The sequence below is a fragment of the Cryobacterium sp. PAMC25264 genome, assembly GCF_019443325.1.
Classification (GTDB): domain Bacteria; phylum Actinomycetota; class Actinomycetes; order Actinomycetales; family Microbacteriaceae; genus Cryobacterium.
Genome location: NZ_CP080383.1, coordinates 1,661,411 through 1,890,336 on the forward strand (window position 1 = coordinate 1,661,411; position 228,926 = coordinate 1,890,336).

Here is a 228,926-nt window from a genome sequence, read left to right on the forward strand (position 1 = left end):
ATGACATCCGCCATCTTGTTGAGCACTGCGGCACGCTGCGTGGCCGTGGTCTTGCCCCAGGCCGGAGCGGCCTTGTGCGCCGCGTCGAGGGCGAGGTCGATGTCCTCGTGGGTGCTGCGGGCGACTTCGGTGAAGGGCTTGCCGTTGACCGGTGAGATGTCTTCGAAGTACTGGCCCCTCACCGGTGGCACCCATTCGCCTCCGATCCAGTTCTCGTAGCGGGACTTGAAGGTGACTTTGGCGCCCGGCGTGCCGGGGGCGGCGTAAACGGTCATTTCGCTCCTTGTTCGACGACTCTGTCGATGGCTGTCCGCGTCTGCGCGGACCGTGCTGTGAGCCTATGGACGTGAGGGTTGCGAAACGTTGCGGACGTCACCCGGCCGGCGCACCCCCGTCATCCGCAGGGAGGACGACACCCGAGGATGCCCCGTCTAACGTCGGAAGGATGGACACCCTTGCAGCTTCCCGCACCGTCATAGCGGACAGACCAGAGCCCGGCTGGTGGTACCGCGAGAGCCTCAGGTCATCGCTACACGCCATCCTGATCGCGGTGATCGGCGGTGCACTGATCGGCTCTCTGACCAGTTTCGGCCAGGGGTACCTGCCGGAGTGGGTCAATTCCCTGAGCAACTCGGTGGGCGGCTGGACGATGTTCTGCTTCCTGATCGTCTGGCTGGGTCGTGCCCGCCCCGTCCTCGCCGCGGTTCTGGGCGCGCTCGTGTTCCAGCTGCTGGTCGAGTCCTACAGTGTCGTGAGTGAGTGGCGGGGCTTCGATGACGGGGATCCGTTCACGTCGGTATGGACCGTGGCCGGTCTGGTCGCGGGTCCGTTCCTCGGTACCACCGCCGGCCTGGTTCGCCACGCTCCCCCGCTCTGGCGGGCCCTCGCGGTCACTCCCCTTTGCGCGGTCCTCCTGGGCGAGGGTCTCTGGGCGCTCACTGCCGTAGCCGGCACCACCAGTCCGGTGTACTGGGGGTTGGAGATCGTGCTGTCGGTGGTCTTCCTGTTGGCGGCGGTCCTCCGCTGCCGGCTCGAGCCGCGGGTGGTCCCCGTGGTGGTGTGCGTGTGGCTGGTGGGCACCCTGGCCTACATCGGCGTGATCGTCGGCATCCTGAGCTGACGGCCTGACGCGCAGGCAGTTCTTCGTGCAGGCATGCTCACAGCGCGGACGTGGTTCCGATGTCGTGCTCGATGCGGGCGAGCCGGGCGAGCACCGCGGCTCGCTGGGGTGACCGGGCCGGCAGCAGTTCCCGGCACGCGCGCCAGACCTCGCTGTCCCAGGCCGCCTCGTCGGTCGCGGCAAAGTCGAGCAGTACCTCAACGGATGCGTCGCTGAGCAGGGTCTCCCTCAGCCGGCGAGTCACCTCCGTGCGGATCTCCACGATGCCAGGGGCCACCGAGCCCGGGAGCACCGGGCCTCGGTACGCGGCGAGGGCCATCCGGTGCGCGCCACGCCGCAGCAGCGCCAGAAGGCGCCCGGCATCCGTGTCGATGTCGGTCTCGAGCCGGTACGGGCGTGACCCGATGCGCAGCCGCGGATGGTCGACGGACAGGACCCTGCGCAGCCGCACCATCTCCGCGCGCAGGTTCTCCACCGCGTGCGGCTGATCCTCGCTCAGAGCCGCTGCGAGACGTTCGGCTGACAGGCCCTGCCGGTGCCAGGCGAGCAGCAGAAGAATCTCGGCATGCCGGGGGCTGAGCTGAGCGCTGCCGGAGTGGCCGCGCAGGCTGCCGTTCTCGGTGCCGAGCACGCTGAGCAGCATCGCCGGTGCGGTGAAACCGGACGGTCGCGGGGCGGGCCGTCGAGGGGCACTGAGGCTCTGGATGCGCAGCTCGGCTTCGAGCGCCGCCACCGCAGCCTCCACCAGGGGCAGAGTCTGCGGGGCCACCGCCTGGTCTCCCCCGGTGATATCGATAACTCCGAGCACGGCCCCGGTGACCGGGTCGTGGATGGGAACGGCCGTGCAGCTGAACTGGTGGGCGAGCTGGCTGAAATGCTCGGCACGCTGGATCTGGACGCCGTGGTCGAGCTCAAGTGCCGTGCCGGGGGCGCTCGTGCCCACCCGGGCCTCCGACCAATCGGCGCCCACCACGAAGCGCATCTCCTCGGCGCTCGTGCGCACTGCGCTGTCGCCGTCGATCCAGAGCAGCCGGCCGGCCTCATCCGCCACGGCGACGATCAACCCGAACTCGGTGGCATGACGCACCAGCAGGGCGTTGATCACCGGCAACACGCTGGCCAGAGGGTTGCGGGAGCGCAACAGGGCCAGTTCGTCGCTGCTCAGTGTCGGATCGGCCTGGGCGGTGAGAGGGTCAAGTCGCAATGAGATGGAGCGTTGCCAGGACTCCCGCACGAGGGCGCGCATTCCTGCCTGCATAACGTTTGCACTCAGGTCGGTGCGGTGACCGATGGCGGCCTCATGCAGCCGTTCCTGTGCGGTGAACGAGCGCAGAGTCGACGCGCGCACAGTCGAATCGGCAGGCGTGATGGTCCACGGGCTGCTCACAACACCTCCGATCAACGCTGGTCGTAGGCGACCTGCGCCAGCGGCCGGTCGGGTGCTTCATTCTAGGCACAGACTGCGAGAAAGCGTGGAGCTCGGCACGCGGGCTTGTGCTCGACGATCAGCGGCAGCGCAACGAGATCTGCTGGTCGGTGTTCGACCGGCTTAGGACCCGATCTCCTGGTACGCGGCGAACAGGAGTGATGCATCGGGCGCTTCGAGAACGGTGGGCTTGCCGATGTCGTCGAGCACGATGAAACGCAGCATGCCGCTGCGGGTCTTCTTATCGCGCTGCATGGTGGCCAGCAGCGTGGGCCAGCGGCCAACCGGGTAGCTGATCGGCAACGTGAGCGATTCCAGGATGCGGCGGTGCCGGTCGACGGCCTCGTCCGAGAGCCGTCCGCTGAGACGGGCGAGTTCGGCGGCGAACATCATTCCCACGGCCACGGCGGCCCCGTGACGCCAGCCGTAGCGTTCGGCGTGCTCGACGGCGTGGCCGAGCGTGTGCCCGTAGTTGAGGATCTCGCGCAGGCCCGCCTCCTTGAAGTCGGCGCCCACCACGCGAGCCTTCATGGCGATCGCCAGTTCGAGCACCCGGCGGAACTGCTCGGTGGTGGGGTCGGTCACCAAGGCGACGTCGGCTTCGACGATGTCGAGGATCTCGGGGACCTGGATGAAGCCCGCCTTCACGATCTCGGCAAACCCTGCCAGGATCTCGTTGCGGGGCAGGTCGGCCAGGATGTCCAGGTCGCAGACCACGGCCGCCGGGGCGTAGAAGGTGCCGACAAGGTTCTTGCCTTCGGCGGTGTTGATGCCGTTCTTGCCGCCGACGGCCGCGTCGACCATCCCGAGCACGCTGGTGGGAATCTGCACGAGCTTCACGCCGCGCAGCCAGGTGGCGGCGACGAACCCGGCCAGGTCGGTCACCGCGCCGCCGCCGAAGCCGATCACGGCATCCGTGCGGGTGAAGTCGGCCTGCCCCATCACCTGCCAGCAGAACGCGGCCACCTCCACGCGTTTGGCGGGCTCGGCGTCGGGCACCTCGGCGATGAGGACCTCGTAGCGGTCGAGCAGGCTCTCACGCAGCGCCACCGCGCGGGCGCCCAGGTGCGAGGTGTGCACGATGAGCACCTTCTTGACAGTGTCACCCAGCTGCTCGGCAACGTCGGCAACGATGCCGCGCCCGATGTAGACGGGGTAGCTGTCCACCCCGCTCACGGTGATGGTCGTTGTGGACTCGGTGTCGGTGCCGGATTCAGCGGAGGGGTCTTCGGGATGCAGGTCAGTCATGGTGTCGTCGTACCCATTTCACGATGTCGTCGGCGATGGCATCGACCGGTCTGGTCGACGTGTCGAAGTGGATGCTGGCCAGCGCGTCGTAGAGCGGGCGTCGCTCATCATAGATGCGTTGCCACGCGTCGGGACCGGCAGCCAGCAGCGGCCGTTTGGCGTTTCTGGTGCGCGAGCGCACGGCCTCGGCGGTGGTACTCAGCGATACCACGGTGGTGCCGCGGAGGCGTTCCCGGGTGGCGGGGTCGAGCACGGCTCCCCCGCCGAGCGACACCACGGCCCGCCCGCGCCCGAGGGCGTCGGCCACCGCGTCGCGCTCGAGGTCCCGGAAGTGCGGCTCGCCGAGCCTGGCGAAGATCTCGGTGATCGGCCCGTGCGCGGCAACGATGGTCTTGTCGGTGTCGATGAACGGAACCCGGAGTAGGCGGGCGACCCGGCGACCGATCTTGGACTTGCCCGACGCCATGGGCCCGATGAACACGAGCGGGAAGAGGGGGCGTCCGCATCCCGCTCAGGCTCCTGCACGACAGAGGCGGCGCCGCGCTGGGCACCGTCCTCGGATGAACTGCCGGCCGGCAGCCTGGTCTGGCTCGGCTGAGGCACCTCTGCCGGCTCTTTCGGAACCCTGGCCGGCCAGCCCTCCGGCGGCCGGGAGGCCTCCGGGCTCAGGAACAGCACGCTAGACGGTCGCGTCGCTGGACGCCCCGGTGCGCAGATTGGCCGGGATGCTGGCCAGGTAGGAGTCCAGGTTGCGCTTGGTCTCGGTGAGCGAGTCGCCACCGAACTTCTCCAGCACCGAATTGGCGAGCACGAGCGCGACCATGGCTTCGGCGACGACGCCGGCCGCCGGAACGGCACAGACATCGGACCGCTGGTGGTGTGCGGGTGCGGCCTCGCTGGTCGTGACGTCGACCGTGCGGAGGGCCCGGGGAATGGTCGCGATGGGCTTCATCCCGGCCCGCACACGCAGGACCGTTCCGGTGCTCATGCCGCCCTCGGTGCCGCCGGCCTTGTCGCTGGCGCGCACGATCTCGTCGTCGACCTGCACGAGCTCATCGTGGGCCGCTGAGCCGCGACGGGTGGTGGTGAGGAAGCCGTCGCCGACCTCGACGCCCTTGATCGCCTGGATGCCCATCAAGGCGGCGGCGAGCTGGGAGTCCAGCCGGCGGTCCCAGTGCACGAACGAGCCGAGCCCGGGCGGAAGGTTGTACGCGAGCACCTCGACGATGCCGCCGAGGGTGTCGCCGTCCTTGTGGGCGGCATCCACCTCGGCCACCATCAATGCGCTGGTGGCGGGGTCGAAGCAGCGCAGCGGGTCGGCGTCGAGGGTGTCGACATCGCTCGGGTGCGGCAGAGGCGAGCCTTCCGGCACGCGCACGGGCCCGATCGACAGGGTGTGGCTGACCAGCTCGATGCCGAGTCCGGCCAGGAAGGCGCGGGCGACGGCGCCGAGGGCGACCCGGGCGGCGGTCTCGCGGGCGCTGGCGCGCTCCAGGACCGGTCGGGCCTCGTCGAAGTCGTATTTCTGCATGCCGACGAGGTCGGCGTGGCCGGGGCGCGGGCGCACCAGGGGTGCTCCGCGGCCGCGGGTGAGCAGGGCGGGGTCCACGGGCTCTGGGCTCATCACGTCGGCCCACTTGGGCCATTCGGTGTTGCCGATCCGCAGGGCCACGGGGCCGCCGAGGGTGAGTCCGTGGCGCACGCCGCCGGAAATGTTCAGTTCGTCCTGCTCGAACTTCATGCGCGCCCCCCGGCCGTAGCCGAGTTTGCGGCGCGCAAGGTCGAGGCGGATCTCATCTAGTGTGACCGGGATTCCAGCGGGCAAACCCTCGACAATGGCGAGGAGTTCGGGGCCGTGGGACTCTCCGGCGGTGAGCCAACGAAGCATGGGTACTATCCTTCCACAGCCGGGCCGGGCGAAGCAGCGGGCAGGGCCGCGCGCATGGCGCTCAGCACGCTGTCTTCGTCGGGAAGCGGCTGAAACGGGTCATTTGCCACGAAGATGCGCACCTGGATTAGCGCCTGGTGCAGCAGCATGGTCAGTCCGGAGTACGCCGTGCCGCCGGTCGCCGCCCAGGAGGAGGCCAGGGCGCTCGGCCAGGGGGCGTAGCCCACGTCGAACAACGGGGTCTCCGCCCGCAGGCGCGTGGGGAATTCGGTGGGCAGCGCCGTTCCGCCGGGCAGGGTGCTGATCACGAGGTCGCTTTCCCGGTCGGCCGCGTCGACGGCGTCGAGGCCGGTGACCGTCACGACGAGTCCGAGTTCGCGACCCAGGGTCTCCAGGGTTTCGGCCTTGCCCGGGGTACGGGCGATTACGTCCACGAATTCGGCGCCGAGTTCGGCTGCGGCGACCAGAGCGGATGCCGCGGTGGCGCCGGCTCCGAGCAGGGTGACCCGGTTGGCCCGGTCGACTCCGGCCTCGGCCAGGGCGCGCACGAGGCCGGGCACATCCGTGTTGTACCCGGACAGGGTGCGGCCCTGCCCGGGCGTGTCACTGAGACGAACGGTGTTGACCGCTCCGGTCACGGCGGCGACCCGGTCGAGATCGGTGAGGCGGTGCTGGATCACGTGCTTGAGCGGCATCGTGAGGGACAGACCCAGCCAGTCCGGGCCGAGCCCGTCCAGGAACGTGTTGAGCTCGCGCGCACCGACCTGGCCGGCACCAACCTCGATCGCGGTGTATTCCCAGTCCAGCCCGAGCGCCCGGTAGGCCGCCTGGTGCAGGGCCGGCGAGAGCGAATGCCCGATCGGCGAGCCGAGCACGGCCAGCCGGCGCCGGCCGCTCGGTGTCGTCGTGTCAGGGTCGGTTCCGCTGAGATCAGCCATATTCGGGGTGCTCATCCATCCAGGCCAGCCACTTGGCGACGCCCGCGTCGTGCTCTTCCACCGTGGTCGAGAAGATGGTCTCGCCGGTGTCCAGGTTCCAGGTCACGAAGAATAGCCAGGTTCCGTCCGCGGGGCGTAGGGCCGCGTCGATGGCGAGGTCGCCCGGATTGCTGATCGGCCCGACCGGCAGTCCCGGGTGCACGTAGGTGTTGTACGCGTTGTTGGCGTCGCCGCGTTCGGCATCCGTCGTGGTGACCAGATGGGTGTTGCCGGTGCCGTAGGCCACGGTGGCGTCGGACTGCAACAGCCCGCTCTCCCACTGGGCAGGGTCGAGCCGGTTGTAGAACACCCGGGACACCTTGTAATAGTCGTCCTTCAGTCCAGCCTCACGCTGGATCAGCGATGCCATCACAATGGTCTTCCACCGGTCGCCCGGCGCGACACCCGCCGCATCGAGGGCCTGGAACTGGCGGTCAACCAGAGTCTTGATCGCATCGTGCGCAGTGGTTCCCGGCTGGAACGTGTAGGTCGCGGGAAACAGGAACCCCTCCAGGCTGGTGGCCTCGGCGGGGAGACCGAACCCGGACAGGTCGGCTGCGGCCGCCTGCAGATCGGCCAGGGGGATGTCGGTGCCCTCGGAGATCGAGGTGAGCACATCCACCGCCGCGGTGCCTTCGGGGATCGCCACGGTGAGCTCCTGCCGGGTAGCCGGGTCCTGCAGAGCCGTAAGTGCGGCCTGGGAGCTCATCTGGGAGGCCAGCAGGTAGGCGCCGGGCTGGAACACCGGGTCGGTCGCTTGGGCGAGGAGGAGGCTGTAGAACGCGTCGTAGCTCTTGACGACGTCCTGGTCCACCAGGGTGTTGGCGATATCGGAGCCGGTCTCGCCGTCGTGGATCATGACGAGCACCTCACCGGAGCCCGAACCCTCGTAGTCTTCGGGGCCCTGAGTCGCCGCGATCAGCTGGCTGATAGGCCCCTGCAGGGCGAAGGCCGCAGCGCCCATCAGCGCGAGGAGCACGACGAGGACGATCAGGCAGCCCCAGGCTCCCTTACGTCTGGGCTTCTTCTCGGCGGGCAGGCCGGAGAGCTGGGCCCGGCGATTCGCACGGCTCTCGCGGCCGGTTCGCCCGGCGGCCGAGTCTGCGGGACGAGCCGTGCTCGGCCCCGCCGCGGCAGTGCCGGATGCAGAGGCGTCGGATACGTCGGCAGCGCTGGCCGGGACGCCGAAGCCGAGACCGGCGAACGGGTTGTTCTCTGCCGCCCACGCGGCGGACGAGGTGTCGGCGGGCGCTGTGTCGGCAGGCGCTGTATCGGCGGGCAGCGGCGCTTGGACCGGCGCCTGCGCGCCGGCAGCTGGAACAGCACCCGTGCCGTCGAACGGGCCGGACTGGGCGTCGTGGACTGCCTGCGCGTCCCGGGCCGCCTGCGCCTCACGCAGTGCGCGCCTGCTGGTCGGCGGGCGGTCGCCCTGGGCGCCCGACAAATTGCTGTCGGGTGATTCCGGCGGACTAACTGCCACGATTACGGCCTTCCGGTGGTGTCGACAGGCGCGCCGGCTGGTTTGCCCGAGGCCCGTTCCGTATCAAGAGCGTGCTGCAAGATGATAGTCGCGGCGACCTGATCGACCACTGGACGCTGGGTGCGGGTGCTGCGGCCGCTCGTGCGGAGCGCGGCCTGGGCGGACACCGTGGACAGCCGCTCGTCGACCAGGCGCACGGGAACCGTCAACTCACCGGCCAGCGCAGCGGCGAAGGCCACGGCGTCCTCGGTGGAGGCGGTGTGACGCCCGGACAGCGCCAGCGGCAGCCCCACGATGACTTCGACGGCATCCAGCTCGGCCACAATCGCGGTGAGGCGAGCGAGATCGCCCGGTGCCGCTGCGCCACGTTGCCGCGGCACGGTCTCGACGGGGGTGGCGAGCATGCCGTGGAAGTCGCTGCGGGCAACGCCGATCCGCACGGTTCCGACATCGACTCCCACCCGCACACCCGTTCGCATGGCTTAGCGGGCCACCAGCGTGCGGAGCGTGCTGAGCGCCTCGGGGATCGCGGCCACGTTCGTTCCGCCGCCCTGCGCCAGGTCGTCCTTGCCGCCGCCGCCGCCGCCGAGGACACCGGCAAGCTGCTTGGCCAGCGCGCCGGCCTTCGCACCGGCGTCGCGGGCCGCGGCGTTGGTCGCGACGATCACGACGGGCTTGTCCGCCACCGTGGCGGCCAGGGCCACGACGGCCGGCGCGGACCCGAGGCGTTCCCGGGTGCCGGTGACGAGCATCCGCACGTCATCGGCCGAGTGGAGCACGCCCAGATCCTCGGCCACCACGGTGAGGTCGCCGATCCGGGTCGCCGCCGCGACGAGGGCGGGCACCCGGTCGCTGAGCGCGCGGGCTTCGAAGCCGGCGATCTTCTTCTCGGCGGCCTTGAGGCTCTGCATGAGGTCCATGATCTTGGCCGGCAGCTGTTCGCGCGGGGTCTTGAGGTTGCTGGTGAGCTGCGACACGATGGCGCGCTCGGCCGCCAGATCGCGGAACGCCTCGAGCCCGACGAGGGATTCGACCCGGCGGTTGGTGGACCCGACAGACGCCTCGCTGACCAGGTTGATCATGCCGATCTCGGCGCTGGTGGACACGTGCGTGCCGGCGCAGAGCTCACGCGACCAGGGTCCGCCGATGTCGACGACACGCACCCGGTCGCCGTACTTCTCACCGAACAGTGCCATCGCCCCGAGCGCCTTGGCCTCGGCCAGCGGCAGCTCGCGGGTGGTGACCTGCAGGTTGTCGCGGATGGCGTTGTTGGAGATCTCCTCGATCTCACTGCGGGTGGCCGGGGACAGCGCCTGGTTCCAGGAGAAGTCGAGGCGGAAGAAGCCGGCCTTGTTGTACGAACCGGACTGATGGGCGTTCGGGCCGAGCACCTGGCGCAGGGCCGCGTGCAGGATGTGCGTGCCCGAGTGCGCCTGCCGTGCGCCGCGGCGCCAATCGGGGTCGACGACGCTCGTGGCGGAGTCGCCCACGCCGACCTCGCCGCTGGTGACCTGCACCTTGTGGCTGATCAGTCCCTTGACGGGCTTCTGCACGTCGAGCACCTCGAGCTCGTAGCCCGGGCCGACGATGAGGCCGGCATCGGCCTCCTGGCCACCCGATTCGGCGTACAGCGCGGTCTCGGCGAGGATGACCTCGGCGATGTCACCGGCGACGGCCCGGTTGACGGAGGCGCCATCGACGATCAGGCCCAGGATGCTGGACTCGGTCTGCAGCATGTCGTACCCGGTGAACACGGTCTCACCGTGCGCACGGAAGGCGCTGTAGACCGAGAGGTCGGCCAAGTGGGTTTTCTTCGCCTTGGCGTCGGCCTTGGCCATGGCACGCTGCTTGGCCATGAGGGTGTCGAACGCTTCGCGGTTGACGCTGAGGCCGGCCTCTTCGGCCATCTCGAGGGTGATCTCGATGGGGAAACCGTAGGTGTCGTGCAGCAGGAACGCGGTGTCTCCGGCAAGCTCCGCCTTCTGTGCGCTCTTGGTCTTCGCCACGGCGAGGTCGAGCACGCTCGATCCGCTGGCGAGAGTGCGCAGGAAGGTCTCTTCCTCGGCGTACGCGGCCTGGCTGATCCGGTCGAAGTCGGTGGCGACCTCGGGGTAGGCGGCGCTCATGGCGTCGCGGGAGGCGGGGAACAGCTCCGTGAACGATGCGGTGTCGACGCCGAGCAGGCGCATCGCGCGCACGCTCCGGCGCATCAGGCGGCGCAGGATGTAGCCTCGGCCCTCGTTGGACGGCATCACGCCGTCGCTCATAAGCATGAGGGAGGACCGCACGTGGTCGGCGACGATGCGCATCCGCACGTCGTCGTCGTGAACGGCGCCGTAGCGGCGGCCGGAGAGCGCCGCGGCACGGTCGAGGACCGGGCGCACCTGGTCGATCTCGTACATGTTCTCGACGCCCTGCTTGAGGAACGCGACGCGCTCCAGGCCCATACCGGTGTCGATGTTCTTCTTGGGCAGGTCGCCGAGGATCTGGAAGTCGTTCTTTCCGGTCCCCTCGCCGCGGAGGTACTGCATGAAGACCAGGTTCCAGATCTCCACATAGCGGTCGTCGTCGGTGGCCGGACCCCCGTCGATGCCGTAGGCGGGACCGCGGTCGAAGAAGATCTCGCTGCAGGGTCCGGCCGGGCCGGGCTGACCGGTTGACCAGTAGTTCGTGTCCATGCCCAGGCGCTGGATGCGCTGCTCGGGCAGTCCGAGCGCGCGCCAGTAGCCGAATGCCTCATCGTCGTTCTCGTAAACGGTGACCCAGAGGTCCTTCTCGGCGAACCCGTAGCCGCCGTCGGCCTCGCTGGAGGTGAGCAGCTCCCAGGCGTAACTGATCGCCTGTTCCTTGAAGTAGTCGCCGAAGGAGAAGTTGCCGTTCATCTGAAAGAACGTGCCGTGCCGCGGCGTCTTGCCGACCTCTTCGATGTCGTTGGTGCGGATGCACTTCTGCACGCTCGTGGCGCGCGGGTACGGTGCGGGCACCAGACCGGTGAGGTACGGCACGAACGGCACCATACCGGCGACGGTGAAGAGGAGGGTGGGGTCATCGCTCACGAGCGACGCCGACGGGACAACGGTGTGTCCACGATCGGCGAAGAAGTCGAGCCAGCGCCCGCGGATGTCGGCAGTCTGCATGGGGTCCGTACTGTTGCTGGGAACGGACGAAGTCCGATCGGGGATGCGGTGGGGGGAATATCAGTGGGGAGGCGACGCGGTGGAACGTGACTCCGTCGGAGTGGGCGGCGCCAGGTTCAGGGCTTGGAGAGCTCTTCGATGGTGTCTTCAGCGTCGCCGAGGGCGGCGTGGAGCTCGGCTTCGCGCTTGCGGTAGCCCTCCGAGATGGCCTCGCCGAACTCACGGGTCTTCGCGTCCAGATCGGTGAAGAAGCGCTTACCCTGCTGGGTCTTGTTGACTTCGTGGGCGACGACGAAGCCGACGCCGACGCCGACGACCAACCAGATGAAGTTCTTCATGGCATGTGCTCCCTGAATTCGGTGAAGCTGGTGTGTGTTGAGAAACTGTGTGCGCGCGGAAACCGGTGCGCGGACAGCGGACAGTCTGGTTCCCAGCGTAGTGGACTACTTCCGGGTGCGCCGGGGACGGGCTGCGCGAAAGGCCGCTGTCACACCCGCCGAGAAACCGGCGATCTTGATCAGCGGACCGCCCACAGTGGCGGCCACGAGGGCGACGAGGGCGGACACATTGCCCGTCACTTCGGCCACGTTGGTGGTGATGGTGTCGATCGTGGCCAACTGGTGGTTGGTCTGCGCGACCGTGCCCGTGGTCTCCTCGAGCAGCGGGGTGATGTTCTGGCTGAGATCGCGGATCGCGTGGGTGGTCTCGTCGAACACCCTGCCCAGCTTGATCAGCGGGATGGCGAGGAACGCCACCAGGACCGCGAATACGCCGGCGGCAATCAGCCCGGCAATATCTCCACCAGTCATTCGACACTTCCATTCGGTCTCGGGTACGAGAAAAGGGCGGATCACCTAGGTGATCCGCCCTCCAGCGTAGTTCAGTTCCGCACGAGAGGATCGCGCGGGAGATGACTAGCGTGCTGCGTAGTACTCCACGACGAGCTGGACTTCACAGGTCACGGGGATCTCGATGCGCTTCGGGGCGCGCACGAGGCGGGCCTGCAGCTTGTCGAGTTCGACCTCGAGGTACGGCGGGAGCTTGGGCAGCAGGTCGACGTGACCGCCGGCCGCGGCAACCTGGAAGGGCTCGGTGCCCTCGCTGCGTGCCTTGACGTGGATGAGCTGACCCGGCTTCACGCGGAAGGAGGGGCGGTCGACCAGCTGGCCGTCGACCAGGATGTGACGGTGCACAACCATCTGACGGGCCTGGGCGGTGGTGCGGGCGATGGCCGAACGCACGAGGAGGGCGTCGAGACGGGTCTCGAGGATCTCGACCAGGTTCTCACCGGTCAGGCCCTGGCGGCGACGAGCTTCCTCGAAGGCGATCTTGAGCTGGGCTTCGCGGATGCCGTACTGGGCGCGTAAGCGCTGCTTTTCGCGGAGACGCACGGCGTAGTCCGAGTCGGTCTTGCGCTTGGTGCGGCCGTGCTCGCCCGGAGCGTACGGGCGCTTCTCGAGGTACTTGGCGGCCTTCGGGTCAGGGCGATGCCCAGGGCCCGCGAGAGGCGGGTCTTGCTGCGGGTACGTGACTTGGTAGACACAGTGTCCTTTCGGATGGAACTGGAAATTGGATACCAGGGCGACCGGGCCAGCCAGGTGATGGGCAGGCCGAGCGTCATGGGAGATCAGAGGGGTGGGCGCCACGGGCCGCCCGGCTACAGGGCGAATCCACTCCAACACACGTTTCGCGACGCAGCCGCATGACGAAACCAGTTGTAGGCGAGGTCAAGGCTAGCACAACGGGCCTGCTGTTCCGCGCTGATTCAGGGCCGTTGCCGCTACTGGCCGTGGATGATCCGACGCAGTTTGGCCAGCCGGGCGGACACATCCCGCTCGTTGCCGTGTTCGGTGGGCTGGTAGTACTGGGTGCGCCGCAATTCGGTGGGCAGGTAGTCCTGCGCGAGGACGCCGAGTGCGTCGTCGTGCGGGTACTTGTAACCCTTGCCGTGGCCGAGCCGCTTGGCGCCCGGGTAGTGGGCGTCCCGCAGATGCTTGGGCACCCGGCCGGTCTTGCCGGCCCGCACGTCGGCGATGGCCGCGTCGAGGGCCGTGTAGGCGGCATTGGACTTGGGGGCGCAGGCCAGGTGGACCACGGCCTGGGCCAACGGGATGCGTCCCTCCGGCATGCCGATGTATTGCACGGCGTCGGCGGCCGCGATCGCGATCACGAGCGACTGCGGGTCGGCCATGCCGATGTCCTCGGAGGCGAGCACGATAATGCGCCGGCAGATGAATCTCGGGTCCTCGCCGGCCTCGATCATGCGGGCGAGGTAGTGTAGGGAGGCGTCGACGTCGGATCCGCGCACGGATTTGATGAAGGCGCTGATCACGTCGTAGTGCTCGTCGCCGTTCCGGTCGTAGCGCAGCAACGCCCGGTCCACAGCGAGGGAGACGATCTCGGTGGTGATGACGGGCTTGTCGCCGTCCACCGTCTCGGTCGTCGCGGCCGAGACCGAGGCCGCCTCCAGGGCGGTCAGTGCCCGCCGGGCGTCGCCGGAGGCTAGGCGGATGATTGCTCCGCGGGCCTCAGGGTCGAGCACGAACCTGTCGGCGAGTCCCCGGGGGTCGGTGACGGCACGGTCCACCACGATGCCGAGGTCGTCGTCGCTCAGGGTTTCAAGCGTCAGCAGCAGGGACCGCGACAGCAGCGGTGAGATGACCGAGAACGACGGGTTCTCGGTGGTCGCCGCGACGAGGATGATGATGCCGTTCTCCACGCCGGGCAGAAGGGCGTCCTGCTGCGCCTTGCTGAAGCGGTGGATCTCGTCGAGGAACAGCACCGTGGACAGGCCGTACAGGTCCTGGCTGGTGCGGGCCTCCTCCATTACCTGGCGCACATCGCGCACCCCAGCCGACACCGCGGACAACTCGACGAACCGACGGCCTGAGCTGTGTGCGATGGTCTGGGCCAGTGTGGTCTTGCCGGTGCCTGGTGGGCCCCACAGGATGACCGACACCGAGCCCTGCTCCCCCGTCTTGTCGTTGGCGAGGCTCACCAGGGGTGACCCCGGGGTGAGCAGGTGGCGTTGTCCCGCGACCTCGGCCAGGCTTTTCGGGCGCATCCGAACGGCAAGCGGCGTCGCGCCCGTGCGCAGGCCAGGTTGAACGGAAGACATGGTCCCAGCGTAGTTTGTGCCGCCGACACCGAATGGCAGGCACCGCCCCGCTGCACGCAGCATAAGCGGGCGCTGAGCGGCTGAATTGTTCCCGCCGCCGCGGGATGCGTAGAGTTCACAGTGACCCGGGCCCCGTCGCCCGCACGCTTTGATTCCGCCGCAGGCGGCACCTGGAGGATTCCCGTGGCACCGAGCAGTAAACAGGATCGCGAAGCCCGCGAGGCACGTGGCCGTGTTCGCGCCTATCAGGCCAGGCAGACCGTGCATACGCTGCAGGGCAAGCGCCGGGTGCGCGACAACGTTCTGGCCGGAGGCATCCTGGTCGTCGTGCTGGCCGTGCTCGTGGGCGCCCAGCTGTTTTACTCCGGCGGTGGCCCGGGTACTCCGGCGCCCTCGGCCTCGTCCACGGCAGACCCCACCCCCACCGCCTCCGCGACTCCGGGCGCCAACTCCGGAGACGTCCCCTCCAGCGATCTGGCCGAGGGACGCACCTGGAGCGGCACCCTCACGCTCAACGGCATCCCCCTGGACGTCGAGCTTGACGGCGCCCTGGCCCCGCAGGCGGTATCGTCCACCATCAGCCTGGCGAACTCCGGCTTCTACGACGGACTCAGCTGCCACCGGCTCACCACGGGTGACGGCTTCTCAGTGCTGCAGTGCGGCGACCCGAACGGCGACGGTACGGGCGGCCCCGGTTACACCTACGGTCCCGTCGAGAACGCTCCCGCCGACAACCTCTACCCGGCCGGCACGATCGCGATGGCCAGGTCCACGGACGGGTACAGCATGGGCAGCCAGTTCTTCATCGTCTACGGCGACACGACGATTCCGGCCAACGAAGCCGGCGGTTACAGCGTGATCGGGAAGGTCACCAACGGTCTCGATCAGGTCGTCAGCGACATCGCCGGCGCCGGCGTGGCCGACGGCTCCACCGATGGTGCTCCAGTGGTGCCCACCACGATCACCTCGTTCACGGTGCAGTAACAACGTTCACGGTGCAGTAACAACGTTCACGGTGCAGTGATATCCGGTGCAGTCGGCCCTTCCGTCATAACAGTTCGGTCCATTCCGCTGAACCTCGGGCAGCCTTGCAATAGGCTTGTATGCGTATTGGCTTCAGCCCGTACTGGCTCGTTCAGGGATTCATCCGCTGCAGTACTCCACTGGGTACGTCACTGCACGGCGAATCAACCAAATCATTAAGGTGAGGCTCTTGACTACGACAGATCAGCAACCATGGGGTCGCGTAGACGAAACCGGCACGGTTTACGTGCGCGAAGCCGACGGCGAGCGTGCCGTCGGGCAGTACCCCGACGCGACGCCGGAAGAGGCGCTCGCCTACTTCGAGCGCAAGTATGTGGAGTTGAACGGCCAGGTCACCCTGCTCGAACAGCGTGCGAAGGGCGGCGCCCCCGCCGCGGACATCGCCAAGTCGGTGGCCAACCTGTCGAAGTCGGTCGCGACGGCCAACGCCGTCGGCAACCTCGCGGCCCTCGCCGAGCGTCTCGGCGCTCTCGGCGGAACCGTCAGTGAGCTCACCGAGCAGCAGGGTGTGGAGGCCAAGGCCGCCGGAGCCGCAGCCCTGGCAGAGCGGGCCGCCATCGTCGAAGAGGCCGAACGCCTCGCCGCCGAGGACCCCGCCAAGACCCAGTGGAAGCAGACCAGCGCCGCCCTCGACGCTCTCTTCGCCAAGTGGCAGGCACACCAGCACGATGCTCCACGGATCCCCAAGGGCGAGGCCAATGAGCTGTGGAAGCGGTTCCGTGCCGCGCGCACGACCATCGAGCAGAACCGCAAGGCTTTCTTCGCCGAACTGGACAGCGCCCACAAGGACGTCCGCAACCGCAAGCAGCAGCTTATCGAGAAGGCCGAGGCCCTTGCTCCTCAGGGTGCAGACGGCATTCCCGCCTACCGCAACCTGCTCGAGGACTGGAAGGCCGCCGGTCGCTCAGGCAAGAAGCAGGACGACGCCATGTGGGCGAAGTTCAAGGCGGCCGGAGACGTGCTCTACTCCGTGAAGAGCGAGATCGACGCCGCCGACAACGAGGAGTTCTCCGCGAACCTGGTCGTCAAGCTCGAACTGCTCACCGAGGCGGAAACCCTGCTCACCGAGACCGACCGGGTCAAGGCCCGTGAGCTGCTCAGCTCCATCCAGCGACGCTGGGACGCAGCAGGCAAGGTGCCCCGCGACCAGGTCAAGCCCGTCGAAGAGCGCATGCGCAAGGTCGAAGCCGCCGTGCGCAAGCTCGACGACGACCACTGGAAGCGCAACAACCCCGAGACCAAGGCCCGCGCCGAGGGCCTGGCCGGTCAGCTGCACGACGCGATCGCCAAGCTCGAGGCCGAACTGGCCGCCGCACAGGAGACCAAGGACGCCCGCAAGATCAAGGACGCCACCGAGGCGCTCGAGACCCGCAAGGCGTGGCTGAAGGCCATCGGCCAGTAGCCGACACCTCTGCACATCGGTCACGGGGCCGGGGATCTGTCCACAGATTCCCGGTCCCGTTTCCTGTTGTAGCCCCGGAACCGGCAGCCTGAGGGGATGACTCCCCTCGTTCCCGTCGCCTTGACCGGCGCCGACCTGCCGATCGCCGAACTCTCTGTTGCCCGCCTGGACGGCGAGCTCTTCTCCCTCGCTGGATCGTGGTGCCCGGTCGACGTCCTCGACGAACCGGCCACACGGGCGGCGGCACTCGCCGGGCTTGTTGGATCGTCTGGACTGGCTGGACCGGGCGGACCGGCCGGCGGCCGCCTCGTCGCCGAGCGGATGACCGCCGCCTGGATCTATGGTCTCGCCCCGGAGCCGGCACAACACCAGTTCTGTGTGGACGTGACGTCGCGCATCCGGAAGCCCGACACACCCAACGCCCTGCTGCGCGAAGTACGGCTGAGGCCGGGCGACATCCGCGTCGTGGGCAGGATGCTCGTCACGGTGCCCCGTCGCACGGCGTTGGACCTGGCCCGCTGGGGCTCCTCCCCCGCTGTCCGGGCCAACACCGAACTGCTCGCGGCGCTCCTGGCGTATGACGGCGCCACGCAGAGAGGCGACGGCGAATCACCCGACTGTCAGCGGGGAATCTCCTTCAGCCGCGTCGCCGCCGCCGAATTGGACCAGGCGCGCCGCCGGATGACCGGGTGATGACGGGACCGACGCAACTCAGACGCGTATCAGCCGTCGCTGACGCGGTAGACGTCGTAGACGGCGTCGATACGCCTTACGGCGTTCAGCACCCGGTCCAAGTGGGTGGTGTCACCCATCTCGAACACGAACCGGCTGATGGCCAGCCGATCACTGGAGGTGTTGACCGTTGCGGACAAGATGTTCACGTGGTGCTCGGACAGCACCCGGGTCACATCCGACAGCAGCCCTGACCGGTCGAGGGCCTCGATCTGGATCTGCACCAGGAAGAGGCTCTTGGAGGTAGGCGCCCAATCCACTTCGATCATCCGCTCAGGTTCCTTGAGCAGGGCCTGCACATTGTGGCAGTCGGACTGGTGCACCGAGACCCCGGAGCCGCGCGTGATGAAGCCCACGATCTTGTCGCCCGGCACCGGGGTGCAGCAGCGGGCGAGCTTGACCAGGATGTCGGGAGCACCGCGCACCAGGATGCCGGAGTCGTTGTTGCGGAGCGTCTGCGTACGGCCGTTCGGAGTGAACGGCAGGTCCGTCGCGTCACTCTCCTCCACGCTCTGCAGCGTGGCGACAACCTTCTCCAGCACGGATTGCGTGGAGACGTGCCCCTCGCCGACGGCGGCATAGAGCGCGGACACGTCTTCGTAGCGCATGACCGCGGCGACCTCGGCGAACGAGTCCTGGTTCATGAGCTTCTGCAACGGCAGGTTCTGCTTGCGCATGGCCCTGGCGATGGCGTCACGGCCCTGTTCGATCGCTTCGTCGCGGCGTTCCTTCGTGAACCATTGACGGATCTTGTTGCGCGCCCGGGGGCTCTTGACGAAGTTGAGCCAGTCCTGGCTTGGACCGGAGTCGGGGTTCTTCGAGGTGAACACCTCGACGACATCGCCGGTGGTGAGCGAACTCTCCAGGGGCACCAGACGACCGTTGACCTTGGCGCCCATGGTGCGGTGACCGACCTCGGTGTGCACGGCGTACGCGAAGTCCACCGGGGTGGCGTCGGCCGGGAGCCCGATCACTCGCCCCTTGGGCGTGAAGACGTAGACCTCCTTGGCGCCGATCTCATAGCGCAGGGAGTCGAGGAACTCGTTCGGGTCGGCGGTTTCGGCCTGCCAGTCGGAGATGTGCGCGAGCCAGGCCATGTCGGTGTCGCTCTGCGGACCAGGTCCGGAGCTCTTGCCGTTGACCTGTTCCTTGTACTTCCAGTGCGAGGCCACACCGTATTCGGCGCGCTCGTGCATCTCCTGCGTGCGGATCTGGATCTCGACCGGGCGACCGCTCGGGCCGAGCACGGTTGTGTGCAACGACTGGTAGAGGTTGAATTTGGGGGTGGCGATGTAGTCCTTGAACCGCCCGGGCAGCGGCGTCCAGCGGGCGTGGATGGCGCCGAGCACGGCGTAACAGTCCCGCACCGAGTTGACCAGCACACGAATGCCGACGAGGTCGTAGATCTCGTCGAATTCCCGGCCACGCACGACCATCTTCTGGTAGATCGAGTAATACTGCTTGGGCCGGCCGGCCACCTTGCCGCGGATGCGTGCGGCCTTGAGATCGTCGTTGATCGCGTCGATGACGTACTGCACGAACTCTTCGCGCTGAGGGGTGCGCTGTTTGACCAGGCTTTCGATCTCGGCATAGAGCTTGGGATAGAGCACACCGAAGGACAGATCTTCAAGTTCCCACTTGATGGTCTGGATACCGAGCCGGTGCGCGAGCGGAGCGTAGATCTCGAGGGTCTCGGTGGCTTTGCGGATCGCCGACTCGGCCGGGACGAAGCCCCAGGTGCGGGCGTTGTGCAGCCGGTCGGCCAGCTTGATGATGAGCACCCGGATGTCTTTGGACATCGCGACGATCATCTTGCGCACGGTCTCGGCCTGGGTGCTGTCGCCGTACTTGACCTTGTCGAGTTTGGTGACCCCGTCGACGAGCATGGTGATCTCGTCACCAAAGTCGGCGCGCAACTGGTCGAGCGTGTAGTCGGTGTCTTCGACGGTGTCGTGCAACAGAGCGGCGGCCACGGTCTTGGGCCCGATACCGAGGTCAGCGAGGATCTGGGCGACGGCGACAGGATGGGTGATGTACGGCTCGCCGCTGCGTCGCTTCTGGCCCTCGTGCGCGCTCTCGGCAGCGGTGTAGGCCCGTTCGATAATGGACAGGTCCACCTTCGGATGGTGCGTGCGCACAGTCCGGAGCAGCGTGTCCACGGCACCTGCCGGCTGGGCCCGGGAGAAGATCCGTGGTACCAGGCGGCGCAGGGACGCAGGCGATGGCGTTGTTGTCTCAGTCATCTCGTTACCTCATTCCCTGGCGCCAATTATCCCTGTACTAGCTGATAAACGGTAAACCGGGCAACGACAACGGATATTCCCGCACCTCGCCGCGGCTCACGCGGAGGCGTCCGCGTGGGTGTTCGAGGCAGCCCCGCCCGACACCGTGGTGTTCGTCGTCGTTCCGGCGGCCTTGGCCTTCAGCGAGAGCGCTTTCTTGTCGCGCTTGCGGATCTCCGGCTCGTTCTCACGCAGCTGGGCGTAGAGCGGCGACGCGATGAAGATCGTGGAGTAGGTACCCACGAGCATGCCGATCAGCAGAGCCAGCGAGATGTCCCGCAGGGTGCCTGCGCCGAGGACGAAGGCGCCGATCACGAGGATGGAAGCCACCGGGAGCACGGCCACGATCGAGGTGTTGATCGACCGGACCAGGGTCTGGTTGACCGCGAGGTTGACCGACTCGGCAAAGGTGCGCCGGGACTCCGGCCCGTCCTCGCTGGTGTTCTCACGGATCTTGTCGAACACCACCACGGTGTCGTACAGCGAGTACCCCAGGATGGTAAGGAATCCGATCACGGCCGCTGGGGTAATCTCGAAGCCCGTGATGCCGTAAAAACCAGCGGTGATCACGAGGTCGTGCAGCAGTGCCACCATGGCCGCAACCGCCATTTTCCAGGTGCGGAAGTACAGGGCCATGACAGCGCCGGCAAGCACGAGGAAGGTCAGCAGGGCGCGGATGGCGGAGCCGGTGATGTCCTGGCCCCAGGACGGGCCGATGAAGGACGACGTCACCTGGGCAGGTTCGATGCTGTACGCCGAGGCGAGAGCTGCACGAACCTCGCGGCTCTCGGTGTCGGTGAGCTGATCGGTCTGCACCGGATACCATCGCTGCCGACGGCCGAAATCTTGGGTACGGCAGCCGGTACGACGTCGGCGACGGCCGCGGCGGCCGGGCCCTGGTCGAGTGTGGTCGTGTTGGAGAGCACGAACTCGGAACCACCGGTGAACTCGATGCCGAAGGTGAATCCACCGCGCAGCACCGGACCCAGGATCGCGACGAGGATCATCACGGCGGCGACCGAGTACCACAGCTTCCGACGGCCAACGATGTTGTACGAGCGCTTGCCCGTGTGCAGGTCGTTGCCGAACTGGCTGAAGCTGGCCATTAGGAATCCTTCCCGTCGGTCGGCTTACTCGAGCCGGATCCGATGAGCTCAGCCGCCTTGCGTTCGGCGATGGTCTGACGTTTGACGGCTTCCTTGCTGGCGGAAGCACCCTTGCGCGACGCACCCGGCACGGCGGGGGGAGCGAATTGCGCCCGACCGCGATACACGGCGCCCAGCGCCCGGGGGTCCAGTCCGCTGAACCGGTGGCCCTCACCGAAGAACTTGGTGCGGGCAAGAAGCTGCAGGGTGGGGTGGGTGAACATGGCCACGACGAGCAGGTCGACGAGGGTCGTCAGGCCCAGGGTGAGGGCGAAGCCGCGGACGTTGCCCACGGCGAGGATGAAGAGCACGGCTGCAGCGAGGAAGTTGACCGTGTCGGAGGCGATGATGGTGCGGATGGCGCGGCGCCAGCCGGACTCGACCGCTGAGACGAGTCCCCTGCCGTCGCGCAATTCGTCTCGCACCCGCTCGAAGTACACGATGAAGGAGTCCGCGGTGATACCGATCGCGACGATGAGGCCCGCCACACCGGCGAGCGAGAGCCGGTAGCCCTCTCGCCAGGACAGCAGCGTGATCAGGAAGTAGGTGATCACGGCGGCGACGGCCAGGGACGCGATGGTGACCAGGCCGAGCAGGCGGTACTGGGCCAGGGAGTACAGCACGACCAGGATCAGGCCGATCAGACCGGCGATGAGGCCGCTCTGGAGTTGGGTGGAACCGAGGGTCGCCGAGATCGTGTCCTGGCTCTGCAGCGTGAAGCTGATCGGCAGGGCGCCGAACTTGAGCTGGTCGGCGAGGGCCTTCGAGGTGTCCTGATCGAAGGACCCGGTGATCTGCGGCTTGCCGTCGGTGATCACCGCGAGGGTGCGAGGAGCGGAGATGACGCTGCCGTCGAGGACAATAGCGAACTGGTTCTGGGCGCCCTGCAGGCCGCTCAGTCGGGTCGTGACGTCGGCGAAGGCCTGGGTCCCGGTGCCGTCGAAGACGATGTTCACAGCCCACTCGCCGGTGGTCGCGCCGCTCTGCGTGGTGACCTGGCCGTTGGTGGCGTCGGAGATGTTCTCGCCGCTGACCTCGACCGGTCCGAGGATGTACTTGACCGAGCCGTCGGTCTCACAGGTGATCAGGGGCTGATCCGCCGGGGCGACGTTGGTGGTGTCGATATCGCTGCACTGGAAGGTGTCGAACTGCGCCTGCAGTGCAGGCGTGATGTTGTTCAGGTCGCTGGCGTCGGTCGGAGCGACGGACGGCGTCGTCTCCGGAGCGGGCGTGGCGGCATCGGTCGCAGAATCGGTCGCAGGATCCGTTGCGCCGGGGGTGGCCGTCGAGCCATCGGTGCCGACGCTGTCAGCCGACGGAGCAGAGGCGATGAGGACCGGGCGGAATTCGAGCTTTGCCGAGGATTCGATGCGGTTCAGGGTGGCGTCGTCTGGTGTCCCGGGGATCGACACCACGATGTTCTGCCCGCCCTGGGTGTTGATCTCCGACTCGGAGACACCGGCAGAGTCAATGCGCTGGCGGATGATCGAGACAGCCTGGTTGAGCTGTTCGGACGAGACCGTCTGGCCCGACTCGAGCTTGGGGGCCAGGATGATCTGCGTGCCGCCCTCGAGGTCGAGGGCCAGCTTGGGGGTCCACGACCCCCCACCGGTGAGTACTCCGGCCCCGTTGAGAGCGATGAGACCGACGATGATCACGCCAAGCCAGGTCAGCGAGCGCCAGGCCTTCTTGGTCGGAGACGACTTAGCCACCTATTGAACTCAGCTTTCTTTGCTCGTGCCCACGCCGGAGGGCGTGGACACGGAGAGGGGATGTGTTACGCGTCGCCCTTTTTGGGTTCGGTGTTTGTGTCGGTCACGGTGGTGCTGTCGGAAACGGAGTCATCGGTCGATTCCATCTCGGTGCGCTGGCCGTATTCCGGCTCGCCCACGATGGCCGGCGTGCCGGCGGTCTCGTCGACGGTGTCGTCCAGGACGATGTCATCGCCCACAACGGTGGGCTCCACGACACGAGCGATGGTCTGACGGTGGATCTGCACGATGGTGCCGGGGGCGATCTCGAGAGCGACCTTGTTCTCTTCTTCGTCGATGGACACGATGGTGCCGTAGAGCCCGAAGTTGGTCATGACGTCCGCGCCGGCCACCATCTTCGACTGCAGCGCAAGGGTGTCCTTCTGGCGCTTACGGCCGTTGCGAAACATGAAGAACACGAGCAACGCCAAAACGGCGAGCATGACAAGAGTCAACGGATCCATAGAACTGTGAGACCTTCCCGCACTGCACGACATGCCAGAGCAGTGTCGTCAGATGTGCAGAGTTGTTTGATGTGCAGAGTTTGTGTTGGACAGAGTTATCAACGCGCGCGTGGCGTGGCTGACCAGCTTGAATTATAGAACATCCAAGGTGAGCGCAGCCTGAGGATCGCTCAGTCCGAAGTGCCGCCACGCTGCGGGAGTGGCAACCCGCCCTCGCGGGGTACGCGTGAGGAAGCCTATCCGTACCAGGAAGGGCTCCACGACCGATTCGATGGTGTCCGGCTCCTCCCCCACCGAGACGGCGAGGGTGTTGAGGCCGACCGGGCCACCCCCAAAACGGGTCAGGACGATGTTCATGACCTCCCGGTCGAGCCGGTCGAGGCCGATCTCGTCGACGTCGTACAGCTCCAACGCGGCGTGAACGGCGGCCAAGTCGGCGTCGCCGCCGTGCACCAGGGCGTAGTCGCGCACCCGCCGCAGCAGCCGGTTCGCGATCCGCGGCGTTCCGCGACAACGGCCAGCGATCTCGGCGATGGCTTCCCTGTCGATGACGAGGCCCAGCAATTTTGCGGCCCGGGTGAGCACCTGTTCGAGTTCGGCGTCGGCGTAGAACTCCAGGTGGGCGGTGAACCCGAACCGGTCGCGCAACGGATTGGGCAACATCCCCGAGCGGGTGGTGGCGCCCACAAGCGTGAACGGGGCCAGGTCGAGCGGTACCGAGGTGGCTCCGGCGCCCTTGCCGACCATGATGTCGATGCGGAAGTCCTCCATCGCCAGGTAAAGCATCTCCTCGGCGGACCGTGCCATGCGGTGGATCTCGTCGATGAAGAGCACCTCACCGGGAACCAGCGACGAGAGCACCGCTGCGAGGTCACCGGCGTGCTGGATGGCGGGGCCGCTCGACATGCGCAAAGGGCGGTTGCCTTCGTAGGCGATGATCATGGCAAGGGTGGTTTTACCCAGGCCTGGAGGGCCGGCCAGGAGAATGTGGTCGGGCGTGCGCTGCTGCATGGAGGCGGCGGTGAGCAGAAGCTGCAACTGGCCGCGTACCTTCTGCTGGCCCACGAATTCCGTGAGGCTCTTCGGGCGCAGGGCGCCTTCGAAGGCGAGTTCGGCATCGCCGGCGAGGGCCGGGTCGGCCAGTTCGACACCGGGATCCGTCGTCATCAGCGGTGGCTCCCGTCTGCGGCGCCCGCGTGTTGGGCCGGGCCGAGGCGCGCAAGGGCGAGACGCAGGACGGCGGCGACGCCGGCTCCTTCGGCGTCGAACTCGGCGCTGCTGCCGGCCAGGATCTCCTCGACGGCCTGGGCGGCAACCCTCTCGGACCAGCCGAGGCCGATCAGGGCGGTCTGTACGCTCGTGCCCACAGCGGCCGCGGCACTCGGGCGGCCGGGCGTGGCGGATGCGGCGGTGACGACGAGCTTGCCGGCCAGGGACAGCACGATGAGCTTGGCGGTCTTGGGGCCGATCCCGCTCACCTTGCGGAAGACCGAGTCCTCTTCGGCGGACACGGCCTGCGCGATCTGGTTGGGGCTGAGGACAGCGAGTACGCCGAGGGCCGATTTGGGTCCGACGCCGGTGACGCCGACCAGGAGTTCGAAGACGGCCAGCTCGTCGGCGGAGGGGAACCCGTACAGCGTGAGGGAGTCCTCCCGCACGATCAGAGTCGTCGACAGTCGGGTCTCGGTGCCGACCCGGGCGGCAAGGGCCGTCGGCGGGGTCACCTGCACGGCCAGACCCACTCCCCCGACCTCGATGACCACCGTGGAACCCAGAGCGGACAGGACGGGGCCACGCACTGAAGAGATCACCTATTCAGCCTACGGTGCGCCGCCGACGTTGCCGCCGCCGCACCCGGCGCGTTGCCGCGCTCCGCATCCCGCCAGGCCTTCTGCGCCGGGGTGAGCGCGCCGGGAGTGCGGGCCGGGGTGGACCTGTTGCCGGCCGCCACGGTGCCGCTGGTGGGCAGCACTCCGCCGCCGGCGCCGGTGCGCCAGGCATGGCAGATCGCTAGGGCCAGCGCGTCGGCGGCATCCGCCGGTTTCGGGATCTCGGCCAGGCCGAGCACCCGGGCCACCATGGTGCCGACCTGCTTCTTGTCCGCGGAGCCGTAGCCAGTGATGGCCGCTTTCACCTCGCTGGGGGTGTGCAGGGTCACGGTGAGGCCACGACGGGCGGCGAGCATGAGCGCCACCCCGCTGATCTGGGCTGTGCCCATCACCGTGCTCACGTTCTGTTGGGCGAAGACGCGCTCGATGGCCACGTATTGGGGTTGGTGCCGGTCGAGCAGTTCCTCGAGTCCTTCACCGATGAGCAGCAGTCGTCTCTCGAGGCTCAGGTCGGGGGAACTGCGCAACACCTGCACGTCCACCAGGGTCGCCGAGCGGTTCGCTGCGACGTCGACGATGCCGACGCCGCAGCGGGTCAGGCCGGGGTCGATGCCCAGCACCCTGACCGTCATTGGTGTGTTATTCGCTCTCGGATTCGAGTTCGGCCTGCACCTCGGGCGTGATGTCATAGTTGCTGTAGATGTTCTGCACGTCGTCAAGCTCTTCGAGTGCGTCGATGAGCCTGAACACCTTGCGGGCGGTCTCGGCGTCGACCTCGATCTTCAGCTGCGGAACGAAGGCGATGTCGGCAGAGTCGTAGTCGATGCCCGCGGTCTGCAGCGCGGTGCGGGTGGCGACGAGGTCGTGGGCTTCGCTGAAGACCTCGAACTTCTCGCCGTCGTCGACGACTTCCTCGGCTCCCGCATCGAGCACGGCGGCGAGCACATCGTCTTCCGTGACATCGTTGCCCTTGGGGACGACGACGATGCCCTTGCGGTGGAAGTTGTAGGCGACGCTGCCCGGGTCGGCCATGTTGCCGCCGTTGCGGCTGACTGTGGTGCGCACCTCTGCGGCCGCGCGGTTCTTGTTGTCGGTGAGGCACTCGATCATGATCGCGACGCCGTTGGCGGCGTAGCCCTCGTACATGATGGTTGTGTAGTCGACGACCTCGCCGGAGAGGCCGGCGCCGCGCTTGACGGCGCGGTCGATGTTGTCGTTGGGGACCGAGGTCTTCTTGGCCTTCTGGATGGCGTCGACGAGAGTGGGGTTACCAGACAGGTCGGCGCCGCCCATGCGCGCCGCGACCTCGATGTTCTTGATCAGCTTGGCGAATGCCTTGGCCCGACGCGAGTCGGTGACGGCCTTCTGGTGCTTGGTTGTCGCCCATTTGGAGTGTCCGGACATGAATCTCCCGTGTGTCGCTTAGTCGTGCGACGCTGTTCGCGCGCCGCAGGGTGGATGCGGTGCATCGCTGCACTGCCTGGTATTGAACTGTTCATCAAGCGTGGTGGCACAGCGAACGACGTCGAACGCTGGTGCGATCCCAGTCTAGCCCGCGGCGTTGGGACGGGCTTGGGACACGGCGGGTTCAGGTGCAGCGCCGTCAGGAACAGCCAGGATCTTCCGAAGCGTCCGCAGGTTCCGGGTGGTGGTGGTGGGCTTAAAGCGGGCTTTGCCCGACAGGACACTGAAGGGACTCTTGATACCTACCGCACGCCGCACCTGCCAGTAAACGACGTCCGTGCCCCGTTGCACCCTCTCGTCGTTCGGATCCAGCTCAGGTGCGGCCGCGAGCAGGTCGTCCAGCGTGGCCGGCTCGGAGCCGAACAGGACGTAGGAATGCCAGCCGACGCGATCCTCGAATGGGTAGTCGGCGACGGTGCCGGTCAGTCGCGGCCAGGGCACGAGAACCACCCAGGCCTCGTAGCCGAAACGTTCGGAGAGCGTGCGTTCCAGGCCGGATTTGACGACGGCGGCATCTGTCTCGGAGGTCTCCAGGACCACGTTTCCGCTGGCGAGGACCGTCGTCACGGCTGTGTGGCCGAGGCCTCGCACCGTCTCGGCGAGCTCGGCCATGCGGATGTTGATGCCGCCGACGTTGATGCCGCGCAGCAGAGCGATGTATCGGGTCATACGCCCAGTCTGGCGCAGCCGGAACGGTTCGTCACGACCGGAAGCCGGCGCCCCGGACCTTCTGTAGGAAGTACTCGTGGAATCGGTGTTCCCCGGTGATCTCGGGGTGGAAGGACGTGCCGATCAGGTTGCCCTGTTCCACCGCGACACAGCGACCGTCAGCGATCGTGGCCAGGGCCGTGGCTTTCGGTCCGACACTCTCCACGACGGGCGCACGGATGAACACGGCGTGCACGGGCGGGCCGCCGAACACGGGTACATCGAGGTCGGTTTCGAACGAGGCTCTCTGCGAGCCGAAGGCGTTGCGGCGCACGCTGATGTCGAGACCACCCAGGCTCTGCTGCCCGGAAATGCCGTCGAGGACGGTGTCAGCCAGCATGATCAGCCCGGCGCAGGTGCCGTACACGGGCAGTCCGGAGCCCACGGCCGTCCGCAGCGGTTCGGCCAGGCCGAACAGGCGGGTCAGCTTGTCCATCACGCTGGACTCGCCGCCCGGGATCACCAGGCCGTCGACGACGGCCAGCTCCTCCGGGCGGCGGACGAGGAGCACCTCGCTGCCGAGCGAACTCAACATCGCGGCATGCTCGCGAAAGTCGCCCTGCAGGGCGAGTACTCCAACGGTCATGAAGCGGGTGTTACCAGCCGCGCTCGGACAGGCGGTGCGGTGCGGGGAGGTCGGCCACGTTGATGCCGACCATCGCTTCGCCGAGGCCGCGCGAGACATCCGCGATGATCTTGGCGTCGTCGTAGAACGCGACGGCCTTGACGATCGCGTTGGCGCGCTCCTGCGGATTGCCGGACTTGAAGATGCCCGAACCCACGAAGACGCCGTCGGCGCCGAGCTGCATCATCATGGCCGCATCGGCCGGGGTGGCCACGCCGCCCGCGGTGAACAGGACGACGGGCAGCTTGCCGGTCGCGGCGATCTCGGCGACCAGTTCGTACGGCGCCTGCAGCTCCTTGGCGGCCACGTACAGCTCGTCCTTGGTGAGCGAGGACAGCCGGGCGATCTCGCCCTTGATGGTGCGGATGTGCTTGGTCGCCTCCGATACGTCGCCGGTGCCGGCCTCGCCCTTGGAGCGGATCATCGCAGCGCCCTCGGTGATGCGGCGAAGCGCCTCACCCAGGTTCGTCGCACCGCACACGAATGGAACCGTGAAGTTCCACTTGTCGATGTGGTTGACGTAGTCGGCCGGGCTGAGTACTTCGGACTCGTCGATGTAGTCGACCTCGAGGGCCTGCAGCACCTGTGCTTCGACGAAGTGGCCGATGCGGGCCTTAGCCATCACCGGGATGGAGACCTCGGCGATGATGCTGTCGATCAGGTCGGGGTCGCTCATACGGGCGACACCACCCTGCGAGCGGATGTCGGCGGGAACGCGCTCGAGCGCCATGACGGCGACGGCGCCGGCGTCTTCGGCGATGCGGGCCTGCTCGGCGTTGACGACGTCCATGATGACGCCGCCCTTCAGCATCTCAGCGAGTCCGCGCTTGACGCGGCTCGAGCCGAACTGCTCAGGAGTTGTGGTGTCAGTCATAACGTCGATTCTATTCCTTGCGTGGGGTGCCGCCGTTCGGGTTCCGGCACGAGGGACACTGCTGATAGACCGACGCCCAAGCGGTGAAGGGTCACTGCTCCCCTGCGGGCCAGCCCTGGGCAACCGAGCGGCGCACGTCGCCCAGGAGCTGGGGTATCGCCTTGGTGCCGGCGATGATCGGGAAGAAGTTCGAGTCCAGCGCCCACCGAGGAACGATGTGTTGGTGCAGATGCTCCGCGATCCCGGCACCGGCGATGCGTCCCTGGTTCATCCCGAGGTTGAACCCGTCGCAGCCGCTGGTTGTTTTGAGCACGCGCATGGCCGTCTGGGTCAGGCTACCGATTTCGGCGACCTCTTCCGGCGTGGCTTCGTCATACGTCGCAACATGCCGGTACGGGCAGACCAGCAGGTGACCGCTGTTGTACGGGAACAGGTTCAGCAGAACGTAGGCATACTTTCCGCGGGCCACGATGAGGGCCTTCTCGTCGTCCATCGACGGTGCGATGCAGAACGGGCAGTCGTCGGGGTGCGGCTGCTGGCCACCCTGGATGTAGACCATGCGGTGCGGTGTCCACAGTCGCTGGAAGGCATCGGGGACGGCGGCGAAGTCGCCGGAGTTCTCCACCTGGACGCCCTCGGCGGTGTCCTGCGGGCTGCCGGACAACCGATCCCAGGGGGTGTCCCTCGGCCCTGTGCCGGACGTGTCCGTCATCGTCAGGCCAGTTCCGGCGCGGCCACACCGACCGGGGAGAGCGAGGCGTGTGCCTCGGAGAAGTCCGCGTCGCCCAGAACCTGGGCACGGGTCTTGATGGACGCGATGATCCGGCGGACGGCGTCGTCGACGGGCACACCGTTTTCCTGGGTGCCGTCGCGGAACCGGAAGCTGACCGCGTTGTTGGCGCGATCCTCTTCCCCCACTATGAGCTGGAACGGGATCTTCTGTAGGGTGGCATTGCGGATCTTCTTCTGCATCCGGTCGCTCGAGGAGTCGAGCTCGACGCGTACCCCGGCGGTCTTGAGCGTGGCCAGGACTCCCCAGAGGTAGTCCTCGTACTGTTCGGACACGGGGATACCGATGACCTGCACCGGAGAGAGCCAGACCGGGAACGCGCCGGCGTAGTGCTCGAGCAGGATGGCGAAGAATCGTTCGATGGATCCGAGCAGGGCGCGGTGGATCATCACGGGCTGCTGACGGGAGCCGTCCGGTGCCGTGTACTCCAGGCCGAACAGCTCCGGCTGGTTGAAGTCGAGCTGGACTGTGGATAGCTGCCAGGTACGGCCGATCGCGTCACGGGCCTGCACCGAGATCTTCGGACCGTAGAACGCCGCTCCCCCGGGGTCGGCAACCAGTTCAAGACCCGAGTCCAGTCCCACCTGACGCAGCGTGTCGGTTGCGGCCTCCCACTGCTCGTCGGTGCCGACGGACTTCTTGGGGTCGCGGGTGGACAGCTCCAGGTAGAAGTCGGTGAGGCCATAGCCGCGAAGGGTCTCGAAGACGAACTCCAGCTGGCTGGCCACCTCGGCCCTGACCTGGTCCTGGGTGACGTAGATGTGCGCGTCGTCCTGGGTGAGGCCGCGTACCCGGGTGAGGCCCTGCAACGTGCCGCTCTTCTCGTAGCGGTAGACGGTGCCGAATTCCGCCAGGCGCAACGGGAGTTCACGGTAGCTGCGGCCGCGGGCCTTGAAGATCAGGTTGTGCATCGGGCAGTTCATGGGCTTGAGGTAGTAGTCCTGGCCCTGACGGGTGACGTTGCCCTCGGCATCGACCTCTTCGTCGAGGTGCATGGGCGGGAACATGCCGTCGCGGTACCAGTTGAGGTGCTGGCTGGTCTCGAAGAGGTGACCCTTGGTGATGTGCGGGGTGTTGACGAGGTCGTACCCGTTGGCAAGCAGGCGCTCACGCATGTAGTTCTCGATCTCGGCGCGGATGATGCCACCCTTGGGGTGGAAGACAGCCAGGCCGGAGCCGATCTCCTCGGGGAACGAGAACAGGTCCAGTTCCTGCCCGAGCTTGCGGTGGTCGCGCTTGGCGGCCTCGGCCAGGCGGGCCTGGTAGGCGCGCAGTTCGTCCTTGGTGGGCCACGCTGTGCCGTAGATGCGCTGGAGCTGCGGATTCTTCTCCGAGCCGCGCCAGTAGGCGGCGGCAAGGCGGGTGAGTGAGTAGCCGTTGCCGATCATGCGGGTGTTCGGCAGGTGCGGGCCGCGGCAGAGGTCTTTCCAGAGCGTTTCGCCGGTCTTCGGGTCGACGTTGTCGTAGATGGTCAGCTCGGCGCCGCCCACCTCGACGGACTCGTTGTCTCCGGTGTCGGTGGTCGAGCTTGTCGCGTTGGTCGAGCTTGTCGCGACCCCCTTGAGACCGATCAACTCGAGCTTGTATGGCTCAGCGGCGAGCTCGGCACGTGCCTCGTCGTCGGTGACGACACGGCGCACGAAGCGCTGGCCCTGGCGGATGATGCGGTCCATGGCCTTCTCGAGGGACTTGATGTCCTCGGGGGTGAACGGCTCGGCCACATCGAAGTCGTAGTAGAAGCCGTCCGTGACGGGCGGGCCGATGCCCAGGCGCGCTGCCGGGTTGATGGTCTGCACGGCCTGCGCGAGAACGTGGGCGGCTGAGTGACGCAGGATGCTCAGGCCGTCGGGAGACTCGATAGTGACCGGGGTGACGTCATCCGTCGGGGTCACCTGCGCGGCGAGGTCCGTGAGGACACCGTTGACGCGCATGGCGACAACGGATCGGTCGGTGAATAGCTCGAAACCGTCAACCACGTGTATAGCTCCCTTGAATTACGAATCATTCAACTTTAGCGGGCGGGAGTGCGCGCGGTGACGGGGTGGCCGGGGCTCAGCCTTCGGCACGCCTCGACCGGTTCGGCGGCGGGTCGTCGCGAGGTCAGGCCGGTCGCGGGCGGCTACGGACGGTAGGGCAGTTGCAGGTCGAGCGCGGCGCAGAAGCCGGCCGCGTCGTCCGTGTGCGGGTCCGAGGGTAGGACGGGGAAGACCGAGAGAACACCGTCGGGGCGCAGGCAGGCCCGCAGGGGCGGCACCACGTAACCCGGCGCCCCGTCGGCGCCGGTCTCGGTGCCCTCGATGGCCGGCTCGCCGTCGCTCGGGGGCTGGACGATCGGGGTGCCGCCGCCGAAGAAGTCGATCGCCCAGACCGCGCCACAGTTCGACAGCGCCGCAGCCGCCGGATCGGGGTTGGGTATGGCCGGAGTGACAGTGCCGTCGGGCGCGATCTGGTCGCTGGGGCTGCCGACCTGGGTGAACGCCGAGTCGGTACGCGGTGCGGAGTAGCAGTAGGCCGAAGTGGTGCGGAGTTCGGGGGTGGCCAGGGTGACCCAGGCCGTGGCTCCACCACCGGCCACCAGTAGAACGGCCGACACCACTGCGACGGCGCGATGCCGGTGCATCCGATGGGTCTGCTGGGCGTCGATGGTCTGGAGAAGGCGCGCCTCGACGCGCGCGAATTCGGCGTCGGTCGGCGTGAGCAGGTTACTGGGCAGCATGGTGCGGTTCTCCCTTCAGCAGAGTGAGTTCGGCGCGGAGTCGCCCCTTGAGGCGGGATAGCCGGTTGCGGAGAGTCGCGTGGGTGATTCCCAGACGCTGGGCGGCCTGTTCGTAGCTGAGGTCGTCCATGAGGCACAGGTCGAAGATGCGCCGGTCGACCTCCGGCAGCGCGGCCATGATCTCCTGGATGTGCCGCCGGGCTTCGTCGGCGATGGCTGCGCTCTCCGGGGAGGGAGCAGGGTCGGCGAGATCTGCGCGGTGATCGAGGCTGTCCCGTGGCCGGCGAGTCTCGGAGCGGCGCCGGTTCAGAGCGAGATACCGGGCCGTCGTGACGAGCCACGGCAATACCGACTCCCCCACCAGGTCCACGCCGAGTCGCTTGTTCCACAGCGTCAGGAACGCGTCCTGCAGGGCCTCCTCGGAGTCGGGCCGCGACCGCAGCACCGAGAACGCTGCCCAGTAGACGGCGCGTTGGTGACGCCGGAAGAGTTCCTGGAACGCACGACGGTCGCCCTGTTGAGCGCGCGCGAACAGGAGGACGTCGGTTGTGGTGGGCGACAGGCCGGATGACGACACACCGGGTGCAGGCAGGTCGGAGCGAGGCGACGAGTCTGCACCCGCGACCGCACCGGCCTGCTCACTCACCTGCTCCCCCACCTGCTCCCCTTCTCACCATGGCTCTCGCCGTGCCGCCCCAATGGGTCCCGCGTCACCGCGGTCCCTTACCCGGTAGTGTCCGCGGGCCGCTCCATCGTCTCAGGGTCGAGGGTGCGCACCATGATCGTCCCACCCCAATTCGGGTCGATCATCCCGAAACGTCTTGACGCCGTCCGCCGGGGCCGTGTTGAGTGAGCGCGTCGTCGCCCGCCGAGGGTGGCCAGAAGACGAGGAGCTCCCGATGGACCATCACACCGCCAGCCGTTTCGGGCCGTACGCAAACGCCACCGGGGCACGCGCCGACGGCCCGCCCCAGCGCCCCGGCTGGCGGGCCAGAGGGGCCGTGGCGGCAGTGGCCCTCGGGCTGGCGGCCGCCTGTGCGGGTGCCGCCGGTCCCGCTAGCGCCGCCGGCCTGCCGACGGCTGACTACGCCTGCTGGGCCGACCTCGGCACCGGGGCGAGGCTGTGCGTGGACCGGGGCGTCGATCTGGTCGCCGCCGTGGCCCGTGAGCGCGGCGTGCTCTTGACGGTTCCCGATGGTGCCATCCCCGGCTCGCTGCCCGCGTCGGCACGGTCAGCGAGCACCGGTGCGGCGACCGCCGGGACGGCTGCCCTGGCGTCCACAGTGATCTCGGTGATCTACGACAACAGCGGATACGGCGGGGGCTCGTACTCCCTGTCGATCTCGAGCGGATGCGGCTGGGGTGTTGCCAGCCTGGGGGCGATCGGCTGGAATGACCGCGCCTCGTCCTACCGCAGCTTCAACGGCTGCACGACGGCTCTGTACTCCAATGAGAACTACGCCGGTTCGTCCACCGGGTACACCACTAACGCCAGTGGGCTGGGTGGTTTGAACGATCAGGCGAGTTCGTGGAGCGTGCACTGAACTCTCAGAGCCGTACTATCGGAGCCGCGCTGGGATCGCGCAAGCGCGTTCGCGTTCCGGCCCCTGAAACACGAAAACCCCCGCTCTGGGCGGGGGTGTGAGTGTGGGCGATACTGGGATCGAACCAGTGACCTCTTCCGTGTCAGGGAAGCGCGCTACCGCTGCGCCAATCGCCCAGGCCCGCAGAGAGTTCTCGCGGTCTGGAGGTGGATACGGGATTCGAACCCGTGTAGACGGCTTTGCAGGCCGTTGCCTCGCCTCTCGGCCAATCCACCGTGTTCGGTCAAACGTGTACACCAAAGAAAATCGGCCTTTCGGCCGATCAACTTCGAGCGGATGACGAGATTCGAACTCGCGACCCTCACCTTGGCAAGGTGATGCGCTACCACTGCGCCACATCCGCAACTGCGCGCATTTCTGCGTGCTTGGAAGACTCTACCCGATCTCAGAGAGCCCGTGTGCACATGACGCGTCGCTGGGCTTCCGATTGGCCTCAAATAGGCCGTTCTGCCCAGTGATTACGCGGGAAAAACAAAAAACCCCCGGGTTTACCGGGAGTTTTCATGCCGTTCAGATGGCTCTCTGTGGGCGATACTGGGATCGAACCAGTGACCTCTTCCGTGTCAGGGAAGCGCGCTACCGCTGCGCCAATCGCCCAGATCCTGCGAGTACTCGATTTCAGTACTTCTCAGGCTGGAGGTGGATACGGGATTCGAACCCGTGTATACGGCTTTGCAGGCCGCTGCCTCGCCTCTCGGCCAATCCACCGTGCTTGTAAAGTCGTGCTTGTAAAACCGTGCCTGCAGCACCCGATCATGCGTGGGTTACTACCAAAGAGAGCCGGCCTTTCGGCCGACTCAATTCGAGCGGATGACGAGATTCGAACTCGCGACCCTCACCTTGGCAAGGTGATGCGCTACCACTGCGCCACATCCGCAACTGCTCGCATTCCTGCGTGCTGTGAAGACTCTAGCCGATAGTGCGACGCGAATTCAAACCGAGCGAATGCCGCGTGTCGCGGCCTCTCGATGTGCGCTCGGCACCCGGTCTGGTCTAGTATCAGATGTCGCAGTCGAGAGGGTTTCGAATGTGGTTCGGGCGATTGGCGCAGTTGGTAGCGCGCTTCCTTCACACGGAAGAGGTCGTGGGTTCGAGTCCCGCATCGCCCACAGAATTCCCCGCTTCCGGCGGGGTTTTTTTGTGCCCAAGCCGTCCGGTGTCCACGATGGCTCTGGACGGGCACCGCCCGGGAGCGGCTGTCTACCGGATCGGCGAGGACGCGAAGAGCACTCGGTCGCTGGAAACCAGGTCGTCGAGCGAGAGAACGCGCGTCAGGTCGTGGCCGGCGGCCAGCGCGGTGCGCACCTGCACGTCGCCTTGGGGTGCCAATCGGCCCTCCATGAACCCGCCCAGCGCACGGACGGCGCAGGCGGTCAGCACTCCCTCGGGTGTTCCCCCGATACCCATCACGATGTCGATGTCACTGCCGGGCGTTGCCGCGGTGACCGCCGTGGACACGTCCCCTTCCCCCGCGAGCCGGACGCGAGCTCCCACCATCCGCAGCTCGGCGATCAGCGCCCGATGCCGCGGCTTGTCGAGCACGGCCACGGTGATGTCGTGCACCGGTTTTCCCAGGGCTGCGGCCAGGCGCACGACGTTGTCTGCCGGGCTCGCTCTCAGGTCCAACACTCCGCGCGCCGCCGCCGAGGAGATCAGTTTGTCCATGTAGAAGACGTCAGTGGGGTCGAAGAGGGTGCCACGCGGGGCCAGGGCGATCACGCTCACCGACCCGGGCAAGCCCTCCTGTACCAACCGGGTGCCGTCGAGCGGGTCGACGGCGATGTCGCAGGCCGGTCCCCGGCCGGATCCGAGTTCTTCGCCATTGGCCAGCATCGGGGCTTCGTCTTTCTCGCCCTCGCCGATCACGACCACTCCGGCGAAGGGGGCCGGGAGGAGAACCTCACGCATCGCAGCGACGGCTGCCGCATCGGCCGCGTTCTTGTCCCCACGTCCGAACCAGGCCCCGGCTGCGTGCGCCCCCGCCTCCGTCGCCGCCCGCACGGCGGAGACGAGTTCGTCGGAGTAGTGGTCGGCGCCGAGCACGGTGCTCGCCCTGGTGTCGCCTGCTGCTGCTGAGGTGTTCATCTGAAGTAGTGTCCCGTCTCGGTGGGATCCGGCGACGGGCGCGCTGCCGGGTTCGGGGTCGACCCGTCGCCGGGCGCACCCGGTCGATGCTACTCGCCGAGCTCCGGAGACGCCGTGCTCCGGAGACGCCCAGGCGACAGCCTCCGGTCTCACGGCGGCCGTTAGTCTCGACGGATGATCAGAGAACACGCTGTGCTTCCCGTGCTGGCCGGCCGCGAGGCGGAATTCCTACTGGCATTCCGCACAGCACGGCCACTCATCGAGTCGATGCCCGGATTCCGGAAGCTCAGCCTGTCGAGGTCGGTGGAGGAACCGACGACTTTCCTGCTCCTCGTGGATTGGGGCCGGCTGGAGGACCACACCGAAGGCTTCCGTGGGTCCCCCGAGTACACCCGTTGGAAGGCGCTCCTGCACCCGTTCTACGAGCCGTTCCCCGAGGTGCGGCACTTCGTGGAGATCGACTGACCGGGCACCGCTTCCTCCACAACCTCCCGGTCAGGGTTCTTTCCCACACCCCGCTCATGGTCCCGCAGCCGGCCCCAGCGCCTCGATGATCGCGTCAACTTGCCGGATCGGCAATTCCGTTTGTCATCTGCTCGCCGGCATCCCACCATTGTCCTATGACCAGACCTGAACGCGCACACGCCTCGCCCGACACCTCGCCCCGCGCCGTGGATCCTGCCCTGCCAGACCCGGCGGCGGCCGGTTCAGAGTACACGAAGGTCTACGACGTGGTGATCCTCGGCGGGGGCGCTGCCGGCCTCAGTGCCGCCGTGGTGCTGGGCCGCGCCCGCCGCTCTGTGCTCGTCATCGATGCCGGTGAACCACGCAACGCACCCGCTCAGGGTGTGCACGGTTTCCTCACCCGGGACGGGCTCAGCCCTGCAGAGTTGGTGCGCCTCGGTCGCGCCGAGGCTCAGGCCTACGGCGCGCAGATCCTCAGCGGTCGGGCCACTGACGCCCGACGCACCGACGCCGGCCTGGAGGTCCTGCTCGAGGACGGCACCCGGGCGACCGGGCGCCGCCTCCTGGTCGCAACCGGGCTCATCGACGCCCTTCCCGGGGTGCCCGGCCTGCAGGACCGCTGGGGCATCGATGTGCTGCACTGCCCCTACTGCCACGGCTGGGAGGTCCGGGATCAGGCCATCGGCATCCTGGGCACCAGCCCCCGGTCCATACACCAAGCGCTCCTGTTCCGTCAATGGAGCGACAACGTCACCCTGCTCCTCCACACGGAGATGCTCGACGCCGACGGCGCCCTCTCCACCGACCATGGCCCGACGGACGCCGAGTGGGAGCAGCTTGCGGCTCGCGGAATCGGAGTGGCGATCGGACCGGTGGACGCCCTGGAGGTGACCGATGACGCCCTGACCGGCGTCCGTTTGGCCGGTGGGCACTCGATCCCGATTCAAGCTCTCGTCGTCGCTACGGGCCTCAACGCCCGCGCCGGGTTCCTCGATGGTCTGGGGGTGGAGGCCACGGCGCATCCGCTCGGCGTCGGCACCCACCTCGACTCGGACGAGACCGGACAGGTGCTCAGCGGCGGCAGCGTGGTGCCCGGTCTCTGGACGGCCGGAAATGCCACCAACCCGATGGCCCAGGTCATGGTCGCCGCCGCCGCGGGACTATCCGTGGCCGCCGCCATCAACTCGCATCTGATCGGCGAAGAGGTAGAGTCCGCCGTGGCGGCCTACCGGCATCCGTTCTCGGTTGCCGCCGAAGCCGGCAACGCGCGGAGGCTGCTCGGCGACCGCCGCCACGGACTCCCGACCGACGTGCCGGATGATGGGGGCGCGACGTCAGAGTCAGGCACCACACGTGAATCAGTCGCGACAGAAGAGACGGGACCCACCCGATGAGTGAAGAATTCGGCCAGGACTACTGGGACACGCGTTACGGCAGCAGGGACGGGGTCTGGAGCGGCCTGGCCAACCCGGTGCTGATGACCGAGACTCTGGCCCTGCCTGCCGGACGAGCGCTGGACATCGGCTGCGGCGAGGGTGCGGATGCCATCTGGCTGGCCTCCAGGGGGTGGCAGGTGACGGGCGTGGACTTCTCCGGTGTCGCACTGGCGCGTGCCGCGGAGCGCGCCAGGCAGGCCGGCGACGATCCGGCATCCGCACACGACCCGGCTACCGGAGGTACGATCGCCGGCCGCCTGACGTGGGAGCAGCACGACCTCACCGAGTGGGCTCCTCCGGCCGCTTCCTTCGATCTGGTGACCGCCCAGTGCATGCACCTGCCCTCCTCGGCGCGCACGGGCCTATTCGCTCGGCTCGCCGACGCGGTGGCGCCCGGAGGGACGCTGCTGATCGTCGGCCATGACGTATCCGACGTGCACACCACGGTGCACCGGATGCCCGACCCCGACCTGTTCTTCACCGCGCCGGAACTCGCCGCCGCTCTGGACACGCGTCGGTGGCAGATCGAGATCGCCGAAACGCGGCCACGAGTGGCCCAGGACCCGGTCGGCACGGCGGTCGCCGTCGCCGACGCGGTGCTCAAGGCCACCCGCCGGTGAGCCGCGCGTCACGCAGCTCTCAGAACGCTCCAGCTAGCCCCTGGTGCCGAACCAGGTGGTGACACCCGGCGAATAGAGCACGGAGTCCGGCGGCCGGCTGCCGGCCAGTCCCGGGAATCCGGCCGTGGCCAGCAGAGAGTCGTCCAGCGAGACGAGCTCAGCCGTGAAGAGCGCCCAGGGTTCGTGGTGGTTGCGGAGGTGTACCGTGCGGCCTCGGACCCGGGTGAACAACGCCCAGCGGGCCGTGAGGAAGTCGGCGACGGGATCGCCCACCACGGGTGTCGTGGTGGGCCGGATCACGATGTCGCTGTGAGCGCCTGCCGCGAAGTGGCGGGTCGACGAGAAGTGGAAGTCTCCCGCCGTGACCTGCAGCCGGGTGCGTGACCACATGTAGGGAATCGAGAACAGCGCACGGGCCGCCAGGACCGCCGCAAGCCTGGACGCCTCGAGGGAGACGAAGACGACGCCACGTCGGCCCTTCTCATCTACGGCGTACAGTCTCACGTTGACCTCGACGAAATTACCGAAGTACGGCACGGGCGGGCTGCCGAACACCGTGGCCCGGTCGAGCACGAACGGGATCAAACCCACCCAGCTGGAGCCACCGAACTCATCGGGCCGGAGCCCGGCAGGGAGGAGCGGCGCGACCAACGCGGCATCCACCCGCCAGTGCAGGAAAGCGAGGTGGGACCACCGCTGGCTGGCCGTCGCCCGGCCGGCGAGCGGGGGTGCTACGGCGGACACCGGCCAGGCCTCGCCCATGCCCGCAGCGCTCATCCCCGTATCGTCACTCCCCGCACCGTTCACGGTGTCAGGTTAGACGGCATCCGCGGCGACAGGGGCGTCCGGCACGCCCGAAGCGGCATCAGCGGCGAGGAAACCCTCGGTCGCGCGCGTTCGGGCCAGAGCCGCTCCGGCCGCGGTTCCGCCGATGAGCCCGCCCAGCAGATCCTTGATGCCGACTCCCATGGTGGAGGCCAGGACGGCGTCGACCTCGGAGAAGCCCGAGGCGACGTTTTTGCTGAGCTGGCTCGCTCCGTCGGTCGAGATGACCGTGAGCTGGTCGATGTTGCCCATCGGGGCGGCGAGTTCGTGGGCGATCTTCGGCAGCATCTCCACCAGACGCAGCTGGATGAGCGCCTCCGACTGCTCGGCGACGGCCTGGGCGCTCAAGCGGGTGGCCTCGGCCTCGGCGGAACCGCGGGCCAGGATGGCGTCGGCGTTGGCCTGGCCCTCCGCGCGGATGGCCTCGGCGGACGCCACGCGACTGTCCCTGTCCGCGTTGGCGGCCGAGACCCGCGCCTCGGCGGCAGCGTTGGCGGACACCCGCACCCGGTACGCATCGGCGTCAGCCACGGCGTTGACCTCGGAGTCGAGCTCGGCCTTGCGCAGGCTGGCCCGGCGCTTGGCGGTCAGCTCCTGTTCCTGCACGATGGCCTGCTGGGCCTTGGCCTCGGCGAGCGGCTTCGACGCCGCGGCCTCTGCGGCCGCCTTGTCGGTATCGAGCTGCAGGGCGGCCTTGCGCAGCGCCAGGGTGTTCTGGGCTTCGGCGACGGCCTGTTCGGCGATGATCGACGCCTCCTGGGCTTCCCGGTTGGCCTGGTGCTCGGCGACCTCGGCCTGGCGACGCACCTTGGCCTGCTCCGCACGACCGAGGTCCCGGATGTAGTCGTTCTCGTCGGTGATGCCCTTGATTTCGAAGGAGTCGACGTCCACACCCTGGTTGGCCAGGGATTCGCGCGCCGTGGCCAGGACGGACGAACCCAGTTCGTCGCGCTTCTGGATGATGGTCATGACGTCCGTGGCGCCGATCGACGACCGCAACGATCCGCTGAGGACCTCCTGCGCGAAGTTGTCGATGTTCTTGTCCTGGCCGAGGAACCGCTGGGCGGCTGCACGGATGGCGGTCGGGTCGTCTCCGACCTTGACGATGGCGACGGCCTCGACCGTGAGGGTGATCCCGTTGCGGTCTTGTGCGACGGCGGTGATCTCGATGGCGCGGCTGCGCAGGCTGATCTTGAATGCCTTCTGGAAGAACGGGGTGATGAACACACCCTGGCCGTGCACAACACGCTGGCCGGACTCCTCGAGGGTGGCACCGTCGACGATGGTTTTCTTGGACTTCTTCCCGGTGATGACGAGGGCCTCATCGGGGCCGGCGTTCTTGTAGATCGTGCGGGCGTAGACGAGCACGACCACTCCGACCACCAGGACCAAGAAGACGATTCCGACGATGGGGAGGCTGAGGAGATCGAAAAACATGGGCTTCCTTCCGGTCCGCGCAAAGCGAACGTCTCGGCGCGCAGGGCAGAAGGGCCCCCGAACCTCCCAGTAGGCTAGCGTCCCGGCGGGTCGGCGTGGGCAGTTCGACGGTTTTCTCCCCGGATCAGGCCAGAAGTTTCGCCTTCGCCGCGGTGAACTCGTCGTCGCTGAGCACCCCGGCGTTGTGCAGCTGCGACAGCTGGTTCAATTGGTCGAGCAGGCCAGAGTCATTGGAGGCCGGCGCCTGCTGCTGGGCCTGCTGGGCCGCCTGCTGTTGGGCGGCGTACTGGTCCTCTTGAGCCTGCGCGTCGGCCTGGGCCTGAGCGTCCTGCGCCCTGGCCTGTTGCCTGCGGGACACATTGCCGCTGACGGCGGTGGCCGTGCCGGCGACAACGGCGGTGCGCGCGGCCATTCCGATCAGGCCCGGGCGGCCCATTCGACGTGGTGACATGTTCGACTCCTCAGTGGGTTTCGGTAGGGGGTGGGGTTTGGTGGGGTGGCGTGGGGGCGTGTGCCGGTTCGCGGGTTAGCGCGCGGCCTCCAGAACGGCGTTCACCACGGCGGCGGGGATGCGCTCCTGATGCAGGACCGCGCCCCGGAGGCGGCCAGGACCGAGGCGAAATGCCGGGCCCAGGTCAGTTCGACAACGAGCACAGCGGCCGAGGTACCCGGCTCCAGCTGCATGGCGAGTTCCTCCACGTCGTCGATACCGGCCAGGCCCAGCTCACCGAGGTCGAGGTCCGGAAGCTGCGTCTTCTCCGGCAGGTCGTCAATCTCGACGATCAGCACCTCGCCGTCCACGGTGCGGTTGACGAAGATCAGGTCCAGCAGGGTGACGGTGCGCTCCTCGATGAGATCGAGCAGCGCCTGCCGCAGGGCCGGCCCCGGTCGGTCTCCGTCAAACGAGATGAGGAGGAGCTCCACCGGTCCGTACGCATATTCCTCCATGACAGAACCCTTCGTCGTGTGGCTGCAGTGTCGCCTCGCTGCAGTGTCGCCGCGGGCGCACGGAGTCGAGTCACCCGATCCGGGTGAATCTAGCTCAGAGCAAGCCGCGCTCCTGGGCGATCGCCACAGCATCGGCCCGGTTCGCCGCCTCGAGCTTCTAGTAAATGTTGCGCAGATGGGTCTTGACGGTGTTCGGACTGACGTTGCGCTTGCGGGCGATGTCAGCCACCGACTGGTGCACAGGCAGTTCCCGCAGCACCTCCCGTTCCCGCTGGGTCAGCTTCGGGCTGCTCCTGCCGGCGTCTGCACCGTGCCCGCGAGCGTTGGGCCGCACGCGCGCAGCGCAGCGCAGGGTGTGCCGGGCGAATTCGTCGAGATCACCGAGCCGGCCGAGGCGGCTTCGGATGAGGGCCGCGCCCTGGCCGCCCACGGCGAGGAACGCCCGCTCGGTGCCGAATTGGCTGGCCAGGCGCAGAGCTCGAAGCAGCCGCGCATCCGACTCGACGTGGCGCCCGGAGAGCTCTGCCACGTGGGAGAGGGCAATCCACGCACTGACCATGGTCGACCCGCGACGAGCGGTTCGTTCGTCGAGCGCGGCCTCGCGCAGGCGTTCCTCGGCCGGATGCCCTGCCCGGGTGGGCGGAACCGACAGGAAACGAAGCAGGAGCGCCTCGAGGGACTCCTCCCCCAGGACCGATTCCACCAATCGCACCACGGCCTGTGTCTCCGGTCGGCCGTCAAGCGCGCCGCTCACCTCGAGGAGAGGCACACAGCAGAGGCTGAGTGACCGGGGGTGGTCTGCTCCGACTTCACGCATCAGCAGCATCAACGCGTCCATGGTGCGACGCGAGTGCGGGTCGGTGTCGAAACCGTTCAGCAGAAGGAGTACCTGGGCGGGCACGGTCACGCCGGCGTCGTAGGCGAGGTGCGGATGCGAGCTCAACCTCTCCACGACATCGACGTCGAGCGGTTGGCAGCGTTCGTACCGGCGGATCATCGTGTACAGAACCGCCCGGCTGCCGACCTGGTCGGCCGCGGAGGGCGGGGCCGGGGACTCCGCCATCTGGCTCTCCAACATCGCCACCTGCAACCATCTGCCGGCGTGGGCCACCGCCGTGGCCGCCAGGTCGCTCGCGACCAGGAACAGCCAGCTGTAGCCGGCCATGCGGGCCGACTCGGCGACGTCCCGCAGGATGTCCTCCGCCGGCCCGGGCAGGCCGAGCCTGTCGAGGCAACGTCCCTCGGCCATCCCGGTGAGGAGGTCGATTGCGAGGTCGAGCCGGGCCGCCTCGCCCACTCGATGACCCTGCAGGGCATGCAACCGTTTGACCACGTCCGCGGGCTCGACCGCGAGGAGGGCATGCAGGATCTCGATCACGGCCGGCCACAGCGCGTGACGACGCTGCGGGCTGAACCCAGACCAGCCGGCTGTATCGCCCGCGGCGGCGAGGAGCTGGTGCGCACGCCGCCTGGCGGCGAACGCCGGTGCGTCCAGCAGAACCCGCAGGGCCAACGCCGCCGTGGACGGGACCGGGGTGTCGAGGCGCCGGAGTGCCCGCCCCACCAGGTCGGTGTCGCCGGTGAGAACGAGCGCCAGGCCGAACCGATCGAGCGTCTCCCCCACGAGGGCGGTGTCCCGTGTGTGCAACGCCTGGTGCAGCGCCGCCGCACCATCGGATCGTTCGGAGAACCAGTGGCAGGCCAGGACATGCCGATCCGTGGTCGCATCGGCGTCGTGCCCGCGGGCCGCCGCCTGCAGGTAGCTCAACAAGATCGGATGGAACCGGTAGGCCTCCCCTGCCGCGACGCGTGTCTCGGCGCTCGAATCGACCGAGCCCGTGCCGCTGGTGACAGCGCCGCTCCTGACAGCAGCGCTCGCGTGCGACACGTCGGGCACCCGCACCAGCATCCCGTTGCTCCGGGACACCCGCTCGAGGACCTCGCCGGCATCGCTTCGGGCGGTGACCCGGACCGCCAACTCCAGGGGCACCAGAAAGGATACGGCCGACCGCATGAGGATGTCCCGTTGGTCGTCGTCCAGGCCGTCGAGCACTTCGGCGGCCACGTAGTCGGTGACGGCGGGAGTGGCCCCATCGATGTCGGTGAGGGAGAACCCGGGCAGGCCGACTCCAGTGTCGGTGATCCCGGTGGCGGTGATCCCAGAGTCGCCGGCCGGGCTCGGGTCCGGGTGTTCGCGGTCCTGTCCCTGTCCGGCGAGGGCGAAGGTGAGCGCCGTCGCCCACCCTCCGGTGTTGCGCCACAGTGCGACGGCGTGCTCCGTCGACAGGCGCAGATGCCGTTGGGCGGCCAGGTCGAGAGTCTCCTCGAGGGTGAACGCGAGTATCTCCCCCGGGCAGTCGAGCAGCACTCCGGCGGCCAGCAGCGGTGCCGTGCCCGTGCCGGGGCGGCGACGGCCCGCCACGATGATGCGGAGATCAGGTGGCGCCAGCGAGATCATCGGCCACCACCCGTCCGGGATCGACGGTCCGCTTTCGTCGGGTCCGGTGGGAAGGTCGACATCATCTATGAACACGTAGCGTAGCGCCGTGTCCGTGCGAGGGACGTCGGAAGGCGCGCCCCGGAACGCCTGGAGGGCCAGGGTGGGAGCGAGTAGCCGCCACACAGCATCCGGGTCCCGAGCCGTGACAAGATCCGTTCCGGTCATCCAGCGCACGTCGGCGCCCTCGGCGGCCAGTCGGCGTGCCCACCCGGCCAGCAGGGTGGTCTTGCCCGATCCGGCGGCATCCCACAGTTGGAGGACCCGGGCATCCGTGCCTTGGAGCCGAACGATGAGGTCGTCCAGACGCGACCGGTGCAGGTACCACTCCGGCTCGGAGGCGACCCCCGGAGGCCCCCACGGCTCAGGGGGTAACGGAGTGGGTGCGGGATCCATCGGGAAGTGTCCTCGATTTGCGTCCTGGAAGTAGGTGGTGCCGGAGTCTCGATCCTGGGCGCCGACTGCGGCGCTTCGACTGTGCGGGGAGGCGCGGGGAATTCACCGGCACCGTCAAGGTCCCGGATTCCCGGGACCTTGACGGAGCTTCTCGCGGTGTTCGGGTCACCGCCAGTGAGGTGATGATGCCGCGGCCCGAGCCCACGGTCAAGGGGCACGACCCGCGGGCGCTTTTTGTCCTCCCCGGCGCAACGACGAAGGGCGGTGAGAAGGTGTCGGGTGCGTGACGCACCCGTACACTTCCTCACCGCCCCGGTCGGCGTGAGCCTGACGGCCTGGTCGGCCGCAGTCAGATTAGACGCGGTCCAGCGCGTAACCCTCTTCACCGTGCACGACGGTGTCGATGCCGGCAACTTCGTCTTCGTTCTTGATGCGGAAGCCGAGGGTCTTCTCGATGGCGAAACCCAGCACGTAGGCGATGACGAACGAGTAGATCAGCACGGCGAAGGCTGCGATGGCCTGCACGGCGAGCTGGCCCAGGTCGCCACCGACGAAGAGGCCGGTGCCGATGGCGAAGAAGCCGAGGTACAGGGTGCCGATGATGCCACCGACGAGGTGGATGCCCACAACGTCGAGGGAATCGTCGAAGCCGAACTTGAACTTCATCTCGATGGCCATGGCGCACACGGCACCAGCGACGACGCCGAGCAGCAGGGCCCAGCCGGGTTCGAGGTTGGCGCAGGCGGGGGTGATCGCCACGAGACCGGCGACGGCACCGGATGCTGCGCCGACCGACGTGGCCTTGCCGTCCTTGATCTTTTCCACGATCATCCAGCCGAGGATGGCCGCAGCGGTAGCGCCGAGGGTGTTGACCACGATGAGGCCGACGTTGGCGAGGCCGTTGAGCCATTCGGCTCCGGCGTTGAAACCGAACCAGCCGAACCAGAGGATGGCTGCGCCGAGGAGGACCAGCGGCACGTTGTGCGGCTTGGTGATTCCCTTCTGGAAGCCGATGCGCTTGCCCAGAACGAGTGCGAGAGCCAGCGCGGCAGCACCGGCGTTGATGTGCACAGCGGTACCGCCGGCGTAGTCGATGACTCCCGGCAGGCCGAGGGTCTCGCCGAGACTCATGATCCAGCCACCGCCCCAGACCCAGGCGGCGACGGGGAAGTAGACCAGGGTGGCCCAGATACCGGCGAAGATCATCCAGGAGCCGAACTTGGCACGGTCAGCGACGGCCCCGGAGATCAGTGCGACGGTGATGATCGCGAAGGTGGCGCCGTAGGTGGCGCCGAGGAGATCGGTGTTTCCGGTCTCGCCGGTGGCGAGGGCTCCCAGTCCGAAGTCCGAGAAGGGGTTACCCGCGAACTGCGAGGGTCCGTCCACAGCGCTCATGTTGTATCCGTAGAGGATCCACAGAACGCTGATGAGCCCGAGGGCTCCGAAGCTCATCATCATCATGCTGACGACGCTCTTGGCCTTGACCAGTCCGCCGTAGAAGAACGCGACTCCCGGAGTCATGAACAGCACAAGTGCGGTTGCCGTCAACCCCCATGCAATGCTTCCCGTATCCATAGATTGTCCTCACACCTCTCGAGTTAGCTGGGTGTACCGGGAAGCCTCATGACGAGCGTGCTGGGTGCTGTATCTGTCCCGGGTACGCCACTTAGTCTCCGACCAGGACGTTTCACGAGCCGCACCGTCGTGTTTCAGGCAGGTTACGCAACCGCCCGCAACGTTAAGAACGTGTTTCCAGCGGCCGCGAACCTTCCTGCAGAACGCGGGCGGGCGTGACGCCTCGCCCGTTCGTACGAACCTGCATGCGGTCAGTCGGCGTGCGGTCAGTCGGCGTGCGGTGGCAACTCGCCCGTGGTCAACGCCACCATGCGCGATTGCGACCGCTGATACTTCTTGCGATAGCCGCCCTGCATCATCTCGGCGTCGAACACGTCGTGCAGGGCAACTCCGCTGGCGATGATCGGAATCTCGGCGTCGTAGACGCGGTCGATGAACGCGACGAGCCGCAGGGCATCCGTCTGGTCGGTCAGCAGGTAGACGTTTCGCAGCGCGATCACGTCGAGTTCGGCGATCATTTTGATGTACTTCGACGGATGCACGGTGCTGAGGTGTCTCATCAGGGTGCCGAAATCATCGACGGACACCCGGTTGCCGCGAGCGGCCAGGGCCGTGCTCATCCGGTCGAGTTCCTCCGGAAGCACCGTCTGCGCATGCCCAGACGCGTCACGGCGGCGGTAGTCGAGCCCGTCGATGCGCACGGTTTCGAAGTTGGCCGACATCGCCTGGATCTCACGCAGGAAGTCCGCGGCTGCGAAGCGACCCTCCCCCAGCGAGTTCGGCGGTGTGTTCGAGGTGGCCGCGACACGGGTTCCAGAGGCGATGAGCTCACCGAGCAACCGGGTCATCAGCATGGTGTCGCCCGGGTCGTCGAGCTCGAACTCGTCGATGCAGATGAGCTTGGCCCCGGTGAGTTGAACCACGGTGTCGGCGTAGCCCAACGCCCCGACCAGCGCGGTGTACTCGATGAACGTGCCGAAGTACTTGGGGCCAGGTGCCCCGTGCCAGAGCGCCGCGAGGAGGTGTGTCTTGCCCACGCCGAAGCCGCCGTCGAGGTAGACGCCGGGAAGCTCGGCCTTGGTCCGGCGGGAGCGTGAGAAGAACCCGCCCGGGCGCGCACGCCAGGCGGCGAAAGAGTTCAACCGTTCAACGGCTGCCAGCTGGGAAGGATAGTCCAGGTCCGGGCGGTAGGACTCGAAGGAGGCGTGCTCGAACTGTGGCGGCGGCACCAGCTCGGCGACGATCTCTGCGCCCGTGATCGACGGCGACCGCTCGATCAACCGCACGGGGCTCTTCGGGCTCTGGTCGACCATGTCTGGCATCCGGTTCCTGTCTGTGCAACCGGCATCCTGGCGGAATAACGGTGGGGTCTTCGTCCTTGCAAACCTCGGGGACATGCACCTCGCGCGCGTCTATCGGCGCCGGAACCGGCGCAAGCCGGGTCACGCCGGTAGATTCGGGTCGCGGGATGTCCACCAGCCTAAATGCACTCAAGCAGGCGTGGCGCCGCGACCGGCGCGGTGCGGATCACCAGCCGAGCACTGCCCGACCACCAGGAGGAAATCATGACCGTCCCGACCGACCCCACGCCCGCGTTCGCCGACTACGCGCATCCGGAACGTCTGGTGTCCACCGAGTGGCTTCAGGCGCATCTGGGCACCCCTGGCCTGGTCGTCGTGGAGTCGGACGAGGACGTGATCCTCTACGAGAGCGGCCACATCCCCACAGCGGTCAAGATCGACTGGCACACCGACCTCAACGACCCCGTGGAACGCGACTACATCGACGGCACGGCCTTCGCCGCGTTGCTCGGCCGGAAGGGCATCAGCCGAGACAGCACCGTGGTGATCTACGGCGACAAGAGCAACTGGTGGGCCGCCTACGCGCTTTGGGTGTTCACCCTTTTCGGCCATGAGGACGTTCGCCTGCTCGACGGCGGCCGACAGAAATGGCTCGCCGAAGACCGCGAGGTGACGACGGACCGGGAATCCGCCTTTCCCGTCGACTACCCCGTGGTGGACCGGGTCGACGCCCCCATCCGGGCCTTTAAGGAGGATGTGCTCGCGCACTTCGGGCGTCCGTTGGTGGATGTGCGCTCGCCGGAGGAATACAGCGGTTTACGCACCACGGCCCCGGCCTACCCCGAGGAGGGGTCCCTGCGGGCCGGCCACATCCCCTCGGCGGTCTCGGTGCCCTGGGCACGGGCGGCGTCGGACGACGCCACGTTCCGGCCGCGCGGCGAACTCGATGCCATCTACCGCGACGAAGCCGGACTCACCGGCGCGGAGCCGGTCATCGCGTACTGCCGCATCGGCGAGCGATCCAGCCATACCTGGTTCGTGCTCACCCACCTCCTCGGTCTGAAGGATGTGCGCAACTACGACGGCTCCTGGACCGAGTGGGGTAGTGCCGTGCGGGTGCCCATCGTGCAGGGCACCGACCCGGGCTCAGTCCCCACTCCGCGATGACCTCCCGGTCGGCTCCCACCGACATGGCAGAATTGATGTGATGACCACCACCGACCTTCCCGAGCCCTTGGCCGAGATCCGCGAAGACTTCCTGGCGCTCGAACAGGGCGACCGGCTGCTCCTCTTGCTCGAATTCTCCAATTCGCTTCCGGAGCTTCCCGAACGATACCGGGACCACCCCGATCTCTTCGAACGGGTCGTGGAATGCCAGTCCCCCGTCTTCATCTTCGTGGAGGTGGACGAGGCCGGTGCTGTGCACCTGTATGCCACCGCGCCGGCCGAGTCGCCCACGACGCGCGGATTCGCGTCGATCCTGGCGCAGGGCCTCGACGGTCTGAGCGTCGCCGAGGTTCTGGCCGTCCCCGAGGACTACCCGCAGTCGATCGGCCTCACCCAGGCGGTGTCGCCGCTGCGCCTGCGCGGCATGACAGCCATGCTCGGCCGCACGAAACGGCAGCTGCGGGAGCGTGTGGCCGAGCGGGCCTGAGCGGGCCTGACTCGGCCCGTTCAGCTCTCGTGGGTGGCCTCGACAGCCGGATGCTCCGCTCCGAGGCGGGTCAGCCATCCCAGGATGGCCGTGTTCCAGGCCGAGGGGTCGTAGTTCCAGAGCTTGGTGTGCCTGGCGACCGAGAAGGGCACGAGCGTCACGATGTCCGGACGCCTCGCCGCCAGGGACCGTGACGGGGCGGATGGGACGTATCCGTCGTCGTCGCTGTGCAGGATGAGGATCGGCAGGTTCAGGTCCGCCGCCCGGGAGACGAAGTCCAGCCGGGGAAAATCGATCGGGAAGTGCAACCCGGTCACGGCGCGGCCCCACCGGTGGCCCATCACCACGAGGGCTCCCCTGACCACAACCTGCGGCAGGTGCAGGAGCTGTGCCTGGTAGGCCACGACGTCCGCCCAGTCGATCACCGGGGAATCGAGCACGATACCGGTGAGCCGGCCGTCGTGCACCGCTCTGGTGGCCGCCTGCAGCACGATCGCACCGCCCATCGACCACCCCATCAAGACGATCTGGGTGGCCCCGTTCCCGGCGGCGAAGGCGATGGCCGCCTCGACGTCGCGCCACTCCGTGTCGCCCAGGCCGAACCGCCCATCGGCGCTGGCCGGCGCGTCGCCGTCGTTGCGGTACGACACGAGCAGGGCGGTGTAGCCCGCCGCGTGGAAGACCGGAACGGCACGCAGGGTCTCCTGCCGCCGCACGCCTCGCCCGTGCACCTGAATCACCCAGCGCCCTGACGGCTCCGCGGCAGGGATGAGCCAGGCGGGGGCGTCGCCCCTGTCGGTGGCTACGGAGACGTTCGTGAAGTCCAGCCCGAGGTCCCACGGGCCGAGGAAGGAGTATCCGCCCAAGCGGCCGGACCGCACGGTGGCGAGGTCGCCGAAATCCACGTTCAGGATGCGCCGCGTGACGGTGCTGGGCGTCCTGGACACGATCCGGCCGAGCCTGGCGTGGCCCGAGTCGGCCGCGAACCAGAAGCTGTAGTCACCGGGCAACACGGCGTCGGCCGTGGCCTCCAGCGTGATGGTGCCCGCCGCCAGGTCGACGTCGAACACCCGGTGTCGTCGGCGCGCTTGGAGGACGGCGTCACCACACGCCGCGCCATCACACCGGCCAGCACCGCCACGGTGAGGCTGCCGGCCGCAGCGACAGCCACGGCTCCCCCGGCAACCACCAGTGCGGCGGAGGCAAGACCGCTCGTCGGACGCGGCCCAGAGGACCCGCGTCCCGTCCTGCCGTTGCCCGGCGCGCCGCTCCCTCTGCTGCTGCGGCGTGCTCGGGGGTGTCCCGGCTGGCGTCCCGTCATGCCTGACCTCCGGTTGTTCGGCGTGCCTCGCACCAGCGCACGGAAAAAACTCTAGTCTGCAGACGTGCCCGATTCAGAGGATCAGCCCCAGCGCCCCGCGCAATTTGCCGCGGCGCTCGACGCTATCCGTCACGCCACCCCGCGGGCCGAGCTCATCGTCACCGAGATATCTGCTCCCGGAAACCTCGCACCCTACTCCGTCGCGCTCTCCGCCGACGTGACTCCGGTGCGGCACGGAAGCGATTCCGACTTCGGCACCGGACGGTTCATCCTGCTCTACGACCCCGACGAGCCCGAGAGCTGGGGAGGACCGTTCCGGGTGGTCTGTTTCGCCCAGGCTCCCCTGGAGACCGACATCGGGGTCGATCCGTTCCTCGCCGAGGTGGCCTGGGCCTGGCTCGTCGACGCTCTGGACGCCCGCGGCGCTCGGTACACCGCCGCGTCCGGAACGGCCACCAAGATCCTCTCCTCCGGATTCGGCGAGCTGGCGCACCAGGGAGACGGCGCCCAGATCGAGCTCCGGGCATCCTGGAGTCCTCTCGACAACGACCTCGGCGCGCATGTCGAGGGCTGGGGGAACTGCTCTGCATGCTGGCCGGCCTGCCGCCGACCACCGACGTGCCCACGCTTCCCCGTCGCAACCACCCGGCGGGGTCGCACCACGGCGGCACACACGCGGCCGGAGCACACGAAGCTGGAACGCACCAAACAGGAACGCACCAGCCTGGAGCACACCAGACTGATTCCCACCATGCCGTGACGGAACCGCACGATGCCCGCCATGACGAGGCGTCCGGCACCGGCGGAATCAGCGTCGGCCCCCTCGATTCCATTGGTCCGTCCGTCACGTCGATGCGGCGAAGCGGCTCCGGACTCCCTACGCTGGGAGTGACCGCCACCGGGCCCGATTCCGGAGGCATGGAAACGGTCGGTGTCGATACCGCCGGCCCCGATCCGCTCGGCACTCCCGGTGCCGGCAGGGAGACCGTGCGAATGAACGCCGTGGGAATGCATGCCGTTGACAGCAACGCCGTGGGAATCAACACCGAGGGACTTGGCACTGTCGGGCTGAAGGCCGTCGGGCTCAAGCCCGTCGGGCTGAGTTCGGCTGCTGCGGGCTCCGACGGGCTGGACTCCGTTGGGCTGAGCATAGCTGGAAGCCCCGCCGGCGCCCCCACCATGGCGGTCGCCGATCTCTCGGCCCGCCGTGCCGCTCGTGGGTGACCACAGCGTCATCGATACCCGCGCGGCCTACCTCGCGGCGATCGATGAGTTGCTGGCCGGTACCGGTCCGATCGGCATCGACGCCGAACGTGCGTCAGGGTTCACCTACTCACAACGGGCCTACCTCATCCAGATCTACCGCCGCGGTGCGGGCACCTTCCTCTTCGATCCCCCGCCCATCGGCGACTTCAGCGAACTCAACGATGCCCTGGCCGACGAGGAGTGGATCCTGCACGCCGCCAGCCAGGATCTGGCCTGCCTCCGTGAGGTCGGACTCGACCCGGTGCGCATCTTCGACACCGAACTCGCGGCGCGGCTGCTCGGCCTACCCCGCGTTGGACTGGGCACCGTCGTCGAAGAACTCCTCGGCATCCACCTGGCGAAGGAACACTCCGCCGCCAACTGGTCGACCCGGCCGCTGCCGGAGAGCTGGCTGGTCTACGCGGCCCTCGACGTCGAGCTGCTGCCTGACCTGCGTGAGCGGATGGCCGAACTGCTCGTCGAGTCGGACAAGACCGCCATCGCCGACGAAGAGTTCGCCGCAGTGCTGGCCCGTGAGGCCAAGCCGGCGCGTGCCGAACCGTGGCGCCGCTTGTCCGGCCTGCACGCCGTTCGGGGCCAGCGCAACCTGGCCGTGGCCCGTGAACTGTGGGTAGCCCGGGACGCCCTCGCCCAGGAACTCGACGTCTCGCCTGGGCGGCTGGTTCCCGATGCGTCCCTGGTGGCCGCGGCGCGCATCCTGCCGACCTCACGGAACGCGTTGGCGGACCTGCGCGAATTCAACGGCCGTGCCAGCCGAACTGAACTCGACCGCTGGTGGACGGCGATTCAGACCGGCCTCGCCAGCGGCGACCTGCCGTCGGCCAAACCGAACAGCGATGCCCTGCCGCCGCCGCGTGCGTGGGCCGACCGTAACCCAGACGCCGACCTCCGCCTCAAGGCGGCCAGGGCCGCGCTCGTGGCCGTGTCCGAGGAGCGGATGGTTCCGCTCGAGAACCTGCTCACCCCGGATCACCTGCGCCGCGTGGCCTGGCAGCCGCCGGAACCCGCCGATGCGGCGACGGTGGGTGACACTCTCGCGCTGCTCGGTGCACGAGCCTGGCAGATTGAGGCCACCGCACAACTAATCGCCGATGCCTTTGTGGAAGTCCACCAAACGAGCGCCGTGCCCTCGGACGCGGATTCGTAGGAACAGTCAAAGGATTCACAGCGGTTAATCCCTCACCCTAGGATCGTGCGATACCTGTTTTGAGTGATGGAGGCAAAGTGGCCGAGAGAACTGATGTCGTCTTCGTGGACGGGGTTCGCACCCCGTTCGGTCGGGCCGGCGAGAAGGGTATGTACTGGAATACCCGCGCCGACGACCTGGTCGTCAAGGCGATCACCGGGCTGATGGAACGCAATCCGAACGTGCCGGGTGAACGGATCGACGATGTCGCGATAGCCGCGACGACGCAGGCCGGCGACCAGGGACTCACGCTGGGCCGAACCGCCGCTCTGTTGGCGGGCCTGCCGGTCTCGGTGCCCGGATTCGCCATCGACCGTATGTGCGCCGGTGCGATGACGTCGGTCACCACGATGGGCTCGGCGATCGGCTTCGGCGCTTACGACCTGGCCATCGCCGGCGGTGTCGAGCACATGGGCCGGCACCCGATGGGGGCCGGTGTCGACCCCAATCCGCGGTTCCTCAGCGAACGGCTGGTGAGCGAAGACGCCCTGAACATGGGCGCCACGGCCGAGCGGATCCACGACAGGTTCCCCGAATACACCAAGGACCGCTCCGACCGGTACGCGCTGCGTAGCCAGCAGAAGGTCGCCGCCGCCTACGCTGCCGGCAAGATCCAGCCGGACCTGGTGTCGGTAGCCACCCGAAGCGACTCCGGCTGGGGCCTGGCGACCCGCGACGAAGCTCCCCGACCGGAGACCACCCTCGAGGGTCTGGCGGGCCTGAAGACGCCGTTCCGCCCGCACGGGCGTATCACAGCGGGCAACGCCTCCGGACTCAATGACGGCGCCACCGCGTGTCTGCTGGCCAGCGGAGCCACCGCCAAGGAACTCGGCCTCAGCGTGAAGATGAAGATGGTGAGCTTCGCCTTCGCCGGTGTCGAGCCCGAGGTCATGGGACTTGGACCGGTCCCCTCCACCGAGAAGGCCCTGCGCAAGGCCGGCCTGTCCATCACCGATATCGGCCTGTTCGAACTCAACGAGGCCTTCGCTGTGCAGGTCATCTCCTTCCTCGACCACTTCGGCATCGACGACGACGATCCCCGGGTGAACGAGTATGGCGGCGCCATCGCCATCGGCCATCCGCTGGCCTCATCGGGTGTGCGCCTGATGAACCAGCTCGCCAGCCAGTTCGCCGAGCACCCCGAGGTGCGTTACGGCGTCACCGCCATGTGCATCGGGCTAGGCCAAGGCGGCACAGTGATCTGGGAAAACCCGCACTTCAACAAGAAGGCAGCCAAGCGATGACCGACACCTCCTCCGCCATGTCCACCGACCACGCCGGCGTAGACTTCAGCCCGCTCGTCGCGATCTCCGCCGACGAAGTCGTCACCCGCTCCCTGGTGCGCGACGTGCCGCTCTCCGGCGGCCGCACGCTCGCCCTGCTCACCCTGGACAACGGGCGCGACCACACCCGCCCCAATACGCTGGGGCCCATCACCCTGCTGGAATTCGCCGCGACCCTGGACGAGCTGGCCGGACGGGCGGCCCGTGGGGAGATCCACGGAGTGGCCGTCACCGGTAAGCCGTTCATCCTTGCCGCTGGCGCCGACCTGAGCAAGGTGGGTGAGATCCCCTCCCGGGAGGTCGGCAAGCTACTCGCCCAACTCGGCCACCACGCGCTCGGCAAGCTCAGCACCCTCGGTGTGCCGTCGTTCGTCTTCATCAACGGACTCGCGCTCGGCGGCGGACTGGAGATCGCCCTGAACGCCGACTACCGCTCGGTGGACGCGACGGCGCCAGCCATCGCCCTGCCTGAGGTCTTCCTCGGGCTGATTCCGGGCTGGGGCGGCTCCTACCTGCTACCCAACCTCGTCGGCATCGAGAACGCCCTCAAGGTGATCATCGAGAACCCACTCAAGAACAACCGCACCCTCACGGGCGCCGACGCCCTTGAGCTGGGAATCGCCGACGTGATGTTCCGCTCGGTCACCTTCCTGGAGGAGTCGATCGCGTGGGCCGACGGTGTCATCGCAGGTACCACGGCCGTTTCGCGCCCGCATGTGCCCGGCAAGATCGAGCGCCTGGTCAAGTGGGATGCCGCCATCGGCATCGCCCGCAAGATGCTGACCTCCCGCATCGGAGAGGTGGCCGCATCCCCCTACGCAGCCCTCGACTTACTCAAGGCCGCCAAGAGCGGGAGCAAGGCCGAGGCCTTCGCGCGGGAGGACGACGTGCTCGCCGACCTGATCTCGGGCGACCAGCTGCCGGCCAGCATCTACGCGTTCAACCTGGTGCAGAAGCGCGCCAAGCGCCCTGCGGGGGCTCCGGACAAGGCGCTCGCTCGGCCGGTCGGCAAGGTCGGCGTGATCGGCGCCGGACTTATGGCCAGCCAGTTCGCCCTGCTCTTCGTGCGTCGGCTGCGTGTTCCCGTCGTGATCACCGACCTCGACCAGGCCAGGGTCGACAAGGGCGTGGCCTACATCCACGGCGAGATCAAGACACTGCTGGACAAGGGCCGGATCAGTTCCGACGAGGCCAACCGGTTGCGTGCCCTCGTGACGGGCACCACCGACAAGGCCGACTTCGCCGACGCGGACTGGGTCATCGAGGCCGTGTTCGAAGAACTCGGCGTCAAGCAGGAGGTGTTCGCCGAGATCGAGAAGCACATCTCCCCCACCGCCATCCTGGCCACGAACACCTCCTCCCTCTCGGTTGAGCAGATCGGGGCCAAGCTTGAACATCCGGAACGGCTCGTCGGGTTCCACTTCTTCAACCCTGTCGCGGTGATGCCGTTGATCGAGGTCGTCAACACGCCCGCGACCGACGAGGTCACTCTCGCCACCGCGATGGTCATCGCGGCCAAGCTGCGGAAGAACGCCGTCATCACCAGGGACACCCCCGGGTTCGTGGTCAACCGGGTGCTGGCCAAGCTTCTCGGTGAGGCCATGCACGCCGTGGACACCGGTACCCCCTTCGATGTCGTCAACGGCGCCCTGTCGCCCTTCGGCCTGCCGATGACACCCTTCGAGCTTCTCGAGCTGGTGGGGCTCAAGGTGGGCGCCCATGTGCTTGACACCCACCACGCGGCCTTCCCCGACCGGTTCTTCGAAAGCACCAACCTGCACCGCCTCGCGGAGCACGGCACGATCCTGGACCGTAACACCAAGGGCCAGGTGACCGGGTTCAATAAGGGCGCCCAGAGGATCGTGGCGGGCGGAACGACGCCGATGACCGCAGAACAGATCCTGCGGCGGGTCGAGGACGGCCTGGCCGACGAGATCAAGCGGATGCTCGACGACGACGTGGTGCACGCCCCGGAGGACATCGACCTGTGCATGCTCCTCGGTGCGGGCTGGCCGTTCCAGATGGGCGGCATCACGCCCTACCTCGACCGGGTGGGCGCGAGTGAGCGAGTCTTCGGCGGAACCTTCCACACCCCGATGATCCGTGGCGTGAGCGCCGCCACGGCCGTCCTCAGCTAGGCGACCACCTCAACTGTTTCCCGAACGGACAAATGCGGCCGGTACACCCTGAGTGTCAGCCTGTGGTGAGACAAATCATCGTTTCATCACGGGCCGGCTGAGGGCGGGGAAGAGGACATCCAAATGGAAATGTCAGAAGTCCAAACCCGGCTTACTCGGAAGCATCATTTCACGTCTGCTGAGCGCCTCGCGATTCTTGCGCAGTGGGAGCAGTACGCGTCGACGGGCGCGGAGATCGGCGCGAAGTCCGCGTTCTGTCGCCGAGTCGGCATCGACGTTAGGTCGCTGTCGCGGTGGAGTCAGGAGAAGCGGCAGGGCCTGCTGGTCGAGACGGAACAGCGGCAGACTAAGTACGTGTTGACGAAACAGGAACGGATCGAATTTCTGCGATTGCAGAAGGAAAACGCGATCCTCAAAGCCCAGTTGGAGCAGTCCGAGAGCGCGGTGGAAGTGTTGGGAAAAGCCTCAGAGCTCTTGTCCGCGCTGGCCAAGAGCTCACAAATCCGCACCCCGCCGCTGCCGGACGAGCCAGCGATCCCGGCCGCGTTTCGGAAGCCGAAACCCACCGAGTAGCGTTCGAAACAGTCGTCGACCTGACTGCGGTGGGGATGCCGGTGGTGCGGGCCTGCGCGTTGGTCGGCTACTCGCGGGCATCGTTCTATCGGCACCGCAGCCCCCGCGCCCGCCTGGCCGCGCCGATCCCGCAGAAGGACCGGCACCAGCCGGCCACGCTCTCCACTGCGGAGAGCGCGCAGATCCTGGCGCTGATCAACACCCCTGAGTATGAGGGCTTCTCGATCTGCCAAGCCTTTTACCGGGCCTGGGATGCGGGTGTTTACCTGGCGTCGAAGTCTTCCTGGTACCGCGTCGCCCGCGCGGCCGGGCAGGTCCACGAGCGCCGCCGGCAGGCTGAGGGGTCGCCGAAGAAGATCCCCGAGCTGGTCGCGACCGCCCCGTCACAGGTGTGGTCCTGGGACATCACCAAGCTCAAGACCACGATCCGGGGCCGCTACTTCCACCTCTACGTGATCATGGACATCTACTCCCGTCGCGTCGTGGGCTGGCGGCTGGAGGCCTACGAGGATGGTGACCTCGCCGAAGAACTGATCCAAGAAGCGGTCACCGCGAACCACGGCGTCGCGCCGAACTCTCTGCACTCGGATAACGGTGCTGCGATGGTGAGCACACCGGTGTCCTTACTGCTGGAGAAACTCGGCGTCGATAAGTCCTTCTCCCGGCCCAAAGTCTCCAACGACAACCCCTACAGCGAAGCGTTATTCAAGACCGCGAAATACGATCTCGCGTTCCCTGAGATCTTCGACACGACCGATGACGCCCGCGCCTACTTCGACTGGTTCTTCCACGAATACAACCAGAACCACCGCCACTCCGGCATCGCCTGGAACACCCCCAACGACGTTCACTACGGCCGCACCGACCGAGTGACCCGCCGCAGAAGCCAAGTCCTCAACACCGCATTCCGAACGCATCCAGAACGCTACGCCCAACACCCCAAGCCCCCGGCCCTACCGGGCCGGGTATGCATCAACGACCCCCGCCAAAAACCCAAACCCAACCTGTCTCAAACAGGTTGACAAATACCGCGTACCGGCCGCATTTGTCCGTTTCGGGACCAGTTCTGCGTGGGTGGTACTAGTCGCGGGGGGCCCGCCGCACGGGAACGGAGCCGGTGTCTGAGCCCGAAACTGAATCCGCGTCCGTGCGATCGGTATCCGCCGGGAGGGCTCGGGCGTGCGGCAGCTTGCTGCCGAGAACCATCGCCACGACGTCGCGGGCGATGTGCTGCGGGGTCAGTCCGACTCGCTCGAGTATCTCGGCGCGGGTGCCGTGGTCGAGGAACTCGTCGGGCAGGCCCAGCTCGGTCACGGCGGTGTCCACGCCGGCCTCGCGGAGGTCCTGGCGGATGCGGGTTCCGATGCCGCCGACGCGGACGCCGTCCTCGATGCTGACCACGATGCGGTGCGAGGCGGCGAGCCCGATGATGCTCTGCGGAACCGGGACCACCCAGCGGGGGTCGACGACAGTCGCGCCGATGCCCTGCGCGGCCAACCGGGCGGCGACCTCGAGGCCCATGCCGGCCATGGGACCGACCGTCACGATGAGGACATCCTGCTGGGCGCTCCGCAGCAGTACATCGACACCGTCGGAGAGCCGCTCAACCGCGTCGAACTCCACGCCGGTGCTGCCCTTGGGGAAGCGCAGCACGGTGGGGCCGTCATCGACAACGACGGCCTCGGCGAGTTCCTCGCGCAGGCGAGTGGAGTCGCGCGGCGCGGCCAGGCGGATGTGCGGGATGACCTGGAGGATTGCGAGGTCCCACATGCCGTGGTGGCTGGGTCCGTCCGGTCCGGTCACACCGGCCCGGTCGAGCACGAACGTCACGCCGGCGCGGTGCAGCGCGACGTCCATCAGCACCTGGTCGAACGCACGGTTGATGAAGGTGGCGTAGAGGGCCACGACGGGGTGCAGCCCGCCGAAGGCGAGGCCGGCGGCGCTGGTGACGGCGTGCTGCTCGGCGATGCCGACGTCGTGTACCCGCTCGGGGAAGCGCTCGGCCATCTTGTGCAGGCCGGTGGGCCGCAACATCGCGGCAGTGATGGCCACCAGCTTGGGGTTGTCGGTGGCGAGGTTCAACAATTCATCGGCGAAGACCGACGTCCAGGAGGGGGCGCCGGCGGATTCGGTGGGCTCGCCCGTCTCGGGGTCGATCACACCGACGGCGTGGAACTGGTCGGCCACGTCCTGGACCGCAGGGTCGTAGCCCTTGCCCTTCTGGGTGATGGTGTGCACGATCACCGGGGCGCCGTACTCCTTGGCCTGCGTGAGCGCCTCGAGCATGGCTTCCATGTCGTGGCCGTCGACCGGCCCGATGTACTTGATGTCGAGGTTGGAATAGAGGGCCTCGTTGTTGGAGAACCGGCTGAGGAAGCCGTGCAGGCCGCCGCGCACGCCGCGGAAGATCGCCCGGGCCGGAGCGCCCATGTGATCGAAGGCCTGGCGGCTGGTGATGTACGCCGCCTTGTAGCTGGCGCGCAACCGCACCGTGTTGAGGAAGCGGGCCATGCCGCCGATGGTGGGCGCGTAGGAGCGGCCGTTATCATTGATGACGATGATGAGCCGGCGGTTGTTGTCGTCGCTGATGTTGTTCAGCGCTTCCCAGGTCATGCCGCCGGTGAGGGAACCGTCGCCGACGACGGCGATGACGTTGCGGTCGCTCTGCCCGGTCATCTCGAAGGCCCGGGAGATACCGTCGGCCCAGGAGAGCGAACTCGACGCGTGCGAGCTCTCCACGATGTCGTGCTCGGACTCCGACCGCTGCGGGTAGCCGGCGAGGCCGCCGGTCTGGCGGAGCCGGCTGAAGTCCTGCCGACCGGTCAGCATCTTGTGCACGTAGGACTGGTGCCCGGTGTCGAACACGATGGCGTCACGAGGCGAGTCGAAGATGCGATGGATGGCTATGGTCATCTCGACCACACCCAGGTTGGGCCCCAGATGTCCACCGGTCTTCGAGATCTCCGCGACCAGGAAGGCGCGGACCTCGGCGGCCAGCTCCACGAGCTGTTCCTTCGTGAGACCGTCGAGGTCCCGGGGACCGTTGATCGTCTCCAGAAGGGTCATCGGTACTCTCTTTCAGGTCGTCCTGCCGGCGGGTGTGCAGGCGATGTGCGGGCAGATCATTGGTACGAGTCGGGAGCCTGTCCCCTCGCGTGAGCGAGAACTGGCGCGCAGCCCCGATGAGCCGAGTCTACGCGCCAGTTGCCGATCAAGCCTGTGAAACCATGCCGTGGAGGCGTCGCCCTAGACGACCAGGGAACGCAGCACGTACTGCAGGATGCCGCCGTTGCGGTAGTAGTCGGCCTCGCCGGGGGTGTCGATGCGCACGACCGCGTCGAACTCGACGACGGCCTTGTCCGGCGCCGAATGCGCCGTGGGGGTCGCGACGACGTGCACGGTCTTGGGCGTCGTGCCCGCGTTGAGTTCCTCGAGGCCCGTGATCGAGACGCTCTCGGTGCCGTCCAGGCCCAGCGACGCCCAGCTTTCGCCGGCCGGGAACTGCAGCGGAACAACGCCCATTCCGATCAGGTTGGAGCGGTGGATGCGCTCGAAGCTCTCGGTGATGACGGCCTTGACACCCAGCAGGCTGGTGCCCTTAGCCGCCCAGTCACGGGAAGACCCGGAGCCGTACTCCTTGCCGCCGAAGATCACCAGGGGTGTTCCGGCAGCCTGGTAGTTCTGGCTGGCGTCGTAGATGAACGACTGCGGAGCATCCGGCTTGGTGAAGTCGCGGGTGTACCCGCCCTCGACGCCGTCGAGCAGCTGGTTGCGCAGCCGGATGTTGGCGAAGGTTCCGCGGATCATGATCTCGTGGTTACCGCGACGCGATCCATAGGAGTTGAAGTCGCCGCGTTCGACGCCGTGCTCCATCAGGTACGCGCCGGCCGGGCTGTCGGCCTTGATGTTGCCGGCCGGAGAGATGTGGTCGGTGGTGACCGAGTCACCCAGCTTGGCGAGCACGCGGGCGTCGACGATGTCGGAGACCGGGGTGGTCTCCAGCGTCATGCCGTCGAAGTATGGGGGCTTGCGCACATAGGTGGACTCGGGGTCCCACTGGAAGACCTCGCTGTCGGGCGTGGGCAGGGAGCGCCAGCGCTCGTCGCCGGCGAACACTTCGCCGTATTCCTTGGTGAACATGGCGGTGTCGATGGAGCTGTCGATCGTGGCCTGAACCTCGGCGGAGTCGGGCCAGATGTCCTTGAGGAACACCTCGGTGCCGTCGTTGCCGACGCCGAGGGCGTCGGTGTCGAAGTCGAAGTTCATCGACCCGGCCAGGGCATACGCGATGACCAGCGGCGGGCTGGCCAGGTAGTTCATCTTGACGTCGGGGCTGATCCGGCCCTCGAAGTTGCGGTTACCGGAGAGCACCGCCGTAACGGCGAGGTCGTTCTCGTTGATCGCGGCGGACACCTCGTCGATGAGCGGACCGGTGTTACCGATGCACACCGTGCAGCCGTAACCGACGGTGTAGAAGCCGAGGGCCTCGAGGTCGCCCGTGAGGCCGGCCTTGGCGTAGTAGTCGGTGACGACCTTGGAGCCGGGAGCCAGGGTGGTCTTGACCCACGGCTTGGAGGTGAGGCCCTTCCGCACGGCGTTGCGGGCGAGCAGGCCCGCTGCGAGCATGACCGAGGGGTTGGAGGTGTTGGTGCAGCTCGTGATCGCCGCGACGGCCACGGCGCCGTGGTCGAGGGTGTACGTGGCCCCGTCCGCGGTGGTGATCGGTACCGGGCTCGACACCGAGACGGGAGCGTGGCTCACGTGCTGGTGGGAGATCTGGTGAGCGGTCTGCTCGTCCTGGGCGGTGAATCCGATGGGGTCGGACGCAGGGAACGACGCCTCGACGGCCGCGTCCACCATGGACAGGTCGTGGGTGGCGTAGTTCTGCAGGTCAATCTCGAACTGGCTCTTGGCGTTGCTGAGTTCGACCCGGTCCTGCGGGCGCTTCGGGCCGGCGATGGAGGGCACGACGGTGCCGAGGTCCAGCTCCAGGTACTCGCTGAAGACCGGCTCCTGCGCCGGGTTGTGCCAGAGTCCCTGGAGCTTGGAGTAGGCCTCCACAAGGGCAACCTGGTCCTCGCTGCGGCCGGTGAGGCGCAGGTAGCCGAGGGTGACGTCGTCGATGGGGAACATGGCGGCCGTGGAGCCGAACTCCGGGCTCATGTTGCCGATGGTGGCGCGGTTGGCCAGCGGGACCTGGGCGACGCCCTCGCCGTAGAATTCGACGAACTTGCCCACGACGCCGTGCTTGCGCAGCATCTGCGTGATGGTGAGCACGACATCGGTGGCGGTGACGCCGGCGGGGATGGAGCCGTTGAGCTTGAAGCCGACGACCTTGGGGATGAGCATGGAGACGGGCTGGCCGAGCATGGCCGCCTCGGCTTCGATGCCGCCGACGCCCCAGCCCAGCACGCCGAGGCCGTTGACCATGGTGGTGTGCGAGTCGGTCCCGACGCACGTGTCGGGGTAGGCGCGGAGCACCCCGCCCACTTCCCTGGTGAAGGTGACGCGGGCCAGGTACTCGATGTTGACCTGGTGCACGATGCCGGTTCCCGGCGGGACGACCTTGAAGTCGTCGAAGGCGGTCTGGCCCCAACGGAGGAACTGGTACCGCTCACCGTTGCGCTCGTATTCGATCTCGACGTTGCGTTCGAGGGCGTTGTCACTGCCGAAGAGGTCGGCGATGACGGAGTGGTCGATGACCAGTTCGGCCGGGGCCAGCGGGTTGATCGTGTTGGGGTCTCCGCCGAGGTCGGCGACGGCCTCACGCATGGTGGCGAGGTCGACGATGCAGGGAACGCCGGTGAAGTCCTGCATGATCACCCGGGCCGGAGTGAACTGGATCTCGGTGTCGGGTTCGGCGGTGGGCACCCAGGAGCCGAGGGCGCGGATGTGCTCAGCGGTGATGTTGGCACCGTCTTCGGTGCGAAGCAGGTTCTCCAGGAGGACCTTGAGGCTGAAGGGCAGCTTCTCGAACCCCTCGACAGCGTCCAGCCGAAAGACCTCGTAGTCCGTCGAACCGACGCGCAGGGTGTCCCGAGCTCCAAAACTATTTACAGCAGACACGATGTCCTCTCCTTCGTGGAAACCGACGGGATCCCGTCCGCAATCCTCAATCCTGACCAAGTGACGCCCGCTTCTGCCAGCAAGGGTAGCCTTACCGCCCGGTGTCGGCGGCGCAGGGGCGGGCCACGGGCGAACGGGGCTGTCACCCTCGCCAAACTATCTTGACGTCGAGATAACAATAGCACCGATGGCTTCCCCCGCCCGGGCGACACGGCGCCCCGACCGGTTTGCCCGGCACGGCTCTGACGGGCTTAGTCGCTGGACTCCTGCGCGGCCGTCGCAGCGTAGACCGAGCGCACCATCAACCAGGAGAGCACGAGCAGGGGCGCATAGAGGGGAATACCCATCAGAAGCTTGGTCGCGCCCAGCCACTCGATATTCCCTGCGTAGTACAGCGGAAGCTGCACCGCGAGGCGGAGGATGAACAGACCGGCCCACATGAGGGTGAGGATGGTCATCACCCGGCGTTTGGACGGGTCGGAACGCCAGGCGAGGTGCTCCCCCATCAGGAAGCCGACGGCCACTCCGATGAGCGGCCAGCCCACGAGGGCCGACACCAGGAGCACGGCGCCGTATACGCCGTTGGTCCAGAAACCGGGTAGGTAGAAGTCCTCGGCACGGCCGGTGAGGAGGGCGAGCACCGCGCTGATGGCGATGCCGACCAGCCCGCCGACGGCCTGCGCGACGGTCTGTTTGCGGGCCAGCCGGAATGCGAAGAAGACCAGGCCGATGAGCACCGGAGCGACCAGGGAGGGGATCAGCTCCCGGGTGAACGTGTAGGTGACCAGGAACACCAGTCCGGGCACGATGGCCTCGACCAGGCCGCGGATTCCGCCCATCGCCGCCAGCAGGGCATGGCCGCTGATCGGCTCGCCGTCGGCTGCCGGACTGAATCCGGCGCGCCGGGCGGCGGCAGCCATTCCGTCGGCGAGGGCACTGCCTGCCGTCGGCTCGGCCGGCGCAGCCGCCGATGGACCTCCGGCTTCGGAGCCGGTCCGTTCGCCGGGCGTGGACGGGTCTGGCTCGGGCCGGGAAGTGGAATCCGTCATCATGGGGCTTTCGGTGAGGTGTCGGACGGTGTGTCGAACGGTGGCCGCCGGCCGGTCGGCTCCGACCGGGTGCTTAGGCGCCGCTGGGTTCGGGGTTGCCGGCCGGAGTCGCCGGCATCCGCAGTGGGATCAGATCACGCGGCGGCATGGGGGCAGAACCACGCACCACGACGATGCTACGGAAGAGGTCTTCGATCTGTGCAGCGGCCTCCGGGTTGATGGCGCCCTCGCCGGCGATGACACCGCGAAGGAACCAACGCGGACCGTCCACTCCGATGAAGCGCGCCAGCCGGGTGGTTCCACTCGGGCCCTGGCCGGCGGCCACGGGGATCTCGGCGACGAGCTCCGGACCGAACGGGCCTTCACGCGGGGTGGTCGAACCGCCCTGACGGGCGATCTGGTCGGCGATCTGGCTGCGAATCTCGTGCCACAGCCCACTCGAACGCGGCGCCGCAAAGGGCTGGACCTGCAAGGTCGAACCGGCGTAGTCCAAGCCGATGGCCACAACGCGCTTGCTGCCCTCTTCGATCTCGAGACGGAGGTGCAGGCCCTCGCGGGGCAGGATCTTCACGCCGCCGAGGTCCACATACGGGCGCACAGGGTTGGCCTCGGACTCGTCGAGCGGGCCGTCGACGTCGCGGTCGTCGGGGGCGGACTTGGCGTGCGGGTCAGGCGTCGGCTCGGCGTCGGCCTGCTCGGCATCCGTCAGCTCGGTCTCCGTCGGCTCGGTCTCAGCCGGCTCGGTCGCGGCCAGCTTGTCGGCCTTAGAGCCCGAGCCGGGATTCACGTTGTCACTCACAGGGTTTCTCCGCTCAGGTGGGCATCCGCTGGTGCGGACGCAGAGGAATGGGGGGGCAGGTCGGCAGCCTGCGTGGCGATTCCAGTGGAACCGAAACCGCCGGAGCCGCGCAGGCTGCCGGGGAGGCGTTCAACGGGCACGAACACGGCCCGCGAGACCGGCGCCACGATGAGCTGGGCGATCCGGTCACCTGTCTGGATCTCGAAAGAAGCGGTGCTGTCGGTGTTGAGCAGGCAGACCTTGATCTCACCGCGATAGCCGGCGTCGACCGTGCCCGGCGAGTTGACGATGGTGATGCCGTGCTTGACGGCCAACCCGCTGCGCGGAACAACGAACGCCGCATAACCGTCGGGTAGTGCGATCGACACGCCGGTACCCACGAGGGCCCGCTCGCCGGGAGCCAGGACGAGGGTCTCGGCCGAGTGGAGATCAGCTCCAGCGTCGCCGGGGTGGGCGTAGGTGGGGAGAACGGGCGCGGCTATCAGGACTTCAACGCTTTCAGACACGTGTCGAGGGTAGTGCAGAAGTCTGATCGAATAGAGCCATGCCCGAATATCGCGAAAAACTCCGGCCGTCCCCCTGGCTGTTCGTCATCATCGCTCTCGTTATTCCCGCGAGCCTGCTGGTCTTCCTCCCCATCTCGATGCTCGCGGGCGTCCTGACGGCGGCGGGGTTGTACCTCGGTAGCGCACTGCTCGTCGTGCTCGCGTCCCCGACCGTTCAGGTCTCCGGCGGCACGCTGACGGCCGGCCGAGCCACCATCGACACCTCGCTTCTGGGCGAGGCTGTCGCCTTCGCCGGGGCGGATGCCACGGCCGAGCGCGGGCCGCGGCTCGACGCCCGCGCGTGGTTGCTGATCCGCGGCTGGGTTCCCGGGGTCGTGCGGATCCCGCTCGAGGACCCCACCGATCCGGCGCCATACTGGCTCGTCTCCAGCCGCCAGCCACAGAAAATGGCCGCCGCGATCAATCGATCGCGACGGCCAGCATCAAGTAACTAAGCGCGCTTAGGCGTCGCACTCCAGGCAGACCGGGCCGAGCTTGGTCTCGTGCGACATCTGCGAACGGTGCTTCACGAGGAAGCACTCCACGCAGGTGAACTCGTCGGCCTGCGGAGGCAGGACGACGACGTCGAGGTCGAGGTCGGACAGATCGGCGCCCGGGAGGTCGAAACCACCGGGGTTGTCGGAGTCGTCAACATCAACGACACCGGACATCTTGTCGGGTACACGCTCCTTGAGGGCCTCAATCGACTCTGAGTCGTCTTCGGTCTTTCGCGGTGCGTCGTAGTCGGTTGCCATGCCCATCCATTTCATTAACGCCGATAAACGAAATCGGCGGCCATAGTTTGCAACAATCCGTTCGGAATAGCAAACCAATCACCAACCTCTCAGGTTGGCAATGGGAGCAACTTCCGGCACGCCCGCAGTATTCCCCCGAAATGACTCCTTGGCATGGCAGGGTTGGGCCATCAGTGATCGCGAGAGGGCTTTCGCCATGCAGGATTTGAAAGTTATCGGAGTCGAGAACGGCGCGCTGCTTGCAGCGTCAGAGGATGGTGATCGTTTCAGGATTCCCATCGACGCGGTTCTCCAGTCCCGGCTTCGCCAAACCCAAACGGATTCGTCCGTTCGACCCAAGCTGTCGCCTCGGGAAGTGCAGTCGCACATCCGGGCCGGCATGTCCGCAGAGGACGTGGCCGCCGTGACCGGTGCGTCGCTGGACTTCGTGCGCCGTTTCGAGGGCCCAGTGGTCGCCGAACGGGAGTACATCGTCTCCTCGGCCCTCGGCGTGCCCGTGCACACGGCGGTCGAACCCGACCCTGGCGACGAGCCGGCCACCTTCGGCAGCGTCATCCGCGAACGCCTCGCCTCTCTCGGCGCCTCTAACGAGCGCTGGGCGAGTTGGAAGGAACCGGGCGCCGGCTGGATCGTCAAGCTGGCCTTCACGGCCGACGACATCGATCACGACGCCCGCTGGGGTTTCGAGCCGAAGAAGAACGCGCTCGCTCCCATCGGCAGCGAGGCCATCGCGCTCTCCCAGCAGGGGGAGCTCAAGGGCGCCCTGATCCCTCGGCTGCGTGCGGTGGGAGCCGAGACCAGCCTGGCCGACGTCAGCCGCTTCGACAGCGGCGCGTTCACCTTCAAGGAGTCTCTGGCCGACGACATCCTCAACGACACCGCACCCCTGCACGACCTGGTGCCCTATGCCCGCTCCGCCGGCACGACGGAAGCCGTGTCCAAAGCCGCCATCAAGCGTGCCGACGAACCGGCCCAGAGCCTGAGCGAAACGGCTGACCTGTTGGAGTCCCTGCGGCGTCGTCGCGGCGAACGCGAGGCCGCCGCCGCCCCGGCGCCCGCTGCTGCGGCAACGCCGGAGCGCCGCCCGGTGGACCGCGCTCCGCTGGAGACCGGCATCCGCCTGGTCGACGAGGCCACCACGGCCCCGGCGCCCCAGCCGCCGGTCGCAGGTGCGCCCGACCCCGTTCCCGCCCGACCGGATGCCGCGCGCAATGTGTGGGCCACCCAGGCCGCAACGGGGCAACCACGCACGGGTCAGACCGGTCGGCGCGGCCGGGCCTCGATGCCCAGCTGGGACGAGATCGTGTTCGGCGCCCGCACCGACGACGACCTCGCTTAGAGACGAGCCCGCTCACAGGCGAGCGCGCCTCGCGGCACGCCCCATCCAGGACGGGCCGGACCGGTCACTGTCCTGATGGCCCCGTATGATCGGCCCTAGACTGCCGAGCTATGACACGAGCCTCGAGTTCAGACATCGTGCGGTGGCGCCTGGTCAGCCAGTCGCTGACCGGTGCGGCCGCCGTCCCGGGCGCTTCCGGCGTGCCGGATGCCGGCCAGAGGGATGCCGGGGAGGGTGCGGTCGCCGTCGTCGAACGGATGCTCGCCCTGCAGGCCCAGGACCTGCGCTGGGCCAAATGGGCCGTGGCGGTCCGCTCCCCCGGCACCACCAGTGCTGACATCGACCGGATGATCGACTCGGGCCGTATCGTGCGGTCCTGGCCCATGCGCGGCACACTTCACCTGGTCCCCGGGCGGGACCTGGGCTGGATGCTGGAGCTCACCACTCCCAGGCTCTGGTCGGGTGCGGCCACTCGCCGACGCGACCTCGGACTGGATGAGACCGTCATCGAGCACGCCAGGCAGGTGGCCGTCGACGCCCTGACCGGCGCACGGGAACTGTCCCGGGGGCAGTTCCTGGAACTGCTCGAGCAGAACGGTATCAGCACCGCCGGGCAACGCGGTTATCACCTGATCTGGCATCTGGCCCAATCGGGCACCCTGTGCTGGGGCCGCCAACTCGACTCCCAACAGATGCTCGTCCTGCTGGACGAGTGGGTTCCCCAGCCGCGTCGGCTCGAGCGCGACGAGGCCCTCGGCGAGTATCTGCTGCGCTACCTCACCGGCCATGGCCCAGCCCCGCTGACCGACTTCATCTGGTGGTCGCAACTCACCACCGCGGACGCCAAGGTCGCCCTCGCCGTCGCAGCCCCGCACCTGGAGGAGCTCGAGGTGGACGGAGTGCGCCATCTGCTGCCGCGGAGCAGCGACACGTCATCGCTCCCCCGCGCTGCGCCCGGGCGGGGACCGGCGGCCGTGTTGGCGCTGGCCGGTTTCGACGAATACCTGCTCGGCTACCGGGAGCGCAGTCTGGCCATCGAGCCCGAAAGGTTCACCTCGGTCGTTCCGGGCAAGAACGGGATCTTCCTGCCCATCCTGGTTCGGGCCGGGCGCGTGATCGGCACCTGGCGCCGGGAGTGGCGACCACGACAGGTGACCGTGCAGCCGCAGCCCTTCCTCCCGTTCTCCGATGTGTCCGCACGAAGCGCCGACCGTGCCTTGCATGAGTACGCGCGGTTCCTCGGCCGTCCCGTGCACGTTCTCCCGGCAGCGCCCACGACGCAACCGCCCGCGCCGGTCGGCTGAGGCATCGGCGGACCGGTTCGACCCCGACCGGCTTGTACCCTATGACAGTGCGAATAACGACCAACCTGCGGGTGTCCAGACGGATCCCACTTCTGCAGACCCTCAAGACGTCGGTCGCGGTGGCCCTGGCTTGGATCATCTCGCAGTGGCTGCTGCCGGGTGAGCTTCCGATCTTCGCCGCGATGGCGGCCATCTTCGTGGTGCAGCCCAGTGTCAACCAGTCCCTCGGGCGGGCACTCGAACGCAGCCTGGGCGTCGTCGGCGGAGTCCTTGTGGCCCTGGCCATCGGCCTGCTCTTCGGGCAGTCCAGCTGGATCGTGCTCTCCGCCATCGTTCTGTGCATCCTGCTCGCCTGGGCGCTCAAGCTCTCGCCGGGCTCCGCAAACCAGATCCCGATCAGCGCGATGCTCGTGCTCACCCTGGGGGCGGCGACGCCGACCTACGCCAGGGACCGCATCATCGAGACCATCCTCGGCGCCGCCATCGCCGTCATCGTGAACGCCCTCATCGTGCCACCGGTGCTCCTCACCCCCGCGCACGACGCCGTCACCCGGCTCACCCTGGAGATCGCCGCAACCTTCGACAGGGTCGCCAACGCGTTGCTGAGTCCGCAGAAATATTCCGACCTCGAGTCGCTCATGATCCAGGCGCGACTGCTGCGGCCGATGCTGGCCAAGGCCGAGCGAGCGATCAGCCAGGCCGAGGAGAGCCTCACACTCAATCCGCGCCAGGCCAGGCACCGCGAGGTGCTCGACGCCGATACCGAGCTCTACAAGCGACTGGTGCCGTTGGTCACCCGTGCCCTGGGGATGACCCGCGCGCTGCGTGACCATTACGACGACTCGTTGCACCTCGAGCCCACCGTGCAAGCCTTCTCCATCGAGCTGGAGCGCGCGGCCCACGACCTGCGCCTGCTGACCGTGCTGCCGGAATCGGCCGCCGCCGCGTCCGCTGCGCCAGCCGTGGAGCCGCCGGCACTCACGGCTCCGCTGATGATCACGACGCCACATCCGCAGCACTGGATCTTGATCGGGGCCCTCATGGAGGACCTGCGCCGCGTGCGCGAGGAAATCACCGGCGAGTAGGCTGCCGGCATGCCGAGCGTGCCTCCTCCAGCCGAGCCGAACGACTCAGACGGTTTCTCCGGCCCGCCAGGGGGTACTGGAGACCGGAACACGCGCTCGCCAAGGACGGGGCCGGACCGGCGCACCGTGCTCGCCACCCGGCGGCTGGAGTCCTACACGGACGGTGTCTTCGCCATCGCGGCCACGCTGCTGGTGTTGAACCTGTCGGTGAGCGGGATCGGGGTGGTGAACTCCAACGCCGAGCTCGTGCAGTAGGTGCTGGCTTTGCTGCCCAGCGTCCTGAACGTCGTGATCAGCTTCCTGCTGCTCGGCCTGCTCTGGCTCATCCACGTGCGGCAGTTCGAGTTCATCCCCCGAGTCGACACCACCATCGTCTGGCTCAACAATCTGCGACTGCTCGGGGTGGTGCTCGTGCCGTTCACAACGAGCCTCAACGACGAGTTCAGTCGCTATCTGCTCGGCCGCACCCTGCTCCCTGTGAATTTCTTCCTGATCCTCTTCATCAGCACCTGGCAGTGGTTCCACGCCAGCTCGCCCCGCCGCAAGCTCGTGCAGGGGGCCTCGGCCGAGGCCGTGCACAACGGGCGGGTCAACTCGGCCAGCGCGCTCGTACAGGCCTTCTGCGTGGTGCTGCTTGCCACGGTCTGGGGTTCAGCGGCGTTCCTCGTCTTCGCTCTCGACCCGGTCATCGCCCTGGCCCTGCGGCGACTCGGGGTCCTGAAGCCCACCCCGGACGGTGCCGTCGTGGGCTGAGCGGTCGTGGGCTGAGCGGTCGTCGGCTGAGCGCGCCCGGACACACGAAACGGGGACCCCACCAGGTGGGATCCCCGCTCAGCGGACTGGATTACGCCTGAAGGGCGCCCTGCAGCTCGAGGGTGATGGTGACCTTGTCGCCGAGGAGCATGCCGCCGGTCTCGAGAGCGGCGTTGTAGGTGAGGCCGAAGTCCTCACGGTTGATCTCGGCCTTGGCGGTGGCGCCGAACTTGTAGTTGCCGTAGGGGTCAGAACCGAAGCCACCGAAGTCGAAGTCGAAGGTGACGGGCTTGGTGACGCCCTTGATGGTCAGGTTGCCGTCGACGAGGTAGTCGCCCTTCACCAGACGCACGCCGGTCGACACGAAGTCGATGGTCGGGTAGGTCTCGGCGTCGAAGAAGTCACCGGTGCGCAGGTGGCCGTCCCGGTTGGGCTCGTTGGTGTTGATGGACGCGACCGTCGCGGAGGCGGTGACGCTGGTCTCGAGGGGGTTCTCGGTGGTGACGAACGTGGCGTCGAACGACTCGAAGGTGCCCTTGACCTTGCTGATCATGATGTGACGGATGCTGAAGCCGACCGCGCTGTGGGTGGGGTCGATGGTCCAGGTTCCCGCTTTGTAGCCGGGGATGGTGATGATGTCGGTGTCGCTCATGGTGCTCCTCAGGTCTGTGGGGCGACCGGATCCGTCACCCTCAGGTTTATGCAATCGCATAGGACCTCAGGATATTCCATCGTCGGGAAGAATTTCTCTGAACGGTTCAGGAACGGCTTCCGCGACGGGACAGCCAGACAACCGTCGCGGGAGAATGTGCGCGGGGAAGTAGGCTCACCGTGAAGGAGGCCGCCATGGCGCACGACGAGAGTCCCGTCGCAGGGACCGGCCGGCCCGCACAGGCACGCCCCGCCCTGGGCATCCGGGACCTGGCGCCTGAGGGAATTCTCATCCTCGCCGGCGGGCGGGCGATCCTGCTGCAACTGGCCAACCCCGCCGTCGGGCACGGGGTGGCCCGGCACAGCGACTTCGCCGCCCGGCCGCTCGACCGACTGACGGGCACACTCGCATACGTGTACGCGGTCACCTGCGGAACTCCCATCGACAGGGCGGCGGCGGTTCGCCGCGTGTCACTGGCGCACCGTCCGGTGCACAGCTCCCGAAACGTCCCTGACGGGGACCCCGCCTACAACGCGTTCGATCCGGCGCTGCAGCTCTGGGTGGCCGCCACCCTTTATGAGTCGGCGACCCGCATGCACGACCTGGTCTTCGGCCCGCTCCCCGACGACGACGCGGAGGCGGTCTACCGCGACTACGCGGTGCTCGGCACCGCCCTGCAGGTGCCGGCCGGGTTGTGGCCGCCGACCCGGCAGGCCTTCGCGGAATACTGGCGGAACGCCGGCCGAACGCTGTCGACGGACGCCACGACCCGCGCCGTCGCCGACACGCTGCTGCATCCGCGGACAGGGCCGGTCTGGCTGCGCCTGGCCATGCCGCTGGCCCGCCTGGTCACGGCCGGGCTGCTCGAGCCCGGGGAACGCGCCCTGTTCGAGCTGCCGTGGTCGCCGGGACGGCAGCGGCGCTTCACCGGTGTTCTGACGCTCCTGCGCGCGGTCTACCCACGGTTGCCGCGGCGACTGCGGCACGCGCCGATGCGCCACTACCTGCGTGCCGCCCGGGCCCGGTCGGCCGCCGAACGTTCCGAGTCCGAGCGGCTCGGCGCCGCATCCGGCGAGATCTAGCGACGCCGCCGACCAGTATTCGGTCTAGAAGAAGTCGTCCGGCGTGCCGGCGGCGCGAGTGACCGCGACGCTGGACAGTCCGGCGCCATCGAGCTTGGCCACCGCGACCCGGAGGCCGGATTCCATCTGGGAGGCCCACACCTCGGTCTCGCGTGCAGCCGCTTCGACGGCCTCGAGCTTGGCCAGGGCCTTCTCCTTGTCGGCCCGTTCCGTCTTGACCTGCTGGATGCTCAAGGTCACGGCGTAGTAGGCCGCCACCATCGACGCGATCGGTGTGGCGATCACGGCCAGGGCGATGATGGACTCGTTGGACACGTTCACGAAGATCATGATGATGAACGCGATCGTGAGAACGGCAATGCCCACCAACACCACCAGCGCGGCACGCTGGGGGCCGCCGGTACGCAGGTCGGAGATCAGCGTGCGGCTGCGGGGCCTGGCACCGCGTGACTCCGTTGCGGTCTCCGCCAGTCCGGTCTCCGCCAGTTCGGCCTCCGCCGGGGCTGTGACCGGGCCGCGGTCGACGTCGAGGCGCTCGGTGTGCGTCTGGTCCGCTGCAGCGGTCTGCACGGGGCGGGTGCGGTCGAAGGGGTCGTAGCTCTGATCGGTCATGGTCACTCCGTCGGTGTCGGGCTAGCGGTCTGTTCTCAGCGATCGGTGCTGGTCGAATCCTCGGGCGAATCATCGAGCGAGGGCTCCGGTGTTTCTGCAGTGGAGGGTAGCGCGTCACCCGGCAGGAAGACGCGTTTGTAGCTCCGCCCGTCGGCCAGCTCGACCGTGCGGCTGATCAGCCTACCCCGGGTCACCTGCAGGTAGACGGCCTGCGCGGACACCCCGAGCTGCGCCGCCGCCTCGGCGACTGAGCGTCCCGGCAGGTCGGTGGGCACGCTGCTGGGCCGGATGCTGCGCTTGCGCCCAGCGGACAGCCGCGCGGCGATCTCGTCGTCGGTGCCCTGCCAACGCCACTTGGCCGCGGTGGGCTTGAGGCCTGCCGCCTCGGCGATCTCAGGCCAGCCTGACCCGCCCGCCAGGGCATCGCGCACGCTGCCGAGCGCGGCCGGATCGGCGTCGAGGTGATGGAGCACGGCGCGGATCGCCCGCATCCGTTCGAGGGGTGGCGAGGACTCTTCACCGTCCAGCCGGACGAGCCTGGCCAGAGCCTCGGCGCTCTGCTGGGACAGGAAGGAACCCACGGTTATCTCCTTGATTCTGGGTCGGCTAGGGCGCGATGTTCGGGTCAGGTGAGCACGGCGACGGAGTGCGGGGGCAACAAGACCTGACCGGCGTCCAGGCGGGGTGCTGCATCGGCGTTGTTCGCGAATGCCAGGACGACCGTGCTCCCCGCCGCCGGAACCCAGCGCGGGCTCGTCGACAGGTTCATCAGGATCTCTGTGGCGCCCCGGGTGAGCTTCACCCAGCCGTCAGCCTCGTCGAAGTCCACGGCTGCCCTGAGCAGCCGGGGATCGGTGAAGTCGGAGTGGTCGCGGCGCAGAACGGCCAGGTGGCGGTAGAACGCGAACAGGCGGCCCGCATCGGGCCGCTGCAGCTCGGACCAGTCCAGCTTGGACCGCTCGAAGGTGGCGGGGTCCTGCGGGTCGGGCACCACGGCCGGGTCCCAGCCCATCCGGGCGAACTCGCCGATCCGGCCCTCGGCCGTTGCCAGGCCCAGTTCCGGCTCCGGGTGCGACGTGAAGAACTGCCACGGCGTGCGTGCGCCCCATTCCTCGCCCATGAACAGCATCGGGGTGAACGGGCCGAGCAGAGTGAGGGCGGCAGCGATGGCCAGCTGGCCGGTGTCGAGTTGGGCGCTCAACCTGTCGCCGATGGCGCGGTTGCCGATCTGATCGTGGTTCTGGGTGGCGACGACCAGGCGCCAGGCCGGCATCCGCTGCAGGTCGACCGGGCGGCCGTGCAGCCGGCCCCGGAAGCTGGAGAAGGTGCCGTCGTGGAAGAACCCGCGGGTGAGCACCTTGGCCAGGGCCTCGAGCGGCGCGAAATCGGCGTAGTAGCCCACGGTCTCGCCGGTGAGCGCGACGTGCACGGCGTGGTGGAAGTCGTCGCTCCACTGCGCGTCCAACCCGTAGCCGTTGGCTTCGCGGGGCGTGATGAGACGCGGGTCGTTGAGGTCGGATTCGGCGATGAGGGTGAGCGGGCGGCCGGCGAACGCGCTCAGCGCGGCGGTCTCCTCGGCAAGCTGTTCGAGCAGGTGCACGGCGGAGTGGTCCTTGAGCGCGTGCACGGCATCCAGGCGCAGCCCGTCGACGTGGTAGTCACGCAACCACATCAAGGCGCTGTCGATGATGTACCGGCGCACCTCGTCGGAGTCCGGGCCGTCCAGGTTGACCGATGCGCCCCAGGTGTTCCCTTCGGCATCGCTGAGGTACGGGCCGAAATTGGGCAGGTAGTTGCCGCTGGGCCCGAGGTGGTTGTGCACGACGTCCTGGATGACCCCGATCCCGGCGGCGTGGCAGGCGTCGACGAAGCGCTGGTAGGCGGCTGGGCCACCGTAGCCCTCGTGCACGGAGTACCAGAGCACACCGTCGTAGCCCCAGTTGTGGCTGCCGTTGAAGGCGTTCACCGGGAGCAGCTCGACGAAGTCGACGCCGAGGGCCGCCAGGTGATCGAGGCGGCCGACCGCGGCATCCAGGGTGCCCTCGGGGGTGAACGTGCCGATGTGCAGCTCGTAGATGGTGCCGCCGGCCAACTGGCGGCCGGTCCAGGCGTCGTCCTGCCAGGTATGGGCGGCCGGGTCGAAGGTGCGGGAGAGACCGTGCACGCCCGCGGGCTGGCGCCGGGACCGCGGGTCGGGGAACGGGCCGGCGCCGTCGACCAAGAAACCGTAGTCGACGCCGCCTGCCGTGCCGGGCAGGCCGGCGTGCCACCAGCCGGAGTCGTCGCGGCTCATGGCTGCCGGGCCGGCGTCGCTGACCAGCTGCACCAGGGTGGCGTTCGGCGCCCACACCTCGACGGGACGCTGCGCTGGAAAGGTTCGGTCTGGTGCGGAGCTGGTGGCGTCCTCGGTCACGGGGCGACCTCCTCGGTGGTGGCGGATGCGGGCTGGGCGGTGGCTGCGGGGATGAGCAGTGCCACCGGGTAGCGCGAGAGCAGGTCGGCCAGCCGCACCTCTCCCCCGGCGACGTGGGCGCCGGTGAGGGTGTCCTGCCAGGCGTGGCCGGCGAGCATGATCGTGGTGTCGCCCCAACCGGTGCGAGACAGGGCCACAGGCAGTCGGGTGGCCACCGTGACGGCGCCGCCCCGGTCGAAGGCCACGACGTGGGCGGCCGCCGAGCCGAAGGCCTCGACGGGAGCGTGTCGGCGGAACAAATCCGGCCGTTCCCGTCGCAGCCGGAGCGCACGGGTGGTGACCAGCAGCTTGGCCGCGCCCGTCTCATCCACCGGCGGCAGCCAACCCGCGGTGACCCGGGCCAGGTACTCGCGGCGCACCCCGTAGTCGACGGGGCGGCGGTTGTCGGGATCGACGAGGGACGTCTCCCAGAGCTCGCTGCCCTGGTAGACGTCGGGCACACCGGGGGCGGTGAGCTGGATCAGCTTGAGCGCGAGGGAGTTGCTCCAACCGGCCTGCCGGATTTTGTCGACGAACGCGGTGACGGTGTCGCGCAACGGACCGGGTTCGGCCAGGTTGCGGACGAGGTCGCGCATGGCGTTCTCGAACTCCTCGTTCGGCGCGGTCCAGGTGGTGGAGAGGTTGGCTTCCCGGGACGCCTTCTCTGCGTAGCCGATGAGGCGATCCGTCGACGCCGGCCATGAACCGACGACGGCCTGCCAGAGCAGGTTCTCGAAGGGCGCGTCGCCGAGCGGAGCCAGCCCGCGCAGCGTGCCGAGCACGGCGGCCCACTCGTCCGGAAGCTCGGCGATGACCGAGATGCGGCTGCGCACGTCCTCCGCACGCTTCGTGTCGTGGGTGGACAGCGTGGTCTGGGACGCGGGCGAGACGGCCAGGCGGGTTTGCTGGCGGCGGTGGAACTCATCCACAGGCACCGCGAACTCGCTCGGGTCCGCGCCGACCTCGTTGAGCGAGGTGAGCCGGCTGTAGCGGTAGTAGGCGGTGTCTTCGACGCCCTTGGCCATAACCATGCCGGAGGTCTGCTGGAACCGCACGGCAGCCGGGTGGGCGGGGTCGGTGAGAACGGGCAGCAGCGCGCTGATGGTGGCGTCCAGATCCGGTCGGCGCTGCCGGGCCAAGCGCACCGCGGTATCCAACTCGTGCCGGCCGACGGGCAGGTAGGAGCGGTACACCGGGAACCAGGCGATCAGTTCCGCCAGGGCGTCGACAGCGTCAGGCACCTCGGGGATCAGCCGGTCCAGCCGGTGTACCTCGCTCTGCAGGATCGTGTCCGCGATGGCGCGTTTGCCCGCGTAGACCAGTTCGCTCCAGGAGACGGGGCCGAGACCGCCCCGCTCTGCCTGCAGGGCGGCCTCGAGGGCGTCGAGTCGCTCCTGGCCCGACGGGTCGACGAGGACCCGGTCAAAGTCGGCGAGGGCGTCGTACCCCGTGGTCCCGTCGGTCGACCAGTTGCTGGGCAGCTGCTCGCGACCCTCGAGGATCTTCTCCACGAGGAGGTAGCGGCCGCCCATCGCGGCCTGCAGGCGATCGAGGTAACCGCCCGGGTCGGCCAGGCCGTCCGGGTGGTCCACCCGCAGGCCCTGCACCGTTCCGGTGCGCACCCAGCGCAGGATCTCGCGGTGGGATTCGTCGAAGACCCACGGCACCTCGACGCGGAGGCCGGCGAGGGTGTTCACCGCGAAGAACCGCCGATAGTTGAGGTCGGCGTCGGCCCGGCGCCAGTTCACCAGCTCGTAGTGCTGCCGGTCGTGCACGACCGTGGCGCTCGCGCCGTCGTCCGCGGTCCCCGGGGCCAGCGGGAACCGGTTGTCGTAGTAGTGCAGTTCGTCGCCGACGATGGTGAGCTTGTCGAGTTCGGTGTCACCGTCTCCGAGCACCGGGAGCAGCAGTCGGTCGTGGCCGGCCGGCCAGTCCACGTCGAAGGCCTCGGCGTAGCGCGATGCCTGCCCGCGCTTCAGGAGATCCCACCACCAGGCGTTGCTCAGGGGGGTGTTCACCCCCATGTGGTTGGGCACGATGTCGACCAGGATGCCTCGGCCGGCGGTCGTGGCCTGCTCGGAGAGCCGCGCAAGGGCTTCGGGGCCGCCTCTGGCCGGGTCGACGGTGCCGTGGTCGATCACGTCGTAGCCGTGATCGGACCCCGGCTCGGCGGTGAGCAGCGGTGAGAGGTAGATCCAGTCGGCACCCAGTGCGGTGACGTAATCGAGCACGGCTGCCGCCGCATCCAGGTCGAAGGCCGACGTGATCTGCAGGCGATAAGTGGAGACGGGAACGATCATGGCGGTTACGCGTGTCCTTCGGTCGCGGCGTACGGGTCGGGGAGAACCGGCAGCGTGAGCGTCGCCGTCGGCGGGGACGGGTGGCTCGCCAGCGACGCGGCCACGGAGTGATCCGGCAGGGCCTCGGGTTCGTGGTACTCGCGGAGAACGACGAGTGAGCGTCCCTTCACCGTGTGGATGGCACCGGCCGGGCGGGGCAGCGAGTCGGCGCCCTCTCCCCCGGTGTCGATCACGATCTCCCAGGCCGGCGAGTACTCGTCGCTGGGCAGCGTGAACTCGACGTCCTCGCCATCCGCGTTGAAGAGCAGGATGAAGTTGACGTCGGTGACCTCCCGGCCACGGGAGTCGCGCTCGCGGATGCCCTGGCCGTTGAGGAACATACCCACGGTGCGGGCGCGGCTTTCGTCCCAGTCTTCCGCCCGCATCTCCTCGCCGTCGGTGTTCAACCAGACGATGTCCGCCAGCGGGTCACCCTCGCCACGCTTGCCGGGGTGGCCGTCGAAGAAGCGACTGCGGCGGAAGGTGGGGTGTTCCTTGCGGAGGCGCACCACGGCAGCCGTGAACTCGATCAAAGGCGCATCGGCCTCGTCCCAGTGGATCCAGCTCAGCTCGGAGTCCTGTGCGTAGGTGTTGTTGTTGCCGTGTTGCGTGCGGCCGAGTTCGTCACCGTGCAGGATCATCGGCACGCCCTGGGACAGAAGCATGGTGGCGATGAAGTTGCGCTGCTGGCGGCCACGCAGGGTGCGGATGGCGTCGTCGTCGGTGGGTCCCTCGACGCCGGAGTTCCACGACCGGTTGTGGCTCTCGCCGTCGTTGTTGCCCTCGCCGTTGGCGTCGTTGTGCTTCTCGTTGTAGGAGACCAGGTCGTTGAGGGTGAAGCCGTCGTGCGCGGTGACGAAGTTGATCGAGGCCACCGGACGGCGGCCGGAGTGCTCGTAGAGGTCGGCGGATCCGGAGATGCGCGACGCGAACTCGCCGAGGGTGGAGGGTTCTCCACGCCAGAAGTCGCGCACGGTGTCGCGGTATTTCCCGTTCCACTCCGTCCACTGCGGCGGGAAGTTACCGACCTGGTACCCGCCGGGGCCGACGTCCCAGGGCTCGGCGATGAGCTTGACCTGGGAGACGATCGGGTCCTGCTGCACGAGCTCGAAGAAGGTCGACAGCTTGTCGACGTCGTACAGGTCACGGGCCAGGGCGCTGGCCAGGTCGAACCGGAAACCGTCGACGTGCATCTCGATGGCCCAGTAGCGCAGCGAGTCCATGATCAACTGCAGCGCGTGCGGGTGGCGCACGTTGAGCGTGTTGCCTGTACCGGTGTAGTCCATGTAGTAGCGGCCGTCGTCGTCCATCAGCCGGTAGTAGGCGGCGTTGTCGATGCCCTTGAACGAGATGGTCGGGCCCAGGTGGTTGCCCTCCGCGGTGTGGTTGTAGACCACGTCGAGGATGACCTCGATGCCGGCGGCGTGCAGGTTCTTGACCATGCCCTTGAACTCCTGTACCTGCTGGCCGAGGTCGCCGCTGGAGGAGTATGCGTTGTGCGGGGCGAAGAACCCGATGGTGTTGTAGCCCCAGTAGTTGCTCAGGCCCTGGTCCTGCAGGGTGGAGTCGTTGACGAACTGGTGCACCGGCATCAGCTCGATGGCGGTGACGCCGAGCTTCTGCAGGTGCTCGATGACCGACGGATGCGCGACGGCCGCGTAGGTGCCGCGCTGGGACTCCGGCACCTCGCTCTGCAGCTGGGTGAGGCCCTTGACGTGGGCCTCGTAGATCACCGTCTCGTTGTACGGGGTGCGCGGTGAGCGGTCGCCGGTCCAGTCGAAGAACGGGTTGACGACGACGCCGAGCATCATGTGCGGGGCGGAGTCCTCGTCGTTGCGGGAGTCCGGGTCTCCGAAGTTGTAGGAGAACAGGGCCTGGTCCCAGTCCATGACGCCGCAGGTGGCCTTGGCGTACGGGTCGAGCAGCAGCTTGTTGGGGTTGGCGCGTTTGCCCTCGCTGGGGTTGTACTCGCCGTGCACCCGGTAGCCGTAGCGCTGGCCAGGCTGCACCTCCGGCAGGTAGCAGTGCCAGACGAAGGCGCTGGACTCGCGGACCTCCACGGGAGTCTCGGCGCCGTTCTCGTCGAACAGGCACAGCTCCACCCGCTCGGCGGCCTCGCTGAACAGGGCGAAGTTCGTGCCGCTGCCGTCATAGGTCGCGCCGAGCGGGTAGGCAGATCCGGGCCAGGTTTCCACGGTGTACTCCTCGAGGAATGAATAATCGAAAGGGGGAACGTGGGCGGTTTGCCTGAGCCGGGCCCACTCGTTCACGCTACCCCGTCCGAGGGACCTCGCTCGCCCGCCGGGCCCGGGGTCAGGCCATGAGGTCGTGCACGAGCGGGGCCACCTCGGTGCCGTAGAGCTCGATGCTGTTCATGAGCTTCTCGTGCGAGAGGGTGCCCAGGCTGTACTTGAGGTCGAACCGGGACAAGGACAGCCCGGTGGCCATCTTGGCGATCTTGGTGGCGACGGTCTGGGGCGATCCGACGAACAGGGCGCCGTCGGGTCCGGCGTCCTGCTCGAAGCGGGCCTTGGTGGCCGGCCCCCAACCGCGCTCACGGCCGATGCGGTCCTGCATGGCCCGGTAGTGCGGCCACATTTCCTCACGGGCCTGTTCGTCGGTCGCGGCCACGTAGCCGGGCGAGTGCTCGCCGATGGGCAGCCGCTCGCGACCGAACTGGTCGAGGGCGCGGTGGTACAGGTCGGTGAACTGCGCGAACGCCAACGGTTCGCCGCCGATGATCGCGAGCATCAGGGGCAGGCCGTAGTGGGCGGCGCGCACTACCGACTGCGGGCTGCCGCCCACGCCGATCCAGGTGCGGATGCTGCCCGACTCGGTGGGCGGGAACACCCGCTGGTCGGTCAGGGAGCCCCTCGTGGTGCCGGTCCAGGTGACCGGCTCCTCCTTGAGCAGTTCGGTGAAGAGCTCAAGCTTCTCCTCGAACAGCTGCTCGTAGTCGCTCAGCTCCAGGCCGAACAGCGGGAACGACTCGGTGAAGGAGCCGCGGCCGAGGATTACTTCTGCTCGACCGTTGGAGACGGCGTCGAGGGTAGCGAAGCGTTGGAACACCCGCACCGGGTCGTCGGAGCTGAGCACGGTGACGGCGGAGCCGAGCTTGATGGCAGAGGTCTGTCCGGCGATCGCGGCGAGGACGACCTCGGGGGCGGAGACGGCGAAGTCCTCCCGGTGGTGCTCACCGATGCCGAAGAAGCTCAGGCCCACCTGGTCGGCAAGTACCGCCTCGGCCACCACGTTCCGGAGTACCTGCGCGTGGCTGAGCAGGGTTCCGTCGGGGGCGTACGTGACGTCGCCGAACGTGTCGAGACCCAATTCCAGTGTCGGTGCCATGTGTCGTGCGCCCTTCCCATCGGTTTGTATGCAAACGCATACTACGTCCCAACGGCCGCGTGGCCGGTTCTATTCCAGGTGCGTTCAGCGATGCCGCCCCGGTGCCGTCGTCCCGGCGCTGCCGGCTCCAAGCTGCCGGTTCAGCGAGCAGCGGATGCGGCGGTGCTGGTCTCGACCACCTGGCCGGCCTCGACCGCCCAGTGTCTGTCGAGGCTCACAGTGGACAGCATCCGTCGGTCGTGCGTCACCAGCAGCAGCGTACCCGTGTAGGAGTCCAGGGCCTGCTCGAGCTGTTCGATCGCGGCCAGGTCCAGGTGGTTGGTGGGCTCGTCGAGCACCAGCAGGTTCACGCCGGTGGCCTGGAGCAGGGCGAGGCCCGCGCGCGTGCGCTCGCCGGGCGAGAGGGCATCGGCCGGCCGGCCGACGTGATCGGCGGTCAGGCCGAACTTGGCCAGCAGGGTGCGGATCTCTCCGGCGGCCAGGTCGGGCAGGCGCTCCTCGAAGATGGCCACCAGGCTCTGGTCACCGGTGACGCTGGCCCGTGCCTGGTCGATCTCCCCGATCGCGACGCTCGTGCCCAGGCTCGCCGACCCGGCATCGGGGACACGACGGCCCAGCAGCGCCCGCAGCAGAGTGGTCTTACCCGCCCCGTTGGGCCCGGTGATGCCGATGCGCTCCCCCGCATTGACCTGCAGCGACACGGGGCCGAAGACGAAGTCGCCCTGCCGCACGATCGCGTCGTTGAGAACGGACACGACGGTGCTCGACCGGGGGGCCGGGCCGATCGTGAACTCGAGCTTCCATTCCTTGCGCGGTTCGTCGACCTCGTCGAGCCTCTTGATACGGCTCTCCATCTGGCGGACCTTCTGGGCCTGCTTCTCGCTGGACTCGGCGGAAGCCTTGCGGCGGATCTTGTCGTTGTCCGGCGCCTTCTTCATGGCATTGCGCACGCCCTGGCTGGACCACTCGCGCTGGATGCGGGCGCGGCCGACCAGGTCTGCCTTCTTGTCGGCGAATTCGTCGAACGCGGCCCGCTTCTGCCGGCGGGCCGTTTCGCGTTCCTCGAGGTAGGAGTCGTACCCGCCGCCGAAGACCCGGTTGGCGTTCTGGGCCAGATCCAATTCGAGTACCCGCGTCACGGACCGCGACAGGAACTCGCGGTCGTGGCTGACGAGCACGACGCCGCCGCGGAGACCTCGTACGAAGGCCTCGAGACGTTCGAGGCCGTCGAGGTCGAGGTCGTTGGTGGGTTCGTCGAGGAGAACGATGTCGAACCTGGACAGCAGCAGCGCCGCCAGGCCCACCCGCGCGACCTGGCCACCGGACAGCGCCGTCATCGGGGCGTCCGCCGCGACGTCGGCGTCCAGCGTGAGGCCGAGCTCGTGCAGGACGCCCGGCAGCCTGTCGTCGAGATCGGCCGCACCGCTGGCCAGCCATCGGTCGAGGGCCTGCGAGTAGACGTCGGCGGGGTCAGGGCCGCCGGGTGCGGCCGGTTCGGCGAGAGCGGAGGCCGCGACGTCCATCTCCCGGGTGGCCTGGGCGCATCCGGTGCGTCGGGCGATGTACTCCGAGACGGTCTCGCCTGGCACGCGCTCGTGTTCCTGCGGCAGCCAGCCCACGAAGGCATCCGCAGGTGAGAGCGACACGCTGCCGGACGAGGGCTCGTCGATTCCGGCGAGCAGGCGTAGGAGGGTGGACTTGCCGGCGCCGTTCACGCCCACCACGCCCACGACGTCCCCGGGCCCCACGGTGAGGTCGAGGGAGTCGAACAGTGTGCGGTGGGCGTAGCCGCCGGCCAGGCCCTTGGCGACGAGTGTTGCGGTCATGGGTCTAGTTTCCCATTCTCGACGCCGGCCGTCGCGCGGCGTCATACCATCGCCCGGCGCTCACCGAGGTCATTACGCTGGCCTCATGACGGTTCGACCAGACAAGCATGCGCCGCAGTCCCTCGCCGAGTCCAGCCGCGCCGTGCACGCGGGCAACGACATCGACCCCGGCACGGGTGCGGTGCGCACCCCGATCGTGATGGCGAACTCGTACGCGCTGCCCGAGGACCCCTCGACGATCAGCTGGTCGGGCACCGATGTTCCCCTCTACACCCGAAATAGCGGCGTCAACCAGCTCGGCCTGCAGCGTAAGTTGGCGCTCCTCGAGCACGGCGAGGACGCCGTGGCACTGGCCAGCGGCGTCGCCGCGCTGCACGCCGTGTTCTTCACCTTCCTGCGCACCGGTGATCATGTCGTCGTCTCGGATGTCGCCTACGAGGCCACCTTCAAGCTCTTCCGCGAGCTCCTGCCCGACAAGTACGGCATCACGGCGACGTTCGTGGACACGAGCGACCCGGCGGCCGTCGCGGCGGCTGTCCGCCCCGAGACCCGCCTGGTGCACGTGGAGGCCATCGCCAACCCGACCACCCGGGTTGCCGACATCGCCGCCATCGCGGCCATCGCCCGAGCGGCCGGCGTCCTGCTGTCGGTCGATTCGACGTTCACCCCGCCACCGGTGCTGCGTCCGCTCGATCTCGGTGCCGACCTCGTCGTGCACTCCCTCACCAAGTACATCAACGGCCACGGGGATGCCATGGGCGGGGCCGTGATCGGCTCCAGCACGTTGGTGCAGCGGATCAAGTCCGAGGCGATGGTGGACGTCGGCGGGGTGATCAGCCCGTTCAACGCCTGGTTGATCATGCGCGGGTCGGTCACGCTGCCGCTTCGATTGCGCCAGCACACCGAGAGCGCCCAAATGGTCGCGAAGTTTCTGGCCGCCGACCCGCGGATCGCTTATGTCGCCTACCCGGGTTGCCGACGCATCCGCAGCATGAGCTGGCCGTTCGCCAGTTCCACCATGGGTTCGGGGGCATGCTCGCGTTCGCCGTGAACGGCGACGCCGACGCCCAGAACCGGTTCGTGGCCCGGCTCCGGGTGATCACCTCCGCCGTCTCCCTCGGCCACGACGAGAGCCTGATCGTGCACGTATCGGGCAGCGGGCCGCGGGCCGCTTACTACCCGAAGGAATTCCAGCGGCTCGGACACCTGCGGCTCTCGGTAGGGCTGGAGGACGCCGCCGACCTCATCGGGGACCTCAAGGCCGCTCTCGACGAGACCTTCGCCTGACGCCAGCCCGACCCGTCGGAGAGTGGATCGCCCCGTGCGATCGGTGCGGCGCACGGTGTTCGCTCGGGTTTGGGGTCACACTGGGGGAATATCGGGAGCTGTCCGGCCGCCCGTACGAACGGAGCGATCATGACCGAAGCCGATCTTTTGACTCGCTGGGCCGCGGCCCGGTGGCACATCATCGTGTCCCAGCTGGCACCCACCTTCCTGCTCACCGCCCTGATCGGGTTCACCGCGCTGGGCCTGGGCGACACCCCCGTCAGCGTGCGCATCGCCGCCGCCGGTGTTTTGCTCGCCTCCGGAATCCTGGGCGCTCTTGCGCAGATCGCCGCCGCGAATGAGGGCGGGGCGATCATCGAGGACCTGGCACTGTTGAGCGCACCGTCCGCACTCAGCCGTCGGGTCATCGCGTCGGCTCCCTGGCTGAACGTGGTTCGATTCCTGACGCCCGCGATCTTCGTGATCGTGTACATCGCCCTGCTGGCCGCGGTGTTCCTGGCCTAGCTTCACCGGTTGGGGTCTGGAGCCGGTGAGGCCCGCTCGCGGGGAACGGCCCTCAGGAACCCGACGACTGGGCGTGCGGCGCCTGGCCATGGCCGGGTTGCACCGGTGCGGGCTGTGCTGGTACGGGCTGTGCTGGCGCGAAATCGGAGGGCGCGGACGACTCAGGCCCCTCCGACGACTCGTCGTCGGACGGCGACTGCTCGTCGTCCTGGCCGGACGTCGTTCCGTCGTCGGTGCCGCCGTTTCCGGTGCCGACGCTTCCGGTGCCGACCGTGGTCGTGCCACTCCCTGACGCCCAGAGCAGGCCCGCCAGCACTCCCCCTCCGACGACGCTGACCGCGCCGACCACCACCGTCACAGCCAGCGCGGCGGCCTTCCCGGTGCTTCTGATGCTGATCACGAATCCCTTCCCGCCCGGCCAGACCGTGGCGGCATCCGCGCTCGAGGGCGATCGTCCCCGAGGCTGTCCTGCCTCGAGCGTGCGCCGGTATTCTTCCAGAATTCTTAGATCGCCGGGACTGTGCAGATCGGCTCAGGGGGCCACCCTGTGCAGGACCCCCGGGCGGCCGCGTCCGTCGACCGGGTGAGCCGCAACCGGTGTCCCGTCAGCGCCGGGCCGGAAGGGTCACGGCCACGGTCGCCCCTGTACCGCTGAAAGGCTCAATGGAGACGGAGCCACCGTGCCGTGCCGCCACCTCGGCGACCAGGGCGAGTCCCAGGCCGTAGTGCCGTGGACCGGCTGCGGTTGCGTCTGCGTCTGTATCTGCGGTACCGCTGGCGCCCTCGGGAGCAGCAGCACCGGAGGCCGAGGCAGAGGCAGCGGGTGCGTCGGCGCCCCCCGGTGACCCGGCACGGGTGCTGGCGAATCGTTCGAAGGCGTGGGCATCCGTGCCGGCGGGGAACCCCGGACCGTCGTCGCTGACCAGGATGACCGCGTTCACGCCCACGATCTGCACGTCCACCCGTACGCTGTGCACGGCATGGTCCACGGCGTTGGACACCAGTGCCGTGAACAGCCGATGCAGGGCGATTCTCGCGCCGTCGACCATGACCGGGGCGCCGGACCCGGTGCGCTCCAGCGAAAGGTTCTGGTGCTCAGCGACGGGCCTCAATGAGGCGACCGCTTCGTCGGCGAGTGCGGCGATGTCCAGCGGCTGCTGCTCGAGGACCTCGCGCGGATCGGCCGCGATCAACAGGTCTTCGAGGATTTCGGTGAGCATCCGGGAATCCTGCACGATCTCGTCGACCTGTCCGCGAATCTGGGCCGATGCTCCCGGGGCGCCGTCGTCGTCGGGCCCGGTCAGCGCCGGGAGCCGGCGCCGCAACATCTGGGCTCTGGTGCTCAGAACCGTGAGCGGAGTGCGGAGTTCGTGGCTGGCGTCTGCGACGAACCTGCGCTGGAGGGCGAGGGCCTCGGCCAGGGGCTGCATCGCGCGCCGCGCCATCCAGGTGGCCAGGAACCACGCGGCGATGGCAGCCAGGATGCCGGACACGGAAAGTGCCAGGATCAGCCGGCCCCGTTCCTCATCACGTTGGTGCTGGTCGACAGCCACCTGGGTCAGGTGCGGACCGTTCTGGCTGGTGACTACCCGGTAGTCGTGTCCGTCGATGCTGACCGAGCTCTCCACGGGCTCCCCTGTCTCGGCGACGGAACGCAGGGCGTCCTCGTCGGGAAGTTGGGCGGGCAGGTCCCGGGAGGTTCGGAGCCTCCCGTCATCGACGACGATGAGGTAGACGCCGTCGGGTGCCTCATCCGGGGAGTCGATCGAGGCGCTGTTGCTGATCTCCTGATCGGATGCCTCCTGCTGGCCCGCGCTGACGATGCCCAGCACGAGCCCGCCCACGAGCAGAAGCAGGACCACGATAAGGCCGGTGAACTGCATGGCGAGACGCCGCGCGGCGCGGCGCAGCTCAGGATCGTCCGTGCGGTCCGTCCGCACACCGATTGACAGCATCGCCGTCCTACTGAGGACCGTCCTGCCCAGGGCCGTGCGTGGCCGGCCGGTGTCCGGGCGGTTCACAGCGGGCGTCCGATCCGGTAGCCGATACCGCGCACGGTGTGCACGCAATCGCGGCCCAGTTTCTTGCGCAGGTAGTGCACGTACGTGTCGACCACGCCTTCGTCGTCGGCGTCAGGGAAGACCACGCTGAGCAGATCCTCGCGCGGGTACGTTTGATCCGGCCGACGGGCGAGTCTCTCCAGAAGATCGCACTCGCGTTCGGACAGAGTCACCGTTCCGCCCGCGTCGAGGGTGACCTCGCGGTCGGCGACACTGAGCCGGCCTCCGGGAACCCGCAACACGGGAACCGTCGAGACCGTCCGCCGACGCAAAGCCCGCAGGCGCGCCAGGAGCTCGTCAAGGTCGAACGGCTTGGCCAGGTAGTCCTCGGCACCCCGGTCCAACCCCTCCACCCGATCGGCAGGGTTGCCCAGGGCTGAGAGCACCAGTACCGGGGTCAGGACGCCGCCGGCCCGGAGTTTCGTGAGAACGTCCAGTCCGTTGATCACGGGCAGGCCACGGTCCAGCAGGATCACATCGAAGTCCTGGGTCAGTCCGGCATGCAGCGCACGCTGCCCGTCCCTGGCCACGGTCACGTCGTATCCCTCACTGCCGAGCAACTCCTCGAGCATGCCGGAGAGCCGAGCCTCGTCTTCGACGACCAGGATACGCGGATCGTCTTCCATGAAGAAAGTATGCGCCTTCTGCAGGCCGACACGTGTCACGGCGTCGCGTACGGCCGTCAGTCGAGGGCGTCCAGGTATAGCCAGCCACCGTCAACCCTGACGAAGCGGCTCACCTCGTGTTGCTCACCGCGCTGCCCGTCCTGCCGGTAGTACGCCGTGAACTCCACGCTCCCCTCGGTGTCGAACGGTCCGCCCCGCACCGTGCGACCGATATCCAACCGCACCCAGCGCAACGTGGGGTCCAGTTCCAGGGTCTCCGGCCGGGTGCTCGGGTGCCAAGTGCGCAGCAGGTAGTCGGCATCCGCGACAGCGAAGGCCGCGTACCGCGACCGCATCAGCGTCTCGGCCCTGGCCGCCCGCGCGTCGCCGAGATGCAGTCGACCACAGCAGTCGGCGTAGCTCACCCCGCTCAGGCAGGGACAACGGTCCGGGGTGGGAGGCGACGACGACGGATCGGAGAGGGTCACAGAGCCATTCTCCGCCATCGGGTCACGCCGAGGTCACCCGCACCAATGCCTCGTGGCGGGTGAGGAGGCCCGCGGCGGGCTTCGGGTCGACGCGGGCGTAATACACGGGGCCGTCGGGCAGGAGGTCGGCCGCAAGCACCTCCCCGAGCAGGTGCAGCCCGCGGTCGACGAACCGGCGGGTACTCCAGCCGCCGCGGAAGCGCAGGGCGGCCGCCTCGAATGTGGGCACTGCTCGCACGGTCACGGCGTCATCCAAGGGCGACGGCACGGCGCGTGGGTCCAGCTGACCCGGCAGCACCACGCTGACCAGATGGGTGTCTTCCCCGGCCTCCTCGTGCAGCACCGGGGCCGTCAGGGCGAACCGGGTCGCAGAGCTGTTGTGGCCCCGGAGATAGCGAAGCAACGGTCTCACACCCCGGCCGGCCGCTCCCGTGACGTCTCCGCGCACCCGCACTTGCAGCTGGACGCTGTCGGGATAGCGGCGGACGTCGAAACCGGGGAAGGCCCGCACCACCGTGTACGGCTGCTGCTCGGTCATGCCACGGAGTGTAATCCAGGTGCCCCGGATGGGGGTGGAATCGGGTTCGCGCCCGATCAGGCCTTCTTGACCACCCCGGACTTGAGCTGCATGGACACGCCTTCGATCCGGCATTCGATGTCGTGGTCGCCCACGCCCTGGCGCAGCCTGATGCCGCGCACCTTGGTGCCGACCTTGATCACGTTGGAACTGCCCTTGATCTTGAGGTCCTTGATGATGGTGACCGAGTCGTGGTCGGCCAGGACGGTCCCGAACGCATCGGTGATGACAGCTTCCTGTGCCGGTTCATCGACGGCGACAGACTCGGCCGTCCACTCGTGGCCGCAGAGCGGACAAACCAGCAGCGCCCCCATCTCATAGGACATGTCGCTGGAGCATTCCGGGCACGGGGGCAGGGTCTCAGTCACCTCCTCATCGTAGGGGTCGTGTGTTGACGGCTCCGCCACGTGATTCCCTGACAATTCCCCAGTTTCCGGCGTACCTTACCGGGTAGATCGCGCCTGTTTGCTGGCGCGACTCGCCCAGCAGAATTCAGGAGGCAGCAATGGGTGTGCTCATCGAGGTCCTGGCCGCACTGGGAACCATCGTTCTCGTGTCGACGTTGACGGTGGTGCTGATCGGCCGGACGGTCTACACGCGGATGCGCCGCAGCCGAGCGGTGAACCGTGGGCTGCTTCGCACCCGCGCGACTCTGAGCGTGGGACCGCAGCACGAGATCCTGGCTCAGCGGGTGCGGCTGAGGGATTCGTTGTACAGCGGGCATGCCGCCGTCGATATCGCGGGTCGCAGCGCCGGTCCGCACGGCGACCTGAAACGGCTGTTCCGCCGGATTGAGTCAGAAGCCCAGACCGTGGATGCCCACCTGCTGCTGCTGTCCTCGGAAACCGAACCCGAGGTACTCCGCGGTGCCCTGCCGCTTGCCGTTCACCGGGTCGACCAGGTGACTGGGCTCGTACGCACGGTGCGCGCGGCGGTCGCCGCCGGACTCGGCGGGTTCAGCGACGACGCTCTTCTCACCCTGCAACTCGAGGTCGATCGGGAGATCGCCGCCCTCGACGCCGGCATGGCGCAGTTGCACACCCTGAACCATCCGGATGCGCAGCCGCCGTCGCGACCTTCTCCCTACCTGGACACCCACCTTGACCGAGGGACTCACTCATGACCGTCACTTCCCGGCTCCGCGTCATCTTCCGCAGCAAGGCCTCCCGCACCCTGGACCGGCTGGAGGACCCACGCGAAGCGCTCGACGACAGTTACGAGCAACTCGTCGCCATGCTGCAGCAGGTGCGACGCGGTTTGGCCGATGTGGCCACGGCGAAGAAACGGCTCGAACTCCAGGGGCAGGAGATGGGCGCCCGGCACCGCCGATTGGGGGACCAGGCGCAGGAGGCCCTCACCCAGGGACGCGAGGACCTCGCCCGCACGGCCCTTGAGCGCCGCTCCCTGCTCGAGGGACAGGTGGCCTCGCTCCGGGACCAGTACACGGCGCTACAGCAGCAGCAGGAGCGTCTGCAGGCCAACGAGCGTCGCCTCGCCGACCGCGTTGCCGCGTTCCGCACCGAGAAGGAGACGATCAAGGCCACCTACGCGGCATCCGAAGCCCAGGCACGGGCCAATGAGGCCGCGGCCGGAATCGGCTCCGAGATGAGCGATGTCGGCGTGACCCTCGACAGGGCCAAGGACCGGGTGGCCCAGATGAAGGCCAGGGCCGCCGCCACGGACGAGCTGCTCGCCAGCGGGGCGCTGAACGATCTGACGGCACCGCCGGACGCCGACCTGGAGCGCCAGCTCTCCTCCGGCGCCACCCGCGCGGATGTCGAACGCCAGCTGCAGGCGATGAAGGATGCGGCAGCCGGCGGCACCCCGTCAGGTTCGACGGGGGGTGCGACCGGCGGGACAGCGGGTGGTGCGGCCGGAAACGGGCCGGACGGCTGGCTCAGCATCGGCCGTGGCCCTGCCGCCGGGTAGCCCGGGAGCGTCCCGGCCGGCTCCCCCGTCCCTGCGATGACCGAAGGGCCGTCCGGCTCGGTCCGCAGTCCCCTCGATGCGTGCGGAAAAATTACTAAAAATCTTTTCCCACCGGGTCTGCATCGACATGCAAAAAACCCCCGATGACTACTTTCATCGGGGGTTCTTGTATTTTGTTGTGGATCCGAGGGGATTCGAACCCCTGACCCCCTGCATGCCATGCAGGTGCGCTACCAGCTGCGCCACGGACCCAGACTTTGTTTCGAATTCCTCCGAAACAACTTCATTAGGTTACTACATGTTTTGAGTGCTCGCGAACCAAACGCTAGTCCGCGGCATCAATTTCGACCACGGATTCGGTCGGGGTCGCCACTGCGGGTTCCACGACGGGCTCGTCGAGGGCACGTGCGCTGGGCAGATCGATCGGGATGACCGGGCAGTCCTTCCAGAGTCGTTCGAGGGAGTAGTAGACCCGCTCTTCTTCGTGGAACACGTGCACGACCAGGTCGCCGAAATCGACGAGGACCCAGCGGCCCTCGGCGCGTCCCTCACGACGCAGCGGCTTGTAGCCGGCCTCGATGAGCTTGTCCTCGATCTCGCCGGCGATCGCGACGACGTTGCGCTCGGAGCGTCCGGTGACGATGAGGAAGATGTCGGCCAACGGCAACGGGTGGGAAACGTCGATAGCTACGAGGTCCTCCCCCGCTTTCGAGTCGGCGGCGGCGGCGGCCACCTTGAGGAGCTCGAGAGCGTGGGCAGAAGCGGTCATCGATTGAATCCCTGAGTTAGTAAAAGCGAAAAGGATGGCATAAGAAGAAACGAAACTAGTCGGTCACCGGAAAGCATGGGTCGCTAGTAGATATTGAAGGCGTAGCCCACCACGAAGAGTGACAGCACGCCGATGGCCAGCACCGCCGCGGTGATGGCGAGAACCGTCGGCAGTGACGCTCCCCGTTTGCGCGGCGGCGTCATGACGCCGCGGGTGGAGGTGTGGGTGCTGACGGCGCGGCTCGCGCTCACGGGCGCGACGTCGTTGTGGTGGCCGCCTTCGTCGAGCTGATCCAGCATCCGGTCCATCTCGGACGAGTCAAAGAGGTTGGGGTGCTGGCCAGTGGCGCCGAGGCTGCGCGGCAGGTCGATGGAACCGGTGATCATGATCTCACCGGTGCTGGTGATGGGACCGGCCGGGCCCTGCCTGGGGATCGACGGCAGGATCAGGGCGTTGGTCGTCGTCGGTATTCCGCCCGCTCCGACGCCCCGACCGACGAGGTCGTCGAAGGTCTGGTCGTCGCGACGGCCGATCGTCTCGATGTGGCTGTCGTCTTCGCGGTCGACCGACCAGTGGCCGATGGGCGGGTGCAGCCCGCTGGATGCCGGGGCGGGATTCAGCGCCGGCGCGTCGGCGGTGCCGGCGTCCCGGTTCGCGGCGTCCCGGTTCGCGGCGTCCCGGTTCGCGGCGACAGCCACCGGCGCCAGCTGGCGTTCGTCGGGAGTCCCGTTGTGAGCTGAATGGTCGTCGGCTGCGCGTTCATCGGCTGCATGTTCGCCATCTGAACTGTCGGTGCTCGCCGTTGCCGCGGCCTGCAGAGCACGCAGTTCTCGGCGGCTCAGAGTGCGGCCGGTGTCCTGCACCATGGCCGGCTCGGGGATCGGCAATGGAGCCGGAGCAGGGCGGGCAGGTTCAGCACGTTCGACGGGCGGCGCAGTGTGCCGGGAGTGGTGTTCGTCGGGCTCGATCGGCGCCGGGGAGGAGGTAGGGCGAGGTTCGGGGGACGCGGGCGACTCGTCGTTCGAACGGTCCTCTGCAGAGACCGGTTCGTTTTCCCGGGCCAACTCGCGCAACTGTCGTCGCGTCAGTGGCTGCGGGCTGTTACCCAACGTCATGCCACACTCCGATACAGGTGATGCTTTGAGATGTACTGGACAACCCCGTCGGGGACCAAGTACCAGACCGGGAATCCCCGGTTCACGCGTTCCCGGCAGTCGGTGGAAGAAATGGCCAGAGCCGGAACCTCCAACAAGCTTACGTCCTGGTTAGGTAAACCTGAAATGCTCAGATCATGTCCCGGTCGACTCACAGCCACGAAATGAGCCAGCTTCCACAGTTCGGCGGCGTCCTTCCAGCCTAGGATCTGGGTGATGGCGTCGGCGCCGGTGATGAAGAAGAGTTCGGCGTCCGGCCGTTCAGCGTGCAGGTCCCGCAGCGTGTCGATGGTGAAGGTGGGGCCGGTACGGTCGATGTCGACGCGGCTCACCGTGAAGCGTGGGTTTGATGCGGTGGCGATCACCGTCATGAGGTAGCGGTGCTCGGCCACGGTCACGTCGTGCTTCTGCCACGGCTGCCCGGTCGGCACGAAGATGACCTCGTCGAGATCGAAGCTCTGGGCGACCTCGCTGGCCGCCACAAGGTGCCCATGGTGGATGGGATCGAAGGTTCCACCCATCACTCCGATGCGCGGGCGGTGCCGGGTCATAGTCGGCCGTTCGGTTAGTGGCCGCCGTGGCTGGACGCGCCACCGTGCGCGGCGGCGTACGCGTTCGCCTTGGCACTGTGGCGGTTGGCGACGTCGCGGAAGCTCCACAGGACGAAACCGAGGGCAGCGAAGATCACGAGGGCCACCAGGCCGTAGACCCAGGTGGGTACGGGCAGTTGGGCGTGCTCGACCTCGGCCAGGACAGCGGTCAGGAACAACATGGAATCTCCGTTCGGGGAAGCGTGGGGTCAACCGGAAGCCACGACGGGCGGCACCGGCACCTCGACCAGTCTAGCGGGGCGACCCGCCCGCACCGGGAAGGGCTCCCGCACGGCGCCGTCCGTGCGCCGAAGACACGCTAGGACCGGATCTGGCCGGATCCGCGGACGATCCATTTGGTACTCGTGAGTTCCGGCAGGCCCATGGGCCCCCGCGCGTGCAGCTTTTGGGTGGAGATACCGACCTCGGCGCCGAAGCCGAACTCGCCCCCGTCGGTGAAACGGGTTGAGGCGTTCACCATCACGGCGGCGGAGTCGACCTCGCCCAGAAAGCGCTCGGCATTGACGATGTCGTTGGTGATGATCGACTCGGTGTGACCGGTGGAGTACCGGCGGATATGCGCGATGGCCTCGTCGAGGTCGGCGACGACCGCCACGGACAGGTCCAGGCTCATGTACTCGGTGGCCCAGTCCTCCTCGGTGGCCGGCACCGCGGCCGGGAACAGGGCACGCACCGTCGCATCCCCGTGAATGGTCACGCCGGCCTCGGCGAGCCGGCCCAGCACAGCCGGCAGTAGCCGCGCGGCGGCGGCCTCGTGCACGAGCACGGTCTCGACGGCGTTGCAGACACTGGGTCGCTGCACCTTGGCGTTGTGCACGATGTCCGTGGCCCACGCGAGATTCGCCGATTCGTCGAGGAAGATATGCACCACGCCGGCTCCGGTTTCGATGACGGGCACGGTGGATTCGGTCACGACAGCCTGGATCAACCCTGCGCTGCCGCGGGGAATCAGCACGTCCACGAATCCGCGGGCCTGCATCAGACGAGTGGCGCCGGCGCGGCCGTAGGGGTCGATGGTCTGCACGGACTCCCCCGGCAGCCCGGCCGCGACGAGTGCCTGCTGAATCAGGCCCACGAGCACCCGGTTCGAGTTCTCGGCGGCCGATCCGCCGCGGAGAACCGCGGCGTTGCCGCTCTTGAGGGCCAGGGCGGCGATGTCGACGGTCACATTGGGCCGCGCCTCGTAGATGACACCGACCACACCGAACGGCACGCGCACCTGGCTGATCTTGACGCCGTTGGGCAGGCTGCTGCCGCGCACCACCTCGCCGACCGGGTCCGTGAGCAGTTCGATCTCGGCCACGGCGTCGGCGAGAGAGCGGATGCGCGTCTCGTCCAGCGTCAGTCGGTCCAGCAATGCCGCACTCAGGCCGTTCTCCGCGCCGACAGAGAGATCGACAGCGTTGGCCTCGACGATACCGGCGACGTTGTCACGGAGCGCCTGGGCGATGCCGTGCAGGGCGCGATTCTTCACCTGGGTGGGTGCTGAGGCGAGAGCCAGGGAGGCCTGGCGTGCCGCGGTGAGCAACGCGGTGAGGCCGTGGGCGGTTTGAGAAGAGCCACGTTCGCCGGGCCCGACGTGTGCGGGCACGGCGTCCGGCACGGTCCCCGCCTGGTCCTCGGTGGGCGGCAGGGCGACGGGGCGGGTCTGCGACATGCCCCTAGCTTAGGACAGCTCGTGTGCGACGGGGCGCCCGCTGACGCCGGGTTCAGCCGGCTCGAACCAGGTGCCGATCGCGTCTCCCCGCAGCGCCTCAGCGACGAGCGCCGTGGAGGTCACGAGCACGGCGGTTCCGGCATCCTGGGCGATCCGGGCGGCGGACACCTTGGTGCCCGCTCCTCCAGTGCCCACTCCCGATAGCGAGGAGCCGAACTCCACACCGGGCAGGGTGTCACCCACGGCGACGTAGTCGATGCGCTCGGCGCCAGGCAGGTGCGGCGGCCGGGTGTACAGGGCATCCACGTCGCTGAGCAGCACCAGCAGGTCGGCCTTCACGAGCGTGGCGACGAGGGCGGCGAGCCTGTCGTTATCGCCGAACCGGATCTCGTGGGTGGCGACGGTGTCGTTCTCGTTCACGATGGGGAGGATACGCAGCCCGAGCAGGCGCTCCATGGCGCGCTGCGCGTTGCTGCGCGGCGACGCGTTCTCGAGGTCTCCGGCTGTGAGGAGCACCTGTCCCGCGATGATGTCGTACCGGTCGAGGCTGTCCTGGTACCGGAAGATGAGGAGGTTCTGGCCCACCGACGCCGCGGCCTGCTGGGTCGCGAGATCGGTGGGGCGCTCGTCCAGCTGCAGGTAGGGCATGCCGGTAGCGATGGCGCCGGAGGAGACCAGGACCACCTCGGCGCCGCGCCCGTGCGCCGACGCCAGGGCGTCGACGAGGGGTGCGATCTGGCCGACGTTGGCGCCGCTGATCGAGGACGATCCGACCTTGACGACGATGCGTCTGGCCGTGGCGATGCCGCTGCGCTCCAGGCGGCTCCGGTCGGCGCCGCTCACCCCTCCATCGGTCACTCGGAGTCGCCCTCCCGGGTGCGCCGACGGGCAGCGTTGTTCTCGGTGACCTCGTCGGCGCCGCCGTTGTACTCTTCCTCGCCGGTCGACCACATGCCGGCCTCGCGTTCGCGGATGAGTTCGGCCCGGGCGGCGGACTTCGCGTCCATGCGCTTGAGGTATTCCTCGCGGCGCTCGTTGCTGGTGCGGCGCTTGGAGTCGTCCATCCGGCTATCGGTTCCGCGCGGGGCGGTGATCAGCTCGGCGGTGGAGGTAAGGGTGGGCTCCCAGTCGAAGATCATCCCGTCCCCCGGGCCGATCACGACGGTCGAGCCGGCGACGGCACCGGCCTTGAAGAGTTCGTCTTCGGTGCCGAGCTTGGCGAGGCGGTCGGCGAGGAAGCCGACGGCTTCGTCGTTCTTGAAGTCCGTCTGCTGCACCCAGCGCTCGGGCTTGGCGCCGAGGATGCGGAAGATGTTGCCGAACGATCCGCCTTCGACGCGCACGATGAAACCGCTGTCGTCGACGGCCTTGGGTCGGATGACGATGCGGGGCTTGAGGGCGGCGGCCTCTGCGCTGCTGAGACGACCGGCTTCGACGGTTTCGGCCAGGGCGAAGTTGAGCTGGCGGAGGCCCTCGTGGCTGACCGTGGAGATCTCGAAGACGCGGTAGCCGCGTTCCTCGAGTTCGGCCTTGACGAACGCGGCGAGTTCGCGACCCTCTGGCACGTCGATCTTGTTCAGGGCGATCAGCTGCGGACGTTCAAGGAGCGGCGTCTGGCCCTCGGGGACAGGGTACGCGGCAAGCTCGCCGAGGATGATGTCGAGGTCACTGATCGGGTCGCGACCGGGGTCGAGCGTGGCGCAGTCGAGGACGTGCAGCAGTGCGGTGCAACGTTCCACGTGGCGCAGGAACTCGAGACCGAGGCCCTTACCCTCGCTGGCGCCCTCGATGAGGCCAGGGACGTCGGCGACGGTGTAGCGCACCTCGCCGGCATCCACGACGCCGAGGTTGGGCTGCAGGGTCGTGAAGGGGTAGTCGGCGATCTTGGGCCGCGCGGCGGAGATCGCGGCAATGAGGCTGGACTTGCCTGCCGAGGGGTAACCGACCAGGGCCACATCCGCCACGGTCTTCAGCTCGAGGTAGACGTCACCCTCGTAGCCGTAGGTTCCGAGCAGGGCGAAGCCGGGGGCCTTGCGCTTGGTCGAGGCGAGGGCGGCGTTGCCGAGCCCGCCCTGTCCACCGGGCGCGACGACGATGCGGTAGCCGGGCTCCGTCATGTCGGCGAGTTCGTTGCCCTCGGCGTCCTTGACCACGGTGCCCAGCGGGACCGGCAGCTCGATGATGTCGCTGCTGTAGCCGTTGCGGTGGTCACCCATGCCGGGTCCGCCGTTGGCGGAGCTGCGGTGCGGGGACCGGTGGAAGGACAGCAGGGTGGTGACCTGCGGGTCGGCGACGAGGACGATGTCGCCACCGTTGCCGCCGTTTCCGCCATCGGGGCCGGCGAGAGGCTTGAACTTCTCGCGTTTGACCGAGACACAACCGTTTCCTCCGTTGCCCGCTCGCAGATGCAGCGTGACTTGGTCAACGAACGTGGCCATGGGAATGCCCCTTTCAGGTGGCGATAAAAACAAACATGAGGACGAGCCGAAGCCCGCCCTCATGTTGAAAAGCTCTGTGGATGCCTAAGCGGCAGCTACCACGATGTTGACGACCTTGCGGCCACCCTTTGCACCGAACTCGACCGAGCCGGCTTCGAGGGCGAAGAGGGTGTCGTCGCCGCCACGGCCGACGTTCACGCCGGGGTGGAAGTGGGTGCCACGCTGACGGACGATGATCTCGCCCGCGCCGACAACCTGACCGCCGAAGCGCTTCACGCCGAGGCGCTGTGCGTTGGAGTCACGACCGTTGCGAGTGGAACTCGCGCCTTTTTTGTGTGCCATTTGTTCTTCTCCTCAGGCCTTAGGCGATGCCGGTGACCTGAACGCGAGTGAGCTCCTGACGGTGCCCCTGACGCTTCTTGTAACCGGTCTTGTTCTTGAACTTCTGGATGACGATCTTCGGGCCGCGGAGGTCGTTGAGGACCTCGGCAGTGACCTTGACGTTGGCCAGCGACGCCCCGTCAGAGGTGATCTTGTCGCCGTCGACGAGAAGCACGGCGGCCAGCTCGACGTTGCCGTCCTTGTCAGCCTTGATTCGGTCCATCGTTACGATGGTCCCGACCTCTACCTTCTCCTGCCGCCCACCGGCGCGCACAACTGCGTAAACCACTTTACGTACCTATCTCTGGGGAACCCCGGGGGCTCCGATTCCTATGATGGAAAGTTACCGAGTGCAAATGGACCAAGTCGGCCCATCTCACTTCAGAAAACCTTGGGCGTTGCGTGGACATAGTCCACCGCACACCAACACTCGACTTTAGCGGATCGGATAGCCCCGGTCAAACCATTCGGCGGGGGTGTGTCGCGACGGGTCTGCCGGCATCCGATTCAGTCCCTACACTTTCAGGATGAGCATACTGATCGACCAGCCTGCCTGGCCGGCCCACGGAACGCTCTGGTCGCACCTGGTGAGCGATTCGTCGCTCGAGGAGTTGCACGCGTTCGCGTCTGCTCAGGGCATCCCCCGCCGCGGGTTCGATCTGGACCATTACGACGTGCCCAAGGCCCGCTACGACAGCCTGGTGGCCGCTGGAGCGGTGCCCGTGGACTTCCGCGGGCTGGTCACCCGCTTGCGCGCCAGCGGCCTGCGGGTGAGCGGCCGGGAGCGCCGTTCGCGGCCCGGAGGCGCCACCGGCTGACGGGGCGTCACCAGATGGCGTCGATCCCCACGATGCTGCGACTGATGGCGCCCGTTGCCAGGTCGACGATGATCGTGGTCGCCGTGGTCGCCTGGGCCCCCACCGGGTAGTCATCGCTGACCTGGGTCTGACTGTTGGGTACGGTCTGGATCGCCAGGTACTGGTCGTTCGGTGAGATCACGAAGCCCAGGATGGTCTCGTTGGGCAGCACCGGCTCGTAGACGACCCGGCTGGTGGGGGCGACGGGGTCGCCGGTGACCAGGGTGAGGTACTGGCGAACGCGGCCGGTCGCCTGGTCGAATTCGGCGACCCGCTGCACGTAGCCCTCTCCCCCGGTGAGGAAGCGCAGCTCAGCCGTGTACGGGGTGGTCCCGGCCACATCCTGGGGCACGATCGCGGCCTCAGAGCCCGTCGAGAGGTCCAGGATATACTGGCTGCCCTGATCGGAGACCGCGATCCGGACTCCGTCGGGGGCGAAGGCGTTGAGATTGGGGAATTGCCCGATCGGGATGGGGGCGGTGTCGGTGCGCGGATCGACGAGCAGAAGGGTGGTGTCGAAGAGCTGCGCGACGAGCTCGGACCGGGCGGGCATGAATCCCCAGGCGATGGCCTGGATGGGGTTTCCGTCCAGGCCCGCAACGGTGTCGACGGTGCCGCGGGTGAGGTCGAGCAGGAACAGGGTGTTGTCGTACACGGCACCGGCGGCTCCCGGCGCGCTGCTGAACCGGAACCCGACGGTGCTGGAGGACGGTGAGGCCTGCAGGTCCTGGACGGTTCCGGTGCCGGGCAGGGTGAGTTCGGCGGCTTGCCCGTCGGCGGAGACCAGGCTCAGCCGGCTGCTGAGGTCGTCGGCGAGGGTGACGACCACGAGTTCGTCCCCCACGGGCACGAAGGACTGGATGTAGGGCGCCGTGAAGACATCGGTGCTCTCCGGCGAACCGACGGCGGTGCGCAGGATGCGGTCCGGATCCTTGGTCGACTCCCCCGGGGTCGCCGGCTCCCGGCTGAGGAGGAAGAGGGGCGCCTGACCGGTGCGGAAGGTCACGGCCAGGTCGCTGCTCCGGTCGCCAAAGGCTCCCGAGACGTCCTTGACCCGGACGGTGTACTCGGTGTCGTAGGCCAGCGGCTGGGGGAACACGACGACGACGGAATCGTTCGAGGTCTGCACGTCGACCGGGCTGGCCGGGCTGATCTGCACCTGATCCGCGCTGACCTCGGCCAGCTGTTGGTTGGTCGAGAGGACCAGGCGTTGCCCAGCGGCCGAGACCACGGCTGTCGTGTCGACGTCGGACCCGGTGAGCCGGGGGCCGTTCAGCAGGTTGACCGCCACCAGCGCCAGGCACAGAACGATCAGCCCGGTCAGGAGGATCCCGAGAGTGCGACGGAACCGACGTGCGCCGCCCGGATCTTCGGGGCCGGCGGTGAACGGCGACTCAGTAGACATACGGGTCGCTCGGCTGTTCGACGGGCGTGATGGCCGTGGGTTGCAGGGCGAGCGCATCGGTCGATCGCACGCTCGGGTTGGGCCGGAACGTTCCCGTCACCTCGACCCAGTCGTCGGTGTCGTAGCTCGCCTTCCAGCCCGGCTGGTAGACCGCCAGGCCGATCGGCTGGGCGTCCACGGCGCAGCACGTGACCACGAACCGAGCCACGTAGAAGACGTTGTCGGGGTCTGCCGCATCGGGCAGCACAAAACCGGTGACCCGGGCCGTCTTATCGGCGTACAGACCCGGGTCGCTCGATTGGGCCAGCAGCGACACCCATTCCTTCACGCTCAACCGCTCGTAGTCACCGGTGCCCACCAGGGCGGCGGCCTGCGCCGATGAGGCTTCGCTGTCGAGGCCGCCGGAGTTGACCTCACGCTGGGTCGCGGTGGCGCTGGTGAGCGTGGCCGGAGGCAGGCCGAGCACGGCGATCGCGGCGATCGTGAGGAGAAGACCGCTGCCGGTCAGGGCGAGCGCACCGCGGCGGGCCGATAGCGGGCCGGAACCCGCGGGAGTGCGGACCACGAAGCTGGCCACCACGAACAGGAGCCCGAGCGCGGCCATGACGACGGTGAACACGAAGTACCGCGGATGGATGTAGAGGCCCAGCTGACCGGTGACACCGAGCCAGATGGTACCGACAACCACGACGAGGCTCAGGCCGATGCCGCGCCAGCGTTCGGCCAGGTAGGCGGGCACGGGCATCCGTCTCGAGGACGGCTTCTCGGTATCAGGCGACATAGTTCAGCAACAATCCGGCGGCGGCGCTCATCAGGGCCACCAGGGCCGTGATCTGCACGAGCGTGCGGGTGGTGAAGGTGGTGCGCATCAGGGCGAGCATCTTGACGTCGATCATGGCTCCAAATGTGAGGAAGGAAGCGATGCCGCCCGGCATGAAGGTGCTGCCGAACGACAGCACGAAGAAGGCGTCCACGTTGGAGCAGACCGCCACGATGAAGGCGAGCCCCATCATGGCCAGCACCGACCAGACGGGGTTGCTGCCCAGGGCCAGCAGCACCGACCGGGGCACGAAGACCTGGGTGAGCGCCGCGATCAGCGAGCCGACGAAAAGCGCGGGCATGATCACGGCGGTCTCCCGGGTGAACAGGTCGACCGACTTCTCGAATCTTCCGTGGCGAGTCGCCGCGCCGTGGCCGTGGCCGTCGTGCTCGTCGTGACCGGCATCCGGTCGGGCGCACGAGGCCGAAAACGTGCGGGTCAGCAGGCTGTCGGGATCGGGGTGGCGGCTGTAGAGCCAGCCGATCACGTTGGCGATCACGAAACCCGCCACGATACGCGTGATCAGGATCCCGTCGCTGAACCCGAACGCCTGGTGGGTGGTGATGATCGTGATCGGGTTGAGGATCGGCGCGGCGAGCAGGAACGTGATCGATTCGGGCACCGTGAAGCCCCCGACCATGAATCCGCGGGCGAGGGGCACGTTTCCGCACTCACAGACGGGGAAGAACATGCCCAGGAGCGAGATGCAGGCGCGGCGGAGCAGCGGCTGGCGCGGCAGGAACCGGGTGACGAAGCCGTGCGGCAGCCACACCTGCACCACTGTCGACAGCAGGATGCCGAGGAAGACGAACGGCGCGGATTCGATGATGACGCTCAGCGCCAGCGTGACGGTGTCCTGCGCGCGGTCCGGGAGTCCCCAGCCCTGGAAGGCCGGACTCACGGCTCGGACGGTGAACGCCAGTGCGACCAGGATGACACCGACGATCAGGCCGGTGGGCACGCGCGACACGGCCCCCCGATCGCTGTGCATTGGTCGAGCTTACCGTGCCGAAATGACCGTGCCGAGAAACCCCTTCACTGCCGGGCTGGGGAACCATCGGTGCCGACCCCCGAGACGCCGATAGCGGCGCCGCCCGCGAGGGTGGCGCCGCCAGGGCGGTGCGTGTGCCGCTGCTACTTCTGGTCGGTCGTGGGCACCACGATGGGCTGCACCGAGGTCGTCGAGCCACCGGCCGTCGTGACGCGCCGGCTGCGCGAGCGACCCTGACCGGGCTGCTTGGGCTCGGGCAGTGAGTCCAGCACGGAATCGAGCAGCTGATCGGTGACCTGCTTGCTGACCGGACGACGACTGCGCGGTGACTTCTTCACCGGGATGTCGAGGATCTCCACGCCCTCGGACCCGTCAGCAGCTGCGGGCTGCTGGGCCTGGACACCGGTGTGCTCCCCTGTGGCCAGGTCCTCGGCGGGCTGACCCGTCGAGGCCTCGGTCGCTGGGGTCCGGTCGTCGGAGCCGGTGCCCGTGCGCACACCAGAGCGGTTGTCCGTGCGGTTGTTGTCCGTGCGGCTGTTGTCCGAGCGGCCAACCGACCGGTTCCGGGACGCGCTGCGCGAGGCAGGAGCGCCGTCAGCGGCCGGGTCGGTGGCGGTGTCCACGGCTGCGGACTCCCCGGACGGAGCGTTGTCGGTGCCAGGCTCGGAGACCGGCGTCGAGCTGCCGGTCGGAGCGGTGCTCGTTGCCGTGGTGCCGGCCGGCTCGGTGGCGGCGGGCAGGACCGCACCAGCCGCATCCGTCTCGTTCGCTGCGATCACGGGGATGGACCCCGTGAGCGAGCGGGAGATGGTGCGCGCGGCGATCAGCGCGAGGGCGTGCTTGGCGTCCTCGGTGATGCCGTGAGTGCCCTGGCCGGCCTTGGCAGCGTCGGTGTGGGCGGCGGGCGGGGTGTGGCCGCCGCGCTGACCGGAGTTGCCACCGTCCTGGTGGGTCGATCCGTTGCCGTTGCCGGTGGATTTGCTGCGCGGGCGTCGTTCCTGGGCCGGCTGCGCCGTCTGACGGTGCTTGACCACGGGTCGTGGTGGATGACGATCCCGCGGCCGGCGCAGGTCTCGCAGTTCTCGCTGAACGACTCCAGCAGGCCCAGGCCGAGCTTCTTACGCGTCATCTGCACGAGTCCGAGCGAGGTGACCTCGGCCACCTGGTGCTTGGTGCGGTCCCGGCTGAGGCATTCGACCAGGCGGCGGAGCACCAGGTCCCGGTTGGACTCGAGCACCATGTCGATGAAGTCGACGACGATGATGCCGCCGATGTCCCGCAGGCGCAGCTGACGCACGATCTCGTCCGCGGCTTCGAGGTTGTTCTTGGTGACGGTCTCTTCGAGGTTGCCGCCTGAACCGACGAACTTGCCGGTGTTAACGTCGACCACGGTCATGGCCTCGGTGCGGTCGATCACGAGCGAACCGCCCGAGGGCAGCCAGACCTTGCGGTCCAGCGCCTTCTCGATCTGCTCGGAGATGCGGTATTCGTCGAACGCGTCGCGCTCGCCCTCGTAGCGCTGCACGCGCTCGACGAGGTCGGGGGCCACCTGGCGCAGGTACGACTCGATGACTTCCTGCGCGTCGTCGCCAGAGATGACCATCTTGTGGAAATCCTCGTTGAAGACGTCGCGAACGATCTTGATGAGCAGGTCGGGTTCGCTGTGCAACAGGGCCGGACCCGACACCGTCTCGACCTGCTTGGCGATGGACGCCCACTGGGCGGTCAGCCGGTTCACGTCGAGGGTGAGCTGTTCGTCGGTCGCGCCCTCGGCAGCGGTGCGCACGATGACGCCCACGTTGTCGGGCAGGACCTCTTTGAGGATCTTCTTGAGCCGGGCACGCTCGGTGTCGGGCAGCTTGCGGCTGATTCCGTTCATCGAGCCGTTGGGCACGTAGACGAGGTAGCGGCCGGGCAGGGAGACCTGGCTGGTCAGCCGGGCGCCCTTGTGTCCGACGGGGTCCTTGGTGACCTGAACGAGGACCTTGTCGCCGGGCTTGAGGGCAAGTTCGATGCGGCGGGTCTGGGTACCACCGGGCGAGTTCACCGCGGCGGCGTCCCAGTCGACTTCACCGGAGTACAGCACGGCATTGCGACCGCGACCGATGTCGACGAAGGCGGCTTCCATGCTGGGCAGCACGTTCTGCACTCGGCCGAGGTAGACATTGCCGATGAGCGACGCATCCTGGTTCTTGGCCACGTAGTGCTCGACCAGCACGCCGTCTTCGAGCACGCCGATCTGGATCTTGTTGTGCTTGGCACGCACGACCATGGCACGGTCGACGGACTCGCGCCGGGCGAGGAACTCGGCCTCGGTGATGACCGGGCGGCGACGTCCGGCATCCCGGCCGTCACGGCGGCGCTGCTTCTTCGCCTCGAGGCGGGTAGACCCCTTGATGCGCTGCGGCTCGGTGATGAGTTCGGGTTCGCGCGGGGTGCGCACCCGCACAACGGTGTTGGCCGGGTCGTCGCTGCGGCCCTCCTCGCCGGTGCGTCGGCGGGCACGACGGCGCACCGTCGAGCTCTCGTCGGCGTCGTCATCCTCGTCGTCGAGCTGGCGACCGCCGGACCTGACCGGGGCGGGCAGGATCGCCGGCGCCTGGAAGATCAGCGACGTCGTGGGACGGCGAACCACCTCGACGGTTTCATCGAACGGGGTGGGCAGGGCGGGGAAAGCGACCGGCTGGTCCACGGCCTCGTCGACCGTGACGGGCGTTTCAACGGGCTCCGGCAGGCTCGGAGCCTGCGGCGGAACCTGCTCGACCGGAGTCTGCTGTGCTGGAGATTGCTGAGCCGGTGCCGCCTTCCTGGTGGTTTTGCGAGTGCCGAATAGGCCCTTGCGCTTCTTGTTTTCGTTGTCTTCCACCATCACTGGTGCGCTCCTTGACCGGTGTGGGCGACCGCGCCACCCACTCGGTTACTCTCTCGTGCGACGTTCCCGCTTACGCGACAACCCCGCGAATCCTATTGCGTTGACGCAACCGGCCCGTGGCTCTGGTTGCTAATACCTTTGGTCTACGACCAATGAATCTGGGCGAATGTCGCCCATTAAGCCTTTTGGCATCGGTTTGAGCGCGGCTCAAACGACTGTTTCGATTATCGCACGCATTCCCAGAGACTCGCGCGCGACACATGACATAATCCGAATGTGCACCTGACCTCGTCGAAAAAGCCTCCCGTCGGCCTCGCCGTCTTCCTCATCCTGGCGGGGGCGATCGGCTTTGCCGCGGCCTTCGCGCTCACGCTGGACAAGTTCACGATGCTCGAGGATCCGACGGCCCAACTGTCTTGCAACTTCAGTGTCCTGGTGGGATGCAGCACCAACCTCGGCTCCTGGCAGGGCGCCCTCTTCGGGTTCCCGAACCCGCTGATCGGGGTGGCGGCGTGGAGCGTCGTGATCACGATCGGAGCCGCCATCCTGTCCGGTGCCCACTTCGCACGGTGGTTCTGGCTGGGCCTGAACGTCGGCGTGACCGGTGCGCTTGCCTTTGTGATCTGGCTGATGGGCCAGAGCTTCTTCGTGCTCGATGTGCTGTGCCCGTGGTGCATGGTCACCTGGGCGGTGACGATCCCGGTGTTCCTGGCCGTGACCCTGTACAACCTCAAGACCGGCATCATCCCCGGTTCGGCACGGGTGCGCCGCCTCGCGGCGGTCGGCTACTCCTGGATCTTCGTGATCACGATCGCGTGCTACCTGGTGGCGGCGACCGTCGCCCAGCTGCAAATGGACTTCCTCCACCGCCTCTAACCTCGCGTCTCCACCCGCGAACTGTGAGAAAAGCCCCGAAAACGTCGAGTTTTCGGGGCTTTTCTCACAGTTCGCGGGAGGGAGCCGCGGGTGATCGGGTGGGTTAGGCGAACCAGAGCGCCAGTTCGCGGGCGGCCGACTCGGGCGAGTCGGAGCCGTGAACCAGGTTCTGCTGAACCTTCAGGCCCCAGTCGCGGCCGAGGTCACCGCGGATGGTTCCGGGAGCGGCCGTGGTGGGGTCCGTGGTGCCGGCCAGGGCACGGAAGCCCTCGATCACCCGGTCACCGGCGATACGCAGGGCGAGGATCGACCCGCTCTCCATGAATTCGACGAGCGGCTCGAAGAACGGCTTGCCGGCGTGCTCCGCGTAGTGCTCGGCCAGGAGCGTGCGCTCGGCCTGGACGAGCTTGATGTCGACGAGGGAGTATCCCTTCGCCTCGATGCGGCGGAGGATCTCGCCGGAGAGGTTGCGGGCCACGCCGTCGGGCTTGACCAATACGAGTGTTTCCTGGACCTGGGTCATGTGTTCTCCTTGTGCTGTCGGTCTGTGCTGGTCGAGTTGGCTGTGAAGTGGGCGGCTGCGCCTGGTCAGGCGGCGTTGTTCTGTCTGTCGATCCGCGAACCACTGATCATGCAGTAAGTCCACATGCCGGCGAACAACGCCCCCACCACGAACATGGCGGGGTTGAGGAATCCGGTGGCGACGATGACGACCTGGACGGCCCATCCGACCGCATAGGCCCAGGTGAACCGTAGCAAGCCGAGCGTGGCCACCATGATCAGGCACAGCAGCGCTCCTCCGCCCAGGGTGACCCAGGCCGGCAGATCACTGAGGCCGAAGATCACCAGGGTGGCCAGGAACACGACGATGAGCTCGAAGCCGAGCACGATCGAGGCGAGCGACCGGCGCACCGAGGAGGCGCGGGCGGGGCTCACGGTGTCATCCAGTCCCCGGAGTCGGCCAGGGCCACGGCGTCGCCGACCAGGGTGATCGATCCGGCCACCAGAACCGCGCGTTTGGGTTCGTCCTGGGCCCAGCCGCGCGCCGCGTCAAGGGCCTGCGCGAGATCGCCGTAGCGGAAGGTTGCGGAGGACCCGGCGATCTCGTCGACGAGGTCGGCCAGGTCGTCGACCGGGATGGCCCGTTCGGAGTGGGACTGGGTGACGTGGAACCGGGTCGCCACGGGGCGCAGGGCCTCGATGATGCCGGCGGCGTCCTTGTCTTCGAGGATGCCCACCACAACGGTGATCTCGTCGAAGTCGAAGTAGCTCTGCAGCGCGGCGGTGAGCGCCAGTGCCCCGTGCGGGTTGTGCGCGGCGTCCACGAGCACGGTCGGCTCGATGCCGACCAGTTGCAGGCGGCCGGGCGAGGTCGCGGTGGCGAGGCCTTCCACGAGGATGTCCTCGACGAGGGCCTGGCTGCCCGCGCCCAGGAACGACTCGACAGCGGCGATGGCCACGGCGGCATTCTGCGCCTGGTGGGTGCCGTAGAGCGGCAGGAACAGCTCCGAGTAGGTGCCGGCGATGCCGCGCACCGAGATGAGCTGGCCGCCGACGGCGACGTGGCTGGCGAGGAGGGCGAAGTCGGCGCCCTCGCCCACCAGGGTGGATTCCGTCAGCTCCGCGGCCCGGGACAGTTCGGCGAGCACCTCCGTCGTCTGCGCCGCGGTGACCACGGCTGCGGCGGGCTTGATGATGCCCGACTTGGTGCGCGCGATCTCGGTGACGGTGCTGCCCAACCGCTTGGTGTGGTCCAGGGCGATCGGGGTGAAGACGGCAACCTGGCCGTCGGCCACGTTCGTGGAGTCCCATTCGCCGCCCATGCCCACCTCGAGCACGACGACATCCACGGGGGCGTCGGCGAAGCAGGCGAACGCCAGAACGGTGAGGGCCTCGAAGAAGGTCAGCGGCACCTCTCCGGCGGTCTCGAGCTCCGCGTCGACCATCGTGAGATAGGGCTGGATGTCGGCCCAGTTCGCGGCGAGGGCCTCGTCGCTGATCGGGACACCGTCGATCACGATGCGCTCGTTGAGCCGCACGAGGTGAGGGCTCACCAGCAGCCCGGTGCGCAGACCGTAGGCGCGCAGGATGCTCTCGATGATGCGGCTGGTGCTCGTCTTCCCGTTGGTGCCGGTGACGTGGATGATCGGGTAGGAGCTCTGCGGGTCGCCGAGCAGCTCGACCGCGCGCCGGGTGGCCTGCAGGCGCGGCTGCGGGGCGCTCTCTCCTACCCGCTCGAGGAGGGCGGCGAAGACGGCGTCGCCGGCGTCACGGAATTCGTCGGGGAAGTAGTCGTCAGACATTGATGGTTCCTTTGTCACGGGCGACGGCCACGATGACCGGTCCTCGGTTCGCGTAGTGGTCGGCCTCGAAGCGCACGTAGTGCTCCACGACTGAGCCGGTGAGGCCCGGCAGCCATTCGGACGGGGTTCCGGTGCTCAGCACGTCGGCGGCGACGGTGGATGCCGAATGGGTGCCGAAGCGGATCGCCAGGGTCTCGCCGGCCACGTCGACGCCAGAGGCCAGGCCGAAGGTGGCCGCATCCGTGTCGTCGAAGAAGACCAGGTCGAGGCGGATCCGGTCGCTGACCTCGAAGCCGGCGGACTTGCGGGTGTCCTGCACAGCCCGGATGAGGTCGCGGGCCAGGCCCTCGGCCTCCAGCTCAGGCGTGGTGGTGGTCTCCAGCAGCACGAAGCCGCCGCCGGTGAGCAGGGCGAGGGCGGCGTTGTGCAGCACCGACTCGGCGTCGGAAGAGGTGGAGGCCGCCTGCAACTCCAGGTCGTACTCCCCCGCCTCCAGGGCGATACCGCCGGCCGTGACCACACCGTCAGTCTCGGACCAGTCTCCGCTGCGGGCGGCCTTGATGACCTGCTGCACCTGCTTGCCGAGCCTGGGGCCGGCGGCCCGGGCGTTGACGGTGAGCTTGGAGGTGATGCCGTAGCTTTCGGCGCTGTCGGCCTCCTGTTCGACGAGGGTGACCGCCTTGACGTTCAACTCGTCGCGCAGGATGCCCTCGAACCCGGCCAGGGCGCTCGTGTCGGTGGTGACCACGGTGAGGTTCGCCAGCGGAAGGCGGACCCGCAGGGCGGCCTTCTTGCGGAGCGACAGCACGGTGGAGCTGATCAGGCGAACCTGGTCCATGGCCGTGACCAGTCCGGGGTCGGCGGGGAAGACCGTGGCGTCGGGCCAGTCGGTGAGGTGCACGCTGCGGCCGCCGGTCAGGCCCTGCCAGATGCGCTCGGTGACCAGCGGGAGCAGCGGCGCTGCCACCCGGGTGACGGTCTCGAGCACGGTGTACAGGGTGTCGAAGGCTTCCGACCCGGTGCCGTCGGCGGCGACGCCGCCCCAGAACCTGTCGCGGGAGCGGCGCACATACCAGTTGGTGAGCACGTCGGCGAAATCCCGTAGGCGCGAGGCGGCCAGCGTGCTGTCGAGCCGTTCGAGATCGCCGGTGACGTCCTCGATGAGGTCGCGAGTCTTGGCCAGAAGGTAGCGGTCGAGCACATCGGTGGAGTCGGTGCGCCAGGTGGCGGTGTAGCCGGAGGCGTTGGCGTAGAGCGAGAAGAAATACCAGGTGCTCCAGAGCGGCAGCAGCATCTGGCGGGTGCCCTCGCGGATGCCCTCCTCGGTGACGATGAGGTTGCCGCCGCGCAGAACCGGCGAGCTCATCAGGAACCAGCGCATGGCGTCGGAGCCGTCGCGGTCGAAGACCTCGTTGACGTTGGGGTAGTTGCGGAGGGACTTCGACATCTTCTGGCCGTCGTTGCCGAGCACGATGCCGTGGCTGACGACGTTCTTGAAGGCGGGCCGGTCGAACAGCGCCGTGGAGAGCACGTGCAGCAGGTAGAACCAGCCGCGGGTCTGCCCGATATATTCCACGATGAAGTCGGCCGGGTTGTGGCTCTCGAACCATTCGCGGTTCTCGAACGGGTAGTGCACCTGGGCGAACGGCATCGAGCCGGAGTCGAACCAGACGTCGAGGACATCCTCGATGCGCCGCATGGTGGACTGCCCGGTGGGGTCGTCGGGGTTGGGCCGGGTGAGTTCGTCGATGTAGGGGCGGTGCAGGTCGGTGGGGCGTACGCCGAAATCGGCCTCGAGCTCGTCGAGCGAACCGTAGACGTCGATGCGCGGGTAGGCAGGGTTGTCGCTCTTCCAGACCGGGATGGGCGAGCCCCAGTAGCGGTTGCGGCTGATCGACCAGTCGCGGGCGTTCCCGATCCACTTGCCGAACTGGCCGTCCTTGACGTTCTCCGGGACCCAGTTCACTTCCTGGTTGAGGTCGACCATGCGATCGCGGAAGTCGGTGACGCGCACGAACCAGCTGGACACGGCCTTGTAGATCAGCGGGTTGCGGCAGCGCCAGCAATGCGGGTAGGAGTGCTCGTAGCTGGCCTGGCGGAGCAGCCGGCCCTGCGACTTGATCAACTGGGTGAGCGGCTTGTTGGCGTCGCTCCAGAGCTGCCCGGCGACCTCGGTGACCTCGGGCAGGAACTTGCCGCCGTCGTCGAGGGACAGGATCACCGGGATGCCGTAGGCCTGGCAGACCGTCTGGTCCTCCTCGCCGTAGGCGGGCGCCTGGTGCACGATGCCGGTGCCATCGCTGGTGGTGACGTAGTCCGCGACCACGAAGCGCCAGGCGTTCTGGGTGCCCCACTCGCTCTCGTCGGCGTAGTAGTCGAACAGGCGGTCGTACGAGACGCCCTCGAGGTCGCGGCCGGTCACGGTGCGACTGATCGCGGCCGTCGCGTCTGCGGCGCTCTCGTAGCCGAGGTCCTTGGCGTAGCTGCCGACGAGGTCGATGGCCAGCAGGTATTCGCCGCCAAGAACCTCGGTGCCGGACACGGCGCCGGCTTGTTCACGCAACACCTCGGCATCCGGGTGCCGTTGGGGCCGGCGGGGACGACGGCGTAGACGATGTCGGGGCCCACGGCCAGGGCGAGGTTGGTCGGCAGGGTCCACGGGGTCGTGGTCCAGGCCAGGGCGCGCACGGCGGTGAGGCCGAGGGTCTCGGCCTTGGCGCCCACGAGCGGGAAGGTGACCGTGACGGTCTGGTCCTGGCGCATTTTGTAGACGTCGTCGTCCATGCGCAGCTCGTGGTTGGACAGCGGGGTCTGGTCGCGCCAGCAGTATGGCAGCACCCGGTAGCCCTCGTAGGCCAGTCCCTTGGTGTGCAGTTCCTTGAACGCCCAGATCACCGATTCCATGAAGGTGATGTCGAGGGTCTTGTAGTCGTTCTCGAAGTCGACCCAGCGGGCCTGGCGGGTGACGTAGGCCTCCCAGTCCTTAGTGTACTCGAGCACCGATTCGCGGGCGACGGCGTTGAACGCGGCCAGGCCCATCTGTTCGATCTGACTCTTGTCGGTGATGCCGAGCTTCCGCTCCGCCTCCAGCTCGGCCGGCAGTCCGTGGGTGTCCCAGCCGAACCGGCGGTGCACCTGCTTGCCGCGCATGGTCTGGAACCTGGGGAACAGGTCCTTGGCGTAGCCGGTGAGCAGGTGGCCGTAGTGCGGCAGGCCGTTGGCGAAGGGAGGGCCGTCGTAGAAGACCCACTCCGGGGCACCCTCGCGGTTGTCGATGGAGGCCTGGAAGGTGCCGTCCTTCGCCCAGAAGTCGAGGACTTCGCCCTCGATCTGCGGGAAGTTCGGTGAGGGAACGACAGCGGCGTCGGGGCTGGCCGAATCGGACTGGTTGTCTTCGGGGGACTTCGGGTACGTCATGCTTCTCCTGGACGAGGCGGTGTTGAGTCGCCGGCCTATTCCACGAGGACGCCCGCCCCGACAGGACGATGCGCGGTACCACCTCGCTTGCCGTTCCCGTGCAGGCGAACGACCGCTCATACAAAGGCTGTGACGGGCCCGACCCGTTCGGCTCTACTGGCTGGTCTCGCACCGGGGCACGATTCCACTGTTCTTCCGAAGACTCCCCGGTGATGGCCGGATCAACGTCGGTTAATACTACCGCGCCCGTCAACTCCGGCGCCGGGCGGTTCAGCCGTGATCGAGAACAGGACCGAACCCGGCACAGACCGGAGTGATCGCCGCATCCACATAGGCGGTCAGGTCGCCGCGCGCCACACCGGCGCCGGCCCACTCCGTGGCGGCCGCAGCCGCAGCCGCGACCACGGCGGTGGAGAAGGCTCGCCCCAACGGGTCGGTGTCGGCCGAGTAGCCGGGCCGCGCGCCCACGTACTCCCCCACCAGGCCCACCTGCACCAGGAACCGGGCAAGGGCGGATGCCTCCAGCTCGCTAACCGTGTTCATCAGCTCGTACTGGGTGACGGACCAGGGCACCCGGCCGGGCCCGAAGCCCTCGGCCACCCGCAGCAGCGCCTGGCGGACCGCCACGGTCACTCCGGCGCTGCGATCGCAGTCGGCCAATGCGCCGGGCAGGGCGGCGAGTCCCGCGTCGACATCCAGCCAGAGCAGGTCGCTCTTGGCGGAGAAGTAGTTGAAGAACGTGTTACGGCTCACGCCGGCTCGCCGGGCGATATCCCCGATGGTGGTCTTGGCGTAGGTCTGCTCGAGGAACAGCTCGGCGGCGGCCTCCTCGAGCATCGCTCGGGAGGAACCGCGGGGCGGCCGACGGTGCGGGAATCGTTCATGGTTCTTTCGTGTTCTACGATGGGACTCGACGTCTTCGGTTTTTGTACCGAGTCCAATAATGGCACAGCAGCCTTCAACGCAGACATCGTGGCCGGCCCCCCGGCCGCCCGACCGTCGACTCCCGTCTCCCCAGCGTTCCGCACCCGTGAAAAGAGCCCATCGCATGCCCCGTCCGGCACCTGTTCGATCCGTACCGCTCCTCTCGACCCGCCGCCCACTCGGTGTGGCCTTCGCCGCCGGCGTCACCGTGCTCGGTCTCGCGCTCACCGGCTGCACCAGCGCCGCTCCGCAGGCCTCGTCCACCCCGACAGCCGGCGGAACCCTCACCTACGCGTCGGGTGACGCCGAACCCACCTGCCTCGACCCGCACGTGGGCGGGAACTACCCTCAGGCGCTCGTGAGCACGCAGTACCTCGAGTCGCTGGTCTCCCTCGACTCCGAGGGCACCGTCATCCCCTGGCTGGCCGACAGCTGGACAGTCAGCGCCGATGGCCTGACCTGGGAGTTCACCCTGCGCGACGGCGTCACCTTCTCCGATGGCACGCCACTGGACGCCGCAGCCGTGCAGGCCAACATCGCCCACCTGCAGGACCCGACGACCGGGTCGTCCACGGGCTACCTGGCCCTCGCGAAGGTCACCGGCACCGAGGCCGTCTCCGACTCTGTCGTGCGTCTCACCCTCGCGCAGCCCGACAGCGCCCTGCTGGAGTCCCTCTCCCAGCCGTGGCTGGGCATCGAGTCCCCGACGGCGCTCGAGCGCAGCCAGGATGACAACTGCGCCGCCCCCGTGGGCACCGGCCCGTTCGTCGTCGACTCCTGGGTGAAGCAGAACGCCATCACCCTGGTGCGGAACGACGACTACACGTCCCCGCCGGCCGACGCCGAACACGACGGCCCGGCCTACCTCGAGAAGATCGTCTGGCGCTTCATCCCCGATTCGGCCTCCCGCTATGCCGCTCTGCAGGCCGGCGAGGTCGACGTGATCGACAATGCCCAGCCGGACACCATCGCCCAGGCCGAGCAGAGCGATGCCATCGTGCACCTGGATGCGCCTCGGCCCGGTGCCAGCAACCGGATCGAGCTGAACTCGGGCAAGGCGCCCTTCAGCGATGCGGCCGTCCGCGAGGCGTTCATCCGTTCGGCGAATGTCGATGACGCCGTCGCGTCCCTGTTCCAGGGCAGTGCGGAGCGCTCCTACTCGGCCCTGTCGAGCGTCGAGCCCCTCGGAATCTCACGCCCCGAGCTCTTCGACTACGACCCCGCGGCGGCGGCGACCCTGCTCGATGACGCCGGCTGGTCCGAGAAGGACGCGGACGGCTACCGCACCAAGGACGGCGTGCGTCTCACCGTGGTCTTCCCGGTGAGCACCAACCAGTCCATCCCGGCCGAGCAGTCCCTGTTCGAGCAGATCCAGGCGACCGCCAAGGCGACCGGGTTCGACGTGCAGCTGACCAAGCTGGATCTCTCGAGCTGGTACACGGCCCTCGGCAGTAACGCCTACGACGCCGTCAGTGCGCCGTACACCAAGGTCGGACCCGATGTCCTGCGCATCCTCTTCCACTCCGACGGAATCACCCCTGCCCCGAGCGGCTACTTCGCCAACCACGCCCAGGTGAACGACCCAGCCCTGGACTCGTTGCTCACCCAGGCAGACCAGGTCTCGACAGGCTCGACCGACGCCGATGCCGCCGAGCGTGCCTCGCTGTACGCCGACGCTCAGGACCTGATCCTGGAGGGCTTCTACATCCTGCCGCTCTACGACCAGCAGAACCACTTCCTGCTCGGCACGGCCGTGCAAGGCGCCCGCGCGCTGCCGACGGTGTCGACGCCCACCTTCTACGACGCATGGCTGAACCGCTGACGGCTGCCCGCAGCACCGGCGGGCAGCGCGTCCGGGGGTTTGGCGCGCGCATCGGCTGGCCACTCGCACGCCGGGTCGGCGGCGCCGTCTTCGTGCTGTGGGCGGTGGCCACGCTCACCTTCTTCGCGGTCCGGCTGATCCCCGGCGATCCCGCCCAGGCGATCCTCGGTGGGCCGGGGTCGCAGACCTCGCCGGAGGCCCTCGCAGCGGTGCGCGCCGAGTACGGCCTCGACCAGCCCGTTTTTCTGCAGTACCTCGCCCAACTCGGCCGTCTCGCGACGGGTGACCTGGGCCGCTCGTACGCCCTCAACATGGACGTTGGCCCGCTGGTGCTCAGCCAGCTCGGCGGCACCCTGCTCCTAGCCGTCCTCTCCCTCTCTGTGGCCTGGCTCCTCGCCCTGGGCCTGGCGACCTGGTCCACCGGGCGTGGCCGGGTGGCCCGACAGATCGGCTCGGGTCTGGAGATTGTCGCGGCGGCGCTGCCGCACTTCTGGCTGGCCACCACCCTCATCGTGGTCGTCAGCGTATGGTGGGGCATCCTGCCGCCGATCAGCACCGCGGATGCGCGTGGCCTGGTGTTGCCGGTGCTCACCTTGGCCATCCCGCTGGCGGGATTCCTCGGCCAAGTAATGCGGGAGAGCCTGACCACGGCCCTGGAGTCCCCGTTCGTGCTCTCCGCCCGTGCCCGCGGCGAGGGCGAGCGCGGAGTGCTGTGGCGTCACGCTCTCCGGCACGCGGCCTTGCCCGCCATCGGACTGTCCGGCTGGGCCTTCGGCTCGCTGATCAGCGGTGCCGTGGTGGTCGAGACCGTCTTCGCCCGCCCGGCCTGGGCCGCACCCTGCTCAACGCGGTCACCGTGCGCGACGTGCCCGTGGTGATCGGCGTCGTGATGGTCGTCGCACTCGCCTACATCCTCATGACGATCCTCACCGACCTGGCCTCACGCCTGGCCGATCCGCGCCCCACCTCCCGTACCGCCGGAGGCGCACAGTGAGCGAACTCGAGATCACCGCCGCGGCATCCGCACGGCCGGGTGGCCAGGGCGGTGAGCAGGACAGCCGACCAGGTTCTCCGTCCAACGGTCGGCGGGCCCGGCCCAGCGTCGTCGAGATCGCGGCCGGCCTGCTGGCCCTGTTCCTGCTCGTCGCGGCCATAGCCCCCCGGCTGCTGGCTCCGGGTGACCCGCTCGCGATCGACCCGCTGTCGGCATTCGGTGCGCCGTCCTGGGCGCATTGGTTCGGCACCGACGAGTCCGGCCGGGACATCTATACCCGGGTGATCGACGGCGCCCGTGACTCGCTCGTGATTGGTGTGTCGGCCACCCTGATCGGGCTGGGCCTCGGCGCTGTGCTCGGAACCGTGGCCGGAACGCTCGGCGCCGCCGTGGACTTCACGGTCAACAGATTCCTCGAGGTTCTATTCGCCTTCCCCGGCCTGTTGCTCGCGCTCCTGTTCATCCTCGTCTTCGGTCCGGGGGCGGGCAGCGCGATCGTGGCCGTCGGGCTGTCGACGGCACCGGGCTACGCGCGCATCATTCGCGCCCAATTGCTGCGAGTGCGCTCCTCGGCGTTCGTCGAGGCCGCGACGGTGCAAGGACTGGGCCGCGGGCGCATCCTCAGCCGGCACATCCTGCCCAACACCCTGGCACCCCTCCTTGTTCTCGGCACTCTCGGTGTGGGCCAGGCCATCGTCTGGGCCGCCGCCCTGAGCTACCTGGGCCTGGGCGCCCAGCCGCCGGCCGCCGAGTGGGGCGCGATGCTCGCCGCCGGCCGCACGTACATCACGTCGGCGTGGTGGATGAGTTTCTTCCCCGGCCTGTTCATCGTGCTGACCGCCGTGTGCGCCACCGCCCTGGGCCGCGCGATCGAACGCCGGATGAGGCACGCATGAGCGCCGACGCCACCCGGATGGCCGTGCCGATGGGCGGCCCATCACCCGTGCCGGCACTCACACTCCGGAATCTCTCGGTCGGGTTCGGGTCCCAGACTGTGGTGCGCGGAGTGTCCCTTGATCTTGCACCGGGCGAATGCCTGGCGATCGTCGGCGAGTCCGGGTCGGGCAAGAGCGTCACCGCCCGCAGCCTGCTCGGCCTCGCCGGCGCCGGTGCGCAGGTCAGCGCCGACGAACTCAGTGTGGCCGGCGAGTCGGTCCTCGGCCTCAGCGAGTCCGCCTGGCGCCGACGCCGTGGCCGCGACGTGGGACTGGTGCTGCAGGATGCCCTCGCCTCACTCGACCCGCTGCGTCCGATCGGGCGGGAGATCGGTGACTCGCTCCGACTGCACACGGGGCTCGACGGTGCCGAGCGTGCGAGGCGGGTACTCGAGGTCCTCGCCGCCGTCGGCCTGCCCGACCCCGAAGTCTATGCAGGCCGGCGGTCCGGGGAGCTCTCCGGTGGCCAGCGCCAGCGGGCGCTCATCGCGGCCGCGCTCGCCCTCGATCCCCCGCTGTTGATCGCCGACGAACCTACCACGGCGCTCGACGTCACCGTGCAGGCCCAGGTTCTCGACCTGCTCGAGGAGATCCGCGACCGCGGCACCGCCATCCTGCTGATCAGCCACGACCTCGCCGTGGTCAGCCGCATCGCCGACCGGATCGTGGTCATGCACGACGGCCGCATCGTCGAGACCGGAATGCCGAACGAGGTGCTCGGGCACCCCAGCCACCCCGAGACCCGGCGGATGCTCGCCGCGGTTCCCGTGGACAAGCCGCGGGGAACCAGGCTGGCGCCCACGCCGGAACCGTCACTCACACCGGAGGCAACCGCCGGGGCGGGCCGTCGGCGCGTGGCCGAACGCCCGAGTGCGCCGGCAACTGAGGTGACCTCTGGTTACCCGGGCGCCGCTCCCGACGCCCGGACGCCGTCCAGCCCCGACCTGGCCCTGGAGGGCATCGGGCTGAACAAGACCTTCCGCGGTCAGCACGGCACCGTGCAGCATGCCGTCGACGACGTGAACTTCAGCCTGCCGCGCGGCCGCACCCTGGGCATCGTGGGCGAGTCCGGCTCTGGCAAAACCACCACGGCCCGTCTGGCCCTCGCGCTCACCGCGGCGGACTCCGGAGAGGTGCGCCTGCTCGGCGAACCGTGGAGCGCGTTGCCCGAGAAACAGCGCCGCGCTCGGCGCCGATTGGTGGGAGCCGTGTACCAGGATGTGCTCGCCTCCTTCGATCCCAGGCTGAGCGTGCGCGAGATCCTGCGGCACGCTGTGGCCGTCGCCGCACCGTCCGGTCGCGGGGCCACTGTTCGGCGGGCCGGAGACCTGCGGGTGTCCGGACTCCTGGACGATGTCGGCCTGTCGGCCACCCTGCTCGACCGTCGGCCGACCGATCTGTCTGGAGGGCAACGACAGCGGGTGGGCATCGCCCGCGCCCTGGCCTCCCGGCCGCAGATCCTGATCTGCGATGAACCGGTATCGGCGCTGGATGTGAGCGTGCAAGCTCAGGTCCTCGACCTTCTCGACGAGCTGCAGCGCGAGCTGTCGCTGAGCCTGTTGTTCATCTCGCACGACCTCGGGGTCATCCAACACGTCAGCGACGAGGTCGCCGTCATGCACGCGGGTCGCATCGTCGAGACGGGACCGGCCGAGCAGATCTTCCGGGCGCCGGCGCATCCGTACACCCGGGCACTGCTCGCGGCCGTGCCGCGCCTGTTCTGACCTTCCGGGGGCGAGCGCCGCTATACGGGACGGCACCCGGCCCCCTACGCTGAGGCCTGTGTTCTCCATTGTGACGTCGACGGTTAGGCTGGCTGCCACGCGCTGGCCGGTCCTGCTGGCGTTCTATCTGGCCGGCTGGCTGGCGCGCTACTTGGTGATCGAGGTCGCCGCATTCGCCGGCACCACCGATGCCCTCGTCGCATTCCTGATCATGCCGATTGCCATTCTGGCCCGGCTGGCCAGCTTCATCGCGATGTTCCTCGTGCTGCGCGCGGGAATGCCGGGGTTCGGTCAGCTCGCCGCCAACGGCGAGGATGCCATCGACCGCACCACCGAAACCGACCAGAAGGCCGCGCCGAGTCTTCAGGACCTGTTCCTGGCGAGCATCCTGCCGTTTTTCGCGTTCTATGCCGCCTGGCAGTTTCTGCAGGAGGACACCCTGCAGTACGCGGCGTCGGCGTTGGCCAAGATCAACCCGTTCGCAAACGAGGACAACTCGGCCGGTGTGCTGAATCTGCAACTCACCTGGGCGTCGGGGGCCGCGATCGTGATCGCCTTCACCGGCCGCTACCTGCTCAAGCGCTACAGCGACCGGCTCCCACGCTGGACCGCGATCGTGACCGTGTACCTCGAGGCCGTGTGGGTGTACCTCACCGTGTTCCTGATCAGCGTCTACCGCGGCGACGTGGATTCCTGGATCGCCAACCGCGCCGCCGCCCACTGGGTCGCCGATCTTCGGCACACCATCGGCGATGTCTTCGCTCCCCTGGGAGTTGCGTGGGATGCGATCGCCTGGGCGATCGGCGAGGCGGGCGCCCTGGTCCTCCTGCCCGTGGCCTGGCTCGCCCTCGCCGGCATCGTCTACGGACGTGCGCTCGCCGCCACACCGATCACGCTGCGTGCTCCGTCGGGACGGTACGCCACGAACCGGTACGCGACGAGCCTGCGCTCCGGCTACTCCCGGGTGCCCAAGGCCATCTCCCGACGCTTCGCCGACATCGGCGGCGACTTCGTCGGCCGCTGGAAGCCTCTCGCGAACGCTCTGACACTGGTCTGGCGTGCGGGTGTGGTGCCCATGGGTATCTTCGTTCTGGCATATACGGTGCTGGAGGCCGCGTCCGGCTGGCTGGCGCTCGCGGCCATCCAGCTCATCGGCCCTCACGACCTCCAGGACTGGTGGATGAACGCGGACGGCTCTCTGATCTTTGCGCTGGACGTGCTCGTGGAACCGCTCAGGATCTGCCTCATCGCCGCGGGTTACGACTTCTGCCTGGGCCGCCTGGGCGAGAGACGAGACTCGGCCAGGAAGCATTCTGAGGCGGAAGCAGCGTCGGCCTGAGACCCAGTCAGTCCAGCGCCATGCGCAGGTAGTCGGGGAGCTCGTCGGACACCGCGATACCAACGGACAGGATGGCACCGTCGCCGGCGTCGGCGGGTACAACGAATTCGGCGTCGAAGCTGTACGGGCCGCTCTGCTCGGAGCTGCACGAGGCGAACTCGGGTCCTCGGCCGGCGAGGGTGATCGGGTTTGCGCTCGCGTTACCCCAGCTGCGTGCCGGGCCCGGACCGCCGTGCTCCTCTAGCCGCGCGACGCACCCGCCACTGGCGCCGTCCTCGACGCTCCGACTTGGGTCGACCCGAACGGTAACGACGAGCAACTCGGTTCCGGCAGGCAGATCCCTCTCCTGTCCGACGGCGCTCGTCGCGCTCACCCTGGTGGTCTTCTCGACCTGCCAGCTGGACGGACCATACTGCGCGGTGTCGCCGGCCGACACCTCCTCTGGCCTGCTCGGTGATGCGGACAGGGAGGTGGACCACTCGTTGGCGGAGGTGATCGCGACGGTAACCGGCAGGAGGACCGCAACGGCGGCCAGAGCCAGCCAGTTGTGGCGGAGCCATCCTGGTCCCCTCACGACGCGCCTCAGTCTGCGCCTGTCCCTGCGATTCATTGTGAGCCCCACTCCGGAAACGAGAGCTCGAGCTCGTGCTGCACGACCAGATCGGTCAGGTCGACGGGAACGACCAGAAGCGAATCGACCCGAGGATCGGAGTCGATCGCGAGTTCGAGCGTCGCTGTTGATGCTGCGGTGCTGTGAACGACCGTGGCGGGCACCTCGAACAGGAGCGGGCCGCTCACCGGAATGCCGGTGGCCAATCGCATATCGGCCACGGTGCTGTCCTGAGGTCGGCTGGAGGCGCTGAAACTGACGTCGCCCACCCGGAGCACAGCGGTACCGAGTGACGCGGCCTTGTCATCCACCACGGCTTCAACGGTCAGCTCGACCACGACCCACAATCCCGGCGTGGCACCCGCCCATCCGTTGCCGGTCGTCACCTCCTCGGCTACCGCTGCGGAGTAAACGGTGGCACGAATGTTCCGGCCGCTTGCGGGTTCCCCGATGACCCCGGGCACCACGATCGAGGCTTGCTGCGCTTCCCTGCTGGGGGTGGTGTGCAGCACGAGCGCCGCAAGCGCCAGGATGGCGGTGAGCAGCACGCCATTCGCAGCGTGGCGCCGGAGCGTGGGAGAGGCCGTCACTCGTTCACCCCTGCACCGACGTCGCCGAGGGTGAGTTCGAGGGTGGCGCTCACGATCGGGTCCCCGTACAGCCCGCCGTAGGTGAGCCTGCCCTCGCTGATGAAGTCGCGGTCTAGGAGGTTCACCGTGATCGGCTCCCCCTTCTTGACGTCATCGCCGGAAACCTCCCACATGTAGGCGAGCTCGACAGGCACGCCGGGTTGCACCACCACCCGGTCGCTGCCGTCGTCGATGACCAGAATCCGCTCCGGCGGCACAGCATCCGCCAGCCCGGGGACGTCGGCGATCCCAACGCTGTCCGCTTCTGTTGTCCCGAGGCGGCGGGGCTCCGACGTGGTGTTCTCCACGGTCGCTCGCACCACAAGGAGCCGGTTTCCCTCTTCGGGCACGATGCTCTGTTCAGGAAAGGCATCGATCAGCAGCGCGCCGTTCACAACAATCGTCAGTTCGGTGCCGATGTGGCTGGCTCCAGCTTCGATCACTGGAGTGGACGGAACCGGGGCGTCATCCAGGCCGCCGACCACCGCGGAGAACGCCAGCAACACGGCCGAGACACTCGTGATGAGCCACTTGGTCGGCACATGATCGACGAGTGCCCGGACTCGCTGACTCCGGGAACCGCGCACCCCTCGGTCATCCATGGGCTCATCGTACTGAGTGACGATGGCCCGATGGGCGGGATTACGATTCCACCGGAATTCCGTCCAGCAACTCTTGAGCGTGCTCGGTGATGTGCCGCCCCGCCGTGCCGTCGTGCCCCAGCACTCGCAGGCAGCTGTACAGGATGGTGGCGACCAGGGCGTCGGCGTCCTCGTCTGGACGGTCGGCACAGATCGCGATGACACTTTCCACGAGTCCGAAGACCACGTCGACGAGATAATCGTGACCCGACTCGGACCCCGCGCTCCCGGCCGGACCCAGGTCGGCGCGCACCTCGGCCTCCACGCCGGCTGCGATCAACGCGGCATACGTGTCGGGCAGGCGGGCCCGTTCGATCCGGAAGGGCTCCAGGAGGTCGTTGCGGATCTCGGGGAGGAAGTAGAGGGTGCCCAGGTTGTGCGCGGATTCGGCCAGTTGGTCGGTGTCAAAACTGATGAGGGCGGCTAGGTGCACGACAGCCGAGGCGGGTGCGGCGTCCCGGTAGGCGGCCACTCGCGTGGAGGGCTCCACCGTGCGCATGAGCAGGACCGTGAGGATCTGCTCCGTCGCCGACAGATCGGGTCGAGGGGCGGCCGCCGCACGAGGCCGGCCGCGTTCGGCACGGGGCTGCACGGCATGGTCTGTCACAGAGCCATCTGTGCCACACAACGCCACCCCGGCGGGCAGCGCCAGATCCCCGCAGACCACGGCTCCAGAATGCCTGTGATGCCCGTGGATCACGACCGCCGCTCCTCCACAACAGGCTGGTCAAGAGCGTTTTCCACACCCCTCTAGGTGCAGGTTCGGGTGTCGGTGGCAGGTGCGACTATCAACGCATGAGCAGCCCAGTAGAGCAGTTCCCAGCCGAACCGGATGACCCGGATGACCCGGGTCGCGACGCGCACGCGCACCGTCGCCGCCGCACCCTGCAGGAGCAGGCGCAGGCCACGCTTGCGAAGAAGGTCGCCCGCGCGGCCAAATCGCACCGCAAGATCGCCAAGGCCACCGCGCGACGGGCACGAGATATGGCCGATCTGCAGCAGTGGAGCAGCGACCCGGTGAACGCGAAACTCCTCAACCCCGACTACGCCTTCGGGGAGGCGCGTGCCCTCCCAGAGACGCGCGGTCCGGTGCTCACCGACGCGCAGGCGAGTCCGCGAAAGATCGCCGCGTGGGAGGACCAGGAGGTCGCCCGCCGAACGGTCACCAGCGAGGTCGCCTGTGCCCTGCGTCTCGCCGAACGCACTGCGGAGAACCTGATTGGGGAATCTGCCATGTTCGCCGGCCCGATGACGGCCACACTGACGGCCATGAGTGCGGGTGAGATCAGTTACCGGCACGGTCAAGTGTTGATGGAGCAACTCAGCTTCGTCCCGCTCGAGGAAGCGGCCCAGCTGGAAGCAGAATTGCTGCCCGCGGCGAAAGACCTCACCGCGGGCAAACTCAGGGTCAAGGCCCGGCGGCTGCGGGAGCGACGGCACCCGGAAACCCTCACCACGCGCGCCGCCGCCGCTGTCGCGGAGCGCGGCATCTGGTGGGAAGGGCGACCAGACGGCATGGGCACCCTCACCTGGTACGGCACTGCGCAGCAAACCCAGGCCGCTCACGACCGGCTCATCCGCATCGCCGAAGCCACCCGCGTCCACGAGCGTGCGGACGAGTCGATCCCCGAAGACCAGAGGCGCACCATCGGCCAGATCTGCGCCGACGCACTCGCCGACCTGGTGCTGGACGGCGTCACCCCGTCGGGTACCGGCGGCGGCATCCAGGGCCAGGTGCTCGTCACCGTGCCCGCCCTCACCGCGATGGGCACCAGCGACGAGCCCGGTTTCCTCGACGGGTACGGGCCGATCCCGGCGGATGCGGCCCGCGAGATCGCCGCGGGAGCGCCGAGCTTCGCCCGGTTGCTCACGCATCCCGAGACCGGCGCCGTTCTCTCCGTCGGGAAGGACCGCTATACGGTCCCCGCCGATCTACGCCGCTGGTTGCGGCTCAGGGACGGAACCTGCCGGTTCCCCGGGTGCACCCGGCCCGCCACTCGCAGCGACATCGACCACACCACAGCCTGGGAAGCCGGCGGCCCCACCGATTACGACAACCTCGCCCATTTGTGCGCACCGCACCACAGACTCAAGCACCAAACCCTCTGGTCGGTCGTGCAGGAGCCCGGCGGAGTGCTCGTGTGGACCTCGCCGGCCGGGGCCACCCACCGCACCTACCCCGAAACCACCCTCGGGCCACCACCCGCCCAACCGCCGACACAGCCAGTGCCACCCGGGACCCCGGCAGAGTCCCGCACGGCCGGGCAGCTTCCCGGGCATCCTCCCGAGGAGCCGCCGTTCTAACAAGGCGAGGCCGGCGAAGGTCAGGGTGGTCGGTGTGGCTCCTGATCGGCCCACGCTCCTGAGAAGACTCCCAAACAAGCCCCGGATCAGCCCGTTCGGAGGGTCGCCGTGCCGGTCAAGGCGGAGCATCGACTAGATTGGTTCAGCAGTACTGAAGGCACCTCACCATCGACACGGTGCCGCTGAAATAAGAATCGGAGAGTCATGAGCAACGCTGACCGCGTTCCCGAAAAGCCAGTCCTAGAAGGACTGGAAGCCAAATGGGAAGCCAGCTGGGAGGCTCAGGGCACCTACCGGTTCGACCGGGCCGCTGCCACGAAGCAGTCGATCTTCTCGATCGATACCCCGCCGCCCACCGCATCCGGTTCCCTCCACATCGGCCATGTCTTCAGTTACACCCACACCGATGTCGTCGCGCGATTCCAGCGCATGCGCGGCAAGAGCGTGTTCTACCCGATGGGTTGGGACGACAACGGCCTGCCCACCGAGCGCCGCGTGCAGAACTTCTACGGCGTGCGCTGCGACCCGTCGCTGCCGTATACCCCTGACTTCGTGCCGCCCTTCGAGGGCGGCGACGGCAAGAGCACCAAGGCCGCCGACCAGCTTCCCGTGAGTCGTCGTAACTTCATCGAACTCTGCGAACGCCTCACCGTCGAGGACGAGAAGCAGTTCGAGGAGCTGTGGCGCACCCTCGGCCTCTCCGTCGACTGGACCCAGAGCTACCGCACCATCGCGCCGGAGTCGATCTTCGCCTCACAGCTCGCTTTCGTGGGCAACGTCACCCGCGGCGAGGCCTACCAGGCCATGGCGCCGACGCTCTGGGATGTCACCTTCCGCACGGCCGTGGCCCAGGCCGAGCTCGAGGACAAGGAGATGCCCGCCGCCTACCACCGGGTGTCCTTCCACAAGCCGGATGGCTCCACCATCGAGATCGAGACCACCCGCCCCGAACTCCTCGCGGCGTGTGTGGCACTCGTGGCGCATCCGGATGACGAACGGTACAAGCCGCTCTTCGGAACGACCGTGCGCACCCCCGTCTTCGACGTGGAGGTGCCGATCCTGGCTCACCACCTCGCCCAGAAAGACAAGGGATCGGGCATCGCCATGATCTGCACCTTCGGCGACGTCACCGACGTGGTCTGGTGGCGCGAACTCGACCTGCCCAACCGCGCGATAATGGGCTTCGACGGCCGCATCATCGCCGAAGCGCCCGACGTCATCACCACTCCCGACGCGCAGGCCGCGTATGCAGAGCTCGCCGGCAAGACGGTGTTCTCCGCCAAGCAGGCCATGGTCGACCTGCTCCGCGCATCCGGCGACCTGATCGGCGAACCCAAGCCGATCGTGCACCCGGTCAAATTCTTCGAAAAGGGCGACAAGCCCCTCGAGATCGTCTCCACCCGTCAGTGGTACATCCGCAACGGCGCACGCGACGAAGCACTGCGAACCAGGCTCATCGAACACGGAACCGCTTTGCAGTGGCATCCTGAGTTCATGCGCGTGCGCTACGAGAACTGGGTCAACGGTCTCACCGGTGACTGGCTGGTGTCCCGGCAGCGCTTCTTCGGCGTGCCGCTCCCGGTTTGGTACCCGCTCGATGCCGACGCCAACCCGGTCTTCGACCAGCCGATCATCGCCACCCGCGAGCTGCTCCCGGTCGACCCGTCCTCCGATGTGGCTCCCGGCTATACGGCCGAGCAGCGCGGCGTCGCCAACGGCTTCGTCGGCGAGGTCGACGTGATGGACACCTGGGCTACCTCCTCCCTCACCCCCCAGCTGGCCGGCGGTTGGGAAACCGACCCTGAGCTTTTCGAGCTGGTCTACCCGTACTCGCTGCGCCCGCAGGGTCAGGACATCATCCGCACCTGGTTGTTCTCCACGCTGCTGCGTGCGGAACTCGAGCACGGCGAATCACCGTGGAAGCACGCCGCCCTGTCGGGCTTCATCGTGGACCCCGACCGCAAGAAGATGTCGAAGTCCAAGGGCAACGTGGTCACCCCGGCCGACGTTCTCGTGCAGCACGGGTCGGATGCCGTGCGGTACTGGGCAGCCTCGTCCCGTCTCGGCACCGACGCGGCGTTCGACCCCAAGAACCCGACCCAGATCAAGATCGGTCGCCGCCTGGCGATCAAGATCCTCAACGCGAGCAAGTTCATCCTCGGCTTCGCCGGCGACGACTCCGCGCCGGTCACCGAGCCGATCGACGCGAGCATGCTCGCCCGTCTCGACCTGGTGGTGGCCCAGGCCACAGCCGCGTTCGACGCGTTCGACCACGCTCGTGCTCTGGAGGTGTCGGAGAGCTTCTTCTGGACCTTCTGCGACGACTACCTCGAGCTGGTCAAGGAACGCGCCTACGGCGAACCGGGCCCCGACCAGGCATCGGCCGTGGCTGCCCTGCGCCAGGCCCTGTCAACGCTGCTTCGCCTGTTCGCTCCGTTCGTTCCGTTCGCCACGGAAGAGGCCTGGTCCTGGTCCAACGACGGTTCGGTCCACCGCGCCCCGTGGCCGGTGGCAGGCTCGACGCCGGCGGATGCCGACTCGCTCGCCCTGCTCGACCTGGCCAGCCGTGCCCTCACGGGCATCCGTCGAGCCAAGACCGACGCCAAAGCGTCACAGAAGTCCGCTGTCTCCTCCGCCACCATCGGAGGCACAGCGGCAGAGGTGGCCCTGCTCGGGCAGGTAGCCGCCGATTTGAAAGCAGTAGGCCGCATCGAGGACTTGACGTTCGTCGAGGCCACCGAATTGGTCGTGACTGATATCGTGCTCGCCACGGTGTCGGAAATTTAAGGAGAACGCATGTCTGTACAGGTCCGCCCGCTCGGCGACAAGGACTTCTTCCCGTGGCTGGGTCTTTTCGAGGGCTACAGCGAGTTCTATAAGAGCGACCTCACCGACGAGAAGGCTCTGCGTGTGTGGAGCTGGATCATCGACAAGAACCACGACCTCGACGGCGCTGTCGCGGTTGACGACAATGGTGACTTCGTCGGCTTCACCCTCTTCCGTGCGGTTCCGCGCACCCTCAGCGGCGATGTCGGCCTCTTCGTCGACGACCTCTTTGTGGCACCGGATGCCCGAGACGCCGGCACCGGTCGAGCCCTGATGGACTTCGCCAAGGAGTACGCCAAGGCGCACAACTACCGTTCCCTGCAGTGGGTCACGGCGGCGGACAACAAGACCGCTCAGAAGCTCTACGACGAGGTCGGCACCCGCACCACCTGGGTCACCTACGAGGCCGAGGTCTAACATGCAGCTCGGAACCCGCTGGTCACTCGGCGCCACGCCGCCGGCGGGCCTGCCTGAGGTCGTCCTCATCGCCTTACAGGCGGTGGAGGGCGACCTCACTACCCTCCCCGACGACACCAGCGGGTGGCGCTGGACGCTCACCTGGCTCGAGGGAAATCCCGTCATCGAACTCGACGACGGCACCGTCATCCGGTTCGACCCGAAGGAAGACAGCGCCACCATCACGCAGCCGGCCGTCGTCATCGACGACGAGGACGACTGGATCTAAGCAGGTGGATCCAGGCCGCTGAACCTATGGGCGGTTGGATCCAGGCCGCTGAATCTATGGGCGGTTGAATCTCGGGGCGCCTGGATCTCAGGAGACTGGGAGCAGGCCACCGGATCTGACCTGATCCCGTCAACCGTTCGGCGTCTCCCACCGCCACAGGGCGGCCAGGCCGAGACCACCCGCGATGCTGAGTGCGGTCAAACCCAGTTCTCCCGGTGACGCACCGCTTCGCGCCTGCTGCAGGAGCCGAAGCACCAGCATCGCGCCCGAGGCGCCGTAGGGATGCCCGAGGGCGAGCGCCCCGCCCTGGCGGTTGGCCCGCTCCACCGGCACGCCCATCAGGTCGAGCGACGCCAGCACCTGTGCCGCGAACGCTTCCGTGAACTCGACCCGGCCCACGTCGCCGGGAGACACTCCCGTGCGGGCGAAGAGCGCCTGCCCGGCCGCTGCCCCGCCCACACCCAGCAGAGTCGGGTCGACGCCCGCCGCGACCGCATCCACGAAGCTCAGGTACCCGGATGCGCCCCAGGCGTCGGCCCGGGCGCGGCTGGTCACGACCACGACCACCGCACCGTCGGCGTCAGCGCAGGAGTTCCCGGCAGTGACGGATCCACCCGGGGTGAACGCGGCCGGGAACCGAGCCAGGAGACTCTCCCCCAGCCCGGGCGGGGACCGGAGTCAACCGCGAAGGGTCCGCCCGGTGTCTGGATGGCAACGATCTCTTCCTCGAAGGCACCTGCCGCTCTCGCCGCCACGGCGAGGTGATGGCTGCGCAGCGCGAAGGCATCCTGACGTTCGCGGGTGATGCCGTAGGCCGCGGCGACGGTGTCGGCTGCGACACCCATGTCCGGGTCGCCCAGGTGATCCGGAGAGAAACGCACCCTGTCGTAGAAGTCAGGGGCGTCGGGCTGTGAGCTGAGGCGGTGGGCGCGGAGGGGCGCCGTGCTCGTGCTGTCGACCCCGCCGGCGAGGTAGAGGCTGCCGGCGCCGGCCTGAACGAGTCGGCAGGCCAGCACAATGGCTTCGAGGCCCGACCCACACTGGCGGTCGATGGTCTGCCCCGGCACTGAAACCGGCAGGCCTGCCGTCAGCAGCGCCAGTCGGGCCACGTTGCCGCCGCCGCCGACCGCGTTGCCGATGATGACGTCATCCACCCCCACCGCAGGGATTCCGGTGGCGGCCAGCACGGCCGCGAGCACCGGCGCCAGAAGGTTCTCCTGGGTGACGGCGCCCAGCGCGCCGTTGCGTCGGGCGAAGGCCGTTCGGCGGCCGAGCAGGATCACCGGCTCCCGGTCGGCCGCGGACGGGGTCTTGCCGTCCGGGCCTGTTCCGGATGCAAGGCTGCCGTCCGGGTCAGCGGAGTCGAACGACACGCGAGTCCCCCTGTTCGATCCAGCGGCCGAGCAAACTGCGGCTGACCTTTCCCGCCGGGGTGAGGGGCAGTTCGCTCAACCGGTAGTAGGACTGGGGCCGTTTGGGCGCCACCAGCGCCGCGCTGCACGCGGCGCGTAGGCTCACCGCATCCAGGTCGGTGCCGGGGACCAGGTCGGTGTCACCGAGCACCGCGGCCACAACCCGGCAACCGCGGGTCTCGTCGGGCAGGCCTGTCACCACGGCGGCTCGCACGCCGGGCACCGCCTGCAGGGCCGCCTCCACTTCCTGCGGGTAGACGTTACTGCCCGCGCTCATGATCATGTCGTGGCTGCGACCCAGGTGGTGCAGCACACCGTCTCCGTCGAGGAAGCCGTCGTCGCCCACCGTGCACCAGCTGCCCAGGCGTTGGAAGGCCGCCCCGTCGTCTCCCCAGAGGTAGCCGTCGCACACCAGGTCGCTGGAAACCTGGATGGTCCCCGCGTCCCCGGGTGCGACGACGTCGTCCTGGTCGTCGACGATTCGGATCCGCACCCCTGGGAAGGGCAGCCCGACCGCCGTCCCGGTGGGCTCCGGACGCTGACCGGGTGCCAGGACCATCGTGGAGACGAACCCGAGTTCGGCGGCACCGTAGTAGGCGGACACGGTGGCGGCGGGCGCCCACCGTTGCAGGAGCACAGTGGTGTCGAGGTCGAGCTTGGCTCCCCCGCTGACGATGCTGGTGATCCCCCGGCACAGCCGGTTCGCCGCCAGCCCCCGTTGCGCGAGCAGCCGCAGCACGGCCGGCACGGCCACCAGCCGGGTGATGCCGTGGTTCTCGATGCGCTCGAACGCCGCAGCCACATCGAAACTCGGCAGTGTGTGGAAGGCCGCCCCGACATGCAGGGATTCGGCCAGGGCGTAGAGATTCAGGCTGGCGCTGAGCGGTCCGGGCGCAAGGGTGCTGTCGTGCCGCGTGAGGCCGAGCACCCCGGCGCTGCGGGGAAACGACTGCTGCCACGAACGCCGAGTGCGCCGGAACGCCTTGGGCACCGCCGTTGTGCCCGACGTGAAGCCGTACAAGAAGGTGGAGTCGCCCGGCCCGTCCGTCATGGTCTCGTGAAAAACGGTCGTGCTCTCGAGTCCGCTGAGCCGGCCAAGCACCTCGGCACGCTGCTCCGCGGGCCACCCAGGGTCGAGGACGGCGACGCTGCCGGAGCCGGCGACACCGGCGAGGAATCGCACAACGAACTCGAGGCCGTTGGGTTGGCTGATGACAGTCGGCCCATTCGGCCGGTCTGTGCCCGGCGGTGTTCCACCGAGTCGCTGCAGCACCGCATCGCGCAGCTCGACGTAGCTCAGGCGATCGTCGCCGATCTGGACAGCGAGTTGCTGAGGGTGCGTCTCGGCCCTGTGCTGAACCGCGGAGAGAATGGGCATCACTACCCTTTCTACCGCACGAAGCTATCGCACGACGCTATCGCACGGCGATGATCTCACCGTGCGTGAGAACGAACCAGCCGTCGGGATCCAGCGCCCACTGCCGCCAGGCGGCACCGATCTCGTGGAGGTCCTTCAACCGTGCCACCCCGGCCTCGATGGCCCGGGCGACGAAGTCGGCCTCGGTGGCGCGTTGCGCCCAGGACTCTCCCCACCACTCCCGTTCAGCCTCCGAGGCGAAGCACCACACCGACGCGCTGCGGGTGACCTCGGCGAATCCGGCCTGCCGTGCCCAGGCCTTGAGCGCCCGGCCGGCGTCTGGGTCGCCACCTCTCATGGTGTGCACCGCGCGGCACGCCGCCATCCACGTCGCCAGGGCCGGCAGTTTCGGATACCAGGCGGCTCCCCCGTAGTCGGCGTCTCGCGCGGCGAGGATGCCGCCGGGCCTCAGCACCCGACGCATCTCTCGCAGGGCCGCCACGGGATCGTCGACGTGTTGCAGCACCTGGTGGGCGTGCACAATATCCACGGATGCGTCCGCGACCGGCAGAGCGTAGACATCGCCGACCAGGAAGCTCGTATTGGACAGCCCCGCGTCGAATGCGAGACCGGCCGCGTACTCCACCGCCGTGGCCGAGGAGTCCAGTCCGATCACCCGGCCGGGAGCGAGTCGGCTGGCCAGGTCGACCGTCACCGTGCCCGGCCCGCACATCACATCGAGCAGGCTGAGCCCCGGACTCAGGTGCGGCACCAGGTGGGCGGCCGAATTCGCCACGGTGCGCCAGGTGAGCACCCGCTGCAGGTGTTCGTGCCCGAGCGGGGGCAGGTCTCGCGGGGCGGTCTCCTGGCGCTCGGGGGTGTCGTTCATGGCCAGATCCTATGACGGTGCGCCGCCCACCGCACCCGCGCGCCGACCCTCAATCGCGCCGGCACCTGCACCCGAGCCGACACTAGGCTGGGGCGATGGCCGACCCCTTGAATCCGTTCCTCGCTCCCAGCACCCTGCCGTACCAGCTGCCACCGTTCGCGGAGATTCGTGACGAGCACTACCGCCCGGCGTTCGACGCCGGCATGGCCGAGCAACTCGCCGAGGTCGCCGCCATCACCCAGGATCCGGCAGACCCGACCATCGAGAACACCCTCGTGGCCCTCGAGCGGAGCGGCCAGGTGCTCACGCGCGTGGCCACGGTGTTCTTCTCGCTCAGCTCCTCCGACTCCACCGACTTCGGTACCGTCCTCGAGGAGGAGCTCGCTCCCCTGCTGGCGGCGCACACCGACGCCATCCGTCTCGACCAGGCCCTGTACGCGCGTATCGCCAACCTCCATGAGCGCAAGGACGCGCTGGGCCTGGACCCGGAGACCGCCTACCTGCTCGAGCGGTACCACACCGAGTACACCCTCGCCGGAGCAGGTCTCTCCGACGCCGACAAGGACACCCTGCGCGAGCTGAACATGCGGCTGTCCACCCTCACCACCCGGTTCGAGAAGAACCTGCTCGCCGACACCAATGACCTCGCCGTCGTCATCGACGATGTGGCCGAGCTCGACGGCCTCGGCGACGGCGAGATCTCGGCCGCTGCGGAGGCGGCCAGGGAGCGCGGTCTCACCGGAAAGTACGTCATCACCCTGGTGCTGCCGACCAGCCACCCGTACCTCGCGTCGCTGAGCAACCGTGCCGTGCGGGAACGTCTGCTCACGGCGTCGCGGTCCCGCGGCATCCGTGGCGGCGAGCACGACAACCGCGACCTGGTGCTCGAGATCACCCGGCTGCGCGCCCAGCGGGCCCGCCTGCTCGGTTTCGCCAGTCACGCTGCGTACGTCACGGCGGATGAGACGGCGAAGTCCCCCGAGGCCGTCGCCGACATGCTCGGTCGGCTCGCCCCCGCCGCAGCGCGGAACGCACAGACCGAGCAGCGGGCGTTGCAGGCGGCGGTGCGCGAATCCGGCGCTGACTTCGACCTGGCGGCCTGGGACTGGGCGTTTTACACCGAGAAGGTGCGCCAGGCGACGTTCAACGTGGACACGAGCGCCATGCGACCGTACTTCGAATTGGAACGTGTGCTGCGGGACGGCGTGTTCTATGCCGCCACCCGCCTGTACGGCGTCACCTTCACCGAGCGTCCGGACCTGACGGCGTGGAACCAGGAGGCGCGGGTCTTTGAGGTCGCCGACGAGGACGGTGGCCCGGTCGGCCTGTACATCGCCGACTTCTACACCCGCGATTCCAAGCGTGGCGGCGCCTGGATGAACTCGCTCATCTCGCAGTCCAGCCTGCTGGGCACCCCCAGCATCGTGACCAACAACCTCAACGTTTCCAAGCCGGCCGCCGGGTCCCCCACCCTGCTCAGCTTCGACGAGGTCAACACACTTTTCCATGAGTTCGGCCACGCCCTGCACGGCCTGTTCGCCCGGGTGACCTATCCGCGATTCGCGGGAACCAACGTCTACCGCGACTTCGTCGAGTTCCCCAGCCAGGTCAACGAGATGTGGATGCTCTGGCCTGAGGTCCTGGAGAACTACGCCAGGCACTACCGCACCGGCGAGGCCATGCCTCAGGAGCTCGTGGACCGCATCCGTGAATCCACCACCTTCAACGAGGGCTTCTCAACCAGCGAATACCTCGCCGCCGCACTGCTCGACCAGGCCTGGCACCGCATCAGCGCCGACGACGCCGTGATGGATGTGGCCGCGTTCGAGGCCGCCGCACTGACGGCTGTGGGGCTCGACAACCCGGCGGTGCCCACTCGCTACTCGAGCACCTACTTCGCCCACACCTTCTCCGGCGGCTACGACGCCTGCTACTACTCCTACATCTGGAGTGAGGTGCTCGACGCCGACACGGTGGCCTGGTTCACCGAGAACGGCGGACTCACCCGGGCCAACGGCGACCGGTTCCGCGCCCGACTGCTGGGCGTGGGCGGCAGCGGTGACCCCCTGGCCGCGTACCGGGACTTCCGCGGCCGGGACGCTCACATCCAGCCGCTCCTCGACCGCAGGGGCCTCAACTAGCCCCACCAGGGGCTCATCCACCCCCACCAGAGGCTCGACCAACCCCGCCGGCGGCGTCGCGCGAATCCCCTCCCAAATCTTTCTCCTCCGGACAAATGCACCCGGCACGTGGGGTGCAATCGTCCGGAACGGGAACAGTCAGTCCGTGGGAGCGACGCTGCTCAGTGGTACAGCGCGCTGTAAGCGTTGATGGCGGGCTGCCCGCCCAGGTGGGCATAGAGCACCGTGCTGTCCGGTCCGATGTCACCGGAGCTGACGAGATCGATCAGCCCGGCCATCGACTTGCCCTCGTAGACCGGGTCGATGATGACGCCCTCCAGGCTCGCGGTGAGGCGGATGGCGGCATTCGTCGACTCGACGGGGATCCCGTAGTAGTCCCCGGCCCAGCCCTCGAGCACGGTGATCTCGTCATCGGCGATCGGCCGGCCCACACCGATGAGCTCCGCGGTCCTGCGGGCGATGCGGGCCACCTGCTCGCGTGTCGCCTCGATCTTGGCGGAGGCGTCAATGCCGATGACCCTTCGTCGGCGGCCGCCGAAATTGGCCTCCAGATCGGCGAAGCCGGCGATCATGCCCGCGTGAGTGGACCCGGTGACGCTGCACACCACGATGGTGTCGAAGAAGACGCCCTGCGCGGCCTCCTGCTCGGCCACCTCGTGTGCCCAGTTCGCGAAACCGAGACCGCCCAGCCGGTGGTCGGAGGCGCCGGCGGGGATGGGGTACGGCGTGCCGCCCGACGCCTCGACATCGGCTATGGCCTGCGTCCAGGAGTCTTTGAAACCGATGCCGAAGCCGTCGGCGGAGATGCGCACATCCGCCCCGGTGAGGCGGGAGAGCAGGATATTGCCGACCCTGTCGTTCACACTGTCCGGCCAGTCCACCCACTGTTCCTGCACGAGCACGGCCTTCAGCCCAAGGTGCGCGGCCACCGCGGCCACCTGCCGGGTGTGGTTGGACTGGATGCCACCGATCGAGACCAGGGTGTCCGCTCCCTGGGCCAGCGCCTCGGGGATGAGGTATTCGAGCTTGCGGGTCTTGTTGCCGCCGAAGGCCAGACCGCTGTTGACGTCCTCACGTTTGGCCCAGATCCGGGCGCCACCAAGGTGGTCGCTCAGTCGGTCAAGCGGATGAATCGGGCTGGGCCGAAGGTGAGCGGGTGACGGGGAAAATCGCGCAGTGCCATGGGGTCCTTTGGTCTGATCGGGTTGGGGTTGATCGGGTCAGGTGAAGAGAAATGGACGTGATCGGACGTAACCGTGCCGCGAGGTCGAGGCTCAGTCGGCAGGATCCGCGGCTTGTGCGGTGGCGAGCATCCGGCCCAGGGTCAACCAGTTGTCCCGCACCGCCGTGCCGGCCTCCACGGCCAGTCCATCCGCACACAAGCGGATGATGCGCTCGTGATCGGCCACCGAGGCCCGCCCGGCGAGGGACGAGAATCGAGCCCGCTCGAGACGTCTGAGCGTGGGCGTGACCTGCTCGAGCAGTGCGGGCAGCAGCTCGTTGGCGCTGGCCCGCACCGCGACCGCATGGAAGTCGTCGTCTGCAGCGATGGCGGCGGCCACATCGTTTGCGGCCAGGGCCAGTCTGAATTGCTCATTGGCGGCGGTCATCAGGTCGAGATCGGCGGAAGTGAGCTGGGCGACGGCCTCCCGCGCTGCGAGTTCGTGCAACGAAGCGGCGATCGCCTGCGCGTTCAGAGCGGCCCGTTCGTCCAGCGGAGCCACGATAGTCTGCCGAGCTCGCGCCGTGCGCACCAGGCCCGCCGTCTCGAGGCGTGCGATCGCCTCGCGGATCGGCGTGCGGCTCACACCGAGCCAGGACTCGAGTTCGGCATCGCGCAGTTTCTCCCCCGGTGCCAGCGTGCCGTCCACAATGGCGGTGCGGAGCGACTCATAGGCGTAGTCGCGCAGCGAGGCAGGGCGGTGGGACGCATCAGGAACAGGAACCGGCATGCAATATATTACATATGCAAGGCCGTCTTCTGTCAACTTCCGATCAGCCTGCCTGGGGCCCCAATCGGTGCGTTTCCATCCGCGATTGGTCCCGCTGCGGACAACTGGTCCCGGCACACCGGGTGCGATCGTCCGGAACGGGTGCAGTCGCCCATCCGCGAAGCGGACCGCGGGACGCAGGAGCCCAGGACGCAAAACCGCCCCCGAGCAATCGGGGGCGGTTCGTGAGCGGGTGCCGAGCGGCTCAGGCCGACTTGTCTTCGCGGCGAGCGGTGTGCAGCACGATGGTCGGGGCCGCATTCTCGAGCACCGACTCGCGGGTGACCACAACGCGTGCGACATCCGTGGACGAGGGGACCTCGAACATGATCGGCCCGAGGACCTCTTCCATGATGGCGCGCAACCCGCGAGCACCGGTCTTGCGGAGCACCGCGAGGTCGGCGATCGCCTCGAGGGCCGGCTGCTCGAAGTCGAGCTCCACCCCGTCGAGTTCGAACATGCGCTGGTACTGACGCACCAGGGCGTTCTTGGGCACGGTGAGGATCTGCATGAGTGCAACCTGGTCAAGCTGGGTGACCGTGGTCACCACCGGGAGCCGGCCGATGAACTCGGGAATCAGACCGAACTTGTGCAGGTCCTCCGGCAGCACCTCGCTGAAGAGGTTGATGTCGTCGCCCTTGCTGTGCAGCGGAGCACCGAAGCCGATGCCCTTCTTGCCCGCGCGCTGGGAGATGATGTCGTCGAGCCCGGCGAAAGCGCCCGCCACGATGAACAGCACGTTGGTGGTGTCGATCTGGATGAACTCCTGGTGCGGGTGCTTACGCCCACCCTGGGGCGGCACGGAAGCCACGGTGCCCTCGAGGATTTTCAGCAGGGCCTGCTGCACGCCCTCGCCCGAGACGTCGCGGGTGATCGACGGGTTCTCGGCCTTGCGGGCGATCTTGTCGATCTCGTCGATGTAGATGATGCCGGTCTCGGCGCGCTTCACGTCGTAGTCGGCGGCCTGGATGAGCTTGAGGAGAATGTTCTCCACGTCCTCGCCCACGTAGCCGGCCTCAGTGAGTGCCGTTGCATCCGCCACCGCGAACGGAACGTTCAGCCGCTTCGCGAGGGTCTGGGCGAGGTAGGTCTTTCCGCAACCGGTCGGGCCGATGAGCAGGATGTTGGACTTGGCGATCTCGACGTCGTCGTGGATGGCGTCGGCCGCGGTCAGCGTGGCGCGTGAGCGCACGCGCTTGTAGTGGTTGTAGACGGCGACGGCGAGGGCCCGCTTGGCGGATTCCTGACCGATGACGTATTCCTCCAGGAATCCGAAGATCTCGCGGGGCTTGGGCAGTTCGAACTCGCTGCCGGCTTCTTCGGCGCCGGCCTCGGCCAGACGCTCCTCGATGATCTCGTTGCAGAGCTCAACGCATTCATCGCAGATGTACACGCCGGGTCCGGCAATGAGCTGCTGCACCTGCTTCTGGCTCTTTCCGCAGAAAGAACACTTCAACAGGTCGGCGCTCTCGCCTATTCGTGCCATCCGTGAGCCTCCTCCATCAATGACGCTGAATCGAGCCTAGCTTGTGCGTGTGACAGATAGGTGCACCACCCCACAAAGCGAAACGGCGCGCCGCCCGAAGGCAGCGCGCCGTCCCCGAAACCACGGGGTGCCGAACAGATGCCCGGCCCCTCGTGTTACTTGACGAGCGTCGGAACGTTCTTGCGGCTGGTCAGGATCTGGTCGATCAGACCGTACTCGAGCGCCTCGGGCGCACCGAGGATCTTGTCGCGGTCGATGTCCTTGTGCACCTGCTCCTGGCTGCGGTTGGAGTGGTGAGCCAGAGTCTCTTCGAGCCATTCGCGCATCCGCTGGATCTCGGCTGCCTGGATCTCGATGTCGGACGCCTGGCCGCCACCCTGGCCGCCGGCCGAGGGCTGGTGGATGAGGATACGGGCGTTGGGAAGCGCAAGGCGCTTGCCCGGCGTGCCACCGGCCAGCAGCACGGCAGCGGCGGAAGCCGCCTGGCCGAGGCAGACCGTCTGGATGTGCGGACGGATGTACTGCATGGTGTCGTAGATCGCCGTCATGGCGGTAAACGAGCCACCGGGCGAGTTGATGTACATCACGATGTCGCGGTCGGGGTCCTGGCTCTCGAGAACGAGAAGCTGGGCCATGACGTCGTCGGCGGATGCGTCGTCGACCTGCACGCCGAGGAAGATGATGCGGTCCTCGAAGAGCTTGGCGTACGGGTCCTGGCGCTTGTAGCCGTAGGCGGTGCGCTCCTCGAAGGTGGGGAGGATGTAGCGCGACTCGGGTGCCTGCGGAGCCAGTCCGCCGGCCTGGTGGCCAAAGTTGGTGAATTCCATGATCTGCCCGTCCTACTTCTTGTTCACTGAGTCGTCGGTGCCGCCGCCGCCGACCACTTCCGTCGCAGACTTGCGCAGGTGGTCGACGAAACCGTAGTCCAGAGCCTCCTGGGCGGTGAACCAGTTGTCGCGGTCGTTGTCGATGAGAATCTGTTCGACCGACTTGCCGGTCTGCTCGGCGGTGAGCTCTGCCATGCGCTTCTTCATGTCCAGGATGACCTTGGCCTGGGTCTGGATGTCGGCGGCCGTGCCACCGAATCCGCCGGACGGCTGGTGCAGGAGCACGCGGGCGTTCGGGGTGATGTACCGCTTGCCCTTGGTGCCGGAGGACAGCAGGAACTGGCCCATCGATGCCGCCAGCCCGATTCCCACGGTGACGATGTCGTTCGACACGAACTTCATGGTGTCGTAGATGGCCATACCGGCGGTGATCGATCCGCCGGGTGAGTTGATGTAGAGGAAGATGTCCCGCTGAGAATCTTCTGCTGCGAGCAGCAGGATCTTGGCACAAATCTCGTTGGCGTTGTCGTCGCGCACTTCTGAGCCGAGCCAGATAATGCGGTCGTTAAGCAGCCGGTCAAAAACGCCGGGTGTAAGTGCCATTTCGGCCATGTCGCGCTCCGTTTCACTTGTCGCTTCAGGAATGAATCTATAGGGTCCAACGCGCGGGAAAGGCTCTGTTCGCCCTCGGCAGATTCAGGCCGGGACCCGGTACGCAGAACGGGCCGGCTGTCCGTGGACAACCGACCCGTTCTTCGCCCGAGGGCGGGATGCTACTTCTTGGCTGCAGCCTTCTTCTTGGGCTTCGCCTCGGCGGCCGGTGCCTCCTCGACGGCTTCGTCAGAAGCTGCCTCGTCGGTGGCCTCATCCGCTGCCGGCTCGTCGTCGACGACGGCCGTGAACTCGGACAGGTCGACGGTGGCACCGTTGGAGTCGGTGACCTCGGCCTTACCCAGGGCGATGGCGAGGGCCTTGTTACGGGCGACCTCGGCGACCATGGAGGGGATCTGGCCGTTGCCGGACAGGGCCTGAACGAACTCGCTCGGGTCCATGCCGTACTGCGACGCACCCTGGATCAGGTACTGGGTGAGCTCGTCCTGGCTGACCTTGACCTTCTCGGCCTCGGCGATGGTGTCGAGGAGGATCTGCTGGCGGAAGGTCTTCTCGCTGGCTTCGGTCACCTCGGCGCGGTGCGTCTCGTCCTCGAGGCGGTTCTCGCCCTCGAGGTGACGGTGCACCTCGTCGGCGATGATCGCTTCGGGGATGGGGACCTCGACGGAGGAGAGCAGCTGCTCGATGAGAAGCTCGCGGGCCTGGTTGCCCTGGCCGAAGACCTTGGAGCGGCCGACCTGGGCCTTCAGGCTCTCGGTGAGCTCGGCGATGGTGTCGAACTCGCTGGCGATCTGAGCGAAGTCGTCGTCGGCGGTGGGAAGCTCGCGCTCCTTGACGGCGATGACGGTGACGGTGATCTCAGCGGTTTCGCCCTCGTGGTCGCCACCGAGCAGCTTCGACGCGAAGGTGGTGGTCTCACCGGCGGTGAGAGACTCGAGTGCTTCGTCGATGCCCTCGATGAGGTCGCCGGAGCCGACCTCGTAGGAGATGCCGCTGGCGTTGTCGACCTCGACACCGTTGACGGATGCGACGAGGTCGATCTGCGCGAAGTCACCGGTGGTGGCGGGGCGGTCGACCGTGATCAGCGTGCCGAATCGGCTGCGCAGGGTGTTGAGCTCCTCGGTGACCTCGTCATCGGAGATGTCGACAGCGTCGACGGTGAGCTTGATGCCCTCGTAGGCGGGCAGGTCGATCTCGGGGCGCACGTCGACCTCGATGGCCAGCAGCAGGTCTCCGGAGAAGTCCTTGTCGCTGGGCCATTCGACGATGTCGGCCTCGGGGCGACCGAGCGGGCGCAGCTTGTGCTCATCAACGGCCTTGCGGTAGAAACCGTCGAGGCTCTCGTTGACGGCGTGCTCCAGCACGGCGGACTTGCCGACGCGCTGGTCGATGATGGGCGGCGGAACCTTGCCCTTGCGGAAGCCGGGGATGTTGATGTCCTCAGCGATGTGCCCGTAGGCGTGGGTAATGCTGGGCTTCAGCTCTTCCGGAGTCACCGAGATGGTGACCTTGGCGCGCGTGGGGCTCAGCTTTTCGACCGTGGACTTCACGTTTAAATCTCCTGTGTTCGACAGATTGTGTTCGTCAGATGTTCAGGGGGGTGATGGTCGGGGCGACAGGATTCGAACCTGCGACCTCTCGGTCCCAAACCGAGCGCTCTACCAAGCTGAGCTACGCCCCGGATGTCATCTCACCCGTTGGGGCCACCAACTTGGCGCGCAGACTCACACGACAGGCGGATTGACCTCCGTCAGTCTAGTGCACGACCCGAAGCCCGGGGTGTCCCTGAACGCATTCACGGCCCGTTCCCGGACCGATTTCGGTGCGGCTGTGAGCCTGCGGGAAAACGTGCGCCGAAACCTGTACTACGATATTCGAGTGCCGCTACGCGTGGCGCATGGGGATGTAGCTCAATGGTAGAGCCTCAGTTTTCCAAACTGATGGCGCGGGTTCGATTCCCGTCATCCCCTCCAGATTTCGTTGCAGCTGTGCCCCGTTCGGACAATTGGTCCCGGTGTGCCGGGTGCATTTGTCCGTTCGGGCCACAGTTGCCGCTCTCCCCACGGGGCCCAGAGATCAGCCGAAGGCGTAGCTCACGCCGGTCAGGCGTTCGCTCTCAGTCCAGAGCCTGCGGGCATCCTCGGCGTTCTGGGCGCGCTTGGAGCGGGTCACCGGAACCGGGTGTCCATGCTGCTGCCCGAACCCCTCAGGACCCACGAACGAGTTGCCGGCGAGGCCGGGTACGGTTGCCGCGTACAGCGTCGGCAGGGCGCCCCACACCGCCGGCTGGGCGAGTTCGCGGATGACCGCGGCCGTGAACCGGGCCCGCCTCGTGGTTGTCTTGGCTCCGCGCATGGCCGGTCCTGCGCTCTGCAGATTCGTCAGCGCGAATCCCGGATGCGCCGCCATAGCACGCAGCGGTACTTTCGCGGCCGTCGCCCGGCGCTGCAACTCGCTCGTGAACAGCAGGTTCGCGAGCTTGCTCTGGCCGTACGCCGGCCATGCACGGTAGCGCCGTGCGCCCATCAGGTCGTCGAAGTTCATCTTTCCGATGCGGTGCACGGTGGAGGACAGGGTGACCACGCGCGCATCCGGGCTCGTCGTGAGGAGCGGCAGCAGCCGACCGGTGAGCGCGAAGTGGCCCAGATGGTTGGTGCCGAACTGCATCTCGAACCCGTCAGCCGTTTGTCGCTGGGGCAGGTTCATCACCCCGGCGTTGTTGACCAGCAGGTCCAGCCGCCCGGTGCTGTCCGCGACCCGGGCGGCGAACGCAGCGATCGAGTCGAGGCTGGCCAGGTCGAGCACACCCACCGCCAGGTCGGCGTCGGGCAAGCGGTCGCGCATCCGGTCGACGGCGGCCTCTCCCCTGGCGGCGTCACGCACGGCCAGCGTCACGGATGCGCCGTGCGCGGCGAGCTGCGCCGCTGTCACGAAGCCGAGCCCCGAATTGGCCCCCGTCACGATCGCGGTCACGCCGGTGAGGTCGCCGATTTTGTCTTCGGTCCAGCCGTAGCCGAGTTTGGGTTCCATGGGTCAGGCCAATCCGAGGGTGTCGAGGGAGGCGCGGAGGGTGGCGGCCGAGTGTTCGAACAGGGCCTGTTCCTTGGGCGAGAAGGGCACGTCGATGACGCGGGCGATGCCGCTGGCGTCGATGACGCTGGGCACCGACAGGGCCACCCCGCTGACGCCGCGGTAGTCGGTGAGCACCGAGCTGACCGGCAGGATCGCGCCTTCGTCGCGCAGAACGGCCTCGACGATGCGGGCACCGGAGAGCCCGATGGCGTAGTTGGTGGCGCCCTTGCCCTCGATAACCCGGTAGGCGGCGTTCTTCACGTCGTTGGCGATCGACTCGAACTCGGCCTCGGTGAACGGCACCGGCCCGGGCGATGAGGCGGAGCCGCCGGCGCTGCGGGTCAGCATCCAGTCGGCCAGGGAGATCGGGCCGATCCGGGCCTGCGACCAGAGCGGGAACTCGGAGTCACCGTGCTCGCCGACGATGAGGGCGTGCACATTGGAGATCGCCACACCCACTCGCTCGGAGAGCATCCAGCGCAGCCGGGACGAGTCGAGCACCGTGCCGGAGCCGAACACCCGCGCCGGCGGCAGGCCACTGAACTGCTGCGCGGCGACCGCGAGCACGTCGACGGGGTTGGTCACGAGCACGAAGATGGCGTCCGGGGCCCGCTCGACGAGCTTGGGCATCAGGTCGCGGAGGATCTCCACGTTCACGCCGGCCATGTCCAGCCGTGACTGGCCGGGATGCTGGCGGGCGCCGGCCGTGATCACCACGATGTTGGCGTCGCTGACCACGTCGAGGTCGTCGCCGCCGGTGACCCGGGATGCGCCGGTGAACTGGGTGCCGTGTGCGAGGTCGAGCACCTCGGCGGCGACCTTGGTGGAGTTGATGTCGTAGAGGGCCACCTCGCGGGCCGACTCCCGAATCAGGGCGGCGTAGGCCAGCGAGGTACCGACGGCACCGGCGCCGACTATGGCCAGTTTGGAGTTCTCAATCACGCTCATGGTCCTAGTGTCCTCCATCCCGGAGGAGCCCCGGACACCACGGCTCCGGTGGATGCGCGCGGCGCCCTCCCCCGCACCGACCGGGGGCAGAGTGCCACTTCCCGGGCATCGAAGGGCGCAGTCCCGCAACTCGCGGCGCGGGTCGGGTCAGGACTGGAGGAAGGCCAGCACCGCGAGCACCCGGCGGTGATCGGAGCCCGTGTCGTCCAGCCCGAGCTTCTGGAAGATCGCGGTGACGTTCTTCTCCACCGCGCCGACCCCGATCACCAGGCGTTCGGCGATGCCGACGTTGGTGCGGCCTTCTGCCATCAGCCCCAGCACATCGCGCTCCCGCGGGGTGAGGGCGGCCAGCGGGTTGCTGCGCCGGCCGAGCAGCTCCCGCACCACCTGCGGGTCGAGCACAGTTCCGCCGGCGCTCACCCGGGAGACGGCATCCTGCAGCTCGTCGAGCGAGGCGACCCGGTCCTTGAGCAGGTAGCCCAGGCCGCCCTCGCCCGAGGCGAGTAGCTCCTGCACATACGTGCCCTCGACGTACTGGCTCAGCAGCAGGATACCGATGCCCGGCTGCCGCCGCCGCAGGTCGATGGCCGCCCGCACGCCCTCGTCGCGGAAGGTCGGCGGCATCCGCACATCGAGCACGGCCAGGTCGGGCCGCAGCCGGTCGACCTCGGCCAGCAGCGTGTCGGCATCGCCGTAGGCCGCGACGGTGTCGAAGCCGGCCTCGGCGAACAAGCGCACCAGGCCCTCACGCAACAAAACCGAGTCCTCCGCCAGCACCAGGCGCAGTCGCGGGGACGTGGCCTGGTGCTGGAGGGGGCTCATGGCCTCAGGATACGCGGCCTCAGGATACGCGGCCGCCGGAGGGGCGGCCTCTGCGTTCGCGGCCCGATGAGTCCGGGCCGCAGGCCACGCCGACTCCCGACGCCGGGTGTGCGGTTGCAGCGCCGTCACGGACGGACGAGCGATCCGGCCAGCTCGCTGACCAAGGGGATGTGCGCGCCGACCGCGGTGGGCCCGCCGGCGGGGCTCCGCACCGAGAGCACCCCGCGCAGGCCGCGCAGGCGTTCGTCGAGGCCAGCCAGGCCGTGGCCGCCCTGCAGCACCGCGCCGCCGTGACCGTTGTCGATCACCCAGAGGTCCAGCCAGGTCGAGTCGTCCTCCGGTACCCGGCGCAGCTCGAGGTGCAGCCGGGCGGTGGAGGCCCCGGCATGCTTGGCCACGTTGGTGAGCAGCTCAGCGGCGATGAAGTACGCGTTGCGTTCGATCTCGGAGGGCAGGCGCAGTTCCCGGTCCACCAGGAGCTCCAGCTGCACGGGGACGATGCTGCGCGCCGCGAGCGACTCCAGGGCCACGATCAGTCCGCGGTCCTGCAGGATCGGCGGTACGAGACCGCGGGACAGCGCCCGCAGCTCCTCGAGCGTGTCCCTGGCCTGCTCCCTGGCCTCCACCAGCAGGCGCCGGGCAGCCTCGGGGTCATCGTCGAGACGGCGTTCGGCGCTGGCGAGGTCCATCTGCAGGCGCACCAAGCGCTGCTGCGGGCCGTCGTGGATGTCACGTTCGAGCCGGCGGAGCGACTGGTCCTCGGCCGAGACCGCGGCACCGCGGGAGGCACTGAGATCGGCGACCTCGCGCTGAAGGGCCTCGGACGACCACGCGCCCAGCATCACGACGGCGATGCCCTGGTGCATCATGACCAACGCGCGGGTGAGGAACGGGAGGGTGAGCAGGAAGGCGAGGCCGAGTGCGGCGTTGACGATGTTCTCGGCGGCCAGGTTCTGGGTGCTGCCCGGTCCGTAGGCTCCGGTCCACAGGCCGTAGAGGCCCACGGAGTCGGTGTTGGCCGGCAGCGACCAGCTCCAGAGCCAGTAGGTGAGGCCGCCGAGCGCGCCGGACACCCAGACGATGGTGAGCGAGAACGACACGAGGCCGACGATGAAGTTCACGACCATGCCGTGAAGCAGGTAGAGCCAGTAGTGCCCCGACACCAGCGGGCCGAGGATGGCGCGCAATGGCGTGGCCGGTTCGCCCCGCGGGGTCCACTGCGGGGCGGTGATGGCGGGCCGGCCGGCCCAGCGCAGCCGGGTGAGTTCGACGGCCCCGAAGCCGCGCGCGGCGTACAGGGCGGCCACGACGATGAACAGGCCCACGAACAGGGCAACCAGGCTCAGGCCGGTGGAGAAAAGGGTCACGAGGACCGAGAAGGCGACAATGACGACGGGGAGGGTCGGCAGCAGGAAGCCTAGTTCCCGCGGTGTTCTCGACCAGAGGCCGAGGTAGCCACGCCCAGCGGCCGACAGCGTGTCGGAACCGTCCACGGGCCCTCTCCCGGTGGAGCTGCCGGTCGGGCCGTCGGCGGGGCCGTCAGACTGCACGCCGGAGGGCGCGCTGGTCGACTGTCCGGTCGGAGCGCCGGTCGGGGTGGTCGAAGGTTCGCTGGCGGGCTGCACGAAGCCCAGCGTGGCAGAGTTCAGTCGTTCGGTGTTGAGTTCGGTGGTGCTGTCGCCTGTGCTGGCGGGGGTGTCACCGGGGCCGGAACCGGCTGGGCTGTCGGCGGAGTTGAGCGTGTCGTTCGTCATGATTCCAGCGTGCCCGGCGTCGCAGACGGCGCACATCCCCCCAGCCGCCGGATCGGGTTGGGGGTTATCCCCCGCAGGCACGACACACGCACGTCACGGGGTCTCGACAGGCTCGACCAGCGCACGGGGCGCCCCGGAGAGGGCTAGAGCGTGGTGTGAGTGAACCGGCCGCCGAGGAGGGTCGCGGCCACGGGCATCCGGCGGAGGTCGTGAATCGAGGCGACGTACGGGTCGATCTCGCAGATCGCGACGTCGGCCGGCTGCCCGACGGCGAGAGTGTGCCGGCCTCGGGCGGATGCCGCCAGCGCTGCCTGGCGTGAGATCGCCTGGTCGGGATGCCAGGCGGCACGGTCGCCGCGGGTGCGCCCCACCGCGGCCGCAATCGCCAACCACGGATCGAGGGGCGCAACCGGCGCGTCCGAGCCGAGCGCCAGGGTGACACCAGCGGCCAGCAGGTCGGCGAGCCGGAACGCGCGATCAGTGCGTCCGGCCCAATACCGGTCGGCCACGTCACGGTCGTCGAGGGCATGCTCGGGCTGCACGCTGGCGGTCACACCCAGCCGGGCGAACCGGGCCACATCGGCCTCTGTGAGGAGTTGGGCGTGTTCGATGCTGCCCGTACAGCCGACGGCCTCGAAGGCGTCGAGGGCGAGGCTGTTGGCGCTGTCGCCGATGGCGTGCACAGCCGGGCGGATGCCCGCGGCGTGAGCCCGGCGCATCTGCGTCCTGAGCTCATCGGTGGGCACCGTGAGCATGCCGCGGTCGTGCTCTCCGGTGAGCCCCGGATACGCGTCGAAACAGTAGGCCGTGCGGGTATTCAGCGAGCCGTCGGTGATCACCTTGTACGGGCCCACGGTGAGGAGTCCCCCGGTGCCCTCGATGACCTGCCCACTGGTGAGACCCTGCTCGATCGCGTCGTCGAGATGATGGGTGTACAGGCCAAAGTCGACACGCAGCCGGTCCTGCCCTGCGGCCATCCGACGCCGCCACACGTCGAGGTTCCAGGTCATCTCCAGGTCGACGATGCCCACCACACCGCGAGCGGCAGCGGCCCGGGCGGCTTCGTCGGCCCAGGCATCCAGGTCGGCATCGGGCACGTTGTCGATGGCGCGCTCGACCGCGAAGGCGTCGTCTTCACGCAACAGACCGGTCTGGTGGCCGATGAAGCCGTACACGGCCAGAGCGGCCGAGTTCAGCCAGCAGCTGTGCAGGTCGCCGCTGACCAGGACCACCGGTACCGGACCGGACGCGGCGTCGAGCAGCGCGCTGGTGGGCGCATCCGGCCAGAGGCCGTCCCGGAAGCCGAAGCCCACGAGCCGGTCCTGATCGCCCGCGGTCGGCAGCACCGCCAGCGCCGCGAGCCGCTCGGCCACCAACCGGGCGGCGTCCGCGGCGCTGGTCGCCTCGGACACGTCCAGCCGCCTCGAGGTCTGCGCCCACTGGCTGAAGTGCACGTGGTTGTCCCAGAGCCCGGGGATGATCCACCGTTCGGCGAGGTCGACGGTGCGGGTCGCGGCGGCATCGGTGGAGCGAGCGAGGTAGCCCATCGAGGTGATGAGACCATTGTCGATGCGCACATCGACGAGGTCGTCGTTGCCCGGCAGCCGGCCGTTGCGGAGGATCAGGCTCATTCGGCGGACCGGGCCTCGGATGCGCGCTGCTCCGGTGAACGCTGCTCCGGTGAACGCTGCTCGGCCGTCGCGCGGTCGCGGGCGCGGCGCATCCGGTCGGCCAGGGCCGGGCTGGCGAACGGGCCGTCGCCGTCGAGTTCGGTGATGATGCGCTCGAGTGTCTCGGCCGGCTTGTTCTGGCTCATCTTCTCCTTGGCCGTGAACCGGGTGACCCGCAGGCGGAACCCGACCGTGCCGGAGACGATGCGCGCGGCGTAGTCAGCGTTCTCGACGGTGCCGTTCATGCGGCGCGGCTCGGGCATGCTGTCTTCGAAATGGTCGACCAGGGCGGCAAGCACACCGAGGTTCTCGGCGTCCGAGAGGATCTCCGGGGTGCCGTGCAGGTGCGCGGTGACGAAATTCCAGGTGGGCACGGCCGGGCGGGCGTCGTACCAGCCCGGGGAGATATAGCCGTGCGGTCCCTGCACGATCACGAGCAGCTCATGTGCGCCGAGTTCGTGCAGCTGCTCGTCGGGACGGCCCACATGGCTGAGCAGCACGATCTCTTCGTCGGCCGCCGCCGGGTCGAGGATGACCGGATAGTGCGAGGCCACGAGTTCGCCGGCGTCGGTGTGGCTGACGAGGGTGACCCACGGGTGCTCCTGGATCAGGCGCCGCACCTCGTCGACGTGGTCGAGGGCGAAGCTGGGATTGGATCTCACGGGCTGGCTCCTGGATTGCGAGGTGGGGTCGGCGTCGGATGTGGCAGGTCAGGCCTGGCAGGACGGACAGTAGTAGAGCTTGCGAGCGCCCATCTCCTCGAGGGTGATGTGGGTGCCGCAGACCCGGCAGGGCAGGCCCTCGCGCTTGTAGACCCAGTGCCGGTCGGCCCGGTTCTTCATCGCGAGCACATAGGCGTCACCGTCGAGGTCGTCCATGGTCATCATCTGGCCGGTGGCCACGCCGATGGCCAAGAGGTGCGCCCAGTCCCGCCAGAGGGCGCGCAGGCTCTCCTCGCTGAGCGACTTGCCCGGCGCGTGCGGGTTGATCCGGGCCCGGAACAACAGCTCGGCCCGGTAGACGTTCCCGATGCCGCTGACGACGGACTGGTCCATCAGGAGGAGGCCGATCCGGGTGGGCTTCTTGCGCACGGTGTCGACGAACCGCTGTTCGGCCTCTGGCGTGTCGTCCAGCTGGGGGTCGGGGCCGAGCCGGTTCATCACCGCGTCCACCTGGGCCGGGTCGAGCACCTCGCACGCGGTGGGCCCGCGCAGGTCCGCCGACACGGTGTCGGTGAGCAGTCGCACCCGCACCTGCCCGACCGGTTCGGGCGGGAAGGTCTCGACCCGGTCGATCTCACGTTCCTGCTCGGCCATGCGCACGCGGGTTCGTCGCGGCGCGCCGATGCTGTGCAGCGAGTTCTCGCCGGCGGAGTCCAGTACCGGGTCGGCGCTCTGGTCCGGGCCCACCCCGGCGCTCAGTTCGGTGCCGCGCTGGTTGGTCTGCCCCATCCGACCGTTGCTCGACAAGATGGTGGCGTCCATGATGATGTCGCCCGCGAAGTCCCAGGCGCCGTACATGCCCAGGTGCACGCGTAGCCACAGGCCGTTGTCGAACTCCAGGAACATCTGCTTGCCCACCGCGCGGGCATCCGTCATGACATGGCCGTCGAGTTGCGCGGCCCCGGCGGCGAACCGGCCCTGCGGGCTCGACAGTGAGACTCGACGGCCCACAAAATTACGCGCGAACTGACGGGTGATGCGGTGGACCGAATGTCCCTCTGGCACGGCGACGCTCCTTGTGCTGGATCGGTGGCTCTGCGGGTGTGCGGCTCATGGGTCGTCCGCTCGGCCCTCAGCGGTCGAGCACGGTACCGGCGATGCGGCCGGTGAGCTCGTACTCGGCCAACTGGTCGATGCGGCGCTGGTGGCGCTCCTCGCCGGGGAACGGCGTGGCCACGAAGGTGTCGATGAACAAGATGACATCGTCGATGGGGTGCTGGCGGGCGCCGATCGCGATCACGTTGGCGTTGTTGTGCTCGCGGGCGAGGGTGGCCGTCGCCTGGTTCCAGACCAGAGCGGCCCGCGCACCGCGCACCTTGTTCGCCGCGATCTGCTCGCCATTGCCTGACCCGCCGAACACCACACCGAGGGCCTCGACGCCAGCGGCCTGGTCGGCGACCACGGCAGCGGCGGCGCTGATGCAGAACGCCGGGTAGTCGTCGAGCGGGTCGTACCTCGTCGGTCCGTGGTCGATGACCTCGTGGCCGGCGTCGCCCAGGTGGCTGAGCAGGTGCGTGCTGAAGTCGAGTCCGGCATGGTCGGTGGCGATATGGATGCGCATGCTCAGCAGTCTATTTTGTCGAGCCCGGGCGGCGCTCCGCCCGGGCTGCACCGGCGCTAGTCTGCGGCGACGGTGACCGCGGGGGCGAAGATCGGTTCGCGGGTGCGGCTGCGCTTGATCTCGAAGAAGCCGTCGTACGCGGCCACAGCCACGACGCCGTCCCAGAGGGCGAGGGCAGCATCGCCCATGGGCGCAGGAGAGATGACCGGGCCGAAGAAGGCCACGTCGTTCACGGCGATCACCGGGGTGCCCACATCCTGGCCCACCCGGTTGATGCCATCGAAGTGGCTCGCGCGCATCTGCACGTCGAACTCGTCGCTCTCGGCGTACCGGGCGAAGTCGGCCGGCAGTCCCACCTCGGCGAGGGCCGCGGGGATCACGGATGCGGCATCCGAATTCTCTTCGTGGTGGATGCGGGTGCCCAGAGCGTCGTACAGGGCCTTGACGGTTTCCTGGCCGTGCAGTTCCTGTGCGGCCTGCACCAGGCGGGTGTATTTGAGTGCCCGGGGGAAGAAGGCGCGGTACTCGTCGCTGACGTCATTGTTCTCGTTGAGCACGGCCAAGCTCATGACCTTCCAGCTCACCTCGAACCCGCGCAGACGAGCCACCTCGTCGACCCAGCGGGAGGTCATCCAGGCCCAGGGGCACGAGGGGTCAAACCAGAAGGTCACAGAGTCGCTCATCTCCCCAGCCTAAGCGAGGCGAAGGCCGCGGAATTCCCCCAAACGGGGCATCTTCGAAGTGGGCTAAAGCCCTGTCCAGACCCGCTATCGAAATCAAAATGCCTGATTCTGCGGCAAATTGCGCTAAAATTGTCTCTTATGCCCACTGAGGGGCGGCTCCGCATCCGGGGCACATGACCTCCATCTGAGGCATCTCACGACCTCCACGCGAGGCTCGTCATGTCTGCGCAAGAGTCATGTCATGACCTCCACAAGAGGCATCTCTACAGTCAGAAAGTGACTCATGTCAAACTCTATTGATGGCGCTGATCGCGCCGTGAAGAAGATCAAGAAGCCGCTGCTTCGTCGGCGATTGAAAGTGTCCGACGTCAACGTCGTCGACCGTCCCGTTCTGAAGAAGGCCCTGGGCGGCACCATCGTCGGAAACACCATGGAATGGTACGACGTCGGTGTCTTCGGCTACCTCATCACGACCATGGGCCCGGTCTTCCTTCCAGAGGCCGACCCGACCGTGCAGACCCTGTTCCTGCTCGGCACCTTCGCTGCCACGTTCATCGCCCGCCCGCTCGGCGGCGTGTTCTTCGGTTGGCTCGGCGACAAGGTCGGCCGTCAGAAGGTGCTCGCCATGACCCTGATGATCATGGCCGCCTCCACTTTCGTGGTCGGTATCCTGCCCGGCTACGCGCAACTCGGCATCTGGGCCGCAGTGCTGCTGGTGTTGACCAAGCTTGTGCAGGGCTTCTCCACCGGTGGTGAGTACGCCGGTGCCACCACCTTCGTCAGCGAGCACGCCCCGGACAAGAAGCGCGGCTTCCTCGCCAGCTTCCTGGACATGGGCAGTTACCTCGGTTTCGCCATCGGTGCGGCACTGGTGTCGATCCTGCAGGTCACCCTCGGCCAGGCCGCAATGGAGGAGTGGGGCTGGCGTCTGCCGTTCCTCATCGCCGGCCCGCTGGGCCTCATCGCGATCTACTTCCGAATGAAGATCGAGGAATCTCCTGCGTTCCAGGCCAGCCTGGACGCGCAGGAAGCAGCCCTGAAGGACCCGAACACCGCCGAGGATGACAGCATCCCCAAGGGTCCGGTCGCCATCTTCAAGAACTACTGGCGCGGCATCGTGCTCGCGATGATCCTCGTGGCCGCTGCGAACACCGTCGGTTACGCCCTCACCTCGTACATGCCCACCTACCTCACCACCACCATGGGGTACGACCCCGTGCATGGAACCCTGCTGACCATCCCGATCCTCGTCATCATGGCGTGCTGCATCCCGCTCACCGGTCGCCTCTCCGACAAGATCGGCCGCCGCCCGGTGCTGTGGATGGGCTCGATCAGCGCCGTGGTGCTGTCGATCCCCGCGTTCCTGCTCATCGGCGCCGGCTCGATCTGGACGACACTCCTGGGTCTGGCCCTGATCGCCATGCCCGTGACGTTCTACGTCGCCAACCTCGCCTCGGCACTGCCGGCCCTGTTCCCCACGGCGAGCCGCTATGGCGCAATGGGTATCGCCTACAACTTCGCGGTCGCGATTTTCGGAGGCACGGCGCCGTTCATCATCGACGCGCTCATCGTGGGCACCGGCAACGACATGATGCCGGCGTACTACCTGATGGCAACCTCGTTCATCGGAGGAATCAGCATCTTCTGGCTCAAGGAATCCGCGAACCGCCCGCTGCCCGGCTCCATGCCGAGCGTGGAATCGGCTGAAGAGGCCCAGGAACTCGTTGACGGCCAGTTCGAGAATCCGCTGCTCGACCACGACGAGATGCCCTTCGATGCCACGTTCGAGCCGCCGACATCGTCGATGGACCTGAGCGCGCTCAAGACCGCAGAGCCCGACGCAGAGCCGGCCAAGGTCTAACCTTCCGGCACCGAGCCGCACCGCTGGTCGAGCCTGTCGAAACCCCCGCGCCGCAAGGCATGTCCGGGGGTCTCGACAGGCTCGACCCACGTGTGGCCTGTTTCTGAAACCACCGGCGGATGCGCCGTCGTAGAATTCTCTGATGACCACCGAGCAACACCCGCAGAGCGCACCCGCTGATCCCGCCGCACCAGCCGTGGCCGCCGCATCCGCTTCTGAGACCGGACCAGGCCAGGCCGCCGCATCCCCCGTCCCGGCCATCGACCCGCAGGACCTCGAGGTGGCGCTGCGCGTGCTCGCGTCGCTTTCGACCATCGACCCGGATGACCCCGACTTCGTCATCGTGCGCCAGGCCACCGCCAAGATGTTCAAGTCGGTGAAGACCGTGCGCCGGCACGAGAAGCGCCAGCTGATCGCCGACGCCGACCGCGAGGTAATCGCAGCGACCGCCACGGGCGCCCCCACCCGGATTGACGACGAGACCATTGGCGCTCAACTGCGCCTGGGCACCGACCGCCCCAGTGCCGGCGAGCTGCTGGTGCCGCGGGCCTGTTACATCTGTAAGCAGAAATACACCCTCGTCGACGCGTTCTACCACCAGCTCTGCCCGAGCTGCGCCCTTATGAGCCACAGCAAACGCGACGCACGCACCGACCTCACCGGCAAGCGGGCGCTTCTCACCGGCGGCCGCGCCAAGATCGGCATGTACATCGCACTGCGGTTGCTGCGCGACGGGGCGCACACCACCATCACGACCCGGTTCCCCCGCGACGCCGTGCGCCGGTTCAGCGCCATGCCGGACTCCCAGGACTGGCTGCACCGCCTGCGCGTGGTGGGGATCGACCTCCGCGACCCGGCCCAGGTGATCGGCCTGGCCGACTCCGTGGCCGCGCAGGGTCCGCTGGATATCCTGATCAACAACGCCGCCCAGACCGTGCGCCGCTCCCCCGGCTCCTACTCCCCGCTGGTGGAGGCCGAGTCGTCCCCGCTGCCCGACGGCGACCTGCCCGAGATCGTCTCGTTCGGGCACACCAACGACGCCCACCCCACCGCCCTTGCCGCCTCCGTGGCCAGCCACCCGATCCTCGCCGCTGCCGCGACCGGCGGGGCACTCACCGCCGACGACCTCACGGCGCTGGCCCTGGCCCCCGGCTCCTCCTCGCTGGCCCGGCTCGCCGCCGGCACCGCGATCGACGCCGGCGGACTGGTGCCCGACCTGCACGAGGAGAACAGCTGGACGGCCAACGTCGAAGACGTGGACCCGCTTGAGATGCTCGAGGTGCAGCTGTGCAACACGACGGCACCGTTCCTGTTGGTGAGCCGTCTGCGCGCCTCGATGGCGGCATCCGCTGCCCGTCGCACCTACATCGTCAACGTGTCGGCCATGGAGGGCGTCTTCGGGCGCGGTTACAAGGGCCCCGGTCACCCGCACACCAACATGGCCAAGGCCGCGCTGAACATGCTCACCCGCACGAGCGCCAAGGAGATGCTCTCCGACGGCATCCTGATGACGAGCGTCGACACCGGGTGGATCACCGACGAGCGCCCGCATCCCACCAAGATCCGCCTGGCCGAGGAGGGCTTCCATGCCCCGCTCGACCTGGTCGACGGCGCAGCCCGCGTCTACGACCCCATCGTGCGCGGCGAAGCCGGTGAAGACATCCACGGTGTCTTCCTCAAGGACTACAAGCCCGGTACCTGGTAGCCCGCGCCCCGTCCCCGCGAACTGTGAGCTAAGCCCCGGAGATCCCGGATTTCCGGGGCTTTACTCACAGCTCGCGCGCCGGATGCACGGCACTCCCGGGCGCCTCACGGGCAGTGTCGGAGGGCACCGTTAGTGTCTGGAGCGTGCAGACATCAATCGGGCCCACCATGATCGCCGAGATCCCCTCGCTCTGTGTCTTCGACCTGGAGACGACCGGGGTCAACACCGACGAGGATCGCATCGTCACGTGCTTCATCGGCCGGGTCATGCGCGACGGCACCGTGAACGGCTCCTACAGCTGGCTGCTCAACCCCGGTATCCCCATCCCCGATTCAGCCTCAGCCATCCACGGCATCACCGACGAGGTCGCCCAGCGCGACGGGGTCGACCCGGCCACTGCCATCGCCGAGATGCTCGCGGTGCTCCGCCGCAGCATTGCGGGGGGCCGCCCGATCGTGGCCTACAACGCGAGTTTCGACCTGTCCATGCTCAATGCGGAGGCCCGTCGCTACGGGCTCGAACCGATCGTGGACTTCGGGCCGGTCATCGACCCCTACGTCATCGACAAGGCCATCGACCGATACCGCAAGGGCAAGCGCACCCTCGTGGTGACCGCCGAGTTCTACGGGGTGCTGCTCGAGGGCGCGCACGACGCCGAGGCGGATGCTGTGGCCACCGGACGCGTGGCCTGGGCACTGTTGGCCAAGACCGACGAGACCGATCTGCACGCCCTGCACACCCGACAGGTCGGCTGGGCCCTCGAACAGGCCGAGAGCTTCCAGTCGTACCTCCGCAAGTCCAAGGGTGACGACCTCATCGTCATCGACGGTGCCTGGCCGATCCGTGCCGGCGCCGACCGGGCCCCGGTTCCCGCACTCTGACGCCACGGCCTGACGCCACGGCCTGACGCCATGGCCTAGCTTCACGGCCTAACTTCACGGTCGACCGCCCGGCCGCGACGCTGCGTCCGGTCGGCTGATCGGATCATGGCTAGGCTTATTCTCTACGCGACAGCGCCAGAAGCGCCGCGAAACGAAGATGGAGAATACCGTTGCCCGGAGAAAACCTCACCAGGATCGAAGCCCAGGAGCGCAAGGCGCTCGTCAGCGTGACCAGCTACGACGTCACACTTGACCTGACGACGGGTCCGACGACCTTCGCCAGCACCACCACCGTCGCCTTCAGCGCGGTGGCCGGCAGCTCGACCTTCATCGATGCGATCACCGAAAGCGTGCACAGCGTCACCCTCAACGGTGCCGAGCTCGATCCGGCCGTCGTCAGCGACGGCATCCGGATTCAGCTCGATGGCCTCGCGGCCGAGAACGTACTCACCGTCGTCGCCGACGCTGCCTACACGAACACCGGCGAGGGACTTCACCGTTTCGTCGACCCCGTCGACAACGAGGTGTACCTGTACAGCCAGTTCGAGGTGCCCGACTCCCGCCGGGTCTTCGCGGTCTTCGAACAGCCCGACCTCAAGGCCACGTTCAGCTTCACGGTCACCGCGCCCGGCACCTGGGAGGTCATCTCCAACTCCGCCACCCCCGAACCCACGGATGCCGGCAACGGCAACAAGACCTGGGCGTTCGAGCCCACCCACACCATCTCCAGCTACATCACCGCGCTCGTGGCGGGCCCCTACGCCGTTGTGCGCAGCGAGCTCACCTCCAGCGACGGACGCATCATCCCGCTGGGCCTGTTCAGCCGCAAGAGCCTATTCGAGTACCTGGATGCCGATTACATCTTCGAGAAGACCCGTCAGGGCTTCGCCTATTACGAAGAGAAGTTCGACTTCCCCTACCCGTTCGACAAGTACGACCAGATGTTCGTGCCGGAGTTCAACGCCGGCGCGATGGAGAACGCCGGCGCGGTCACCTTCACCGAGACCTACGTCTTCCGTTCCAAGGTCACCGACGCCATCAAGGAACGCCGGGTCGTCACGATCCTGCACGAGCTGGCCCACATGTGGTTCGGCGACCTGGTCACCATGAAGTGGTGGAACGACCTGTGGCTGAACGAGTCGTTCGCCGAGTGGGCGTCGACCATCGCCACCGCTGAGGCCACCGAATGGACCGAGGCGTGGACCACCTTCGCCGCGATGGAGAAGAGCTGGGCGTACCGCCAGGACCAGCTGCCCTCGACGCACCCCGTCGTGGCCACCATCACCGACCTCGAAGACGTGCAGGTGAACTTCGACGGCATCACCTACGCCAAGGGCGGATCGGTGCTCAAGCAGCTCGTGGCCTGGGTGGGCATCGACGCTTTCTTCACCGGTGTCGCCTCCTATTTCAAGAAGCACGCTTGGGGCAACACCGAGCTCACCGACCTGCTCGTGGAGCTCGAGGCCGCCAGCGGCCGAGACCTCTCCGGCTGGGCCGCGCTGTGGCTCGAGACCGCCGGCGTCAACACACTTCGCCCCGAGATCGAGGTCGACGAGGCCGGAGTCATCACCGCGTTCGCCGTGCTGCAGAGCGCCACCGAGGACTACCCCACCATCCGCCCGCACCGCCTCGCGATCGGGTTTTACGACCTCGTCGAGGGCGCCCTTGTCCGCACCCACCGCGTCGAGCTCGACGTCGACGGCGTGCAGACGGATGTCCCGGAGCTCGTCGGCCTCACCCGCGCCGGCCTGATCCTGCTCAACGACGACGACCTCGCCTACGCCAAGGTCCGGCTCGACCCGGCCTCGCACGCCGTGGCCCTCGAGCACCTCGCCGCGATCGAAAGCCCCTGGCCCGCTCGCTGGTCTGGGGTTCGGTCTGGGACGCGACCCGCGACGCGGAAACCTCGCCGCGCGACTTCGTGCGTCTGGTGCTGGGCAACATCGCCACCGAAACAGAGTCGACGACGCTGCGCACCGTGCTCGGCCAGGTGTCGCTCGCCGCACAGTACTACGTGGCCCCCGAGCACCAGGACGCCACCGTCACCGCCGTCGGCGACGCTCTCTGGACCCTGGCCCAGGGCGCGGAAGCCGGCAGCGACGCGCAGTTCCAGTTCGTCAAGTTCTTCGCCTCCGTCGCCGAGACGCCGGCCCAGCTGGCCGCGATCGCGGGCCTCCGCACGGGTTCCTTCGCCCTGCCCGGCCTGACCATCGACACTGACCTGAGCTGGGAGCTGCTCGCCGCCCTGGTGGCCGGCGGAGAAGCCGGGGAGACCGAGATCGCCGCCGCCCTGGCCGCGGACAACACCGCCACCGGCGCCCAGTCGGCCGCGAATGCCCGTGCCGCGATCCCCACTCTGGACGCGAAGCAGGCGGCCTGGTCGTCGCTCATCGACGTGGACACCGCACCGAACACCATCGTGCGGGTCACCGCCGCCGGGTTCCTGCGCGCCCACGACACGAGCCTGCTCGAGCCGTTCGTCGCCCAGTACTTCGACGTCCTGCAGACGGTCTGGGCCGAGCGGAGCTACTCCATCGCCGAGAAGCTCATCACGGGCCTCTACCCGTCGCCGCTGTCGAACCAGGCACTGGTGGATGCAACCCGCGCCTGGCTCGACGCCAACCCTGAGCCGGCCGCCCTTCGCCGTCTCGTGGTGGAGAACCTCGCCGGAGTGGAGCGTTCCCTGCGCGTTCAGGCGCGCGACAAGGAGTAATCCCGCAGCGCACCGGATGGCGCCGCACGAGTCCTCAGGGACTGGTGCGGCGCCATTGTCGTCGCGCCTTCAGGGAGCACTCGGTGGCCGCTCGATAGACTTGGTCGGCTATGACATGGGACTCATTCTGGACAACAACCAACACGATCCTCGAAGAATGGAAGATCATCAGGATTGCTTTCATCGTCCTGTTCGCATTCCTCGCACGCTGGGTGATGCTTGTCGCCATCCGTCGGGTGGTGACGCAGATTGTTTCCGGAGTCAAGCGGACTCAGAACGTCGAAGACACTCAGTCACTCAACGTCTCTCCTGTCGCTGCAGTGCGCACGGTGCAGCGGACACGGACCCTCGGTTCCGTCCTCACCAACATCGTCAACGTACTGGTCGCGGTGATCGCCATTCTGCTCATCGTGACCGTGATCGATGAGAACATCCTCACCTCCTTTGCACTTCTCACAGCGGCTCTCGGCGCCGGCCTCGGTTTCGGCGCCCAGAACATCGTCAAGGACGTGCTCAACGGCCTCTTCATGGTGATGGAAGACCAGCTCGGAGTGGGCGACGTCGTCGACCTCGGCCCCGCCACCGGGGTCGTGGAAGCCGTCGGCATCCGCATCACGCAGGTGCGCGACGTCAACGGCACCCTCTGGTTCGTGCGCAACGGCGAGATCCTGCGGGTCGGCAACATGTCGCACGGCTGGGCGCGGGTGATCATCGACCTCGCCGTGCCGTACAAGACGGACGTCGATGCCGTGCAGTCAGAGATGCTCCGCGTGGCCGTGGAGATGGCAACCAGCTCGAAGTGGCGCTCCCGCGTGATCGAGAAGCCCGAGATCTGGGGGCTCGAGTCCATCTCGGATGAGGCCATCGTCATCCGGATCGTGATCAAGACCCGGACCACGGCCAAGGACGATGTCGCCCGCGAGCTACGACTCCGGCTCAAGAAAGCGCTCGACGCCATGGGTGTGCAGCTGCCGTCGCTCTCCAGCATCGTCCTCACGGGCTTCGAGGGGGCCGCGAGTGTGCAGGGCGCCCGCCCGCCGCGCACCACCCCGCTGCCGGTTATCGCCCCGCCGGCGAAGAAGGCTCCCCGCAAGACCCGGGCTCAGAAGGCTGCCGAGGCCCTCGGGGCAGCGAACGCGAAGGTTCCGGCCCCGGCCCCGGCCCCGGAACGCCCGGCCGCTCCGCGCGCGACGAAGACACCCGGAGCGTCGACTGGCCAGCCCTCGGCCGCCGGCGACACGAGCACGCAGTCCCCGGCCGCTCCGGGCGCGGCCGGCCGTCCCACCCGCATGCCGTCCATCGCCCGCAATCAGGCACCGCGGGCACCCCGCACCGTGCACCTGCCGATTCAGGATGGCTCCCCCGCGTTCTCGGACGCCCCCACCGACCCGACCGCCGAACTGCACACCGCACCGGATCCCGCCCCGACCACGAAGCCGGCCGCCAAGCAGGCCAAACCCCGCACCCGGCCGATCGACAAGCCCGACCAGGCGCGCCCCGACCAGCCCACAGCACGCGATGGAGACACCGATGACTGACCCGCGACCCACCGAACCGGCCGGCGCCGCCACATCCACCACCCAGGGGCCGGTGTTGATCCCGGCGACCGGGCCCTCCGGCGTTCACCTGCGCGCGGGTGAGAACGGTGAATCGCTCGGTCCGTCGTTCTACCGGGAGGTCGGCGGGCGGCCGTTCTTCGAGACGCTCGTCACCGAGTTCTACCGCGGTGTGGCCGGTGACCCGGTGCTCAAGCCCATGTATCCGGAGGAAGACCTCGGCCCGGCCGCCGAGCGCCTCACCGGCTTCCTGGAGCAGTACTGGGGCGGCCCCGGCACCTACAGCGAACAGCGCGGCCACCCCCGGCTCCGGCAGCGGCACCAGCCGTTCAAGGTCAATCCGGATGCCCGGGACCGCTGGCTGCTGCATATGAAGGCCGCCGTCGACTCCTGCGACCTGCCGCCGCTGCAGCGCGCCACACTCTGGGACTACCTCGAGCGCGCGGCGCACGCTATGGTCAACACTTTCGACGACTAAGGTACGATCCACACCCCTGCTGCGGCTCATCCCCGCGGTCCCTCGCTGACAACGGAGTCATCATGAGCCCCTCTCGCCCCGGCCTGCCTGCGCAGGGTGCCGCATCCGCTGACGTCATCGTGGTGGGGGCGGGCCTTGCGGGATTGGTCGCCACCGCCGAACTCGTGGATGCCGGCAAACGGGTGCTGCTCGTCGACCAGGAACCCGCCGCCTCCCTGGGCGGGCAGGCCTGGTGGTCGTTCGGCGGACTGTTCCTGGTGGACTCGCCCGAGCAACGTCGAATGGGGGTCAAGGACTCCCTCGAGCTTGCCCGGCAGGATTGGTTTGCCAGCGCCGGGTTCGACCGAACCGAGGACTACTGGCCCACCCGATGGGCCGAGGCCTACCTCAACTTCGCGGCCGGAGAGAAGCGGGCCTGGCTGCGAGAACGCGGCGTCTCGTTCTTCCCCGTCGTCGGTTGGGCCGAGCGCGGCGGCTACACGGCCCTGCAACACGGCAATTCCGTGCCCCGGTTCCACATCGTCTGGGGCACCGGTCCGGCGATCCTCGAGCCGTTCATCGCCCGGGTGCGCGACGGTGTGCGAGCGGGCCTGGTCACCGCCCTGCACCGGCACCAGGTCGACGAGCTCCTCGTCGACGGCGCTGACGCGGGCGGCACCGGAACCGTCGTCGGCGTGCGCGGCAGCCTTCTCGCCCCCAGCACCGCGGCGCGCGGAGAAGCCAGCAACCGCAACGTGATCGGCGAATTCGAACTGCGGGCGTCGGCCGTCATCGTCACCAGCGGCGGCATCGGCGGCAACCACGACCTGGTGCGAGCCCAGTGGCCGGCCCGGCTCGGCACTGCCCCCACCGACCTGCTCTCCGGGGTTCCGGCCCACGTCGACGGGCGGATGCTTGCCATCAGCGAGACCGCCGGCGCCCGGCTGATCAACGGCGACCGTATGTGGCATTACACCGAGGGCATCGTCAACTGGGACCCGGTCTGGGCCCGGCACGGCATCCGCATCCTGCCCGGCCCATCGTCACTGTGGCTCGACGCGACGGGAAAACGCCTGCCCGCTCCCCTGTTCCCCGGCTTTGACACCCTCGGCACCCTCGAACACCTCATGACGACCGGGTACCAGCACAGCTGGTTCATCCTCACCCAGAAGATCATCGAGAAGGAATTCGCGCTCTCCGGCAGCGAGCAGAATCCGGACCTCACCGGCAAGGACCTCCGGCTGCTCGCCAAACGGGTCGCACCAGGCGCACCCGGGCCCGTCGAGGCATTCAAGAGCAAGGGTGAGGACTTCGTCGTGGCCGACACCCTGCACGACCTGATCGCCGGCATGCAGAAACTCTCCCCCGAGGTGCGCATCGACGCGGCCCGGGTGGAGCGCGAGGTGCTGGCCCGTGACCGGGCCCTCGACAACGACTTCGGCAAGGATGCCCAGATCAATGCGATCCGGCAGGCGCGGCATTACCGTGGCGACCGGCTCATCCGGGTGGCGAGCCCGCACAAGCTGCTCGACCGCTCGAACGGGCCGCTGATCGCCGTGAAACTGCATCTGCTCACCCGCAAGAGCCTCGGTGGCATCGAAACGGACCTCTCGGCCCGGGCGTTGTCGGCGGACGGACAACCCGTGCCCGGCCTCTATGCCGCGGGCGAGGCATCCGGTTTCGGCGGCGGCGGAGTGCACGGCTACCGTTCTCTCGAGGGAACGTTCCTCGGTGGCTGCCTCTTCTCCGGCCGCACGGCCGGCCGCGCGGTCGCCGCCGCCCTCTAGCCCCGCTGCTCCTCCCCCGCGAACTGTGAGCTTTGCCCCACAAACCGCCGAATTCCGGGGCTTAAGTCACAGTTCGCGGGATGGGCGGGGTGTTAGGCGCGCAGGCTCCAGGGCTTGCGCCGCACCAGGATGTGGCCGCGGGTGGTGCTCAGCCGGGTCCAGGGACCCGTCCCGAACAGCTGCACCGGCTCATCCGCCGACAGGAAACCGAGGCTCACCGCGGCGAACCCGGCGCCGGTGGGAACAAAATCGAGCGCCTCGATGGGCCGGCCCCAGACCTCTGAGCGCACCCGTTGCACGAGCTGTTCGCCGGTACCCGTCGGGATGGCGGCTGCGACCTCGGCGATGCCCTCCCGGGCGGCGTCCTCCAGAACGGCGGCGGATGCGCTGCCCTGCGACTTCCAACCCCCGCGGGGCGGCGTGATGCCGGCCCAGGTCACCGAGGACACCTGCAACGGCACGGTCACGGTGACCGGGGCATCCACATCGGTGACGGCGGTCTCGAGGCGCACCAGGCGGTCGAGGAGCGACCGCACCGGAACGACGACGTCCAGCTCCACCGGCTCGGTCAGGGCGAAGGTACGCAGGCCCAACACCGTGGGGCTCGTGTCGAGCAAGCCACGGGGGTACAGGATCGCGGTGTACACGGCCAGGACGCCGGCGGCGGACACCAGACGCACCGAACCGTCCTCCACCCTGCTGGCGCGCGAAAGGTAGACCTGGAGGTCGCCGAGGGATAGGGAATCTGAGAGGGAAAATGACTGGCTCATCTGCTGTCTAAACTACCAAGGTACGTCGGCGTCTCCGGACCCGACCGTGAACGAGGAGGCAGTATGCACGCACCACTGGAGGGCCTTCTGGCCGCTCTCGACCTGACCGACACCGGCGCCCGCACCAGCGAGGACATTTTCACCGGTCCGTCCCAGTGGATGCCCCAGGGCCGGGTCTTCGGAGGGCAGGTGCTCGCGCAGTCCCTCGTGGCCGCCATGCGCACCGTGCCGGACGAGCGTCACGTGCATTCGATGCACGGATATTTCCTGCGCCCGGGCGATGTCAACCACCCGATCACGTTCTCAGTCGACCGCATCCACGACGGCCGGTCGTTCTCCACCCGCCGCACCCAGGCGTACCAGAACGGCGTCCCGATCCTGTCGATGATCGCCTCGTTCCAGGACGACGACGAGGGTCTGGAACATCACCTGGACATGCCCACGGATCTGCCCGACCCGGAATCGCTGCCCACCACCGCCGACACCCTCGGTCACATCGACCATGATTTCGCCCGGCACTGGGCCAACGAACGACCATTCGACATGCGGCACGTGCCCTCCTCGATCTACCTGACGGTCGACGGCGAGCACACCAGCAAACAGATGATCTGGATGAAGACCTTCGAGCCCATCCCCGACGATCCCGACCTGCACCGTGCCGCCCTGGCCTACGTGAGCGACTACTCGATCATGGAACCCGTGATGCGGCGCCACGGGCTGGCCTGGGCGACGCCAGGACTCAAGGTGGCCAGCCTCGACCATGCCATGTGGTGGCACCGCTTCGGCCGGGTCGACGAGTGGATGCTGTATGTGCAGGACTCCCCCTCCGCCCAGGGCGGCCGCGGCCTGTCCACCGGCAGCATCTACAGCCGCGAGGGCCTGCTGCTCGCGACGGTCGCCCAGGAGGGCATGGTGCGGGTTCCCAAGCCCCGCGACTAACCTCGTCTTCGTGTCCGTCTGAACCGAGGAGAATCATGAGCCCGGCCATCAACCTCACCCGCCGCACCCTTCTCGTTGCGGGAGGAGCGGGATCTGCCCTTGCCCTCGCGGCCTGCGCCCCGGACGCCACGAACCCCGCCTCAGGGTCCCCGGATGCCGGCACTGCCACACCCACAGAGGTCGCCACGCTCACGGACATACCGGTCGGCGGCGCACAAGCCGTGATGCTGAACGGGTCGCAGATCATCGTCTCCCAGCCCACCGAGGGGACCGTCGTGGCGTTCAGCGCCATCTGCACCCACAAGGGTTGCCCCGTCCAGCCCCAGCAGGAGGGCCTCGCGTGCCCCTGTCACGGCTCCCTCTTCGACACGGCCACCGGAGCGGTGCTCACAGGCCCAGCCACCGAGCCCCTGCCACCGGTGAAGGTCACCCTGAACGGTGACAAAGTCATGGCCGGCTAGCCCGCGAACTGTGAGTTAAGCCCCGAAAACCCGAGGTTTCTGGGGCTTATCTCACAGTTCGCGGAAGGGTCACTTGCGGGTGAAGTCGACCGGGAACTCGAGGTAGGGGGTCCAGGCTGCCCGCTCCACCGCGTTGATCTTGCGGGGACGTCCCGATGCCGCATCCACCAGAACTATCGTGGTGGTGGCGCGGGCGTAGAGCCGCTGGGGTTCCTGACCGACCGGGCCGCGCACCTCGTAACACACGTCGAGGCTCGCGCCGCCGAGCTTGCCGATCCACAACTGAACGTCGATCGGGGCACGCAGGTACGGGATCGGGGCCAGGTACTCGATCTCCAGGCGCGCGATCAGCGTGAGCGTGGCCGCGCCGGGGCGTCCGTCGAGTACCGCGGTGCTCTGCCCGGTGCCCGCCAGAGCGGGGACGGATGCGCGTAGCGCATCGGCTGACGCGCTCACGGCGGGCTCAGACCCGCCGGCAACCGACCCGGCCGGGACTGACCCGGCCGGGTCGGTCCCCGGCTCGTCGTTCGACCAGAACGCCTCGATGCGCGCCTCCTCGAGGAGGCGCAGCATCTCGGCGTTGTTGACATGGGCGTACGCGTCGAGGTCCGACCAGCGCAGTCGGATGGGAACGTGCAGCCGCATGGGTCTCCTAGTCGCGCGTCAGCTTGCGGTACGCGGACCGGTGCGGCTTGGCCGCGTCCGGGCCGAGCCGCTCGATCTTGTTCTGCTCGTACGACTCGAAGTTGCCCTCGAACCAGTACCAGTTGCCCGGGTCCTCCGCCGTGCCCTCATACGAGAGGATGTGCGTGGCGATGCGGTCGAGGAACCACCGGTCGTGGGTGATGACCACGGCACAACCGGGGAACTCCAGAAGCGCGTTCTCGAGTGAGCCGAGCGTTTCGACGTCCAGGTCGTTAGTCGGTTCGTCGAGCAGCAACAGGTTGCCGCCCTGTTTGAGCGTGAGCGCCAGGTTCAGGCGGTTGCGCTCACCACCGGAGAGCACACCGGCCTTCTTCTGCTGGTCGGGGCCCTTGAATCCGAAGGTCGACACGTAGGCGCGCGACGGTACCTCGGTCTTGCCGACCTGGATGTAGTCCTGGCCGTCGGAGACGACCTCCCAGAGCGACTTGTTCGGGTCGATGCCGCCGCGGCTCTGGTCGACGTAGGAGATGTCGACGGTGTCGCCGATCTTGAGCTCACCGGCATCCAGTGGTTCGAGGCCCACGATCGTCTTGAACAGGGTCGTCTTACCGACACCGTTCGGGCCGATCACGCCGACGATGCCGTTGCGCGGCAGGGTGAACGAGAGGTCCTCGACCAGCACGCGGTCGCCGAAGCCCTTCTTGAGCTTCTTGGCGTCGATGACCTGGGCTCCCAGGCGCGGGCCCACGGGGATCTGGATGTCTTCGAAGTCGAGCTTGCGTCCGCGCTCGGCCTCGTTGACCATTTCCTCGTACCGGGCCAGACGGGCCTTCGACTTGGCCTGGCGGCCCTTGGCGTTGGAGCGCACCCATTCGAGTTCCTCGGCGAGGCGCTTGGAGAGCTTGGCGTCCTTCTTGCCCTGCACCTGCAGGCGCTCCTGCTTCTTCTCGAGGTAGGTCGAGTAGTTGCCCTCGTACGGGTACAAGTGTCCGCGGTCGATCTCGGCGATCCACTCGGCCACGTGGTCGAGGAAGTACCGGTCGTGGGTGACGGCGAGCACGGCGCCGGGGTACTTGGCGAGGTGCTGCTCGAGCCAGAGCACGCTCTCGGCGTCGAGGTGGTTAGTGGGTTCGTCCAGGAGCAGCAGGTCGGGCTTCTGCAGCAGCAGCTTGCAGAGCGCCACACGACGCTTTTCACCACCGGAGAGGTCGGCCACCGAGTAGTCGCCCGGCGGGGTGCGCAGGGCGTCCATCGCCTGGTCGAGCTGGGAGTCGAGGTCCCACGCGTCGGCGGCGTCGATCTCTTCCTGCAGGGTGCCCATCTCTTCGAGGAGCGTGTCAAAGTCCGCGTCGGGTTCGGCCAGGGCGGCGCTGATCTCGTTGAACCTGTCTACCTTCGCCTTGATCGGGCCTACGCCCTCCTGCACGTTCTCCAGAACCGTCTTGCTCTCATCGAGCTCCGGTTCCTGCATCAGGATGCCGACGGAGTAGCCGGGCGAGAGCCGGGCTTCGCCGTTGCTGGGGGTGTCGAGCCCGGCCATGATCTTCAGGATCGTGGACTTACCGGCACCGTTGGGGCCCACCACGCCGATCTTGGCTCCGGGGAAGAACGACATCGTGACGTCGTCGAGAATGAGCTTGTCTCCAATGGCTTTGCGCGCGCGCACCATCGAGTAAATGAATTCAGCCATAGTGTTTACCAGTCTATTTGGCGCGTGGCTCCGACGAGACACGTTCCGGTTGCGAGCGTCGGTGCCACGATGCTGTGGTAACCGCCTGAGGATGGGCCGTTCTGCCCGACGATGCACTCGTCGGTGATCCGCACGGAGAACTGGATGGAGTCGACCGGCACGCCCTTGGTGGTGGTGTCGCTGGTCACTTCCATGGCCGACTTGTCGAATCCGGCGGCCACCAGAGCGTCGATATAGCTGCGCCCGACGGGGTTCGGTTCCGTCGCGAGCATGGCGGCGATGACCGAGTCGAAGTAGCCGAGGTTGTCGGCGGCGGTTCCGTCGGCGACGAGGGCAGGGGCGGCATCCTCGGGTGCAGCCGGTGCCGCCGACGTGTCCGGGGTCTCGACCGCCGTCTGGGTGGGAGTGCCGGCGGGATCGTCCGGTGCGGCGGAGCAGCCGGCCAGGGTCAACCCGATCAGGCCCACCCCGGCCAGGCGCAATCCGGTCAGGCGCAATCCGGTCAGGCGCGATCCGAGGACGTTCGTTGCCCCGATCACGCTCCGTCGTCGGGTTCCGGTATGTGCGTCGAGAATGCGGGCCACGCGTCGTCCTCCCCCAGGGCCGCGCCCTGCGACCAAGGCTACGAGTCTATGCGGGTCGTGTTTCCATATCGGTCGCCGGCCATGCCGCAGCGGGCTGGCCGGCACTCGGCTGGGCTGCGCCATACGGGTCACGGTCGTGCCGGTCAGCGCCCGGCTGGTCGCCGCTGGGCTGCTCGGCACCGGGCTGCTCGGCACCGGGCTGCTCGGCCGAAGCGGGCGGAACGCTTCTCACCAGGCTGGTGGTTCCCCAGCTGAGATTGTGGCCGACGGCATCGGCCTCCACCTCCACGGAGGTTCCCGAGCGGTCCTGGTTCTCCCAGTCCCGGATGCGCAGGCGCCCCGTCACCAGGACATGCTCGCCCTTCCGCACGGACTGTTCCACATTCTGCGCGAGCTGCCGGAAGCTCGACACCGTGTACCAATTGGTGTCGGCGTCGACCCAGGAGTTCTTCGACCGGTCGAACCGGCGCTGCCGGCACGCCAACCGGAATGAGGTGATGGCCAGACCGGAGCTGGTGACGAGATGGCGCGGGGTGGTTGCCACAATTCCGGTCAGGGCGATGGTGTCGGTCACTTCTCTCTCCAGTTGGCACGAGGCGGTTGGCTGGTAGGCGCGGCCCCGGTTCAGTCCTCGTGCCGGGTTCGTGGCCCGGGACCGCGCTCCGTCCACTCTCTGCCACGAGCCCACGCCCGTCACCATCGCATCCGCACGTGTGGTCAAGAGCACTGACTGTTCCACTGTGGAGGAGGGGCGGTTCTAGAGTGACTTCATGACCTTCGCTGCTGCAGAGAACCGCTATTCCGAGATGCCGTACCGCCGAACCGGGAAGAGCGGCCTGAAGCTCCCCGCGCTTTCCCTGGGGCTCTGGCACAACTTCGGCCACGAACGCCCCCTGGACACCCAGCGCGGCATCCTACGTCGGGCCTTCGACCTTGGCGTGACCCACTTCGACCTGGCCAACAACTACGGCCCGCCTCCCGGCTCGGCCGAGACCAACTTCGGTCGCATCTTCGCGGAGGACTTCCGCCCGTACCGCGACGAGATGATCATCTCCAGCAAGGCCGGCTACGACATGTGGGCGGGCCCCTACGGTGATTTCGGCTCCCGCAAGTACCTGCTCTCCTCCCTCGACGCGAGCCTCGGCCGCCTCGGCCTGGACTATGTCGACATCTTCTACTCGCACCGCCCCGACCCCGAAACCCCCATCGAGGAGACCATGGGCGCCCTGGCCACGGCCGTGCAGTCCGGCAAGGCGCTCTACGCCGGCATCTCCAACTACAGCCCGGAGCAGACCGTCGGCGCATACGCCGCCCTGGCCGAGCACAAGATTCCGCTGCTGATCCACCAGCCGCGCTACTCCATGTTCGACCGCCACATCGAAGAGGGCCTGTTCCCGGTGCTCGACCAGCTCGGTATGGGCAGCATCGTCTTCTCCCCCCTCGCCCAGGGCCTGCTCACCGACCGTTACCTCGGCGGCACCGTTCCTGCCGACTCCCGTGTGGCCACCAGCCGGTTCCTCAACGAGAACTCGCTCAGCGAGACATATCTCGAGCGCGCCCGCGCTCTGAACACCATCGCGGCGGACCGCGGCCAGACCCTCGCTCAGCTCGCCGTGACCTGGATCCTGCGCCAGCCGCAGGTGACCAGTGTGCTCGTGGGGGCCAGCAGCATCGGCCAGCTCGAGCAGACCGTCGCCGCCCTTGAGGCACCGGCCCTCGACGCCGACGAGATCGCCAGCATCGAACCGTACGCCGTGCACGGCACCGGCATGAACTAGCCGGCATGAACTAGTACGAGGCCACGGCGGCTGCCGGCATCCGTTCGGATGTCGGTGGTCGCCTCTACCGTGAGGGCATCCGCAATTCAGACCCGCCGTCGCAGTGGAGATCCCGATGATCACGTTGTCAGCAGACACCCGCCCGAACAGTGCCCGTCCCACTCCCGCGCACCGTCACGGGCCCAGTCTCGTGTCCGTTCGCGACGGACTGTGGCGTGTGGTCGACAGATCGGGGGCCGTGGTCGGCCACATCGAGCGAGCGGGTCACGGCGACACCGAACGCTACCTGGCCCGCCGGCTGCTCGGCGCGTCGCGGCGCATCGAGTTGGGAGCGTTCTGGCGGATCGACGACGCCGCGGACTGCTTCCGCTGAGGTGTGCCCCTCCACCTGACTGGCCGGGCCGGGCCGACCACCGGTACGCTGACACGATGCCGCCCGAGTCGATGCCCGAGCCCGCCGCCAGACCCGCGGCAGGCGGGCCCGACGCCACGCCTCCCGCCGGCTCCCTGGCCGGCTCCCCCGCCACACCGGCGGCGCCCGCCGCACCCACCCGACGCGGTCTGCTCGGCGATCTCCTGACCGGCGCGGGGTTCCTGGGCCGCGGGTTCGGCCTGTGGATCACGTCACCGCGGCTGATGCTGCTCGGCGCGTTGCCGGCGTTCCTCGTCGGCATCGTCTACCTGGCCGGGATCGTCGTGCTGCTGGTCAACCTCGACACCATCGTGATCTGGGCCACACCCTTCGCCGACCGCTGGGCCGAACCCCTCATCCTCACCACCCGGGTGGCAGCCGCTCTCGTCTTCGTGGTCGTGGCCGCCCTCGTGGCCGTCTACACGTTCACGGCGGTGACGCTGGTGGTGGGCGACCCCTTCTACGAGCGCATCTGGACCGAGGTGGAGTCCAGGCTGGGCAACCCGCCGGCCGCCGTCCAACGCGGCTTCTGGCGCTCGTTGGGGCGTGCCGTCGGCGACGCCCTGCGGCTGCTCCTGCCTGCCGTCGGCGTGGGCCTGCTGCTGCTCGCCGGCGGTTTCGTGCCGCTCGTGGGACCGGTGCTCGTGGCCGCGCTCGGAGCCGTGCTCGGTGGCTGGCTGCTGAGCATCGAGCTCACCGGTCTGGCCTTCGACGCCCGCGGGTACACCCTCAGGGACCGGCGGCGGGCACTCCGTTCCCGCCGGCCGGTCGCCATCGGCTTCGGGGCGGCCGCTTACCTGCTCTTCCTCATCCCGTTCGTCGCCGTGGTGGCGATGCCCGCGGCCGTAGCCGGCGCCGCGATGTTCAGCCGTGACACCCTCGGCATCGCGCCGGCCCGGCAGTAGCCAAATGGGTGGCGAGTTCTGCCACGCCGTGGGTGCTCCCGGCCCGCACTGGTTCTGGCCGGTACGCTTCCGCACATGCAGTGGTGGAATGATTTCGTAACCTGGCTCTCAGCGACCAGGAACCAGCCCGTGATTTTCAGCGCCGTCGTGCTGATCGTCGCCATTATCGTGGCCAGCCTCCTGGCTGCCTGGATCGCCCGTGGCGCGATCAAGCGTCTGATCGCCCAGCACGACCGTGCGCTCAAGGCCTCGGCCATCGGCACCATCGTGGATGCCGCGACCGAGGCGTCGGTCTGGAACTCGTTGACTCCGCAGGAGCAGGTGTTGAACGACCGCGCCGTCGGCCTGGCCGACATCCAGGTGCGGTTGCTGCCCATCAAGGGCGCTAACATCGCGGCCGATTGGGCCGCCCACCAGCTCGCCGAGCTCAAGCGCAGCTCGGCCACGTTCGGCTACCAGCTCGAGCCAGCTCTCGTGGAGTTCCGCGACCGCCTGATCGACTGGCAGAACAAGCCGTCTCGCGCCCGCAAGATCTTCCAGGGCGACCTGGACCGGTGGAAGACGCAGAACACGACCACGGAGAAGAACCTCCTGGCCGAGCAGGACGCCTGGGTGGCTCAGCAGCACCACGACCAGCACGCCGCCCCGGCCACGCCGTCGACCTCCAGCCCGCAGCCCCTCGGGTATGTTCCCGCGTCGGCTTCCGCACCGGCCGCGGGTGGGACGGCGTACCCGTCCACGGAGACGCAGCGTCTGCTGGACGACGTGCAGGCCCTCGAGGTACGTCCGGCTCCGCTGCCCAACCCGTAACCACCACGCAGAAAGGCCGGCCCGCTCTCGAGCGGGCCGGCCTTTCTGCTGTCACGGCAACGTCTGCTCCGCTACTTCCACCAGTCGTCGAAGAGGGATGCCGGAACCTGGCGCTTGTGCTCGGTGCTGAGATACCGCCGCTCGATTGCTTCGGCCACGTCGGCGTCGACGTCCTTGCCCTCGAGGAAGTCGTCGATGTGCTCGTACTGCATGCCGAGGTTGGCCTCGTCGGTCTGGCCGGGGTTGTCGTCGAGCAGGTCGGCCGTTGGCGCCTTGAGGTACAGGTGTTCGGGCGCGCCGAGCTCCATCAGCAGGGCCCGGCCCTGGCGCTTGGTGAGGCCGGTCAGCGGCAGCAGGTCAGCGCCACCGTCACCGAACTTGGTGAAGAACCCCGTGACGGCCTCAGCGGCATGGTCGGTTCCGACAACGAGCAACCCGTTGGCTCCGGCGATGGCGTACTGCGCGATCATCCGCGAACGGGCCTTCACGTTGCCCTTGTCGAAGTCGGGCATGGGCGCGCCGGTGCTGTCGGCGAACTCGGCCTCGAAGCCATCGACGGCGCGCTGGATGTTGAAGGTGAGGTTCGACTCCGCGCCGATGAACTCCAGGGCGAGCTGGGCATCGTCCTCGTCGCGCTGCACCGCATAGGGCAGCCGCACGGGCACGAACCGCGGGGTGTGCCCCTCCACGGTGAGCTCCTCGACGGCGAGTTGGCAGAGCCGTCCGGCCAGAGACGAGTCCTGGCCGCCGCTGATGCCCAGGATCAGACCCTTCGCGCCGCTGGCCAACAGGTAATCCTTGAGGAAGTCAACCCGGCGACGGATCTCGGCAGCCGGGTCGATAGTCGGGGTGACGTGCAGTTCCGCGATGATTCGCGCCTGATGTTCTCGCATGCCACGAATCTACCAAGTCAGACCTCGAGGGCAGCCATATCTGAGCTGGGAGCCTCACGTGCGAGTGCCGCGTTGCACATCCGTGCGCCGAGCTGCCGCAGAAAAAAACAACCCCGCCGGACCAGCCGGCGGGGTTGTGCTGTGCCCCCGGCAGGATTCGAACCTGCGACAAAGAGATTAGAAGGCTCCTGCTCTATCCCCTGAGCTACGGGGGCGCATAGCGCTTCAACGATACCGCAGTCGCGCACCGGACCTCGCCCGCAGGTCGGGCACCCGTCGCACGGACCGGTTCAGAGGGCTTTCGCGGTCGCGACCAGGACCTGCGCGAGCGTGGGCACACCCGACGCGCGGAACACCTCGTCACCGGCAGCGTTCCGCACGACGATCGTGGGGGTGTTGCGAATGCCGGCCGCCTCGGCCTCGGCGTTGTCCCTGGCCACGTCCAGCTCCCGCACGCTCGCGGCGGGGACGAGCCGTTCGACCTCGGCGAGAATCGCGCGGGTCTGCAGGCACGGCTCGCAGAACGCCGAGGAGAAGAAGATCAGGTCCATGTGCGGCTCCTAACCGTTGACCAGCGCGATGACGGCCACGACGGCCGACACGGCGGCGAGAAGCAGGGAGACGCCCACCAGCACGGCGTGCACGATGAGGAAGCGCGTCGGCTTGCCCGACGCGTCCCGGGCGCGGTCGTCCTGGCTGACCCGCTTGTAGAATCGCGGCCAGACCACCACGTTCCACACGGCGTTGATGAGCAGCAGGACGGCGAGTGTTGTAAGCATCGGGGCAAGTCTACGAGCCAACCGGCCCGATGAGCCCTCGGGGCCCACCGCTAGACTCGCCCCATGACAAACAGCAGTGACCGGTTGGTGTGGATCGACTGTGAGATGACCGGGCTCGACATCAATACCGACGAACTCGTGGAGATTGCGGTGGTCGTCACGGACTTCGACCTCAACATCCTCGACCCCGGGCTCGACATCGTGATCAAGCCAGATGCCTCCGCCTTGGAGAACATGGGCGACTTCGTGCGCAATATGCACACCTCGTCCGGGCTCATCGAGGAGATCCCGAACGGCGTCAGCGTGGCCGAGGCCGAGTATCAGGTGCTCGAATACGTGCTGCGTTTTGTGCCGGAGGACCAGCGCGCTCCCCTCGCGGGCAACTCCATCGGCACCGACCGCGCCTTCCTGACCCGGTACATGCCGCGCCTGGACAAGCAGTTGCACTACCGCAACGTGGATGTCTCCTCCATCAAGGAACTCGCCCACCGTTGGTTCCCGCGCGCGTACTTCAACGCTCCCGCCAAGGACGGTGGCCACCGGGCCCTCGCAGACATCCTCGAGTCGATTCGCGAACTGGCGTACTACCGCCAGAGCGTCTTCGTGGCCGACCCCGGACCCACGAGTGCCGAAGCAAAATCGCACGCAGCGGCCGTTGTGAACAACTTCGCCCCAAACGTGTAATAGAATTCTTGAGTTGCCTTCGCTGACAGAGGGAAGCAGCACATGGTGGGTATAGCTCAGCTGGTAGAGCGCCTGGTTGTGGTCCAGGAGGTCGCGGGTTCAAGCCCCGTTACTCACCCCACGTCAGAACAGTCCCGGTCTCAACAGGCCGGGGCTTTCTGCTTTAACGCGTGTCATGCTGAGTGGATGCTCATGCTCAGCCACGACGACTTCGAACGTCTCGTCATCGACGAACTCGATCTGCTCCCCGACGACATGGTCGATGGCCTCGACAACGTCATCTTCGTGGTGGAGGACCGTCCCGAAGACGGCAGCCTGGACACCCTCGGCCTGTACGACGGCGTGGCCCTGACCGAACGGGGCCAGTACGGCTTCGGCGAGATGCCCGACCGCATCATCATCTTCCGCGAGCCCCTGCTGGCCATCGTGGCCGATCTCGAGGAGCTCCGAGACGAGGTGCACGTGACCCTGGTGCACGAAATCGCGCATTTCTACGGCATCGACGACGACAGGCTGCACGAGCTCGGCTGGGCCTGACCCGGACCGGCTACCCTGAACCATGAGCAGATTTCGTCCCGGCCGTGTGATCGGTATCTCGGTGGGAACGCTCGTGATCCTGATGATCGGAGTCTACGGACCCGCCACCCTGCTGGGCCCGCTGCCCACCGCCGCTGTGACGCTCACCACACCGGACGCTCCGGTCGCGGCATCCACCCCGGCGCTTCCAGCCGCCGGAACGAGCGGCATCCTGGCCCTCACCCCGGTCTCGGAAGCCGCCGACGCCGACACGGCCGCCGCCACCGACGGCGCGGCGGCACTGGGCGCAACCCCGATCGCGACCGGTGGGGGCGCAGAAGCCCTGCCGATGGCATCTGCCGCCAAAATCATCACCGCCCTCGTGGTGCTCGACGCCAAGCCCCTCGCGGTGGGCGAGGCCGGCCCGGCGTACTCGCTCGTCACCGCGGACTACCAGGACTACCTCGACTACACCGCCGAGGACGCCCGGACCGTCATCGTGTTCCCCGGGGAGAGCTGGACCGAACGCGAAATGCTGCAGGCCATGATCCTGGGCTCCAGCAACAACCATGCCGACACCCTCGCCCGGTGGGCGTTCGGTTCCGTCGACGCGTACCTCGCCGCCGCCAACGAGTGGCTGGACGCCAACGGGATGGGCGACACGACCGTCGTCGATGCGAACGGGCTGTCCGACGGGAGCGCCGGCACGGGCGCCGACCTGGCCGGCATCGCGGCACTCGCCGCAACCAACCCGGTCATCGCGGACATCATCGCCAAGCCCGCCTCGGCGCTGGTAGGCCAACGCGGGGTCAACAACACCACCGCCTACCTGCCCGACGAGGGCATCACCGGCATCTCGCGCAGCTACACGGATGCCGGCGGCGTCTGCTTCCTCTTCACCGCCGCGGTGACCGTCGACACGGAGACCTTCACGTTCGCGGGCGCGTTCCTCGGCGAACCCGACTACGACACGCTCACCACCGATCTGACGGCCCTGATGGCTTCGGCCCGCGCGGGGGTCACCCAGCTGCCGGTGCTGACCCAGGGGGACGCCTACGCCACCCTGACGACCGAGTGGGGCGACACCGCCGATGCCGTGGTCGGTACGCCCAAGACCCGCTTCGGCTGGCAGGCCGCCACCCCGGGCGAAGCCGTCGTGGACCTCGACGCCGTGGCCACCGGCCGCGCGGGCAGCAGTGTCGGCCGGGTCACGGTGGACGCGTTCGGTGAGAGCGTCTCGTCGAACCTCAAACTGGAGAGCAGCCTCACCGACCCCGGTCCGGGTTGGCGCCTGCTGCACCCGATTCCGCTGATCACCGCGCTCATCGACGCCCAGTAGCACCCCGCCGACACGAGCGGCAGCGCCCACACAACACGGCGCCCACACGAGCGGCAGCGCCCACACAACACGGCGCCGACATGACAGAGCGGCGATACAGCAAACGCCGGCCCGGGTATCCCGGGACCGGCGCTGACCTGCTGTGGTGTTAGAGAGCTGAGCCCCGATCGGGCTCGTCGTTCGACTCGACGGGGTCACTGTCGCTGGAGTCGAAGGCGTAGCGCACGTGCAGCTTGCCCTGCACCTCGCGGGCGTCGACCTCGTCGTACCAGAACAGCGATTCCATGCTGTCGACGGCGGCGACCATGCTGATGCGTTCGTCGTGCTTGCCGTGCAGGAGCACGCGGGTGTCGGTCTGACCCTCCAGGGGGCCGTCCACGAACTCGACGGTGTATTCGGTGTTCTCACTCTGGGGTGTTGTCATACCCCCAACTTACTGCGGAGACGCGTTTTCGGCTGGGTTCCACGGCGTGTCCGCTGCAGCCGACTGAGGGCCAGAGCGCGGCGGCGTGGCCAGCAGCCGCACCGTGGCCTGCCGCTCGGGCGTCTCCCGGTCGCGGTAGCCCGCCCAATCCTGTTGCCACTGGTCCCAGTGCGCCTCGAACACCCCGCCGTCCCTGGCCAGGGCGCGCTGTTTGCGGATGCCGTCGTCGGCATCCAGCCACACCCGCACATCGCTCACGGACTCGTGGGCACGGGCCAGGGTGCCGCAACCCTCGACGATCAGCGGCCGGTCGGCGGGCACGGCGTGCCACTCGGCCGCAGCCTCTCTCCCCCAGTCGAACCGGCGCCACCGGGCCGGGGCCCCGTCGCGGCGGGGAACGAGGACCTGCGTGCGGATGTGCTCGATCGCCGCCTCCAGCCCGGCCCAGCCCGGATAGATGTCGTCGAGCCGCACCATGGTCGGCGCGACCGGTCCCGGCCAGGCTGTCACGAGGGCATCCGCGAGGGTGCTCTTTCCCGCCCCGCTCGGACCGTCGATGAGCACCACGGCCCGCCCACCCGCCCGGTGGCGGCCGAAGGCCCGCACCGCGTGAAGCACCGGGGCCAGTAGGGCGCCGCTACCCGTCGCATCGGCGGGCGCGCCGGAGCCGGGCGGCACCGCCACCGCAGCGCTCAGATCAGGCGAGGACAAAACGCCACGTTCCCGCCAGCACGGCCGCCGCGATCGCCGCGGCGGCGATGGCGAGGCCCAGGGCCACGACCACGACGTCACGGCGGCCGAAGACCGATTCCCGAGCCCAGCTGCGCGGTTCGTCACTGCCGAAGCCCCTGGCCTCCATGGCCGTGGCGAGTTTGCTGCCCCGGCGCACCGACAGCACCAGCAGGGCGAACGCCAAGCCGGCGAACCGGCGCGCCCGGCCGCGCAGTCCGCCGCCGTCGCCCACCCCTCTGGCCCGTCGGGCCAGGGCGAGCGAGTGCCAGTCGTCGATGAACATGCCCACGAGCCGCAGACCGGCCAGGGCACCGAGCACGAATCGGGCGGGCAGGCGTACTACCTGCGCCAAGCCGTCGGCGAGGTCGGTCGGGTCGGTCGTGGCGAGCAGCACAATGCCCGGGATGCCGATGGCCAGCACCCGCAGACCGATCGCGAGTCCGAGCGCCACCGACCCCTCGGTGATCGTGACGAGGCCGGCGCCCCAGAGCACCGCACCGGAATCCTGCCCGTAGAGGACCGTGGTGAGAATCCCGAAGGGAGCGGCGATCCAGACCGGGGCAGTGCGCAACCAGAATTGCCGGGCGTTCAGCCCGCACCAGGCCAGCAGCACGGCCTCCAGCAGCAGCGCCGTCGCCGCCGACACCCAGTCGATGGAGAGCATCAACGCACAGCTGATCAGGAGGGCCACGGCGAGTTTGGCGACCGGGTTCACCCGGGCGATGGCGCTGGGCCGGATCTCGGGGGTCATCATGCTCATGGCGCACCCGTCTCGGCCGCTGTCGTCGGCGTCGGAGCGGATGCGGGAACGATCGTGCCCGTCGAGATCGCGCCGGCCGATGCGGGGCCGGCTGCGGGCGCCATCACGAAGCGGGCATCCGCGAGGGCGTCGACGAAGTGATCGTCGTGGGTGACGGCGACCACGGCCGTGCCCGTGTCCAGGAGTTCGGCAAGCAGCCGCACCAGTTCCGACCAGGTGCGGGAGTCCTGCCCGAAGGTGGGTTCGTCCAGGATCAGGAGCCGGGGCCGTGTGGCCAGCACTGTCGCCACCGACAGCCGGCGCTTTTCGCCGCCGGACAGGGTGAAGGGGTTGGCCTCGGCGAGGTGCTCAAGGCGCAACCGGTCGAGGAGGCCGTCGACGCGGTCGGCCACGGCGACGTCGCCGAGGCCGAGGGCGCGCGGGCCGATGGCGAGTTCGTCCCGCACGGATCCGGCCAGGAACTGGTGCTCAGGATCCTGGAACACCGTGCCGATGCGTTCGAGGAGGTCACGGGAGCGCCACGAGTGCGGGTCGGCACCCGGGAGGCTTCCGCGCCGGGGTCCGCGTCCGGTTGCGCGCACTGGGCCGCCTGCGGCGACTGCCGTCAGGGCGGCCGTGGCGGTCAGCTGTCCCTCGGCCGGTGCCAGGAGCCCGGCGAGGGTCAACGCGAGCGTGGACTTTCCGGCACCGTTGGGCCCGGTGATCGCCGTCGCGGTGCCCGCCGTCACGTCGAGGTCGATCCCTTCGGCCACCACCACGGGCTGCCGGCGGGCAAAGGGCACCCGACCCACGGCGAGACCGACGGTGCTGAGGAGCACCTCGCCGGTGCGCTCGGGCAGCGGGCGCCGCCGGGGACGAGCGGGCGGGAAGCGCGGAATCCACACTCCCGCGGCCGCCAGCCGGGCGCCCTCCGCCGTGAGCACCGATGCGGTGGCCCCATCGGCCAAGATGCCGCCGGCCGGGTCGAGCACGATGATGCGGTCCACGATGTCCTGCCAGACCGCCACCCGGTGCTCGATCACGATGAGGGTCGCGCCCGAGGCCCGCACCGAACGGTGCACGGCATCGCGCACCTCCACGACGCCCTCGGGGTCGAGGTTCGCGGTCGGTTCGTCGAGCAGCACCAGGCCCGGTCGCATGGCGAGCACGCCGGCCAGGGCCAGCCGCTGTTTCTGGCCGCCGCTGAGCGCGCTGGTCGGATGCCGCAGGGGCAGGTCCAGCCCGACCTCGTCGAGGGCCTGGGTCACCCGCGGCCAGATCTCGGTCCTGGGCACACCCAGGTTCTCGCAGCCGAACGCGACATCGTCGCCGACGCGGGCCAGGACCACCTGCGAGTCGGGGTCCTGCAGCACGAGACCGACCCGGCCGCGCGCCTGACGCGGCCGGATCCCGTCGATGAGCAGCTCGCCGGTCTCGTCGCCGTCTTCGTCGTCACCGAGCACCCCGGCCAGGGCGTGCATCAGGGTGCTCTTCCCGGCCCCGCTGGGTCCGAGCACGAGGACCCGCTCGCCGGGGCGGATGTCGAGATCGAGTCCGGAGACCGCCGGGCGGCTGCGTCCGGCGTGCCGCCAGCCCCAGCCGGAGGCCGTGACCCTCGCGCCGGTCACGCGCTCATCCCGCGGCGTCGGAGCAGGCATCCGCCCACCCTCACCGCGTGGTCTGCGACGGGGTTTCGGTCTGCCGCAGAGTGCTCTGGCCAGACCCGTCCTGGTCCGGCAGGTTCTGGTCCCGCAGGTTCTGGTCCGGCAGGTTCTGGACCGGCAGGCCGACCCGGCTCGCCTCCCGACCGGCCGCGAACCGGCTGAGCGCGCCCGTGCGGGCCAATCCCCGCACGGCAAGCCAGGACAGCAGGCCCGCGAGCACGGTGCCAGACACGACGGCGGACACTATGTAGACGGCCTTGTAGCCGACGTCGAGGGCGGCATAACTCGTGAAGGTCGTGTCGAGCAGGCCGACCGCCACGCCGGCGCCGGCGCCGGCCAGCAGGGCCACGCCCAGCCGCCAGTTCGCGTAGAGGAAGAGCGCGAGGACGATCTCGGCCCCGAGGCCTTCGATGATGCCCCAGATCAGCGTCGAGAATCCCCACTGGGTTCCGATCAGCATGGAGACGACCGCTGCGACGACCTCGGTGTAGACGGCCGCTCCGGGTTTACGGATGATCAGTCCGCCGAGAACGCCGGCGAACAGCCAGCCGCCGGCGAGCAGTCCTTCCAGGCCGGGGGTGAAGGCGAGCAGGGCGCTGAGCGGCGACCAGGCCAGTCCCCACGCCCAGAAGATGACGCCGCTGGCGACGCCGATGACGCTGGCCACGACGATGTCCACGACGCGCCATTTCAGCACGCGAGGCGTGCGGGGTGTCGACGCGGTCAAACGGTTCGTTGATGCATGCACTGGTCGTGCCCTTTCCGTAGATGAATACAGGGCACGGGATTGAGAAGCCTCCCTGCGCTGGCATGATCCAGATCAGGTTCGACGGTCGAAGCTGAAGTAGCTTCCTCTCAGCCCGGTTCACCGGACTCCCGTGTTCGATTCGAGTATAGACCGGCTGCGGGTACGGCGAAGCGGCGGGAGGCGGTTTCCGCTCCCCCGCGCGGGGCGTGCTGGCCCTGGCTTAGCGCTTGAGCGCGCGGATGATGCGCGCGATGGCCTTGCCGCTCACCCACACGAAGGGGATGCCGACGGCGAGCAGGGAGATCACGTTCGGCTCGAACCGGGCGGCCCCGCCCGACTTCACGTAGGCACCGATCGGGATGGCCATGCCCCCGCCGCCGCCGCCCGCCGCGCCCTCGGCGTCGTCGCCCTCGCCGCCGCCGCCGAAGCCGTACTGCACGAGGGCGACGGGCACTATCGTGACGCCCTCGATCTGCACGGGGTCTCCGTAGGCGGACCGCACACCGATGTACCGAGCGTTTTCTGCGAGCTTCAAGGCGAGATTAGTAATACTGAAAGGCTACCCCCACTCCCCCGAACCGGTCAGGAGCAGGCCGCCGCGCCGGGCCGGATGTCACGGCCGCAGGTCACGGCCGGTGCTGATCCGGCCGACTCGCGGGTCCGGCATCCGGAGTACCGAACGGGTGCACGTCCCGTTTCGGCGCGCTGCCCCCGCCCAGTTGGGAGGCCGGGCGCACGATGCCCCGCCCGAAGCGCGCGGTGACGGTGTCGACGGCCAGTTCGGCCTCCCGCCAATCGTCGTCGTCGTCCCAGAGGCCGAGCCCGGACCCGTCGCCGTTGCCCAGCTGCTCGGCACGCACCCCGATAAGGCGCACCCGGATGCCCCGCGCGGCGAGCACATCGAAGCTCGCGGCGACCTCCTCGTAGATGCGCCGGCCCACGTTGGTGGGGTCGGCGAGGGTGCGGGAGCGGGTCACGGTGCTGAAGTCCGCGTACCGCAGCTTGAGCACCACGGTGCGCGCGACGAGACCGTTGCCGCGGAGCTTCGCAGCCACGGCGTCCGACTGCCGCAGCAGTTCGCTGCGCAACCGGGCGACATCCGTGACATCGTGTTCGAAGGTGACCTCGTGTCCGATGCTCTTCTCCTCGCGCTCCAGGTTGATCGAGCGGTGGTCGATGCCCCAGGACAGGTCGTGCAGCTTCTGCGCGCCGGCCACCCCCACTGCGCGTTCGAGCGTCTCGCGGGAGGCGTGGGCGATGTCGCGCACGTGGCGGAGCCCGAGCGCCAGCAGGGCCTGTTCGGTCGTGGCCCCGACGCCCCAGAGCGCTCCGACGGGCAACGGATGCAGGAACCCGATCGTGTCGTCGGCGGGGATCACCAGCAGGCCGTCGGGCTTGGCCCGGCCGGAGGCCAGTTTGGCCACGAACTTCGTGGAGGCGGCTCCCACCGAGCAGGTCAACCCGGTCTCGGCGAAGACCCGGGCGCGGATCTTCTGCGCGATCTCGGCGGGCGACCCGTGCAGGCGGCGGGCACCGGCGACGTCGAGGAAGGCCTCGTCGATACTGAGCGGCTCGACCAGCGGGGTCATGTCGGCGAAGATGCCCATCACCTGCCGGGACACCTCCGCGTATCTGCTCATATGCGGTTCGAGTACCACGGCGGCCGGGCAGCGGCGCAGAGCGATCGCCATGGGCATGGCCGAGTTGACGCCGTACTTGCGGGCCACATAGTTCGCCGCCGTCACCACCGAGCGACCGGAACGGTGACCCACGATGACGGGCAAGTGGGCGAGCTCGGGGTGGTCAAGCAGCTCGACGGAGGCGAAGAACGCATCCATGTCGATGTGCAGCATGGTGGCCGTGCTGTCATCGACGTCGATCCCCGTCGTCTGCCGGTCACTGCCGTCCTGCTTGCTCATGCAGCGCACCTTTCTGCCGCCCAGGCCGCGAGAGTTCGAAACTACATTCGATAATAACGGCTGCACGGCCGGACGGGGCCGAACGGGTGGTCAGAAGCCGAAGTCACCGCCGAAGTCACCGCCGCCGAAGTCGCCGAATCCCCCGGCGTCGCCGCCGGCGTCGGAACCCGGGTCGGCGGACGCGTCCTCGGATCCCGCATCGGCGGACGCATCCGCTTCGCCGCCCGCATCGGGAAGAAAGGTGCTGACCAGGGCCGAGCCCACGACGTACCCGGCCACAGTACCGAGCAGGGAGGCGCCGAGCATGCTGCCGAAGCCCGGGCCCTGGCGGCCGCCGGCCTGGTCGCCGCCGAAGGCGCGGTCCAGAGTGCCGGGCTGGCGCAGCTCGGCTCGGGTGGCGGACTTCGCCAGAGTGGCCGGTTCCGCGTTGGCAGGGCGTTCCCCCTCCATGGCGTTGTCCGTGAGCTGGCGGAAAAGCAGGTCACGTTGTTCGTCCGTGAGCTTGCTGAACGCCTCGGTGTGCACCTGTTCGATGGTCTCCGGCGGTGCGGTGCGCAGGAGGTACCGATAACGTTCCACCGCGATCTCATCCTCCGTGCGGCGAGGTGCTTCCGTGCTGCCCGGGGCTGAGCTGCGCCGGGGCTGTTCGGGCTCTTCGGGGCGGCCCCAGAGGCGATCGAGGAATCCCATGTGCGTTCTCCTTCTGTGCGGGTTCCCCAGCCTAGGCGTCGGCCGGGTCAGCGGACAGGACCGCGGACAGCGACTCCAGCGCATTCACAGGGTCGTCGCTGGCCGGGATCAGGACGACGCTCGTCGCCCCGGCCGCGTGAAGCTCGTCGATCCGGCGGCGCGCGGCCGCGGGGGTGCCGACGACGGCCAGCTGGTCGACCCAGGAGTCCGGCAGGGCACGGGCGAACTCGCCGCGGCTGGAGCTCGACGCCCGCAGGGCCGTGAACTCGGCCGCAAAGGGGAGCACTCGGATGTGGGGAGCCCAGTCCGCCTCTCCGATCCACTCGAGTGCCGCGCGCGCCGCGTCCCTGGCCCGCCCGGGGTCTTCGTCGACCGCGGCCACGTTGTAGGCGACCACGTGCCGTGCCGCTGGCGCCGGGGCGGGCGGGCGGATGCCGGGAAAGCCGAAAGCGGAGGGCTCGCCAGCGCGCCCGGCGTCGAGGGCGGCCAGGGCCTCTGCCAGGTACTCGGGGGTGACGGGTTCCGCCAGCACCACTCCGTCGGCGGCCCCGCCCGCCAGGGCGAGCGACTTGGGTCCGCGCACCCCGGCGAGGACTGGCGGAACGCTCGCCGGCGGCCTGGCCAGGCTCACAGCATCTGCCCGGGTGTACCGGCCGGACTCGGTCACGCTCGCGCCGCCCAGGAGGGCGCGCATCACATCGAGATTCTCGGCGAGCATGCCCAGGGGGCTGGCCGGCCAGATTCCGGCCTGTCTCATCCAGCCGGGCATGCCATGGCCCACGCCAACCCGCAGCCGGCCGGGGAAGAGTTCGGCCAGGGTCGAGACCTCCAGGGTCGCGAACACGGGGTTCCGAGCCGCGGCGGGCAGGATGCCGATGCCCACGACGATGGTGCTGGTGGCGGCGAGGATCACCGCCGCCTGGGCGATTCCGCCGCGGAAGAAGCAATCCTCGACGACCCAGATCTCGTCGAAACCGAGTTCCTCCGCGCGCCGGGCGAAGGACACGAAACTCGCGGCGGGCAGGTCGCGTGGCTGCATCACGGCAATGGCACCGGACATGGGTTCCTCTTTTCAAACGGAGACGGCGGCGCCGTTGCGGCGTTGCGTCACTCACGAATCTATTGCCCGGTCCGGGCGGCCAGGGTGCTGCACGCCGAATCGACGGAAAAAGTTTCTGACGTCGAGTGAGACGAATCCGCACCTCCCGGACATTCATAGCTAAGGGGATAACCGGTTCGGGGGAATTATGCAGCGGTACGGCTCGGAAGCCAGGGGAACAGAGCCACTCGGGGGAACACGATTCGGCGACGGTCAGTTCGGGGGAACTCAGCCGGACGGTGGGAGGGCGTGGTCCGGGGGACCCTGCCCGGCCAGACGGAGGCACCGGGCGGGGGGACCCGGTGACCGACGTGGCCGAGAAGCTCGCCCGCAAGGCGGAGCACGGCACGCCCACGCGTCAGATGCAGCTGACCCTCGCCCATATCGGGGTGTGGTCCAGCACCAAACTCGCCCTGGTGGTATCGGTGTGCTTGAATGTCGTGACGGTGGCGTTCATCTTCGGCGTCGCCCAGCTACTGGGCGACGCCGACGTGGTGAAGACCCTCACCTCCTCGTATGAGAACCTCACGACGAAGACGCTCGACCTCAGCGTGATCCTCGACGGCAACACTGTGGCGGGTTTCGCCGCCGCCGTCGTGGTGCTCAACACGGTGCTTGTGACGGGTTCCGGCGCCATCTACGCGGTGTTGTTCAACCTCAGCGTGCGCGCCACCGGCGGTACCCTGACCGGGTTCCGCAACCCGTAACATCAGCCCGCACGGCAAGGAATGTCCACGGCCACGATGTCGTTACACCCACAGAGACGATCAGTTCTCGGCGGATGACGCGTGACCAGCACAGAATTGAGCCCTGCGTGAATACAGACACAGTGACTACAGACCCCGACAGCACAACCGCATCCTCGACGGCCATGACGGACGCGTCACCGGGCACAGCCGACATCGACTGGTTCGCCCTGCAGAAGCAGGCCCACCATGAATTCAGCGTGCGCGTGGCCGCCATCGACGACTGGAGCGCCCCGACCCCGGACGTCGAGTGGAATGTGGGTGACCTCGTGCGCCACGTCGTGCAGGAGCAGCAGTGGATTCCGCCGCTCCTGGCCGGCCTCACCCTCGCCGAGGCCAGGCGTCAGGTCGAACCGCTCGGCGACGACCTCGCCGCGGAGTGGCACACCTACTCGGCACGCGCCACGGAGGCTTGGCAGGATGCGCAGGCGGACGCCCCGGTGCAGCTCTCCTACGACACCGTCACGGTGCTGGACTACCTGCGCGAGCAGGTGTCCGACGTGACGATCCACTCCTGGGACCTGGCCAGGGCCACGGCCGCCGACGAGGGTCTGGATCACACCCTGGTCGACGCGGTCTGGACGGTCTTCGAACCGCAGCGTGACGCCCTGGAAGCCAGCGGCCTGTTCGACTCGCCCGTTCCGATGCCCGAGGACGCACCCCTGCAGTCGCGCCTCCTGGCCCTCACCGGGCGCGACGACCGCCGCTGACGGACACACCGCGCCCCCGGCCCGGCCCAACTGTTGCTCGTGCGGACACGTGCGGCCGGTGTGCCGGGCGCAATCGTCCGCAACGGGAACAGGTGCGGCCGGGCTCGGGCGTTAGCCGACGGAAGTGCCGAAGAGCAGACCGAGCAGGTAGGTCACGCCGGCGGCCCCGAAGCCGATGGCCAGCTGCCGCAGCGCACGTTTGAGCGGCGGACCGCCGGAGAGCAGTCCGACGACGGCCCCAGTGGCCAACAGGGCCAGGCCCACCAGCACGGCAGCGACGACGATCGCGGCGATTCCCTGCATCCCGAACAGGTACGGCAGTACCGGAAGGAGCGCGCCGGAGGCGAAGAAGCAGAAGCTCGACACCGCGGCGCCCATGCCGGTGCCGATGGCCTCGTGCTCGTCGATCTCCGGCTCGGTGGCCACAGTGAGCTTGCTCAGGTCGAGCGCGTCCGTGGCAATCGCCACGGTGCGCAGCACCTCGCGGGCGTGAACCTCGGCCTCCGCCGCGGTCATTCCCTGCGCACGGTAGACCAGAGTGAGCTCGTTGGCGGCCACGTCGAGGTGCGAGAGCACGCTCCGGGTGGCCGGGTTCGGCGTCGACGCGTCGAGCAGTTCGCGTTGCGAGCGTACCGAGACGTACTCCCCCGCGCCCATGGACAGAGCCCCGGCGAGCAGGCCCGCGATACCGGTGAACAGGATGGTCGCGGCGGGCACACCGGTGGCTCCGATGCCCAGCACGAGGGCCAGGTTGCTCACCAGGCCGTCGTTGACACCGAACACGGCGGCCCGGAAGGTGCCGGACAGGCGTTGACGGCCCCGAGCGGCCAGTCCGCGGACGACCTCCTCGTGGATGCGCTCGTCAGCGGCCATGGCGCTCGTGGCGTCGGCATCGCCGTCGTACGGCGACCGGGCCTCGGCCCGCTGAGCGAGCGCGAGAACGAAGACCGACCCGAATCGGCGCGCCAGGAGACCGAGGATTCGGGTGCGCAGCGCGCCCTTCTTCGGCGAGCCCACCCGGTCGCCGAGCAGCTGGCGCCAGTGCTCCTCGTGCCGGCCCTCGGCCTCGGCCAGGGCCAGCAGGATCTCGCGTTCCTCGCCGCTGCGGCGACCGGCAAGGTCGCGGTACACGGCCGCTTCGGCCTGCTCGTCGGCCAGGTATTGGCGCCAGCGGCGGATGTCGGCGTCGCGGGGCTGGGTGGAATCCGCCACGGCGATCATGACTCCGGTGCCGCCTCGAGAGAGCGCTGGGAGACCCGGGCCGATTCGTGCGGTCCGGAGCCGTCGAGGCCCCAGAACGGTTCCTCGAAGTGCACGACCCAGATGGCTTCCCGGCCCACGACGGGGGCGTAGAGGGCCGAGCCGACCAGCTCACCCGGCGCGGTGATGACCCCGACCGGGTCCTCGATCATCGAGTCCGGGTAGCGGCTGCGGTCCAGCCGAACCACCACCTGCATGCCCACGCCGAACGCGGCGGCCGCCCCCGTCGTGTCGGGGGCGTCCACCGGGCGGCGCTTGAAGAAGGCCATTATTCGGCCGGCTCCTGTGCCGTCTCGGCCGCTGTCGACACGGCTCGTTCCAGCACGAGTTCGCGCACGCGGGCGGCATCCGCTTGGCCGCGCATGGCCTTCATGACCGCGCCGATGACAGCGCCGGCGGCCTGAACCTTGCCGTCGCGGATCTTGGCCAGCACGTCGGGCTGGGAGGCGAGGGCCTCGTCGATGGCCGCGATGAGGGGTCCGTCATCGCTCACGACGGCGAGTCCGCGGCTGGCGACGACCTCGCTGGGCGTGCCCTCCCCCGCGATGACGCCCTCGAGCACCTGGCGGGCCAGGCGGTCGGTGAGGGTGCCGTCGGTGATGAGCGCGATCAGCGCGGCCACTTGGGCCGGGGTCACGAGGCTCTCAGCGGAAACGCCGGCGACGTTCGCAAGCCGGGCGATCTCGCCGGTCCACCACTTGCGGGCGGCCTGCGCGGGCGCTCCGGCGGCGATGGTGGCCTCCATCACGTCGAGGAGGTCGGAGTTGACGACATCCTGGAACTCGAGGTTCACGAAGCCCCAGTCGGCCTGCAGGCGCTTGCGGCGTGCCGCGGGCGGCTCCGGCAGTGTGGCGCGCAGCTCTTCGACCCAGGCGCGCGACGGGGCGACGGGCACCAGGTCGGGCTCGGGGAAGTACCTGTAGTCGTCCGCGTCACTCTTGGGCCGGCCGGCGGAGGTGACGCCGGTGTCCTCGTGCCAGTGCCGGGTCTCCTGCGTGATGGTGCCGCCCGCGGTGAGCAGAGCCGCCTGGCGCTGGATCTCGTAACGCACGGCACGTTCGACGCTGCGCAGCGAGTTGACGTTTTTGGTCTCGGTGCGGGTGCCGAGGATGTTCGAGCCGCGCGGGCGGAGCGACACGTTCGCGTCGCAGCGCACGTTGCCCTCTTCCATGCGCGCGTTGGAGACGCCGAGCGCCTTGACGATCTCGCGGATCGCGGCGACGTAGGTCTTGCCGATCTCGGGGGCGTCGGCTTCGGCGCCCTCGATCATCTGGGTGACGATCTCCACCAGCGGCACGCCGCCGCGGTTGTAGTCCACCAGCGAGTAATCGGCGCCCTGGATGCGTCCGGCCGCGCCGCCCATGTGGGTGAGCTTGCCGGCATCGTCCTCCATGTGCGCGCGCTCGATGTCGACCGTGACCTGGCGGCCGCTCTCCAGTTCGATGGTGAGCTGGCCGTTGAAGGCGATCGGCTCGTCGTACTGCGAGGTCTGGAAGTTCTTCGCGGTGTCGGGGTAGAAGTAGTTCTTGCGGGCGAACCGGCTGGTCTCGGCGATCTCGCAGCCGAGCGCCAGGCCCAGACGGATGCTTGATTCGATGGCCTGGCGGTTCACCTGCGGCAGCCCGCCGGGCAGGCCGAGGCAGGTGGGGCAGGTGTTGGTGTTGGCGCCGGAGCCGAACTCGTTGGCGCAGCCGCAGAACATCTTGGTCTTGGTGTTCAGTTCGACGTGCACCTCGAAGCCGAGCACCGGCTCGAACAGTTCGAGGGCCTTGTCGTAGTCCATCAATTCAGCTTTCGCCATTAGACGGCGCCCCCTTCGGTTGCGAACATTTCGGTCTGGGCCAGCTGCGGCGCCTGGCTGAGCAGGGTGTGCCCCCAGTGCGCCTCGAGCAGCTGCTCGACGGCGGCGCCGAAGGTGTACAGGCGGGCATCCGCGCGGGCGGGTGCCATCACCTGCAGGCCGACGGGCAGGCCGTCTTCGGGCGCGAGGCCCATCGGCAGGCTCATGCCGGGGATCCCGGCGAGGTTGGCCGGAATCGTGGTGATGTCGTTCAGGTACATCGCCATCGGGTCGTCCATCTTCTCGCCCAACTTGAACGCCGTGGTCGGCGCGGTCGGCGAGACAAGAAGGTCGACCTTGTCGAACGCTGCGGCGAAGTCACGCTGGATGAGCGTGCGCACCTTCTGAGCGCTGCCGTAGTAGGCGTCGTAGTAGCCGGCGGACAGGGCGTAGGTGCCCAAGATGATGCGGCGCTTGACCTCGTCACCGAACCCGGCGTCGCGGGTGGCGGCCATGACGCGCTCGCTGGTGAGCGGGCCGTCCTCCGGGTTGACCCGGATGCCGAAGCGCACCGAGTCGAAGCGGGCCAGGTTGCTGGACGCCTCGGCCGGCAGGATCAGATAGTAGGCGGAGACCGCGTACTCGAAGTTCGGGGCGCTCACCTCGCTGACGATCGCGCCGGCCGCGGAGAGCAGCGCCAGGGTCTCCTCGAAGCGTTGCGTGACCCCGGCCTGGAAGCCGGCGCCGTTGAGCTCCTTGATCACGCCGACGCGCACGCCCTTCAGTGCGCCGTCCTTCAGGCCGGCCTGGGCCGCGGCGGTCATGGACGGCCAGGCATCCGTGAGAGAGGTGGAGTCGAGCGGGTCGTGGCCGCCGATCACGTCGTGCAGCAGCGCGGCGTCGAGCACCGTGCGGGTCACCGGGCCGACCTGGTCCAGCGAAGAGGCCAGAGCGATCGCGCCGTAGCGGGACACCCCGCCGTAGGTGGGCTTGACGCCGACGGATCCGGTGACGGCGGCGGGCTGGCGGATGGACCCACCGGTGTCGCTGCCGAGTGCGAGAGGCGCCTCGAAGGCGGCGACGGCCGCGGCCGAGCCACCGCCGGAGCCGCCGGGGATCCGGTCGAGGTCCCAGGGGTTGTGGGTGGGACCGTAGGCGGAGTGTTCGGTGGAGGAGCCCATCGCGAACTCGTCCATGTTGGTCTTGCCCAGGGGAATGAGGTCGGCGTCGCGGATGCGCTTGACGACGGTGGCGTCGTACGGCGGGATCCAGCCTTCGAGGATCTTCGATCCGGCGGTGGAGGGCATGTCCAGGGTGGCGAGCACGTCCTTGATGGCGATCGGCACGCCGGCCAGGGGCCCGAGCTTCTCGCCGGCCGCACGGCGGGCATCCACCCGGGCGGCGGTGGCCAGGGCGGCGTCGCGGGCCACGTGCAGGAACGCGTGCACGTCGGGTTCGACGGCGTCGATGTGATCGAGGTGCGCGCGGGTGACGTCGACGGAGCTGACGGAGCCGTCGGCGAGCAGGCCGGCCAGGGTGGCGGCGGTCTGGCTGATGAGGTTGGTCACGTGGGTTACTCCTCGTCCAGGATGGCGGGCACACGGAATTTGTCGCCGGCACGGTCGGGGGCGCCGGACAGCGCCTGGTCGACCGTGAGCGAGGGCACCACGACGTCGTCACGGAAGACGTTCGTCAGGGGCATCGGGTGGCTGGTCGCCGGGACGTCGGGCGTGGCGACCTGGGCGACCTTGGCGACGGAGTCGACGATCTGACCGAGTTCGATCGTCAGGCGATCGATTTCGGCCGAGCTGAGGTCGATCCGGGCGAGGTTGGCCAGATGGGCCACCTGCTCGGCCGTGATTTCAGACATGAGACTCCCAAGTAATTCGAAGCAGAAGTCTCAATTCTATTCAATGTCGTCGGTGGCCAGTTCCGCGTTGTCCGTGCCGATCAATGCCATGTTGTGCAGTGACTCGCTGCCGGGGGTGAAATAGTCGTTGTGGCCGAGCGATCCAGCCAGCGTTCGGCCAGTGCGAGCGTCGGTGCCGCCGCGCACGCCGAGCACCCGGGCGCCGTAGGACGCGGCACCGGGGTCGCTGCCGAAGAATGCCGAGTTCACGGCCGGGTCCCAGTCAGCCTTGCCGACGAAGACGTTGTCGCCGGTGACCTTGAGCTTGGCCGCGGACTGGATCGCGCTACCCGGGGAACCCACCACGACGAGAGCGTCCACCTCGACCGAGCCGTTGGCCAGGGCGAGGAGGGCCACCGTCGATCCATACGAGTGAGCGAACACGGAGACGAACGGCTGATCGCCTCCGCGGGTGGCGCGCACACCGGCCCAGGAGGTCTCGAGGAAGTCGGCACCGGCCTCGGCCCGGTCCAGGCCGCCGACGGAGAACAGGTCGGGCGCTTCGTAACCGATCCAGGCGATCGTGGCGATCGTGGGTGCGACGGCCGTGGCGGCGACCGTCGACATGTCCGCGGCGGCGGATGCGACGCCGAGGCGCACCGACGCCGTCACGGCGATGGGCGCGGGGGCAGCACGCTGGGCAGCGCCGTCGGCCAGCACGGCGGCCTGCTCGCGGTAGAGGTCGTCGGCCACGGTGGTCCAGTTCACGATCTGGGGTTCCACCTGATAGTTCATGCCGGGTACGAGGTAGCCGATGTAGTCGGCCGTATCGGGGTTGCCCAGCGCGATGGCGGCCCGTCCGGATCCCGTGGTGTCGAGCAGGACCAGGCTGCGCTTGGGCCCGTCCTGGCTGGCGTGCAGCGCTTCTGCCACCTGGGTGAGCATGGCCACCTGGCTGGACAGCCCGCTGCGTTCGGCGGCGGACAGGACGCCGTCCAGGGTGCGTTCGGCTTCGGCCAGTGAGTCACGCAGGAAGCTCTCGTTCGCCCGGCTGCGTTGCGCAAGGGGCACACCGTCGAGGTTCCCGACGAGCTGTGGCGTCGCGGCCGTGAGGGTGGCCCGCTGGGTGGAGTCCAGCATGGTCCACCACGCCGTGACGACGGCGGCCTGCGGCGGGGCAGCCAGGAGCGCGTCGATGTGGGTGGGGAAGTCGGCCGCGAAGGTGGACAGGTCGGCGAGGGGCAACTGGGACATTCCCACGAGCAGGTTCGGCCCCGTCATCGAGCGCAGGGTGGTCAGGTCGATATCGACCGACGTGGCAGACTGCACCTCGATTTGGGCCCACAACGGCGCCGACCCCACATCTCCCTGCCGGTCGGAGAGTCGTGCGGCGGCCGCCTCCTGGACACCGACATCGGCGGCACCGAACTCGGATGAACCGAGCGCGGACGACCCGAGGGCTGAGGCGCCGAGCGCGGAGTATTCGGGCACGGCTACGGTCCCGCCCACCCCGACCAGGGCGAGCGAGGCAGTCACCAGTGCAGCGGCCTCGAACAGCACGACGTGTCCCGTCCCCTCCCGAACGATTAGTAGCGAACAGACCCAGCGTCACTGGCGAGTCTCACGATCTCAGCCTAGCGAGTGGTGGGGGACTCGAATGCCCCTCGATCAGGGCCATCGGGGCGAATTCATCAGCAATTCGCCCGCCCAGATTTCCGGTACATTTCCGGCGGTCGTCCTCGCCGCGACCGAGGCCGCCCAGGGGGCCGCTCGTGAGAGTCAGGAAGGGAGCCCGTCGACCGCTCCGGTGCACCTGATTGTGGAGGTCCCACCCGCTCTCAACGCCGAGCGCGACGCCGCCGCGGTGACAACTGCACCCCCTGCGGACAAATGGCCCCGGCGTGCCGGGGCCATTTGTCCGGAACGGGACCGGTTGCGCGACGCCGATGCGCGGGTCAGGCCACCAGGGCGGCCAACAGCGCCACCTCGTCGGCGTCGGAGAGGCCGGCCCGGCGGGGCCCGTTGATCACCCGCTGTCGTTCCCATCGCAAGGTGTCGGCGAGGGTCTCGGCCAGGGGCCGGGTGACCAGTCCGGCGTTCCGCGCCGCGGAGGTGTCGCGAGCACTGAACCCGGCGTACTCGGGCAGCGGCAACCACAACGGCAGTGACCGGGACCCCGACCAGGGCTCGACCTCGTGTTCCAGCAGCCAGTTCGGGTCGACGCCCACGACGCGTGCGGTGTGGCCGGCGACGAACCGGGCCACGGCGAGGTACTCGACGAGCGACACGGTCTCCCCCGCCACGTTGTAGACCCCGCGTGTGCCGTCCTCGGCCGCATCGACGATCCACTCGGCGAGGTCCCGCACATCGAGCAACTGAGTGAGCAGGCCGGGCACATCGGGCACCAGGACGCTCCCATCGGCGGAGGCCGGTTGCGCGAACCGGGCCGGCCAGTAGCCGGACCGGTCGGAGAGGTCGCCCGGGCCGCCGATCAGCCCGGAGCGCAGGATCAGGGAGCGTTCGGCGCCGAAACCCTCGAGCACGCGCTGCTCGCACGCGACCTTCGCCTCGCCATAGCTCTCCATGTCCTCCATCACGTCGCCGACGAGGGCGTCGACCAGCTCGGCCGATTCGAGCCCGCCCGGCGTCGCCGTCTCCGCGTAGACGTTGCCCGACGACACGAAGGTGTACGAGCCGGCCCGCTCCCGCAGCGCGGCGACCGCGGAGGCGACCTGGCCGGGCTGCCGGGACACGTCCACGACCACATCCCACTCGTCGGCGGCCACGGAGTCGTAGGCGTCCGGACGGGTGCGGTCGCCGGTTACGAACCGGATGCCGTCGGGCACGCTGCCGGTCTCTCCCCGGGCCAGACAGGTGACCCGGTGTCCGTGGTGCCGCGCGGCCGTCGCGATGGTGCCGCCGAGCCAGGCCGTTCCGCCCAGGATGAGGAATCGCATGGGGCCAGCTAACCGAACCAGCATGGGTGCGGCAAGCGTTGTTCGCGCTCAGCAGAGCGCCGCCTCGCATCCGCAGCGTTTTGAGGCAGGTCCTCGGGACCCAGTACCCTCGCGTGGCGCCGGACTGAGCCTACGGGAGGGCCCGCTCGGCCGGCGCCGCCTCGGATCGCGTCACCGCTGCGGCATCCCGGCGTTCCATCTGGCGCCAGGTTCCGCCCGTGAGCGGGCTCAGGGTGATCATCGTATAGAGCACGGCGACGATGCCGAAGGCCATCGGGAGGCCGATGGTGTCCCCGGCTATGCCGCCGAGCAGGGCGCCGAAAGGCACACCAGCCCAGGCGCCGGCGTTGATCAAGCCGAAGACCCGGCCGCGGAGGTGCTCCGGAATCCGTTCGAGCTCGACCGTGCCGAGGATCGGGTTGATGGCGCCGGCGGCCAAACCGGAGAGGGCCGTCAGGGCCACCAGCACGGGTAGCGGTGCCCCGAACGCGAATGCGGCGCTCGAGGGGCCGCCGGCCAGCGCGAAGCAGAGCGCGAACGTCACCCGGCGGGGCACCCGATGCGCGACGAAGCCGAAGGCTATGTTGCCGATCAGCGCGCATCCGCCCATCACGGCCACCAGCAGCCCCAAAGCGGCCGCACCGCCGAGCCTGTCGTTCGCATACAGGGGAAGCAGGGTCGACCCTCGAGCCGCGTCCAGGAGGTTGGTGGCCAACACCAGGCCCACGATCAGCCGCATGAGCGGGTCGGCGACCACGAACCGGAAACCCTGGGCCAGGTCAGCCCAGTACGACGTGCGCAGCGGAACGCCGCCCGGGGCGGAGCCGATGTCGTCGGAGCCGGGCAGGAGCACGGCCCGAATCTGGTCCACACCCACCCAGGTCAACACGGCCGAGACCAGGAAGGTCGCGGCGTTCACGAACAGGGCGGCCACCGGGCCCAGCACCGCAACGAGGAGCCCGGCGACGGATGCCCCGATGAGCTTCGCGAATCGCTCAGACCCGTCCAGCAGACCCACGCTCTGCTCCAACCGTGCGCCCGCCCGCATCGACAGGCCGGGCAGCATCACCCGCCGGGCGGTCTGCCCCGGGGTATCGAGCAGCCCGGCGGCGAACACGAGGGACAGCAGCGCCCAGAACGGCAGGCCCACGGTGAGGGCCAGCACCGGGATGGCCAGCACAGTGACGCCGCTGGCCAGATCCGCAATGATCGCGGCCCTGCGGTGACCGACCCGGTCGACGACGACCCCGCCAAGGACCCCGCCGAGGACGACAGGGGCGGTGGCGAAGAAGGCCGCCAGGCCTACCTCCACGCCCGACCCGCCCTGGCCCAGCACATAGAACGGCACGGCGAACGCGGTGACCACGTTGCCGGTCTGGGAGATCGCGTGCGCGGCCAGCAGCGCGACAAGCGAGCGCCGTGCGCCACGGTCCTGGGCCGGGCCGCCTGTGACTCTCACTGCGGCGCCTCAGGGACGCCGGTAGGCCTGATAGACCAGCACCACAGGCTCGGCACCATCGGCGGCCGCCGAGTCGTGGGCGGCGCTCGTGTCCAGCCATCGGTCCACGAACTCCTCGAGTTCGCCGCGCATGGAAGCCAGTTCGTCGGCGGTGAGCCGGAGGCTGCGGTCGCCGCTGGCGCCGGCCGCCACCCACTCCCTGGGCAGGGTGGCCGCCCGATCGATGTACTCGGTGAACCGGGCCGCATAGGCCTGGGCGATCGACTTCTGCAGGGCGGACGACGCTGCGAGGGTGTCCGGGTCGCCACGAAGGTCCGCCGGCTCCCAGCTTGTCAGCGGCGTCGTCGCCTGCCACCAGCGTTCGCGCTGGTCGGTGCTCCGGGCCTCGGCGGGTTCGATCAGTCCACTCGAGGCGAGTTTGCCCAGGTGGTAGCTGATGGTGCCGGGCGCCTCGTCGATCACGTCGCCGAGCTGGGCGGCGGTCTGAGCGCCGCGTTCCCGCAGCAACCCCAAGAGCCGCAGCCGGGTGGGATGCGCGAGCACGCGCATCGAGGCGGCTGAGGTGAGGGTGGTGCGCCGGTCATCACGGGGTGTCATGGCCCGAAGTTACATCAACAAGACTTCTTGCGCAACACTTGTTGTGCACTTAGTCGGGGTTAGCCGGCGTCGGCCTCCGGTTCGGTCGCGGCGGCTACCGGTTCCGGCAGTCCGGCCGGGCCCTGTTCGAGCAGGATCCGGAACTCGTCGGCGTCGATGATGCGCACCCCGAGTGCCTCGGCCTTGGCCAGCTTGGAGCCGGCACCTGGGCCTGCGGCCACGAAGTCGGTCTTCTTCGACACGCTCGACGCGTTCTTGCCGCCGGCGGCGAGGATCGCCTCTGAGGCGCCCTCGCGGGTGAAGCCCTCGAGCGACCCGGTGGCGACGACGGTCAGCCCGGTGAGCACTCCCCCGGCCGCGGCGGCCGCACCTGGGCCCGGATGCCCGGGCGTCGCGAACTGCACGCCGGCCGCGGCCCACCGTTCCACGATCTCGCGGTGCCAGTCCACCTCGAACCAGTCGATCACGGCGTCGGCGATGATGCCGCCCACCCCGTCGACCTCGGCGAGTTCCTCCCGGCTGGCGGCGCGGATGGCGTCCAGCGACCCGAAATGCGTGGCAAGGGCCCGGGCGGCCACCGGTCCGACGTGCCGGATGTTCAGCGCCACCAGGATCCGAGCCAACGGTTTGGTCTTGGCCAGCTCGATCTCGGCGATGAGCTTCACGGCGTTGGAGGACGGCTGCGGACCCTCAAGGCCGGCCTTCTTCTCGGCCGCCGTGGGGTTTCGGCGGAACGGGGTGCGCTGGCGCGCCGTGCCGTCCTCATCTTCGCGGGGCAGACCGGTTTCTGCGTCGCGCACGACCACGCTGATGGGCAGCAGGTCGTCGATGGTGAGCTCGAACAAACCCGCCTCGGTGTCCAGCGGCGGGGCCTCCGGAACTGTCGGCTGGGTGAGGGCGGCAGCGGTGACCTCGCCGAGCACCTCGATGTCCAGGGCGCCGCGGGAGCCGATGTGCTCCACCCGGCCTCGCACCTGGGCGGGGCAGCTGCGCGCGTTGGGGCAGCGCAGATCGATGTCGCCTTCCTTGGCGGCCTTGAGCGGAGTGCCGCAGACCGGGCACTCTGTAGGCATAACGAACTCGTGTTCGGTGCCGTCGCGCAATTCCACCACCGGGCCGAGGACCTCGGGAATCACATCGCCGGCCTTCCGCAACACGACGGTGTCACCGATGAGCACGCCCTTGGCCTTGACCACGTCCTGGTTGTGCAGGGTGGCCTGGCGTACCACGGAGCCGGCGACTCGCACGGGTTCCATCACAGCGAACGGGGTGGCCCGGCCGGTCCGGCCGACGCTCACGACGATGTCGAGCAGCTTGGTGTTCACCTGCTCCGGCGGGTACTTGTAGGCGATCGCCCAGCGCGGAGCCCGGTTGGTGGCGCCGAGTTCGTCATGCAGGGCGAGCTCGTCGACCTTGATGACGATGCCGTCGATCTCGTGCTCGACGCTGCCGCGGTGTTCGCCGAAGTACGCGATGAACGCGGACGCCTCTCCCGCCTCAGCGACGACCTTGAAGTAGGGACTGGTGGGCAGGCCCCAGCCGGCGAGCAGGGCGTAGACCCCGGATTGGGAGTCGGCGCCGGGCTGCTGCCAGGCTCCGATGCCGTGCACGAGCATCCGCAACCGGCCGAGTCGGTCCTTCATCAGGGCGAGTTGGTCGGCGTTCTTGCTCTCTGCCTTCTGGCGGAGCGACCCACTGGCGGCGTTGCGGGGGTTCGCGAAGACGCGCTCCCCCGCGGCGCTCTGCGCGGCGTTGAGCTCACGGAACGCCGCGACAGGGAAGAACACCTCCCCGCGCACCTCCATGAGGGCCGGATGCCCGGTGCCGCTCAGCGTGCGCGGGATGCCGGGCACCAGGGCGATGTTCTCGGTGACGTCCTCGCCGACGACGCCGTCGCCGCGCGTCGCGGCGCTGACCAGCACGCCGTTCTCGTACCGCAGATTGATGGCCAGGCCGTCGATCTTCAGCTCGCAGAGGTAGTGCACCCGGCGCCCGGCGTCGCGCTCGACCTTGGCCGCCCAGGCCTCGAATTCCGGGGCGGAGAAGACGTTGTCGAGGCTGAGCATCCGTTCGGCGTGCTGCACCGGGTCGAAGAGGGTGGTTTCGGCCCGGCCCCCCACGGTCTGGGTGGGGCTGTCCTGACTGGCGAGCTCGGGGAAGAGCCGTTCGAGTTCTTCCAGGCGGTGAATCAGGCCGTCATACTCGGCGTCGGAGATGACGACCTCGTTGCGCTCGTAGTAGGCGTCGCGCGCCTCGAGGATGCGGGTGGTGAGGGTCGCGGCCTCGTCCCCGGCCACCGCCAACGCGGCCGCGGGCGACGCTCCGGTGGCGTCAGGCATCGACCGATACGGCGTCGGCGTCGGCGCTCACGGACACCGCACTCACTGTGCGATCGATCGTGCACTGGCCGAGCACCCGGGTGCCCACGTAGACGACAGCGGTCTGGCCGGGCGCCACGCCCGTCAGCGGCAGGGTGGGCAGGATGCGCAGCTCCGTGTGGGCCTCCACCGGCGGGTTCGCGGTGGGGTCGGCGGGCACGCTGATCACCTGGGCCACGGCGGGCTCGGGGTCGGCGTGCGCGCGGATCTGTACGTCGCAGGCGAATTCGATCTCGGGGTGCTCGGGCGCCACTCCCGCCCAGGTGAACTTCGTTCCGGCGATCTCCTTGATCGCCAGGGCCTCCTTGGGGCCCACGACCACGGTGTTCGTCACGGGGCGGATCTCGAGCACGAAGCGCGGCTTGCCGTCGGCCGCCGGTGTGCCGATGGAGAGACCCTTCCGCTGCCCGACGGTGAACGCCACGGCGCCCTCGTGCTCGCCGAGCTTGTTGCCCTCGCGGTCGAGGATGTCGCCGGTCGCCGGGGCGACCCGCTCGCCGAGCCAGCCGCGGGTGTCGCCGTCGGGGATGAAGCAGATGTCGTAGGAGTCGGGCTTGTTCGCCACCGAGAAGCCGCGCTCGGCGGCCTCGGCGCGCACCTCGGCCTTGGACGGCGTGGCGCCCAGCGGGAACATCGAGTGCGCGAGCTGCTCCTTGGTGAGCACGCCGAGCACGTAGGACTGGTCCTTGGCCCAGGCACTGGCGCGGTGGAGTTCGCGGTTGCCGTCGGCGTCCGTCACGATCGACGCGTAGTGGCCGGTGCAGACGGCGTCGAAGCCGAGCGCGATGGCCTTCTCGAGCAGCGCGGCGAACTTGATCTTCTCGTTGCAGCGCATACAGGGGTTGGGCGTGCGGCCCGCGGCGTATTCGGCGATGAAGTCATCGACCACGTCGAGTTTGAACCGCTCCGAGAAGTCCCACACGTAGTACGGGATGCCGATGATGTTCGCCGCGCGTTGCGCGTCCATCGAGTCCTCGACCGTGCAGCAGCCACGGCTGCCGGTGCGGAGCGTGCCGGGCATCCGGCTGAGGGCCAGGTGCACCCCGACCACCTCGTGCCCTGCCTCGACCGCGCGGGCTGCGGCCACGGCGGAATCCACCCCACCGCTCATTGCTGCCAGAATCTTCACTGGTTAAGTGTACGCACGCGGCGCCGAGTCGGCCATTCCCGCGCCGATCGCCTGCGACCAGGCTGCCGGTAGCGCCGCCAACAGGGCGTCGACGTCGGCCTGCGTCGAGGTGCGGCCCAGGGTGATCCGCAGGGCGCTGCGGGCCTCGGCCTCGGTGCGTCCCATGGCCCGCAGCACGTGAGAGGGCTCAGGGATGCCCGCCTGGCAGGCCGAGCCGGTGGACACCGACACCCCGGCCACGTCGAGCAGGAAGAGCAACGAATCGCCCTCGCACCCGGGGAAGGTGAAGTGGGCGTTGCCGGGCAGCCGACCCGCGGGGTCGGGGTCGCCGTTGTACACGGCGGAGGGCACCGCCTCGAGCACCCCGGCGATGACCCTGTCGCGCAGCGCGGCCAGACGGCGGTTCTCGGCGGCGAGTTCCCCGGTCATGGCCGTGGCTGCCACGGCAAAGGACACCGCGGCCGCCACGTCCTGGGTGCCGCTGCGCACCTGACGTTGCTGGCCGCCGCCGTGGATGAGCGGCACGACAGTGGCCGCGCGGGAGAGCACGAGGGCTCCGATGCCGACGGGGCCGCCGATCTTGTGGGCCGAGACGCTGAGCGCGGAGATCCCGGTGGCGTGCAGGGCGGCGAAGTCGATCGGCACGTGCCCATAAGCCGAGATCGCGTCGACGTGCACCGGGATGCCGTGGGCCGCGGCGAGCGCCGCCACCTCCTCGACCGGCTGCAGCGTGCCCACCTCGTTGTTGGCCGCGAGGAGGGTCACCAGGGCCACATCGTCAGGATTGGCCGCGATGGCCGTGGCCAGGGCGGGCAGATCGACCCGGCCGAGGGCGTCCAGCGGAATCCACTGGATCCGGGCTCCCTCCTGCTGAGCGAGCCATTCCACGGTGTCGACGGTGGCGTGGTGCTCTCCCCCCGGCACGAGGATGCGGGTGCGCGGGGCGCGGGCCCAATACAGCCCCTTGATGCCGAGGTTCACCGCTTCGGTGCCGCTGCCGGTGAAGACCACCTCGATGGGGTCGGAGTGCACACTCGCCGCGACATGCTCGCGGGCCTCCTCGAGCATCCGTTTGGCATTCTGGCCCTGGCTGTGGATCGACGCGGGGTTGCCCACGACGGCCATGGCCTCGGCGAAGGCGGTGATGGCGGCGGGGAGCATGGGCGCCGTCGCAGCGTGGTCGAGATAGACGGACATGTGGTGGCCTCCCTACGGGTCGTCGGGCCCTGAGCCGGGCACGCGGGCTGGTCTGAACTGACTGCCCGCACTCATTACTCTAGAACTCATGACTCCAGCAGACTCCCTCCGCAACCTGGGCGTCCGCGCTACGAGCAACGGCGGCGAACTCCGCGTCTGGTCCGAACACGCCGAATCCATCGAGTTGTGCATCTTCGACCACACCGATCCCAACTGGATCGTGCGCACGGTGGCCATGGTGCGCGACAGCCACAATGTGTGGGTGGGCCGCACCCGTACTCTCACGCCGGGGCGGCGTTACGGCATCCGGGTCACCGGTCCTGCCGGCCCCACCCACGCGTTCCACCCCGAGAAGACCCTGATCGACCCCTATGCGCGGGGCCTGGCCCGGGTCGGCCCCGACCAGTGGCAGTCCACCATGGTCGACGGCGGCTTCGACTGGGCCGGTGCGGTGAAGCCGAACACGCCGCTCGACCACACCGTGGTCTACGAGGCCCACGTGCGCGGGCTCAGCAAGCTCAGCCCGGCGATGCCCGCCGAGTTGCGCGGCACCTACGCCGGCCTGGCCCACGAGAGCACCATCGCGTACCTCAAGAACCTCGGCGTCACGGCCGTCGAGCTGCTGCCCGTGCAGTCGTTCGTGTCCGAGCAGCGTCTGATCAAGCAGGGCCTGTCCAACTACTGGGGCTATAACACCTTCAACTTCTTCACCCCGCACGCCGACTACGCCACACAGGCGTCGCAGTCCGAGGGCCCTGAGGCCGTCTTGCGGGAGTTCAAAGGCATGGTCAAACTGCTGCACGAGGCCGGCCTGGAGGTCATCCTCGATGTGGTCTACAACCACACGGCGGAGGAGGGGCCGGCCGGACCGGTCTCCAGTCTGCGGGGCATCGACAACGCCACGTACTACCGGCAGAACGCCCAGGGTCACTACATCGACGTCACCGGTTGCGGCAACACCGTCAACTTCGGCCACGAGGTGCCGATGCGGCTGGTGCTCGACTCGCTGCGCTACTGGCCAACGAGGTGCAGATCGACGGTTTCAGGTTCGACCTGGCCGCCACCCTCGGACGCAACGGCGACGTGCACTACACGCCGGACCATCCCCTGCTCACGGCCATCAGGGACGACCCGGCACTGGCTGGGGTGAAGCTCATCGCCGAGCCCTGGGACGTCGGCATGGGTGGCTGGCAGACCGGCAACTTCCCGTCCGGCTGGTCGGAGTGGAACGACCGCTACCGGGACCGGATGCGTTCCTTCTGGCTGACCGATGTCGCCGCCGTCCGGCGCAATGCCACCTCGGACAGCGGTATCGGCCGCTTCGCCTCACGGCTCGCCGGCTCGGCCAATACCTTCTCCCTGGAGCGTGGCCCACTCGCCTCCCTCAACTTCATCACCGCACACGACGGCTTCACCATGGCCGATCTCACCGCATACGACGTCAAGCACAACGTGGGCAACGGCGAGTCCAACCGCGACGGCACCAACGACAACAACTCCTTCAACCACGGCGTCGAGGGCCCGACCAGGGACGTCACGGTTCTCGCCACCCGGCGTCGCGCGATGCGCAACCTGCTCGGCACCCTGCTGCTCTCCGCCGGGGTCCCGATGCTGACCGCCGGCGACGAGTTCGGCCGCAGCCAGCGCGGCAACAACAACGCCTACTGTCACGACAGCGAGCTCACCTGGCTGGACTGGAACTTCGACGATTGGCAGCAGGACCTGCACCGAGTCACCCGGCAGCTTCTCGCCCTCCGCCGGGAGAACCCGGCCCTGCGGCCCGTGCGGTTCGGCCGCCCCGGCCAGACCACTCCGAGCGCCAGCCAGATGGACTGGTACAACGCCGCCGGCGCGTCGATGTCGGAGAGCGACTGGAACTCGCCCCGCGAGCGCACCCTGCAGTACCTCGCGGCGAGCACCCCGGAGCACGAGGGCTTCAACCGGATCCTACTCATCGTGCACGGTCTGGAAACCCCCGTCGAGGTGACACTGCCCCTACACACCGGTGTCTCCGGCTACACCGTGCTCTGGGACTCCAGCCACGACGATATCCGCGAGGTGGTGACCTCCTACGCCCCGGGCGCCCGGCTCACCGTAGGCGGCACCTCGATGCTGTTACTCAGAGCCGAGGACGCCCAGGCATGACCAAGCCGGATGCCGCCGGCACGCCGGCCACGGCCCTGTTGCTGCAACTGGGTCTCCAGTTCACCGCGCACCAGTACCTACACGACCCCGCCGCGTCCGGTTATGGACTCGAAGCGGCCGAGAAGCTGCGGCTCGACCCCGACCAGGTGTTCAAGACGCTGGTGGCCGACGCGGACGGGGCGCTGGTGGTGGCTGTCGTCCCCGTGTCGGGCCAGCTCGACCTCAAGGCGCTGGCGTCGGCGGTCGGCGCGAAGCGGGCCGTCATGGCTGATCCGAAGACCGCCGAGCGCAAGACCGGCTACGTGCTGGGCGGCATCAGCCCGATCGGCCAGAAGACCACCCTGCGCACCGTGATCGACGAGACGGCCGAGCTGTTCGACACCGTCTTCGTCTCCGGCGGGCGCCGCGGACTGGACCTCGAGCTGTCCCCCGCCGACCTGCTCAGCGTCACGGGCGCGACCATGGCCCCGATCGGCCGGTAGAGCAAGCCAGCCCCTACCGGGTTCGGCCAGTCGGCTCAGCTTGCGACGGCGACCAGACCCATCTCGGCCGGGCTGATCAGCAGCTCGTTGCGTGGCACGACCCGTACGGTGTAGCCGAACCCGCCCGCCCGGTCGAGTTCCACGGTGCCGGTGAACAGCGTCGGCGTGCCGGAGGCGGGGTCGCCCGTCGCATCCGCGAGCGCGTCCTGTCCCTGCACGTCGTCGATCGGCTCGAGCGCCTGGGTGCTCACATCGGTCAGGTCGTCGCCGCCCAGACTCCGGCCGTAAACCACCTGCACCGTCACGTCCTCCGGCTCCAGCCCATTCAACTGCACGTGGGCACGCAGGTGCAGTTCGTCGCCCACCTGCGGAACCGTGGCGACGCCGCCGGACTCCACATGCGCGACGCTCACCCCCGGCCACGCGGCGGTGATTCGGCTCTTCCAAGCCGCGAGCTCACGGGCCGCTCGGTAGTCGTTCGCCGAGAGGCGTGCCTCGGACGCGCCGGCGGGCCGGTAGAGCTTCTCCACGTATTCGCGCACCATCCGCCCGGCGTTCAGTTCGGGAGACAGCCCAGCGAGAGTCTGGCGGATGTTGGCCACCCAGCGTTCGGGTACCCCATCGGCGTTGCGCTCGTAGAAGGGCGGCGCCACCTGGTGTTCGATGAGCTCGTACAGCGCCTCGGCCTCGATACGGTCGCGTTCGGCGGAGTTGGTGGCCGCGTCAGCCGACGGGATCGCCCAGCCGTTCTGCCCGTCGAAGTACTCCGGCCACCAGCCGTCCAGGATGGACAGGTTGAGCGCGCCGTTGAGGGCGGCCTTCATGCCCGATGTCCCACAGGCCTCAAGCGGGCGGAGCGGGTTGTTCAGCCACACATCGGTGCCCGGGTACATCAGTTGGGCCATGCCGATGTTGTAATCGGGCAGGAACGCGATGCGCGTGCGCAGCTCGGGGTCTGCGGCGAACTGCACGATCTTCTGGATCAGCCGCTTGCCCTCCTCGTCGGCCGGGTGCGACTTGCCGGCGATGACGATCTGCACCGGGTGCTCAGGGTGCAGCAGCAGCGCGCGAAGGCGTTCGGGGTCGTGCAGCATCAGGGTGAGCCGCTTGTAGGTGGGCACCCGGCGGGCGAACCCGATGGTGAGCACGTCGGGGTCGAAGACCTGGTTGATCCACGCCGGAATCAGGCCGCCCGGGTTCTGCACGAGCCACGCCGCACCGATGCGGCGGCGGGCGTCGTCGACGAACTGGCGGCGCATGTCGCCGCGCACGTCCCAGAGGTCCTGATCACTCACCACGGGCGAGGCCCAGTCCGCGGTGGAGGTATCGGTGGTGCCCAGCCGGTTCGCGGCCAGGGCTTTGAGCGCCGGGTCGGTCCAGGTAGGCGCGTGCACCCCGTTGGTGATCGACGTGATCGGCACCTCGCTGGCGTCGAACCCGGGCCAGAGGCCGCTGAACATCCGTCGGCTCACCTCGCCGTGCAGCTTGGAGACGCCGTTGGCGTGCTGGCCCAGCCGCAGGCCCATGATGGCCATGTTGAAGACGTCGGGCGAGCCACCGGGGTAGCTCTCGGCGCCGAGGCCGAGCAGGTCCTCGACGGCCACCCCGGGCAGCAGGTCGGTTTCGAAGTACCGGCGCACCAGCGAGCTGTCGAAACGGTCAATTCCAGCGGCCACCGGGGTGTGCGTCGTGAACACGGTGCCCGCGCGGGCCACCTGCAGCGCTTCGGAGAAGCTGAGGCCCTCGCCGATCAGGCTGGAGATACGTTCGAGGCCGAGGAACCCGGCGTGTCCCTCGTTGGTGTGGAACACCTCGGGTTCCGGCCTGTCGTTGAGTGTGCTCCACAGCCGCACGGCGCGGGCGCCGCCGATTCCCAGCAGCAGCTCCTGCAGCAACCGGTGCTCCCCGCCGCCGCCGTAGAGACGGTCGGTGACCTGGCGCAGGTCGTCGGTGTTCTCCGGGATGTCGGTGTCGAGCATCAGGAGGCGGATGCGACCGACCCGGGCCTCCCAGACCCGCGCGTGCAGGGTGCGGTCGTCCGGCAACGCGAGCGACACCTGAACGGGCGAGCCGTCGGCGCGGCGAAGCACCGACAGAGGAAGGCCGTCCGGGTCAAGCAGCGGGTAGCTCTCCAACTGCCAGCCGTCGGACGAGATCGCCTGACTGAAGTAGCCGGCCTTGTAGAACAGACCGACGCCCACGAGGGGCACCCCCAGGTCGGAGGCACTCTTGAGGTGGTCACCGGCCAGGATGCCCAGGCCTCCCGAGTACTGCGGCAACGCGGCAGCGATACCGAACTCGGGCGAGAAGTAGGCGATCGACGCGGGCTTGGCCCCCTCGAGTTCTTGATACCAACGGGGCTGTTCCAGGTAGTTCCGGAGGTCGTCGCGCACCAGGTTGACCCCGGAGACGTAGTCGTGGTCGTGCGCGAGCTCCTGCAGCCGGGCCGGGTCCACCGCGCCAAGCAGCGCGACAGGGTCGCCGCCGATACGGCGCCACAGCTCCGGCGCAATGTGCTCGAACAGCTGCCGGGTGGGTTCGTGCCACGACCAACGCAGGTTCCCCGCCAGCTCGTCGAGCGCGGCCAGCGACTCGGGCAGGACTGCACGGACGGTAAATTTACGGATCGCCTTCACGAACCTCACTTTAGAGCCGTCAGGTGTCCAGCGGGTAACGTTCGTGCGCGCGTGTGATCACAGTTTCGTCCCCTGTTCTTGCTACGGTCGTCTTGTGGCCAAGACACCGAAACGAACCGTTCCCGCCCCCTCGATGCCGAGCACCGCGGATGTCCCGACCCAGGTCGGTCGAATCCCCGTCCTCGATGTCTCACCCCAGCTGCCCGACAACCTCTGGCCGGCCAAGGCTTTCGCCGGTGAGGTCGTTCCGTTCGGCGCGACCGCCTTCCGGGAGGGGCACGACGCCATCGGCGTGACGCTGTACCTCACCGCACCGGACGGCACCCTGACGCAGCACCCGATGCGCCCAGGAGCACCGGGCACCGACCGATGGGAAACCGCGGTGCGGCTGGACCTGCAGGGCTCGTACAGCTACCGGGTGCGCGCCTACGCGGATGACTTCGCGACCTGGGTGCACAATGCCGCCATCAAGATCCCGGCCGGCATCGATGTGGAGCTGATGTTCCTGATCGGGACGACCCTGCTCGCGCCGGCCGGCAAGGACCTCGCCCGACCCGTCGCCGAACGCCGCCTGTTCGCGGCGGCCGCCAAGACGCTGGCCAACACCAAGCTCCCCCTCGAGACCCGACTCGCCGTGGTCACCGACCCGGCCCTTTCCGCCGCGGCGGCCCTGCGGCCCCTCGCGAGCCTGGATTCTTTCTCGGCCGAACGCACCGTGCGGGTTGAACGCACCCGCGCCGGCGTCGGCTCCTGGTACGAATTCTTCCCCCGGTCGGAGGGCGCCGTCCGACACGAGGACGGCAGCTGGCAGAGCGGCACGTTCCGCACCGCAGCGGACCGCCTGCCCGCCGTCGCCGCGATGGGCTTCGACGTGCTCTACCTGCCCCCGATCCATCCGATCGGCCGTGCGTTCCGCAAGGGGCCCAACAACACGCTCGACGCGGGCGAGAACGACCCGGGTTCGCCGTGGGCGATCGGGTCGGCAGCGGGCGGGCATGACGCCATCCACCCCGAGCTGGGCACCATCGACGACTTCAGTTTCTTCCTGGACGCCGCCCGCGCCGAGGGTATCGAGGTGGCCATCGACCTGGCACTGCAGGCCTCCCCCGACCACCCCTGGGTGACCGAACACCCTGAGTGGTTCACCACCCTGCCGGACGGCACGATCGCGTACGCCGAGAACCCGCCCAAAAAGTACCAGGACATCTACCCGATCAACTTCGACAACGACCCGGCGGGCATTCGCGCCGAGGTGTTACGACTGGTGCGCTACTGGATCGGTGTGGGCGTCAACATCTTCCGGGTGGACAACCCGCACACCAAACCGCTGGACTTCTGGGAGTGGTTGATCGGCGTGATCAACCGGGAATCGCCCGACGTGGTCTTCCTGGCCGAGGCGTTCACCCGGCCAGCGCTGCTGCAGGGCCTGGCCAAGGTCGGCTTCCAGCAGTCGTACACGTACTTCACCTGGCGTAACACCAAGGAGGAGCTCGAGGAGTTCTTCGACGGCCTCGCCCACGACACCGCGGATTTCCTGCGCCCGAACCTGTTCGTCAACACCCCGGACATCCTCACCGAGTACCTGCAGTTCGGCGGCCCGGCCGCGTTCAAGATCCGCGCGGCCCTCGCCGCCACGGCCGCGCCCACGTGGGGCGTGTACGCGGGCTTCGAGCTCTACGAGAGCGTGGCCCGTCCGGGCGCCGAGGAGAACATCGACAACGAGAAGTACGAGTACCGGCCGCGCGACTTCGCCAAGGCTGAGGCCCTCGGCCGGTCGCTGTCGCCCTTCCTCGGCCTGCTCGGGCGCATCCGCGCCGCGCACCCGGCGCTCCGTCAGCTGCGCAACCTCGACATCCACTCCAGTGACGATGATTCGATCCTGGTTTACAGCAAGTACCTGGCCGGCGAGTTCACCGACGACGGCCGGGCGGATGCGCTCATCGTCGTCGCGAACGTCGACCCGCATTCCGTGCGCGAGACCGTGGTGCACCTCGACGTGACGCGCTTCGGCCTGCCGCTCGGCTCCCACTTCGAGGTCGAGGACCTCGTGACCGGTTCGGTGTGGACCTGGTCGGCCGACAACTTCGTGCGCCTCGACGCCTTCACCGAGCCCGTGCACATCCTGCACGTGCGGGTTCCGGCCGCCCTGCAGACCCAGAACGGACGCTCCGAATGAAGCACGCCATCGGCAGCCCCGCCGACGAACTCCCCGAGATCTCCGCCCATGTCCTGGAGACCGTCTCGGTCGGCTCGTACTACAACCCGCACGAGGTACTCGGCCAGCACCTGCTCGACCTGCCCGGCATCACGGACCCGCTCACGGTCATCCGCGCGCTGCGCCCGCTGGCCACCGAGGTCGTCGCGGTGCTCGCCACGGGCGCCCGTGTCGAGCTGGCCCACCTGGGTTTCGGCATCTGGCAGGGCGTGAGCACCATCGGACCGCAGGACTACCAGCTCGAGGCGCACTACGAGGGCGGCCCGGCCTGGCTCGCCGATGACCCGTACCGCTACCTGCCCACCCTGGGTGAACTCGACCTGCACCTGATCGGCGAGGGCCGGCACGAGCAGCTCTGGGGCGTCCTCGGCGCACACGTGCGCAGGTGCACCGGGGTGCTCACCGTGGTCGACGGCACCTCGTTCTCGGTCTGGGCCCCGCATGCCCGCGCCGTGCGTGTGATCGGTGACTTCAACAGTTGGTCCGGCACGATGCACGCCATGCGCAACATGGGCAGCACGGGCGTCTGGGAGATCTTCGTGCCCGGCCTCGCCGCCGGCTCCAACTACAAGTTCGAGATCCTCACCCAGGCCGGCACGTGGGTGCAGAAGGCCGACCCGATGGCCAGGTACACCGAGGTGCCGCCGCTCACGGCGTCGGTGATAGGCGAGACCGACTACGTCTGGCAGGATGCCGGCTGGCTGGCCGAACGCAGCGCCACCGACCCGCACGACCGCCCGATGAGCGTGTACGAGATGCACGTGGCCTCGTGGCGCCCTGGACTGGGTTACCGTGCCCTGGCCGACGAGCTGATCGACTACCTCGGTGAACTCGCGTACACGCACGTCGAGTTCATGCCGCTATCCGAGCATCCCTTCGGCGGTTCCTGGGGCTACCAGGTCACCGGCTACTTCGCCCCGACCAGTCGTTTCGGCCACCCCGACGACCTGCGTTACCTCATCGACCGGCTGCACCAGGCCGGCATCGGCGTGATCATGGACTGGGTGCCAGGGCACTTCCCCAAGGACGACTTCGCCCTCGCGCGTTTCGACGGTCAGGCGCTTTACGAGCACCCCGACCCGCGCCGCGGGGAGCAGATGGACTGGGGCACGTACGTCTTCGACTTCGGCCAGAAGCAGGTGCGCAACTTCCTCGTCGCGAACGCTCTCTACTGGCTCGAGGAGTTCCACATCGACGCGCTCAGGGTCGACGCCGTGGCGTCGATGCTGTACCTGGACTACTCGCGGAAAGACGGCGAGTGGGAGCCCAACAAGTTCGGAGGCCGGGAGAACCTGGAGGCGATCAGCCTGCTGCAGGAGGTCACGGCGACGGCGTACAAGCGCAACCCCGGCACCATCATGATCGCCGAGGAGTCCACCAACTGGGGCGGTGTCACAGCGCCCACCTCCGGCGGTGGCCTGGGATTCGGCCTCAAGTGGAACATGGGCTGGATGCACGACTCGCTCGAGTACATGAGCGAGGACCCGATGTACCGGGCCTATCACCACAACGAGATGACCTTCTCGTTCGTCTATGCCTTCAGCGAGAACTTCCTACTGCCGATCAGTCACGACGAGGTCGTGCACGGCAAGGGCTCGCTCATCGCGAAGATGCCGGGCGACTCGTGGCAGCAGCTCGCCAACGTCCGGGTCTACCTGGCCTTCATGTGGGCGCACCCGGGCAAGCAGCTGCTGTTCATGGGCCAGGAATTCGGGCAGCGCTCCGAGTGGAGTGAGGAACGCGGACTGGACTGGTGGATGCTCGACCAGCCTGGACACCGCGGACTTTTCAACCTTGTCGGGCAGCTCAACCGCGTCTACCGCGCCACGCCGAGCCTCTGGGCCAGGGACAACGATCCGGGCGGCTTCGAGCTTCTCGACGGCGGGGCCGCGGCCGAGAATGTGATCACCTTCGTGCGCTGGGACAACGAGGGCACCCCGGTCGCCTGCCTGTTCAACTTCTCCGGATCCCCGCACACCGGGTACCGGGTGGGCTTGCCGCAGGCCGGCGTGTGGGAGGAGATCCTGAACACGGATGCCGAGAACTTCGGCGGCTCCGGCGTGGGCAACCTCGGCGAGGTGCATGCCCTCGCCGAACCGTGGGCCGGCCGGCCGGCGTCCGCCACGCTCACCCTGCCGCCCCTCGGCGCCCTCTGGCTGCGCCTGCGCCGCTAGCCCTCCGGCTCGACGCGACGACGTCGCCGGCCGAGCCCATCTCGCCGGTCGAGCCAATCTCGCCGGTCGAGCCCATCCCGGCGGTCGAGCTTGTCGAGACCCAGTGAGCCGGTCCCAGGACTGCCTCACCAGGTTTCGACAAGCTCAACCAACGCAGAGATCGCGACCATCCCGCCGCGCAGAGGGCGCGCCCATCCCGCCGGTCGAGCCTGTCGAGACCCGTGAGCCGGTCCCAAGACTGACCGACCAGGTTTCGACAAGCTCAACCAACGCACAGGGCACAACCAGCGCAGAGGGCGCGACAAGCAGACGAACGCGGCTAGTAGAGCAGCGCGGTCAGGCGTTTGCGGGCCGGCGGCACACGGGGGTCGTCGGTGCCGACGACCTCGAACAGCTCGAGCAGGCGCTGGCGCACCAGATTCTTGCCCGCCGCGTCCTGGGCGGGGAAGAGTCCGAGCAGCCGGTCGAAGGCGTCCTCGATGTGACCGCCGGAGAGGTCGAGGTCGGCCACGAGCAACTGCGCGTCCAGGTCAGCGGGGTTGTCGGCCGCGGCCGAACGCACCTCGGCGATGGTCTTGCCCTGCAGGCGGCCGAGCAGGCTCACCTGGGCTAGCCCTGCCGTGGCCATGGCGTCGCGGGGGTCGCGGGCCAGGGCGAGCTTGTAGATGTCGATCGCGGACGCGTAGTCGCCCCGCTCGATGGCGTCGTAGGCCTCGCGGTGGTGCGGCGGCAGTTCGGGTTCCACCGGCGCTGCCGGCTCCCCGGCCGGAGCCTCTGCGGCGTCGGCGACGCCGGTCACCCCGTGCTGGGCTGCGAGCTCAAGCACACGTTCGAGGACCTCGCGGATCTGAACGACCGGGAGAACTCCGTCGAACAGCTGCACCGGCTGGCCGTTGATCACTGCGGCGAGCGTGGGCACCGAGGTCGCTTGGAACGCCTGCGCGAGCTGGGGGTTGGTGTCGATGTCGACGGTGGCGAGCACGAACCGACCGTTGTACTCCCGGATCAGGTTCTCGATCACGGGGGTCAGCTGCGTCGCCGGTTCGCTCCACTGTGCCCACAGGTCCACGATCACCGGAACGAATTTGGACAGCTCCAGCAACTCGGCGAAGTTGGTATCGGTTCCCTCGAGCACGAGGCTCGGAACGGGCACGGGGCCGGCCGGGCCGGCCGGCGCACCGGGAGCACCGGCCACTCCGGCGCCGGACACCGGAGGACGGTTCACGAGCGAGGACAGGTCGACGGCGCCGCGCAGGTTCGCGCCGACTGGGGGGATGACGGTCATGGAAGCTCCACGGATGAGATCAGTCCTTGGCTGAAGCCAAGGAGAACGATTTTGTCGGTCGACCCGGCAGCGGGCACATGGAAGAGCAACTGCTCGCTGTAGGTGTTCTGGATGCCCTTGGTGGTCTTGGTGATGCCGGACAGGGCTTTGCTCGGACCAGATGTCGGTTCGATCGTCGCCTTGCCGTTCACCGAGGTCACCGTGGTGATCTCGTTGACGCTGACGGCCACGATACTGCCCGAATCGTTGGTGGACAGGGCCACAACGTCGCCGCTTCCCGCTGCGTTGGTGAACTCCATCGCGGCGGTGTCCTCCAGTGCGTCCTTCTGCTTCTGCTTGCTGTCGACGCCGAGCAGGGTGCGGGCGGAGTCGCCATCGGCCTGGAACTGCGGGAAGGACGCGCTCGCCTCACCGTTCAGGAGGATGTCGGCATACGCCGGACCCACGGCCTCGGGGGCCATGGAGATCAGCTTGCTGTCCGGCGGCACCAGGGAGGCCCCGATGGTGGCCGGCGCGACACCGGGCACCTTGGCGGAGGCCTCGAGCTGGATGGCGTACTCCACGAGGTAGTTCTCCCGCGGTGATTCCTGCTTGAGAATCAGCGCCATGGTGGGCACCGTGGACTCATCGTCCGACTGCAGAACAGTCATGACCACGCGCGGCCAGGTGTCCGTCTGCTGCGGCAAGGTGAGGGTCATCGGGGAATCCGGCAGCGCCGTCGTGGGGGCGAAGGACGAGTCCGCGGTGCGGATCTTGTAGTTGGCCAGGCGCTGTTCGAGGGCGGGCCCGGTGAACCGGGTCGTTATACTGTCGGCGTCCAGGCTCTCGTCGGCGGCCGCGGTCAGCGTGACGATGTCACCGACGATGCGTTCGAGCTGCGGCGTGGTGACGGCCGGTGCCTTCACCTCGGCAGGTGCGGGCGCTTCGGTGCCCTCCGCGGTGGCGGTCGGAGTGGCGGTGGCGGTTCCAGTCGGCTCTGGCGCGGACGACGGCCAGAACTCCGGCGAGCATCCGCTGAGCACGAGCCCGGAGACCAGGACCAGCGGCACGGCGATCATGGAACGCCCGATCGAGCGACGCGGGCCGGTGATCTCACTGGCCTTGATCGTTTTGGGCCGCGGCACCCGGGGCAGCTTGGGCATGCGCGGACCGCGCGGAACGTTGCGGCGCGGACGACGGGAACGACGGAAGTGCAGCAGGCCGAGCAGGTAGACCACGAAGCCGATCAGGGCCATCAGCGCTCCCCCGACGATCAGCGGTCCCGCCCATGGTGTGGAGTTGTCCAGCGGCCAGGCGACGGTGATGTCGGTGGGCGCCGGCGCCGTGCCGTCGGAGGCGACGATGACCGAGATTCCCTCCGGAACGGTGAGCGTGGTCGTCAGCGACCCCTCGGCGGAGAACTCTTGCAGCCAGAGGTCCGATCCGGCCGGGTTCGTCGGCACGGCCGGGGCGTCGGCCTCGGCGCTGTCGGCGGACGGCTCCGTTGCTGCTCCGGCCACGGTGGTCACACCGAGGGTGTTGGACTCGGCATCGAACGCCACGTCGGCGTAGTCATCGGCCCCGATCCACGAGGTGACGTCGCTGGTGCGGCCGTACGCCACGAAGACACTGTCGGCGCCGCCCACGGTGATGGTCTGACTGCCGGGGAATGCGGTGAGGGCGCTGCCCTCGATCACGGCATAGGCAGAACCGTCGCCGATGGTGGCGCTGAGGCTCTGGGAAGCCGGTTCGAGAAAAATTGTTCGCTGCGCGATGCCGAATGCGATCATCAACGCAGCGAGAACGAATGCCAGAATGGCGAAGACGAAACGCACGTAAAACCCTCCTGTGTTGCCTGCCGATGGCTGCACCTTGGACCGTGCGCCACCGTGTGCCGGGGCCGGAAAGCAACAGACACGGACGTTCTACGATAGTGGACGCTCCTGAGAGGTGCCTAATAGCGCATTCTCACGACCCCTGAGAGGCCTTCAGCAGCCGGAATCGGCCCCTGAACAGGGGCAATCCTGGCGACCGATGGGTCGGTACTGTCGCCGGCGGAGGCACTAAAATCAGACGGGCCGCTCCATCAGTGCACAGACGGGGTGAGCGCCCATTAACGAGGAGAGATCGTGGCGACCGAAGAGGCTGACTTCACCCAGGTGTTCCGGGGGTACGACAAGGACGAGGTCGACAAGGCCCTCCAGGGCCTGCGCCGCGACCTGATCCAGGCGAACGCGCAGAGCACGGAATCGGCCAAGGAAGTCAAGCGGCTCTCCCAGCGCATCGACGACCTCAACGCCGAGATCGAAGAGGTCGGCAGTCCCACCTTCTCCGGCCTCGGAACCAAACTGGAGAACACCCTCCGGGTGGCTGAGGAACAGTCCACCCGGGTCATCGCCCAGGCCGACATCGACGCCGAGAAGCTGCGCGCGTCCGCAAACGCCGAGGTCGACGCCATGAAGCGCCAGGCCGCCGACCACGCCGAACGCTCGGTGTCGGATGCCACGGTGAAGGCCGGGCGTCTGCTGACCGACGCGCAGACCGAGGCCGACGACCTGCTCAGCCGGGCCGCGGAGTCCGCGGACCAGGTCACCCAGGATGCTCTGCAGGAGGCAGCAGCCATCCGCGGCGCCGTGGCCACCGAGGCCGCGGAGCTCCGCGCCACGGTCAAGCGTGAGGTTGCCGCCATCCGCTCCGAGGCCGAGCGGGAAGCCGCCGAGGTGCGCGTCGTCGCGCAGCGTGAGGCGACCGAGGCCCGGGAGATCGCCGCCGGGCTCACCCGCGAGACCGAGCTCACCCGCGCCGAGGTCGCCCACGAGCTCGACCAGCAGCGCGCCGACCTAGCCCGGGAAACCGAGCAGGCCCGCATCGACCTGGCTGCCGAAACCGAGCAGGACCGCATCGACCTGGCCCGGGAGACCGAGCAGGCCCGCATCGACCTCGCCCACGAGACCGAACAGGCTCGCGCCGACCTCTCGGTGGAGATCGAACAGGCCCGCACCGACCTGGCCAGGGAGATCGAGCAGGCGCGCACCGCGTTGGCGATCGAGGGTGAGCAGGCGCATACCGACCTCGACCGCGAACTGGACCGGGACCGCGCCGCCGTGGTGCGCGACCTGGACAAGGCCCACGCCGACCTCGCCGCCGAGGTGGAGCAGGCCAGGGCGGATCTTGCCCGCGAGCTGGAACAGACCAAGGCCGACTTCGACGCCGACAGCGAGCAGGCCCGCATCGACCTGGACAACCACCTCACGGCCACCCGCAAGCGCGGCGAGCACGAGGCGGCGAAGCTGCGCCGGGAGATCGACCAGATCCGCGCGGACCTCGAGGTGGAGCTGAAAGCCCGCCGGGACGAGGCCGAGCAGGATCACCTGGCCCGGCACCAGGCCGCCGTGGCGCAGACTCAGAAGTACCTCGACGACTCCGCTGCCCAGCTGGCCGGGACCAATGCCAGGACCCTCGAACTGCGCACGCTCAACGAGCAGCTGGACGCCGGCGCGCGCGCAGAGGCCAAGGCGCAGAAGGCGAAGGCCGATGACGCCGCCGAACGCATCGTGCAGGGCGCCGAGGACCGGGCAGCGGCACTCATCAGTGATGCGGAGACACGCACGCGTGACCTCGTCACCGACGCGGAAGACCGTCTGGCGCAGATTAGGATTGAGCGCGACTCGGTCGCCGGTTATTTCGAGAGCCTGCGCAGCGTCCTGACCCAGGCGGAGAAAGTGAACTCCGACCAGGACCAGTAATACCCCCGGCTTCTCCGGTTCGTCTCGCGCGGCTGGCTCGGCCCGCACCGGAAAAGTGGAGACAACTGTGAAGATCCAAAACGCCTTCCGTCTGGGCCTGGTCGGCACCCTGGGTGTCGGTGTCGGCGTGCTGATCCTCAGTTCCGTCGTGTCCCTGCAGACGATCATCACCTACGTGGGCGCCGCACTGTTCCTCGCGCTGGGCCTCGACCCGGCCGTGTCGTGGTTGGAGAAGAAGAAGTTCCCGCGCTGGGCGGCCATCCTCACGGTCCTGGTGGCCGTGCTGGGCGTTCTCACCGGCGTGATCTTCGCGATCGTGCCGATCATCGTCGACCAGGTCGCCAAGCTCTCGGAGCGGATCCCGGCCCTCGTCGCGTCGGTGAACTCCTCGACGTTCCTCGACGATGTGCAGAAGCAGTTCCCCGCGCTGGACGTGCAGAAGCTGGTCGAGTCGGTCACTGAATTCCTCGGCGGCAACATCACCAACATCACGGGCGCCATCATCGCCTCGGGCCTGGCCATCGTGACCGGGCTGTTCGGCGGACTGATCATCCTGATCCTCACGCTGTACTTCACGGCGTCGCTCAACAGCATCAAACGCGCCACCTACCAGTTGGTCCCCGCTTCGAAGCGGGAGCGGTTCGCCGACCTCAGCGAGCAGATCACCACGGCAGTCGGACGCTTCATCGTCGGGCAGGGGGCCCTGGCCGCCTGCAACGGCGTCCTGAGCTTCATCTTCCTGTCCATCATCGGCGCCCCGTTCCCCGCCCTGCTCGCGGTGATCGCGTTCCTGTTCTCGCTGATCCCCCTGGTGGGCACCATCACGGGCTCCGTGCTGATCGTGGCGACCTGCATGATCCCCGGCATCGGCAGCTCCTGGCTCACCGTGCTCGTGGCCGGCATCTACTACCTGGTCTACATGCAGGTGGAGGCGTACGTCCTCAGCCCCAACATCATGAACCGGGCTGTCGCCGTTCCCGGCGCCGTCGTGGTCGTCGCCGCCCTCGCCGGTGGCTCGCTGCTCGGCATTCTGGGCGCGCTCATCGCCATCCCGGTCGCCGCGTCGGTCATCATGATCATCAAGCAGGTTGTCATCCCCCGCCAGAACGAGCTCTAGGCCCGGTTGCTGCCCGGTCCGCGGGGGCTAGAGCTCCCCGGCCCACTCGTCGGGTAACGGCGCGGCGGCCGGGTTGACCACGGACACGATCTCTGTGAGCACCCGCCGGGTCTGGTTCTCCCCCACCCACAGATGCTTGCCGCCGTCCACCGCGATCAGCCGCGCGTCCGGCACGCTCGCGAAGCGGGCGCGTGCTTCGTCTGGGCGCAGGTAGTCGTCGAGTTCTGGAACCAGGACGACGAGCTTCCGCGGGTTTCCCGCCCAGGCCGCCACCTCCGCATCCGTCGCCCGGTGCAGGGGCGGCGACAGAAGGATCGCGCCCACTATAGGGTGCTCGAGGCCATATTTGAGGGCCAGCTCGGTGCCGAACGACCAGCCGACCAGCCACGGATTGGGTAGGCCCCGTTCTGCCACGAAGGCCATGGCGGCGGCCACGTCGTCACGTTCGGTCTCCCCGTGCCCGAAACTGCCCTGGCTGGTTCCGCGGGGGGACGTGGTGCCGCGGGTGTTGAACCTGAGCACCGCGAGGTCGGCCAGAGCGGGCAACCGGCCGGCGGCTTTCCGCAGGATGTGCGAGTCCATGAAGCCACCGCTGGTGGGCAGCGGATGCAGCGTCACGAGGGTCGCCACGGCCGGACGGTGCAGCGGAGTCGCGAGCTCCCCCACCAGGGTCAGCCCGTCACCAGTGTGCAACTCGATGTGTTCTCGCACGGCGGGCAGTTCGATACCGCCACGGATCTCGACCGGTCCGGCCATAACATTCTCCTCATCGGGTTGACGGCACGGCTGCCGCGGGTGGTTCAGGGATCTTCACACCCGCCGGCCACCGGAAGGCACGGCGCCGGACAGGGCTGTCGCTACTTGAGCTTCCAGCAGTGCAGGTGCCAGTGCCGACGGGCGGCGAGATCGGCGGCGTCGCCCATCACCCCGTCGCCGCGCCAGGTGACGACATGCGCCACCCCCGGCGCGATCTCCAGCCGGCAGCCGGGACACAGGTACGTCTTCGCAGCCGCGACAGCGCTGATCGGCTGGACGTTCCAGAGGCCGTCTCGCTTCGCTTCGGTGCGCCGCCACCCTGCCTGCAGGCGGGCGAATCCGTCGTCGTCGCCGGCGCCGCTCTTGCGGCCGTGGGGACGGTTACTGCGCGGCATGAGGAAAGTCTACCCGGGGCTGATTCTGCCGATCTGGAGGGACCGGCAATCTGCTCTAGTACCAGCCGACGTCGACCGAGTGGCCCCAGGCGCCGCAGGGGGTGCCGTAACGCCCACTGATGTAGCCCAGGCCCCATTCGATCTGGGTGGCGGCGCTGGTCTCCCAATCGGAGCCGGCGCTGGACATCTTCGACCCGGGCAGGGCCTGTGGGATTCCGTAGGCACCGCTCGGGTTGGCGGCATTCACGCGCCAGCCGGATTCCTTGTTCCAGAGCGAGACGAGGCAGCTGTACTGGTCCTCTCCCCAGCCACGGGCGGCGACGGCTCCGTACGCGTAGGCCTGGGCGGATCCGGGGTCGGGCACCGCAGCAGCGGCGGCACTGTAGGACGAGGACGATGATGCCGGTGCGATCACGACGGGAGCCGGCTCTGGCTCGGGTTCGGTGACGGTGTACCCGTCCACGATGACCGTGTTTTCCACGCTGCTCGCCACGAGCAGCGACTGCGCGGCAGCACCCTGGTACCGGTCGGACTTGGCGCCGGGTACCTGGAAGTACGGCGACGCTGTGGCGCCGGAGTAGGGGTCGACGACGGTCACGAGGACGAACGCGGCAGCTGCGGAGAACGCGAACAGAGACAGGGCGGCGTGGCCGCGGGACCGCGGGCGGACCACGGCCCGCTGCGGCGGCCGGGTCGACGCGCGCAACGGCGCCGGAACAAAGGGCGCACGGCGTGCGCTGACGGCCGGTGTGCTCACCGGAGAAACGCCCGATTCGGGCGCGGAAATACTGAGATGTCTACCCACGATTATTCGACCATAGCCCACTTCTTGTGTAACGGCCAGGTAACGACACGCTGTGGGTCACCGAACGGCGAGCATGACGTCGACGACGCTGTCCAGAACCAGGTCCACCTGAGCCTCGCGGTAGCCCGCACGCTGGGGCCGGAACACTGCCGTGCGCACGTCGTCGACGGTGACGGTCGTCCCGTCCTGGAAGTAGCTGACGAGCTTGGCCGACAGGCTGTCGACATCGGCCCGGTTGTAACCCGTGCTGAAGATGCTCGTTCGTGAGAACCGGTGACCGGACGGCCGGCCGAGCCGGTTGATGAGAACCTGCGCGGTGCTGCGCGCATCCTCGAGCCAGGCCTGCGACCCGGCCACGCTGGTGGCTCGTTCGCGTTCCCGCAGCGCGAACGCGTCTTCGAGGCGCTCGAGCGCGGCGTCCACGTGTTCGGGCGAGTATCCGCCCTTCTGCATGCTGAAAGCGGTGTGGCGGATGTCGGCGCTGGTCAGCTGCTCCGGACCGTCCGCGCCGTCGTACGCCTGGCGGGTCGACTCGAGGAACTCTTCAACCTGCTTGAGGTTGTAGCCGGGGGCTTTCTTGCTGGATCGCGGAAACGTTGTGCTCACCGCCTCATTCTGCCTCACGAGGGGCCGGCTGTCGAAAGCGACCCGGTCACGCGAAAATCAGGTACAGGGCGTAAGCCGCGGCGGCGGACGGAAGGATCGAGTCGAGGCGGTCGAGGAAGCCGCCGTGTCCGGGCAGCCACGAGCTCATGTCCTTGATGCCCAGATCCCGTTTGATGAGCGATTCGGCGAGGTCGCCGAACGTCGCGGTGATCAGGATCACGGTGCCGAAGATCGGGCCGAACCACCAGGGTTCGTCGAGCATGAAGATGGCCAGGAGGATACCCACGACCATGCAGACGATGGCCGCGCCTGCGAAGCCTTCCCAGGTCTTCTTCGGGCTGATGGTGGGCACCATGCGGTGCTTGCCGAAGGACAGGCCGGCGGCGTACGCGGCGGTGTCGGCCGAGATGACCAGGAGCAGGAACGCGAGGGTCCACCACTGGCCGCCCTCCTGGGTGACCAGGAGCACCGCGAAGCTGGCCAGGAAAACGACGTAGACCTGGATCAGGAATCCGCCACCGATATCGCCGAGCACGATCTTGGCTGGCGCCCGGTGCGCCGGAAGCACGAGCATGGCCACCCGCCACAGTGCGATGAATGCGATGCCGCCCAGGGTCGCCAGCCATTGCCCGGCGGCATCCCCGTAGAAGGCGGCGGGCACCACGGCGACCGCAGAGATGAGCACCGGAATGCGCGGGACGTTCCGGCCGCCGTGCCGCAGGGCCTGGGCGAGTTCGAACGAGGTGAAGCCCACGATGACGAAGGCGACGATCATGAAGAGTTCTTTGATGAAGATCAGACTCACCAGCATCGACCCGCCCAGCACGAGCCCGATCAGGGTCGCGAGGATCAGGTTGCGCCCGGTGCGGGCCTCGATGCGCTCATTCGTTGCGTCGAGCTGGGCCTTGGTCGCCTGCACCTGCCGCTCGATGTCGGCCTTCGTGGACTGCACCTGCGCCCGGAACTCGGCCCGGGATGCGCCGCGTCCCCGGTGAGGTGGCTTGGTGGGCCCTGGATCGTCCGTCATCACACTGCCCTCCCCTAGATGGCGAGGAGCTCGGCTTCCTTGCGCTTGAGAGCGTCGTCGATCTGGTCGATGTGCGTCTTGGTGATCTGCTCGAGTTCCTTCTCCGCGCGGGCCACGTCGTCGTCGCCGACCTCGCTCTTGAGAGCGTCGAGGTCGTCCTTGGCCTTGCGGCGGAGGTTCCGCACGGACACCTTGGCGTCCTCACCCTTGGTCTTGACGATCTTGACGTACTCCTTGCGGCGGTCGTTCGTCAGCTCGGGCAGCGAGGCCCGGATGACGATACCGTCGTTGCCGAGGTTGGCACCGAGGTTCGGGGTGTCCCGGATGGCGTTCTCGATGTCGCGCAGGGCGCTCTTGTCGTACGGCGTGATCAGGAGCGTGCGAGCTTCCTGGTTCTGCAGCGACGCGAGCTGTCCCAGCGGGGTCGGGGTGCCGTAGTAGTCGACCAGGATCTTCTGGAACATTTGGGGGTTTGCGCGACCCGTACGCACGGTGGCGAAGTCCTCTTTCGCGGACTCGACGGCCTTGGTCATGCGCTGAGTGGTGTCGGACAGGACATCCGTAATCACGGTGACTCCTTCTTCGGTGGCTTCAATAATCCTAGTTGGAGACGAGGGTTCCCAGTTCGGCGCCCAGGATGGCGGCCGTCACGTTTCCGTGCGGCGCCATTCCGAATACCCGCATGGGCATGCTGTTGTCCATGCACAGGCTGAAGGCCGTCGAGTCGACGACCTTGAGTCCGCGCTGGAGCGCATCCTGGTAGGTGATGCTGTGGATCTTGTGCGCGTCGGGGTTGGTGCGAGGGTCGTCGGAGTAGACCCCGTCGACACCGTTCTTGGCGACCAGCACAACCTCGGCGCCGATCTCCAGGGCACGCTGGGCGGCGACGGTGTCGGTGGAGAAGTAGGGCAGTCCGGCGCCGGCGCCGAAAATGACGACGCGGCCCTTCTCGAGGTGACGCTCCGCGCGGCGCGGGATGTACGGCTCGGCCACCTGGGTCATGGCGATGGCGGACTGGACGCGGGTCTCAGCGCCGGCCTGCTCGAGGAAGTCCTGCAGGGCCAGGGCATTCATGACGGTACCGAGCATGCCCATGTAGTCTGCGCGGCCGCGGTCCATGCCGCGCTGAGAGAGTTCGGCGCCACGGAAGAAGTTGCCGCCGCCGACCACGATCGCGATCTCGACGGTCTGTGCCGCCTCGGCGATCTCGCGGGCCAGGCCGCTGATGACGTCGGGATTGACGCCGAGGCTCCCGGCCCCGAATGCTTCGCCCGATAGCTTGAGGAGGACCCTGCGCTTCTTACCCGTGTCTGACATGCCCGTGAGCGTCCTTCCGTTGTGACCTGCTTCTAAAACTACCGGTACCAGCCCGGTTGGGGGCACACGCCGCCGGTGTGGGGTGTTGCTGTAGGCACAGAAAAGGAGACCGGATTGCCTGGGCGACCCGATCTCCTCCTCGTGGTGCTACGTGGTGCGTGTGCTGGTTACGCGCCGACCTTGAAACGGGCGAAGCCCGAGATGGTCAGGCCCGCGTCAGCGACGACCTTGGCCACGGACAGCTTGTTGTCCTTGGCGTAGTCCTGCTCGAGCAGGGCGACCTGCTTGAAGTAGGCGTTGATGCGTCCTTCGACGATCTTGGGCAGCGCGGCGGCCGGCTTGCCCTCGTTCTCGCTGATCTCGGTGACGATGCGACGCTCGGCCTCGACGGCTTCTGCGGGAACGTCTTCGCGAGCCAGGTACTCCGGGTTCGCGAACGAGATGTGCTGGGCGATGCTGCGAGCGGTCGCGGCATCCTCACCGGCGTAGCCCAGGACCACGCCGACCTGCGGGGGCAGGTCCTTGCTGGTCTTGTGCAGGTAAATCTCGAAGTTCTCACCGGTGACGGCTGCGACGCGGCGAAGTTCGAACTTCTCGCCGATGATCGCGGCTTCGCCGTTGATGAGGTCTCCGACGGTCTGCCCGTCGGCCGGAGCGGCAAGCGCCTCGGTGACGTTCGTGGCGCCGGCTGCGGAAACCGCATCCAGGACCTTCTCGGAGAGAGCGCCGAACTTCTCGCCCTTGGCGACGAAGTCGGTCTCGCAGGCGAGCTCCAGCAGGTACGCGGTGTTGCCGATCACCTTGGCGGCGACGAGGCCCTCAGAGGTGGAGCGGTCAGCGCGCTTGGCGTTGCCCTTTGCACCCTTGAGACGCAGGATCTCGACCGCGCGCTCGATGTCGCCATCGGCTTCGACGAGTGCGTTCTTGGTGTCGACCATGCCGGTGCCGAGGCGCTCGCGCAGGATCTTGACGGATTCGAGGTTGAAGTTTGCCATACCTGTTGTCCTTACTTGGTGTCGGCTACGGGAGCGTCGGCTGCAACCTCTTCGGTTGCGGCTTCGGCCGCTGCGGGCTCTGCTGCTTCGGTCTCAGCGACGGGCGCTTCTTCTGCAACCTGCTCGGTGGCGACGGTTTCGTCGGCGACCTTCTCGGTGTCAGCGGAGGACTGCTCGGGCGTGGTCTCGGCCGGAGCTGCGAGCAGCTCGGCTTCCCAGGCGGCGAGGGGCTCGACTTCGGCGCCCTCTTCCGGCTTCTGGTGACGCTGGATGAGGCCCTCGGCAGCGGCGTCCGCGATGATGCGGGTCAAGAGGCCCACGGAGCGGATGGCGTCGTCGTTACCCGGGATCGGGTACTGCACGTCGTCGGGGTCGCAGTTGGTGTCCAGGATCGCGATGACGGGGATGCCGAGCTTGCGCGCCTCGTCGATGGCGAGGTGCTCCTTGTTGGTGTCGACAACCCAGAGCGCGGACGGCGTCTTGGTCAGGTTGCGGATTCCGCCGAGGCTCTTGTGCAGCTTGACGAGCTCGCGCTTCTTGATGAGCATTTCCTTCTTCGTGAAACCGCTCTTGGCGGTGTCCTCGAAGTCGAGCTCTTCGAGCTCTTTCATGCGAGCCAGACGCTTGGAAACGGTCTGGAAGTTGGTGAGGAGGCCACCGAGCCAGCGCTGGTTGACGTAGGGCTGGCCGACACGCGTCGCCTGCTCCGAAATCGATTCCTGCGCCTGCTTCTTGGTGCCGACGAAAAGGATGGTGCCGCCGTGGGCGACGGTCTCCTTGACGAAGTCATAGGCCTTGTCAACGAACCCGAGCGACTGCTGCAGGTCGATGATGTAGATGCCGGAACGCTCGGTGAAGATGAATCGCTTCATCTTCGGGTTCCAACGGCGGGTCTGGTGCCCGAAGTGCACGCCGCTGTCGAGCAGCTGGCGAATGGTTACGACGGCCATGAGCCGTACTCCTTATCTGACGAATCTGCGCAGCAGAAAACGCCCATCGGTTTGTGTCGTGATCGGATGACCACTACTCCTGGTGCCCGGCGCACAACCCGCCCGTCTTCTTGCGAAGTCAGGACCGAATGGGTGTGTTGGCCGAATGGGCACGCGTAGTCAGCGCACAAAGCGCTGCTCAGAGAACTCTAGCACCAGCCCGGCCCCGTTCGCCGCCATGCGGCACTCCTCCACACCGCCGAGCGCCGAGCCGGTCTGCACCGTTCGCTCGCTGCGTGCGCGCCCGGGCGTGAATACCCCGAGGGTCGGGGCATGACATCATCCAGCCATCCTCGCTTCTCGGGTGATCCCCGTCGCGGCCGCCGAGGCTTCGAGCGCCTTCCCCGTCGCGACCGCCCTCGCCTCGGCAGCCTTCCCCATCACGCCCCCAATCGGTTCTGGAGCCTCACCCGCCGGGTTCTGCTGGTGGCCGCGACCACCCTCGCTCTCATCGTCGGCGGCCCCGCCCCGGGATCACCAGCGGCCCGCGCGGAGCGTCCCACGCCCGGTCCAGGCTCCCCCTCCGCTTCCTCGTCGGTCGCTCCGGCCGACGCAGTACGCCCGCCGGCGCCCGGCGCTCGTTCCGCTCCCTCCTCGGTCGCTGCGCCCGACGCAGTGCCCCTGCCCGAACCCGCCGGAGCCCCGGCAGCCGCACCGGCAGCCACGCCCCTGGTGGTCTGGACCTGGCCGGTCGGACCGCCGCGCGATCAGCTCCGCCCCTTCGAAGCTCCGAGCAGCCGCTTTGCCGCCGGGCACCGCGGCATCGATCTGGTGGCCCTGGCCGGGTCGCCTGTGCGCGCCCCGGCCGACGGAGTCGTCTCCTTCGCCGGCACCGTGGTCGACCGGCCGGTGCTGTCGATCCAGCACGGCGAAGACCTGATCTCGAGTTTCGAACCGGTATCGGCCACCGTGGCCACGGGCGAGCGGGTGCGGGCGGGGCAGGTGGTGGGCATTGTGGCATCGGGGGCGCACTGCTCGGATCGCTGCGTGCACTTCGGGGTGCGCCGGCACGGTCAGTACATCTCGCCGGTGCTGTTCCTCGGCGGAATCGCGCGGGCCATCCTCCTCCCCCTGCCGCCGACCGGTCCAATCCCCCACCCTCCCCGCTGACCCTCCACCCCTCCACCCCACCACCCCTGCCGCGAACTGTGACTTAAGCACCGAAAACGTCGGGTTTTGGGTGCTCAGCTCACAGTTCGCGGGCGGGGCGGGGCGGGGCGGGGCGGGGCGGGTCAGGCCCGGGGGTGGGCGAGGCGGTAGCTCTGCTGCAGACGCTCCGCCGAGACGTGGGTGTAGATCTGGGTGGTGCCGAGGCTCGCGTGCCCGAGCATCTCCTGCACGGCGCGCAGGTCGGCGCCACCGTCGAGCAGGTGGGTGGCCGCCGTGTGCCGCAGGGCATGCGGGCCGGCCGGTCCGGTGCCGGGCATCGACTCGAGGAGCGCGGCGACGGTCCGGTACACGGCGCGCACTCCCAGACGCTGCCGGTGCCGGCCGAGGAACAGCGCCGTGGTGGACCCGGTTCCGGCCGGAGCAGCGGCAGCGGCAGCGGCAAGGGCCGGCCGCGCGGTATTCAGGTAGCGCAGCAACGCCTTCTGCGCCGGCACCCCGAACGGCACGACTCGCTCCTTGCTACCCTTACCCGTCACGCGCACGGTCAACCGGGACAGGTCCACGTCGCCCACATCCAGCCCGACCAGTTCGGACACCCGCAGCGCCGAGGCGTACAGCAACTCGATGACGGCCAGGTCCCGAATCGCGGCCGGGTCCCCCGTGTCCGCGGCGAGCTGGAGCCGGTCAAGGAGCTCCTGCATCTGGGTGCGGTTGATCACTCGAGGCAGGGTTCGGCCGGGCTTCGGCGAGCGCAGCCTTACCGCGGGGTCGCTGGCCAGGGTGCCCTCTCGGGTCAGCCAGGCGGTGAAGCCGCGAGCGGACGCGGAGCGGCGGGCGATCGTGGCGCGAGCCAAGCCTGCCTCGGTCCCGGTCCATAGCCAGTCGCGCAGTAGCTCGAGGCCGATTTCGTGGACCTCGGTCGCTCCGCGGTCCTCAGCGAAGGTCGCCAGCCCGGCCAGGTCCGCCCCATAGGCACGCACGGTGTTGGCGGAGAACCCCCGCTCCGTCGTGAGGTAGCGAGCGAAGGCATCGATCGCCCGGTCCAGGTGCATGCTTCCAGCATCCCCTGCCCGGACCCGGATCGCGGCAGCGACGCGGGAATCCACGGGCGGGCATCCGCTCGGGGTCAGACCGTGTGCCGGGAGAACGCCTCAAGGCGGTCGGGTGCGCTGAGCGCCTCCATCCGCGCCAGGTAGGCGGGATCGAAGCGGGTGACCACGTCGAACGCGCCCAGCGGAACCGTCGAGTGCACCACCTGGTCGGCATAGACGTGCACGAGATTGATCGACTGTCCACCGTCCACGCCGGTGAGCTGTCGGGGCGGGGCGGCCACGTCGATCGTGTAACAGGTGGCCGCCGCGACCGAGACCGGGATCCCGGCGAACAGCCCGGTGGTGGCGTAGTGCAGATGGCCGCCGAGGATCGCGCGTACGTCGGTGCCCTCCAGGACCCGGGCGAGGGCGGCTTGTTCGCGGAGTTCCAGGATCGTCATCAGAGGCAGCGCCGTGGGCACCGGCGGGTGGTGCAGCGCGAGCAGGGAGCCGTGTTCGGCGGGTTGGCTCAGTACCTCCGCCAGCCAGTCGAGCTGCCCGGCGGTGATCTCACCGTGGTGGTACCCGGGCACCGTCGTGTCCAGTGTGATGAGCCTCAGGCCGTTCAGGTCGACCACGGCGTCAACGGGAGCGTCGTGGGCCTCGACTCGCAGCAGCTCGGTGCGGAACGCCTGGCGCTCGTCGTGGTTGCCCATCACCCAGACCAGTTCGGCACCCATCCTCTCGGTTGAGACTTCGACGATGTCGCGCACGCGGCGGTAGGCATCCGGTTCGCCACGGTCGGCGATGTCACCCGTGAAGACCAGCGCGTCGATCGGAAGCCCGGACGCCTCCAGCTGTGCCATCGCCTGGTGGACCGTGCTGTCGGTGTCGACGGCGTCGTAGAGGAGTCGTCCCGAGCCGTCGGACGCGGCACCGAGGAAGTGGGTGTCGCTGAGGTGGGCGATGAGGTGGGTGGCGGCCGGGTACTGCCCCAGTTGAGCTACGGCACTGTCGTCACGCTCGGTGGTGTGATCGGACGAACGCCCGGCGGGGCTCGGCCCGGGTTGCGCTGGTGCCGGCGCTGACATCTGCGCGTTGGTCGGTGTGGTGTCCGTCATCGGCTGGCCCCTCGCCCTCTCGGCTGATCCGGCGCGTGATGCGCCACGGTCTCCCTATCACCCTAAACGCCCCCACCGACCTCCCCGGCGGCCGCACGCGCAGCCGTGCCCGCCGCCGCACCCGGAACTGGCCACGATCCGGACATCTGGTCCCGGTGTGCCGGGACCAGATGTCCGGACGAGGAACAGTTGTCAGGAGGAGTGCTGCGGGGAGGTCACGCAGGGACCTCGAGGAGCGAGAGGCCGCTCAGGTGACCCGCACCCAGCCGGTGGCGCGCTCCCGCACGGACCCCTCCAGATCGAGGGTGCCGAGGGCGCCGAGCACCGCGGCCGTCGAGAGCCCGGACCGCCGGGCGAGCTCGGTCGGCACGCGTGGCGCCCGAACGCTCAGAGCGTCGAAGACCCGGATCTGATCGCTCGTGCGCTCCCGCGGCCCGGCACCGTCCACAGCTCCGCCCGCGCCGGGGAGGTCGAGCTCAAGATCGACCCCCACTCCGATCAGCTCGGCCATCTCGGCGGCCGTGGTCACGCAGATGGCGTCGTAGTCGCGCAGCAGTCGGTGACAGCCGGCGGAGGTGGGCGAGGTGACGGGCCCGGGTACGGCTCCGAGCGGGCGTCCGAGGGCGGCAGCGTGTCCGGCCGTGTTGAGCGACCCAGAACGCCAGCCGGCCTCCAATACCACCGTGGCCTGGCTTGCCGCGGCGATGAGTCTGTTTCGTTGCAGGAACCTCCATTTTGTGGGGGCCGCCCCGCACGGCAGCTCGCTCATCACCGCCCCTGCTTCCACGATGCGGGTGAGAAGGGCGTCGTGTCCGCTCGGGTAGAAGCGGTCGACTCCCCCGGCCAGAAACGCCACGGTGGTTCCGTTGCTGGCCAGAGCCGAGCGGTGTGCCATGCCGTCGATGCCGTAGGCGGCGCCGGAGACGATGGCCAGACCGCGGTCGACCAGACCAGCGGCGGCCTCCATGGCCACGTGTTCGCCGTACCCGGTGGCCGCTCGAGCGCCGACCAGGGCGATCGAATGGCGGAGCGCGGCCAGGGCCTCTGGGCGTCCGCGCCACCACAGGGCCAGCGGGGCATGCCGCTCCAGGTCGTCGACGCCGCCAGGCCAGAGCAGGTCGCCCGGCAGCAGGAGGGTGGTGTGGGTGCGTCGGGCCTGCTGCAGGGACCGGATCACCTCGGCGGACGACAGCCGGGGGCGCCAGCGGGCCAGCGCCAGCGACAGCTCCCCGAGCAGGCCGGCCGGGTCTCCAGCCCCGTTCTCGTCGACGCCGACCGCGAGGCTGTCCGACAGCCGCTCAGGCGGCCAGGCCTCCACGACGGCGGTCAGCGCCCGCACCGCCCCGAGCCGCTCGACGACGGCTCCTGCCACGCCGTCGCCTGGCTCGGCGATGGTGGACCACGCTGCGCGCGCGAAGAGCTCGGCGTCGAGCGCGAGCGCGGTTTCGGCCGCCGGGCCGGTCCTGTCCCCCGCGGCCTGGGCCGGGGGCGAGGCTGCGGACTGCGTTGGGGCGGATGCGTCCGGGGCGGCGCCGGGGCGCACACCGTCGGCCAAGGACCGCACGAGTTTCTCCTCCAGACCGAACAGGTTCATGACGCCATTCCCTTCCGCAGGTAGAGCGCCTGCCCCACTTCGTCGGCTCCCGGCCGGGAGACTCCGGTCAAGTCCGCTATCGACCAGGCGACCCGCAGCACCCGGTCGTAGCCGCGCATGGTGATGCCGCCGCGCTCCAACGCCCGGTCGAGCAGGGCCGTGACGGAGCCGGCCAGGCGCGTCTGGCGCCCGCGCAACCACGGCCCCGTCGCCTCGGAGTTGAGGGTCCACGGGGTGTCCTTCAGCCGCTCCGCCGCCGCGGCCCGTGCGGCGACCACCCGGTCCCGCGCCAGGGCGCTGGAGAGCCGCCCGCCATCGGCCGACAGGCGGAGTTCGGCGGCGCTCACCCGCTTGACGGCGAGCTGGATGTCGATGCGGTCCAGCAGGGGCCCGGAGAGGCGTGCAAGATAACGCCGCCGCGAGTTCGGGGCGCAGCTGCAGTCGTCCCCCGTGCCGTACTGGCCGCACGGGCACGGGTTGGCCGCCAGCACCAGCTGGAACCGTGCCGGGAAATGCGCGACCGAATTGGCACGGTGGATGCTGATCCGGCCGGACTCCAGCGGCTGGCGTAGCGCGTCGAGCACGGCCGCGGCGAATTCTGGTGCCTCATCGAGGAAGAGCACCCCGTGCGAAGCGCGCGCAGCGGCGCCCGGGCGGATCTGGCCGCTGCCGCCACCCACCATGGCCGCCGCGGTGATGGTGTGGTGCGGCGCCTCCAACGGCGGCCGGGTGATCAAGGACCGCCCCACTGGCCGGCCGCTCAACGACCGCAGCGAACTCACCTCGAGGGAGGCGGCCGGACCCAGGTCGGGAAGCAGGCCCGGTAGCCGGGCGGCGAGCATGGTCTTGCCGGCTCCGGGCGGGCCGAGCATGAACACATGGTGGCCGCCCGCGGCCGCCACCTGCAGCGCGAGGATGGCTTCGTCGTTGCCCACCACATCGATGAGGTCCAGCGACTCGTCGACGCTGTCTTCCTCTGCCGGTTGCGTCAGCACGTCCACAGCAATCGGCTCCAACCGCGCACCGTGCCAGATCAGGGCGTCCCGGAGTGAGGCGACACCGATCACCCGGATGCCCGGAACGAGCGCCGCCTCGTCGCAGTTGCCGGCCGGTACCATCACGGTGCGGTAGCCCGAACGGGCCGCGGCGATCACTGCCGGCAGCATTCCCGGGGTGGGCCGGAGCCTCCCGTCGAGGGCAAGCTCGCCGATGTGCAGCACCGCGCCCACGGATTCGGCCGGCACGACGCCATCCGCGGCGAGACACGCCACGGCTATGGCGAGGTCGAACCCCGAGCCGTGCTTACGCAGCGCGGCCGGCGACAGGTTCACCGTGAGCTTGTGCGGGTTCAGCGCGCAGCCGGAGTTCTTGGCCGCCGCCCGCACCCGCTCCGCGGCCTCGGCCAGCGCCGCGTCGGGCAGCCCGATGAGGCGGAGGCCGGGCAACTGGCTCGAGATATCGGCTTCCACCTCGACGATCGATCCGGCCAGCCCGATCAACGCCACCGACCGGGTGCGTGCCAGCCCCATCAGAACACGCCCTCGAGGTGCTCCACGACGGGTTCATGGCCGGCCCGGGCAATCACTCCGATGACGTCGATGCGAATCCGGCGGGCCCGAAGCCCGGACTGCTCACACCAGGCCCCGGCCAACCGTCGCAACCGGGCCAGCTTGGCCACCGTGATCGCCTCAAACGGATGCCCGTATCCAGTGCCCGAACGAGTTTTGACCTCGACGAACACGATGTCGCCGTCCTTGGCCACCACCAGGTCTATCTCGCCCTGGCTGCACCTCCAGTTGCGCTCCAGCAGCGTGTAGCCCGCCCGAGCCAGGTAATCCGCCGCGCAGTCCTCACCGCGCCGGCCCACTTCGTCTTTGCGTGCCACGAGCACCTCCGCCACCAGGGTGCGCAGGTGCCCGTTCGTCGCGGGGTGCCGGGACGCAGAGTGTGCAGACGTGGAGCAACGCGGGGCCTGTGGAGGACGGGCGCGGGTCGCCGGTCAGGCCGTTCAGTTGGTGTCGTTGCTGGCCTGCTGCTGCAACTCTGCCGATGCCCGGTCCAGTTCCTTGTCGAGCTCCTTGGCGTCCACCTTGAGCTCCTTCTGGATGTGCTTCTGGGCCACAAGACCGGCTTTGCGGAATTCTTCCTCCAGGCGGTCCTTGCCCACCACGATGAGCGCCGCCTCACCGGAGTCGAGCATCTCACCGAGTTCCTTGAGATCTCCACGGTCCAGGCTCCGCCAGAAGTGCCCGACGATGCTGCCGGCCGCGCCGCCCACGATGGCCGTACCGATGATTGACGGCGGGAAGAGGAGCCCAAGAACGGCGCCCGCGGCCACACCGGTCCACCCGGCGTGCTTACTGGTCTTGCGGCGCACCTGCACGGTGCCGTCGGCCTCCTTGGTCGCGACGGCGGCGTCATAGGTGCCGATGACCTTGTCGGAGTGCAGCTCGCGCACCACCTCGAGATCGGCCTCGGCCGTGGCCGTGTCGGGGTAGACGCCGAGGTAGAGGAAGACGGAATCGTCAGACATGGGAACTCCTTGCTCGTAGGGGACGGCTGGATGGTTCGGGCGAGGGCGGGCGACCTGATCTGCGCGTCCGCTCAGCGCTCGATGCGGAAGCTACTCACCCCCCGCCCGGGTGTCAACCACCTGCGGTCGTAGGCTGGTCGCATGACGAGGACTCTGGCCCACCGTTCGACCGATCTGATGATGCGCGTGATGAACGCTGCCCACCGGTCGCTGGTGGTGCTCTCCCGCGGCCGGTTGGGCTGGAAGATCGGCCCCATGCCGGTCGTGGAGCTCCACACGACGGGCCGGAAGAGCGGCGTCCGCAGATCCACCATGCTCACGGCGCCGGTCTACGAACCGGACAAAGTGGTGTTGATCGCGTCCAAGGGCGGCGACGAACGGCATCCGTACTGGTACCTCAACCTGGTCGCCGACCCGAACGTGGAACTCACCGAGAACGGGGTGACGCGCCCGATGCGGGCGCGCACCGCCGGCGAGGCCGAAAAGGCGCAGCTGTGGCCCCGCATCGTGCGAGCCAATCCCGGCTACGCCGGCTACCAGCGCAAGACCAGCCGCGACATCCCCGTCGTCATCTGCGAGCCACGCACGCCGTAAGCGGGTGCGGGCCGCTCACACGGTGAGGGCGGTGGTTGTCGAAGCTCCCCCGGCGAAGGCCGCGTCCGTGGCGCGCAACACCCGGAGGACGTTCGCGCCGGCCAGGGCGGCGAGGGCGGCGGCGTTCCATCCTCGACCGGCCAGTTCGGCAAGCAGGGCCGGGTAGCCGTCCACTCCCTCCAGCTGCTCGGGAAACTCGTCGGTACCGTCGAAGTCGCCGCCGAGCCCGATGTGGCGGATGCCGGCCACCGCCCGCGCATGCTCCACGTGGTCCGCCACCTGAGCGAGCGTCACCCTCGGGGCCGGTCCGCTCTGATCGCCGTCGAACCAGGCGGCGTACTCGGCCGAGACGAACTGGGGCACGAACGTGACCATGAGCACGCCGTCGTTGCCGGCCAAGCGTGCGAGCACGTCGTCCGGCACGTTGCGCGGATGCGGCGTGACACCGTGACAGCAGCTGTGGCTGAAAATCACCGGGGCGCTCGTCACGTCCAGCGCGGCATGCGCGGTGGCCGGGGAGACATGCGAGAGGTCGACGAGTAACCCCAGGCGGTTCAGTTCCCGGATGTACTCCACGCCACGGGCGGTGAGCCCGCCGTGCACCGGCTCGTCGGTGCCGGAGTCGGCCCAGCTGGTGTTGTGCACATGGGTGAGGGTGAGGTACCGCACGCCGAGCCGGGCGAGCATCCGCAGCACACCGGGCGAATCGTTCAGGCAATGGGCGCCCTCGGCGCCGAGCAGGGAGGCGATACGCCCACCGGCCCGCGCGGCCTCGACACCGGCCGCGCTCGTGGCGATCGCGAAGGTGTCCGGGTACCGGGCGGCGAGCCGGTAGACCCAGTCGATCTGCTCCAGAGCGCCTTGCACGGCGGCGGCGCCCTCGAGGGTGTCCTCCACGTACACCGACCAGAACTGTCCGCCCACCCGGCCCGCACGCAGCCGGTCGATGTCGGTGTCGGTCTCCAACGCCCCGTCCAGGCCTTCGACGGAGTAACCGCGGTTCTCGCGGCATTCCCAGGCCCAGTCGTTGTGCCCGTCGATGAGCGGAGCAAGTTCGAGGGCCGCATCCACGGCGGCCTGGGCCTCCGCGCTGGAAACACTGTGGGCGGGGATGCTGCCTGGGGTGCTGCGCGCGTTCATCCGCACACGCTAGCAGCCGGGCGACCGGCCGGGGTGGTTACTCGTCGAGTGCGAGTTCCTTGGGCAGTTCGAATTCCTTCGACGCGAGTTCTTCCACGTTGACGTCCTTGAACGTGAGCACCCGCACCGATTTCACGAACCGGTCGGAGCGGTAGACGTCCCAGACCCAGACATCCTTCATGGTCAGTTCGAAGTAGAAATCGTGTTCGGTATCGCGCCGCACCAACTCGACTTCGTTGGCCAGGTAGAACCGGCGCTCGGTTTCCACGACGTACTGGAACTGCCCCACAACGTCTCGATACTCGCGGTATAGGGCCAACTCGACCTCGCGGTCGTAGTCCTCGAACTCGTCTTCTTCCATGGTGAGACAATCCTACGCGCTACAGCTACCCCGCGATTTTGAGCCAGCTCAACCTGTGGTGCTCGCTGGCGCCGAGCGTGCCGAGTGCGGCCATGTGCTCGGCGCTGCCGTAACCCTTGTTTCCCGACCAGCCGTAGCCGGGGGTGCCGAGGTCGGCCGCAATCATGAGCCTGTCGCGGTGCACCTTGGCGATCACGGATGCCGCCGACACGGACGCGCAATCCTGGTCGGCCTTGATGCGGGTCACGACCGACAGCGGTGTGGCGAGGGCCTTGTTCAACCAGTCGTCGTTGCCGTCCAGCAGGACCACCCCG

General features: G+C 68.4%; 203 protein-coding genes, 12 tRNA genes, 11 pseudogenes and 1 riboswitch (2 of these 227 running past the window's edge). Of the genes and pseudogenes, 69 read left to right on the forward strand and 157 right to left on the reverse strand.

What is annotated here, in order from left to right:
- Positions 1-275, reverse strand: the 5' end (the start) of a protein-coding gene (locus tag KY500_RS07575) for an aldehyde dehydrogenase family protein (RefSeq protein ID WP_219902960.1). 1,249 nt of this gene lie to the left of the window's left edge; only the first 275 of its 1,524 coding nucleotides appear in the window; the start codon lies at positions 273-275; its stop codon lies beyond the left edge, outside the window.
- Positions 276-445: 170 nt separating this feature from the next.
- Here KY500_RS07575 and KY500_RS07580 point away from each other — a divergent pair, with 170 nt between their 5' ends.
- Entirely contained in the window at positions 446-1,120 is a 675-nt protein-coding gene (locus tag KY500_RS07580) for a DUF6518 family protein (protein WP_219902961.1), read from the forward strand.
- 37 nt (positions 1,121-1,157) lie between these two features.
- Here the strand turns inward: KY500_RS07580 and KY500_RS07585 are convergent, their stop codons facing one another.
- The 12 genes and pseudogenes from KY500_RS07585 to KY500_RS07640 all read right to left on the reverse strand — a co-directional run bounded on the left by KY500_RS07585 (position 1,158) and on the right by KY500_RS07640 (position 14,394).
- A complete protein-coding gene (locus KY500_RS07585) occupies positions 1,158-2,507 on the reverse strand; it encodes a GAF domain-containing protein (protein WP_255579867.1) in 1,350 nt (449 codons plus the stop codon).
- Between the two features lie 162 nt (positions 2,508-2,669).
- Entirely contained in the window at positions 2,670-3,794 is a 1,125-nt protein-coding gene (aroB, locus tag KY500_RS07590) for a 3-dehydroquinate synthase (protein WP_219902962.1), read from the reverse strand.
- Entirely contained in the window at positions 3,787-4,260 is a 474-nt protein-coding gene (locus KY500_RS07595) for a shikimate kinase (protein ID WP_219902963.1), read from the reverse strand. Before KY500_RS07595 ends, aroB begins: the two co-directional genes overlap by 8 nt.
- Positions 4,261-4,473: 213 nt before the next feature.
- Positions 4,474-5,682 carry a chorismate synthase gene (gene aroC / locus KY500_RS07600; protein WP_219902964.1) on the reverse strand — a complete coding sequence of 403 codons (1,209 nt, stop codon included), beginning with the start codon at positions 5,680-5,682 and terminating at the stop codon, positions 4,474-4,476.
- 5 nt (positions 5,683-5,687) lie between these two features.
- Positions 5,688-6,635 carry a shikimate dehydrogenase gene (locus KY500_RS07605; protein ID WP_255579868.1) on the reverse strand — a complete coding sequence of 316 codons (948 nt, stop codon included), beginning with the start codon at positions 6,633-6,635 and terminating at the stop codon, positions 5,688-5,690.
- Positions 6,613-8,139, reverse strand: a complete 1,527-nt coding sequence (mltG, locus tag KY500_RS07610; RefSeq protein WP_255579869.1) for an endolytic transglycosylase MltG — start codon at positions 8,137-8,139, stop codon at positions 6,613-6,615. Before mltG ends, KY500_RS07605 begins: the two co-directional genes overlap by 23 nt.
- Positions 8,140-8,141: 2 nt before the next feature.
- A complete protein-coding gene (gene ruvX / locus KY500_RS07615; RefSeq protein WP_219902965.1) occupies positions 8,142-8,618 on the reverse strand; it encodes a Holliday junction resolvase RuvX in 477 nt (158 codons plus the stop codon).
- Between the two features lie 3 nt (positions 8,619-8,621).
- A complete protein-coding gene (gene alaS, locus KY500_RS07620; protein WP_219902966.1) occupies positions 8,622-11,276 on the reverse strand; it encodes an alanine--tRNA ligase in 2,655 nt (884 codons plus the stop codon).
- Positions 11,277-11,392: 116 nt separating this feature from the next.
- Positions 11,393-11,614 carry a hypothetical protein gene (locus tag KY500_RS07625; RefSeq protein WP_066595691.1) on the reverse strand — a complete coding sequence of 74 codons (222 nt, stop codon included), beginning with the start codon at positions 11,612-11,614 and terminating at the stop codon, positions 11,393-11,395.
- Positions 11,615-11,719: 105 nt separating this feature from the next.
- Positions 11,720-12,085 (reverse strand): DUF948 domain-containing protein, encoded by a 366-nt coding sequence (locus KY500_RS07630; protein WP_219902967.1) that lies wholly within the window; start codon positions 12,083-12,085, stop codon positions 11,720-11,722.
- 105 nt (positions 12,086-12,190) lie between these two features.
- Positions 12,191-12,819 (reverse strand): annotated as a pseudogene (gene rpsD, locus KY500_RS07635) (30S ribosomal protein S4).
- Between the two features lie 237 nt (positions 12,820-13,056).
- Entirely contained in the window at positions 13,057-14,394 is a 1,338-nt protein-coding gene (locus KY500_RS07640) for a replication-associated recombination protein A (RefSeq protein WP_219902968.1), read from the reverse strand.
- Between the two features lie 183 nt (positions 14,395-14,577).
- On the opposite strand from KY500_RS07640, the gene KY500_RS07645 reads away from it, so the two are divergent.
- The 3 genes from KY500_RS07645 (at position 14,578) to KY500_RS07655 (ending at position 17,533) form a co-directional block, all read left to right on the forward strand.
- The gene (locus KY500_RS07645; protein WP_219902969.1) at positions 14,578-15,378 is read left to right on the forward strand and encodes a peptidylprolyl isomerase; all 801 of its coding nucleotides are present in this window, start codon (positions 14,578-14,580) and stop codon (positions 15,376-15,378) included.
- A 229-nt stretch (positions 15,379-15,607) separates the two neighbouring features.
- Positions 15,608-16,840 carry a DUF349 domain-containing protein gene (locus KY500_RS07650; protein ID WP_066595709.1) on the forward strand — a complete coding sequence of 411 codons (1,233 nt, stop codon included), beginning with the start codon at positions 15,608-15,610 and terminating at the stop codon, positions 16,838-16,840.
- Between the two features lie 96 nt (positions 16,841-16,936).
- Positions 16,937-17,533, forward strand: a complete 597-nt coding sequence (locus KY500_RS07655) for a hypothetical protein (protein WP_219902970.1) — start codon at positions 16,937-16,939, stop codon at positions 17,531-17,533.
- Positions 17,534-17,562: 29 nt separating this feature from the next.
- Here KY500_RS07655 and KY500_RS07660 read toward each other — a convergent pair whose 3' ends face one another.
- From KY500_RS07660 to KY500_RS07730, 15 genes and pseudogenes are all read right to left on the reverse strand, one after another.
- Positions 17,563-19,815: a bifunctional (p)ppGpp synthetase/guanosine-3',5'-bis(diphosphate) 3'-pyrophosphohydrolase gene (locus KY500_RS07660; RefSeq protein WP_219902971.1), complete on the reverse strand. Its 2,253-nt coding sequence runs from the start codon at positions 19,813-19,815 to the stop codon at positions 17,563-17,565.
- Between the two features lie 96 nt (positions 19,816-19,911).
- Positions 19,912-20,960: pseudogene (gene secF / locus KY500_RS07665) on the reverse strand (protein translocase subunit SecF).
- Positions 20,960-22,711, reverse strand: coding sequence for a protein translocase subunit SecD (gene secD, locus KY500_RS07670; protein WP_219902972.1), 1,752 nt, complete (start codon positions 22,709-22,711; stop codon positions 20,960-20,962). Before secD ends, secF begins: the two are co-directional and overlap by 1 nt.
- Positions 22,712-22,776: 65 nt before the next feature.
- The gene (gene yajC / locus KY500_RS07675) at positions 22,777-23,193 is read right to left on the reverse strand and encodes a preprotein translocase subunit YajC (protein ID WP_255579870.1); all 417 of its coding nucleotides are present in this window, start codon (positions 23,191-23,193) and stop codon (positions 22,777-22,779) included.
- A gap of 153 nt (positions 23,194-23,346) precedes the next feature.
- Positions 23,347-24,381, reverse strand: a complete 1,035-nt coding sequence (ruvB, locus tag KY500_RS07680) for a Holliday junction branch migration DNA helicase RuvB (protein ID WP_219902974.1) — start codon at positions 24,379-24,381, stop codon at positions 23,347-23,349.
- The gene (ruvA, locus tag KY500_RS07685) at positions 24,381-25,025 is read right to left on the reverse strand and encodes a Holliday junction branch migration protein RuvA (RefSeq protein ID WP_219902975.1); all 645 of its coding nucleotides are present in this window, start codon (positions 25,023-25,025) and stop codon (positions 24,381-24,383) included. The genes ruvB and ruvA overlap by 1 nt, the downstream gene beginning before the upstream one ends.
- Positions 25,022-25,675, reverse strand: coding sequence for a crossover junction endodeoxyribonuclease RuvC (ruvC, locus tag KY500_RS07690; RefSeq protein ID WP_219902976.1), 654 nt, complete (start codon positions 25,673-25,675; stop codon positions 25,022-25,024). The genes ruvA and ruvC overlap by 4 nt, the downstream gene beginning before the upstream one ends.
- A gap of 7 nt (positions 25,676-25,682) precedes the next feature.
- On the reverse strand, positions 25,683-26,447 hold the full coding sequence (locus tag KY500_RS07695; protein WP_066595725.1) for a YebC/PmpR family DNA-binding transcriptional regulator: 765 nt from the start codon (positions 26,445-26,447) through the stop codon (positions 25,683-25,685).
- Between the two features lie 144 nt (positions 26,448-26,591).
- Entirely contained in the window at positions 26,592-27,176 is a 585-nt protein-coding gene (locus KY500_RS07700) for a DUF1697 domain-containing protein (RefSeq protein WP_219902977.1), read from the reverse strand.
- A 31-nt stretch (positions 27,177-27,207) separates the two neighbouring features.
- Complete coding sequence (gene pdxT / locus KY500_RS07705) at positions 27,208-27,801, reverse strand: pyridoxal 5'-phosphate synthase glutaminase subunit PdxT (RefSeq protein ID WP_219902978.1); 594 nt, start codon at positions 27,799-27,801, stop codon at positions 27,208-27,210.
- Between the two features lie 10 nt (positions 27,802-27,811).
- A complete protein-coding gene (gene pdxS / locus KY500_RS07710) occupies positions 27,812-28,714 on the reverse strand; it encodes a pyridoxal 5'-phosphate synthase lyase subunit PdxS (protein WP_066595731.1) in 903 nt (300 codons plus the stop codon).
- Between the two features lie 91 nt (positions 28,715-28,805).
- Entirely contained in the window at positions 28,806-29,426 is a 621-nt protein-coding gene (locus KY500_RS07715; RefSeq protein WP_219902979.1) for an HIT domain-containing protein, read from the reverse strand.
- A 2-nt stretch (positions 29,427-29,428) separates the two neighbouring features.
- Complete coding sequence (thrS, locus tag KY500_RS07720) at positions 29,429-31,480, reverse strand: threonine--tRNA ligase (protein ID WP_370626905.1); 2,052 nt, start codon at positions 31,478-31,480, stop codon at positions 29,429-29,431.
- Positions 31,481-31,623: 143 nt separating this feature from the next.
- Complete coding sequence (locus KY500_RS07725; RefSeq protein ID WP_219902980.1) at positions 31,624-32,220, reverse strand: hypothetical protein; 597 nt, start codon at positions 32,218-32,220, stop codon at positions 31,624-31,626.
- Positions 32,207-32,866, reverse strand: coding sequence for an RNA polymerase sigma factor (locus KY500_RS07730; protein WP_219902981.1), 660 nt, complete (start codon positions 32,864-32,866; stop codon positions 32,207-32,209). The genes KY500_RS07725 and KY500_RS07730 overlap by 14 nt, the downstream gene beginning before the upstream one ends.
- A 253-nt stretch (positions 32,867-33,119) precedes the next feature.
- Between KY500_RS07730 and KY500_RS07735 the strand changes: the two genes are divergently transcribed.
- Entirely contained in the window at positions 33,120-33,764 is a 645-nt protein-coding gene (locus tag KY500_RS07735) for a hypothetical protein (RefSeq protein ID WP_219902982.1), read from the forward strand.
- 104 nt (positions 33,765-33,868) lie between these two features.
- Here the strand turns inward: KY500_RS07735 and KY500_RS07740 are convergent.
- From KY500_RS07740 to KY500_RS07765, 6 genes are all read right to left on the reverse strand, one after another.
- A tRNA-Val gene (locus KY500_RS07740) sits at positions 33,869-33,940 on the reverse strand.
- 25 nt (positions 33,941-33,965) lie between these two features.
- Positions 33,966-34,039, reverse strand: a tRNA-Cys gene (locus KY500_RS07745).
- Between the two features lie 56 nt (positions 34,040-34,095).
- Positions 34,096-34,167: transfer RNA gene (locus KY500_RS07750), tRNA-Gly, on the reverse strand.
- Between the two features lie 182 nt (positions 34,168-34,349).
- Positions 34,350-34,421: transfer RNA gene (locus KY500_RS07755), tRNA-Val, on the reverse strand.
- A 37-nt stretch (positions 34,422-34,458) separates the two neighbouring features.
- Positions 34,459-34,532 (reverse strand) — tRNA-Cys (locus tag KY500_RS07760).
- Positions 34,533-34,629: 97 nt separating this feature from the next.
- Positions 34,630-34,701, reverse strand: a tRNA-Gly gene (locus KY500_RS07765).
- Positions 34,702-34,860: 159 nt separating this feature from the next.
- Between KY500_RS07765 and KY500_RS07770 the strand changes: the two genes are divergently transcribed.
- Positions 34,861-34,933: transfer RNA gene (locus KY500_RS07770), tRNA-Val, on the forward strand.
- A gap of 91 nt (positions 34,934-35,024) precedes the next feature.
- Here KY500_RS07770 and glpX read toward each other — a convergent pair.
- Entirely contained in the window at positions 35,025-35,909 is an 885-nt protein-coding gene (gene glpX, locus KY500_RS07775) for a class II fructose-bisphosphatase (RefSeq protein WP_219902983.1), read from the reverse strand.
- Between the two features lie 174 nt (positions 35,910-36,083).
- Between glpX and KY500_RS07780 the strand changes: the two genes are divergently transcribed.
- From KY500_RS07780 to KY500_RS07790, 3 genes are all read left to right on the forward strand, one after another.
- The gene (locus KY500_RS07780) at positions 36,084-36,374 is read left to right on the forward strand and encodes an antibiotic biosynthesis monooxygenase (RefSeq protein WP_219902984.1); all 291 of its coding nucleotides are present in this window, start codon (positions 36,084-36,086) and stop codon (positions 36,372-36,374) included.
- Between the two features lie 155 nt (positions 36,375-36,529).
- Positions 36,530-37,768, forward strand: a complete 1,239-nt coding sequence (locus KY500_RS07785) for an NAD(P)/FAD-dependent oxidoreductase (RefSeq protein WP_219902985.1) — start codon at positions 36,530-36,532, stop codon at positions 37,766-37,768.
- Entirely contained in the window at positions 37,765-38,430 is a 666-nt protein-coding gene (locus KY500_RS07790) for a bifunctional 2-polyprenyl-6-hydroxyphenol methylase/3-demethylubiquinol 3-O-methyltransferase UbiG (protein WP_219902986.1), read from the forward strand. Before KY500_RS07785 ends, KY500_RS07790 begins: the two co-directional genes overlap by 4 nt.
- A 33-nt stretch (positions 38,431-38,463) precedes the next feature.
- Here the strand turns inward: KY500_RS07790 and KY500_RS07795 are convergent, their stop codons facing one another.
- From KY500_RS07795 to zapE, 7 genes are all read right to left on the reverse strand, one after another.
- Positions 38,464-39,207: a YqjF family protein gene (locus tag KY500_RS07795; protein WP_255579871.1), complete on the reverse strand. Its 744-nt coding sequence runs from the start codon at positions 39,205-39,207 to the stop codon at positions 38,464-38,466.
- A 39-nt stretch (positions 39,208-39,246) separates the two neighbouring features.
- Positions 39,247-40,692, reverse strand: a complete 1,446-nt coding sequence (locus KY500_RS07800) for a flotillin family protein (protein ID WP_219902987.1) — start codon at positions 40,690-40,692, stop codon at positions 39,247-39,249.
- 124 nt (positions 40,693-40,816) lie between these two features.
- A complete protein-coding gene (locus KY500_RS07805; RefSeq protein WP_255579872.1) occupies positions 40,817-41,143 on the reverse strand; it encodes an SHOCT domain-containing protein in 327 nt (108 codons plus the stop codon).
- A 101-nt stretch (positions 41,144-41,244) separates the two neighbouring features.
- Entirely contained in the window at positions 41,245-41,640 is a 396-nt protein-coding gene (locus KY500_RS07810; RefSeq protein WP_219902988.1) for a DUF6325 family protein, read from the reverse strand.
- A gap of 157 nt (positions 41,641-41,797) precedes the next feature.
- Entirely contained in the window at positions 41,798-44,533 is a 2,736-nt protein-coding gene (locus KY500_RS07815; protein ID WP_219902989.1) for a LuxR C-terminal-related transcriptional regulator, read from the reverse strand.
- A 354-nt stretch (positions 44,534-44,887) separates the two neighbouring features.
- Complete coding sequence (locus KY500_RS07820) at positions 44,888-46,108, reverse strand: ammonium transporter (RefSeq protein WP_219902990.1); 1,221 nt, start codon at positions 46,106-46,108, stop codon at positions 44,888-44,890.
- Positions 46,109-46,374: 266 nt separating this feature from the next.
- A complete protein-coding gene (gene zapE, locus KY500_RS07825; protein ID WP_219903351.1) occupies positions 46,375-47,421 on the reverse strand; it encodes a cell division protein ZapE in 1,047 nt (348 codons plus the stop codon).
- Between the two features lie 252 nt (positions 47,422-47,673).
- Here zapE and KY500_RS07830 point away from each other — a divergent pair, with 252 nt between their 5' ends.
- Both KY500_RS07830 and KY500_RS07835 read left to right on the forward strand, forming a co-directional pair.
- Positions 47,674-48,576: a sulfurtransferase gene (locus tag KY500_RS07830; protein ID WP_219902991.1), complete on the forward strand. Its 903-nt coding sequence runs from the start codon at positions 47,674-47,676 to the stop codon at positions 48,574-48,576.
- Positions 48,577-48,616: 40 nt separating this feature from the next.
- Complete coding sequence (locus KY500_RS07835; protein ID WP_219902992.1) at positions 48,617-49,063, forward strand: SufE family protein; 447 nt, start codon at positions 48,617-48,619, stop codon at positions 49,061-49,063.
- 20 nt (positions 49,064-49,083) lie between these two features.
- On the opposite strand, the gene KY500_RS07840 is transcribed toward KY500_RS07835, so the two are convergent.
- Positions 49,084-50,133: a S9 family peptidase gene (locus KY500_RS07840; RefSeq protein WP_219902993.1), complete on the reverse strand. Its 1,050-nt coding sequence runs from the start codon at positions 50,131-50,133 to the stop codon at positions 49,084-49,086.
- Positions 50,134-50,448: 315 nt separating this feature from the next.
- On the opposite strand from KY500_RS07840, the pseudogene KY500_RS07845 reads away from it, so the two are divergent.
- The 7 genes and pseudogenes from KY500_RS07845 to KY500_RS07875 form a co-directional block, all read left to right on the forward strand.
- Positions 50,449-51,014, forward strand: a pseudogene (locus KY500_RS07845) (DUF3000 domain-containing protein); the annotation flags it as partial.
- 126 nt (positions 51,015-51,140) lie between these two features.
- Positions 51,141-51,608, forward strand: a complete 468-nt coding sequence (locus KY500_RS07850; RefSeq protein WP_219903553.1) for a hypothetical protein — start codon at positions 51,141-51,143, stop codon at positions 51,606-51,608.
- The gene (locus KY500_RS07855) at positions 51,601-52,797 is read left to right on the forward strand and encodes a ribonuclease D (RefSeq protein ID WP_219902994.1); all 1,197 of its coding nucleotides are present in this window, start codon (positions 51,601-51,603) and stop codon (positions 52,795-52,797) included. Before KY500_RS07850 ends, KY500_RS07855 begins: the two co-directional genes overlap by 8 nt.
- A gap of 77 nt (positions 52,798-52,874) precedes the next feature.
- Positions 52,875-54,080 carry a thiolase family protein gene (locus tag KY500_RS07860; RefSeq protein WP_219902995.1) on the forward strand — a complete coding sequence of 402 codons (1,206 nt, stop codon included), beginning with the start codon at positions 52,875-52,877 and terminating at the stop codon, positions 54,078-54,080.
- Complete coding sequence (locus KY500_RS07865; protein WP_255579873.1) at positions 54,077-56,257, forward strand: 3-hydroxyacyl-CoA dehydrogenase NAD-binding domain-containing protein; 2,181 nt, start codon at positions 54,077-54,079, stop codon at positions 56,255-56,257. The genes KY500_RS07860 and KY500_RS07865 overlap by 4 nt, the downstream gene beginning before the upstream one ends.
- A gap of 123 nt (positions 56,258-56,380) precedes the next feature.
- Positions 56,381-56,830 (forward strand): hypothetical protein, encoded by a 450-nt coding sequence (locus KY500_RS07870; protein ID WP_219900606.1) that lies wholly within the window; start codon positions 56,381-56,383, stop codon positions 56,828-56,830.
- Between the two features lie 35 nt (positions 56,831-56,865).
- Positions 56,866-57,852 carry a DDE-type integrase/transposase/recombinase gene (locus KY500_RS07875; RefSeq protein WP_255579195.1) on the forward strand — a complete coding sequence of 329 codons (987 nt, stop codon included), beginning with the start codon at positions 56,866-56,868 and terminating at the stop codon, positions 57,850-57,852.
- A gap of 58 nt (positions 57,853-57,910) precedes the next feature.
- Here KY500_RS07875 and dxs read toward each other — a convergent pair whose 3' ends face one another.
- The 5 genes from dxs to dut all read right to left on the reverse strand — a co-directional run bounded on the left by dxs (position 57,911) and on the right by dut (position 65,250).
- Positions 57,911-59,896 carry a 1-deoxy-D-xylulose-5-phosphate synthase gene (dxs, locus tag KY500_RS07880; RefSeq protein ID WP_219902996.1) on the reverse strand — a complete coding sequence of 662 codons (1,986 nt, stop codon included), beginning with the start codon at positions 59,894-59,896 and terminating at the stop codon, positions 57,911-57,913.
- A 180-nt stretch (positions 59,897-60,076) separates the two neighbouring features.
- Positions 60,077-62,896, reverse strand: a complete 2,820-nt coding sequence (gene acnA, locus KY500_RS07885; RefSeq protein ID WP_304505696.1) for an aconitate hydratase AcnA — start codon at positions 62,894-62,896, stop codon at positions 60,077-60,079.
- A 251-nt stretch (positions 62,897-63,147) separates the two neighbouring features.
- Entirely contained in the window at positions 63,148-63,945 is a 798-nt protein-coding gene (locus KY500_RS07890) for a DUF3159 domain-containing protein (RefSeq protein WP_219902997.1), read from the reverse strand.
- Positions 63,946-64,018: 73 nt separating this feature from the next.
- Positions 64,019-64,654 (reverse strand): DUF3710 domain-containing protein, encoded by a 636-nt coding sequence (locus KY500_RS07895; RefSeq protein WP_219903354.1) that lies wholly within the window; start codon positions 64,652-64,654, stop codon positions 64,019-64,021.
- Between the two features lie 86 nt (positions 64,655-64,740).
- On the reverse strand, positions 64,741-65,250 hold the full coding sequence (gene dut, locus KY500_RS07900) for a dUTP diphosphatase (RefSeq protein WP_219902998.1): 510 nt from the start codon (positions 65,248-65,250) through the stop codon (positions 64,741-64,743).
- 38 nt (positions 65,251-65,288) lie between these two features.
- Between dut and KY500_RS07905 the strand changes: the two genes are divergently transcribed.
- Entirely contained in the window at positions 65,289-65,744 is a 456-nt protein-coding gene (locus tag KY500_RS07905; protein WP_219902999.1) for a DUF3093 domain-containing protein, read from the forward strand.
- 6 nt (positions 65,745-65,750) lie between these two features.
- Here KY500_RS07905 and KY500_RS07910 read toward each other — a convergent pair whose 3' ends face one another.
- Positions 65,751-66,044 carry a DUF4193 domain-containing protein gene (locus KY500_RS07910; RefSeq protein WP_066599570.1) on the reverse strand — a complete coding sequence of 98 codons (294 nt, stop codon included), beginning with the start codon at positions 66,042-66,044 and terminating at the stop codon, positions 65,751-65,753.
- A 196-nt stretch (positions 66,045-66,240) separates the two neighbouring features.
- On the opposite strand from KY500_RS07910, the gene sepH reads away from it, so the two are divergent.
- The 4 genes and pseudogenes from sepH (at position 66,241) to KY500_RS07930 (ending at position 70,525) form a co-directional block, all read left to right on the forward strand.
- Positions 66,241-67,383: a septation protein SepH gene (sepH, locus tag KY500_RS07915; protein WP_219903000.1), complete on the forward strand. Its 1,143-nt coding sequence runs from the start codon at positions 66,241-66,243 to the stop codon at positions 67,381-67,383.
- A 110-nt stretch (positions 67,384-67,493) separates the two neighbouring features.
- Positions 67,494-68,687 (forward strand): winged helix DNA-binding domain-containing protein, encoded by a 1,194-nt coding sequence (locus KY500_RS07920; protein ID WP_219903001.1) that lies wholly within the window; start codon positions 67,494-67,496, stop codon positions 68,685-68,687.
- Between the two features lie 41 nt (positions 68,688-68,728).
- Entirely contained in the window at positions 68,729-69,772 is a 1,044-nt protein-coding gene (locus KY500_RS07925; RefSeq protein ID WP_370626909.1) for an aromatic acid exporter family protein, read from the forward strand.
- A gap of 126 nt (positions 69,773-69,898) precedes the next feature.
- Positions 69,899-70,525 (forward strand): annotated as a pseudogene (locus KY500_RS07930) (TMEM175 family protein).
- A gap of 91 nt (positions 70,526-70,616) precedes the next feature.
- On the opposite strand, the gene KY500_RS07935 reads toward KY500_RS07930, so the two are convergent.
- Complete coding sequence (locus KY500_RS07935) at positions 70,617-71,177, reverse strand: YceI family protein (protein WP_066595801.1); 561 nt, start codon at positions 71,175-71,177, stop codon at positions 70,617-70,619.
- 194 nt (positions 71,178-71,371) lie between these two features.
- Here KY500_RS07935 and KY500_RS07940 point away from each other — a divergent pair, with 194 nt between their 5' ends.
- Entirely contained in the window at positions 71,372-72,259 is an 888-nt protein-coding gene (locus KY500_RS07940; protein WP_219903003.1) for an oxygenase MpaB family protein, read from the forward strand.
- A gap of 24 nt (positions 72,260-72,283) precedes the next feature.
- On the opposite strand, the gene KY500_RS07945 is transcribed toward KY500_RS07940, so the two are convergent.
- The 7 genes from KY500_RS07945 to KY500_RS07975 all read right to left on the reverse strand — a co-directional run bounded on the left by KY500_RS07945 (position 72,284) and on the right by KY500_RS07975 (position 82,836).
- A complete protein-coding gene (locus tag KY500_RS07945; RefSeq protein ID WP_219903004.1) occupies positions 72,284-72,871 on the reverse strand; it encodes a hypothetical protein in 588 nt (195 codons plus the stop codon).
- 35 nt (positions 72,872-72,906) lie between these two features.
- Positions 72,907-73,452 (reverse strand): hypothetical protein, encoded by a 546-nt coding sequence (locus tag KY500_RS07950; protein ID WP_219903005.1) that lies wholly within the window; start codon positions 73,450-73,452, stop codon positions 72,907-72,909.
- Positions 73,453-73,496: 44 nt separating this feature from the next.
- Positions 73,497-75,284 carry a malto-oligosyltrehalose trehalohydrolase gene (gene treZ / locus KY500_RS07955; protein ID WP_219903006.1) on the reverse strand — a complete coding sequence of 596 codons (1,788 nt, stop codon included), beginning with the start codon at positions 75,282-75,284 and terminating at the stop codon, positions 73,497-73,499.
- Positions 75,281-77,623, reverse strand: a complete 2,343-nt coding sequence (gene treY / locus KY500_RS07960; protein WP_219903007.1) for a malto-oligosyltrehalose synthase — start codon at positions 77,621-77,623, stop codon at positions 75,281-75,283. Before treY ends, treZ begins: the two co-directional genes overlap by 4 nt.
- A 5-nt stretch (positions 77,624-77,628) precedes the next feature.
- Positions 77,629-79,857 carry a glycogen debranching protein GlgX gene (gene glgX / locus KY500_RS07965; RefSeq protein ID WP_219903008.1) on the reverse strand — a complete coding sequence of 743 codons (2,229 nt, stop codon included), beginning with the start codon at positions 79,855-79,857 and terminating at the stop codon, positions 77,629-77,631.
- 118 nt (positions 79,858-79,975) lie between these two features.
- Positions 79,976-81,010: an LLM class flavin-dependent oxidoreductase gene (locus KY500_RS07970; RefSeq protein ID WP_219903009.1), complete on the reverse strand. Its 1,035-nt coding sequence runs from the start codon at positions 81,008-81,010 to the stop codon at positions 79,976-79,978.
- A 140-nt stretch (positions 81,011-81,150) separates the two neighbouring features.
- Positions 81,151-82,836 (reverse strand): ABC-F family ATP-binding cassette domain-containing protein, encoded by a 1,686-nt coding sequence (locus tag KY500_RS07975; RefSeq protein WP_219903010.1) that lies wholly within the window; start codon positions 82,834-82,836, stop codon positions 81,151-81,153.
- A gap of 85 nt (positions 82,837-82,921) precedes the next feature.
- Here KY500_RS07975 and KY500_RS07980 point away from each other — a divergent pair.
- Both KY500_RS07980 and KY500_RS07985 read left to right on the forward strand, forming a co-directional pair.
- Positions 82,922-84,123 (forward strand): annotated as a pseudogene (locus tag KY500_RS07980) (PLP-dependent aspartate aminotransferase family protein).
- 129 nt (positions 84,124-84,252) lie between these two features.
- On the forward strand, positions 84,253-84,627 hold the full coding sequence (locus KY500_RS07985; protein WP_120336840.1) for a hypothetical protein: 375 nt from the start codon (positions 84,253-84,255) through the stop codon (positions 84,625-84,627).
- Positions 84,628-84,679: 52 nt separating this feature from the next.
- On the opposite strand, the gene KY500_RS07990 is transcribed toward KY500_RS07985, so the two are convergent.
- The 6 genes from KY500_RS07990 to KY500_RS08015 all read right to left on the reverse strand — a co-directional run bounded on the left by KY500_RS07990 (position 84,680) and on the right by KY500_RS08015 (position 88,725).
- Complete coding sequence (locus KY500_RS07990; RefSeq protein WP_219903011.1) at positions 84,680-85,027, reverse strand: hypothetical protein; 348 nt, start codon at positions 85,025-85,027, stop codon at positions 84,680-84,682.
- A gap of 205 nt (positions 85,028-85,232) precedes the next feature.
- Positions 85,233-86,582: a HAMP domain-containing sensor histidine kinase gene (locus tag KY500_RS07995; RefSeq protein ID WP_219903012.1), complete on the reverse strand. Its 1,350-nt coding sequence runs from the start codon at positions 86,580-86,582 to the stop codon at positions 85,233-85,235.
- A 62-nt stretch (positions 86,583-86,644) separates the two neighbouring features.
- Positions 86,645-87,313: a response regulator transcription factor gene (locus KY500_RS08000; RefSeq protein ID WP_219903013.1), complete on the reverse strand. Its 669-nt coding sequence runs from the start codon at positions 87,311-87,313 to the stop codon at positions 86,645-86,647.
- Positions 87,314-87,369: 56 nt separating this feature from the next.
- Positions 87,370-87,780 (reverse strand): YchJ family protein, encoded by a 411-nt coding sequence (locus KY500_RS08005; protein ID WP_255579874.1) that lies wholly within the window; start codon positions 87,778-87,780, stop codon positions 87,370-87,372.
- Positions 87,781-87,802: 22 nt separating this feature from the next.
- A complete protein-coding gene (locus tag KY500_RS08010) occupies positions 87,803-88,318 on the reverse strand; it encodes a heme-binding protein (RefSeq protein ID WP_219903015.1) in 516 nt (171 codons plus the stop codon).
- A 56-nt stretch (positions 88,319-88,374) separates the two neighbouring features.
- Positions 88,375-88,725 (reverse strand): zinc ribbon domain-containing protein YjdM, encoded by a 351-nt coding sequence (locus tag KY500_RS08015; RefSeq protein WP_219903016.1) that lies wholly within the window; start codon positions 88,723-88,725, stop codon positions 88,375-88,377.
- A 137-nt stretch (positions 88,726-88,862) separates the two neighbouring features.
- Here KY500_RS08015 and KY500_RS08020 point away from each other — a divergent pair, with 137 nt between their 5' ends.
- The gene (locus tag KY500_RS08020; RefSeq protein ID WP_219903017.1) at positions 88,863-89,480 is read left to right on the forward strand and encodes a hypothetical protein; all 618 of its coding nucleotides are present in this window, start codon (positions 88,863-88,865) and stop codon (positions 89,478-89,480) included.
- Positions 89,477-90,286, forward strand: a complete 810-nt coding sequence (locus KY500_RS08025) for a PspA/IM30 family protein (protein ID WP_219903018.1) — start codon at positions 89,477-89,479, stop codon at positions 90,284-90,286. The genes KY500_RS08020 and KY500_RS08025 overlap by 4 nt, the downstream gene beginning before the upstream one ends.
- A 179-nt stretch (positions 90,287-90,465) precedes the next feature.
- Here KY500_RS08025 and KY500_RS08030 read toward each other — a convergent pair.
- The 10 genes from KY500_RS08030 to rplU all read right to left on the reverse strand — a co-directional run bounded on the left by KY500_RS08030 (position 90,466) and on the right by rplU (position 97,585).
- Positions 90,466-90,538, reverse strand: a tRNA-Ala gene (locus tag KY500_RS08030).
- A 73-nt stretch (positions 90,539-90,611) separates the two neighbouring features.
- The gene (rsfS, locus tag KY500_RS08035; RefSeq protein ID WP_219903019.1) at positions 90,612-91,055 is read right to left on the reverse strand and encodes a ribosome silencing factor; all 444 of its coding nucleotides are present in this window, start codon (positions 91,053-91,055) and stop codon (positions 90,612-90,614) included.
- Positions 91,056-91,138: 83 nt separating this feature from the next.
- A complete protein-coding gene (locus tag KY500_RS08040) occupies positions 91,139-92,170 on the reverse strand; it encodes a hypothetical protein (RefSeq protein ID WP_219903020.1) in 1,032 nt (343 codons plus the stop codon).
- Positions 92,167-92,760, reverse strand: a complete 594-nt coding sequence (gene nadD / locus KY500_RS08045; protein WP_157109171.1) for a nicotinate-nucleotide adenylyltransferase — start codon at positions 92,758-92,760, stop codon at positions 92,167-92,169. The genes KY500_RS08040 and nadD overlap by 4 nt, the downstream gene beginning before the upstream one ends.
- Positions 92,761-92,774: 14 nt before the next feature.
- Complete coding sequence (locus KY500_RS08050) at positions 92,775-92,981, reverse strand: hypothetical protein (RefSeq protein ID WP_066595868.1); 207 nt, start codon at positions 92,979-92,981, stop codon at positions 92,775-92,777.
- Positions 92,982-93,118: 137 nt separating this feature from the next.
- Positions 93,119-94,477: a glutamate-5-semialdehyde dehydrogenase gene (locus KY500_RS08055; RefSeq protein ID WP_219903021.1), complete on the reverse strand. Its 1,359-nt coding sequence runs from the start codon at positions 94,475-94,477 to the stop codon at positions 93,119-93,121.
- Between the two features lie 9 nt (positions 94,478-94,486).
- Positions 94,487-95,296 (reverse strand): glutamate 5-kinase, encoded by an 810-nt coding sequence (gene proB / locus KY500_RS08060; RefSeq protein WP_219903355.1) that lies wholly within the window; start codon positions 95,294-95,296, stop codon positions 94,487-94,489.
- Positions 95,297-95,331: 35 nt separating this feature from the next.
- A complete protein-coding gene (gene obgE / locus KY500_RS08065) occupies positions 95,332-96,915 on the reverse strand; it encodes a GTPase ObgE (RefSeq protein ID WP_066595875.1) in 1,584 nt (527 codons plus the stop codon).
- A gap of 84 nt (positions 96,916-96,999) precedes the next feature.
- A complete protein-coding gene (gene rpmA, locus KY500_RS08070) occupies positions 97,000-97,257 on the reverse strand; it encodes a 50S ribosomal protein L27 (protein ID WP_066595878.1) in 258 nt (85 codons plus the stop codon).
- A 19-nt stretch (positions 97,258-97,276) separates the two neighbouring features.
- Positions 97,277-97,585, reverse strand: coding sequence for a 50S ribosomal protein L21 (gene rplU / locus KY500_RS08075; protein WP_219903022.1), 309 nt, complete (start codon positions 97,583-97,585; stop codon positions 97,277-97,279).
- 238 nt (positions 97,586-97,823) lie between these two features.
- Between rplU and KY500_RS08080 the strand changes: the two genes are divergently transcribed.
- On the forward strand, positions 97,824-98,114 hold the full coding sequence (locus tag KY500_RS08080) for a DUF4031 domain-containing protein (RefSeq protein WP_219903023.1): 291 nt from the start codon (positions 97,824-97,826) through the stop codon (positions 98,112-98,114).
- 7 nt (positions 98,115-98,121) lie between these two features.
- Here KY500_RS08080 and KY500_RS08085 read toward each other — a convergent pair whose 3' ends face one another.
- The 4 genes and pseudogenes from KY500_RS08085 to KY500_RS08100 form a co-directional block, all read right to left on the reverse strand.
- Positions 98,122-99,558, reverse strand: coding sequence for a hypothetical protein (locus KY500_RS08085; RefSeq protein WP_219903024.1), 1,437 nt, complete (start codon positions 99,556-99,558; stop codon positions 98,122-98,124).
- Positions 99,548-100,339: a TIGR03943 family protein gene (locus KY500_RS08090; protein ID WP_255579875.1), complete on the reverse strand. Its 792-nt coding sequence runs from the start codon at positions 100,337-100,339 to the stop codon at positions 99,548-99,550. The genes KY500_RS08085 and KY500_RS08090 overlap by 11 nt, the downstream gene beginning before the upstream one ends.
- Entirely contained in the window at positions 100,329-101,369 is a 1,041-nt protein-coding gene (locus tag KY500_RS08095) for a permease (protein ID WP_219903025.1), read from the reverse strand. The genes KY500_RS08090 and KY500_RS08095 overlap by 11 nt, the downstream gene beginning before the upstream one ends.
- A 143-nt stretch (positions 101,370-101,512) precedes the next feature.
- Positions 101,513-104,238, reverse strand: a pseudogene (locus KY500_RS08100) (Rne/Rng family ribonuclease).
- Positions 104,239-104,517: 279 nt separating this feature from the next.
- Here KY500_RS08100 and KY500_RS08105 point away from each other — a divergent pair.
- Positions 104,518-105,117 (forward strand): vitamin K epoxide reductase family protein, encoded by a 600-nt coding sequence (locus KY500_RS08105; RefSeq protein ID WP_219903026.1) that lies wholly within the window; start codon positions 104,518-104,520, stop codon positions 105,115-105,117.
- A 103-nt stretch (positions 105,118-105,220) separates the two neighbouring features.
- Here KY500_RS08105 and ndk read toward each other — a convergent pair whose 3' ends face one another.
- The 5 genes and pseudogenes from ndk to KY500_RS08130 all read right to left on the reverse strand — a co-directional run bounded on the left by ndk (position 105,221) and on the right by KY500_RS08130 (position 111,674).
- Positions 105,221-105,640, reverse strand: a complete 420-nt coding sequence (gene ndk / locus KY500_RS08110; protein WP_066595890.1) for a nucleoside-diphosphate kinase — start codon at positions 105,638-105,640, stop codon at positions 105,221-105,223.
- Positions 105,641-105,705: 65 nt separating this feature from the next.
- Positions 105,706-106,053 (reverse strand): DUF4233 domain-containing protein, encoded by a 348-nt coding sequence (locus tag KY500_RS08115; protein ID WP_255579878.1) that lies wholly within the window; start codon positions 106,051-106,053, stop codon positions 105,706-105,708.
- A complete protein-coding gene (locus KY500_RS08120) occupies positions 106,050-107,420 on the reverse strand; it encodes a folylpolyglutamate synthase/dihydrofolate synthase family protein (protein WP_219903027.1) in 1,371 nt (456 codons plus the stop codon). Before KY500_RS08120 ends, KY500_RS08115 begins: the two co-directional genes overlap by 4 nt.
- Positions 107,413-110,837, reverse strand: a pseudogene (gene ileS / locus KY500_RS08125) (isoleucine--tRNA ligase). Before ileS ends, KY500_RS08120 begins: the two are co-directional and overlap by 8 nt.
- A gap of 270 nt (positions 110,838-111,107) precedes the next feature.
- Entirely contained in the window at positions 111,108-111,674 is a 567-nt protein-coding gene (locus tag KY500_RS08130) for a TetR/AcrR family transcriptional regulator (protein ID WP_219903028.1), read from the reverse strand.
- 211 nt (positions 111,675-111,885) lie between these two features.
- Between KY500_RS08130 and KY500_RS08135 the strand changes: the two genes are divergently transcribed.
- From KY500_RS08135 to KY500_RS08155, 5 genes and pseudogenes are all read left to right on the forward strand, one after another.
- Positions 111,886-113,583, forward strand: coding sequence for an ABC transporter substrate-binding protein (locus tag KY500_RS08135; RefSeq protein ID WP_219903029.1), 1,698 nt, complete (start codon positions 111,886-111,888; stop codon positions 113,581-113,583).
- A pseudogene (locus KY500_RS08140) lies at positions 113,568-114,577 on the forward strand (ABC transporter permease). Before KY500_RS08135 ends, KY500_RS08140 begins: the two are co-directional and overlap by 16 nt.
- A 116-nt stretch (positions 114,578-114,693) precedes the next feature.
- Positions 114,694-115,473, forward strand: a complete 780-nt coding sequence (locus KY500_RS08145; protein ID WP_255579925.1) for an ABC transporter permease — start codon at positions 114,694-114,696, stop codon at positions 115,471-115,473.
- Positions 115,470-117,236: an ABC transporter ATP-binding protein gene (locus KY500_RS08150; RefSeq protein ID WP_255579879.1), complete on the forward strand. Its 1,767-nt coding sequence runs from the start codon at positions 115,470-115,472 to the stop codon at positions 117,234-117,236. The genes KY500_RS08145 and KY500_RS08150 overlap by 4 nt, the downstream gene beginning before the upstream one ends.
- A gap of 58 nt (positions 117,237-117,294) precedes the next feature.
- The gene (locus KY500_RS08155; RefSeq protein ID WP_219903030.1) at positions 117,295-118,575 is read left to right on the forward strand and encodes a hypothetical protein; all 1,281 of its coding nucleotides are present in this window, start codon (positions 117,295-117,297) and stop codon (positions 118,573-118,575) included.
- A gap of 7 nt (positions 118,576-118,582) precedes the next feature.
- Here KY500_RS08155 and KY500_RS08160 read toward each other — a convergent pair whose 3' ends face one another.
- From KY500_RS08160 to KY500_RS08175, 4 genes are read right to left on the reverse strand one after another with little or no spacing between them, the layout of a single operon-like run.
- On the reverse strand, positions 118,583-119,149 hold the full coding sequence (locus KY500_RS08160; RefSeq protein WP_219903031.1) for a hypothetical protein: 567 nt from the start codon (positions 119,147-119,149) through the stop codon (positions 118,583-118,585).
- 32 nt (positions 119,150-119,181) lie between these two features.
- Positions 119,182-119,775: a hypothetical protein gene (locus KY500_RS08165; protein ID WP_219903032.1), complete on the reverse strand. Its 594-nt coding sequence runs from the start codon at positions 119,773-119,775 to the stop codon at positions 119,182-119,184.
- Entirely contained in the window at positions 119,772-120,416 is a 645-nt protein-coding gene (locus KY500_RS08170; protein WP_219903033.1) for a hypothetical protein, read from the reverse strand. The genes KY500_RS08165 and KY500_RS08170 overlap by 4 nt, the downstream gene beginning before the upstream one ends.
- A gap of 40 nt (positions 120,417-120,456) precedes the next feature.
- The gene (locus KY500_RS08175) at positions 120,457-121,062 is read right to left on the reverse strand and encodes a hypothetical protein (RefSeq protein WP_219903034.1); all 606 of its coding nucleotides are present in this window, start codon (positions 121,060-121,062) and stop codon (positions 120,457-120,459) included.
- A 188-nt stretch (positions 121,063-121,250) separates the two neighbouring features.
- Here KY500_RS08175 and KY500_RS08180 point away from each other — a divergent pair, with 188 nt between their 5' ends.
- From KY500_RS08180 to KY500_RS08195, 4 genes are all read left to right on the forward strand, one after another.
- Positions 121,251-122,759, forward strand: coding sequence for an HNH endonuclease signature motif containing protein (locus KY500_RS08180; RefSeq protein WP_219903035.1), 1,509 nt, complete (start codon positions 121,251-121,253; stop codon positions 122,757-122,759).
- A gap of 204 nt (positions 122,760-122,963) precedes the next feature.
- Positions 122,964-125,546 carry a valine--tRNA ligase gene (valS, locus tag KY500_RS08185; RefSeq protein WP_219903036.1) on the forward strand — a complete coding sequence of 861 codons (2,583 nt, stop codon included), beginning with the start codon at positions 122,964-122,966 and terminating at the stop codon, positions 125,544-125,546.
- 9 nt (positions 125,547-125,555) lie between these two features.
- Positions 125,556-126,002 carry a GNAT family N-acetyltransferase gene (locus KY500_RS08190; RefSeq protein WP_219903037.1) on the forward strand — a complete coding sequence of 149 codons (447 nt, stop codon included), beginning with the start codon at positions 125,556-125,558 and terminating at the stop codon, positions 126,000-126,002.
- Between the two features lies 1 nt (position 126,003).
- Positions 126,004-126,270 carry a hypothetical protein gene (locus tag KY500_RS08195; protein ID WP_219903038.1) on the forward strand — a complete coding sequence of 89 codons (267 nt, stop codon included), beginning with the start codon at positions 126,004-126,006 and terminating at the stop codon, positions 126,268-126,270.
- Between the two features lie 129 nt (positions 126,271-126,399).
- On the opposite strand, the gene KY500_RS19745 is transcribed toward KY500_RS08195, so the two are convergent.
- From KY500_RS19745 to KY500_RS08210, 4 genes are read right to left on the reverse strand one after another with little or no spacing between them, the layout of a single operon-like run.
- Positions 126,400-126,825 (reverse strand): hypothetical protein, encoded by a 426-nt coding sequence (locus KY500_RS19745; RefSeq protein WP_370626910.1) that lies wholly within the window; start codon positions 126,823-126,825, stop codon positions 126,400-126,402.
- Entirely contained in the window at positions 126,822-127,643 is an 822-nt protein-coding gene (locus tag KY500_RS19750) for a hypothetical protein (RefSeq protein ID WP_370626911.1), read from the reverse strand. Before KY500_RS19750 ends, KY500_RS19745 begins: the two co-directional genes overlap by 4 nt.
- Complete coding sequence (locus KY500_RS08205) at positions 127,624-129,060, reverse strand: class I adenylate-forming enzyme family protein (RefSeq protein ID WP_219903039.1); 1,437 nt, start codon at positions 129,058-129,060, stop codon at positions 127,624-127,626. The genes KY500_RS19750 and KY500_RS08205 overlap by 20 nt, the downstream gene beginning before the upstream one ends.
- Before the next feature lie 37 nt (positions 129,061-129,097).
- Complete coding sequence (locus KY500_RS08210) at positions 129,098-129,928, reverse strand: class I SAM-dependent methyltransferase (RefSeq protein ID WP_219903040.1); 831 nt, start codon at positions 129,926-129,928, stop codon at positions 129,098-129,100.
- Positions 129,929-130,023: 95 nt separating this feature from the next.
- Between KY500_RS08210 and KY500_RS08215 the strand changes: the two genes are divergently transcribed.
- Complete coding sequence (locus KY500_RS08215; RefSeq protein WP_219903041.1) at positions 130,024-132,069, forward strand: M3 family metallopeptidase; 2,046 nt, start codon at positions 130,024-130,026, stop codon at positions 132,067-132,069.
- Between the two features lie 161 nt (positions 132,070-132,230).
- Here the strand turns inward: KY500_RS08215 and KY500_RS08220 are convergent.
- The 7 genes and pseudogenes from KY500_RS08220 to KY500_RS08250 form a co-directional block, all read right to left on the reverse strand.
- Positions 132,231-133,252 (reverse strand): annotated as a pseudogene (locus KY500_RS08220) (1-aminocyclopropane-1-carboxylate deaminase).
- Between the two features lie 91 nt (positions 133,253-133,343).
- A complete protein-coding gene (locus KY500_RS08225; protein ID WP_219903042.1) occupies positions 133,344-134,021 on the reverse strand; it encodes a GntR family transcriptional regulator in 678 nt (225 codons plus the stop codon).
- A 244-nt stretch (positions 134,022-134,265) separates the two neighbouring features.
- Complete coding sequence (gene clpX, locus KY500_RS08230; RefSeq protein WP_066595934.1) at positions 134,266-135,546, reverse strand: ATP-dependent Clp protease ATP-binding subunit ClpX; 1,281 nt, start codon at positions 135,544-135,546, stop codon at positions 134,266-134,268.
- Between the two features lie 155 nt (positions 135,547-135,701).
- Complete coding sequence (locus tag KY500_RS08235) at positions 135,702-136,373, reverse strand: ATP-dependent Clp protease proteolytic subunit (RefSeq protein WP_219903043.1); 672 nt, start codon at positions 136,371-136,373, stop codon at positions 135,702-135,704.
- A 12-nt stretch (positions 136,374-136,385) separates the two neighbouring features.
- Positions 136,386-136,985 (reverse strand): ATP-dependent Clp protease proteolytic subunit, encoded by a 600-nt coding sequence (locus KY500_RS08240; RefSeq protein ID WP_066595953.1) that lies wholly within the window; start codon positions 136,983-136,985, stop codon positions 136,386-136,388.
- 161 nt (positions 136,986-137,146) lie between these two features.
- Positions 137,147-138,535: a trigger factor gene (tig, locus tag KY500_RS08245; RefSeq protein WP_219903044.1), complete on the reverse strand. Its 1,389-nt coding sequence runs from the start codon at positions 138,533-138,535 to the stop codon at positions 137,147-137,149.
- Between the two features lie 54 nt (positions 138,536-138,589).
- Positions 138,590-138,666: transfer RNA gene (locus tag KY500_RS08250), tRNA-Pro, on the reverse strand.
- Positions 138,667-138,884: 218 nt separating this feature from the next.
- On the opposite strand from KY500_RS08250, the gene KY500_RS08255 reads away from it, so the two are divergent.
- Positions 138,885-138,958 (forward strand) — tRNA-Gly (locus KY500_RS08255).
- Between the two features lie 103 nt (positions 138,959-139,061).
- Here KY500_RS08255 and KY500_RS08260 read toward each other — a convergent pair.
- The 9 genes from KY500_RS08260 to KY500_RS08300 form a co-directional block, all read right to left on the reverse strand.
- On the reverse strand, positions 139,062-140,015 hold the full coding sequence (locus KY500_RS08260) for an oxidoreductase (RefSeq protein ID WP_219903045.1): 954 nt from the start codon (positions 140,013-140,015) through the stop codon (positions 139,062-139,064).
- Positions 140,016-140,018: 3 nt separating this feature from the next.
- Entirely contained in the window at positions 140,019-141,005 is a 987-nt protein-coding gene (locus KY500_RS08265) for an L-lactate dehydrogenase (RefSeq protein ID WP_219903046.1), read from the reverse strand.
- 147 nt (positions 141,006-141,152) lie between these two features.
- The gene (locus KY500_RS08270) at positions 141,153-141,827 is read right to left on the reverse strand and encodes a response regulator transcription factor (RefSeq protein WP_219903047.1); all 675 of its coding nucleotides are present in this window, start codon (positions 141,825-141,827) and stop codon (positions 141,153-141,155) included.
- 125 nt (positions 141,828-141,952) lie between these two features.
- A complete protein-coding gene (locus KY500_RS08275; RefSeq protein WP_219903048.1) occupies positions 141,953-143,581 on the reverse strand; it encodes a sensor domain-containing protein in 1,629 nt (542 codons plus the stop codon).
- A 143-nt stretch (positions 143,582-143,724) separates the two neighbouring features.
- A complete protein-coding gene (locus tag KY500_RS08280) occupies positions 143,725-145,212 on the reverse strand; it encodes an amidohydrolase (protein WP_219903049.1) in 1,488 nt (495 codons plus the stop codon).
- Complete coding sequence (locus tag KY500_RS08285; RefSeq protein ID WP_219903050.1) at positions 145,209-145,913, reverse strand: FMN-binding negative transcriptional regulator; 705 nt, start codon at positions 145,911-145,913, stop codon at positions 145,209-145,211. The genes KY500_RS08280 and KY500_RS08285 overlap by 4 nt, the downstream gene beginning before the upstream one ends.
- 48 nt (positions 145,914-145,961) lie before the next feature.
- Positions 145,962-146,978, reverse strand: a complete 1,017-nt coding sequence (locus KY500_RS08290; protein ID WP_219903051.1) for an Fpg/Nei family DNA glycosylase — start codon at positions 146,976-146,978, stop codon at positions 145,962-145,964.
- A 67-nt stretch (positions 146,979-147,045) separates the two neighbouring features.
- Positions 147,046-147,534 (reverse strand): ribose-5-phosphate isomerase, encoded by a 489-nt coding sequence (locus KY500_RS08295; protein WP_219903052.1) that lies wholly within the window; start codon positions 147,532-147,534, stop codon positions 147,046-147,048.
- A gap of 56 nt (positions 147,535-147,590) precedes the next feature.
- Positions 147,591-148,217 carry a DsbA family protein gene (locus tag KY500_RS08300; protein ID WP_219903053.1) on the reverse strand — a complete coding sequence of 209 codons (627 nt, stop codon included), beginning with the start codon at positions 148,215-148,217 and terminating at the stop codon, positions 147,591-147,593.
- 283 nt (positions 148,218-148,500) lie between these two features.
- On the opposite strand from KY500_RS08300, the gene KY500_RS08305 reads away from it, so the two are divergent.
- The 8 genes and pseudogenes from KY500_RS08305 (at position 148,501) to KY500_RS08335 (ending at position 159,177) form a co-directional block, all read left to right on the forward strand.
- Positions 148,501-150,078: an MFS transporter gene (locus KY500_RS08305; RefSeq protein WP_219903054.1), complete on the forward strand. Its 1,578-nt coding sequence runs from the start codon at positions 148,501-148,503 to the stop codon at positions 150,076-150,078.
- A gap of 142 nt (positions 150,079-150,220) precedes the next feature.
- Entirely contained in the window at positions 150,221-151,783 is a 1,563-nt protein-coding gene (locus KY500_RS08310) for an SDR family NAD(P)-dependent oxidoreductase (RefSeq protein ID WP_219903055.1), read from the forward strand.
- 143 nt (positions 151,784-151,926) lie between these two features.
- Positions 151,927-152,664, forward strand: a complete 738-nt coding sequence (locus tag KY500_RS08315) for an exonuclease domain-containing protein (protein ID WP_255579880.1) — start codon at positions 151,927-151,929, stop codon at positions 152,662-152,664.
- A gap of 227 nt (positions 152,665-152,891) precedes the next feature.
- Positions 152,892-154,535, forward strand: a pseudogene (gene pepN / locus KY500_RS19225) (aminopeptidase N); the annotation flags it as partial.
- The gene (locus KY500_RS19230) at positions 154,526-155,377 is read left to right on the forward strand and encodes an ERAP1-like C-terminal domain-containing protein (protein ID WP_255579926.1); all 852 of its coding nucleotides are present in this window, start codon (positions 154,526-154,528) and stop codon (positions 155,375-155,377) included. The pseudogene pepN and the gene KY500_RS19230, both read left to right, overlap by 10 nt.
- Positions 155,378-155,487: 110 nt before the next feature.
- Positions 155,488-156,915, forward strand: coding sequence for a mechanosensitive ion channel family protein (locus tag KY500_RS08325; protein WP_219903056.1), 1,428 nt, complete (start codon positions 155,488-155,490; stop codon positions 156,913-156,915).
- On the forward strand, positions 156,908-157,411 hold the full coding sequence (locus KY500_RS08330) for a globin (RefSeq protein WP_219903057.1): 504 nt from the start codon (positions 156,908-156,910) through the stop codon (positions 157,409-157,411). Before KY500_RS08325 ends, KY500_RS08330 begins: the two co-directional genes overlap by 8 nt.
- 62 nt (positions 157,412-157,473) lie before the next feature.
- Positions 157,474-159,177 carry an FAD-binding dehydrogenase gene (locus KY500_RS08335; RefSeq protein ID WP_219903058.1) on the forward strand — a complete coding sequence of 568 codons (1,704 nt, stop codon included), beginning with the start codon at positions 157,474-157,476 and terminating at the stop codon, positions 159,175-159,177.
- A gap of 92 nt (positions 159,178-159,269) precedes the next feature.
- On the opposite strand, the gene KY500_RS08340 is transcribed toward KY500_RS08335, so the two are convergent.
- Positions 159,270-159,947 (reverse strand): hypothetical protein, encoded by a 678-nt coding sequence (locus tag KY500_RS08340; protein ID WP_219903059.1) that lies wholly within the window; start codon positions 159,945-159,947, stop codon positions 159,270-159,272.
- A 63-nt stretch (positions 159,948-160,010) separates the two neighbouring features.
- Between KY500_RS08340 and KY500_RS08345 the strand changes: the two genes are divergently transcribed.
- Both KY500_RS08345 and KY500_RS08350 read left to right on the forward strand, forming a co-directional pair.
- Positions 160,011-160,886: an acyl-CoA thioesterase II gene (locus KY500_RS08345; RefSeq protein ID WP_219903060.1), complete on the forward strand. Its 876-nt coding sequence runs from the start codon at positions 160,011-160,013 to the stop codon at positions 160,884-160,886.
- A gap of 35 nt (positions 160,887-160,921) precedes the next feature.
- Positions 160,922-161,347, forward strand: coding sequence for a ubiquinol-cytochrome c reductase iron-sulfur subunit (locus KY500_RS08350; protein WP_219903061.1), 426 nt, complete (start codon positions 160,922-160,924; stop codon positions 161,345-161,347).
- Between the two features lie 69 nt (positions 161,348-161,416).
- On the opposite strand, the gene KY500_RS08355 is transcribed toward KY500_RS08350, so the two are convergent.
- Genes KY500_RS08355 through ssb form a run of 4 tightly spaced genes read right to left on the reverse strand, consistent with a single transcriptional unit; the run spans position 161,417 to position 164,840 of the window.
- Complete coding sequence (locus KY500_RS08355) at positions 161,417-161,992, reverse strand: thioesterase family protein (protein ID WP_219903062.1); 576 nt, start codon at positions 161,990-161,992, stop codon at positions 161,417-161,419.
- A gap of 7 nt (positions 161,993-161,999) precedes the next feature.
- Positions 162,000-163,682: an energy-dependent translational throttle protein EttA gene (gene ettA, locus KY500_RS08360; RefSeq protein ID WP_066596009.1), complete on the reverse strand. Its 1,683-nt coding sequence runs from the start codon at positions 163,680-163,682 to the stop codon at positions 162,000-162,002.
- A 5-nt stretch (positions 163,683-163,687) separates the two neighbouring features.
- Positions 163,688-164,266: a hypothetical protein gene (locus tag KY500_RS08365; protein WP_255579881.1), complete on the reverse strand. Its 579-nt coding sequence runs from the start codon at positions 164,264-164,266 to the stop codon at positions 163,688-163,690.
- A 46-nt stretch (positions 164,267-164,312) separates the two neighbouring features.
- Positions 164,313-164,840 (reverse strand): single-stranded DNA-binding protein, encoded by a 528-nt coding sequence (gene ssb / locus KY500_RS08370; RefSeq protein WP_219903063.1) that lies wholly within the window; start codon positions 164,838-164,840, stop codon positions 164,313-164,315.
- Positions 164,841-165,036: 196 nt separating this feature from the next.
- Here ssb and mgrA point away from each other — a divergent pair, with 196 nt between their 5' ends.
- From mgrA to KY500_RS08390, 4 genes are all read left to right on the forward strand, one after another.
- Positions 165,037-166,044 carry an L-glyceraldehyde 3-phosphate reductase gene (mgrA, locus tag KY500_RS08375; RefSeq protein WP_219903064.1) on the forward strand — a complete coding sequence of 336 codons (1,008 nt, stop codon included), beginning with the start codon at positions 165,037-165,039 and terminating at the stop codon, positions 166,042-166,044.
- Positions 166,045-166,261: 217 nt separating this feature from the next.
- Positions 166,262-166,417, forward strand: a complete 156-nt coding sequence (locus tag KY500_RS08380) for a hypothetical protein (RefSeq protein WP_255579882.1) — start codon at positions 166,262-166,264, stop codon at positions 166,415-166,417.
- A 56-nt stretch (positions 166,418-166,473) separates the two neighbouring features.
- A complete protein-coding gene (locus KY500_RS08385; protein ID WP_219903065.1) occupies positions 166,474-167,361 on the forward strand; it encodes an EI24 domain-containing protein in 888 nt (295 codons plus the stop codon).
- 129 nt (positions 167,362-167,490) lie between these two features.
- Entirely contained in the window at positions 167,491-168,171 is a 681-nt protein-coding gene (locus tag KY500_RS08390; protein ID WP_219903066.1) for a hypothetical protein, read from the forward strand.
- A 71-nt stretch (positions 168,172-168,242) separates the two neighbouring features.
- On the opposite strand, the gene nadE is transcribed toward KY500_RS08390, so the two are convergent.
- The 4 genes from nadE to KY500_RS08410 form a co-directional block, all read right to left on the reverse strand.
- A complete protein-coding gene (nadE, locus tag KY500_RS08395) occupies positions 168,243-169,064 on the reverse strand; it encodes an ammonia-dependent NAD(+) synthetase (protein WP_219903067.1) in 822 nt (273 codons plus the stop codon).
- 142 nt (positions 169,065-169,206) lie between these two features.
- Positions 169,207-169,279 (reverse strand) — tRNA-Arg (locus tag KY500_RS08400).
- A gap of 75 nt (positions 169,280-169,354) precedes the next feature.
- Positions 169,355-169,615 (reverse strand): thioredoxin family protein, encoded by a 261-nt coding sequence (locus KY500_RS08405; protein ID WP_219903068.1) that lies wholly within the window; start codon positions 169,613-169,615, stop codon positions 169,355-169,357.
- Between the two features lie 9 nt (positions 169,616-169,624).
- Entirely contained in the window at positions 169,625-169,843 is a 219-nt protein-coding gene (locus KY500_RS08410) for an SCO4848 family membrane protein (protein ID WP_219903069.1), read from the reverse strand.
- A 63-nt stretch (positions 169,844-169,906) separates the two neighbouring features.
- Here KY500_RS08410 and orn point away from each other — a divergent pair, with 63 nt between their 5' ends.
- The 4 genes from orn (at position 169,907) to KY500_RS08430 (ending at position 172,382) form a co-directional block, all read left to right on the forward strand.
- Positions 169,907-170,527 carry an oligoribonuclease gene (gene orn / locus KY500_RS08415; protein WP_219903070.1) on the forward strand — a complete coding sequence of 207 codons (621 nt, stop codon included), beginning with the start codon at positions 169,907-169,909 and terminating at the stop codon, positions 170,525-170,527.
- A gap of 45 nt (positions 170,528-170,572) precedes the next feature.
- Positions 170,573-170,648: transfer RNA gene (locus tag KY500_RS08420), tRNA-His, on the forward strand.
- 65 nt (positions 170,649-170,713) lie between these two features.
- Complete coding sequence (locus KY500_RS08425) at positions 170,714-171,064, forward strand: metallopeptidase family protein (protein ID WP_066596026.1); 351 nt, start codon at positions 170,714-170,716, stop codon at positions 171,062-171,064.
- A gap of 22 nt (positions 171,065-171,086) precedes the next feature.
- Positions 171,087-172,382 (forward strand): D-alanyl-D-alanine carboxypeptidase family protein, encoded by a 1,296-nt coding sequence (locus KY500_RS08430; RefSeq protein ID WP_219903071.1) that lies wholly within the window; start codon positions 171,087-171,089, stop codon positions 172,380-172,382.
- Between the two features lie 148 nt (positions 172,383-172,530).
- Here KY500_RS08430 and KY500_RS08435 read toward each other — a convergent pair whose 3' ends face one another.
- From KY500_RS08435 to KY500_RS08475, 9 genes are all read right to left on the reverse strand, one after another.
- Positions 172,531-172,806, reverse strand: coding sequence for a hypothetical protein (locus tag KY500_RS08435; protein WP_066596032.1), 276 nt, complete (start codon positions 172,804-172,806; stop codon positions 172,531-172,533).
- A gap of 9 nt (positions 172,807-172,815) precedes the next feature.
- On the reverse strand, positions 172,816-173,517 hold the full coding sequence (locus tag KY500_RS08440) for an ATP-binding protein (protein WP_219903072.1): 702 nt from the start codon (positions 173,515-173,517) through the stop codon (positions 172,816-172,818).
- The gene (locus KY500_RS08445; protein ID WP_219903073.1) at positions 173,504-174,298 is read right to left on the reverse strand and encodes an energy-coupling factor transporter transmembrane protein EcfT; all 795 of its coding nucleotides are present in this window, start codon (positions 174,296-174,298) and stop codon (positions 173,504-173,506) included. Before KY500_RS08445 ends, KY500_RS08440 begins: the two co-directional genes overlap by 14 nt.
- Entirely contained in the window at positions 174,295-175,935 is a 1,641-nt protein-coding gene (locus KY500_RS08450; protein ID WP_219903074.1) for an ABC transporter ATP-binding protein, read from the reverse strand. Before KY500_RS08450 ends, KY500_RS08445 begins: the two co-directional genes overlap by 4 nt.
- Before the next feature lie 10 nt (positions 175,936-175,945).
- Complete coding sequence (locus KY500_RS08455; protein ID WP_370626912.1) at positions 175,946-176,638, reverse strand: ECF transporter S component; 693 nt, start codon at positions 176,636-176,638, stop codon at positions 175,946-175,948.
- 82 nt (positions 176,639-176,720) lie between these two features.
- Positions 176,721-176,831, reverse strand: a riboswitch (TPP riboswitch).
- Between the two features lie 78 nt (positions 176,832-176,909).
- Complete coding sequence (locus tag KY500_RS08460) at positions 176,910-177,239, reverse strand: hypothetical protein (RefSeq protein WP_066596054.1); 330 nt, start codon at positions 177,237-177,239, stop codon at positions 176,910-176,912.
- A 76-nt stretch (positions 177,240-177,315) separates the two neighbouring features.
- Positions 177,316-178,608 (reverse strand): DNA polymerase IV, encoded by a 1,293-nt coding sequence (locus KY500_RS08465; RefSeq protein WP_219903076.1) that lies wholly within the window; start codon positions 178,606-178,608, stop codon positions 177,316-177,318.
- A 90-nt stretch (positions 178,609-178,698) separates the two neighbouring features.
- A complete protein-coding gene (locus KY500_RS08470) occupies positions 178,699-179,298 on the reverse strand; it encodes a hypothetical protein (protein ID WP_219903077.1) in 600 nt (199 codons plus the stop codon).
- A gap of 31 nt (positions 179,299-179,329) precedes the next feature.
- Positions 179,330-180,358, reverse strand: coding sequence for an LLM class flavin-dependent oxidoreductase (locus KY500_RS08475; RefSeq protein WP_219903078.1), 1,029 nt, complete (start codon positions 180,356-180,358; stop codon positions 179,330-179,332).
- 341 nt (positions 180,359-180,699) lie between these two features.
- Here KY500_RS08475 and KY500_RS08480 point away from each other — a divergent pair, with 341 nt between their 5' ends.
- Entirely contained in the window at positions 180,700-181,104 is a 405-nt protein-coding gene (locus KY500_RS08480) for a DUF3566 domain-containing protein (RefSeq protein ID WP_219903079.1), read from the forward strand.
- A 122-nt stretch (positions 181,105-181,226) separates the two neighbouring features.
- The gene (locus KY500_RS08485; protein ID WP_255579883.1) at positions 181,227-181,853 is read left to right on the forward strand and encodes a TIGR03086 family metal-binding protein; all 627 of its coding nucleotides are present in this window, start codon (positions 181,227-181,229) and stop codon (positions 181,851-181,853) included.
- Between the two features lie 111 nt (positions 181,854-181,964).
- Here the strand turns inward: KY500_RS08485 and KY500_RS08490 are convergent, their stop codons facing one another.
- The 12 genes from KY500_RS08490 to KY500_RS08545 form a co-directional block, all read right to left on the reverse strand.
- Positions 181,965-183,074, reverse strand: a complete 1,110-nt coding sequence (locus KY500_RS08490) for a VIT1/CCC1 transporter family protein (RefSeq protein ID WP_219903080.1) — start codon at positions 183,072-183,074, stop codon at positions 181,965-181,967.
- Positions 183,071-183,382 (reverse strand): hypothetical protein, encoded by a 312-nt coding sequence (locus KY500_RS08495; RefSeq protein ID WP_219903081.1) that lies wholly within the window; start codon positions 183,380-183,382, stop codon positions 183,071-183,073. The genes KY500_RS08490 and KY500_RS08495 overlap by 4 nt, the downstream gene beginning before the upstream one ends.
- Positions 183,382-184,914 carry an Asp-tRNA(Asn)/Glu-tRNA(Gln) amidotransferase subunit GatB gene (gatB, locus tag KY500_RS08500; protein ID WP_219903082.1) on the reverse strand — a complete coding sequence of 511 codons (1,533 nt, stop codon included), beginning with the start codon at positions 184,912-184,914 and terminating at the stop codon, positions 183,382-183,384. Before gatB ends, KY500_RS08495 begins: the two co-directional genes overlap by 1 nt.
- On the reverse strand, positions 184,914-186,461 hold the full coding sequence (gene gatA / locus KY500_RS08505; protein ID WP_219903083.1) for an Asp-tRNA(Asn)/Glu-tRNA(Gln) amidotransferase subunit GatA: 1,548 nt from the start codon (positions 186,459-186,461) through the stop codon (positions 184,914-184,916). The genes gatB and gatA overlap by 1 nt, the downstream gene beginning before the upstream one ends.
- A gap of 5 nt (positions 186,462-186,466) precedes the next feature.
- The gene (gene gatC, locus KY500_RS08510) at positions 186,467-186,763 is read right to left on the reverse strand and encodes an Asp-tRNA(Asn)/Glu-tRNA(Gln) amidotransferase subunit GatC (protein WP_066596071.1); all 297 of its coding nucleotides are present in this window, start codon (positions 186,761-186,763) and stop codon (positions 186,467-186,469) included.
- Positions 186,764-186,799: 36 nt separating this feature from the next.
- The gene (locus KY500_RS08515) at positions 186,800-188,278 is read right to left on the reverse strand and encodes an alpha/beta hydrolase (protein WP_219903084.1); all 1,479 of its coding nucleotides are present in this window, start codon (positions 188,276-188,278) and stop codon (positions 186,800-186,802) included.
- Between the two features lie 419 nt (positions 188,279-188,697).
- Complete coding sequence (locus KY500_RS08520; RefSeq protein WP_219903085.1) at positions 188,698-189,699, reverse strand: NAD-dependent epimerase/dehydratase family protein; 1,002 nt, start codon at positions 189,697-189,699, stop codon at positions 188,698-188,700.
- 130 nt (positions 189,700-189,829) lie between these two features.
- Positions 189,830-191,158 carry an MFS transporter gene (locus tag KY500_RS08525; RefSeq protein WP_219903086.1) on the reverse strand — a complete coding sequence of 443 codons (1,329 nt, stop codon included), beginning with the start codon at positions 191,156-191,158 and terminating at the stop codon, positions 189,830-189,832.
- A gap of 9 nt (positions 191,159-191,167) precedes the next feature.
- Positions 191,168-191,755, reverse strand: a complete 588-nt coding sequence (locus KY500_RS08530) for a helix-turn-helix domain-containing protein (protein WP_219903087.1) — start codon at positions 191,753-191,755, stop codon at positions 191,168-191,170.
- Positions 191,756-191,814: 59 nt separating this feature from the next.
- A complete protein-coding gene (gene ligA, locus KY500_RS08535; protein ID WP_219903088.1) occupies positions 191,815-194,094 on the reverse strand; it encodes an NAD-dependent DNA ligase LigA in 2,280 nt (759 codons plus the stop codon).
- Positions 194,087-195,262, reverse strand: coding sequence for a tRNA 2-thiouridine(34) synthase MnmA (gene mnmA, locus KY500_RS08540; RefSeq protein ID WP_219903089.1), 1,176 nt, complete (start codon positions 195,260-195,262; stop codon positions 194,087-194,089). Before mnmA ends, ligA begins: the two co-directional genes overlap by 8 nt.
- A 3-nt stretch (positions 195,263-195,265) precedes the next feature.
- Positions 195,266-196,459 carry a cysteine desulfurase family protein gene (locus KY500_RS08545; protein WP_219903090.1) on the reverse strand — a complete coding sequence of 398 codons (1,194 nt, stop codon included), beginning with the start codon at positions 196,457-196,459 and terminating at the stop codon, positions 195,266-195,268.
- Between the two features lie 88 nt (positions 196,460-196,547).
- Between KY500_RS08545 and glgX (KY500_RS08550) the strand changes: the two are divergent.
- Together glgX (KY500_RS08550) and ybaK are read left to right on the forward strand one after the other, a co-directional pair.
- Positions 196,548-198,604, forward strand: a pseudogene (gene glgX / locus KY500_RS08550) (glycogen debranching protein GlgX).
- Positions 198,601-199,086 (forward strand): Cys-tRNA(Pro) deacylase, encoded by a 486-nt coding sequence (gene ybaK, locus KY500_RS08555; RefSeq protein ID WP_219903091.1) that lies wholly within the window; start codon positions 198,601-198,603, stop codon positions 199,084-199,086. Before glgX (KY500_RS08550) ends, ybaK begins: the two are co-directional and overlap by 4 nt.
- A gap of 35 nt (positions 199,087-199,121) precedes the next feature.
- Here ybaK and glgP read toward each other — a convergent pair whose 3' ends face one another.
- Positions 199,122-201,722, reverse strand: coding sequence for an alpha-glucan family phosphorylase (gene glgP, locus KY500_RS08560; RefSeq protein ID WP_219903092.1), 2,601 nt, complete (start codon positions 201,720-201,722; stop codon positions 199,122-199,124).
- A gap of 133 nt (positions 201,723-201,855) precedes the next feature.
- Here glgP and KY500_RS08565 point away from each other — a divergent pair, with 133 nt between their 5' ends.
- Together KY500_RS08565 and glgB are read left to right on the forward strand one after the other, a co-directional pair.
- The gene (locus KY500_RS08565) at positions 201,856-203,898 is read left to right on the forward strand and encodes a maltotransferase domain-containing protein (RefSeq protein ID WP_219903364.1); all 2,043 of its coding nucleotides are present in this window, start codon (positions 201,856-201,858) and stop codon (positions 203,896-203,898) included.
- Positions 203,895-206,111, forward strand: a complete 2,217-nt coding sequence (gene glgB, locus KY500_RS08570; protein WP_219903093.1) for a 1,4-alpha-glucan branching protein GlgB — start codon at positions 203,895-203,897, stop codon at positions 206,109-206,111. The genes KY500_RS08565 and glgB overlap by 4 nt, the downstream gene beginning before the upstream one ends.
- A 319-nt stretch (positions 206,112-206,430) precedes the next feature.
- On the opposite strand, the gene KY500_RS08575 is transcribed toward glgB, so the two are convergent.
- Both KY500_RS08575 and KY500_RS08580 read right to left on the reverse strand, forming a co-directional pair.
- Positions 206,431-207,396, reverse strand: a complete 966-nt coding sequence (locus tag KY500_RS08575) for a tetratricopeptide repeat protein (RefSeq protein ID WP_219903094.1) — start codon at positions 207,394-207,396, stop codon at positions 206,431-206,433.
- Positions 207,393-209,210 (reverse strand): hypothetical protein, encoded by a 1,818-nt coding sequence (locus tag KY500_RS08580; RefSeq protein WP_219903095.1) that lies wholly within the window; start codon positions 209,208-209,210, stop codon positions 207,393-207,395. Before KY500_RS08580 ends, KY500_RS08575 begins: the two co-directional genes overlap by 4 nt.
- A 294-nt stretch (positions 209,211-209,504) precedes the next feature.
- On the opposite strand from KY500_RS08580, the gene KY500_RS08585 reads away from it, so the two are divergent.
- Both KY500_RS08585 and KY500_RS08590 read left to right on the forward strand, forming a co-directional pair.
- The gene (locus KY500_RS08585; protein ID WP_219903096.1) at positions 209,505-211,121 is read left to right on the forward strand and encodes a DivIVA domain-containing protein; all 1,617 of its coding nucleotides are present in this window, start codon (positions 209,505-209,507) and stop codon (positions 211,119-211,121) included.
- A gap of 67 nt (positions 211,122-211,188) precedes the next feature.
- On the forward strand, positions 211,189-212,238 hold the full coding sequence (locus KY500_RS08590) for an AI-2E family transporter (RefSeq protein WP_219903097.1): 1,050 nt from the start codon (positions 211,189-211,191) through the stop codon (positions 212,236-212,238).
- A gap of 27 nt (positions 212,239-212,265) precedes the next feature.
- On the opposite strand, the gene KY500_RS08595 is transcribed toward KY500_RS08590, so the two are convergent.
- The 9 genes from KY500_RS08595 to rpsB form a co-directional block, all read right to left on the reverse strand.
- Positions 212,266-212,994: an alpha/beta hydrolase gene (locus KY500_RS08595; protein ID WP_219903098.1), complete on the reverse strand. Its 729-nt coding sequence runs from the start codon at positions 212,992-212,994 to the stop codon at positions 212,266-212,268.
- Positions 212,995-213,095: 101 nt separating this feature from the next.
- Positions 213,096-213,389, reverse strand: a complete 294-nt coding sequence (locus tag KY500_RS08600; RefSeq protein WP_219903099.1) for a hypothetical protein — start codon at positions 213,387-213,389, stop codon at positions 213,096-213,098.
- Between the two features lie 55 nt (positions 213,390-213,444).
- Positions 213,445-214,194 (reverse strand): lytic transglycosylase domain-containing protein, encoded by a 750-nt coding sequence (locus KY500_RS19235; RefSeq protein WP_255579884.1) that lies wholly within the window; start codon positions 214,192-214,194, stop codon positions 213,445-213,447.
- Between the two features lie 57 nt (positions 214,195-214,251).
- Positions 214,252-214,800, reverse strand: coding sequence for a DivIVA domain-containing protein (locus KY500_RS08610; RefSeq protein WP_219903100.1), 549 nt, complete (start codon positions 214,798-214,800; stop codon positions 214,252-214,254).
- A 46-nt stretch (positions 214,801-214,846) separates the two neighbouring features.
- Entirely contained in the window at positions 214,847-215,827 is a 981-nt protein-coding gene (locus KY500_RS08615) for a phosphatidate cytidylyltransferase (protein WP_084021410.1), read from the reverse strand.
- 14 nt (positions 215,828-215,841) lie between these two features.
- Positions 215,842-216,396 carry a ribosome recycling factor gene (gene frr / locus KY500_RS08620; RefSeq protein ID WP_219903101.1) on the reverse strand — a complete coding sequence of 185 codons (555 nt, stop codon included), beginning with the start codon at positions 216,394-216,396 and terminating at the stop codon, positions 215,842-215,844.
- 31 nt (positions 216,397-216,427) lie between these two features.
- Positions 216,428-217,144, reverse strand: a complete 717-nt coding sequence (gene pyrH, locus KY500_RS08625; protein ID WP_066596110.1) for a UMP kinase — start codon at positions 217,142-217,144, stop codon at positions 216,428-216,430.
- 167 nt (positions 217,145-217,311) lie between these two features.
- A complete protein-coding gene (gene tsf / locus KY500_RS08630; RefSeq protein ID WP_066596112.1) occupies positions 217,312-218,139 on the reverse strand; it encodes a translation elongation factor Ts in 828 nt (275 codons plus the stop codon).
- Between the two features lie 11 nt (positions 218,140-218,150).
- Entirely contained in the window at positions 218,151-219,089 is a 939-nt protein-coding gene (gene rpsB, locus KY500_RS08635) for a 30S ribosomal protein S2 (protein ID WP_066596114.1), read from the reverse strand.
- 312 nt (positions 219,090-219,401) lie between these two features.
- On the opposite strand from rpsB, the gene KY500_RS08640 reads away from it, so the two are divergent.
- Positions 219,402-220,238 (forward strand): M23 family metallopeptidase, encoded by an 837-nt coding sequence (locus tag KY500_RS08640; RefSeq protein WP_219903102.1) that lies wholly within the window; start codon positions 219,402-219,404, stop codon positions 220,236-220,238.
- A 122-nt stretch (positions 220,239-220,360) separates the two neighbouring features.
- On the opposite strand, the gene KY500_RS08645 is transcribed toward KY500_RS08640, so the two are convergent.
- The 6 genes from KY500_RS08645 to KY500_RS08670 form a co-directional block, all read right to left on the reverse strand.
- Positions 220,361-221,290 carry a tyrosine recombinase XerC gene (locus KY500_RS08645; RefSeq protein ID WP_219903103.1) on the reverse strand — a complete coding sequence of 310 codons (930 nt, stop codon included), beginning with the start codon at positions 221,288-221,290 and terminating at the stop codon, positions 220,361-220,363.
- 74 nt (positions 221,291-221,364) lie between these two features.
- On the reverse strand, positions 221,365-222,390 hold the full coding sequence (locus tag KY500_RS08650; RefSeq protein ID WP_255579885.1) for a phosphodiesterase: 1,026 nt from the start codon (positions 222,388-222,390) through the stop codon (positions 221,365-221,367).
- 247 nt (positions 222,391-222,637) lie between these two features.
- A complete protein-coding gene (gene dprA / locus KY500_RS08655; protein ID WP_219903104.1) occupies positions 222,638-223,984 on the reverse strand; it encodes a DNA-processing protein DprA in 1,347 nt (448 codons plus the stop codon).
- On the reverse strand, positions 223,981-225,513 hold the full coding sequence (locus KY500_RS08660; RefSeq protein WP_219903105.1) for a YifB family Mg chelatase-like AAA ATPase: 1,533 nt from the start codon (positions 225,511-225,513) through the stop codon (positions 223,981-223,983). The genes dprA and KY500_RS08660 overlap by 4 nt, the downstream gene beginning before the upstream one ends.
- On the reverse strand, positions 225,513-225,869 hold the full coding sequence (locus KY500_RS08665) for a YraN family protein (RefSeq protein ID WP_219903106.1): 357 nt from the start codon (positions 225,867-225,869) through the stop codon (positions 225,513-225,515). The genes KY500_RS08660 and KY500_RS08665 overlap by 1 nt, the downstream gene beginning before the upstream one ends.
- 123 nt (positions 225,870-225,992) lie before the next feature.
- Positions 225,993-226,517 (reverse strand): DUF1269 domain-containing protein, encoded by a 525-nt coding sequence (locus tag KY500_RS08670; RefSeq protein ID WP_219903107.1) that lies wholly within the window; start codon positions 226,515-226,517, stop codon positions 225,993-225,995.
- Positions 226,518-226,658: 141 nt separating this feature from the next.
- On the opposite strand from KY500_RS08670, the gene KY500_RS08675 reads away from it, so the two are divergent.
- Positions 226,659-227,111: a nitroreductase/quinone reductase family protein gene (locus tag KY500_RS08675; RefSeq protein WP_219903108.1), complete on the forward strand. Its 453-nt coding sequence runs from the start codon at positions 226,659-226,661 to the stop codon at positions 227,109-227,111.
- Positions 227,112-227,126: 15 nt separating this feature from the next.
- Here the strand turns inward: KY500_RS08675 and KY500_RS08680 are convergent, their stop codons facing one another.
- The 3 genes in view from KY500_RS08680 to KY500_RS08690 are tightly spaced (at most 37 nt apart) and all read right to left on the reverse strand, a layout consistent with a single transcriptional unit that may run on beyond the window.
- On the reverse strand, positions 227,127-228,251 hold the full coding sequence (locus KY500_RS08680; protein WP_219903109.1) for a dipeptidase: 1,125 nt from the start codon (positions 228,249-228,251) through the stop codon (positions 227,127-227,129).
- Positions 228,252-228,288: 37 nt separating this feature from the next.
- Positions 228,289-228,612, reverse strand: a complete 324-nt coding sequence (locus KY500_RS08685) for a DUF2469 family protein (protein WP_066596196.1) — start codon at positions 228,610-228,612, stop codon at positions 228,289-228,291.
- 25 nt (positions 228,613-228,637) lie between these two features.
- Positions 228,638-228,926 carry the final stretch of a ribonuclease HII gene (locus KY500_RS08690; RefSeq protein ID WP_219903366.1) on the reverse strand. Its footprint extends 356 nt past the window's final position, so the window shows 289 of its 645 coding nt (coding positions 357-645); the start codon falls outside the window, past its right edge; its stop codon occupies positions 228,638-228,640.

What these genes read in the sequence shown, in the direction of transcription:
- KY500_RS08680 (WP_219903109.1), bottom strand. Translation starts at nt 228,251, where the DNA reads ATGAACGCGCGCAGCACCCCAGGCAGCATCCCCGCCCACAGTGTTTCC.
- KY500_RS08325 (WP_219903056.1), top strand. Translation starts at nt 155,488, where the DNA reads ATGACATGGGACTCATTCTGGACAACAACCAACACGATCCTCGAAGAA.
- rpmA (WP_066595878.1), bottom strand. Translation starts at nt 97,257, where the DNA reads ATGGCACACAAAAAAGGCGCGAGTTCCACTCGCAACGGTCGTGACTCC.
- KY500_RS08240 (WP_066595953.1), bottom strand. Translation starts at nt 136,985, where the DNA reads ATGGCCGAAATGGCACTTACACCCGGCGTTTTTGACCGGCTGCTTAAC.
- KY500_RS07715 (WP_219902979.1), bottom strand. Translation starts at nt 29,426, where the DNA reads ATGACGGACACGTCCGGCACAGGGCCGAGGGACACCCCCTGGGATCGG.
- KY500_RS07580 (WP_219902961.1), top strand. Translation starts at nt 446, where the DNA reads ATGGACACCCTTGCAGCTTCCCGCACCGTCATAGCGGACAGACCAGAG.
- KY500_RS07660 (WP_219902971.1), bottom strand. Translation starts at nt 19,815, where the DNA reads ATGACTGAGACAACAACGCCATCGCCTGCGTCCCTGCGCCGCCTGGTA.
- KY500_RS08465 (WP_219903076.1), bottom strand. Translation starts at nt 178,608, where the DNA reads ATGAGCAAGCAGGACGGCAGTGACCGGCAGACGACGGGGATCGACGTC.
- zapE (WP_219903351.1), bottom strand. Translation starts at nt 47,421, where the DNA reads ATGGTCGACCAGAGCCCGAAGAGCCCCGTGCGGTTGATCGAGCGGTCG.
- tsf (WP_066596112.1), bottom strand. Translation starts at nt 218,139, where the DNA reads ATGGCAAACTTCAACCTCGAATCCGTCAAGATCCTGCGCGAGCGCCTC.
- KY500_RS08050 (WP_066595868.1), bottom strand. Translation starts at nt 92,981, where the DNA reads ATGTTGTTCCTGACCGCTGTCCTGGCCGAGGTCGAGCACGCCCAACTG.
- KY500_RS08670 (WP_219903107.1), bottom strand. Translation starts at nt 226,517, where the DNA reads ATGTCTGACGATTCCGTCTTCCTCTACCTCGGCGTCTACCCCGACACG.
- KY500_RS07780 (WP_219902984.1), top strand. Translation starts at nt 36,084, where the DNA reads ATGATCAGAGAACACGCTGTGCTTCCCGTGCTGGCCGGCCGCGAGGCG.
- KY500_RS08645 (WP_219903103.1), bottom strand. Translation starts at nt 221,290, where the DNA reads ATGCACCTGGACCGGGCGATCGATGCCTTCGCTCGCTACCTCACGACG.
- dprA (WP_219903104.1), bottom strand. Translation starts at nt 223,984, where the DNA reads ATGAACCTGTTCGGTCTGGAGGAGAAACTCGTGCGGTCCTTGGCCGAC.
- KY500_RS07820 (WP_219902990.1), bottom strand. Translation starts at nt 46,108, where the DNA reads ATGGATACGGGAAGCATTGCATGGGGGTTGACGGCAACCGCACTTGTG.
- obgE (WP_066595875.1), bottom strand. Translation starts at nt 96,915, where the DNA reads ATGGCCACGTTCGTTGACCAAGTCACGCTGCATCTGCGAGCGGGCAAC.
- KY500_RS07995 (WP_219903012.1), bottom strand. Translation starts at nt 86,582, where the DNA reads ATGCTGTCAATCGGTGTGCGGACGGACCGCACGGACGATCCTGAGCTG.
- KY500_RS08530 (WP_219903087.1), bottom strand. Translation starts at nt 191,755, where the DNA reads ATGACACCCCGTGATGACCGGCGCACCACCCTCACCTCAGCCGCCTCG.
- KY500_RS08545 (WP_219903090.1), bottom strand. Translation starts at nt 196,459, where the DNA reads ATGTCCGTCTATCTCGACCACGCTGCGACGGCGCCCATGCTCCCCGCC.
- KY500_RS08470 (WP_219903077.1), bottom strand. Translation starts at nt 179,298, where the DNA reads ATGGGATTCCTCGATCGCCTCTGGGGCCGCCCCGAAGAGCCCGAACAG.
- KY500_RS08490 (WP_219903080.1), bottom strand. Translation starts at nt 183,074, where the DNA reads ATGATCGCCGTGGCGGATTCCACCCAGCCCCGCGACGCCGACATCCGC.
- KY500_RS08565 (WP_219903364.1), top strand. Translation starts at nt 201,856, where the DNA reads ATGCCGAGCACCGCGGATGTCCCGACCCAGGTCGGTCGAATCCCCGTC.
- KY500_RS08270 (WP_219903047.1), bottom strand. Translation starts at nt 141,827, where the DNA reads ATGAGCCCCCTCCAGCACCAGGCCACGTCCCCGCGACTGCGCCTGGTG.
- mgrA (WP_219903064.1), top strand. Translation starts at nt 165,037, where the DNA reads ATGACCTTCGCTGCTGCAGAGAACCGCTATTCCGAGATGCCGTACCGC.
- KY500_RS08355 (WP_219903062.1), bottom strand. Translation starts at nt 161,992, where the DNA reads ATGCGGCTGCACGTTCCCATCCGACTGCGCTGGTCGGACCTCGACGCG.
- pdxT (WP_219902978.1), bottom strand. Translation starts at nt 27,801, where the DNA reads ATGACCGTTGGAGTACTCGCCCTGCAGGGCGACTTTCGCGAGCATGCC.
- glpX (WP_219902983.1), bottom strand. Translation starts at nt 35,909, where the DNA reads ATGAACACCTCAGCAGCAGCAGGCGACACCAGGGCGAGCACCGTGCTC.
- dxs (WP_219902996.1), bottom strand. Translation starts at nt 59,896, where the DNA reads ATGACCCTTCTGGAGACGATCAACGGTCCCCGGGACCTCGACGGTCTC.
- KY500_RS08685 (WP_066596196.1), bottom strand. Translation starts at nt 228,612, where the DNA reads ATGGAAGAAGACGAGTTCGAGGACTACGACCGCGAGGTCGAGTTGGCC.
- KY500_RS08335 (WP_219903058.1), top strand. Translation starts at nt 157,474, where the DNA reads ATGAGCCCCTCTCGCCCCGGCCTGCCTGCGCAGGGTGCCGCATCCGCT.
- KY500_RS08180 (WP_219903035.1), top strand. Translation starts at nt 121,251, where the DNA reads ATGAGCAGCCCAGTAGAGCAGTTCCCAGCCGAACCGGATGACCCGGAT.
- yajC (WP_255579870.1), bottom strand. Translation starts at nt 23,193, where the DNA reads ATGCTCGCCGTTTTGGCGTTGCTCGTGTTCTTCATGTTTCGCAACGGC.
- KY500_RS08295 (WP_219903052.1), bottom strand. Translation starts at nt 147,534, where the DNA reads ATGCGCATCCATATCGCCACCGACCATGCCGGACTCGACTTCAGCACG.
- orn (WP_219903070.1), top strand. Translation starts at nt 169,907, where the DNA reads ATGACAAACAGCAGTGACCGGTTGGTGTGGATCGACTGTGAGATGACC.
- KY500_RS07695 (WP_066595725.1), bottom strand. Translation starts at nt 26,447, where the DNA reads ATGTCCGGACACTCCAAATGGGCGACAACCAAGCACCAGAAGGCCGTC.
- nadD (WP_157109171.1), bottom strand. Translation starts at nt 92,760, where the DNA reads ATGACCCGGCACCGCCCGCGCATCGGAGTGATGGGTGGAACCTTCGAT.
- ybaK (WP_219903091.1), top strand. Translation starts at nt 198,601, where the DNA reads ATGACCAAGCCGGATGCCGCCGGCACGCCGGCCACGGCCCTGTTGCTG.
- KY500_RS07940 (WP_219903003.1), top strand. Translation starts at nt 71,372, where the DNA reads ATGGCGCACGACGAGAGTCCCGTCGCAGGGACCGGCCGGCCCGCACAG.
- KY500_RS08615 (WP_084021410.1), bottom strand. Translation starts at nt 215,827, where the DNA reads ATGACGGACGATCCAGGGCCCACCAAGCCACCTCACCGGGGACGCGGC.
- KY500_RS07830 (WP_219902991.1), top strand. Translation starts at nt 47,674, where the DNA reads ATGACCGTCCCGACCGACCCCACGCCCGCGTTCGCCGACTACGCGCAT.
- ndk (WP_066595890.1), bottom strand. Translation starts at nt 105,640, where the DNA reads ATGACCCAGGTCCAGGAAACACTCGTATTGGTCAAGCCCGACGGCGTG.
- KY500_RS08410 (WP_219903069.1), bottom strand. Translation starts at nt 169,843, where the DNA reads ATGCTTACAACACTCGCCGTCCTGCTGCTCATCAACGCCGTGTGGAAC.
- valS (WP_219903036.1), top strand. Translation starts at nt 122,964, where the DNA reads ATGAGCAACGCTGACCGCGTTCCCGAAAAGCCAGTCCTAGAAGGACTG.
- KY500_RS08010 (WP_219903015.1), bottom strand. Translation starts at nt 88,318, where the DNA reads ATGACCGAGCAGCAGCCGTACACGGTGGTGCGGGCCTTCCCCGGTTTC.
- KY500_RS08215 (WP_219903041.1), top strand. Translation starts at nt 130,024, where the DNA reads ATGGCCGACCCCTTGAATCCGTTCCTCGCTCCCAGCACCCTGCCGTAC.
- ruvC (WP_219902976.1), bottom strand. Translation starts at nt 25,675, where the DNA reads ATGACGGTCAGGGTGCTGGGCATCGACCCCGGCCTGACCCGCTGCGGC.
- KY500_RS07920 (WP_219903001.1), top strand. Translation starts at nt 67,494, where the DNA reads ATGACACGAGCCTCGAGTTCAGACATCGTGCGGTGGCGCCTGGTCAGC.
- KY500_RS07700 (WP_219902977.1), bottom strand. Translation starts at nt 27,176, where the DNA reads ATGACCCGATACATCGCTCTGCTGCGCGGCATCAACGTCGGCGGCATC.
- KY500_RS08000 (WP_219903013.1), bottom strand. Translation starts at nt 87,313, where the DNA reads ATGGAAGACGATCCGCGTATCCTGGTCGTCGAAGACGAGGCTCGGCTC.
- KY500_RS08205 (WP_219903039.1), bottom strand. Translation starts at nt 129,060, where the DNA reads ATGCCCATTCTCTCCGCGGTTCAGCACAGGGCCGAGACGCACCCTCAG.
- KY500_RS08090 (WP_255579875.1), bottom strand. Translation starts at nt 100,339, where the DNA reads ATGTCGCCTGATACCGAGAAGCCGTCCTCGAGACGGATGCCCGTGCCC.
- KY500_RS08350 (WP_219903061.1), top strand. Translation starts at nt 160,922, where the DNA reads ATGAGCCCGGCCATCAACCTCACCCGCCGCACCCTTCTCGTTGCGGGA.
- KY500_RS08080 (WP_219903023.1), top strand. Translation starts at nt 97,824, where the DNA reads ATGAGCATACTGATCGACCAGCCTGCCTGGCCGGCCCACGGAACGCTC.
- KY500_RS08085 (WP_219903024.1), bottom strand. Translation starts at nt 99,558, where the DNA reads ATGTCTACTGAGTCGCCGTTCACCGCCGGCCCCGAAGATCCGGGCGGC.
- KY500_RS08430 (WP_219903071.1), top strand. Translation starts at nt 171,087, where the DNA reads ATGAGCAGATTTCGTCCCGGCCGTGTGATCGGTATCTCGGTGGGAACG.
- KY500_RS07795 (WP_255579871.1), bottom strand. Translation starts at nt 39,207, where the DNA reads ATGAGCGCTGCGGGCATGGGCGAGGCCTGGCCGGTGTCCGCCGTAGCA.
- alaS (WP_219902966.1), bottom strand. Translation starts at nt 11,276, where the DNA reads ATGCAGACTGCCGACATCCGCGGGCGCTGGCTCGACTTCTTCGCCGAT.
- KY500_RS08340 (WP_219903059.1), bottom strand. Translation starts at nt 159,947, where the DNA reads ATGAGCCAGTCATTTTCCCTCTCAGATTCCCTATCCCTCGGCGACCTC.
- KY500_RS08445 (WP_219903073.1), bottom strand. Translation starts at nt 174,298, where the DNA reads ATGAGCATGATGACCCCCGAGATCCGGCCCAGCGCCATCGCCCGGGTG.
- KY500_RS07815 (WP_219902989.1), bottom strand. Translation starts at nt 44,533, where the DNA reads ATGGATCCCGCACCCACTCCGTTACCCCCTGAGCCGTGGGGGCCTCCG.
- KY500_RS08495 (WP_219903081.1), bottom strand. Translation starts at nt 183,382, where the DNA reads ATGGCCTTCTTCAAGCGCCGCCCGGTGGACGCCCCCGACACGACGGGG.
- KY500_RS08475 (WP_219903078.1), bottom strand. Translation starts at nt 180,358, where the DNA reads ATGTCCGGTGCCATTGCCGTGATGCAGCCACGCGACCTGCCCGCCGCG.
- KY500_RS07800 (WP_219902987.1), bottom strand. Translation starts at nt 40,692, where the DNA reads ATGTTTTTCGATCTCCTCAGCCTCCCCATCGTCGGAATCGTCTTCTTG.
- KY500_RS08330 (WP_219903057.1), top strand. Translation starts at nt 156,908, where the DNA reads ATGACTGACCCGCGACCCACCGAACCGGCCGGCGCCGCCACATCCACC.
- ettA (WP_066596009.1), bottom strand. Translation starts at nt 163,682, where the DNA reads ATGGCTGAATTCATTTACTCGATGGTGCGCGCGCGCAAAGCCATTGGA.
- KY500_RS07925 (WP_370626909.1), top strand. Translation starts at nt 68,729, where the DNA reads ATGACAGTGCGAATAACGACCAACCTGCGGGTGTCCAGACGGATCCCA.
- KY500_RS08195 (WP_219903038.1), top strand. Translation starts at nt 126,004, where the DNA reads ATGCAGCTCGGAACCCGCTGGTCACTCGGCGCCACGCCGCCGGCGGGC.
- KY500_RS08280 (WP_219903049.1), bottom strand. Translation starts at nt 145,212, where the DNA reads ATGAGCCTGATCCTCCGCAACGGCCGGCTGCCGGGCAACGACGACCTC.
- KY500_RS07935 (WP_066595801.1), bottom strand. Translation starts at nt 71,177, where the DNA reads ATGAGCGACACCGACATCATCACCATCCCCGGCTACAAAGCGGGAACC.
- glgB (WP_219903093.1), top strand. Translation starts at nt 203,895, where the DNA reads ATGAAGCACGCCATCGGCAGCCCCGCCGACGAACTCCCCGAGATCTCC.
- KY500_RS07640 (WP_219902968.1), bottom strand. Translation starts at nt 14,394, where the DNA reads ATGTCTTCCGTTCAACCTGGCCTGCGCACGGGCGCGACGCCGCTTGCC.
- KY500_RS08120 (WP_219903027.1), bottom strand. Translation starts at nt 107,420, where the DNA reads ATGTCTGACGACTACTTCCCCGACGAATTCCGTGACGCCGGCGACGCC.
- KY500_RS07945 (WP_219903004.1), bottom strand. Translation starts at nt 72,871, where the DNA reads ATGACCGATCAGAGCTACGACCCCTTCGACCGCACCCGCCCCGTGCAG.
- KY500_RS08600 (WP_219903099.1), bottom strand. Translation starts at nt 213,389, where the DNA reads ATGCCGCGCAGTAACCGTCCCCACGGCCGCAAGAGCGGCGCCGGCGAC.
- KY500_RS07630 (WP_219902967.1), bottom strand. Translation starts at nt 12,085, where the DNA reads ATGACTGGTGGAGATATTGCCGGGCTGATTGCCGCCGGCGTATTCGCG.
- KY500_RS08135 (WP_219903029.1), top strand. Translation starts at nt 111,886, where the DNA reads ATGCCCCGTCCGGCACCTGTTCGATCCGTACCGCTCCTCTCGACCCGC.
- ruvB (WP_219902974.1), bottom strand. Translation starts at nt 24,381, where the DNA reads ATGACGACGGATCCCGGTGTCGAACTGGCCGACCCGGCCCTCGCCGGC.
- sepH (WP_219903000.1), top strand. Translation starts at nt 66,241, where the DNA reads ATGCAGGATTTGAAAGTTATCGGAGTCGAGAACGGCGCGCTGCTTGCA.
- KY500_RS07785 (WP_219902985.1), top strand. Translation starts at nt 36,530, where the DNA reads ATGACCAGACCTGAACGCGCACACGCCTCGCCCGACACCTCGCCCCGC.
- KY500_RS07805 (WP_255579872.1), bottom strand. Translation starts at nt 41,143, where the DNA reads ATGTCACCACGTCGAATGGGCCGCCCGGGCCTGATCGGAATGGCCGCG.
- KY500_RS07655 (WP_219902970.1), top strand. Translation starts at nt 16,937, where the DNA reads ATGACTCCCCTCGTTCCCGTCGCCTTGACCGGCGCCGACCTGCCGATC.
- KY500_RS08450 (WP_219903074.1), bottom strand. Translation starts at nt 175,935, where the DNA reads ATGCCTGCTCCGACGCCGCGGGATGAGCGCGTGACCGGCGCGAGGGTC.
- KY500_RS08660 (WP_219903105.1), bottom strand. Translation starts at nt 225,513, where the DNA reads ATGGGGCTGGCACGCACCCGGTCGGTGGCGTTGATCGGGCTGGCCGGA.
- KY500_RS08020 (WP_219903017.1), top strand. Translation starts at nt 88,863, where the DNA reads ATGGGTGTGCTCATCGAGGTCCTGGCCGCACTGGGAACCATCGTTCTC.
- KY500_RS07735 (WP_219902982.1), top strand. Translation starts at nt 33,120, where the DNA reads ATGGACCATCACACCGCCAGCCGTTTCGGGCCGTACGCAAACGCCACC.
- KY500_RS07625 (WP_066595691.1), bottom strand. Translation starts at nt 11,614, where the DNA reads ATGAAGAACTTCATCTGGTTGGTCGTCGGCGTCGGCGTCGGCTTCGTC.
- KY500_RS08595 (WP_219903098.1), bottom strand. Translation starts at nt 212,994, where the DNA reads ATGGCCGGACCGGTCGAGATCCGTGGCGGTATCGAACTGCCCGCCGTG.
- KY500_RS08520 (WP_219903085.1), bottom strand. Translation starts at nt 189,699, where the DNA reads ATGCGATTCCTCATCCTGGGCGGAACGGCCTGGCTCGGCGGCACCATC.
- KY500_RS08260 (WP_219903045.1), bottom strand. Translation starts at nt 140,015, where the DNA reads ATGGAACCCAAACTCGGCTACGGCTGGACCGAAGACAAAATCGGCGAC.
- KY500_RS07875 (WP_255579195.1), top strand. Translation starts at nt 56,866, where the DNA reads ATGCCGGTGGTGCGGGCCTGCGCGTTGGTCGGCTACTCGCGGGCATCG.
- rpsB (WP_066596114.1), bottom strand. Translation starts at nt 219,089, where the DNA reads ATGGCCGTCGTAACCATTCGCCAGCTGCTCGACAGCGGCGTGCACTTC.
- KY500_RS08435 (WP_066596032.1), bottom strand. Translation starts at nt 172,806, where the DNA reads ATGACAACACCCCAGAGTGAGAACACCGAATACACCGTCGAGTTCGTG.
- KY500_RS08675 (WP_219903108.1), top strand. Translation starts at nt 226,659, where the DNA reads ATGACGAGGACTCTGGCCCACCGTTCGACCGATCTGATGATGCGCGTG.
- KY500_RS07605 (WP_255579868.1), bottom strand. Translation starts at nt 6,635, where the DNA reads ATGAGCACCCCGAATATGGCTGATCTCAGCGGAACCGACCCTGACACG.
- KY500_RS08130 (WP_219903028.1), bottom strand. Translation starts at nt 111,674, where the DNA reads ATGCTCGAGGAGGCCGCCGCCGAGCTGTTCCTCGAGCAGACCTACGCC.
- KY500_RS08425 (WP_066596026.1), top strand. Translation starts at nt 170,714, where the DNA reads ATGCTCATGCTCAGCCACGACGACTTCGAACGTCTCGTCATCGACGAA.
- KY500_RS08025 (WP_219903018.1), top strand. Translation starts at nt 89,477, where the DNA reads ATGACCGTCACTTCCCGGCTCCGCGTCATCTTCCGCAGCAAGGCCTCC.
- KY500_RS08650 (WP_255579885.1), bottom strand. Translation starts at nt 222,390, where the DNA reads ATGACGGACACCACACCGACCAACGCGCAGATGTCAGCGCCGGCACCA.
- KY500_RS07595 (WP_219902963.1), bottom strand. Translation starts at nt 4,260, where the DNA reads ATGGCGTCGGGCAAGTCCAAGATCGGTCGCCGGGTCGCCCGCCTACTC.
- KY500_RS08305 (WP_219903054.1), top strand. Translation starts at nt 148,501, where the DNA reads ATGTCAAACTCTATTGATGGCGCTGATCGCGCCGTGAAGAAGATCAAG.
- gatB (WP_219903082.1), bottom strand. Translation starts at nt 184,914, where the DNA reads ATGGCGAAAGCTGAATTGATGGACTACGACAAGGCCCTCGAACTGTTC.
- ligA (WP_219903088.1), bottom strand. Translation starts at nt 194,094, where the DNA reads ATGCCTGACGCCACCGGAGCGTCGCCCGCGGCCGCGTTGGCGGTGGCC.
- KY500_RS07975 (WP_219903010.1), bottom strand. Translation starts at nt 82,836, where the DNA reads ATGACCGCAACACTCGTCGCCAAGGGCCTGGCCGGCGGCTACGCCCAC.
- KY500_RS08150 (WP_255579879.1), top strand. Translation starts at nt 115,470, where the DNA reads ATGAGCGCCGACGCCACCCGGATGGCCGTGCCGATGGGCGGCCCATCA.
- KY500_RS07870 (WP_219900606.1), top strand. Translation starts at nt 56,381, where the DNA reads ATGGAAATGTCAGAAGTCCAAACCCGGCTTACTCGGAAGCATCATTTC.
- pyrH (WP_066596110.1), bottom strand. Translation starts at nt 217,144, where the DNA reads ATGTCAGACACGGGTAAGAAGCGCAGGGTCCTCCTCAAGCTATCGGGC.
- KY500_RS08575 (WP_219903094.1), bottom strand. Translation starts at nt 207,396, where the DNA reads ATGACCGTCATCCCCCCAGTCGGCGCGAACCTGCGCGGCGCCGTCGAC.
- KY500_RS07890 (WP_219902997.1), bottom strand. Translation starts at nt 63,945, where the DNA reads ATGACGGATTCCACTTCCCGGCCCGAGCCAGACCCGTCCACGCCCGGC.
- ruvX (WP_219902965.1), bottom strand. Translation starts at nt 8,618, where the DNA reads ATGCGAACGGGTGTGCGGGTGGGAGTCGATGTCGGAACCGTGCGGATC.
- KY500_RS08040 (WP_219903020.1), bottom strand. Translation starts at nt 92,170, where the DNA reads ATGACGTTGGGTAACAGCCCGCAGCCACTGACGCGACGACAGTTGCGC.
- KY500_RS08225 (WP_219903042.1), bottom strand. Translation starts at nt 134,021, where the DNA reads ATGCCGGTTCCTGTTCCTGATGCGTCCCACCGCCCTGCCTCGCTGCGC.
- KY500_RS08170 (WP_219903033.1), bottom strand. Translation starts at nt 120,416, where the DNA reads ATGGATGACCGAGGGGTGCGCGGTTCCCGGAGTCAGCGAGTCCGGGCA.
- KY500_RS08190 (WP_219903037.1), top strand. Translation starts at nt 125,556, where the DNA reads ATGTCTGTACAGGTCCGCCCGCTCGGCGACAAGGACTTCTTCCCGTGG.
- KY500_RS08300 (WP_219903053.1), bottom strand. Translation starts at nt 148,217, where the DNA reads ATGAGCGACTCTGTGACCTTCTGGTTTGACCCCTCGTGCCCCTGGGCC.
- KY500_RS08210 (WP_219903040.1), bottom strand. Translation starts at nt 129,928, where the DNA reads ATGAACGACACCCCCGAGCGCCAGGAGACCGCCCCGCGAGACCTGCCC.
- KY500_RS08385 (WP_219903065.1), top strand. Translation starts at nt 166,474, where the DNA reads ATGCCGCCCGAGTCGATGCCCGAGCCCGCCGCCAGACCCGCGGCAGGC.
- KY500_RS08095 (WP_219903025.1), bottom strand. Translation starts at nt 101,369, where the DNA reads ATGCACAGCGATCGGGGGGCCGTGTCGCGCGTGCCCACCGGCCTGATC.
- KY500_RS08265 (WP_219903046.1), bottom strand. Translation starts at nt 141,005, where the DNA reads ATGAGCGTGATTGAGAACTCCAAACTGGCCATAGTCGGCGCCGGTGCC.
- aroB (WP_219902962.1), bottom strand. Translation starts at nt 3,794, where the DNA reads ATGACTGACCTGCATCCCGAAGACCCCTCCGCTGAATCCGGCACCGAC.
- KY500_RS08275 (WP_219903048.1), bottom strand. Translation starts at nt 143,581, where the DNA reads ATGACGAACGACACGCTCAACTCCGCCGACAGCCCAGCCGGTTCCGGC.
- KY500_RS08235 (WP_219903043.1), bottom strand. Translation starts at nt 136,373, where the DNA reads ATGGAATTCACCAACTTTGGCCACCAGGCCGGCGGACTGGCTCCGCAG.
- KY500_RS07790 (WP_219902986.1), top strand. Translation starts at nt 37,765, where the DNA reads ATGAGTGAAGAATTCGGCCAGGACTACTGGGACACGCGTTACGGCAGC.
- treY (WP_219903007.1), bottom strand. Translation starts at nt 77,623, where the DNA reads ATGATCGTTCCCGTCTCCACTTATCGCCTGCAGATCACGTCGGCCTTC.
- KY500_RS08640 (WP_219903102.1), top strand. Translation starts at nt 219,402, where the DNA reads ATGACATCATCCAGCCATCCTCGCTTCTCGGGTGATCCCCGTCGCGGC.
- KY500_RS07865 (WP_255579873.1), top strand. Translation starts at nt 54,077, where the DNA reads ATGACCGACACCTCCTCCGCCATGTCCACCGACCACGCCGGCGTAGAC.
- KY500_RS07905 (WP_219902999.1), top strand. Translation starts at nt 65,289, where the DNA reads ATGCCCGAATATCGCGAAAAACTCCGGCCGTCCCCCTGGCTGTTCGTC.
- KY500_RS07910 (WP_066599570.1), bottom strand. Translation starts at nt 66,044, where the DNA reads ATGGCAACCGACTACGACGCACCGCGAAAGACCGAAGACGACTCAGAG.
- pdxS (WP_066595731.1), bottom strand. Translation starts at nt 28,714, where the DNA reads ATGACTGACACCACAACTCCTGAGCAGTTCGGCTCGAGCCGCGTCAAG.
- nadE (WP_219903067.1), bottom strand. Translation starts at nt 169,064, where the DNA reads ATGCGAGAACATCAGGCGCGAATCATCGCGGAACTGCACGTCACCCCG.
- KY500_RS07835 (WP_219902992.1), top strand. Translation starts at nt 48,617, where the DNA reads ATGACCACCACCGACCTTCCCGAGCCCTTGGCCGAGATCCGCGAAGAC.
- KY500_RS07985 (WP_120336840.1), top strand. Translation starts at nt 84,253, where the DNA reads ATGACCGAAGCCGATCTTTTGACTCGCTGGGCCGCGGCCCGGTGGCAC.
- KY500_RS07970 (WP_219903009.1), bottom strand. Translation starts at nt 81,010, where the DNA reads ATGGCACCGACACTGGAATTGGGTCTCGACACGTTCGGCGACGTCACG.
- KY500_RS08345 (WP_219903060.1), top strand. Translation starts at nt 160,011, where the DNA reads ATGCACGCACCACTGGAGGGCCTTCTGGCCGCTCTCGACCTGACCGAC.
- KY500_RS08310 (WP_219903055.1), top strand. Translation starts at nt 150,221, where the DNA reads ATGACCACCGAGCAACACCCGCAGAGCGCACCCGCTGATCCCGCCGCA.
- KY500_RS07810 (WP_219902988.1), bottom strand. Translation starts at nt 41,640, where the DNA reads ATGGAGGAATATGCGTACGGACCGGTGGAGCTCCTCCTCATCTCGTTT.
- gatC (WP_066596071.1), bottom strand. Translation starts at nt 186,763, where the DNA reads ATGTCTGAAATCACGGCCGAGCAGGTGGCCCATCTGGCCAACCTCGCC.
- aroC (WP_219902964.1), bottom strand. Translation starts at nt 5,682, where the DNA reads ATGCTTCGTTGGCTCACCGCCGGAGAGTCCCACGGCCCCGAACTCCTC.
- rsfS (WP_219903019.1), bottom strand. Translation starts at nt 91,055, where the DNA reads ATGACCGCTTCTGCCCACGCTCTCGAGCTCCTCAAGGTGGCCGCCGCC.
- clpX (WP_066595934.1), bottom strand. Translation starts at nt 135,546, where the DNA reads ATGGCACGAATAGGCGAGAGCGCCGACCTGTTGAAGTGTTCTTTCTGC.
- KY500_RS08055 (WP_219903021.1), bottom strand. Translation starts at nt 94,477, where the DNA reads ATGTCGCAGACCCGCCCCGTCGCCCTGCCGCCCACCGAGGACCAGGCG.
- KY500_RS07725 (WP_219902980.1), bottom strand. Translation starts at nt 32,220, where the DNA reads ATGCTGCCCAGTAACCTGCTCACGCCGACCGACGCCGAATTCGCGCGC.
- KY500_RS08405 (WP_219903068.1), bottom strand. Translation starts at nt 169,615, where the DNA reads ATGGACCTGATCTTCTTCTCCTCGGCGTTCTGCGAGCCGTGCCTGCAG.